Here is a 226,033-nt window from a genome sequence, read left to right as displayed (position 1 = left end):
GAATGAACCATCCGCTCAATCAACAGGCGATGGAATACCTGAACGAGGAGTTCGCCGACCTGTGCGTGAATGGAGGCTTCGAACAGCAGAACTGCTGCGAGCTGGAACTGGACGAACCGGAACTGCAGCGCCTGCCGCGTCTGAGCTTCGCCTTCAACGGGCGCAACCACGGCCGGCTGCGGGAGCTCACCGACTATATCAACGAGCCCGGCACCTGGGCGCGTCCGCTGGCCAGCGAGGATTGAGGGACAACGGTGCAACCCAAACGCCGCAAGGCAAGCGCTGAAGCACGACGACGTGACGTTTGCCGAGCGCGTTAGCAGTCAGCCGAGCTGCCACCTCGCAACAATCGGCTGATCAGCTCCAGGGGATAGCCACGATAACTGAGAAAACGGCCCTGTTTGGCGCGCTCTCGCGCATCGGCGGGCAGGCGGCCGGCGAATTTTCGCTGCCATAACTCACGCAACTGCGCATTCCAGTCGAACCCACTGTCACGCAGAGCCTGCTCGATATCCGCTCTGGGCAGCCCGCGCTGAGCGAGCTCTTCGCGGATGCGCAACGGCCCGTAGCCGGCATTGGCCCGGCTTCTGACAAAGCTTTCGAGATAACGGGACTCGGACAGCAGGCCCTGTTCGCAGAGACGATCCAGAGCCTGCTCGATCAGATCAGGCGGGGCGCCACGCTGGCGCAGCTTGCGGGCCAGCTCGACACGACCGTGTTCGCGGCGAGCCAGCAGGTCCATCGCAGCCCGCCGCACCGCGACGGGATTATCGAGCACGGCGGCCATGCGGATCAGAGGTCGGCGTCAACCAGGTCTTCGCTGACCGCGTTCGCCTTGCTGCCACCGGAAACCACGAGCAGCTTGTCGCGGATCTGCTGCTCGATCTCGCGGCCGATCTCCGGATTGTCTTCCAGAAACTTGGCGGCGTTGGCCTTGCCCTGGCCGATCTTGTTGCCCTTGTAGGCGTACCAGGCACCGGACTTCTCCACCAGCCCCTGCTGTACGCCGAGGTCGATGATCTCGCCGTTGCGGTAGATACCCTTGCCATAGAGGATCTGGAACTCGGCCTGGCGGAACGGCGGGGCCACCTTGTTCTTCACCACCTTGACGCGGGTTTCGCTGCCGACCACCTCGTCGCCTTCCTTCACCGCGCCGGTACGGCGGATATCCAGACGAACCGAGGCGTAGAACTTCAGCGCGTTACCGCCGGTGGTGGTTTCCGGGCTGCCGAACATCACGCCGATCTTCATGCGGATCTGGTTGATGAAGATGACCAGGCAGTTGGCGTTCTTGATGTTACCGGTGATCTTGCGCAGCGCCTGGGACATCAGGCGGGCCTGCAGGCCGACGTGGGCATCGCCCATCTCGCCTTCGATCTCGGCCTTGGGCACCAGCGCGGCCACGGAGTCGACGATGATCACGTCGACCGCATTGGAGCGCACCAGCATGTCGGTGATTTCCAGGGCCTGCTCGCCGGTATCCGGCTGCGAAACCAGCAGGTCGTCCACGTTGACGCCCAGCTTGCCGGCGTAGTCCGGGTCCAGTGCGTGTTCGGCGTCGACGAAGGCGCAGGTGGCACCCATCTTCTGCGCCTCGGCGATCACAGAGAGGGTCATGGTGGTCTTGCCGGACGATTCAGGACCATAGATCTCGACGATTCGACCCTTCGGCAGGCCGCCAATGCCCAGCGCGATATCCAGGCCCAGCGAGCCTGTGGAGATGGCCGGAATCGCCTGACGATCGTGATCGCCCATGCGCATCACTGCGCCCTTGCCGAACTGCTTTTCAATCTGGCCCAGGGCTGCAGCCAAGGCGCGCTTCTTGTTCTCGTCCATCGAATCCTCACTTGATCAAGAGGGCCGGAGGCCACAACAACTGTATAAGTAGCCAGTATTAGAACATAGGCGATTTTGCTCGCCTAGCCCCGAAGCGGTTTTTCTCCGAGCGCCAGCGCGAGCAATCCATGCAGCGCAGCGGCCACCGTCTGCTCGCGTACCGATTGCCGTTCTCCGTTGAACAGCCGGCGATCGACATACAACCGGGAGCCATCGGCCCAGGCGATCCAGACAGTGCCCACCGGCTTTTCCGGCGAACCACCACCGGGACCGGCGATCCCACTGACCGCGACAGCAAAGCGCGCGCCGCTGCGCTCCTGAGCGCCACGCACCATGGCCTGCACCACCTCGGCACTGACCGCGCCGACCTGCTCGAACAATGCCGTCGGCACGCCCAACTGAAGCGTCTTCTGGGCATTCGAATAAGTGACGTAACCGGCCTCGAACCAGGCCGAACTACCTGCAACGCGGGTAATGGCCTCGGCAATGCCACCGCCGGTACAGGACTCCGCTGTAGTGACCTGGGCATGCTGACGCTGTAGCGCATCGCCCAGCCGTGCGGCCAGTTCAGTAAGATTCATCGAGGCTCCGGCATGCTTGGAAAACTGGCCGATACCCTACACCAGCGCGAGATGAAGATCAGCCCGACAGGTTTATCCAGGGGCGAACGGTTGCTCCAGCTCGTCACGCATCCTGACGTACCGGCAGCGTGACGCTCGCACCCAGCCGCCCTGCACGCCTGTGCACTACCTTGTCGCCATACCGCTGGATAGGATCGGCAAGGGTTCGCTTGACGAAAAAGGCGAACAGCACCAGCACGCCCAGCAACAGCGCCATGTACAGCGGGCCAGGCACGGTGAGCGCCGCAGGGCCGTACCCGAGGCGCTCGGCGAGAGCGAATAGCGACGGATGCGACAGAAACACGACGTAGCCGATCCCGCCGAGCGGGGCAAGCCAGCGCAGCCAGACGCCGGTGGCACGAGTGGCGCTCAGGAAGATCGCAACCCCCACGCTGTAACTGACGAAGTAGCGATACCAGGTCTCGCCCAGACCGGTGTCACGCGAATAGGCGAACACGCAGATCGGTAGCAGGAACAGGTAGAACAGCGCCACCGCGAGACGGGCGTAACGCCCGGTATCCGGCGCACGGCCATTGTCCGTTGCCCGCCATAGCGCACCGAGAAAGCAGACGCTGAGCATCAGAGGCAAAGCCACCGGTAGCTTCACCTCGAGCTTGTAGCGCAGCACGGCGAGCAGCAGCGTGAATGCGTATTGAGCGAGCAGAAACGTCAGATCCCACTTCGCCGAGCCTCCCAGGCGCAAGGCGAACAACAGGACACACAACACATAGAAGGTCAGCTCGATCTGCAAGGTCCAGTACAGCCCGATCACGTTCTCCACGAACACGAAGCCCTGCAGCATCGTCGCGTTGATCGCGACCACCCCCGGACTGAACACCCTCGCGGGATCGTCCCAGGGAAACATCACCCCGAGAAACAGCGAAAGCCAGTACAGGGGAAACAGCCTGAAGAAACGCTGGTAGGCGAACGCCGCTATCGGCCGCTCATAACGACTACGACTCTGATACAGCGCCGCGACGATGAAGTAGCCGCTTAGCGCGAACAGCACCAGAACACTGGTCTTGCCGACATCCAGCACGGTCTTGCTGGCGAGGAATAGGTAGTTGCTCATCTCGTCCAGCTGACCATCACGTTTCATCTTCGCAATGAGGTGGGAATAGGCGACGCACAAGGCCGCCACGCCGCGCAGGGCATCGAGCCCGAGTAATCGAGACATGTCTGCTGCTCACTTTTGATCAGAAGGGAGCGTCGCCAGCGCTACGGCGGCACGAACTGACGCGAGGGATTGGTGCCCGCGGACGGCGACAGGCTGGACGATACAAGGCCGTAGGACGAATGCCGGGTGTGGCAAGGGCAAGCTACCGCCACAGGCGGAGTGGCCTGGGAGGTCGCGCGAGCAGTGAGGCGTCGGCACCTTGTTGCAGCACGCGCCGGGTGGCGGCCACAGTGCTCGACAGGTTCGAAACTAGCGGCAGATTCGCGTCGAATCAACGTGTTCCGCCTAGCTACCGACAGATGACGCGCCGCGCTCGCCAATCGGTTGCCGACGTGCATCTGCCTGGGCCCCGCCCCGTGATAACCTTGCCGGTTTTCGGCGGAACCGCGCAATGCGCGCGGCGCCACGTATGCGCCGCCACCGATTCCGCCATCAACGAATACGCACCGCACGACGATGACCAAACCCAACGCCGATCTCTCTGCCCACACCCCCATGATGGGCGGTGACTCTTGATAAATCGGCCCTAAGCCGCGTAGATAGCGGGCTTCAGTGCATATTGTGTAGCTAGCGTGCGGCCTGCATTTAGCATTGGATGGCATGGAATGGCGCTGCGATTGCCCCATTTTTGCCCCAAGCCCCCGCCGCAAATGTCGAACAAAAAACGTCCGGTTTAGGTTTGAACAGGCCTATGGTCTGCATTCGCCGCAAGGGCTCGGCTCGAACGAAAGCAGCATATATCCATGGAAGCACCGCCTTCGGGGCGAAGCTATTGGCATACCCGCAGGCGGCTGTTCAGTCCTACCCAAATTGAGCTGACGAACCTTGATCGCTTCGGTATCCCGTCAAGCCCAGGGAGTGGGTACCGCTGCGTTTGATTGACGAGCTGTAGAGCGTATTCGCGACGGCTCAATCGCAGGTGTGATGTACGGACCTGCTGTCCGCACGGCTGATGGGGAAGTAGACGCCTCTTTTGATGCGAGTCACTTCGCGTCCTGCTGCCCTCTGCAAACGGGTCAAGTTCCTGAGCGACCGCCATCTGCGCTTGCCCCTATCCAACCTGAGCGACAGCGTGACGACAACTCGCCACTGGCATTTTTTTGCTTACCAGAATGTTGTCAGTTTAGAGCACAAATCGCTGATAAAAAACGTCATCGTGGTTTCACCTAACCCATGGGAGAACCACAGCTATGCCGAAACCATTTGTTTACTAGAGAAGCGGGCGAGATTTTGCGCTGCAGCGAGAGCACCCTGTTGCGGAGGCGCAAAGCAGTCCGCCGCTTTCCACAGCCTTTCCGGGCGGGGCAGCACTTGTTGTGGACTTCGGAGCAGTTAGTGCGAGGAATGCTGCTTCTAAAATAGCTCAGTTTATCGCCGCAGTTCTAGCTGCGGCGGTACCGGCCACATTTTCCTTAACCTAAAAAGTTCACATGCTTAGCACGCTACGCATGGAGGAACCCACATGCCTCAAAAAGTCAGCTTCGATATGCCGCGGCCCTTACTGCCACGCTTGGAAGCCTGCGCCCCATACCCAGTAGACGCTCTAGGCGAGGTTCTGGGGGGCGCCGCTAACGCCATCATCTCGGCCGTACAGGTACCTGATGCCCTGGCGGCACAGTCCGTCCTAGCAGCCGCTGCTATGGCAGCTCAACCCCACGCAAACGTGGTACGTGGTGGGCAAGAGATCCCACTGAGTATTTTCTGCCTGTCGGTAGGCGAGTCGGGAGACCGAAAAAGCAGTGCAGACCGGATCGCCCTAAGCGCTCATCACTCTCACCAAAACCGGCTGGTCTCAGAGTTTGCACGGACAGTGAAGGAGCATCGCGACGCCACCGACGTTTTTCAGCGTTGCCGAGCAGCTGTTCTCGGCAGGCGAGGAGAACCCGACACACTATTGGCAGAACTGGCAAAACTGAAGGAGCCCAAAAACCCTCCTTCCCCGTTTATCCTGTGTGTGGAGCCCACCCTTGAGGGTCTGCATAAAAGCTTTTTGCATGGCCACCCGTCACAAGGATTTTTCAGCGATGAGGGTGGCCAGTTTCTGGGTGGGCACTCATTCAGGCCCGAGAACATGCTCAAAACCGTGTCCGGACTCTCCAGGATGTGGGATGGCGAACCCATCACCCGCACCCGCGCCAAAGAGGGAGAAAATGCGTCCCGCAGCGGCTGCCGGCTGAGTGCCCATCTGTTGATCCAGCCAGCCGTCGCTCAGGAAGTACTGACCAGTCGGGTCTTGCTGGGGCAAGGTTTTTTGGCTCGTTTTCTGGTCGCCTGGCCGGAGTCGCTATCAGGACACCGGCTGTACCGCGACGCTGACCCGACGAAAGACCCTCGGCTAATATGCTATTGGCAGCGCATGAATGATCTGCTGACGCTTGCTTGCCCATTAAATGCTACGGGCGATTTGGCTCCACCGCCCTTGCACCTGGAGCGGGAGGCGCTATCGGCTTGGATCAAGATGCATGATGAAGTCGAGGTGTCATTGGGCCGTGGTGGTGATCTACTAGAGATCAAGCCCACCGCTGCCAAAGCCGCGGAAAACGTGCTCCGAATCGCTGGGGTCTTCGCGATTACTGAGGGCTCCTCCTCCATCACTCGCCCCCTAGTCGAACGTGCAGCCATGCTCATGAGGTGGTATCTGGAAGAGGCGTTGCGTGTGCTCCACCCGATCAAGATCGATACGCATCTAATCGAAGCGCAAAAGCTTTTCGAATGGCTCTGCGCTAGGGATTGGCAGCAGTTTTACGGACGTGACTTACAGCGCCTGGGCCCTCGTTTTGCCCGTAAGAGCGCAGCCTACCGCAACCAATTACTGAGAGTACTCGTGGAACATCGAATGTTAACTGCTACCGGAAACACCCTCTGCATTAATCCGCTGGCGTCACCCCGATAGTAAAGTGGAGCATTGGTATAGGCGAAGAAGCGGCGACAGGCTGGGCCTGTCGCCGCTTCTTCGCCATCCGGTCACCATTGGTAGCTGGGCCAACACGTGGTTTGTCGCCGCTGTCGCCGTTGTCGCCGCCCTAAAGGGAGCAGCTGCGGATTGAATTGCTGTGATCAGAATCTAAAGCCCAAAGAGTTAGGTTCTGGTTGAGCTTCAAGAACACAATCCGTACTCATTAATCCATTGATGTGGTAGTTGTAAAACTGAGGCGTTACAAATATCCAGTACTTTTTCGGTTATCGATTAAATACCAACCACCACGTCAGCAGCGTCCCTGTGATGGCGACAGCGGCGACAGCGGCGACACACCCACAGAGCTAAGCACAACAACGGTGATGCCCTGGCGACATGTGCGACAAATCCCAACCCCACCTCAGCGCAACAGTTGCTGACAGAGCACTGCAGGATCTGAAGCTCTTCCTCTGGATGGGAAAGCTTTTCCCTACCAGGGATCAGGTCCTACGCCGGAGTCCGCAGATACTCATAGAGGGTGGCCCGGCTGATGCCGAACTCGCGCGCCAGGGCGGCTTTCGGCTCGCGGGCTTCAACACGACGCAGTAGCTCTTCGATCCGGTTGTCGCACAGCGCTTTTTTCCTCCCTCGGTATACACCGCGTTGTTTCGCGAGGGAAATACCCTCGCGCTGCCGTTCACGAATCAACGCCCGCTCGAATTCGGCAAACGCCCCCATGACCGATAGCAGCAGGTTGGCCATCGGCGAATCCTCGCCGGTGAAGGCCAGCAACTCTTTCACAAACTCGATCCGCACTCCCCGCCCGGTGAGCTGCTGCACCATGCGCCGCAGGTCATCGAGATTACGTGCCAGACGATCCATGCTGTGGACCACCAGGGTGTCACCCTCGCGGACGTAGTTGAGCAACGCTTCAAGCTGCGGTCGCTGCGTGTCCTTTCCGGACGCCTTGTCGATGAACACCTTGCCCACCTGAACGCCTTCAAGCTGCCGATCCGGGTTCTGGTCGAGCGTACTGACCCGTATGTAACCAATCCGTTGTCCGTGCATGCCGTCTCTCAGCGAAATGTGTATAGCTGAGATCTTAAAGGCAGCCAGACAGATGCCAAATTATTGGAAAATCGACCCTATCTGGGCAGGTTGGGGCTGGGTTTGGGGGTGTCTGGTTGGGGTATAGGTCAGATGGTCATCGGACGGCAGCAATCGGCCACAAGCGGACAGTCAGCCCAATAAATAAATCTGTCCCTGTTTCGCTTGAGCCCGAAGTGGCTCTCGAATCGGCGTTGGTTGGCAGATCGCCAGGGTATCGGCGCGCGACAGCTGTCCGTCTGAATACCCCGAGGCCGGTGTGTTCTACGTCACCTTTGTGCCCCAGTTCGTTCCGCCCGGTGCGGATGTGGCGGCGTACTCGTTCCTCTCAGGCCTTCACGTATTACTGACCCTGGGCGGGTTCGCCATCCTGATCGCCGCAACCATTCCGCTCGGCAGACTGCTGCGCCGGCGTGGACTGACTAGGGCGCTGGATCGGCTGACAGGGTGGCGTGCTGGTGGCGTTCGGAGTGAGGCTGATGGCTTCGAATACGGTACCGACGTTGCAGCCGGGCGCGTGAAATGAGGCCCCTGGCGTGACGCCAGGGGATGAGGCAGGACGACTAGGCGATCAGAAGCGGTAGTTCACCCCCAGCGTCAGGGTACGGCCCGGTGCTGGCTGGCGGCCCTCGGGACTGGTGTCGATGCCGCGGAAGTAGTACTGGCGGTCGAACAGGTTGCTGATGCCGGCCGAGGCGGTCAGCACGCTCTGGTCCTGTAGCTTGAACTCGCGCTCGATGGCAGTGTTCCAGATCCAGTAGGCGGGCAGCTCGCCTACTGAGGCGCTGGCATTCTCCTCGGCGCTGTTGGCGTCGTCGGTATAGGCGCTGCTGACGTAGAGGCCATCCAGGCTGTAGGTCCAGAACTCGGCGAAGCGGTAACGACCATCGACGGTGAACTGGTGCTTGGAGCTGTACGGCACCTCGTTGCCCTTGAAGTCGCCGGTGCGCAGCTCGGCATCGAGGTAGGCGTAGCCGGCGTGCAGGTCGAGGGTTGGCAGCGCGGCCGGGGTCCAGAACACCGGTCTCTCTCTCCCTGGTGGCGGGTGCTGCCGAGATTCTGGAAGCGGCTGTTGGCGAACACGATCTGGTCGTCGAAGTCGAAGTCGATGCGGTACAGGCCGAAGGCCGAAGTCGATGCGCAGGTTGTCCTGTGGGGTAAAGCGCACGCCGGTCTCGTAGTTGCGCGAGATTTCCGCCTGGACCACGCCATCCCTGACGATCTGGAACACCTGAGGCACCCGCAGCGAGCGCTGCGCGTTGGCGTAGACGAACCAGTCGTCGCTGGCCTGGTAGCCGATGCTCAGACCGGGCAGCCACTCTTCGGCGACGGTCTTGCGCTCGACGCCGCTGACGCCGTCGGCGTACTCCATCTTGGCGTGCTCATAGCGCACGCCGGGGGTGATGGTCAGGCGGTCGTCGAGCAGCTTGATTTCGTTGCTCACATAGGCAGCCTGGCCCTTGGTATCGAATACCCAGTCGCGCACCACGCTGGTGGTGCCGGTATTCAGGTTCAGACGGTCGACATCGAAATCGACGTTTTCCTTGACCAGGCGGGCGCCGAGCAGCCAGGTCTGGCTGACGCTATCGCCGTCGATGCCGAGGCTCAGGCGCGGCTCGCTGCCCCACACGCGGAAGTCGCGGGGAGCATCCTGCAGGGTGGCCGGCGTGGCATCCGGCGCGAAGGGCAGGCCAACGATAAAGTTGCGATAGCTGTGCTGGGCGAAGTTGGTCCAGCTGAATTCCACGTCGTCGAACGGGCCCATGGCGCCGAGGTACTGGGTATAGGTGCCCCAGACGCGGTCGCTGTCGCCTTCGAAACGATCGAGCTTGCGGGTCGACTGCCGCGGGTCGTCCTTGTAGTCGGCCACGCTGAGGGCGCCGGCCAGGTCCATGTCGGCGATGTAGCGCTGCACGCCGAAACTCAGGCTGCGGCTGTCATCGATATCCCACTGGCCGCGCAGGCGGTAGTTCTGCACATCGGTCTCAGAATGCTCGCGACCGTACTCGCCACTGATGGTGTTGACGTCCAGCTGCAGGCCGAAGTTGTCGGTCAGGCGCCCACCGGTGCCCAGGTAGCTGTCGTACAGCTGGCGCCCGCCGGGCGCGAAGGTGACACGCTCCTGCAGGGTGGTTTCCCACTTATCCGGAATTGGCCGGCTAATGAAGTTGATCACGCCGCCGACGTTGTTCGGCCCGTACTGCACGGACGCGCCGCCACGCACGATGTCGATGCGATCGACCGTCGCCAGGGTCTGCGGAAACAGCGACAGGCTGGTCTGGCCATAGGGCGCCAGGGCCAGCGGGATGCCATCGGCGAGCGCTTGGACGCGGCCGCTGCGACTTTCCGAAAGCCCGCGCACGGACAGTTGCGGCAGTACCCCGGTACCGGTCTCGTCGAGGATCTTCACCCCTGGGACCCGCGCCAGCGCGTCATCCAGGCCACGCACGCTGGCCTTCTTCAGTTCGTGAGCCTGGACCACGCTGCGGCTGCCGGCATAGGTGCGTACCTCTTCGTCACTGGCACTACCAAGCACATCCCCCTGGATGACGAGCGGGGCAAGGGATACCGGGCCGTCCTGCTTCTGCTGACGGTTGTCCTCGGTCTCGTTGGCCTGCGCGGCCTGGGCAATGGCGATGGCCAGCAGACTGGCAGTGACGCCGATACGGCGGGTCGTCCTGATCATGCGGAGGTGAGCTCCTGATTGAGAGCCTCAGGCGCAGCAGGGCAGCAGCGACGGAGCGCTGCCCGTCACCTTTGGCTGAGTTGTGGGCAGAGAAGTGCCGCTCTGTCTAAGTATTTCTGATAATTAAATGCGCTAGCGGCTGAGAATTATTATCGTTATTTAAAGTGTATGTAAAGCGGAAGGTGAGTCGGTACGTTCCGGATGGATGGGTCTTCAAGCCGTTATGGGATGTACAACTTCAGTGGCCAGAGGTAGCCGTGCTTTGCGGGCTACGTCGTCCGTCATTGAAAAACCTCTGGGCACAAGACCCAAAAGGCGACAGATTTGTTTAATGGTCGTGGGCAAACCAAAGCTCCCACCTGCGTTCCATACAGATGCTGCTCGCCGCTGCGATCAATTATGGCTTGTAGAGGTACGTTCGACGCCGAGCGGCAAGAGCCCTACGGGCTCTAACCACTCCTCATCTAAATCGGCTTTGTATCCCATCAATCACACTAAATGACTGAGGGTCTGAATTTGCTTGACCCGAGGACCGTGCGGAGAAAAATTCCATTACATGCTCCTCGGCCCTTGCACGTGCGCCTGCCAACTCGACGTCTCCCCCAGCAGTCCCCTCAACCGTAAAGAACTGTGGATGGTTCAGCCCAACCGTCGCGAGCGCCGCTTTCAGATACGGCCTCAGGAAGTCGGGTTGGCGCGCCCGATCCCCGGTGATGAGTCCGCCCGATGAGATCGCGCCATAAACCGGGCGGTCGCGTAGCAGGCCGACTTTGCCCTGCGGCGTGCTGTTGAAGGTCACCCGGATGCGTACGATGTGATCGATCCAGGCCTTGAGGGCAGAAGGCACGCCGTAGTTGTGCATCGGCGTTGCGATGACCAGCACATCGGCCCTATCCAATTGGTGGATCAGATTGTCGGAGCGCTGAAGGCTGCTCGCCGGCTGGGGCGGGTCCACATCTGCCGAGCCAGCAAGTACTCGCGCATAACTGCCGTCGACGTGGGCCAGCGTATTCAAGTCCAGGTCCGTCACGCTAAGCGGTCTCCCCCCTGACTGGCGAGCAATGCCGTCGAGTACCTGATGAGACAGGCGCAAGCTCTCCGACTCGGCGCCGCGTGGGCTGGCAATCAGGCGAAGCACGCATAGGGTGTTGGAAGGGGACATTGGATGGCTCCTGTCAGTCAGTAATTAGCAGTTTGCTGTAGCGAATCGATGAGGGGATGAGTCCGCTGCGTCGGTAACGATCTTCTGCGCCGGGCTGGCCACCGTGGCGCTCCACGACCAGGCACAGGTAGCCCTCGGCGCGGGCGAGTCGTTCAAGTCCCAGTAGGAGACGGCAACTCCAGTCAGCACCTTGGTGGGTGTCAGCCGTTATCAGATCCTCTAGGCTGAGGAACCGGCCAAACAACAGGTTTTCCTGAAAGCGATAGCCGGCAACGGCGGCCAGGCGATCACCGTCGAACGCGCCGATCAAACGATACCCTTGCCCCTGCAGGCGCCGATCCGCGCCATCGCGTCCACTGCGTTTGCCAATGCGGATGGCGATGGCAGAGCAAGGGATGAGCCAGGCGCAGGTCCGCCAGACCGTCGCGGGGACGTAGCGCCGAATCGGCCAAGTCCAATAGGTTAGGCAGGTGCTGATGATTGGTGTGGGTCATGAAGCCATGCTATGCCCGAGCTGCCACACTGCATTGAACCAAGATCGGACATTCCAGCTAGGCCATGAACAATCCGTTTTCAGATGCCCTCACCGTCGCCGATACGGCAGATAGCGCGCCGCTCTACCGGCAGCTCTACGACCGGGTGCGAGCAGCCATTGCCAGTGGGTCGCTTGCGCCTGGTGACCGCATACCTTCGGCTCGCGCATTGGCCAAGGAGCTCGGCGTCGCCCGCGGCACCGTCGAGCTCGCCTATTCGACACTGGTGGGTGAAGGCTATTTGCTGACGCGGGGGCAGGCGGGGACCATTGTGAATCCCGATCTGCGCCGCAGCACGGCCCCCGCGGGACCTCCCGCGGCCGACGTGAACGCCATCGCGAGCGACCCGGACATGCTGTGGCGCCCGCCGCAGCTGTTGCCCTTTCAGTTGGGCGTGCCCGCGTTGGATGCCTTTCCGCGCAAGATCTGGGCGCGCCTCGGTGCGAGTTACCTGCGAAGCATGCGCAGCCTGGATATGGATTACCCTGCGCCGCACGGACTACCGGCGCTGCGCAGCGCGATAGCATCCTATCTGCAGGTAGCGCGCGGCATCGATTGCGTCGCGCATCAGGTGTTCATTACGACGGGTTGGCGGCACAGCCTGATGTTCGTTTTGCAAGCACTGCTTGCGCGGGGTGATCAGGCTTGGGTGGAAAACCCAGGCTATCCGCCGGCTCGTCAGGTCCTGCTACAGTTCGGCGTTGAGCCTCTACCCGTGGCGGTAGACAGGCATGGCCTGGACGTGGACTTGGCCATTGAGCGCTATCGGGATGCGCGCTTGGCTGTGGTGACTCCCGCGCATCAAAGCCCGTTGTCCATGACGCTGTCCTTACCACGCCGGCAAGCCCTGCTCGAATGGGCTGCGCAGCGTGGTGCGTGGATAGTGGAGGACGATTACGACGGCGAATACCGCTATGTCAGTCGTCCGCTGCCAGCCCTCGCCAGCCTGGACCGGCACGGACGTGTGCTCTACGCCGGCACGTTCAGCAAGGTGCTGTATCCGGGTATCCGGCTGGCGTACCTCGTAGTACCACAAGACCAGGTCGCGACATTCGAGCGAGTCGGGCGTGCGCTTTTCGCCGCCGCGACGCCAGCGATGACCCAAGCCATTCTCGCCCAGTTCATGAATGACGGACATTTCGCCCGGCACATCCAGCGGATGCGACGGCTGTACAGTGAGCGCCGCGCGCAAACAATGGCTGCGCTAGAGAGAGGCTTGCAGGGCTGCGTGCGGGTTGAGCCCTCTCCTGGTGGCATGCATCTGGTGTTACGGCTGCCGTCTGAAACGTCGGATCGACGCTTGGCTGAACAGCTGCTGCAAGAAGGAATGGCAGTGCAACCGCTGTCGCCCTGGTGGGTTGGTGCCCCCCAGGGGCCGGCGATACTGGCCAGCTTCACCAACTGCCCGCAACCTGAACAAGCGGAAAGACTGGGCGAGCTGGTCCGCCTGGCATGCCAAGGGCGCCACTAACGTCAATCAGGCCATACGGTGGACGTCACGAACGCGAGCCCGCCATGGCGAGGAAGCAGCGCCAGCCTTCCACTTTCACTCAAGCCTTGGCGAGCGGCTTCATTCGGAAGCTGATGCCCATGCGGTTCAAGGCGTTCATGGTCGCGATCACAATCGTGAGTTCGACAAGATCCTTTTCCCCAAAGGTAGCCAAGGCTGCGGAATAGGCTTCGTCGGATGCATGCGTTTCGCTGACCAGCGTGACCTCTTCAGCCCATGCTAAAGCTGCACGCTCCTGCTCCGAGAACAAACAGGAAGCCTCCTCCCAAACCGGTACCAATACGAGCTTGTCGACCGTCATGCCGCCCTTGATAAGGTCACGCGTGTGAATATCGATGCAGTGCGCACAGCCGTTCAGCTGAGAGACTCTGAGAAAAACCAGGTGAACCAGTTGGTCGGGCAGGTTCGTCCCGGTTGTGGCGTACTTGTGGAGCTCGGCTAGCGCCCGTGCACCTTCGGCAGAAACTTGGAACCAATTGGGACGCGTCATGAATGATCCTCTCGAGGGAAGTAGGGGGTTGTTGCCCGCGCTATTGGGCTACGGGCCTGCCCGTTTAAGTCGGAGCCGACCACCAACGATCAACCCGCAAGCAAGCCGACCGCCCCGGGGTCAGTGATCGGTAAGGGGTATTAGCGCGCTAGGAGAGATCGGACTTGTCCAGACCGAACGCCTTGTCGGCTGTGCCTGGGACCGCGCGCACCGCCACGTTTAGGCGATTCCAACCGTTGATCGCGACCACCAGAAAGGACAAATCAGAAATTTCCTGTTCCGAGAATTGCTCACGTACCGCGCTGTAGACCGCGTCCGACACCCCGTGCGGCGCGAGCTGGGTCAACGCCTCGGTCCATTCCAAGGCTGCGCGTTCGCGCGGGGAAAACAGCGGCGACTCGCGCCAGACTGCAACGTGGTGCAGGCGTAGCTCGCGCTCGCCATGAATCCTGGCTTCCTTGACGTGCATGTCTACGCAGAACGCGCAGCCGTTCAGCTGAGACGCGCGCAGCGTGATCAAGTGGGCAAGATCGGCAAGAAACGGCGTCTTGCTGGAGAGCAGCATGGACAGCTCCACCAGCTTGTTCGAGGCCTGCGGCGAAAGTTTGAAGTAGTCGAGGCGTTGGCTCATGTTCATTCTTCTCACGGTCGGGTTGGGGACAACAGGCCCGTCTGCGCTGCAGAACCGCCGCGGCCCGGTGGTGTAAGAACTTTACGTACGGATGGATCTGCTCTACAGATCCAAGACTGAGCGTTTGAACTAGACCATGTCCTGCTCGTCTTCGTCTCCCGCTCACCTAGAGAACCGTAACGACCGGCCTCGCCTTTTCCACGCCTCGCCGATAGCTGGCTATTCGGGGTATCGGCAAAAGCGGTAGGTGGAGCAGGCATCCTTCCCGCATCTAGCGACAATTGGCGTTATCCCTGGCGGCGCGGTCTGCTGGTTTCTAGCCGATCTTTGCCAGGCAATATGCCAAACATGCGTAAGTAGTCCCTGGCGAAGTGTGAAGCACCTTCATAACCAACTTCGAACGCTGCGCTACTGGATGACCTGCCTTCAGACACGATCAAGCGCCTCGCCTCGATCAATCGTAATTGCTTCTGGAATTGCAGCGGTGTGAACAAACCAGCAGCAGGGAGCGGCTCAGCGTAATTGAATTCGTCATGATGTATTCCTTCAATATCGATCAGGGATGTAAAAGCCCCGGCGCCCATGACGCTGGGGCTATTTCTCTTAGATAACGCGTTTGACGCTCAGGTACTCACCCTTGGTCTTGAGCGTAATCGTCACGTCACGGTTGCTACGGTTTCGCCAGAACCAGCCGTGGGTGCCGTCGAAAATGGCAGTGAATTCGCCTTTATCACCTTTGACCTGCTTGGCCTTGCTGTAGCTGTGGTAATAGCCCTTCGGGCCGTTATAGGGCTCGCCATGGGTGTCGTGATTGACCGGAACGCCATCGGTTGCCCACTCGTAGCTGACCGTGGCCTTGTCCAGCATCTCCAGCTTAATTTCACTGGCCTCGCCCGGCTTCAGCGTGACAGTCACTTCATCGGACTTCAGGGCGGGCTGCGGCTCTGCTACCGGCTCAGCCACAGTTGCTGCCGCAACTTGCTCCTGAGGCGCCACCTGACTAGACGCGGGGGCTTGTACGACCGGGGCCGCTGCTGGCGGGACAGCTGCATCCGCAGCCGCTTCTTCGGCGAGAATTTCTTTCATTTCACCCATCTGAGTCAGGCCAAGTACACGGCCGACGCCCGTGGGGTCGATGGCATATTCAGAAGGCATCACTACGGTGACCAGTAACGCTGCGGCAACACCCACGGCGATCACAGTGGAGCGCAGCAGCTGGCGGCTGGTTGGCAATTCACACTGGGTTGGAAGCTTGGTATTGAACATGCTGAGAATTCCTTACTGAGAGACGATCAGGCCGGTGAGCTGGTAACCCATCAAGAGGAAACCGGCGCTCATCATGGCGACGTTAGCGGTGTAGGCATGGCGCCAGAAGCTGGCGGTTCGTCGCCAGTAGCCCATGACGATCAAAATGGCGCTCAGCGCCAGTAGCTGGCCAATTTCGACTCCGACGTTGAAGGCGATTAGGTTGGCGACCAGGCCATCCGCGGAGATCTCGTACTCCTGGATTTTGGTTGCCAGGCCGAAGCCATGCAGCAAACCGAAAATCAACGTGGCCGCTTTGGTGTTCGGCTGGTGGCCGAACCAGCGCTGGAAGGCGCCCAGGTTATCCAGGGCCTTGTACACCACCGAGAAACCGATGATGGCGTCGATCACATAGGAGCTGATGGTGATTTCCGCCAATACACCGAGCAGCAGCGTCACGGTGTGGCCCACAGCGAACAGGGTGACGTAGAGCCCCACGTCTTTCAGGCGGTAGAGAAAGAAGATCACCCCAAAGAGAAACAACAGATGGTCGTAGCCGGTGATCATGTGCTTGGCGCCCATGTAGATGAACGGCAGCACCATCACCCCGGAGCTTTCCTGGATAAAGCCCTTGTCGCCCTCGGCAACAGCGTGGGCCAGCGCGTCAGGCATGCCGAGAAATAGCAATGCGGTGAACAAGAGCAGCAGTATTAGCGAGCGGTTTGGGCGCGCGGAAAATGCGCCCATATCGCACATGGATAGCGAATGCATAGTTGAGTCCTACGTGACAGTGGTATTGGCCGCATAGCGGCCGTTGTCAGAGTGCGAATCTTGGGCGTGGTGGCCGCTCGATCAGGAAGATCGGACTGGGAGGGATGACGTAGCGCGTGGCTTCTATCGGCTGCGGACGCTCTGGCAGCGTACTGACGGTGAGAAGCGTACTCAGGTATGGCGTTTCGTGCACGTGGTCGGCGGTAAGCGTGGAGTGGTAGTGATCCGCGCATCTGGCACAGACCGAAATACCCGTGCTTTGGGAATGAGCATGAGCATGGTCCCCGCCGTTCCACCCACCTTGGCTCACCCCAGGGCCAAGCGCGGCGCTATGCCCGGCCCATGCCATTAGCATGACGAGGGCAAGGACAAACGTTAACTGAGCGCTGACCGGTTTACTGAGCATGATGTGTCTTCGATTGCAGATTCGGCTGGCCGCCCGACGACAACGGCCGGTTTGCCATATCCCCCCCGGGGGGATAGGATCGAAGCGTAAGTCATCGAGGCATGGGACTCAAGGCATGAGCGATCAAGAACACGCCCATCAGCACCAAAGTCATAGCGATATCATCAAAAGGTTGAAGCGTGCCGAAGGCCACCTGCGCAGCATTGTCGGCATGATCGAGACCGGTCGCCCCTGCGTGGACCTTGCCCAGCAGCTACACGCAGTAGAAAAAGCGATCTGTCAGGCCAAGCGCACTTTGATCCAGGACCACATCGATCACTGTCTGGAGCATGCGCTCGCGGCCGCTGAACAGGGGGACATCACCGCGCTGAGCAACTTCAAACAGATCACCAAGTACCTCTGATCTTCTTTCGCAGCACCGCGGAGCGCGTCATGACCTGGATAGTGACAAAGTACCTGATCACTGCATTGATGGTGGTCTTGGTATCTGAAGCGGCCAAGCATGGCGACCGTATTGGCGGTATCGTCGCCGCCCTGCCCATAGTTACGGTGCTGACCTTGATCTGGCTGCACATCGAGCATCAGCCGGGACAGAAGATCGCCAACCATGCCTGGTACACCTTCTGGTATGTGATCCCCACGCTACCGGCGCTGTTGATGTTCCCGCTCCTAATGTCTCGCTTCGGCTTCTGGCTCGCACTGGCGGGTTACGCATTTGCAACGTGCCTATGTTTCGTCCTGTTTGCTCTAGCAATGCGCCGCTTCGGCATCGAATTGCTGTGATGGGCAGCCATCCTTGCCCAGCAGGCTCACCGCATAGCTTGGATCGCCTCATGCAACATGAGATGCCCGCCCTCTCAGGATAAGACTTTGACCGACCGCTTTTGGCCGCTTGCTGACGTTCGCGAGCAGTCACTGGGGCTAGCCCATCTTTGACGTACTGGCGAAGCGAAAGCCTGCCGGAAGACTATTAGCGCTCGGTGCCCTGCTTCAACAATTCGGCGCCGTGACGTCTCCCACCCTACCAGGGCAATGTTCGCGGCTCAGCTCATCAGCTAGCCAGCAAGGCTTTTTTTTACGAAAGGAAGCGACCACAAGTATCACCTCCCGTCACGCACGATTGACGCCTCACCCACGCTTCGCAAATACTGTCTAAACATCCAGTATCCAAGTATACCCCGTGGACAGCATTTCGCTCCTCGGTCCTGTCGCGCTGTCGCCGACGGCCATCCCATTTTTTCTACCAACCGTGCCCGCCGGGTTTCCCAGCCCTGCCCAGGATCACCTGGAGCAGCGAATCTAGCTCGACGAGCTTTTCAAACTGCACCGCCCACAGATTTATCTCGCTCAGGTTTCCGGCCATAGCCTGACGGGGCTCTGCATTCTCGACGGGGACTTGGTGCTGATCGACAAGGCGCTGCAACCACGCCGCGAGGACGTGGTGATTGCCTGCCTCAACGGCGATCCGTTGATCAAGATTTTCGACATCGAGCAGCAGCAGGTTGTGTTGCGCTCGGCCAACCCGGCCTACCCACCGCGTTATGTACTTGAGGGCGAGGAGCTGCACATCTGGGGCGTCTACATCGACCTGTGCCGGCAGGGACGAAATTGTGGCTGAGCAGGTTATCGCGCTAATTGACTGCAACAGCTTCTACTGCAGTTGTGAGAGAGTTTTTCGCACCGACCTGATCCGCACGCCTATCGTGGTGCTGCCGAACAACGACGGCTGCGTGGTCAGCCGCACGCCGGAAGCGAAGGCGCTCGGGATCAAGATGGGCGAGCCGTGGTTTCAGATTCGCCGGCGCTTTGAGGCAGCCGGGGGCGTGGCGTTTAGCTCCAACTACGCGCTGTACGGCGACATCAGCGAACGCGTGATGACCGTCATTGAGGGCCTGGTTCCGCAACTGGAGGTCTACAGCATTGACGAGGCCTTCGCGGAGCTCACGGGCATCCAAACGGATCTGGTGCACATGGCCGAGAGATCCGTGCTCAAGTGCTCGCCGCCACGGGTATTCCCACCGGGGTCGGCATCGCACGTACCAAAACACTGGCGAAGCTTGCCAATTTTGCGGCGAAACGCTGGCAGAAGCAGACCGGGGGTGTAGTGGATATCACTGACCCGCAGCGCCGAGACAAGCTGCTTAAGGCTGTGGCCGTCAATGAAGTCTGGGGAGTCGGTCGGCGGCTCACCGAGCGCCTCGGCGAGATGGGTATACGCACGGCCTGGCAACTGGCCGAGGCGGATGCCTGGACCCTGCGGAAAACATTCAGTGTGGTGCTGGAGAAAACCGCACGCGAGCTGCGGGGTACGCCCTGCCTGGAACTGGACAGCGTGGCACCGCCCAAGCAGGAGATCTGCTGCAGCCGCATGTTTGGGCAACGTCTGCACGACTTGGCGCCCATCCGCGAGGCGGTCGCCAGCTATGCCGCTCGGGCCTGCGAGAAGCTGCGCGCTCAGGGCTCGGTGTGCAAGCGGGTTCGGGTCAGCATCCGCACCGGCATGTTCAACCCGGACGAACCAAAATTCGCCAAGGGCATGTTGTGCGAGCTGCCCTACCCCACCGACGACACCCGGCTAATCACCCAGGCCACACTCGCCGGCCTCGATGACTTGTATCGCCCAGGTTTTGCGTTTTCGAAAGCCGAGGTGCTGCTGATGGAGCTCTGCGGGCGCGGCGAATTCACAGACGACCTATTCGCACCCATTCAGCCGGCGCACTCGCAGCGCGTGATGGCCGTGCTGGATTCGATCAATGCCAAGTGGGGACGCGGTACGCTGCGGCCCGGCGTGGTACCGGCGACTCCCGCCTGGAGCATGCGCCGCGAGCTGATGAGCCAGAGCTTCACGACGCGGGTGGATCAATTGTGGAAGGTTTCCGTGCGGTAACCGCCGCAGCTATACCGCTTCTCCTGGAAGGGAAAAGGCCTTGAGCAGCAGAAGCGCGGCCAAGGGATACTCCCAGTGGCGCACCGGCACGCTTGCAGTCAATCACCATCCGAGCAGGCCAAATCCCTACCAGGAGCAGTGGCGAGTCCGGCCTATTACCGCATTCATTCAGCTGACGGGCATCGACAGCCGTTGTTGCTCGAACGTGATCCGGTTCATCAGGCAGTATTCCACCGGGTAGCCCTGTTGGTGCTTGTCACGCAACAAATTGCTTCCTACGAAATAACACGTGCCCACATAAAACTTCAGACCGCCCGAGGGGTACTTGTCGCTCAGCAGGTGCGCTGTCTCTCCCTGGATCGAAAACCCTTTGATGTCCGACCACATGAAGCTGACGCCGCCGCACTCCAACCCGGCGTCCGTGACCGTCAGGATTTCCTGCGTCTGCGTCCCGCCGACCGGCTGAGCGAAAAACCGACCGTTGCGAAGAATCGGCGGAAAATACTCACCGGGAAAAACTTCTTTGAACACCAAATCATCGTCCTCGCTTGCCGTACCCAGGCCAGGGTGGTGAGCGCGTACTGAAAAAACTGCATCGCTAACGCCGCTGCGCAAACCGCTCTCCCACCATGGTGGCGCCCGAAACCTGCTTATGATGCCGCTGGTTCCGGCAAGGTGCGACCTGCAACCGGGCAAATCGAGTTGGGTTTCTATGAAGTCGGGAGACGCTGAAGGCACCTGCATTCAAGGAGCCCGTCATGAAGCTGATCCAAAACATCGCCCAACTGCTGACCCACTTCTACAAACCCGCCAGCACGGCGTACACCACCATCATTTATCCCAGCCAGGGAAAAGCAGTCGTGGTGCATGACGGCCTCGGCATTCGCCATGAGCGCCCGTGGTATCAGGTCCCCTGGCTGGACGAGGACCTGGACCCGGGTGAGACCTTCGACAGCCTGCTGCACGCTCACACCACTTGGACTGATTCATTCGATCCGGTTCAGCCGATCCAGACCGAGGAAATTTCCTCGATTTTCTCCTTGCCCTTCGAGCCAATTGAAACCTGCTGGGTCAATCCGGCCAACGGTATGCCCATGCTCGACAATTGTTTTGATGTCATGGGGAACGCGTTCGGTACGGACATGCTGAGCGATAGCCTGTCGTTTGATCACGGCGTAAGCAGTTTCGAAAGTAGCTTTTCGTCGTTCGGTTTCGATTGAACGCAGACGCCACTGCCCCCGAGGAAATTGACCATGTCGCCACTTTCGCTGCTCGTTAGCTTCATCCTCGTCTTCGCCATCGGCATCTCCTGGCTGGCCTTGGCGGTAGACGCCCGCATGGCGCGGGGCCGGTTGATTCGGCAGATCCCCTTACCGCTGGACCACCATCGCCGATCACCGCGCGGGCTCCGGCCAGTGATGGCGATGACAGGCAGTTTGCTCGTGCTGCTTGCCGGTATCGGGGCAGCCATACTCGGCCGACTCGCCACCATGCAGCCGGCTGAAGCGGCGGCGGTATTCATCGCTTATCCGCTGTTGAAAAACCTCTGGGGCCAGATCATGGGCGCCGGACCCATCGTCTGCGTCGTACTGGCCGTACCCGGAACATACTGCATCCGCGTCGGCCTCGGCAGCGACAAAGGTTGATGCCACCGTTGCCGTGTGGCCGCCACTGCGGCAACGGGATCGTGCTTTAGCGGACTCTGGCAGTCGGGCAGCACCATCGCGTTGCCATCGGACATCCACTACGGCAAAGGACCAACAGGAAAAGTCGTGGATACAACAACCTACACAATCCTCTTTTTCATCGGCCTGACGCTGGCAGTGATTGCGGTTGCTACGGTGATTGGCCTGGTAGTGGCCCAGAGTGCGGACGGCAAGGGTGCAAGAAGGCGCTCTGATGGCGCGCCTGCCCACGGCGGGCGCTCTGCCCAGGACGATGATCGACCTTGAAGCGCCGCAGCCCGCCGTGCTGCCAACGGCTTCCTCCTGGCGCATGCCACGTGGAGATGTTCCAGAGCTTCACGGAGGGTGAGTACCGAAGGAGCGCACCCGGAAGCCGCCCTCGAACGCATTGAGTACCGCTTCTCCTGGAAGGGAAAGGCCTGACGAGCGACGACGGACCTCCGGAAGCACTCGTAAACGGCACTCAGATTGGCACAACGATTTGTAAATCAGCTGCCGGCACTTGGTGCCTTATCGCTCGCAGGCATGCGCTCCCCGGCTTGCTTGCCGGTGTAGATTCAACCGCTGAGTTGTAACCGTTGTAGGCAACCGCGTAATTAAAGTCGCAGAATTAGGCCGGATGCTTGGTGGCAATGGTATCGCCAGCCTTGCAATGCTGACCTATGAACTCAACCAGCGAGTCGTTGTTCTGGCCGAGACAGGCATTGCCGGTAAGGCTTACACCCTTCCGCTGAAGGCTACCAGCGCGCCTACCGCGACGACGGCTACCAGAATTGCTTTTTGCATTGTGTGCTCCCACAACTGTTCCCTGCCAGGGGAAAGTCCCTGGCTGCGAACATGGGATCACAGACTGGAGAGAACCCCAACCAGGGGCCACAGCATCAATCCTACCGACTCCCGGCATCCATTTTTCAGCCCGACACGCAGCGCTGTGGGCCGAGAAACGCCGATTTCACTCAAACAATGCTCATCAAATCAGCATATGAATTTCTGCTGCTCATGCACAACCTCCAAAAAGAGAACTGATTAGTAAAGCCTTCTCTGGAGGTTGGCTTTTTAACCACCGATCATAATTAACGATATGTGGTTAATCGGTAAAATCTTTTACTATAATCATTAGAGATTTCCGGCAGCCAAAATAAAAAAACCTTGCTCACACTGAATAAACAGCGCAAGCAAGGCATTGGGCCCGACCCTGTTATTACATTAGCTTTGACAGCAACCCGCGCATGGAAAAAGCTTTCACCATGGGAATAAACTTCTCCCCAGATAGAGCCCGAAAATTTTTATTCCGGCGATCTTTTCCAGCAGACAGCCTCACAGTACTGGCAACGTTAAAATAATAACTAATCAGCTTTGCCTTATCCTCAGACGGCAGCTCTTTGCCCTCTGCGTCAACCAGAGGCACAAACTTAGAGTAGTAGATTTTATCCCCATGATAACTCCAGCATTTTTTACGCATACTGTTAAAAGATACGACATCGATGCGCGATGGGCCTTCTTTTACAAAAGGTTCTGGGCACACCCGCAGCAAGACACTACCTTGGGTTAGATAGTGAAGCAAAATAATCCCACGCACCACCTTCGACTTATCCAACTCAGCATACAGCTGATCAACGCTTTGCTGCGGCACCATCACAAAGGCGTGTTTGATGCTGGGCATTTTCAGCGGCTTTTCACCTAAGTCAAATTTCATATCAACTTTATTTTTTAACATGTCGCAAATACCTGTTGAGAATAATTATTAAGAAGATGCCTTTACCAGCCTCTTCAGGCCGCATGGCTTGGGCGGTTCTCCAACACGCCCCATAAGCTCCCAAAGCGTTTTAATTGCGTACCAGTAATCACGCGCGGTAGATGGTGCAAAGTTTTTTTCCTCAAAAAACTTATGGACATGTTTTTTCCCGGTCTGATGTGCCTCGCAATTGCACCAATTAACAAACTCCAACATGCGCTGAGCAGAACGCCTCCGACTCGCCTTTCCACCGCGAGACTTATAAAGGTGGATTTTATGGTTGAGTTCGCGCGTCAGCATTGCGCCCTCCTAGATAAGAGTTAGTTACATCAATCCGACCATGTCCTAGCTCAATAGCAACTTTTATTCGAGCCATATGTCCTAGTGGCGTTTCTATACCTCCTAGCACTGGAGCAGGCACACCTGAAAGCTGCTCATAGCGCTCACAGGCATATGCCGCACGCAACTCGTGTAGTCGACTGATGCCGTGCTTCTGTAATGCCTCTCGCATCTGGCGAATCTGATTTCCTCGAAACTTCTCCCAGTTGCTGTCTTTTGGAATCAAAAGATTTCTCTGACCCTGAACAAAAGCACAAAACTCCAAGGCCTGAATTTGAGAAGATGATGAAACTGGAACTTTTCTTTTGCGCCCGCCTTTAGTGCCGCGCGTGATATTTACACATCCGCCGTCGTGCGCTTCCTCAAGTGCTTTTTTGCTATCAAGGAGAGCTGCCTCTTTAGTTCTGAGCCCAAACTCCCGAGCTAGAATTGCAACCGCTTTACCCTCGGAGAACTCGTCGTCTAACGCATTCAATGCGCGATAAAATGCATCACGGCACAATCCATCTGGAGGCGACGTCCTTATGTGCGAGCGCTCCGGAATCCCGCAATCCAGTGTCGGGCTAACCGAATGCCATGCACCAAGAGTTGCCATTTTCATAACCGTGTTAACCGCGCTTACCAGGTTCTGCGCATACGGAACGGATATTTCATCATCGCAAACACGATCAGAAAGCAGCACCCCATACCCAATCAGATCCTCTCGGGATAAATCCTTAAGGTCTTTGATATTATTCTCAGTCATATAACTAGCGAACGGTTTCCAGCGGTCAGCAATTGTCGCCGCAGAGCTAAATGAAAGATTGCCTCGCTTAAGTGAAAATTCGCCGGCTTTTTTAATATCTCTCGTTTTCAAACCTAAATTGCGAGTTACCATACAAACCTCAAAATGAAATTAGTTAAAGGAGAGCCCGCGCCCTTAAAACTGGTAAGTTTTTCGCGAGAGTTTTTTGGTTCTCGCCGACCGTGCGGGCAGCACCGTGCAGGCGGTGCGTACGAGGAGATTTTTTCCGTAGGGCGGGGGGTGGGAGCTATGGCGGGGCTAATCGCAACCCGCTGCAGTTTTTCGCTGCAGCAGTCCGGCATCGGCCTATGTCGGCCTGCCCACCGCCTCGACCGGTGGGCCCCAGTTCATTTCTACGGGTGATTCGTCCGGTTTCGTCCGTAAATCGAACGGCTGAAACCCACGCAGCACTAAGCGTCTGGCCCTTTTTGAGAGAGCCGTCTCTGTGTGCGACTTTAAGACTGGTGGCCGGGGCGCATGGGGGCGCAGGGCGTGTAGACGCCGATGAACGCTGCGCGGCGCGTGCTGATAGCCAGTTCGAGATTTGTGCTCAGCGGGCTCGTTAGGGCTACTGAGAGGTGATCCCTGGGATCGATTCGGTGGGCGCACCTGTAGCGTGCACACCGCGGCTTTTGCCTTGATGCGGGCGTAAGGGCCCGATTTGATTATGTGTATCGCCGATTTGCGATCGCACTTTTTGTTAACTACACCACGCGTAAGGCAGTGTAGCGACGACACTACGTGTCGTATTTTCCGCCATTGGCGGCGGGGCGATAGGCTCGCCCGGTGCCTTTGTGAGCTTTGAGGCTAACTCGGCGTTCTCAACCTGTCCAGCCTGAAAGCTGGAAATTTTTATAATTTGAAACTGACTATCTGAGTGTTCTGTTGAGAAAGTCCCTTTGTAGCTTCTACTAACAATGACCCACTGCTTTCAGGCGACCCTATCCATCGGAAGCTTCTTGGCTAGTGCCTTTCCAGCTGCGGAATTGAAGGCTGCGGGGCCAATGCTGAACTAGCAGCCTTGCCCAGCGACGGCCTTTGGCTCGGATGCCGTTCCGATTCACAGGATGAAGCTCGCCACGCCTCTTGAAAGCATCATAGTCGGCCTCGGGAATAATAAACGCTGAGGCCAGCGTTGCCGTTTGGCATCCGCTGCGGCAACAGAATTGCGCTTTAAGGGTGGTGTTTCAGTCAGACAGCGCCATCGCGTTGCCATCGGACATCCACTGCGGCAACACCCCATTCTGCCAGTGCCGTTGAAGGGTTTGGTGGCGCTGCCTTTCCCGACGATCCCATCAGTAATCGCGCGCTCGTGCCGCTTCTGGCCGGGCGCTGCCATCTCACCGACCACGGCTAACGGCCATAAGCGGACGGTTAGAGAAGACAAATAAATCTGTCCCCTTTTTCCTCATTAGGAGGTTTGCTCCACTCAGAAGGACTAGTGGCTTTCCAGCTGCGAAGGCGTATGAATCTGGGCCGTAATCAGACGTGGTAACCAAGATTCCTTTCGTTGCGCCTTCGCTTCATTCAAACATAGAAGATTCGACCAAGGGACAACACCCCGTCGTTCAATGACCGAACAGTTTTTGATGCGGCGCGTGCCCCGACGCCGGCTCACGAGCAATGGTTGGCAGCTCGCTTGTCCTAGCGATGACCACCCTACCGCCGTATTTCACCCCGGTCGTCCACTAGCGATAACAACGGCCGGCGCGCTGATGACTGACGAGCTGTCATGCTGGAAGCGGCACGACGGACCGCAACAGCGTCGCGGTAGCTGCCGCGGCGGCCCGACCAACCTCGACTTCAGCAAGCATCGGACAGGCGATGCTGCATCTCCTCGATCTGCTGGAATATGCCCTTGGCTACTTCGACCAAACAGGGATCAAAGTGCAGCCCAGCCTGCTCGACAACGTAAGCCTGCGCCTTTTCGAGAGGCCAGGCCTGCTTGTATGGCCGAGGTGAACGCAGCGCGTCATAGACATCGCACAATGCGACAATACGTGCGGCCAACGGGATTTCTTCCCCCTTCAGACCTTGTGGATAGCCGGTCCCATCCCAGCGCTCGTGGTGATACATGGCAATCTCGGCTGCCATCTCGAGCAACGGAGATTCTTCACCGTCACGCAGGATGGCATGCCCGATCCGCGTGTGGCGCTGCATGATCTCGCGCTCGGGATCGGTAAGCTGCCCCGGTTTGAGCAGAATATGGTCGGGAATGCCGATCTTGCCGACATCGTGCATCGGGGCCGCCAGGCGTATCCGCTCCACCCACTCGGGCGCCTGCCCCAGAGCGGTGGCGATCATTGCCGCCGATTCACCTATCCGGATGATGTGCTGACCGGTTTCGTCATCCCTGTACTGTGCGGCGCGCGACAGACTGCGGATTACCGACTGATAGCTCGTATTCAGCTGTTCCGTGCGCTCGGCGACCTTGTGTTCCAGCGTTTCACGTTCGATCTCCAGCTGCTTGCCAGCCCAGCTCAGTTGCAGCTGATTGCGCACCCTGAGCAACAGCTCCGGCAGATCCAGAGGTTTGTCGATGAAGTCGTTAGCACCAAGAGTCAGGCAAGAGCAGCGACTATCTCGGTCACTGAGTGCACTGACCATGATCACCATGCGGCTGTGATCGCGTTCACCAAGTTCGCGAAGGATGTCGAAGCCGTCGGGTGCCGGCATGTCAACATCGAGCAGCAGCAAGTCCCAGTCATGCTGCTGCAACCAGGTCAAGCCAGCCGACGAGTCACTGAACGCGATGACCTGTCGCACCCCAATGGCTCGCACGCTGGACTCCAGCAGGCGAAGGCTTGCCGAAACATCATCGATGACCACAACGGTGGACTGGCGCAGCTGATCAGACAACATTTTGGGACACCTCCGACAACAGCGCCGCCACCAACCTGCGCAATTCCTGCATGTCCAGCGGTTTGCTCAGGAGCCCCTGACAATCCAGACTGGCAGCGCGCAAGGCGTCGCGACCAGTGACTGCGCTTAATACCACGACCGGCACACCCTGTACGTGGGGGGTGCGACGCAGCCGAGCCAGCAGTTCCTCGCCACTCATTTCTGGCAGCTTGAGGTCCAGCAGGACCAGATCCGGAGGATTGGCCAGGATCTGCTGCAACGCGACGGCACCGCTGCTTGCTACTTCTACCGCTGCGACATCGGCCAGTGCGGTGCGAACCAGAAACTGACTGGCAGGATTGTCTTCCACATAAAAGATGCGCGGCAGTCCATCCTGCTTGATGGCGTCGCGTGGAACATTTTTGCCAAGCAATGGAAGTTCGATCCAGAAGCTACTGCCAATCCCCGGTTCGCTATGCAGACCCATCCGACCACGCATGAGTGACGCCAGCTCCTGGCAGAGTGCCAGTCCGATACCTGTGCCTTGGATCATCGAGTTCTCGTGGCCCAGGCGCTGGAAAGGCTCGAATACCTTGCCCTGCTTGTCCCTGGCGATACCGAGTCCAGTGTCCTCCACCAGCAGCCGAATATAGCCTGCCGACGCTTGGTAACTAAGCGTTACCTGGCCGGCCGGCTTGTTGTACTTGATTGCATTCGAAAGCAGATTGAGCAGAACCTGGCGAAGGCGACGCGGATCAGCATGCACTTGCAGTGTCTGCTGGGGCAGGTCGACATTGAACTGCAGGCCGCGCTCGGCAATTTCCGCTCGTACCAGCTCGGCACTTTCCTGCATCAGCCGGTTCACATCGACCGTCTGAAGCTCTACTGAAGTCGACTGCAGCTGTGTTCCCGACCAGTCGAGGATGTCCCCGACCAGCTGGTTGAGGTGGCGGCTGGCTCTGAGAATCTCGTCGAGGAAGTCGGCATTGTCGTCGGGCTGGGCTTCTTGTTTCATTCGCATCAGCTGGGCAAAACCCAGGATGGCATTCAACGGCGTACGTAGCTCATGGCTCATGCTGGAGATGAATCGAGATTTAGCCTGATTGGCCATCTGCGCCTCGAGCATCGCCTGCCGCAACTCGGTCTCGATACGCTTGAGCTTATCGATGTCCACATGCGTGCCAGCAGCCAGCTTGGCATAGCCGGTCGCGGGATCGCGCTCCAGCACCCGTCCACGACTGAGCAGCCAGTGGAATTCGCCATTGCGATCGGCAAATCGGAATTCTCCGGAATAGCTGTCATCGCTGCCATCGGCCATCCTCGCATGGGCCTCCCGGATTTGGACGATATCGTCCGGGTGGACCCGTTCGTAGAAATAGTCCATCGAAATGATGTCGGTGGGCAGACCGAAACGCTGGCGGAAACGCCCGCGCAATTTTGCCATCTTCACCTCGTAGTCGATTTCCCAGAGGCTTTCGGTGGCGCTTTCGAGCACCAGCTCCAGGCGCTCAAGGGTTCGCAGCCGCTGTGCCTCGCTGCGCTCGAGCTGACTGCCGAGCAGGGAGGCATGCCCTGCCATCTGATCCAGCTCGCGAATGTCCGAAGTCACCCGGGCCGGGAGCCAGTTGCCCTGCCCGATCTGGTCCATCATCCGAGAGATGCCGGCAATCGGGCTGAGCAACCGCAGGCTCAGTCGACGCGCACGCACCCACATGTAGGCGAAGAATAGGAGATAGAACAACACCAGCCCGGCGATTAGTAGATAACCGATCTGCTGGTAGCGATTCGCCAGCGCATTGGTCTGACTGAAGACATCGGCCTCATCCACCACCGTTAACAAACGCCACCCGGTGGCGTCGATGGTCGACCACGCGACCAGATGAGGGCGGCCGTCAAGCACCAGAGATTCAACCCCACTGGATTTTGCATCGATGGCACGTGCCAGTGCGGCGGTCTGCTCGTGCCTGTCGAGTCGATAATCATCGGGCTTGAGTATTTCTCGGCGAATTGCATCCTCGTAAGAGTGTTCGATCAGCTCATCCAGACCGAAATCCACCTCACCCGGCTGCGGCAACGCGAGAATGTTCAGATCTTTGCCAACCAGCATCGCATAGCCGCCCCACGGCACCTGCAGGCGTCCGATCTGCTCGAGGATGCCGCCAACCGTGATATCAAGCCCAACCACGCCCTCGAGAAAATCATCGCGGTATACCGGCGCGATTGCGGACATCATCCAACCATGCCCTGCTGGATCAACGTATACGTCTGTCCAGACCACCTTGCGCTCAGGGTTGTTCGACGCATCGGCCAGATAGTAGAAGTTGTAATCGGGGATGACCATGTCGTGCGGATACTGCTCCGGGGTGAGAAACCACGGATAGATATGGTTCAGGCTGTCCCAGCTGTTGAAGTAGAGACTGGCCACGAGGGGGTTGTTTACCTCGATCTGTTTCATCAGCGGTTCCAGCGCTGTGAGCCTGGCCACTTTCTGCAGATCCTGGCGCTCGGCCGGCGTCGAGTTCGCGTAGAACACCGCAGCGCCACCATGGTTCACGGGTGTGTAGCGCACACCACTGCTACTGAGCGCGAGATCTGGTAGTGGCGGCACCTGCCCATCGAGCAAGACGCCAGCGGTCAGATTGCGATAGATCTCCGTGAGTTCGCGTACCTGGGTGAGCTGTTCGGCAACGACCAGCGCCTCCTGTTTCGCAGAAACCTTTAGATCCTCGACCGCACTCTGGCGCAAATACTCGACCTGAGCATCACGGATTGCGCTATTTGTCAGCAGATATACGGCGATAAGGACCATTTCGACCAGCACCAATGGAACCAAGGCACTCTGGACAAATGCGCGCCATATCCATTTACGCAATCCATGTTTCGACGACATGAGGTTTTCCTAACCAGGCATTCAAAGAGGTACGGCTCGGCTGCGCGGTGTCAGACCGGCTCGCTCAATAATTCAAGCGCGCAGCTTGATGTGCCAAATAAGCTCCTTCGAACCAAGAAGCACCTACCGACTGGAGTTGAGTCAGCCGGAATAGCTTGCGGAAAAGGCAGTGCCGCCCTACTAAACCGTTGTGAGCGCAATGGCGATCGGCACGCAGGTTTCAAGGGGAAATTCTGCGGATCAGCGCACATCTATTCAAGGCAAGCGCCTTGAATAAGAAATTTCCTACAACGCCATAGGACGTTTCAGCGTTAAGAAAAAGCGCGACTCTGGGATCATCCTTTCGACAAAACAGGCCCGAGCCAGACCCTACCAAGGATGATTACCGTGAATGCCGTACAGGTTATCGCTGTCGCCGGAGGAAGAGGCGGCTGTGGCAAGACCAATGTCGCCGTAAACCTGGCCCTAGCGCTGGCGGCGCTTGGGCGACAAACGATGATACTTGACGCCGACCTGACCCTTGCGAACGCCCATCTGCTGCTAGGACTGGTGGCCAAGCGAACCATTGCCGACGTTTTATGCGGCACATGCTCGGTGGAGCAGGCGATGCTTACCCACAAACGAAAAAACGTGCGCTTGCTACCGGGAGCAAGCGGTGATCTTTCGATGGCGAACCTCAGCGTCGCCCAGCAAGCGGGACTGATACATGCGGTCAGCGAAATATCGGAGAGCCTCGACGTACTTATCATCGACACCGCCGCAGGAATATCCGAGACGACGCTGAAGTTCGTTCAAGCATCACGCCAGATACTGGTGGTGATTACTGACGAGCCTGCCTCCATCAACGGCGCATACAACCTGATCAAACTACTTAGCCAGAACTATGGAGTCACTCACTTTCACATAGTAACTAATATGACCCGTTCGCTGCATGAAGGCCGCGCCCTCTTTGCAAGACTTGTGCAGATTACAGATCGTTTTTTAAGTGTGGTACTGGATTACCTCGGCGACTTGCCATTTGATGAGAAAGTCCGAAGTGCCGCGCAGAAATATCAATGCGTATTCGAGGCCTACCCAAAGTCCAATTGCGCCATCACCTATCAGAAGCTGGCGCAAAAGATAGATCGATGGCCACTGCCAGCCTACCCGCGGGCACACCTGGAGTTCTTCGGAGATCGCCTGCTGACCGCCCGCTCGAGCAGCTAGCTTCCTGATACCGACGATGGCTCCGGATGCGCACCGTCGCAGCAGGAGTCATCGCACACGCAACCGTGGCCCAGCCCGCCCGCTACGCTTTCGGCCGATCGACGGGCACCACTTCATCCAACGCGGTGCTCAGGTCTCGCATCAGTCCTTGGAGGCGCTCAACACCACGGCATACTGCGTCACCTGACGACGACTCATCACAGGCGATCTCCAGCACATAACAAGCGCTGACGACTTCCTCCAAGCCGATGATGCCTGCCGCACCTCTGATTCTATGGGCCAGCTCAGCAAGCCCGACAAAGTCGCGCTTCGCCGCCAGCTGTTCAAGTTGATTAATGTCGGCTTGGGTAGTCTCCCGCAAGACTCTGACCAGCAAAGGCATAGTGCTCGGGTCGGGCACAGCCAGACGCTCCAACTGCCGAACCAGCACGCCCAGGCCGCCATCATCATCCTGGCCGGCCGGTTGGCTACCTGGCGACGGGCCCAGCAAGCGCGCTTTGATGTAACGGTCAAGCTCGGCCAGATCCATCGGTTTGAAAAAACACTCGTCCATTCCGGCAGACAAGCAGCGCTCGCGCTCCTCCGCAACGGCATTTGCAGTAAATCCAATGATCAGACAAGGCGACACAGATGCCTGCTTCTCGTACTGGCGGATCGAGCAGGTCAACGCCGAACCGTCCACATCAGGCATTCGGGAGTCGGTGATTACCGCATCGAACTCTCCACCGACCCATTGCTTGAACGCATCCTCCCCGCCGGACACCGCGCTCACCCGATAGCCAAATAAAATGAACTGCTGCATAAGCAGCATCAATCCCGGAGGGTAATCGTCGACTACCAGCAGACTTATCGGATTTGGCTTTGAAGCGTGAACGTGCATCGCAGGCCCCGGACTGGAAAGGTCATCAACCATCTATTCGACTCATCTAGTGGCATGGAAAAATGCGGCATCACCCGGCCTGTGATGCTAGGCCTGCAACCTGCCCACACGTCAGGTGAATGAATTGCGTTTGGCGATTTCCACTAGATCCACAAGCGTCCGGACATTCAGCTTGTCCATGATGCGCCTCTTGTAACAACTTATGGTCTTGTTACTAAGCGCGAGATCCTCACCTATTTCCTTGTTCGAACGCCCTTGAGCCAGCTGGCGCAGCACGGTGATTTCCCTGTCGGAAAGCGAGCTCAGCAGGCCGACCTCCGTTGCCGCCACATCACTGTGGCCAACTGAACCGTAAGCCGAACTGGGAAAATAATCGTAGCCGGATTTGATCGCATGAATCGCGTTGCTCAGTTCGCCCAGATCGCCTGCTTTGCAAACATAGCCTGCGGCACCGGCCTGCCTGCACCGTGCCGAGAAGAGGCTGGGGGGCTGGGAGCTCAGCACGAGGACGCGTAGTTCATCGCTCAGCAGCCGAAGCCGTGCAATCACCGACAGACCGTCGAGCTTTGGGATACCGATGTCGACGATAACCAGATCGGGCCGCGTGTGTCGGGCCTGCTGAATAGCATCAACTCCGTTGTCCGCTTCACCCACGACGATAAAGCCATCTCGCTCCAGCACCATGCGTACGGCCAAGCATATGAATGGATGATCATCAACGATTAAAACTGTCTTCATACATTGCATACCAATTGCTCTCCGTCGAACTATGACAGAGGCGGCACGGGATTGGAATTCCACGACGAATACAAAGCCGGCAATAATTAATGAAATTTAATAACTATGCAGTACCTTTCGTCGAACTACCCATAAAGGATAATTGCAACTATCACCACGCCCAGATAACTATCTATCGCCATTTATTCCAGCCCGAGTTTCGCATGCCGCCCTCATCATTCACCGCGGCTTCACGGCGCTAGTCTGTACAACCGTCGCGCAGCTGCAAACACATCGATCGATATCGATACCAAGAGCGACACAGCTGTCGTCGGTCTTACGAGTCGCGCGTTCAAAGCTGTGGTGCATCCTAGGAATTCTGCCTCCCTCATGCCAAACGCTGTCAGCGGCGGTAAATGTGAAGCGCTCGGACGTGCCCGACGAAGGAGCGGCGGCGTCGCGCAACATCTGGCGTACCCACTGTCTACAGCAGACGGTGCCTAAGCGGCCGCGACAGTCGGGTACCGCCAGGGCGCGCCACTGCAGAAGTCGTTCTGCAGGTCAATGATCAGCAATAGGTCTCGTTCGCTCACGTCAAGCAGGTACATGCGCATGACCGCTCGGGTTGGCAATCGGTATGCGGAACCGTTGTCACGTCAGTTTCTGCGCGCTCTATGAGCGCGCTGGATGCTCGCCGCGAGGGTTTCGCGGTGGCGGTGCTGACCGATGCCGCGCTGGCGCCCCAGGACAGCGCCTGCTGGGCGAGATGGATAGCCTATGGCTACCTATGTAGCCATAGGCTATCCATCCGCTGCAGTACCAACTGTAGGGCTTCCAGGGCATGGTGTAGCTCTCTACCGCACACCGGCACCTACCCGTACTGAGAAAACGCTTCTCCGATCAGCGCGATCAGCGTTCAGAAATATCCCCCTGCTTCTTGCGGTGCCCTGCGCTTCCACCATCGCCTCCGGCGCATTTTTTCGGCTGCTTGGTGCTACCCAGGCATCGGCATACTTCCGCTACGCGACACGGCTTCCTACTCGCCTCGTAAATTCACCATTCGTAATAGATTTATACGGCATGAACCCCGTTTTTCTGGCGAAGGGTGAAAGTGAAAGGCCGCCTGTGCACGAAGGGTGATCAATACTCAGTGGATCTATCCGCCGATGGCTGATCGCGAAACAGCTCTGGCTGCGGCCGATCCGCTAATTCCCGTGGTGGCCTGAAGGCCCGCAACACTCTGGGGCGTCCGGTTTGGGGTGTTGCGGTCGCGCTGAAACAGCAACGGGATTGCCAGCAAAAATGGCAATCCCGTTGGCTCATTCGGCGAACAGAGAATGGATTGACTGACAAGATTGGCCGTCCGCTTTTGGCCGATTCTGTTGAAAAAGTCGGTTTTTGAGAGCGCTGCTTTTCGTCAGCTCAAAAATCGCTCGATTTCGACGTTGCTACGTGAAAACCAAGACAGCTTCGGCTTCTGAGTGAACCAGATTTCAACGTCTCTAACGCTCTTTCATGAGCGAAAATCGCGACGGGACTTTTTCAACAGAATCGGCCGCTTGCTGACTTTCGCGTGCAGTCAGTTGGGCTAGCATTGCCTTAGGTGATGTCCCACAACGTGGTGGGCGCCCGGAATCTGCTCATGATGCCGCTGGTTCAGGCAGGGTGCGGACATGAAACCGAGCACATCAAGTTGGGTTTTCATAGAGTCGGGAGACGCTGAAGGCACCTACATTCAAGGAGCCCGTCATGAAGCTGGTCCAGAACCTCGCCCAACTGCTCTCACTCTTTCTCAAATCCGCCAACTCGGCGTACACCACCATCATCTATCCCAGCCAGGGAAAAGCGGTCTTGGTGCATGACGGCCTCGGCATTCGTCATGAGCGCCCGTGGTATCGGATCGATTCTCTGATCGATGAGAACATGAACACGAGCATGGCCTTCGACAGCATTCTGCACGAGCACACTGGTAGGGCTGATTCATTCGATCCGGTCCACCCCATCCAGACAGAGGAAATTTCCTCGATTTTCTCTTCCCACTTCGAGCCCATGGCAACCTCCTGGGTCAATCCGGCCAACGGCATGCCTATGCTCGACAGCTGTTTTGATGTCATGGGGAACGCGTTCGGCACGGACATGCTGAGCGACAGCCTTTCGTTTGATCACGGCATCAGCTGTTTCGAAAGCAGCTTTTCCTCTTTCGGTTTCGACTAAACGCAGACGCCACAGCACTTGGAGGAAATTGATTATGTCGCCATTTGCGCTGGTAGTTAGCCTCATCCTCGCATTCGCCATAGGCATCTCCTGGCTGGCCCTGGCGGTAGATGCCCGCATTGCGCGCGGCCGGTTGATTCGGCAGATACCCTTACCGCTGGACTATTCAGGCTCTGGTCGTCGCCGATCACGGCTCGGGCTCCGGCCAGTGATGGCAGTGTCAGGCTGCTTGCTCGTGCTGCTTTCCGGCATCGAGGCAGCCGTCCTCGGCCGACTCGCCACCATGCAGCCGGCTGAAGCGGCGGCGGTATTCATCGCTTATCCGCTGTTGAAAAACCTCTGGGGCCAGGTCATGGGCGCCGGACCAATCGTCTGCGTCGTCCTGGCCGTACCCGGAACGTACTGCATCAGCGTCGGCCTCGGCAGCGATAGAGGTTGATGTCACCGTTGCCGTGTTGCCTCCACTGCGGCAACGGCAACGGACCAACAGGAATAACCATGGATACAAAAACCTACACGATCCTCTTTTTCATCGGCCTGACGCTGGCGGTGATTGCGGTTGCCACGGTGATTGGCCTGGTAGTGGCGCAGAGTGCGGACGGCAAGGGTGCAAGAAAGCGTTCTGATGGCGCGCCTGCGGATGGCCGGCGCTCTGCCCAGGACGATGATCCAAATCGACGTTGAAGCGCCGAGGTCCGGCATCCAATCGTCCGGCATGTTAGTGGTGGTAAATCGCTCACTACGCGTAACGGCCGGAAGGAGATGGAAATCCGCTTCGTGTCTGGCTTCCATCCAATTCCGCAGTCTAATTCGACCAGATTTTGGTAAGCAAAGATCTTGGTCTAGCAGAGCTTCCGCAGAACTTGGGTTTGTTGGTTTATGGGGGACGATGAGGAGAACGATAACCGAGGCGGCCCCAAATCTTAATGCTGACCAGAATCTGGTCAGATAGCGCCCCAAAATGTGCTTGCGGTGCTATCTAATGGGTGTCGGGTATGAGCAGGAGGACAAGTCATGCCGACACCAAACTCAAGCACTCGAACACCTATAGAAGCCCTGTTGATGGTGCGGTATAGCACCCCCGCTCTCGCATTTCTCCAGATGTACAGCGGGCCCCGTGCGTATACAGAACGCACGGGGGAACTGCCGTCGCGCCATCTCAAGGCGTTGCACCGCAAGCACCTCATCAGCGTCTGCTCTCTCCGCCGGCGAGCTATGCCCCAGACCAAGCGCGAGGCGCAGCTCACATGATCGCGCCTCGTTGGGTACTTATCCCTAAAGCCGCCGACCTGTTCGGCTACAGCCGGACGGCCATCGAACACAAAGTTAAAAACGGAACGTGGGCGCAGGGTCGCATCTGGCGTAAGGCACAGGACGGACGGATCTTTATCAACATTGAGGAAGTGAACCAGTGGGTCGAGAGCGCGCCGCAGGATGCGGTCTAAAAGCCGAGCTGGCCAGGCACTCTGGCATCGAGATCCACGGCAGCAGCATCCGTATCGTGTTTATGTGGCGCAAACGCCGCTATCGGGAGACGCTCGGCCTCCCGGTGACCAAGGCGAACATCAAGCACGCCGCCCAGCTCCGGGCAGCGGTGCTTCATGACATCAAGATGGGCAAGTTCGACTATGCCGAGCACTTCCCGGACAGCAAGCAGGCAGGAAACTACAGCAACACCCGCGACGAGCGGCTGCATGCGCTGTTGGCTAGGTATAAGCCCCTTAAGGCGGTCGACATCACCAAGGAAACCGAGAGCCGATACGGAATCGCGCTCGACATCTGCACTGACATGCTAGGTCGAGACCGTCTTGGCAGCGTCCTGCTGCCCGAAGACATTCAGAAGCTGCGTGTGAGTCTGATCGAGACGCGCGCCACCTCGACGGTGAATCATTACCTCGCCACGCTCGCAGGATTTCTTGGATGGTGTGAGGCCAACGGCTATTGCCGTTCTGGCCTAGCCAATGCCTGCACGCGCTTTGAGATGACCGAGCGTGACCCAGACCCGCTTACCAAAGCCGAGCTGGACGCCCTCCTGACCAAAGGTTGCTTGCACCCAATGGATCGAGCTGCGGTGACACTGGCCGTTTACACCGGCCTGCGCCCTGGAGAACTCGGCGCATTAGCCAGGGAAGACATCGACCTGATCAAAGGCCAGATCCATGTAAACCGAGCCATTACAAGCAGGGGCACGTTCAAGCTGCCTAAGACCGGCAAGAAACGCGTCGTACTGTTATTTCCGCCAGCACTGGACGCGTGTAAGGAACTGCTGGCTATCGAGCACGGCATCGAGCCACGGACCATCACTGTGCAACTCACCCGCCACGAATCGATACGGGAAACCGTCACGCCGCTGATTTCTCCCGTTGTGCAGGCACGCAAGAAGAACGTAAACCCTTGGTTCATTCCGACGTCTTGGAACTCGAAGTGGGCCAACATCCAGCGTCGCGCCAAGATCCGCCCACGCCGCCCCTACCAGACGCGCCACACCTACGCCTGCTGGTGCCTGGTAGCGCGTGGTAACCTTGCGTTCATCGCCAAGCAGATGGGGCACAAGGACTTCACAATGCTGGTCCAGGTGTACGCCAAATGGATGGACGACGAGTCCCCGTTCGAGCTTCAACACATCTGGGCAGGCATGCAAAAAGCAGCGTGACATGCCCCAAATTTGCCCCATTACTTTTGCCGTACCGCCATAAGTCTTTGATGAATAAAGAAATTTCTGACCTCTCCAAGCACACGCCGATGATGCAGCAGTACTGGAAGCTCAAGCGCGAGCATCCGGACCAGCTGATGTTCTACCGCATGGGCGATTTCTACGAGCTGTTCTACGACGACGCCAAGAAAGCCGCCGCGCTGCTCGACATCACCCTGACCGCGCGCGGACAGTCGGCGGGCACAGCAATCCCCATGGCCGGCATTCCGTTCCACTCCGCCGAAGGATACCTGGCGCGACTGGTCAAGCTGGGCGAATCGGTGGTGATCTGCGAGCAGATCGGCGACCCGGCGACCAGCAAGGGCCCGGTGGAGCGCCAGGTGGTGCGCATCATCACCCCCGGTACGGTGAGCGACGAGGCGCTGCTCGACGAGCGCCGCGACAACCTGCTGGCGGCGGTAGTCGGCGACGAGAAGCTGTTCGGCCTGTCGGTGCTGGACATCGCCAGCGGCCGTTTCAGCGTGCAGGAGCTCAAGGGCTGGGAAACCCTACTCGCCGAACTGGAGCGCCTGAGCCCAGCTGAACTGCTGATCCCCGACGATTGGCCGCAGGGTCTGCCGCTGGAGAAGCGCCGCGGCGTGCGCCGACGTGCACCCTGGGATTTCGATCGCGATTCGGCGTTCAAGAGCCTCTGCCAGCAGTTCTCCACCCAGGACCTCAAGGGCTTCGGCTGCGAGAACCTGACCCTGGCGATCGGTGCCGCCGGCTGCCTGCTCGCCTACGCCAAGGAAACCCAGCGCACCGCCCTGCCCCACCTACGCAGCCTGCGCCACGAGCGCCTCGACGACACGGTGATCCTCGACGGTGCCAGCCGGCGCAATCTGGAGCTGGACGTCAACCTGGCCGGCGGCCGTGACAACACGCTGCAATCGGTCATGGACCGCTGCCAGACCGCCATGGGCTCGCGCCTGCTGACCCGCTGGCTGAATCGCCCGCTGCGCAACCGCGAGACTCTCGAGGCGCGTCAGGACTCGATCACTTGCCTGCTGGAGCATTACCGCTTCGAACAGCTGCAGCCGCAGCTCAAGGACATCGGAGACCTGGAACGCATCCTCGCCCGTATCGGCCTGCGCAACGCTCGGCCGCGCGATCTGGCGCGCCTGCGCGACGCGCTCGCTGCGCTACCGCAGCTGCAGGCCGGCATGCGGGACCTGGTGGCACCGCATCTGCTGGAACTGGCGAAAAGCATCAGCACCTACCCGGAACTGGCCGAGCTGCTGGCGCGCGCCATCATCGACAACCCACCGGCGGTGATCCGCGACGGTGGCGTGCTCAAGACCGGCTACGACGCCGAGCTGGACGAACTGCAGTCGCTCTCCGAGAACGCCGGCCAGTACCTGATGGACCTGGAGACCCGCGAGAGGGCGCGCACCGGCCTGGCCAACCTCAAGGTCGGCTACAACCGCGTGCACGGCTACTTCATCGAGCTGCCGAGCAAGCAGGCCGAATCCGCGCCGGCCGACTACATCCGCCGGCAGACGCTCAAGGGCGCCGAGCGCTTCATCACCCCTGAGCTGAAGGAATTCGAAGACAAGGCACTGTCGGCCAAGAGCCGCGCCCTCGCCCGCGAGAAGCTGCTCTATGACGAGCTGCTGGAACTGCTCATCGGCCACCTGCCGCCCCTGCAGGAAAGCGCCGCCGCACTGGCCGAACTGGACGTGCTGAGCAATCTCGCCGAGCGCGCGCTCAATCTCGATCTGAATCGCCCGCGCTTCGTCGAGCAGCCGTGCATGCGCATCGAGCAGGGTCGCCACCCGGTGGTCGAGCAAGTATTGGAGACGCCTTTCGTGGCCAACGACCTTGGCCTCGACGATGCCACCCGCATGCTGGTCATCACCGGGCCGAACATGGGCGGTAAATCGACCTACATGCGCCAGACTGCGCTGATCGTGCTGCTGGCACAGATCGGCAGCTTCGTCCCGGCAGCCGCCTGCGAGCTGTCGTTGGTGGACCGCATCTTCACCCGCATCGGCTCTTCGGACGACCTCGCCGGCGGGCGCTCGACCTTCATGGTGGAAATGAGCGAAACCGCCAACATCCTGCACAACGCCAGTGATCGCAGCCTGGTACTGATGGACGAGGTCGGCCGCGGCACCAGCACCTTCGACGGCCTGTCGCTGGCCTGGGCGGCAGCCGAGCACCTGGCCAAGCTGCGCGCGTTCACGCTGTTCGCCACCCACTACTTCGAACTGACCGTGCTGCCGGAAAGCGAGCCGGTAGTGGCCAACGTGCACCTCTCGGCCACCGAGCACAACGAGCGCATCGTCTTCCTGCACCATGTACTGCCTGGCCCGGCGAGCCAGAGCTATGGCCTGGCGGTGGCGCAGCTGGCCGGTGTGCCGGGCGAAGTCATCCAGCGTGCACGCGACCATCTGTCGCGCCTGGAAACCACCAGCCTGCCCCACGAAGCGCCGAGAATGGCACCCGGCCAGCCGGCACCACCGATGCAGAGCGACCTGTTCGCCAGCCTGCCGCATCCGGTGCTCGAGGAATTGGGGCGAATCAATCCCGATGATGTGACGCCGCGCCAGGCGCTGGAGCTGCTATACAGCTTGAAATCACGCATTTGATGTGCCGCGAAAGCTGCTAGAATCGCGCGCATTTTTTTGATAGCGGCATCTGCCTGTGCCGCCTACTCGCAGGGGCGTCACCGTAACGCCTACCTGACACGCCTGAGGAGATAGCTAGACATGACCTTCGTCGTCACCGACAACTGCATCAAGTGCAAATACACCGATTGCGTGGAAGTCTGCCCGGTGGACTGCTTCTACGAAGGCCCGAACTTTCTGGTGATTCACCCGGACGAGTGCATCGACTGCGCCCTCTGTGAGCCCGAGTGCCCGGCCCAGGCGATCTTCTCCGAGGACGAGGTACCGGAAGACCAGCAGGAGTTCATCGAGCTGAACGCGGACCTGGCGGAAGTCTGGCCGAACATCACCGAGAAGAAGGATGCGCTGGCCGATGCCGAAGAATGGGATGGCGTGAAGGACAAGCTGCAATATCTGGAGCGCTGATCAGCGCTCGTTACACAAAAATGCCCGCATGAAGCGGGCATTTTTGTCTGCGGCAATGTGCGGTCAGGCTTTGTCGACACCCTTCTTCAAGGTGTCCTTCGCCTCCCCCTTGAGCTGCTGGCCTTCACCCTTGACCTCCTGGCGCTGACCCTCGCCTTTCATGCGCTCATTATCGGTCGCTTCGCCCACGCCCTGCTTGATCTTGCCGACGGCTTCGTTGGTATTGCCCTTGATCTTGTCTTCTGCGCTACTCATGGCGAACTCCTGACTTATTCGTTAGTGACATAAGGTGGACCGTCCGCGCGAAGCGTTAGTTTCGCCCAGCCATCGGGGCGGAGCGGTTCATGCCTGGCGCGATGGCATCAACCGGCGCAGCAAGGGCCGACCCGCCAGATGCAAAAACACCGGCGCGCCGACGATGAGGTAAAAGTAATAGGTCACGAAACGCCAGATCAGGATGGCCGCCGCGGTGGTCGACTTGCCTACCATGGGCGTCAGCAACGCGGCCGAGGCCAGTTCGGCGCTGCCGGCGCCACCGGGCAACAGGCTGAGCTGACCGGCGGTGAGCGCCAGTAGCTGCACGAGGAAGGTCCAGGCCCAGGCGAGTTCGCTGCCCAGCCCCTGCAGCGTCAGGTAGAGCACGCTGAAGCGCAGCAACCAGTGCAGCGTGGTGAGTGCGAACACCGTGAGCAGGATTCGCCGTGGCAGGCGGAAGCATTCGACCAGGGCGTTGCGGAAGCCCAGCACCTTGCGCGCCCAGCGCCGCTTGCGCGTTTGCTTCATGCCGAGGCGCGTGACCAGCCAGCCGTTGAGCAGGAAGACCTGGCGGTGGAAGCGGCCGAGCAGCGCCAGCAGCACTAACACTCCGATCAACAGCGCCGCGCTGAAGCCCAGCAGGCTGGCGATGTACGCGTTGAGTGCATGCGTCAACGCGTAGAACAGCACACCGACCAGCGCGCAGGCGAAGAACAGCAGATCACTCAACTGCTCGACGGCATAAGTCGCGGTGCCCTTGGCCGGCGCCACGCCCTGGCGCATCAGCAGCGCCATCAGCGTCAGCGGGCCGCCAGCGCCGCCGGGCGTCGCACAGATCGCGAACTCGGTAGCCACGACGATACCGAAAGCGCGGCGCTGGCCCAGCTGCCGGCGCCCGAGCAACAGGCGCAGGCGCAGCGCATTGAGGTTCCAGCCGACAAGCACCATGCCCAGCATGATCATCAGCAGGCCGCCGGGAAACTGCCAGAGACGCTCGAACAGCCCCCTGCCACCAAGCAGCAGTGGCACGAGCGCAGCGGCAGCCAGGGCGCCGCCCAACAACCACCAGCGTCGATTCATGCCACTGCGCTCAACGATCCGTTCTCTTCCAGCCAGTCTATCTTGGTTACCGGCCGACGCCCGTCATCGAGCAACCGAAGCAGCACGTCCTTCCAATAACGCCGTGAAAATTCGTGGCGCATATCCACCGGATGCAACCCGAGCCGCAGCAACGGGGCCCCTCGATGACGACGCAGCTGATGCTCGCTAACCAGCCGGGAGAATCCGCGACGCCAGGCGCTGCGAGCACTCCAGACAAGCCCCGGTGCGACGATGGGCGCGAATTCCGGCAGCCGGAACAGATGCCCGGGATCGCTGGTATAGACCAACCCGCTGTCCGCCAGCGCACGCCGTGTGCCGGGGCTCATCAGCCACGCCGGCGCGACGAAGCCATGCAATGGCCAACCGTGGCGGCGAAACAGCTCCATGCCATGGTCCAGGCGTTGCCGCGCGCTCGCCGTGTCCAGGCTGTAGAACTCGCCCTCGTGCGTATAGACGCGGCGCATGAACCAATCCCGCGGATTGCGCGGTGCCGGCTCCAGGTCGGCGTGATAGCAGCCGTGCAGCACCAGCTCGTCGCCCCGCTGCAGACGACGGTCCAGCAGCCGGCGGAACTCCGGCTGCCGCTCCAGCGGATTGCGTCGATGAAAGTCCGGCACCACCAGCCAAGTGATCGGGACGCCGCCAATGGCATCCACCGCCTCGACGAACGGCCGATAGTCCGGCCAAGTTTCCGCGGCGACGTCATGCAACACCAGCGTCAGGGCTCGATCAGCCATGCACGGCTACCGGCAGATCCGCCGTGCCCAACACCGCGTGGTAGTGCGCCAGCAGCCCGGCGACCACCGCATCCCATGCATGGTGGGCTTCGACATGCTGGCGCGCCTGATGGCCAAGCAACCTCGGCTCGTCCTCGAACAGTTCGCGCACGGTATGCGCCATCGCCCTGGGGTCGAGCGGCTTGCAGAGTCGCCCGCTGTAGAATGGCACCAACTCCGGCAGCGCCCCAGCCCGCGCCGCGACGACCGGAATGCCGGACGCCATGGCCTCCAGCGCGACCAGGCCGAAGGTCTCCTGATTACCGGCGTGCAGCAGCACATCGCTGCTGGCCAGATAACGCGCCACTTCGATGGCCGGGCAAAAGCGATCGATGACCGTGACATTGTCCGGCACCCGCTGCGGCATGCTCGAGCCCACCAGCAACAGGTGATAAGGCTTGCCGAGCTGACGCGCGGTCTCCAGCAGGATGTGCAGGTTCTTCTCCCGCGAGCCGCGGCCGGCGAACACCATCAGCCGCGCATCGTCCGGCAAACCCAGTTCACGGCGGAGCTGCGGGTCGCGCCGGTCGGGGTTGAAGGTCTCCAGATCGACCCCCAGCGGCTGCACGAAGACGTTGCGCACGCCCAGGTGGGTCAGCTTGTCAGCCATCACTTCACTCGGCGCCAGCACGCGGTCGAAGCTGCCATACAGTCGCGAGACGTAGCCATTGAAATTCGTCCCCAGCCAGCTGCCGATACGGTTGCTGACCAGCAAGGGCAGGTCCGAATGGTAGAAACCGATCACCGGCACCTCCAGCCTGCGCCCGGCCTCGAGAGCCGCCCAGGCGGTCATGTACGGATCGCCGACTTCGATCAGGTCAGGCCGCAACGAACGCAGCAGATTGCACCAGGGAGCACGACGGATCGGGAAGCGATAGCCCTTGCCGAACGGCAGGATCGGAGCGGGTACCTGATACAGACCGTCGTTGTGGCTGTAGCCGTCGCCCGGCACCAGAATGCTGTGGCGCACCCCGGAGTAGAGCTGCAAGCGCCGGTGCTTGGCCTCGAGGTAGGTGCGCACGCCACCACTGGCCGGCGCGTAGAACATGGTCATGTCCGCGATGTGCAAGGTACTTCTCCGTTCGGTCCGTTGCAGAAGAACCGGCTGCTCGCCGACGGGGCGCCGCGTCGGCGACCCGCTCCGCCATCCATGCGGAATAAATCTGTAATGAAATAAATGACCGTTACGCCGGAGGGACGTTCGCGTCGGGCTCCGCTCAGGCGTCAGGCTGTTTGTCGCCCGGATCCTTGCCTTCCACCGACGCGTGCTCGATGACTGCATTGAGTTCGGCACCGAACAGCAGCACCGCGGAGGAGATATACAGATAGAGTAGCAGCACGATAATGGCGCCGATGCTGCCGTACGTGGCGTTGTAGTCGGCGAAGTTCTGCACGTAGATACCGAAGGCGATCGAGGCCAGGATCCACACCAGCACGGCCAGCACCGAGCCCGGTGTAATGAAGCGGAATTCCTGCTCCACATCCGGAGTCACGTAGTAGAGAAGCGCCACCACAAGCATCAACATGACCACGATCACCGGCCAACGCAGCCAGGTCCAGAGCAGAACCACCAGATCGCCCATTCCCACCTGGCTGGCCAGCCACTCCATCGCCTGCGGCCCGATGATCATCAGCCCGGCAGTCAGAAGCAGCAGTACCGCGACGCCTATCGTATAGGCCAGCGAGAGCAAGATGAGCTTCCAGCCGGGGCGCCCCTCCTCCACGTCATAGGCGCGGTTCATAGCGATCATCAGCGATCGGAAGCCGATCGAAGCCGTCCACAACGCCACGAGAATACCGAACGACAACAGCCCGGCCTGCTGCTCCTGCAGTTGGTTGATGACCGGGTTTATCTGCTCCATCGCCATTGGCGGCAAGGCCAGCGCGGCCTGCATGCGCAACCAGTCGAAGAAGTTCTGCAGATCGAGAAAGCCGAGTAATGCAATGAGGAACACCAGGAACGGAAACATCGCGAACAGCCCCCGGTAGGCCAGCGCCGATGCATAGGTCGACATGTCATCGGCGCCGAATTCCTTGAAGGTGCGCTTGAGCAAGGTAAAGGCCCCGATGCCGCGGGTGTCCAGCATGGCCATTGATGTTCCCCGTTCAGTGAAGTTGGCGGTCTAGAAAATGGGACGACCGCACCGCCGGAGAGTTCGCTGCTAGTCGCTCGCGAGCGGCTCCACGCGGATCACGCCTTCGTGCAGCACCGCTCGCCATACCCGCTCGGCAGGAGCGCGCAACAAGGCTGCTGCCAACGCTGGTTCCAGGCGCGTGCGCAGCCGCCGACTGAGGTCGCGCGCACCGAAGCGCGAGTCGTGCGCGTGGCAGATGGCGCGTTTGACAGCCTCGTCGACCTGCAGCCGTACGCCCTGCCGGTCCAGGCGCAGCGCCAGCTTGCCCAGTTCGACATCGAGCACCGCCATCAGCCTATCGCCCTGGATGCTCTCGAACTGCAGCGTGCGGTCGATGCGATTGAGGAACTCCGGATCGAAATGCCGATGCAACGCCTGCCCAAAGCTGCGGCTTTGCAACACGGCACGGCCAATAGCCGGTATCGGCCAGCGCTCCCATCGCGCAGCCTGCCGTGCGCCGACATTGCTGGTCATGAACACCAGCGCGTTGCGGAAATCGAGGCTCCGGTTGCCAGCAGCCAAGGTCAGTCGTCCGCTATCCAGCACATTGAGCAGGCTGCGCACGACCTCCCGACTGGCCTTCTCCAGCTCGTCGAACAGCACGATACCGGGCCGGCTGAAGCTTCCCGCGATGGCCTCGGCGTCGAACAGGGTCGTGCCTTCCTTGCTGCCCACGTAACCGGGCGGGGCTCCGGTGAGCGCGGCGGCGTAGTGCTCCTGGGCCAGGGTATTCATGTCGATTCGGCAGAAGGCGTCCGGCTTGCCATGAAAGGCCTGAGCCAGCAGCCGGACGATCTCGGTCTTGCCAACCCCGGTCGGACCGAGGAAGAGATTGACCGTCAGCGGACGTTCGGGATCGCCGATTCCGGCCTTGACCACGCGAAGCATCGCCTCGATTTCGCTCAGCACCGCATCCTGACCAACGATACGACTGCGCAGCAGCGCCATGACGGTCTCGACGTCGAACAGGAAGCGCGACGCCGACTTCGGCGCGTGGCCCTCCCGGTCGCTGGCTTGCGCGAGCTGGGTACGGTTGTGCTCGATCAGTTCATTCACGAACGGCATGGGCATTCCGGTGCGGAGTGTTGAACGTGTGCCCCCTCCACCATTGGAGCGAAGGAGCGCGGGGAATGGGGGCGATTAACGCTGCGCGTCCGCCACTACCTGCTCTCCGAAAGGCAAAACCTGGTCGCAACGAGGCCGGTAATCGCCCAAAGTCGACACAGGCCTGCCACCCTCTGGAACAGTCGCCCCAATGCAGCGGGCAACCCTTCAACCCAGCGTACGCTCCCGTCCCGCGTGCGGCAGTTCATACACCGGGCAGTCGGCGACCCCGACAGTGGCTCGGGTCAGGGCCTCGACGTTTTCCTGCGCCTTCTGCGCATCCAGCACCCAGGTGCGGTAGAACTCGAACGGACAGTCAGCCACGCCCTTGTCACCGTCACCCGAGTTGTAGACGCCGGTGTAGCCGCGGTGCAGCAGCTTGAACAGGTGGTTCTGCGACTGGTCGTTGGCACGGGCGTCACGGATCTGCGAGATGGACAGCTGGGCGTACTGGATCCCCATTTCCTCCTCGCCGCACTCGCCCAGGGTGCGACCGTCGAAGCCGATGATCGCCGAGTGGCCGAAGTAGCTGTAGACGCCATCGAAGCCCGCGGCATTGGCCACCGCCACGTAACAGTTGTTGGCCCAGGCCATGGTCTTGGACATCAGCACCTGCTGTTCCTTGGCCGGGTACATGTAGCCCTGGCAGCGCACGATCAGCTCGGCGCCCTTCATCGCGCAGTCGCGCCAGATCTCCGGGTAGTTGCCGTCGTCGCAGATGATCAGGCTGATCTTCATGCCCTTGGGGCCGTCGCTGACGTAAGTGCGGTCACCCGGATACCAGCCCTCGATCGGGCACCAGGGAATGCACTTGCGGTACTTCTGCACGATCTCGCCCTGATCGTTGATCAGCACCAGCGTGTTGTAAGGCGCCTTGCCCGGGTCTTCGTTGCGCTCGCCGGTGAGCGAGAAGATGCCCCAGGTCCGTGCCTCGCGACAGGCGGCCGAGAAGATCGCGGTTTCCTCGCCGGGAATGGTGGTGGCGGTTTCCATCATCTCGCCGGGGTCATACATGATCCCCATGGTGCTGTACTCGGGGAACACCACCAGGTCCATGCCCGGCAGGCCGAGCTTCATGCCCTTGATCATCTCGGCGATCTTGCGCGCGTTGTCGAGTACCTCGGCGCGAGTGTGCAGGCGCGGCATCTTGTAGTTGACGACGGCTACGCCGACGGTATCGGGACTGCTGGAAATATCACCGTGACGCATGGATCTCTCCCTCTTTCGGGTTCTGTCGTAGTGAGCGGGTTGGCGCTGGCGCGACCAAGTCTGCAGGCTAGTGGCTGATCATCCACGGCCGGTTCGACGGGCTGGCCTTGAGCGCATGGGGATTAGCCTTGGTGGGTTGCAGCGGCTTACTCGGGCCGCAGCAGCTGCAGCCGGCCGGGTGGCGCTTGCTGGCGGCATACTCGGCGACTGTCTTGGGCGCGTGGCTGGCGCGCTCATTGGTCTCATGCGCCGCGCGGGTGCTGCCGGCCATGGTTGCCAGGCCGGGGGCGGTGCGAATCACTCGCGGGCTGGGCGTGCCGCAGGCCGGGCAATCGCAGGGTTCGCTGCGCACACTCATCGGGCGCAGGGCGGTGAAATCACCGCAGGCGTCGCAGTCGTATTCATAGATCGGCATCGCGTCATCCTCCGTGTCCCTCCATCCGGGCGCGCCAGGCCGCCGTCCAGAGCACCTGCCCCGCCCGGATGAACGAACTCATTTGTCGTAGGCGATCGGCAGGTCGATGCTGCCATCGAGGAACCGGGTCGGCCCGGACGCGTTCGGGTGGATGTCGAACTCGAAGATCTCGGTCGGCAGCCAGAGCGTGGCGCAGGCGTTGGGTATGTCCACCACGCCGCTGATATGGCCCTGCACCGGCGCCGAACCGAGTAGCGAGTAACCCTGCGCCGGTGTGTAGCCGAATTTGGTCAGGTAGTTGATGGCGTTCAGACAGGCCTGCTTGTAGGCGATGTTGACGTCCAGGTAGTGCTGCTTGCCGCTCTCGTCGACCGAGATGCCTTCGAAGATCAGGTAGTCCTTGTAGGTCGGCACGATGGGGCTGGGCTTGAAGATCGGGTTCTTGATGCCGTACTTGGCCATGCCGCCCTTGATCAGCTCGACCTTCATGTGCACCCAGCCGGCCATCTCGATGGCGCCGCAGAAGGTGATCTCGCCGTCACCCTGGCTGAAGTGAAGGTCGCCGACCGAGAGCCCGGCGCCGTCTACATAGACCGGGAAGAAGATCTTCGAGCCGCGCGAAAGATCCTTGATGTCGCAGTTGCCGCCATGCTCGCGGGGCGGCACGGTACGCGCGCCCTGGGCCGCGGCCTTGTCACGCGCCTCGCCGGTGAGCTTGCCCATGTGCGCGGTGGCGGCGAATGTCGGATTGGCCAGCGGCGGGACGCGGTTGGGATTGGTGTCGATCAGGCCCTGCTCGCGCTCGTTCCAGGTCGCCAGCATCTTGTGGTCCGGCAGGCAGCCGATCAGACCGGGATGGATCTGCCCGGCGAAACGCACGCCCGGGATGTGCCTGGAGCTGGTGAACAGGCCCTGGAAATCCCAGATGGATTTCTGCGCATGGGGGAAGTGGTCGGTCAGGAAGCCGCCGCCGTTCTGCTGCGAGAAGAAGCCATTGAAGCCCCACAGCGAATCCTGCTTGGCACCGATGTCGAGCAGGTCCACCACCAGCAGGTCGCCCGGCTCGGCACCCTCGACGCCAACCGGACCGGACAGGTAGTGCACGGTGGTGAGGTCGACGTCGCGCACATCGGATGCATCGTCGTCGTTCTTGATCGCGCCTGCGGTCCAGTCATAGGTCTCGAGAATGAAGTCGTCGCCCGGCTTGACCCAGCAGGCCATCGGAATGTCGGGATGCCAGCGGTTGTGGATCTGCTCGTTCTCGGTGGCAGGCTGATTCAAGTCGACCTTGATCAGGGTATCGGTCATGACGAAGCTCCTTTGCGTTGGAAGGACATCAGCGTTGCGCTGAACACGGGGCTAGTCTTTTCCGTCGCCAGCTTTTCCGAAATACGTTGGATGACGTATGCGCGGAGCCAGCAAATACGCGGTTTTCAGGTCTATCAGACAGGCAGGCGAAGGCCGGCGCGCAGGGAACGCACACCGGCCTTGCGATCAGGAAAAGTGAGAAATCACACTGCTCTATCGCCCATGAACGGGCCTGGGCCGCGAGACCAGCCTGCGCGGTTCGCAACCAAGGCCGCGCCCACGGAACAGCGCGCCCTTACACCGACAGGTAACGACTGATGGTCGCCTCGTCGGCATTGGCTGCGCTTTCCTCCAGCACGAAGCGGCCCTTCTCGATGACCAGGAAGCGGTCGGCGATTTCCATGGTGAAGGACAGCACCTGCTCGGAAACCACGATGGTCAGATCGCGAATCGAGCGGATCTCCTTCAGCGTGCGCGCGATGTCCTTGATGATCGACGGCTGGATGCCCTCGGTCGGCTCATCCAGCAGCAGCACCTTGGGATTGGTCGCCAGTGCCCGGGCAATCGCCAGCTGCTGTTGCTGGCCGCCGGACAGGTTGCCGCCCTTGCGCTTGCGCATGTCGTGCAGCACCGGGAACAGCGCGTAGAGATCATCCGGCACCTTGCCGCCTGCGGCTGCCGGCAAACCCGTTTGAATGTTCTCCAGCACCGTCATGCTGGGAAAGATCATCCGCCCCTGGGGCACGTAGGCCACACCGCTGGCGACCCGTTGATGGGTCTCCAGCCCGGCGACTTCCTGCCCATCCACCTGCACGCTGCCTGCCGTCTGCGGGACGATACCCATCAGTGTCTTGAACAGCGTGGTCTTGCCCATGCCATTTCGGCCCATGACCGCGACGATTTCCTGCTTTTCGACCTTCAGATTGAGGTCGTGAAGGATCTGACTCTGGCCGTAGCCCGAAGCGAGGCTGCTGATCTGGAACATGCTGAACTCCTTTTGTACCTGTTGGGTGCGACACGCGGGCCAGGGCCCGCACCGCCTCAATGCCCCAGATAAACCTCGATGACCTTGGGATTGCTCTGCACCGCTTCCATGCTGCCCTCGGCCAGCACCTTGCCCTGATGCAGCACGGTGACCTTGTGGGCGATGCTCTTGACGAACTCCATGTCGTGCTCGATCACCAGCACCGAGCGGCCCTGGCTGATGCGCTTGAGCAGCTCGGCGGTCTGTGCCCGCTCACTGACGCTCATGCCGGCCACCGGCTCGTCGAGCATCAGCAACTCCGGGTCCTGCATCAGCAGCATGCCGATCTCCAGCCACTGTTTCTGGCCGTGGGAGAGCAGCCCTGCCTCACCGTACAGCTGTCCGGTCAGGCCGATTTCCGCCGCGATTTCCTCCACCCGGGCGACGACCTCGGCACTGCGCTTGAAGAACAGCGCACCGAACACCTTGCGCCCGGCCGGATAGGACATCTCCAGGTTCTCGAACACGCTGAGGTTTTCGTAGATCGACGGGTTCTGGAACTTGCGCCCGACCCCGGCACGAACGATGTCGAACTCCTTCATCTTCGTCAGCTCGCGCCCGTCGAACTGGATCGAGCCGCCGGTGGCGCGGGTCTTCCCGCAGATCAGGTCGAGCACCGTGGTCTTGCCGGCGCCGTTGGGGCCGATCACCACGCGCACCTCGTTGCGGTCCAGATAGAGGTTCAGGTCATCGACCGCCTTGAATCCGTCGAAGGAAACGGTCAGGCCCTCGATGGCCAGCACCGGTTTAGGCATCTGAAATCCACTCATGGGGTGCTCTCCAGTTGCTTGGCGGGAACCGCATCAATCGTTGCACCGCCCACCCCCGGCTGCTCCGCCGGCGGCTTGGGCTTCATCGATGGCTGGCGCCGATCCGGCAGCCGCAGACGCGCCAGCCAGGGACGGGCATGGCTCTGCCAGAGGCCTGCCAGACCGTTGGGGAAATACATGACCACCGCGATGAACAGGCCACCCATGAAGTACAGCCAGAGTTCGGGGAAGCTCTCGGAGAACACCGTCTTGCCGTAGTTGACCAGCAGCGCGCCGTACACCGCGCCGAGCAGCGACATGCGCCCGCCCACGGCAGCGAAGATGACCATCTCGATCGAAGGCACGATGCCGACGAAGCTCGGCGACATGAAGCCCACCTGCAGGGTGAACATCGCCCCGCCGATGGCCGAGAAGCTCGCCGCCACGCAGAACACGAAGATCTTGAAGCTGGCCACGTCGTAACCGGAGAAGCGCACCCGCTCTTCCTTGTCACGCATGGCCATCAGCAGGCGCCCGAGCTTCGAGGCGAGGATGAAGCGCCCGATCAGGATGCAGCCGATGAGCAGCGCCGCGTTGACGAAGTAGAGGATGGTCTTCGCCTCGTCAGTGCGAATGTCCCAGCCGAGCAGCGTCTTCAGGTCGGTGATGCCGTTCACCCCGCCGGTCAGGCCCTGCTGGCCGATGATCAGAATGGTCAGGATCGCCGCGATAGCCTGGGTGACGATGGAGAAATACACGTCGCCCACCCGACGCTTGAACATCGCCACACCGATGATCAGCGCGAGGATCGCCGGCACCGCGACCACGGCAAGCAGGGTGAAGCCGAAGCTCTGGAAGGGCTGCCAGAACAACGGCAGCTCGGTGATCTGGTTCCAGTCCATGAAGTCCGGAATACCGGGCGTGGACTGGATCCTGGTGCTTTCCGGGTCGGATGCCTCGAGCTTGAGGAACATTGCCATGCAGTAGCCGCCGAGGCCGAAGAAGATCCCCTGCCCCAGACTGAGAATGCCGCCGTAGCCCCAGCAGAGCACCAGTCCCACGGCAACGAAGGCGTAGGTCAGGTACTTGCCCACCATGTTCAGGCGGAAGCTGTCGAGCAGCAGCGGAAACACCAGCAGGAGCAGCGCTGCGAGGATCAGCAGACCGATCCCGCCCTGCTTTCCGCCGAAGAATTTATCGAGTGTCGAGTTCATGCCTTGCCCCTCACGTCGTTCGCCGTCGCCACCAAAAAACTGTTCATCATTTGCGCACCTTGGCCGTGAACAGCCCCTGCGGACGCAGCATGAGGATCAGGATCACTGCCGAAAGGGTCAGCACCTTGGCCATCGAGCCGCTGATGAAGAACTCGGCCATCGATTGCGTCTGAGCGATGGAGAACGCCGAGGCAATAGTGCCAAACAGGCTGGCCGCGCCGCCGAAGACCACCACCAGGAAGGTGTCGACGATGTACAGCGAACCGGAGGTCGGGCCCGTCGAACCGATGGTGGTGAAGGCCGCGCCGGCAACCCCTGCCACGCCGCAGCCCAGGGCGAAAGTCATGCGGTCGACCTTCTTGGTGTTGATCCCCACCGAACGCGCCATCACCCGGTTCTGCACCGTGGCGCGCACTTGCAGGCCCCAGCGCGAGCGGTACATGAGGACGAAGATCGTCGTGGTGAGCAGCAGTGTCAGCGCCATCACGAACAGACCGTTGAGCGGGATGTCGATGGTGTCGGTGGGCATCCAGGACCCCATCAGCCAGTCCGGCAGCGTGGCGCTGACCTCGCGCGCACCGAAGATCGAACGGAACGCCTGCTGCATCACCAGTGACAGGCCCCAGGTCGCCAGCAACGTGTCCAGCGGGCGATGGTAAAGCTTGCTGATCAACGCCCATTCGGCGAGCCAGCCCAGCGCGCCGGCAATCGCGAATGACAGCACGATGGCGACGAAGAAGTAGTAGGGCTGCAGCTCAGGGGCATACTTGAGCGTCAGCACCGAAACCAGATAGGTGGTGTAGGCACCCACGGTGAGGAACTCGCCATGGGCCATGTTTATCACGCCCATCTGACCAAAGATGATCGCCAGTCCCAGAGCCATCAGCAGCAGCACGCAGAACACCGACAAGCCGTTGAAACCCTGCATGGCCGCGATGGCACCAAACTCCGATAGCCATTCCATGATGATGTCTCCTGATGGCAAAAGAGATCGCCGCGGGCCTGCCGGCACGCGGCGCAGAGAGGGTTACTGGTAGCCTTTCGGGAAGGGATTCGGCTCGATCAGGTCGGACTCGAAGACCACCTGGAACTGGCCGTCGGCCTGCACCTGGCCAATGCGCGTCTTGCTCCACAGGTGCTGGTTCTCATGCACCTTCACGTAGCCTTCCGGCGCGGTGTTCAGCTCCAGCCCGGCGGAGGCGGCAACCACCTTGTCGACGTCGAAGCTGCCGGCCTTCTCGACCGCAGCCTTCCACAGCCATGGGCCGAGGTAGGCGGCCTGGGTAACGTCACCGATCACCGCGTCCTGGCCGTACTTGGCCTTGAACGCCTTGACGAATTCGGCGTTGTTCGGGTTGTCCAGGCTCTGGAAGTACTTCATCGAGGCGTAGAAGCCGGCCATGTTCTCGCCGCCGATGCCGAGCAGTTCGTCTTCGGTGACCGAGAGGGTCAGCAGGGTCTGCTTGTCCGCGGTGATGCCGGCGGCCTTGAGCTGCTTGTAGAAGGCGACGTTGGAACCGCCGACCACGGCAGCGAAGATCACGTCGGGCTTCTTCAGCTTGATCTTGTTGGTCAGCGAGCCGAACTGGGTATTGCCCAGCGGGTAGTACTCCTCGCCCACCACCTTGCCGCCGAGCACGTTCTCGATGTGCTTGCGGGCAATCTTCATCGAGGTGCGCGGCCAGATGTAGTCCGAGCCGAGCAGGTAGAAGGTCTTGGCGCCCTTCTCCTTGGCGACCCAGTCGAGGCCGGCGAGGATCTGCTGGGTGGCCTCCTGGCCGGTGTAGACGACGTTCTTCGACTGCTCCAGACCTTCATAGAAGGTCGGGTAATAGAGCAGCCCGTTCTCCCGCTCGAAGATCGGCAGCACCGCCTTGCGCGAGGCCGAGGTCCAGCAGCCGAACACAGCGGCGACCTTGTCGCGCTCCAGCAGCTTCTTGGCCTTTTCGGCGAAGGTCGGCCAATCGGACGCACCGTCTTCCTGCACCACCTTGATCTGCCGGCCAAGGATGCCGCCTGCCGCGTTGATCTGCTCGATGGCCAGTCGCTCGGCCTGGATCGAGCCGGTCTCGGAAATGGCCATGGTGCCCGTCGCCGAATGCAGCTGCCCGACCACCACTTCCGTATCGGTGACTGCCAGGCCGGTGGTGTTGACCTCGGCGCTGGCGCTCGAGGCGAAGATGCTCATTGCCAGCATCGAGAGTGCCGCAGCCCCCTGCGCAAGCCGGCGGGGAAGGCGGCGTGACGAACCCGTCAGTTTTGAATCCATGATGATTGCTCCTGTCTCGGTGGGCCGTGCTTGGCTTGCCGCAACACTGCTGCTGCGGGCCGGCATCGGGTCGGGAGCAAGAATGGGCTCGGCTGTCTGGCCGGGGTATACGCAGGATGACGTAAGCGGGTACGTCATCTGACGTATCCGTAGAGGTGCACTGCTGGTGCATCCTTGCGCCGGTATGGAGCACGCCAGCAGCCGGCAACCCTCGCCACTGCCAATCACGGCAGCACTGCGCCGGCATGCGCATCGGTGCTTCGCCGCGGGTCATCAGCAGTGCCGAACGGGGGCACGGAAGTTGCTCAAACCAGGGAAACGACAACCAGCCGGGGCCGCCAGCGTGCAGATCACAGGCACACAGCGCATCGTCAAGATTCGCCGCGACTACAACAGCTGGGTCGCCGACGAGACGCTGGAAGACTACGCCCTGCGTTTCACCCCCAAGTCGTTTCGCAAGTGGTCGGAATTCCGTATCGCCAACACCGCGCTCGGTGCGGTGTCTTTCCTGGCCCTGGAAGCCATCGGCGGCACGCTGGCCCTTTCCTACGGTTTCACCAATACGCTCTGGGCGATCCTCGCGGTGGCGTTGGTGATCTTCCTCACCGGGTTGCCGATCAGTTACTACGCGGCGCGCTACGGCGTGGACATGGACCTGCTGACCCGTGGCGCCGGCTTCGGCTACATCGGCTCGACCATCACCTCGCTGATCTATGCCAGCTTCACGTTCCTGTTCTTCGCCCTCGAAGCAGCGATCATGGCGCTGGCGCTGGAGCTGTATTTCGGCATCCCGCTGGCGCTCGCCTATGTGGTCTGCTCGATCATCATCGTGCCGCTGGTGACCTACGGCATTACCCTGATCAACCGCCTGCAGTTCTGGACGCAACCGGTCTGGCTGATCCTGCTGTTGCTGCCCTACATCTTCGTCATCGCCAAGAACCCCGAGGCGCTGAGCGATCTGACCAGTTTCGCCGGTCGCGAAGGCGACGGTGGCTCGTTCAACCTGCTGTCCTTCGGCGCCGCCTGCACCGTGGCGCTGGCGCTGATCACACAGATCGGCGAGCAGGTCGACTACCTGCGCTTCCTGCCCGAGAAAACCCGGCAGAACCGCGTTCGCTGGTGGCTGGCGATGCTCGCCGCCGGCCCCGGCTGGATCATCCCCGGCGCACTGAAGATGCTCGCCGGCGCCTTTCTCGCCTTTCTCGCACTGCAGCACGAAATCCCGGTGGACAAGGCGGCCGAGCCGACACAGATGTACCTGGTGGCCTTCAGCTACGTGTTCGCCTCGCCGGAATGGGCGCTGGGCGCCATGGTGCTGTTCGTCATCGTCTCGCAGGTGAAGATCAACGTGACCAACGCCTACGCCGGCTCCCTGGCCTGGTCGAACTTCTTCGCGCGCGTCACCCACAGCCATCCGGGGCGGGTGGTCTGGCTGGTATTCAACGTGTCGATCGCGCTGATGCTGATGGAGCTGGGCGTGTTCGAGGCCATCGAGCAGGTGCTCGGGCTGTACGCCAACGTGGCCATCGCCTGGATCGGCGCGCTGGTCGCGGATCTGGTGATCAACAAGCCGCTGGGCCTGTCGCCGCGGCAGATCGAATTCAAGCGCGCGCACCTCTACGACATCAACCCGGTGGGTGTCGGCGCCATGCTGATCGCCTCGCTGCTGGCGATTCTCGCCCACAGCGGCGTGCTCGGTGCGCTGGCTCAGGCAGCCTCACCGATGATCGCGCTGGGCACCGCACTGGTCTGCGCACCATTGATCGCCTGGGTTACCGGCGGGCGCTTCTATATCGCCCGCGAACGTCAGCCAGAGCTGCTGTACCCCTATACCGAGCGCGGCAAAGTCGCCTGCGTGCTGTGCAGCAACGCCTTCGAGGAGCCGGACACTGCCTTCTGCCCCGCCTACGGTGCGCCGATCTGCTCGCTGTGCTGCTCGCTCGATGCGCGCTGTGGCGACCTGTGCAAGCCGCACGCGCGGCTCTCGGCGCAGCGGGACAACTTCCTCCGCTGGGCCTTCCCGCAGGTGTCCATCCCACGCCTGCACACCCGCCTGGCGCACTACCTCGGTGTGCTCGGCCTGATCATTGGCCTGCTTTCGCTGGCGCTCTGGCTGATCTACAGCCAGGTTTCGCCGAGTGTCGCAGCCAGCCCGCAGGAGGCGGGCGAAACCCTTTATCAGGCGTTTCTCAAGGCATTCCTGGTGCTCTCGCTGTTCGCCGGCATTCTCGCCTGGTGGGTGGTGCTGACCCGCGAAAGCCGCCACGTCGCCCAGCAGGAGTCGGACCGCCAGACCCACCTGCTGATGCAGGAGATCGAAGCCCACCGCAAGACCGACGAACAGCTGCAGAAGGCCAAGGAAGCGTCCGAGGCGGCGAATGCCGCCAAGAGCCGCTATGTGACAGGCCTTTCCCACGAGCTGCGCACCCCGCTGAACAGCATCCTCGGCTATGCGCAGATCCTGTTGCGCGATGGCGAGCTGCCGACGCGACACAAGGAAGCGCTGGGCACCATCCATCGCAGCGGCGCCCATCTGCTCTCGCTGATCGACGGGCTGCTCGACGTGGCCAGGATCGAAGCCGGAAAGCTCAATCTGGAGCCATCCGAGATCGCCTTTCCCGAATTCCTTCTGCAGGTACGCCAGATGATCGCGCCACAGGCCGAGGAAAAGGGCCTGCGCTTCCACTTTGAAACCCAGGGCCGCATCCCGGCCGTCGTGCGCGGCGACGAGAAGCGCGTACGGCAGATTCTCATCAACCTGCTCGGCAATGCGGTGCGCTACACCGACGCCGGCAGCATCACCCTGCGCGCCAGCTACCTGCGCGAGACCGCGACCTTCGAGATCGCCGACACCGGTGTCGGCATCGCCCCCGAACAGGTGGAGCGATTGTTCCAGCCGTTCGAGCGCGGCAATCCGTTGCGTCAGGACAGCGGTCTGGGCCTCGGCCTGACCATCACCCGCATGCTCACCGCGTTGATGGGCGGCGAGCTGTCGATGAAGAGCGAGCAAGGTCGCGGCAGCGTTTTTCAGCTGCGCCTGTTCCTCTCCGAAGTGCGCGTGCCGCAGGCGGTGGTCCATGTCGAACACGACATCATCGGCTACCACGGCCCGCGCCGCCGCGTGCTGGTGGTCGACGACCACATCGAACACCGCCAGGTGCTGGCTGGCATGCTCGAGCCATTGGGTTTCGAAATACTCATGGCCAGCAACGGCCAGGAGGCGCTCAGCCAGGTGTCGCTACACAACCCTGACCTGATCCTGATGGACCTCTCCATGCCGCAGCTCGACGGCTGGCAGACCGCCAGGCTGATTCGCCGCTCGGTGGGTTCGACGGCGCCGATCATCGTCATTTCTGCCAATGCGTTCGTCGACGGTGCGAGCGTCGCTGCCGATTGCAGTGACTACCTGCCCAAGCCGGTACATGCCCCGGTGCTGCTGGACAAGATTCGCCAGCATCTGGCGCTGGACTGGCTCAGACGCGATGCGGCGGCCACCACGTCGACCGCCGCGGGCCTGCCGCTCAATGCCCTGCATGCGCTGCAGCAACAGGCCTCGCTCGGATATGTGCGCGGCGTGCTCGAACTGCTCGACCAGCTCGAACGCGACCTGCCGGCCGCCGCCGCGCAGCTCCAGGAACTGCGCCAGCTGGCCAGACGCTTCCAGCTGAACGAACTGGGCCAGCGCCTGGATCAGGCCATGACCAACGAGACTCAGACGCCCATGGAGGACACCCATGCATCCAACTGATCATCCGCAAAACCAAGGCATCGTGATGATCGTCGATGACGTGCCCGACAACCTCGCCCTGCTCTCCGGCGCGCTCGACCAGGCCGGCTACATGGTGCTGGTGGCGCTGGATGGCCTCAGCGCATTGGAGCGCATGCAGCGGCTGAAGCCGGACATCGTTCTGCTCGACGCCATGATGCCCGGGCTGAACGGTTTCGATACCTGCCGCCGGATCAAGGCACAGGTCGAACTGGAGGACGTGCCGGTGCTGTTCATGACTGCCCTGACCGAAAGCGAGCACGTACTCGCCGGCTTCGAGGCCGGCGGCATCGACTACGTGACCAAGCCAATCCACCCGGAACAGGTGGTGGCCCGAGTCGCCGCGCATCTGCGCACCGCGCGCACGCTACAGAGTGCTCGCCAGGCCCAGGCTCCGGCCGACGAGAAGCAGATCCAGGCCACCCTGACCGAGCGCTTCCAGCTGACCGGGCGCGAGGTCGAGGTGCTGCACTGGGTGTCCTGCGGCAAGACCAATCGGGATATCGGCGACATCCTCGGGCTCAGCCCGCGCACGGTGAATAAGCACCTGGAGCACGTCTATGTGAAGCTCGGTGTGGAGACCCGGACCGCAGCCGCAGCCATCGCCATGTCCGCCGGCACTCGCTGACCGTACGAGGCATACGCAACCGTGGCACCGGGAACGTTTTCAATGTGCGTCCTGTCACATAAAGGCAGATTGGCATCAGCCCATTCCGGGTTGATTCGCTCGACGAGCGAGAGCCATAACCCGCAGAGGATGACAGGATGTTTTCCAGCTATCTCTATGAAGCCGCTCTCATCTATGGCCTGGTCTTCACTTCGGTGGGGTTCGTGCTGGGCATGTTCTACAACAACCGCAAGGTCTTCCAACTGGAAGACAAGGTGCAGCGCCTCAAGCGCACCGTGCGCCACCTGCAGCGCAAGGTCGAACCGCCTGCCGCCGCGTCGAAAAGCGTTCAGCGCGCGCGCAGCAGCGCAGGGTTGAGCAGCGTCCGCTGAGCCGGCCGGCACCTGTCCACGCTCGGTCAACTACGCCTGCGCCTGCAGCTCGTCCGCGCTCGAACCTTCAGAGCCTTTAAGAATGCCGGGAACTTTCCCGACCGACGGAAATGGGCTGCAGGCCACGCCTGCCGGGGGCCTTTTGACCTGCGGCAATAAAGCGCTCATCGGTGCAACAAACGTTGAAACTTTTTTTTACACCTTCACGTCCGAGCCATAGGAGCTCAGGGGAAGCCGGCCAAGGTGGCCGAAACCCGAGCGAGCAGCCACTGATGGACCGAGGATGTCGCAACGCCGACCAGGATGGATCGTCGGTCGCGTGGCGCCAGGACTGAATGGATGACTCGCCCCGCCTCGCCGGCGGCCTGAGCAGCAATGCACGAACGCTGAGCAGGGAATAGGGAAGATGCTTTTCAATTCGGTGGAATTCATCGCCGGCTTTCTTCCGGTGGTGCTGATTGGATTCTTCGTGCTGACCGGATCGGGCCGACAGCGGCTCGCGGTGATCTGGCTGACCGTCGTCTCGTTGGTGTTCTACGGCTGGTGGAACCCGGTCTACGTACCGCTGCTGGTCGGCAGCATGCTGGTCAACTATCTGCTCGGTGGCTACCTGCGCCGGCACCCCTCACGTCTGGTGCTCGGGTTGGCGGTCGCGGCCAACGTGTTGCTGCTGGTCTACTACAAATACACCGGCTTCCTGCTCGGCACGCTGGATGCGGCGCTGAATCTCGGTTGGCGGGTGGAAGACATCATTCTGCCGCTGGCGATCTCCTTCTTCACCTTCCAGCAGATCGCCTACCTGGTCGATGCCCATGACGGCGTGGTGAAAGAACACGACTTCGCCAACTACTGCCTGTTCATCAGTTTCTTTCCGCAGCTGATCGCCGGACCGATCACCCACCACGGTGAAATGCTTGCGCAGTTCAACGACCGCGACAGCTTCCGCGCGCGCATCGACAACCTGTCGCTGGGCGCCACGGTGTTCCTGCTCGGTCTGTTCAAGAAGGTGATGATCGCCGACACCCTCGCGCTGAAAGCCACGCCGGTCTTCAGCCTGGCCGCCGACGGCACCATCCCGGCGTTCTACGACGCATGGACCGGCGCGCTGACCTACACGCTGCAGATCTATTTCGACTTCTCTGGCTACAGCGACATGGCCATTGGGCTGGCGCTGCTGTTCGGCATCAGCCTGCCGGCGAACTTCAACAGCCCGTTCAAGGCGCGCAACGTCATCGACTACTGGTCGCGCTGGCACATGACGCTGACGCGTTTCCTCACCGCCTACATCTACAACCCCATCGTGCTGCGCGTGACCCGCGCGCGCATGGCGGCCGGCAAGCCGCAGCCGCGGCGGGGCAAGATGACCGCCGGCACTTTCTTTGCGCTGGTCGCCTACCCCACCGTGTTCACCATGTTCATTTCCGGCATCTGGCACGGCGCCGGCTGGCACTTCGTCGCCTTCGGCCTGCTGCACGGTTTCTACCTGGTAGTCGCCCACGGCTGGCGTGCCTGGAAGGCGCGTCAGGGCTGGAAGCTGGACAGCGACATCTGGTGGCACAAGGCTGCGGCCGTCGCGCTGACCTTTGGCTGCGTGGTGGTGGCGATGGTGTTCTTCCGCGCCAGCGATGTGCCGACCGCCATGGCGATCCTCGCCGGCATGCTCGGCCTGAGCCCGACCAGCACGGCGATGGATCGCTCCGACTTCGTCTATATCGCGGCGCTGCTTGTGTTCGTCTGGGGCATGCCCAACGTGCAGCAGTGGATGGGCCACTTCCGTACCGCGCTCAACTTCCAGCCCCAGCCGCACTGGACCGAACGGCTGCTGCCGGTCAGCGCCTGGCGGCCGACTGCGATCCACGGCATGGCAGTAGGCGTGCTCGGTTTCTTCGCCCTGGCGATCGCCTTCTCCATGGCACCGACGGAGTTCCTCTACTTCCAGTTCTGACCACGACAAGGAGTCCCAGGTATGCAACAGCTCTCCTGGCTGCCGACACACCCGGATCTATCCGGTGCCATCGGCCAAGCCAAACGCATCGAAGATCCGCTGCAGCGGCTGCATGAAGCCGTCAAGCTGGCCGCTCATCAACGGGATTTCACCCTCACCACGCGACTGGACAAGCTGGCTGCTGTCGGCATCGCGCAGCACGCCGCGGCGGCACGCCTGACGCCACTGCGGGTGGCATTGCTGTCCTCGCATACGGTCGATCACCTGTTGCCGGCCATTCGCGTGGCCGGACTGCAACGGCGCCTGGCGCTGTCGCTGCATGTTGCGCCCTACGGCATGTATCGCCAGGCGCTGCTGGCCGATGACCCGGCGCTGAACGCCTTCGCCCCACAACTGGTACTGCTGGCGCTAGACGCCCATGACGCGCCGCTGCAACTGCCCTTGCAGACAAGCCAGGCGGAGGTGGATGCCGCCGTGGCGGAACGCGTCGATGAGCTGCGCATGCTCTGGCGCCGGGCCCGCGAGCGATATGCCGCGCAGGTGGTGCAGCAAACGCTGGTGCCGGTCACGCCGCCATTGTTCGGCTCTTACGAAGCACTGGTGCCGGCTTCGCCACGGGCAGTCATCGAACGGTTGAATGGCGCCATCCGAGCCGCTGCCCGCGAGGAAGGCGTGCTGCTGCTCGATCTGGCCTGGCACGCAGCCGCCTATGGCGACGGCCTGGCCGAGCCGGTGCGCTGGCACCAGGCCAAGCAGCTGATCAGCCCGACTCTGGCACCGCTATATGGCGAGCACTTTGCGCGTATCGCAGCGGCCACTGCCGGGCTGTCGCGCAAATGCCTGGTACTGGATCTGGACAACACCCTCTGGGGCGGAGTGATCGGCGATGACGGCATCGACGGTATCCAGCTCGGCCAGGGCAGCCCCAGCGGCGAGGCGTTTCTCGCCTTTCAGCGTTATGCCGCGCAATTGGCGCGCCGCGGGGTGATCCTTGCGGTGTGCAGCAAGAACGACCTGCACGTTGCCGAAGCAGCCTTTGAACATACCGAGATGGCGCTCAAGCGCAGCGATATCGCGGCCTTCGTCGCCAACTGGGAAGACAAGGCCGGCAACCTGCGGCGCATCGCGAGCATGCTCGATATCGGCCTGGATAGCCTGGTGTTCGTCGACGACAACCCCGCCGAGCGCGACATCGTGCGCCGCGAGCTGCCGGACGTCGCCGTACCGGAGCTGTCCGAGGATGTCGCCGACTACCCCGCGCGCATCGCCGCGGCGGGCTATTTCGAGGCCGTATCCTTTACCTCCGACGACGCCGAACGTGGCCGCAGCTATGCACTGAATGCCGAACGCAAGGCCGCGCAGAGCCAGGCCACGGACATGGACGGCTACCTGCGCGGGCTGCAGATGATCCTGCGCGTCAGCCGCATCGGCGCCGCCGAGCTGGCCCGTGCCACCCAGCTGATCAACAAGACCAACCAGTTCAATCTCACCACCCGCCGCTATACCGAAGCCGAAGTCGAGCGCATGGCCAGCGATCCGCAAACCATCGCGTTGGCCCTGCGGCTGGAAGACAAGTTCGGCGATAACGGCCTGATCAGCGTGGTGCTGGCACGACCGGATGCATCCATCGAGGCTGGCGAACTGCTGATCGACAGCTGGCTGATGAGCTGCCGCGTGCTGGGGCGTGAAGTCGAGATGGCCGTGCTGGAGGTGCTGGCCGATGCGGCAGCGGCCGCCGGCTGGGGCGCACTGATCGGCGAATACCGTCCCACCGAGCGCAACGGCATGGTTGCCGAACACTATCCGCGGTTGGGCTTCGAGCAGCGCCCCGCGCCTGCCGACTCCTCTACCGATGCAAGTTTCTGGCGCTACGAACTGGCCTCGCGCACTCCCATCAACCATCACATCCAGGTGCAAGCATGAACGAAAAGGACATTCTCCAGGCGCTGACCCAGGTCTTCCACGACGTGTTCGATGATGACGACATCGTCCTCACACCCGAAACCACCGCCGACGACATCGATGGCTGGGACAGCCAGACCCATGTGTTGCTGATCGTGGCCGCCGAGCAGCGCTTCGGCATCAAGTTCCGCACCGCCGAACTGGAATCGCTGAAGAACGTTGGCCACTTCGCCCAGTTGATCCAGACCAAACTCGGAGGGCGTTGAGTCATGGCCAGATCCGTCGATACATGCCCGGACGGCGTTGCCGCCGGGGCCGAAGCAGGCCAGCGGCGGATACGTGCCGGCTATCTGCTGGGAATGTTCGCCGGGCTGTTCGGGATGCTCGGCGGCTTTGCCGTCCTGCTCGCCTGGCTCAATCACACCGACAACCTGCCACCACCGGCTTTCTCCAACAGCCTGTGCGTAGACGAAAAGCTGCATTTTCTGCGGCACAACCCCGTCGCCGATCCGAACCTGCTGATCGTCGGTTCCTCGGTCGCCTGGCGCCATGTCGATGGTGACGTGCTGATCGAGCAGACGCCCGGCCTGCGTCCGCTCAACGGTGCGTTCTGCGGCCTGCACGCCAACCAGTCGACCTATGTCGCCAACTGGCTGCTGGATCGTGAACCAAGCGTGCGCCAGGTGGTGATGATCGTCGATCCGCTGGACTTCGCCGGCTGCTGGAAGGTGCCGGATGCGGTGTTCGACCGCACTCACGCCGACCAGTACGTCTATCAGCAGGCCTCGCGCTGGGGCTACTACATGCGCTACTTCTCGCCGCGTTCGCTGCTGCGCAACGCGCAGACGGTCAAGGCGCAACGGGCCAACGAGATCGAATGGGACCCGCTGGTATTCACCCGCCATGGCGACGGGCCGCTGGAACCGCAGGGTGATCGCGGCCTGTTCTACGGCAAACCGGACGCGCTGGATGACAGCTGCTTTGTCGCTCTGGGCGAACTGTCGAAACGCCTGGATAGCGAGCAACGTCAGCTGCTTGTGGTTTCCACGCCCCTGCACCCGCAGTGGAAAGCCAAGGTCGATGCCGATGGCAGCTTTCTCGCCCGCTTCGACGCCAAGCTGAACGCCGCCATCGCCGGGCATGACGGAGCTCAGTACTGGAACGCCGACCGCGAATGGGTTGCCCCACCGGCCGCCTTCGTCGATGCGATCCATCTGCGCTGGTCAGCCGTGCAGGACTTTTCCGTGGCACTGGCCGAGCAACTGCAGGAAGCCAGACAGGAGATGCTCAGCGAGGCGGGACTGGCCAGAAGCGGCGCATACGACGCGCCCTGATCGACAAGCGAACCGCCGGAAGCGGTGATGGTCCGAGAAAGAACATACAAACAAGAACGTAAGCCAGGAGTTGAATCATGCATTCTCGTTCTTTGCTGTGCTTGTGCCTGCTCGCCGCATCCATCACCGCCCCCGCCGTCAGCCATGCCGACATCCTCGCCATCAAGGCGGAGAACGACATCATCGCCTCGGGCAGCGATGGTCACTACACCAACGGCCTGGAAGTCATTTGGGGCTTCGAACCGGACGACCAGAGCTGGACGCGGCGCTTCGCCGATCTGTTGCCCGGCTGGTCGGGCAATGCCGTCGACAACGTCGCCTATCGCTTCGGCCATCAAATCTACACGCCGGAGGAAATCGAAACGCGAGTGCTGATCGATGACGACCGCCCCTACGCCGGCCTGCTCTTCGCCGGCATGTCGATGTTTTCCGACACCCAGTACGACGGCTGGCGCGCCGCGCAGGGGTTGCATCTGGATGTCGGCATCGTTGGCCCGGCCGCTGGTGGCAAGCGCCTGCAGCGTGCCGTGCACAAGGTGACCGACAGCGACGAACCCAACGGCTGGGATAACCAGCTGGAGAACGAAGCCTTCGTCAATCTGGGCTATCAGCATCGCTGGTGGCTGCAGGAACGCTTTGCCGGGCTCGAGCTGGAATACGGCCCGAGCGTGGGCTTCGCCCTCGGCAACCTGTACAGCTACGGCTCGGCCGGACTAGGCCTTCGCCTGGGCCAGAACCTGCAGCGCAGCTTCAGCATCCCGGCGGTGGCGCCAGCGCAGAGCGGTAGTCAGTTCTTTCGCCCCGGCGGTGACTTCGCCTGGTATGGCTTCGCCAGTCTCGAAGGGCGCTATATGGCGCACAACATGCTGCTGGACGGTAACACCTTCGAGGACAGCCATTCAGTGGACCGCCGCGAATGGGTCGGCGACGCCAAGCTCGGCGTGGCGTTGACCTGGAGCCGCTGGCAGCTGGCCTTCGCCAGCGTCTGGCGCAGCCGCGAATTCCAGGGACAAAAGGAGCACGATCAGTTCGGCTCCATCACCCTTTCCACCGCGCTCTGATGGCCGGTCAGCAGGCGTCGGCGCCTGCTGCTTTGAACTGCGCGGCTTCTGCTATTGCAGGTGGGTGCCGGGATACGTAACGCTGGACCGCCGGGCTCAGTCGACCAGCACCCCGAGCAATAGCCACAGCGGAATGCCCGCAACGGGAAACAGCACCGCCATGCGTCCCCGGTAGGGCAGCAGCAGCGTCAGGATCAGCGCCGCCAGCGAGATCGAACCAAACCAGCCCACCGGCCCCATCGCCCAACCCCAGGCCCAGACGCAGCTGGCGAAACTGCCCACCAGCAAGGCTGCCCCTGTCATGCGCAATGTATGGCGCAGCACCGGCGACGGCTCGCGCTTCCAGACCAGCTTGAAGTTGCGTTCCATGCCCAGACAAAGCCCGACCATGCCGCCATAGGCGAGCAGCAGGCCAGCCACGAACGGCAGCATCATGGATGCATCTCCTTCGGTATCAGCGTTGCTCGTCGAGGCGCCGGTTGCGCAGCATCGGCACGCAGACCGACCTTGCGCGCCAGCCATAGCAGGGTCGCGCCCATCACCACGCAACAGAGCTCCAGCCATAACCGTCTCGGGTCAGCCCACGGCACGCCGCCGGCGGTCACCATGTTCAGCAGCGGCAATGTCACGCAGAGCAGCGCCAACAGCGTCAGCTGTTCGGCCCAGCCGCGCAGCGTCGGTCGCCACAGCGCATGGGCCAGCGCGACCGTCCAGATCAGAAAGAACACGCGCACTTCCCATTCGCCACGCTGGGCCAGCTGAACCGGCAGCAGCCGATTGGCCCAGAGCAGGCCGATGCAGGCCAGGGAAAGGCCGACCACCACCGCGAGGTTAAGCGACTCGACCAGGCGATGGAAACGCCGGGAAGGCACACTCTGCTCGGCGTACTTGCGGCGGCGCTTGATGCAGAAGTGCACCAGGCCGGTGGCGATCATGGCGCAGCTGACCATGCCGCAGAGAAAGTACAACCAGCGCATCGGATAGCCGCCGAACTGGGCGAAGTGCAGCCCCGCCATGACGCGTTGCGTGAGCAGGCTCGGCCGGCTCTCGTCGGGCATGCGCAGCACGACGCCGCTGACGCCATCGAATGACATGCTGCGGCCTTTAGTCAGTTCGATTCGGTTACCGAGCACAGGGCGCACGTCGATGCGCGCATCGGGCCGCCCCGGATTCTGAATGGACAGCCCGCCGACCGGGCCCATCGCCGCTTCGGCCTGCGCCAAGATCGGTCCAAGCGGCGCCAGGGGCACAGCAGCCATCGAATGTGCCGGGACGTCCGAGTGCCATGCTCTCATCTGACCCATTCCTGCATCAGGCCGCTGACCACGCCCGCCGAGAGGCGCACGCTCGCTCCTTTGCTCCACAGTACCGCCTCGCAGATCGCGGCTGGCCGCCTGCCGGTCGCCGTCATACAGCGTATCCACCGCCGCAGGCATATACAGCAGGAAGAAGATCACAAGCCCGGTGTAGGTGATCATCAGATGAAAGGGCAACAACAGCACGCCACTGGCATTGTGCGCGTCGAGCCAAGAGCGCTGCCCCTTGCCGGGGCGGAAGGTGAAGAAATCCTTGAAGATCTTCTTGTGAATCACGATACCGCTGATCAGCGCCACCAGCATCGCCATGGCCGCCAGCCCGACCACCCAGATGCCGATATTGCGCGGCATGTTCAGGGTGAAGTGAAAGCGAAAGAAGAATCCGCCGCCGGCCGTCTCCCGCGCAGAGATCGGCTCGCCAGTAACCGGGTCCAGCAGTTGCCCGCCGCCGCGACGCTGCTCGCCGGTCGATACGCTGAGGTTCGACGAACGCTCGGTCGGCAGGTTGATATTCCAGCTCGGCGCATCGGGGTGACGCGCCTGGAGATAACCGAGCGCGCGTTGCAGCGCGTCCTCTTGACCGCCCGTATAAGCTGGCACTTCCGGGCGCATCCAGCCGTCGATCTCCTTGTCGAAAACCGCCAGGGTGCCTGTGAGGAAGATAGCGAACAGCGCCCAACCAAGCAGCAGGCCGCCCCAGGTATGCAGCCAGGCCATGGACTGCGTGAAGCTCTGTTTCTTCATCCAATGCGCTCCAGCAGTTGCGGCCAGAAGCCAATCACGGCCAATGGCAGGGCCAGCAGTGCGCCGCAGCAGACCCGCCACAGATCACGCGCGGCAAATGCCCAGAGAATGGCAACGGTGTAGACGAGAAAGGCCGGCAGCGTCGCGACCACTAGCGCATCGGCCGGGGACAGCGGAAGTAGTCTCGCCAGCGCAGCGGTGAGCGCGTAGGTGAAGGCGTAGCCACCGAGAATGGCGAGCGCGGAACGCATGGCGATGTCGCGCCACGCACTTTTTGATTGGGATACGGAACGGGTCACGACAGGCTCCCGAGGGAAACATCTGAAGTCATACAAAAACGCCCGACGCTGGCTGTTCGGCCGGTCGGGCAATGGGCGAAGCGTGGCGCCCATTGCAGCGCGCCACTCGTGTCCGGTGTCTAGAAGTCGACCGACATGCCTACGACCAGGCGGCGTCCATCGAGGATCACCTCATAGTCTTCATTGGCCACTTCCTTGTTCGCGACGTTGTACAGCCCGGCAGTCAGGTCGACGTTTCGGCTCAGCCCATACACCGCCCCGATGTCGACGAACCCGTAACCCGGTGTACCTTCGCTCATGCTGGTGCGGCTCAGGTAATCGGAGGTACGGCTGCGGTAGTTGTACTGCGACCAGAGGTTGAGCTTGTCCGTCACCTGCCAATCGAGGTTGGTGTTGAACATGTGCCGCGGCTGCTTGTTAAGGGGCTCACCCTTGAACTCCCCGCTCTTCTGTTCCGAATCGGTGAAGGTGTAGCTGCTCATCCAGCTCAGATCATCGGTGATGGCGTAGTCGAGAGTGAATTCGAGCCCCTGGATGACCGCTTCATCGATGTTGCGAGTGGTGCTGAGGAAGTAGAAGTTGTTGCCGCCGAAATCGCAGGCATAGTTGGCGACGTCATTGTTGTTGGCGGCGTTCGGACTGGTGCAGAAGCGATCTTCGGCGATCTTGTCCTTGTAGACCGTATGGAACAGCATCACGCTGGTACCCAGCCCGATTGTTGGATCATCGAAGACGAAGCCAACTTCATAGCTGGTACTGGTTTCGGGTTCCAGATCGGGATTGCCGATGCTCAGCGCGCGCGGCAACGGCTGGCCATTGGAACCGACATTTGGCGAGCCGCCGCCACCGGTCCGACCACCGAAGCCTTCGGTGGCCTGGGTCAACGTCGGTTGCTTGTAACCGGTCGAAACGCCACCTTTCAGGGTCAGAGTGGGCGTCAGGCTGTAGACACCGTAAACGCGTGGCGACAGATGGCCACCGAAGAACTCGTCATCGTTGTAGCGCAGCCCAGTGGTCAGCGCGAAGTCATCGGTGATGCCCCACTCCACTTCACCGTAGATCGCCGCCAGCCAGCGGTCGGCCTCATGCACGCCACCCGCAATGCCGTCGTTGAACAACACATTCTGGCCGTTGACGAACTCCTCATCCTTGTACTGTGCGCCCAGCGTGATGGTGTGCGAGCCCCAGAAATAGGTCCCCTGAGTGTTGAAGATGTTGACCGTCTCCTCCATCGACAGGTCTTGCACGCGCTCGGACACGTCGCGTTGCAGGTAGCTGTTGAGCAGCCAGTCGCCATAGTTGCCTTCATGCGACAGCGTCCAGACTTCTTTCTCGAAACGGTTCGTCGTCGCTTCACCCTTGGGCAGACTTGTCGTCACCGGGGAACTCTTGCCTGCGGTATGGCGAGATTTCTGTGTCACTTCGCGGTAGCCCAGGGTAAACCTGTCGGCCTCGGTAGGCGTCAGGAACAGGTCAGCACCGACGTTGCTTTCGCGGGCCTCCGGCTTGCTTTCACCCGAGTTGAAGGCTTCACCGCCGACATAGTCGCTTTCATAGGTGTGGGTATAGGCACCGCTCAGCTGCAGCCCCATCAGCCCGGGAATCAGCGCGCCGCCGGCGAACAGCTCGGTGTGGTACTCGTCTTCGTTGTAGTCGTTCTGGGAGAACATCTTCTGGCCGCGAACGGTGCCCGACCATTCGCCGGAAGACTGACGCGTGATGATGTTGATCACGCCGCCCATGGCCTCGGAGCCGTAAAGCGAAGACATCGGCCCGCGAATGACTTCGATACGCTCGATCATGGCAAGCGGCGGCAGGGCCAACTGCTGCTTGCCGCCGGAGGTACCGTTGGTTTGCGTCTGGCGCCCGGCAGAAATTGGGCGGCCGTCCACCAGGACCAGGGTGTACTCGCTGCCCATGCCGCGAATGGTGATGTCCTGCTGGTTTCCACCGCCGGAAACGTAGACGCCAGGGACGTTTTTCATAGCATCGATAACGCTGGTGTAGGACTGCGCCTCAAGCTGCTCGCGGGTAATCACCGAAATGCTCGCCGGAGCCTGCGCGATGTTCTGCTCGTGGCCGGCCGCAGTCACCACCGTAGTAGGCTGCAGTTCTAGCGGGTCCTGCGCATACGCCGGCGCACTCATCCAGGCCGCAGCGATAGCACAAGCCAGCCGTTGTCGATTGAAAATCACCATTTACACCCGTCTCCCTGAGAAGCCATAACGTCTTCTGCGGTCCGCTAGATGGCCGCAGGCAAGGCGCGGCGGCGCATCAGGCCGTCATGCCGAGCGCAATGCTAGACATTCTCATTTGAGAGTAAAGTGCATTTACAAACTATACAGTTTGCAGCGTCAGATGCAGGCGCAGACCGGGATCGAGGTTCTCTGCCCAGACTTCACCGCCCTGCAGCTGCACCATGCGCCGGGCGATAGCCAATCCGAGACCAAAGCCGTCCCCACCAGGCCGTGCTGCGTTTAGGCGCGTAAAAGGGCGAAAGATCAGTTCCAGCTGATCAGGCGCCACGCCTGGCCCGTCATCCTCGATCCAAAGGTGCCAGTGTTGCTCTTCCAAACGTCCAGCAAGGCGCACGCTACCTTCGCCGGGCGAGTGACGGATGGCGTTGCGCAGAATGTTCTCCAGGGCTTGGGCCAGACCGTTCAGGTTGGCGCTGACCCGGCAGTCTTCAGGCAAGTCGCACGGCAGTCGCTCCGCGGCCCAGCCGGATTCGAAACAGGCGTTGTCACGCAGTACGTCCCACAGCGCGCCGACATCGACCATTTCGCGCGGTAGTAAGGGGCGCTCGGTATCCAGCCAGACCAGTTCGAGAATGCCGCCGACCAGCTGCTCCATGCCCTGCACCTCCTGGGTCACTCTGCCGCTGAGCGCCCCGGCACCCGGCTCACGTTCGGCAGCTGCACGCAGGCGGCTGAGCGGTGCGCGCAGCTCATGGGACAGGTCGCGCAGCAACTGACGTTGAAAGGACACCGCGCTCTGCAACCGCTCGGCCATGTGGTCCAGTGCCTGGGCCAGCTCACCGAGCTCATCACGACGGTCAATCAGCACACCTCCTCGCATACCGAGCTGGTCCGCCCGCAGCGCATTGGCCTGAGCCTGGAGCCGTTTCAAAGGTTCGATCAGCAGTCGGTAGATCAGCCCGCACAACAGCAGCGCCAGCAAGCCTGGCACGACAATATTGATGATCACCTGCAGCAGGAGCAGCGAGGTGCTAGGCATCAGCCGCTCGGGCAACTGCAGTATCAGCTGCCCGCCATCCGGATGCTCCGGGAACGGAACACTCAGGTAAGGCGGCTCTGCGCTGCGGCGGCTGATCCGCCAGTCGATGCCCCGCACCATTTTCAGACGCGCGTAGTCATTGAGGCCGAGCGGCTGCACGCTCAGTGAATCCATTTCGGGATTGACCACAACGGCCCAGGTGGCTTGCGCCTGGCGGAACTCCTCCTGCCAGCGATGCACAGCTTCGCGACCACCGGCGCGCCAGTTTCTCTCGGCGTCAGCAGCGTATTGCAGCAGTTGCTCTCGCGTCTCGCTTGGCAAGTAGCTGCTGCGATCACGCACATACTGCGTCCATGACTGGCTCAGCCAGATCATCGACAAACAGAAGCCGATCTGCAGTAACGCCAGGCGCCAGAACAATGAGTGGCGTGACGGTAGGCTCATCGCTGGCCTCGCGTCACCATGTAGCCGGTGCCCCAAACCGTTTCCAGCTGCAGTGCCGTGCAACCGATTGCCTTCAGTTTGCGTCGCAGATGACTGACATGCATGTCCAGGCTGCGATCATGGCTTGAATAGTTACGGTGCAATGCCTGCTGATAAAGGTGTGCCTTGCTCAACGCCGTACCAGCGTGCTGCCACAGCATCGCAAGCACGCGGTACTCGCTGGGCGTCAGGCCAGCCCAGCATCCAGCGATTTCCACATCCCGCCTCTGCTCATCGAAATGCAGATGTTCGCAATCCAGTGCGGGCAGGCCATCGGAACGCTCGTATGCCACCCGGCGCAGCACCGCCTCGATGCGTACGCTTAGTTCAAGCAGGCTGAAAGGTTTGGGCAGATAGTCATCGGCACCCTGGCTGAAACCGGTGATGCGATCCTGCTCGTTGCCCAACGCCGACATCAGGATGACTGGCACACCACGACGACGTCGCAACTGCTGCAGCACGTCCAGACCATTAGTGCCGGGCAGCATGATGTCCATAAGAATCAGGTCGAACTCTTCTTCCTGCGCCCGATGCAAGCCGTCGGCGCCATCTTGGCAATGGCTGACGGCGTAGCCGATCGATTCCAGATGCTCGACCAGGTGGCGAGCGAATACGGTATCGTCCTCGACGGCCAGCAAGCGGGCGGCAGGAACAGAGGTATCAGGCATGTCGATCTGACTCAGCGGTAAATGAGAGAGATTATTATCCGCCGCACCACCCTTGTGCCAGCGCCCGCTTTTTTCCGTCGTTGACGCTTCGGCGCCCGGTCCGGGCATGTATCATTCCGCCCCAGTGGTCTGAACCCGCCACGCAGTCGCGCTCACCGCCCAGAGGTTGCGGCGATACACACACGCAGAATCGGGAAGCTTCATGTTCCGGCTGGATCTCCAACGCCTGACCCTCCTGCTAGCGCTCGTCGCAGGCCTGCTCACCTTCGCCAACAGCTTCTTCGCCGGCTATACCACCCAGCGCGACCAGCTGTTCGAACAGACACTGGAGGCCAACAGGGCTTATGCGCGCAAGCTGGCCGACACCACCGACCGGTTCTTTCTCAACAGTCGTCGCGAACTCGCCTATGCCGCGCAAGCGCTTTCCTCGACGTTCGATGAGCCCGCGGCACGGGACAGCGAAACGGAGCGCATCAAGCTCAACAGCGATCAGTTCAACAGAGCAGTGATCGTCAGTGCTGCCGGTGAGATCGTTTCAGCGTCCCCGGAGAGCACCGCGCTGGTAGGCCTCAAGGTCAACAGCGTGGGTGCGCGGCGCGCGCTGAGCGAGCGCATTCCGCTGATCAGCGAGCCCTACATCGCCACGGACGGCACCTATCTGATCGCGGTAACGCATCCGATTTTCGACCCCGACGGGCACTATCTCGGCTTCATCAGCGCGTCACTATTCCTGCGCGAGCGCAACGCACTGCACGGCCTGCTTGGTGTGCACTACTACCGCGACGGCTCCTACCTGTACGTTGTCGACAAGCAGGCCAACCTGATTTTCCATGAGAACGGACAGCGGGTGGGCCAGAACGTGGCCTCCAATGCGGTCGTTCAGCAGGTACTGACCGGGCGCGAAGGCAGCCAGCGAGTCACCAACACCCTCGGCGTCGACATGCTGGCCGGCTACGCCCCGGTGCCGAGTACCGGCTGGGGCATCATCGCGCAGCGCCCCACGGCCGCGATCACCGCCAAGCTCGACCGCTTGGCGCGCACGACCCTGATGAACGCCGTGCCTTTCGCGCTCGTATCGCTGGCCGTGTTCTGGTGGCTATCCAAACTCATATCCGCGCCCATCCGCGCATTGGCCGATACCGCCGAACACTGGAGCGCTCCGGAAGCAGCCAACCGCATATCGCGGGTCAATTCCTGGTACTTCGAGGTCTCGCGCCTGAAGGTCGCCATGCTTGCCGGCGTGTCCCTGCTGCAGCAAAAGATGGGCGCGCTGGAAGCAGCGTCCATGACCGATCCGCTGACCGGGTTGCGCAACCGCCGCGGGCTCGAACTGGCGCTCAAGCAGTTCGATCTGCTCGACCAACACTATGCCGCGCTGGCCCTGGACATCGATCATTTCAAGCTGGTCAACGACCAGTACGGCCATGACGTAGGCGACGACGTGCTGCGTTACCTCGCTTCGGTACTGCGGGAGTGCTCCCGCCCCAGCGACGTCCTCTGCAGGATGGGTGGAGAGGAGTTTCTCGTGCTGCTACCCGACACGGACGCCGCCGGTGCACGCATCGCCGCAGAGCGCCTGCTGGTTCGCCTGCGTTATACGAACAGCCCAACCGGTGCGCCGGTCACCGCATCCATCGGCATCGCCTGCAGCACCAGCCATGACTCGCCAGACGCGACCTTCAAGGCCGCGGACGAAGCGCTCTACCAGGCCAAAAGAGCCGGCCGCGACCGCGTGGTCCTCGCCTGCAACTGAGCGCCGAGCAGCCGCCGAATGTGACCCCCGAGCCGCTTGGCAGCCGCCGCTGCTCTGCGCTGCGCGGCGCGCTGGTTGGTCGACGCGCGCTCGATCTGCCTGCGCGCCGCTACGCCCAGCGCAACCTGCCGTAGCGTGCATTCAGATGAGATCACCTTCTATTTGATAATCGTTTTCGTTGAGATTAGGATGCCCGCCCTCGCTCCCTTCCCTCAAGGATCTTTCGATGCGGCGCCTTCTCCTCCCGATGCTCGCGATTCCTGCCCTCACCTGCCCTGCCATGGCTTCAGCCAACGACGAGCCGCCCGCTGAACCGCTGGCACTGGAGGAGATGCAGGTCACCGCCTCGGCCGAGCGCGCCGACGGCCCCGTGCAGGGCTATCGTGCGACCCGCTCGGCCAGCGCCACCCGCACCGACACCGCGATCCACGAAACCCCGCAATCGATCAGCGTCGTGCCGGCGCAGGTCGTCGAAGACATCGGCGCAACACGCCTTGAAGATGCGCTTGATTACGCCGGCGGCGTGGAGCGCGGCAACAACTTCGGCGGTCAGGGCCTGACCGAATTCCTCGTGCGCGGCTTCAGCACCCAGGAGTTCTACCGCAACGGCTTCGCGGTGAACCGTGGCTATCCCAACATGCCCGACGCCAACACACTGGAGCGCATCGAAGTGCTGCGCGGCCCGGCCTCGATGCTGTACGGGCGCGGCGATCCGGGCGGCACCTTCAACATCGTCAGCAAACAGCCGCAGGCGGAGCGGCGCACGGTGCTCGGCAGCCAGGTGAACACCGACGGTCTACGCCGCGGCACCCTGGATACCACCGGTGCACTGGACGAAAGCGCAGCCTTTACCTATCGCCTCAACCTGGTCGCCGAAGGCAGCGACAGCTTCCGCGACCACGTCGAAAGCGAGCGCTACAACATTGCGCCAGTGCTTCGCTGGCAGCTCAACGACGACACCGCGCTGATCCTCGAAGGCGATTACCTGCACAATCGCCATCCACTGGACCGCGGTCTGACCCGCTACCCCAACCAGGCCGGCGACCTGTCGCGCGATCGCTTCCTTGGAGAGGAAAGTGCCGGCAAGCTGACCAACCAGAACGCCACCACGCAACTGCGCCTGGAGCACCAGCTGGACAGCCAGTGGATGCTGCGCGGCGGCATCCAGTACCTCGACGGCAGCCTGGACGGCGGCGCGGTGGAGAACAATGGCCTGGCCGCCGATGGCCGCACGGTCGGGCGCAACTACAGCGAGCGCTGGCTGAACTGGAACGACCTGGCGGTGCAGGCCAATCTGGAGGGGCACTTCGACGCCGCGGGCCTGGCCCACACGCTGCTGCTCGGTGTGGAATTCGACGACTTCAACTACGACTCCCAGATCGATCGCTCGGGTGGTGCGACCAGCGACTTCCCGATCGACCTCTATGATCCGGTCTACGGCCAGCCGCTGCCGGCGCTGACCCGCACCACGACCTACGATGACGAGAACCTGAAGTCCTATGCGTTCTTCCTGCAGGACCAGATCGCCCTCACCGAGCGCCTGACAGCGCAAGTCGGTGCACGCCTGGAGCGCTTCGAGCAACGCTACGAAAACAAGCTCAACCCCGCCGGCAGCTGGGACCAGGCACACAACGCCGTCTCCCCACGTTTCGGGCTGATCTACGACCTGACCGAGGAGTTGGCCGTCTACGCCAACACCTCGCGCTCGTTCAAGCCCAACCGCGGCGCCGACCGCAGCAGCCAGGCATTCGACCCGGAAGAAGGCATCGCCCACGAAGTCGGCGTCAAGTACGAGCTGCCAGAGCACGACCTCAGCGTCACTGCGGCGCTGTTCCACATCACCAAGGAAAACGTGCTGACCAGCGATCCGTTCGACAGCGACTACCAGGTTGCTGCCGGCGAAGCGCGCAGCCGCGGCTTCGACATCAGCGTAGCGGGCAACATCACCCCGCAATGGCGCATGATCGGCGGCTACGCCTACGTCGATGCCGAAGTCACCGAAAGCTCGAGTGCATCGATGCCGGTCGGCACGCGCCTGGCCAACGTGCCACGCCACAGCTTCAACCTGCTGGACACCTACGAATTCGCCGAAGGTCCGCTGGCCGGACTCGGCGTAGGCATGGGCGTCAAATACGTCGGCGACCGCAAGGGCGGTGCCACCAGTACGGCGTTCGACATGGATGCCTACACCACCGTCGACCTGCTCGCCTACTACCCGCTGACCGAACGGGTTCGCCTGAACCTGAACCTCAACAACCTGTTCGACGAAGAGTACGAAGAGCGCGCCTGGGGCAACATCTGGGCCTACCCGGGTGCTCCCCGCACCCTGCAGGCAGGCATCGCGATCACCCTATAACGAAGAACGGCGCAGCCTGTATGGCTGCGCCCTCGCCTCCCCTACTGGCGCCGGATCACTTCGCGACTGTTCTCAGTCATTCGCCGCTGGCGTTGCTCGGCCAGAAGGACCGGCAAGACGCTGCGAATTAGCATCCGCTATTCCGCTATAATGAGCCGCACACCGCGAACGAGGTTTTAGCTATGCCCGATCTGACCTTGGAAAAGAAGAAGGCCTACTACGCGAAGATCCGCCAATCGAACTATGCCGCCAGCCTGCGCCTGGAAGGCTTCGATACCACACCCGCTGACGCTAAACGCAAACTCCCAACTCGCGAAGCTGCCCTGAGAGCCTTGCGCGCTCGGCAGGCTTGATGCTCGATAAGTACGGTGTCGGTCAGGATCCTCTCTGCTATCCAGGCACCACGGTTCTACGCAACCGCCTAGACCTGACCGATGACCAAGCGCTTCACGCTGCTGAGCGCACGCTTTCCGAAATCGCTGCAGGCTCCATTGACTTCGCCCTTCCTCCCTACGATCTCACCTATCTGCAACGGATCCACCGCACTCTCTTCGAAGATGTTTACGAATGGGCGGGAGAACTACGTACCGCGGACATATCGAAGGGCGGTACGCACTTCTGCAACGTCACCCGAATCGAACCGGAGACTTCGAAGCTCTTCAGACAATTGGTATGAAGGGATGTCACGGCAACAGTTGGTTTCCGCCGTCGCTGAACTCTATGGCGACTTGAATATGGTCCACCCTTTCCGGGAAGGAAACGGACGCGCGCAGCGGATCCTGTTTGATCACATCATTGTGAACGCCGGCTACGAGATCAGCTGGTGGCAGGTCGATGAAGGTGAGTGGATCCAAGCAAACATCGACGCGGTAACCTGTGACTATCAGGCGATGACCAATATCTTCCAACGCTGTATCGGTCAAGCGATCCTCTAGCGGGACAAGAAAGGGACACTTCGGGGACACTGCCCCAAATGAAAAAGGGCTAGCCGAAGCTAACCCTTTGATTTCATTGGTGCCGGAGACAGGAGTCGAACCTGCGACCTTCGCATTACGAATGCGCTGCTCTACCTACTGAGCTACACCGGCGCCAGGCGGCGGATTATCGGGGGTTCTGCGGTCGGACTCAAGCCCGGCCGCATCAACCCCCTGCCTCCGGCTCGTACGTCAGTGGGGGCGCGAAGCGGGCTGGCCGTGATCGCGCTCAAGGTCGTGTTTGACCTGTCCGGCCAGCTGCTGGCCCTCGGCACTGGCCACTTCGTAGCCTTCCTTCGCCTTGTGCTTGAGCCGGTCGGTCAGCTGGTCGCTGGACTGGCCCATCAGCTCGTCTTCGCGCCGGGTCGGCGGTACGGTCGCCGCGAGCAGCGCTCCCAGGGCGATACCCATCGCGCCGAGCGCCAGTGGTTGCTCGTTGAGCAACTGCGAGAAGCCTCCGCGTGCCCGATCCGCCGTATGCCGCAGGCTGTCGGCGGCCTGCCGGCTGCTGTCGCTTACCCGATGGCGAGCGTTGCCCAGCGTGGTGGAAGCATCGTGGCGCATCTGCGCAGCCTTGTCCTTGATGCCGTTGCCCTGCTGCTTCAGCCCGGAGGCCTTGGCCGACAGTTTGTCGGTCATCGAAGGACCGGTCGATGCAGCGGCGCTGTAATCCGGACGGCGGTTCTGCCCCGCCATCAGCCAGGCCAGGCCGATGCCGGTCAGCAACGTCGGCACCGGATTGGCCTTCACCGTGTCACTGAGATTGTGCAGAAATTCGCCGCCACCGCCCTTGGCATAGCCCAGCGCGGTGTCGATCATCTGCCCCGGCGACAGCTTGCTTTCCAGGGCATGGACGATATTGCCGATTTCCGCCCGCTGCTGGTCGATCTCTCGCTCCAGCGTGTCCGGGTCCTTGCGTGCTTCGACGTCTACCTGATTGTGCGTACTCATGCGTGCCCCCTGACGACTTCTTTATCCTTGTGCAGCGAATGGATGGTGCGATCGGGCTTGAAGGATGAAGCTTCGAACTTCTTCTTGCCCGCCGACACCATGATCAGCCCGATGACGACCACTACGCCCCCTACGATGAGGGCTGCCAACCAGGGCTCCATCAGGGTGCTGAGGAAGTAGACCGCCGACATCAGCAGGATGATGAATCCTGCCAGCAGGACCGCGCCGCCGGTGGCCACGCTCGCCGCGCCGGCCTTGGTGGCTCGCATGGACTCGCTCAGTTCGGCCTTCGCCAGAGCCAGTTCCTTGGTGAACAGGGATGGCACTTCACGGGTCAGCTGGCGTAGCAGCCCGCCCACCGAGCTGTCCTGGTCCGGATGGCTCGTCTCGTAGGACGTATTGAGGTTGCGTTGTTCGTTCATCGATTTAGCCCTCCGGTTGTGCCTTTTCCGTTGTTGCCAAGGCCATTGGTACTGCCCGGGGTCGTCGGCATGTCTGCGTTGCTGACGCTGCCAACCGTGCCACCCGGGGCTCCGCTGGAAAGACGCGAATCCAGCTCGGACTGGCTGGGCAGGGTTTCAGCCGTCACATCGGCCGGGACGCCCAGCGGCGACGACGGATGCGGTCGCGCCGCATCCGAATGGCCGTAGTCAGTGGTGGGTTCGCGAGCGGCGGTTTTTTCCGAACGATGGCTCGAGGCGCGGGCGAAGCGTGTCAGGCCAAAGCCCAGCGCAACGCTGCCGGCGATGAAAAGGGCCGGGTTGCTCCGGGCGAGCCGGTTGACCTCGCCGACCAGCTCATCGACGCTCTTGCCACGCAGATTGTCAGCAAAGTCGACCATGCCTTGAGCAACGTCGGAGACATAGTGCGACAGGCCGGCGCGATCCTGGCTTTCCAGCTCGGAGGCGGCCGCCTTGGCACTCTGCGCGATCTTCTCGAGCTCGTCGGCGGCGGTGCCACGATAGCTATCAAGCTGCGCCTTGCCCTGGGTCTTGATCTGCTCGCCGGCCTCGCGTGCCCTGGCCTTCACGTCACTGCCATTTGCGGCCTGAGCGGAACGGTCGCTGTGCATGGATGGCTGGCCGGAGGAACTGCCTGCCTGCGGCGAGCTGGTCCCGGCTTGGCCGCCGTAACCTGTGATCTCTTCGTCGGGTGTCGTCATGTTGTCCACCTTTTATAGGGTCAGAGGATTTGGCCGGATGACCACGGTCCGTAGCACGACGACGGGGTTGCCGCTGCCGTGCATGTTTCGGTGCGCACATAAATGGTGACCGGACCCCCTATTTCGAGTTCCGTCGCTCTGGCTGGATGGTTCAAGACTTTGGCGCCAGCATCGCCCCGGAGGCCCGCGGCCAGCGGAGCGATGGATTCAATGCTGAAATGCTGGCTTATCGCCTGATGCGCAGGCGCAGCCAGCATGGCTGCTGGGCTGCAGGCGTGATCGGGGAGAACAGGCGAAACGGCAGGAACCGGAACGTCATGACCGTGTGGTCAGTTCATAAGCCGGGACCATCGCAACGGCGGGCCGACGAAGTGCAGTGCGGTTCTAGACGCCAGAAAAACAGAAACGGGCCCGAAGGCCCGTTCTGGTATCGCTGGTTCGCGGTGTTACAGCGGACCGATGCTGGTGCAGCTGTTTGCGGCTTTGGCGTGCTTCTGCAGAACCGGCAGCTGCGGACGGTACTTGCCACTGCTCACGTCCAGGGACATGGCGTACTCGCCCCACCAGGGACCGGCAGCCCAGTAGGTGCTCGGGATGCAGTTCTGACGCAGGTAGGCCAGCAGGTTATCGGTTGCAACGATGGCCGAGGGCGAGAAATCCGGTACGCCATGCTCACCGATGTAGCCGCGCAGTTTGTGCTGCTTGAGCCAGTCGACGAAGGGCTTGACGCGGTTGACACCAACCATCGGGTCAAACTGCTCGGTCTTGTCGAAGTAGTTGCCGGAGAAATCCTTGTCTACGTACATGTGTGCTTCGTACACCAGGTTGTTCTTCGGATCACGCATCCACGGGTTGCTGACCAGCTGGGTGTTGTAGTGCGGCCAGTGGAAGGCGCTCGACCAGCGATCGCCCGCTACGTAGATCCAGCGCTTGGCGTCGACGGTGCGGATTGCCTGAGCAGCGGCCAGGGCAGCTTGCGGCCAGAGCCCGTTGGTGGAGTGCGGCTCGTTCATCAGACCGTAGCCCTCGACGGCAGGATGATTGACCACCTGCTGCACGATCTGCTTCCACACCGCGGCGAAGGAACTGATGGGCACTTCTTTGGAGCCGATCAGCTTGCCGTAGTAACGGTAGTAGTTGTGCAGGTCGAGAATCACCTTGACGTTGTGTTTCTGCGCGAAGTCCAGCGACTGCTTCAGACGAGCGAACTCCTCGGCGTTCAGCGGCGAGTTCAGCTTGGGCTGGATTCGCTCCCAGAGGAACGGCAGGCGAACCAGCGGCATGCCCAGGTCGGAGTACTTCTTGTAGTACGACTCGGCCGGATAGGTGTAGTTGGTGCCGTGCTTGCCAGGAACAACCGAGGGACCGAAGCCCGCGCCGGACAGGTTGACGCCGACCAGCAGCGGCTTGCCGTTGGTGGTGTCAGGTGCGGTGGGTGCCGGTGCCGGAGCCGGTGCGGCTTCTACCGGCGGAGTAGTCAGAGCAGGAGACGAAGGAGCGCTGGTCGATGTGCTGACCACCGAGATGGTCTTCGGATAGCCCAGGGTCGCGCCGTTGATCACCGCACCGTCGAGGAAAACGCTCATGTTGCTGCCCACCAGCTGAGTGCGCAGCACCTTGCGGGTCTGGCCGTCAGCGAGCTTCACCAACGCGCCCGTCTTGAATGCTGCCACGTTGGCGCTGCTTGCCTGGATGGAGAAGCCGGCAGCAGTACGGAACATACCGTTGAGCCAATGGGTGTTGGTGTAGTTGTTCAGGTTGCTGGTGGCGATGACCGAAGTGGTCGGAGCAGTGGGCGCCGGAGCCGGGCTGGTAGTGGAAGTTGTAGCCAGCGACAACTTGTTCGGTGCACCGACGACACTTCCATTAACTGCCGCACCTTCCAGATAGACGCTCATATTGGCGCCGACAACTTGTACCTGGGTAACTTTGCGAACCTGGCCATCTGCCAGCTTGGCTGTCGCTCCAACTTTGAAAGCAGCCTTGTTGGCATCACTTGCCGGAATGGAGAAGCCCGGCGACTTGCGCCATACACCATTGAGCCAATCGGTATTGGTGAATGCATTGATGCTGGTCGAGTGCGCGGTGACGGTAGTCGGTGAAGTGACCGGAGTGGTGGAAGTTACCGGTGCCGTTACGGCCGTACTACCGATGGTGACCACCTGCGGTGCACCAACCTTGTTGCCGTCCAGCTTTGCACCTTCCAGGAAGACGCTCATGTTGCTGCCGACGATCTGCGCGCGGCTGATCTTGCGAACCTGACCGTCCGCCAGTCGTACCGAAACGCCGGCCACGAACGCGGAGCGGTTCGCCGAGGTGGCAGGAATCGAGAAGCCGGCGCCGGTGCGCCAGACACCGTTCAGCCAATCGGTGTTGGTGAACGCGTTGATCTTGGCGGAAACCGATACGGCGGCAACCGTCGCTGCAGCGGCATAAGGCGTGGTTACAACGGCGGTGCCACCCAGAAGAACAGCGGCGGCGATGGAAGCGACGAGTGCCTTGCGGGCACCAGAAAACAGGTTGGTGGACATTGAGTCTCTCCGGAACTTACTGCTTCAAAGGCGGAGCCTTCAAAAAGAAACGGGAGGTCGATAAGTCGTGGGGCGTTGCTCTTGAGGAGTGCCGCGGTGTCACAACAAACGAACCGTTCAACAAGCAATTTCCCGCCGTCCACCCCCTGAACAAACCGGCAAATCGTCTTGCGTGGCGGCTTTATAATAGGTTCGAAAAATTAATGGAAATTTTTTTGTCAGTAATAGATCGCCAGAAAATCGCCACAGCGCGCAAATAACATTAAGTTGCCATTACTCATATGGCGATAGCTGTCGAATTGATATTACGCTTAGCCGCCCTAGTTGGTTACCTGGCGCTAAAATAAGCGTCGGCTTTTTGAACTTTGGTGGTCGCTGGAGGGATTAACCGCTATCGAAGCTTGCCGACGAACGGTATATAGCGGAGAAGCGAAACAGCCCTTTGTGTCGGATAAAAAACCAAGTGCCGGAAACAACCGATCTTCGTCGGCTGATGGCTGTCGGAAGCCTTACCGAACGACGAAACGGGGGCACCATGAGCCAGAAGTACAAAGTGGGCGATCACGTCAGCTGGAATTCGGAAGCAGGACGGGTCAGCGGTCACATCACCCGAGTGCACACGGCCGACACCGAATTCATGGGCCGCACACGGCGCGCCAGCCCGGACGCGCCGCAATACGAGATCAAGAGCGACAAGACCGACCATGTGGCGATGCATAAAGAGTCGGCGCTCAGGAAGCTGAGCTGAGGCATGGTTCAGCCAGCCACGGTGTGGACCATCGGCCACTCGACGCGCTCGCTGGAGCAGCTGGTCGAGCTACTGCGCCACCATCAGATCGAGGCCATCGCCGACGTTCGCCGCTTTCCCGGCTCAAGGCGCTTGCCGCAGTTCGGCGAGGCAGCCCTGCGCGAAGGTCTGGAAGCGCACGGACTGCACTATCAATGGATCGAGGAACTGGGCGGCAGACGGCGGCCTCTGAAGGATTCGCCAAACCTGGCCTGGCGCAACAGCTCGTTTCGCGGCTATGCCGACCATCTGCGCAGCGATGAATTCGACCGCGGCCTGCAGCACCTACTGGAAATGGCGGCGCAACGACGCACGGCGATGATGTGCGCCGAGGTGCTCTGGTGGCGCTGCCATCGTTCGCTGGTCTCGGACGTGTTGAAAATGCGCGGTATCGAAGTCCTGCATATCCAGGACGAGAGGCCGCCGGCCGCCCACCCGTTCACCGCCCCTGCCCGCCTGGTCGACGGGCAGCTGAGCTATGCGGAGGGCAAAGGCGAGTCGTTGAGAAAGGAAGTCGGCAGCGGGCAGATCAATCTGGATCTGTAGCAGCCGCTGGGTGGTCATTGCGACCACCCGGCTAGGGGGTTGGCTCAGGCGCGTTCGATGCGATCGGGGTGGATGACGATGCGGCCCTGCTTGTAAAGACCACCGATGGCCTTCTTGAAGTTGCCCTTGCTGACGCCGAAGCGGCGGGCAATTTCCTCGGCCGGACTCTTGTCACTGACATCCAGCGAGCCCTGGTTTTCTTCCAGTTTCTGCAGGATCAGCGCCTGCAGCGCATCGGTCGCCTCACTCCCCACCGGCTGCAGGCTCAGGCTGATCTTGCCGTCGGGCCGCAGCTCCTTGATATAGCCACGCTCGCGCATGCCGCCACGGAGAAACTTGAATACCTCGTTCTTGTGAATCAGGCCCCAGTGCTGGCCGTTGATGATCGCCTTGAAACCAAGATCGGTCGCCTCGACGATCAGCAGGTCCACCGCCTCTCCTACCTTGTAATTCGCCGCGGTCTTGTCCAGGTAGCGATCCAGGCGTGCCGTGGCGGTAATGCGCCGGGTGCGCTTGTCGACGTAGACGTAGACCACGCAGTAATCACCAACCTGCAGTGGCCGTTTCTCCTCCGAATGCGGCAAGAGCAGGTCCTTGGGCAGGCCCCAGTCGAGGAACAGGCCAACGCGGTTGATCTCGGCCACCTTCAGACTGGCGAATTCACCGACCTGCACCTTGGGCTTTTCGGTGGTGGCGATCAGCTTGTCCTCGCTGTCGAGGTAGATGAAGACGTTCAGCCAATCATCCACCTCGGTCGGCGTGTCCTTGGGGATGTAGCGGTTGGGCAGCAGGATTTCGCCGTCCGGGCCGCCGTCGAGATAGAGGCCGAAACCGGTGTGCTTGACGATCTGCAGGCTGTTGTAGCGTCCGATGGCGGCCATGTGGGCGGTCCCGAATATAAAGGCGGCGATTCTAGCGCCTGTCAGCGTGGCAATGCATAGGCGATCACCGAATCACCGGCTTTGGTGCCCAGCGAGCCATGTCCGCCGGCGACCACCACCACCATCTGCCGACCCGAGCGGCTCTCGTAGGTCATCGGCGTGGCCTGACCGCCGGCCGGTAGACGCGCTTTCCATAGTTCGCGGCCGGTGCTGACATCGTACGCACGCAGGTAGTAGTCCAGCGTGCCGCTCAAGAACGCCACACCCCCGGCGGTGAGCATCGGTCCGCCAAGGCTCGGCACGCCCATCTTGAACGGCAGCGGAATCGGCGCACGGTCGCGCACCGTGCCGTTCTTGCGCAGCCAATGCGTCTTGCCGGTACGCAGATCGGCGCCGGCCACGTAGCCCCACGGCGGCGCGGTGCATGGCAGGCCAATGGGCGATACGAAAGCCTTCAGCTCAACGGCGAAGGGCGAGCCGAAGTTCTCGTTGAGGAACGGCTCCTCCTCGGACACGTAGGTCGTCTCGGCGTCCTCGCGCGGAATCAGGCGCGAGGTGAATGCCAGATAGGCCGGCGCGCTGAACACCATCTGCCGCACCGGATCGACCGCTACCCCGCCCCAGTTGAACACGCCGAAATTGCCCGGATGCACCAGCGTGCCCTGAGTGGAGGGTGGTGTGTAGCGCCCTTCGTAGCGCAGGGAGTGGAACTGGATATGGCACATCATCTGATCAATCAGCGTCGCGCCCCACAGGTCCTTGCCCTGCAGCTTCGGCGGTTCGTAGGACAACGCCGAGGCTGGCTGCGCCTTGGCGACCCAGTCGCCCTCGGCCGCGCCCTGCGGCGCCGGCACCTCGCGTACCGGCAGGATCGGCTCGCCCGTGCGACGGTCCAGCACATAGATGTCGCCCTGCTTGGTCGGCGCCACCAGCGCCGGGACCGGGCCCTCTTCGGTCTGGATATCGACCAGGCTCGGCTGCGCCGGCACGTCCATATCCCACAGATCATGTCGCACGGTCTGGAAAACCCAGCGCAGCTCGCCGCTCTCCAGATCCAGCGCAACGATGGAAGAAGAAAAGCGTTCGCTGTTCTCGCTCCGTCGACCACCCCATTGATCGGGCACCTGATTGCCCAGCGGCACGTAGATCAAACCCAGCGCCTCGTCTGCACTGGAAATGCTCCAGCTGTTCGGGCTGCTGGCGCTGTAGGTTTCACCCGCTGCAATGGGCGCGGTCTCGTCTGGATTGCCGGGGTCCCAGTTCCACTTCAGCTCGCCGGTGTAGACGTCATAGGCACGGATCACTCCGGAAGGCTCATTGGCGCGAACATTGTCGTTCACCGCCCCGCCGATGATGACCAGGTCGCGCGCCACCACTGGCGGGGAGGTCGAGTAGTAGAAGCCCTCCTTGACGTGGGGCATGTTGGCCCACAGGTCCACCTCGCCGTTATCGCCAAAACCGGGACAGATCTCACCGGTCTTGGCATCCAGGGCGATCAGCCGCGCGTCGGCGGTAGGCATGAACAGCCGCTGGCGACAACTCTGCGCCTCGTTGCCGGCCGGCGCGGCGTGGTAGGACAGCCCGCGACAGGTCAGATGCTGGCGGTTGACCGAATGCGGCACCTTGGGATCGAAGCGCCAGCGTTCCTGTCCGGTCTCGGCATCCAGTGCGATGACGAAGTTGTGCGGCGTGCACAGGTACAGGCTGTCATCGATCTTCAGCGGCGTGACTTCGTAGGTGGTCTCGTTCGGATCTTCGGGGCCGCGCAGGTCACCGGTATGGTAATGCCACACCGGCTCCAGACGCTCGACATTGGCTGGCGTGATCTGCGCCAGCGGCGAGTAGCGCTGGCCGTGCTGCGTGCGCCCATAGGCATGCCATTCGCCGGCCGGCACGCTGTCGGTAGCGGGCGCTTCTGCCAACGGTGGCGGCAGCATGCCCTTGATGTCATGGCTGTCGTGGCCGATGGCATAGACCGCCGTACCGCCCCACAGCAGCACCGCCAGCAGCAACGGCAGTGCAGCACCGCCCCACGCACGCCAGCCGAAATGCTGCCAGCCCAGTCGCTGCACGACCCAAGGCATGAGCAGCCACAACCCGAGCGGCGCGATGATGCTGCCGCGAGGAGCCAGCTGCCACCAGTCGGGGCCTACCTCGTACAGGGCCCAGCCGAGCGCCCCGAGCATGAGCAGTGCATAGACCCACAACGCCGCGCGTCTGCGCATCAGCAGAAGGACGCCCGTCAGCAGAAAACCGCCAGCCACGACCGCGAAATACAAGGTGCCTCCGAGACTGATGACTTTCGCGCCGCCGGCAGCCAGCGCCAAGCCGATGACGATGCAGAACAATCCGCTGATGACCACAGCCACGGCATTTCTCCCTCGATCTTGTTATCGAACCCGTACAACCCCGTTCAGGGGGCCGCCATCAGCGGCCGCCTGAAAAGTGGGACAGGCAATGCGCGGGAATGCTCCGTGCCGATCGAAGATCGCTGCATCGGCCGCGGTCAGCCACCGCGGCCATGTCGATCAGAGACGTCAGCGGGATTCGAGCCCGACCTGCAGCAGCTTGCCGTTACCGGCATCGGTGAGCAGGTAGAGAAAGCCATCCGGCCCGACGCGGACATCGCGTATGCGCGAGCCCATGTCCTTGAGCAGACGCTCCTCACCGACGATGCGATCGCCGTCCAGGCGCAGACGGATCAGTGACTGATCCACCAGAGCACCGATGAACAGGCTGTGCTGCCAGGCCGGGAAACGCTCGGCGTCATAGAACGCCATGCCACTGACGCCGGGAGATTTCGTCCAGACGTGATGCGGCGGCTCGGTGCCCGGCACGGTTTTGCCCTTGGCTTCGGGGATCGGCAGCATGCTGTAGTTGACGCCATGGGTCGCCAGCGGCCAGCCATAGTTCTTGCCGGCTTGCGGAATGTTGATCTCGTCGCCGCCCCGCGGGCCGTGCTCGTGGGTCCAGAGCACTCCGCTCCAGGGGTTGAGTGCAGCGCCCTGCTGATTGCGGTGGCCATAGGACCAGATCTCCGGCCGCGCACCATCCTGGCCGACGTAGGGGTTGTCCTGCGGCACACTGCCGTCGGGCCGGATGCGCACCACCTTGCCCTGGTGCTTGTCGAGGTCCTGTGCAGTGGAGCGCTGATTGTTCTCACCCAGGGCGACGAATAGATGGCCGTCGCCATCGAACACCAGCCGCGAGCCGAAATGCACACCACTGGACAGCTTCGGCTGCTGGCGGAAGATCACCTCGAAGTTCTCCAGCCGGGACAGATCCTCACTGAGCCTACCGCGCCCTACGGCCGTTCCGGCCATGCCCTGTTCGCCGGCTTCGGCATAGCTGAGATACACCAGCCGGTCGGTCTGAAAGTCCGGCGACAACCGCACGTCCAGCAAGCCGCCCTGCGAGCGGGCGAATACATCCGGCACCCCGGCCAGCGGCTCGGAAAGATGGCCATCCAGATCGACCAGACGCAGATGCCCCGGCCGTTCGGTCACCAGCATTCGCTTGCCGTCCGGCAGAAAGGCCAATCCCCACGGGTTCTCCAGACCGGTGATGATTTCTTTCACCCTGACCGTGCCAGCCTCGCTGGGATATTCCTGCGGCTCGGCGACGAGCTGGAGCGAAAACGCACAACCGACGCCGAAGAGCGCGGAGCGAATGACGTGACGATGCATGGCGTTCCTCCCAAGTGGCGTGACGCGGCAAGCTCCGCGCCACAACGCTCTATTGAAGACCAGCGCGGCGCGGCAAGCGTTGCGAAAACGCTTCAGGAAATGACCACCTGTAAAAATCTGAACAAAATTTGATCAAATCTGTATAATGCCCGGTTCGACTGATTGAAGGAAAAGCGATCCATGGCCACCAAGACCACCACCGCCAAGCGCAAGCCCGAACCTGCTACCGAAACCAGCCAATCCCTTGCCGCACAGATGGCAGCCTTTCTCAAGGCTGGCGGCGAAATCCAGACCATCCCCAATGGCGTGAGCGGCCAGACCCAAGGCCCGTCCCGCCAGATCACCATCAGCAAGAAGTGATCGACTGATCCGAACCGCTTTCGGCGAGCCGTTCCATGGCTCGCCGCGTTCCGCCTCCCTCCTGATCCTTTTCGAGCATCCCATGACCGACCCCGTGCGCCTTGCCAAACGCGTCGCCGAGCAATTCGGCTGTTCCCGGCGCGAGGCCGAGCTGTATGTCGAGGGCGGCTGGGTCACCGTCGACGGCGAGCTGATCGAAGCGCCCTTCGTCAAGGTCGGGCCCGAACAGCGCATCGAGCTGAAGGCAGGCGCCATTGCCCGCGAAGTCGCCCCCGTTACCCTGTTGCTGCACAAGCCGGCCGGCCTGGCGATCGGTGCCGAGGCGGAACGCATCCGCCAGGTGCTGCTGGATGGCGAACACTGGCAGGACGATCCCAACCGCATCGAGCCACTGCAACGTCACCTGCTACGGCAACACCATCTGCTGCCGCTGGATGACGACGCCAGCGGCCTGGCGATCTTCACTCAGCAGCGCGAAGTGATCCGTGTGCTGACCGCTGCACGGGACAAACCGGAGCAGGAATACATCGTCGAAGTCACCGGCGAGGCCGAAGAAGGCGGCCTGGCGCTGCTGGCCAAGGGCATCGGTCATCGTGGCAAGATCCTGCCCAAGGCCAAGGTCAGCTGGCAGAGCGAGAGCCGCCTGCGCGTGGTGGTCAAGGAGCCCGCGCCGGGTGATGTACGCATGCTCTGCGAGGCCATCGGCCTGCGCGTCATCGCCAGCAAGCGCATCCGCATCGGCCGGCTGTCGATGGCCAAGCTGCCGGTGGGGCATTGGCGCTTCCTCGGCGAGCACGAACGCTTCTGACGCCTCGGCCCGAGCCCGCCCGCAGCGCCGGTCGGCGGAGCGCACTTGCCTAACGGGCAACTGTGAACCAGTCTTTGCCGCGTATCGCGGCAAATCGCCACGACATCTCACCCGAACACAGGATCGTGATGCGGACTCTTCTGCTCTGGCTGTTGATCTGCTTTTCAGCTCCGGCACTGGCAGCCGAGCCCGTCGCCGTCTGGGCGTACCAGCCCTCTCCTCCGTTCGCCTCCGGGCAGGGCCGCGGGCTCTCCGAAGCGCTGGTAGAGCTGCTCAATGAACACCCGAGCAATCAGGATCGTTTCGAGTTTCGCCTGAGTCAGCTGCCACGCAAGCGACTCGACGCCCGGCTCGCCGCCAACGAGCCAGGCATCCTGCTCTGGGCCACGCCGGAATTCTTTCCCGAACACCTGACCACCGGCGCCAGCTGGACGCCTCCGCTGCTCTGCGACATCCAGGATTTCGTTTCCCGCCGTGACGCACCGGTCGACTACGATGGGCCACGCTCACTGCACGGCAAGCGTCTGGGCGGCATCCTCGGTCACCGCTACCGCGAGTTGCAGCCCGACATCGACAAGGGACTGATCCGCCGCGAAGACGTGCACAGCGACCTGCAGAACCTGAACAAGCTTCTCTCCGAGCGCATCGATGTGGTGCTCATGCCACGCTCTTCCCGCCTATTCTATAGCCTGACCGAGACATCGGCGGACCAGCTGTACGTCTCGCCCAAGCCGCTCTATGTCTTCGATCGCCATCTGCTGATGACTGCCAGCCTGCCCGCCGAAACCACACAATTCATGCAGCAGATGATTGCCGACCTGCCCCACAGCGCACGCTGGCTCAAGCTGCTCAGGCGCTACGGCCTGCACGAGATGAGCGCGCCCTGCCCCAGATACTGAGCGAACGTAAGCGCCACTGGCGAATCGAAGCTGGCACACCGCATACTGGCGAAAAGAGAACGGAGTACCAATTCAGCCATGAAAAAGGCATTGCTGTTCGGCCTGTTTTTGGCCCTCGGCGGCTGCGCCAGCCAGTCCTGCGATCGCGTCTGGAGCGACAGCTGTCGAGCCGAGCGCCTGCTTTACCAGAACGACCTGATGCAGGCGAAGATCCTGATTTCGGTCGGCAACGAGGATGGCTACGAGCTGGCGCAGGCCCTGCTCGATCGCAGCGCGCGCCTCGACCGGCGGGGTGAAACCGAGTTCTACCAGGCGCTGCTACTGATCCGCCAGGGCCCGGAACCGTCCGAAGTGCTGCAACTGCTGGAGCAGGCCAAGCGCAAGGGTCATCCACATGCGGTGGCGTTGCTCTACAAGATCTATCAGGAACCCTACCTGCTCGCCGAAGCCGATCCGGAAAGGGCGGAGGGCTACCGCCAGGCCTATGGCGAGCTTGATGTCGCGCGCAGCGGTTACCCGTCGTTCGAAAAGTCGCTGGAACTGGTCGACCAGCTGGTCGCCCCGCCGCCGCCTGCCGCCGAATACCAGGCCCCCTGTCCGCAGCATTGCCTGGAGCAAGCCCGCTGACCCGTCATTGATACTCGCTGCGCCGCTCCAGACGGCGCCGCTTACGGTGCAGGGGTCTGCAAGATGCGTGGCTCCTGCTCGCCGTCAGCCACCGCACGGGCTTCCTGCTCGGAGCCATAGGGTCCACCGATGATCGTGCCGTCCAGCTCCACGACCCAGCACACCGCCCAGGTCGGGCGCCAGGCCTTGGGTACGTCGTCGCCGCTGAGATGCTTGATCTGAGTGCTCATGGCTGCTCTCCACTGCTGTAGGAATGTCCACCGCCGCGCGCTACGCGGCGGGCGCTTATTCTGAAGACCACGGCATGGCCAACTTTGCTCGCCCCCGGCAAGCAGATCTCCTCTTCGATCGAACCACCGCCAGCGCCTTGGCTCTACGGAAAAGGCGCCGACCGCGAGGAACCGAGTATGCGTACCACCCGACTGCTTGTGCTAACGCTGCTGATCGCTACGCTGCTGGCGGGCTGCAGTCGCGCCACGCTGGTCTATCGCAACCTCGACACGCTGATTCCCTGGACGCTCAACGACTATCTGGATCTGGACCGCACCCAACAGCGCGAACTGCGCCAACGACTACGCGAACACCTGGCCTGGCACTGCAGCACCCAGCTGCCGGAACTCCTTGCCAGGCTCGACCGGCTGGAGCACAGCAGTGCCGACGGCCCACTCGAGCCGAGCGATCTGGAGCCGCACTACCGCGGCGTACGCGATGCCATGCACAGCATCGCCGTGGAGGTCACGCCGACCGCCACCGATCTGCTGCGGGCCTTGAACGACGCGCAAGTCGAGGAACTGCGCGAAGCGTTGGACGAGAACCGCCGCGAGCACCGCGAGAAATACCTCGAGCCCCCGCTGGAACAGCAGATCCGCGAGCGCGCCGAGCGCATGCAGGACCGCCTGCAGTACTGGTTCGGCCCATTGAACGCGCAGCAGCGCCAGCGCGTGCTGGCCTGGGCGCACACACTGAGCGAGCAGAATAGCCGCTGGCTGCGCAACCGCGAGCAATGGCAGACGATGCTGCTGGCCGCCGTCGAGCAGCGCCACGGCGCCGATTTCGATAAGCGTATCGCTCGGCTCTTGCAGGATCGCGAAGCGCTGCTGAACGAAGACGACCGCGCCGCGCTGCAACGCGCAGAACAGGCCGGTCTGGACTTGGTGGCCGACCTCCATCGCCTCGCCGACGAAAGCCAGCGCGCCCATCTGAGCGGACGGCTGACGCAGCTGCAGAGCGACTTCGGCAGTCTGAAGTGCCTGGCCCAGGCCGGCTGACGACCGGGCCTCAGCGCCCCGTCGAGGTCAGCCGGCGCAGGGCCTCGCGCTGCGCCGGCTCGTCGAGTTCGAGCAACCACTGCGGCTTGCCCGCCACCAGCGCCGCCAGCGGCACGCCATCGCGGTAGAGGATGTGGTTGCCCGGCAGCGCCGGCACCTTGCTGCCGGGCAACAGTGTCCCCAACTGATTCAGCGGATCGACCGCCGAGACCGCCAGCAGCTCGTCCGCCAACGGCCGCTTACGCACCTCGCGCAACAGCGCCAGCGCTTCCGGCAAGGCGAACTGCTCGCCCGCCACGCCTGCGACGAAACGCCCGCCGCGAATCTCGCCACGCGCTTCCAGCCGATGGTAGACCCGCAACAGCTCGCGCCAGGGCGGCAGCCAGTCCGCCTCGCGCGCCAGCAGTCGCCAGAACACCACGCCGTAACGGCGCAGCAGCACGCGGGCAATATGCTCCAGCGCCTCAGCCGAAAAGCCGGAGCGGCCGGGCGCTTCCTCGGCCTCGGCGGGTTTGCGCACCAGCGCCCAGCGGCCCGCATCGGCCATGCCGCCGATGAAGGCGCCTCCGCGGGTTCGCCGCGCAGTGCGCGAGCGCTTGCTGGCCGGCGTCAGCAGCGCACGCAGGCCGGCGAAGCTGTCGGCGTTCACCAGCCCGACCGCCACCAGTTCGCCCAGGGCGTCCTCCAGCTCGCTGCGCAGCAGATGGGCGTCGTGCTGCAGTTCGTCGAAGAACAGCGCGCCATGGGTCTGCAGGCAATCGAACACGCGCTGCGCCCGCGATGACAGTTCCGGCGCGGGCGCATCGCTGGCCAATGCATGCCAGGCACCGAGCTGGCGCCGCGGCAACAGCACGATCGGCGTGCCGCGTACCGGCCCGCCGCTGGCCTTGAGACGACCGGACAGCCGCGCCCAGACAATGCGACCAGAGCGGCACAGCTCATCCAGCCAGGTGCTGCCGTAATCCTTCAGACGGGCCGGCAGCAAATCGCTTTCCCAGGCCGTCGCGGCCGCCTGGAAGCCTTCCAGCTGCTCGACCAGTGTGTCCAGCGCCTCGCGCCCCTGCATGCGGGTGCCCGCCGACAGATGCTGCCAGTCGGCGAGAAAGCGCATGCAGTCGGCAAGCTCCACCGGCTCGATCTCGCGGCGCAGGCGCTTGACCGTGTAGCGATGGATGCGCGCCAGCAGGTGCCGCTCGCTCCACTCGTCCTCGCTCGCTCCTGGGCTGAAGCGCCCGCGCAGCACATAGCCCTGGGCCTCCAGGCGGGTCAGCGCCAGCGCCACCGCCGAGGCCGGCAGGGCCAGCGGCCGAGCGATCAGCGGCACCGGCAGCGGTGCGAAACCGCTCAGGCGGGCGCGGATCAGTTCCACCAGCGCCTCTTCTTCGTCGAGCAGCTGGTCATAGCCGGCCGGCAATGGCAGACGCGGCTCGCAGGCCGCCTGCGGATAGATCGAGCGCAGCCAGGCCAGGCGCTCCAGCGGGGTCCAGAGCGCGCGGTCGTGAGCCACCTGCAGGCGCGTCGCCCGCCCCGCGCGGGCCAGCTCGGCGAGCCATTGCAGCCAGTGCGGCTGCCCCGCCGCCTCGGCCTCGGCGATGCAGCCCAGCGCCGTCAGCGCCTCGTGCAGCTCGTCGCTGTTGCGCGCCTCCGGCCAGGCCTCCGCCCCCACCGCCGCTATCGCCTCGGGGTCCAGCGCGCCAAGGTCGTCGGCCGATTCCGGATCGCTCCAGCGACGGGCGAGCACCGCCTGGGTGCGTCGCTCTTCCAACGGGGCGTCGTCGAGAAAGGCGTAAGGGCGCGCACCGAGGATTTCCATGGCCAGTGGCGAGGGCGCCGGCAGGTCACGTGTAAGCAGCTCGACCTCTCCGCTCTCCATGCGCCGCAGCAGCGCCAGCCAACCCTCGCTGTCCATGGCCTCGTGCAGGCAGTCATCAAGGGTCTGGCGCACAAGCGGGTGGTCGGGAATCTCCCGTTCACCCACGATATTCTCCAGGCAGGCCACCTGATCGGGGAACACCGTGGCCAGCAGGTCTTCGCTTTTCATCCGCTGCAGCTGCGGCGCCACCTTGCGCCCGCCGGCCATGCGCGGCAGGGCCAGCGCGGTAGTGGCGATCCAGCGCCAGCGCACGCCGAACAGCGGCGCGTCGAGCAGCGCCTGGATCAAAACCTGTTCGGCACTGGCCGAATGCAGGTAGCGCCAGACCTCATCCAGCGCGAAGCTGTGACTGGTCGACAGCGAGAGGATGATCGCGTCCTCGGTGGCCGCCGCCTGCAGCTCGAAGTTGAAGGTGCGGCAGAAGCGCTTGCGCAGCGCCAGGCCCCAGGCGCGGTTGATGCGGCTGCCATAGGGCGAGTGGATCACCAGCTGGGTGCCGCCGGACTCATCGAAGAAGCGCTCCATGATCAGCCGCCGCTGAGTCGGCAACGCGCCCAGCGCCGCACGTGCTCGGGCAAGATATTCGACGATCTGTTGCGCGGCTTCGCGGGGGATGCCCGGGGTTTCGGCGAGCCAGTCGATCACCGGCTGCAGGCGTTCGGTCGCTTGCGACTCGGCGCTGGCCAGGCGCTGGTCGATTTCCCCGCGCAGGCGGGCGACCGCGAAGGACAGCTCGTCGCTGCGCCCCGGCGCTTCGCCGAGCCAGAACGGGATGCTTGGCGGCATGCCCTGGGCGTCCTCCACGCGCACCCGCCCCGCCTCGATCTTGAGAATGCGGTAGGAGGTGTTGCCGAGCTGGAACACGTCGCCGGCCAGGCTCTCCACGGCGAAGTCCTCGTTCACCGTGCCGATGTTCAGCCCCTGCGGCTCCAGCAGCACGGCGTAGTCGGAGTTGTCGGCGATGGTGCCGCCGGAGGTCAGCGCGGTCAGCCGCCCGCCGCGGCGGCCGCGCAGGCTGCGGGTCGCCAGGTCGCGATGCAGATAGGCGCCGCGCGCCCCATGGCGAGTGGTATAGCCTTCGGCGAGCATCCTCAGCAGCGCCTGATAAGTGTCGTCATCCAGCACCGCATAGGGCATCGCACGGCGCAGCAGCGCCAGCAGCGCGTCCTCCTGCCATTCACGGCTGGATACCTCGGCGACGATCTGCTGGGCCAGCACGTCCAGCGGCGCCGGGGGAATTCTCAGCGTGTCCAGTTCGCCGCGGCGCACGGCATCGAGGAGCGCGGCGCATTCGATCAGGTCATCACGCGAGCTGGGAAACAGGCGCCCCTTGGACACGCCGGCCACCTGGTGACCGGCGCGTCCTACTCGTTGCAGGAAGGCGGCGATCGAGCGCGGCGAGCCGAGCTGGCAGACCAGCTCCACGTCGCCGATATCGATGCCCAGTTCCAGCGAGGCGGTGGCCACCAGCACCCGCAGTTCGCCGCGTTTGAGCTTCTGCTCGGCCGTCAGCCGCTGCTCGCGCGCCAGGCTGCCGTGGTGCGCCGCCACCACCGCGCCGCCCAGCCGTTCGGCCAGATGGCGGGTGGTGCGCTCGGCCATGCGGCGCGTGTTGACGAACACCAGGGTGGTCCGATGCTCGCCGGCCAGCGCGGCCAGGCGGTCGTAGACCAGCGCCCAGGCATCGTTGCTCATCACCGCTTCCAGCGGCACCGGCGGAACTTCCAGCGCCAGGTCGCGGGCGCGGCCATGGCCGATATCGACGATCTCGCAAGGGCGCTCGGTTCCGACCAGAAAGCGCGCAACCGCGTCTATGGGCTTCTGTGTCGCGGACAACCCGACGCGCACCAGCGGCCGTTCGCAGAGCGCCTCCAGCCGCTCCAGCGACAACGCCAGGTGGCTGCCGCGCTTGTTCCCGGCGATGGCGTGGATCTCGTCGACAATCACGCTGCGCACATCGCGCAGCATCTGCCGCCCGGACTCGGAGCCGAGCAGCACGTAGAGCGATTCCGGCGTGGTGACCAGGATGTGCGGCACCCGCTTGCGCATCGCGTTGCGCTCGGCCTGCGGCGTGTCGCCGGTGCGCACAGCGGTGCGAATGTCCACCGGCGGCACGCCTAGTCGTTGCAGCTCGGCGCCGATACCGGCCAGCGGTTGCTCCAGGTTGATATGGATATCGTTGGACAGCGCCTTGAGCGGCGACACGTAGAGCACCTGGGTGCCGTCGACCAGCCCGCCCTCGGTCAGGCCCTGCTGCACCAGCGCGTCGATGGCGGCGAGAAAGGCGGTCAGTGTCTTGCCCGAACCGGTCGGCGCGGCGACCAGGGTCGAGCGACCAGCGCGCACCAACGGCCAGGCTGCCGCCTGAGCCGGTGTCGGAGCGGGAAAGCTGCGGGAAAACCAGCCCGCCACGGCGGGATGGAAGCGGCACAGCGGATCGGGGGCAGGCATGCTCATGCCGATGAATATGGTGCCGCGCCTGCCATTGCACAAGCGACAGCCGGTCGGCTGTGGGGAAACGGCACCGGCATATGGCGGTCAACTCCAGACAACGGCAACGCAACGGAGACGATCATGACCACAACGCCCCTGAGCCTGGACAACGCGATGCAACTGGCCTCGGAAGCCTTTCTGCCCTGTGGCTGCGTGACCAGCGCCAACCCCGAAGACGACAGCTTCGGTTTCACCGTGATGAACGGCAGCGGCGAAGAACTCGCCCGGGTGGCGCAGGTGCGCGACTACGCCGACCCGCTGCGCATGGCCCAGGTCATCGAGCAGACCCGCCAGGAGCTGATCGACAAGGGCTGCACCCTGGAGCCCTGGACGATGCCCTTCATCACCGACGCCAGCGCCATTCCGGAAACCACTCCGAACTACTGAGGAGGCGGCATGAGCGATCCCGTTCTGTTGATCACCGGCGCCTCTTCCGGGATCGGTGCGGCCACCGCGCGCCAGGCCGCCAAGGCCGGCTATCGCCTGGCACTGGCCGCGCGTTCGGCGGACAAGCTGCAGCGGCTGGTCGATGAAATCGGTCCGCAGCGCGCCATCGCCATCCGCTGCGACGTCACCGACTACGCCGAACAGCAGGCAATGGTGCAGCAGGTGCTGGAGCGCTTCGGCCAGCTCGATGCGGTCTACGCCAACGCCGGCATACCGGGCAGCGAAGGCGGCTTCAGCGCGGCCGACCCGGCGGTATGGAAGGAGATGCTGCTGACCAACGTCTACGGCGTCGGGCTGACGCTGCGCTGCACACTCGCCGCGCTCAAGGCCAGCCGCGGCCATCTGCTGCTCACCGGCTCGGCGGCAGGGCGCTTCGTCATTCCCGGTTCGATGTACAGCGCCAGCAAATGGGCGGTGACCGGCATGGGCCTGAGCGTGCGCGAGGAGCTGCGCGGCAGCGGTGTACGGGTCACGCTGATCGAGCCGGGCATGGTCGATACGCCGCTGTTCGACGAGCCGCCGGCCTACGCCCTGCAACCGGAGGACATCGGCCGAGCGGTGGTCTATGCGCTGTCGCAACCGGCCCATGTGGATGTCAACGAAATCCTGATCCGCCCGACACCGCCGCTGCAGGACAAGCCATAGGCACGGCGTTCAGCGCGGGTCGCTGCGTTGCTGCTGTTGCTGCAGGCGGCCCGACTCGTGAATCTCCGCCGGTCCGGTCGTATCGCCATGCCGGTGTTCACCCGCGCCACGCACCCGCTGCAACTGGATGACCTCGCCCTTCTCCCAGGCATTGGCGGCAGGATCGACCGAGGGTTGTGGAATCGATTGGCGGTTGCGGCGGGTCTCCCGGGTATCCACGCCAATACGCCGATCGCGCGCCTTTTCCAGCGCCGGATCGAGCTGGCCGTCGGCGGTAAAGCCCATCATCAGCGCTGGAATACCGTAGGGCAGCTCCTTGTCGCGATCGGTGTGCCAGGTATGCCAGGTCTTGCCGTAGGTGCTGACCACCTGCTCCATCAGCTGCCGCTCCGCCACCTCAGGCAGGCCGGGCGCAACCAGGGTGCCGGACTTCACCTCATAGTCATGGCTGTGCCAGAGCTTCTTTTCCTCTTCCGGCAGCGTTTCGAACAGGCGTGCGCTGATGATGTATTCCACGCCCATCAGCTTGGCGTCGCGGCCGTTGCCGTCATAGATCAGCGCCTGCATCACCTCCTCGTTGAGACGGGTGACATAGTGATGCGCCTCCATCTGTCCGTTCATGTCGCCGTTGTAGAAATGGAAGCCGTTGAGATAGGCGCTGACCGCGTTCAGCGGCGCCTGGCCCTGCAGCAAACGGGCGCCGGCCTCCAGCGCACGGGTCTCGGTACTTTTCGGCGCGCCCGCCGCCTCGGTGTAGGGTGCGGTGTCGTGCTGCCCGCAGGCCCCCAGAACGGCCGCGCTACAAAGGACCAGTGACTTTCGCATCGTTCGATCTCCTGCTTTGCTCATACGGGGAGTGACCACGTGCATTGCGCATTTCTTCACCACGGCCTACCCGTCCGGCAGAAACTTTTGCCCTTTGCCCCGTGTCGCTATGGGAGGCCGTTTCGGTCGCGCAAGAACCTAGGGGGACAGCCATGGGCAACCTGGCACAACAGCCGCATCCGGCATTGGCCGAACTCGATCAGTTGCTGCAGCGCTATCGACAGGTGCGCGCGACCAGCGAGGCGATCTGCGCGCCTCTGCAGATCGAGGATTACGTGATCCAGAGCACGCCGGAGGTCAGCCCGCCGAAATGGCACCTGGCGCATGTCACCTGGTTCTTCGAGACATTCGTGCTGTTGCCCTACCTGCCGAGCTATCGATGCCAGAACAAGGCCTACGACTTTCTGTTCAATTCCTACTACCAGACCCACGGCGTGCCGTTCCCCAGGGCTCGACGCGGCATGCTTTCCCGCCCCGGGGTGAAGGAGGTCTATCGCTACCGCGAGCAGGTGGACCAGGCAATCGGCGAGCTGCTAGCCAACCCGCCTCGCGAGCAGGCCGCCGAGATCGTCCGGCGGGTCGGGCTGGGCTTGCAGCACGAGCAACAACATCAGGAACTGCTGCTGATGGACATCAAGCACATCCTGGCGCAGAACCCGCTGCATCCGGTCTATCGCGACGACCTGGCGAGCCCGTTGCCGAGCCGCCCGGCGCGCCCCCGCTGGTATGACTACGCCGGTGGGGTGCAGCACATCGGCCATGCCGGCAGTGATTTCGCCTTCGATTGCGAAACACCGCGGCATCGCCAGTTCGTCGAGGATTTCCAGCTTGCCGAACGGCTGGTAACCAATGGCGAGTACCTGTCGTTCATCGCTGACGGCGGTTACGCCCGGCCGGAGCTGTGGCTTTCCGACGGCTGGGACCTGATCCAGCAGGCCGGCTGGAACGCACCGCTGTACTGGCTGCGTGAAGACGAAGCCTGGCATGAAATGACCTTGGGCGGGCTGCTCACGCTGGACCTGGAAGCGCCGGTCTGCCACGTCAGCTATTACGAGGCTGATGCCTATGCACGCTGGGCCGGCGCACGCCTGCCGAGCGAGGCCGAGTGGGAGATGGCGGCGGCCGACCAGCCGCTACGTGGCAACTTTCTCGAGAGCGACTACCTGCAACCGGTCGCCGCGCCCACCGGCCACGACGGCCCGCTGCAGCTGTTCGGCGATGTCTGGGAATGGACAGCCAGCGCCTACCTGCCCTACCCCGGCTTCCGCCCGCTGGAAGGCAGCCTGGGTGAATACAACGGCAAATTCATGTCCGGCCAGATGGTGCTGCGCGGAGGCTGTTGCGCCACGCCGGAATCCCACGTGCGGGTCACCTACCGCAACTTCTTCCAGCCGGCGATGCGCTGGCAGTTCGCCGGGCTGCGCCTGGCACGAGGACTCTGAGCATGGCCCTGGCGATTCATTTTCACGATCAGCTGCAGCAGCCGCATGAGGCCTCGTTGCGCGACGAGACCCTGGCCGGATTCGCCGCCACACCGAAGTGGGCGTCACCGAAGTTCTTCTACGATCGGCGCGGATCCGAGCTGTTCGAGCAGATATGTCGACAGCCGGAGTACTACATCACCCGCACCGAGGAACAGATCCTTGCCGAGGCGGCCAACGACATCCTCGACATCGCCGGCCCCCACAGCGACCTGATCGAGCTGGGCAGCGGCGCCAGCCGCAAGGTCCGCCTGCTGCTGGAGGCGCTGCACCCGACCAGCTACCTGGGCATCGACATCTCCGAGGACTTCCTGCTCAGCAGCACCCAACGGCTGGCGGCGGACTACCCCTGGCTGGAGGTGCATGCCGCCTGTACCGATTTTTCCCATGAGCTGAACCTGCCGGACGATTTCTCCAGCGAGCACCCGCTGGTGTTCTTCCCCGGCTCGAGCATCGGCAACTTCACCCCCGCCGAGGCCAGGGCCTTCCTGCAGCGTTTGCACGACGTGCTGCCGGCCGGCGGCGGGCTGCTGATCGGCGTCGACCTGGTCAAGGAGCGCGCCGTGCTCGAGGCCGCCTACAACGACCGCGCCCACGTGACCGCCGCCTTCAACCTCAACCTGCTGCAGCGCATCCGCAACGAGCTGGACAGCGACATCGACCCGTCGCGTTTCGTCCATCGAGCATTTTTCAACGAGAACGAATCGCGCATCGAGATGCATCTGATCAGCCCCGAGGCCCAGGACGTGACCATCGAAGGCCGGCGCTTTCATTTCGACGCCGGGGAAAGCCTGCACACGGAAAACTCCTACAAGTACACGCTGGAATCCTTCGTCGCGCTGGCGGCCACAGCCGGTTTCGACTGCCGTGGCCAGTGGACCGATCGGCGCGAACTGTTCAGCGTGAACTACCTGCAACGACGCTGAACCATGACTGCATACCGCTCGACCGTCATCGCCCTGGGCCTACTGGGCGCCTTGCTGACACAAGCCGCTACAGCCGATCAGGACATGCGCATCACCCAGCTGCAGCGATGCGGTGACCTGTTCTCCAAGCAGGCGCTGAGCTGGTGCCTTCGAACCCGCGGACTTCCGGAAAGCGAGGTGGAGCTTAAGCTCGACGGTCGCCCGCTGCGTGCCGAGCAAATCCGCCGCGACGGCGAGCGCATGCGCCTGACCCTCGCGCCTGACGAGCTACGCAGCGGCCCGCTGTGGCTGGAGCACGGCGGCCGGCGCAGCAATCCGGTCTGGCTGTCGGCCGGACGTAGCCAGGTGGTCGCCGCCAGGGCGGATGAGGTGACGCGCAACATGGACGGGCTGACTACCTACGTCGATCTGGTCAGCCTGATCATCGAGGAAGACCATGAAGGCCTGGCGAAGGCACAGCAGCTGGCCGAGAAGTATGGGGCGAAGCTGGTCGGCGCCATCCCCCCGCTCAATACCTATCAGCTGCGCCTGCCGGTGGACAACCTGATCGAGCGCGATGCCATGGTGTTGCGCCTGGGCAGCGAGGAAGGCGTGGATGCGGTGGTGATCGAGGAATCCGCTGCGGAAAACGAGGAGCAGGAACAGCCGAAGCAGCCGCGTCAACAGAACCGCGAATGGGCCGCCAACCGCTTCCTCGATGCGGTCGACTACTACCGTGAACGCATCCCGGACGGCCAGCGCGCCGCCGAGCGCAAGCCGGTGCGCATCGGCATCATCGAGCGCGCGGTAGACTTCGACGCGCCGCACTTCGCCGAATACCTGCAGCCCTGCGATCCGCAGCAGCAGCGCACCTGCCTCTACGCCCGCGACGCCGACAAGCCGGACAACCATGGCAGCAGCGTGACCGGCATTCTCGCCGCGCACGCCAGCGATGCCCGCGACCAGGGCTTTCTCGCCTCGCTGGACGGCACCGGACCGGGCTTCGAAGTGATCGTCGAGCGCAACTCGGATGCCGGCATCACCGCCAATGTCGCGGCCTCGGTGAATCTGGTCGAAGATGGCGCACGGATTCTCAACTGGAGCTGGGGCATCCATCGCATCGGCACGCTGGACGTGGAAGGCGAGCCGGTGGATTCGCTGCTGCGCTCGGGCATCGCCATGAGCGGCTACGAGGAGTTGCTGGAAGAGTTCTTCCTCTGGCTGCGCCGCGAGCACCCCGACGTGCTGGTGATCAATTCCGCCGGCAACGGCTCCGCTCACTCGAGCCGCGACGACTACCGCCTGCCCTCCTCCTTCATCACTGAGCAGCTGCTGGTGGTCGGTGGCCACGAGCGCAACGCCAAGAAAGAGGTTTCGGTGCAGCACCCGGACTACGTGCGCAAACGCAAGTCGTCGAATGTCGACATGCGTGTGGACATCACCGCCGCCGCTTGCACCCGCGCCGCCAGCCTCGACCCCGAGCAGCGCGGCGACGTGCACTGCGGCACGTCCTACGCCACGCCACTGGTGGCCGGCGCGGTAGCGGCCATGCTGTCGGTCAATCCGGAACTCACCCCCGACCAGGTGCGTGAACTGCTGCGCCGCAGCGCCATGACCATCGGCCGCGATTCGGACTTCGAGCCGGCCGAGGCGGACGACCTGACCGCGCCGATCCTGCCGTCCGAGCGCGGTTATCGGCTGGATGACAACGACGTCGGCCGCTCGGCACGACTGGACATGCGCAAGGCGCTGGAACTGACGGTGAAGAGCCTGGAGAACCCGCGCTAGGTCGCTTCACTCCATGTCGCCGCACAACTCGGCGGCGCGTAGCAAAGCGGCAGTCAGCGCATGGCGTTCCCACTGCGGCAGTGCGGCGAACCGCGCGCGGAACTCCGGTGGCAGCAACGCCGGCGCGTCCTCCAGCAGTTCCCGGCCGCTGTCGCTGAGCAGCAGCCACTGGCGGCGACGATCCTGATCGTCACGCTGACGCTGCAACAGCCCGCGTTCCTCGAGCCGATCCAGCTGCCCGGACAGCGTCGCGGCGGTCAGGCTCACGCGCCGGCTCAGGGCGCTGGCGGTCATCTGTCCTTCGCCGGCCAGCACTTGCAGGATCATCAGTTGCACGGGACTCAAGCCGCCGAAACGGGCGAGCCGCTTGGCATGCACCTCGGCGTCCTGCTGCAGTCGGCGCATGGCCTGGAACAGCGGCATCTCGAAGGCCTGAAGCCCGGCAAGATTATTTTCATTTGAAACGGTTTCTTCAGCCATTAATACGCTTTCATGTGGCTCATTAACTTTGACATCAAAGCATTATTTTGCTTTGGTGTAAAAAGATGACTGACCCGATCGAGTCTGAACCAGCGCCGCTGCGCTGGTCCGAAAAGCTGAACTTCGACGATGACGGGTCAGTCACACTCCCCAACGGCAAAACCGGTAAGGACTTTATGTGTGGCATAGCTGGAGAACTTCGTTTCGATAACCGCCCGGCCGACCTGGCCGCGGTTGAACGCATCACCCAACACCTGACTGCGCGCGGCCCCGACGCGTGCGGTTTTCACAGCCAGGGGCCGCTGGCGCTTGGCCATCGACGCCTGAAGATCATGGATCTGTGCGAGGCCTCCGGCCAGCCGATGATCGACTCGGCCCTCGGCCTGTCGATGGTCTTCAACGGCGCCATCTACAACTATCCCGAATTGCGCGCCGAGCTGGAAAATCTCGGCTATCGCTTCTTCTCCGAAGGCGACACCGAGGTACTGCTCAAAGGCTTCCACGCCTGGGGCGAGGCGTTGCTGCCGCGTCTGAATGGCATGTTCGCCTTCGCCATCTGGGAGCGCGACCGTCAGCAACTGTTCATTGCCCGCGACCGTCTCGGCGTCAAGCCGCTGTACCTGTCGCGTACCGCCCAGCGCCTGCGCTTCGCCTCTTCGCTGCCGGCGCTGCTCAAGGGCGGCGATATCGCCGGCGTGCTGAATCCGGTGGCACTGAACCACTACATGAGCTTCCACGCGGTGGTGCCGGCGCCGGACACGCTGATTGCCGGCATCGAGAAGTTGCCGCCGGCCAGCTGGATGCGTATCGACGCCGACGGCACGACCACCACCGAACGCTGGTGGAACCTGCGCTTCGGCGCCCATGAGGAAGAACGCGACTACAGCTTTGAGGACTGGAAAAGCCTGACCCTGGACACCATGCGCGAGGCGGTGGCGATCCGTCAGCGCGCTGCAGTGGACGTCGGTGTGCTGCTTTCGGGCGGCGTCGATTCCAGCCTGCTGGTGGGCCTGCTGCGAGAGGCCGGTGTCGACGACAACCTGCTGACCTTCTCCATCGGCTTCGAAGACGCCGGCGGCGAGCGCGGCGACGAGTTCAAGTACTCGGACCTCATCGCCAAGCACTACAACACCCGCCATCATCAGCTGCGCATCCAGGAAAAGGAAATCCTCGAGCAGCTGCCGGCCGCCTTCCAGGCGATGAGCGAGCCAATGGTCAGCCACGACTGCATCGCCTTCTACCTGCTCTCGCGGGAAGTGGCCAAACACTGCAAGGTGGTGCAGAGCGGTCAGGGCGCCGACGAACTGTTCGCCGGCTACCACTGGTATCCGCAGGTGGATGGCGCCGAGGACCCGGTGGCGGCCTACCTCGCTGCGTTCCGCGACCGCAGCTACGAGGAATACGCCGAAACCATGCAGCAGCAGTGGGTCAAGGGCGATTTCTCCGGCGAGTTCGTCCGTCAGCACTTCGCCCAGCCAGGAGCCGAGGCTGCGGTGGACAAGGCGCTGCGCATCGACAGCACGGTGATGCTGGTCGACGACCCGGTCAAACGCGTCGACAACATGACCATGGCCTGGGGCCTGGAGGCGCGCACGCCGTTTCTCGACTATCGCGTGGCCGAGCTGTCGGCACGCATTCCGGCGAAATTCAAGTTGCCGGAAGGCGGCAAGTACGTGCTCAAGGAAGCCGCACGCCAGGTGATCCCCGCCGCGGTGATCGACCGACCCAAGGGTTATTTCCCGGTGCCGGGCCTCAAGCACCTGCAGGGCGCCACGTTGAACTGGGTGCGCGAAATGCTGCTCGACCCCAGCCAGGAGCGCGGGCTGTACAACCCGCAGATGCTGGAGAAACTGCTCGCGGATCCGGATGGCCAGCTCACCCCGCTGCGCGGTTCAAAACTCTGGCAGCTGGCGGCGGTCAACCTATGGTTGAGCGAGCAAGGCCTTTAGGGGCCGCCGATGAGTTCGCCTTGTCGCGAAAGCCCCGATAACCCGCTCACGAACGGCTGCGGTTGGCTTGCATCAAGGGGCGGACACTTCGCCCCGCGACCCGCTGCTTCGTGACCTAGCATCAAGGAACGTACCATGCAGAAGTCCCAAGCCTACGGTCAGCGTCTGTTGCGCGGGCAGGCACCGACCTACCAGCGCTTGCAGGCACGCTTCGCGGAGGACGGCCACGAGGAGCCCTGCGGCCCGGTGACCCTGCACTGCGGCTGGGGCCGCATCCTGGTTGGCCACACTTATTCCGATCCGGCGCAGCTGGCGGCCGAACTGCTCAACGAGCAGGCCGGCGAGCGTGACATCGCGCTGTATGTCGCAGCGCCGCATCAGGTGCTGTCCTACGCACCACAACAGCTGTTCCTCGACCCCTCGGACACGCTGCGCATCTGGTTCAGCGACTATCGCCCCTCGCAGAAGCCCTTCCGCGGCTTCTGCGTACGCCGCGCACAGAGCGAGGCGGACTGGCATGCGATCAACGGGCTGTACCAGTCGCGCGGCATGATGCCGGTCGACCCGGAGCGCTGCACGCCTCGCGAAAAGGGCGGCCCGGTGTACTGGCTGGCCGAGGATGAAACCTCCGGACAGATCATCGGCAGCGTGATGGGCATCGATCACCACCGCGCCTTCAATGATCCGGAGAACGGCTCGAGCCTCTGGTGCCTGGCAGTCTCACCCAGTTGCCCGCGGCCCGGCGTCGGCGAGGCGCTGGTGCGCCATCTGATCGAGCACTACATGGGCCGTGGCCTGGCTTATCTGGATCTGTCCGTGCTGCACGACAATCAGCAGGCCAAGGCGCTCTACGCCAAGCTCGGCTTTCGTGATCTGCAGACCTTCACCGTCAAGCGCAAGAACAGCTTCAACCAGCCGCTGTTCCTCGGTCCGGGGCCGGAGGCCAAGCTCAACCCGTACGCCAAGATCATCGTCGACGAAGCTCGCCGGCGTGGCATCGAGATCGAGATCAACGATGCCGAAGCCGGGCTGTTTACCCTGACCCAGGGCGGCCGGCGGGTGCGCTGCCGCGAGTCGCTTTCCGACCTGACCTCGGCGGTGAGCATGACCCTCTGCCAGGACAAGCGCCTGACTCACCGAACCCTCTCCCACGCAGGCATCCGCCTCCCGGCGCAGCAGCTGGCGGGCACACCGGCAGATAACGCGGCTTTTCTTGCCGAGCACGGCAGCGTGGTGGTCAAGCCAGTGGACGGTGAACAGGGCATGGGGGTAGCGGTGGACCTGCGCGACGCCGTCGAGATGGAGGAAGCCATCCAGCGCGCGCGGCAGTTCGACAGCCGCGTACTGCTGGAAAGTTTCCACCCGGGACTGGACCTGCGCATCGTGGTCATCGGCTACGAGGTGGTCGCCGCGGCGATCCGCCGGCCAGCGGAAGTCATAGGAGACGGTCGCACCAGCATCGGCGCGCTGATCGAGAAGCAGAGCCGGCGGCGCCAGGCCGCCACCGGCGGCGAAAGTCATATTCCGCTGGATGAGGAAACCCAGCGCTGCCTGCGTGACGCAGGCTTCGAATTCGACAGCGTGCTGCCCGCCGGCCAGCGCCTGTCCGTGCGCCGTACCGCCAACCTGCATACCGGCGGCACGCTGGAGGATGTCACCGCTCAGCTGCATCCGGAGCTGAGTGATGCCGCGGTGCGCGCCGCCCGTGCGCTGGACATCCCGGTGGTCGGCCTGGACCTGCTGGTGCCGGCGCCGGACCAGCCGGAGTACGTCTTCATCGAAGCCAACGAGCGCGTCGGCCTGGCCAATCACGAACCACAGCCGACCGCCGAGCGCTTCATCGACCTGCTCTTTCCGCTCAGCGTCGCCGGCTGAGCGACCCCGCCCAGCCTCGCGCCGGGCAGGCAGTCGATCCAGGGCGCCCTGGTGCCCTACGAATTTTCCCCATTCATCTCATTGGCTGGCTGCAAGCCGCCGTCAACGGGAGGTTTCCATGACCGCAAAACTACCCGAACCCGACCTCAACTACCTGCAACGGGTATTACTGGAAATGCTCGCCATTCCCAGCCCCACCGGTTTCACCGACACCATCGTGCGCTACGTCGCCGAGCGCCTGACCGAACTGGGCATCCCCTTCGAGCTGACCCGCCGCGGCACCATCCGCGCCACGCTCAAGGGTCGCCGCTACAGCCCGGACCGCGCAGTCGCCGCGCACCTCGACACCATCGGCGCGATCGTCCGCGAGGTTCACGACTCCGGCCGCCTCGGCCTGGCCCCCGTCGGCTGCTGGTCGAGCCGCTTCGCCGAAGGCAGCCGCGTCAGCGTTTTCACCGATACTGGCGTGATCCGCGGCAGTGTGCTGCCACTGCTGGCCTCCGGGCATGCCTTCAACACAGCAGTGGACGAAGCCCCGGTCAGCTGGGATCACGTCGAGCTGCGCCTGGACGCCTATACCTACAGCCACGCCGAAACCTGCGCGCTGGGGGTCAACGTCGGCGACTTCGTCGCCTTCGACCCGATGCCGGAATTCACCGAAAGCGGCTATATCAGCGCTCGCCACCTCGACGACAAGGCTGGTGTCGCCGCCCTGCTGGCGTCCCTCAAGGCCATCGTCGAAAGCGGTCGCGAGCCGCCGATCGACGTGCACCCGCTGTTCACCATCACCGAGGAGACCGGCTCAGGTGCGGCCGGCGCCCTGCCCTGGGACGTCAGCGAGTTCGTCGGCATCGATATTGCGCCGGCGGCCAAGGGCCAGGCCTCCAGCGAGCATGCGGTGACCGTGGCCATGCAGGATTCCGGCGGCCCTTACGATTTCCACTTGTCGCGCCATCTGCTCAAGCTGGCCGGTGAACACGAGATCCCGGTGCGCCGCGATCTGTTTCGCTACTACCACAGTGATGCCCAGTCGGCGATCGAAGCAGGTCACGACATTCGCACCGCTCTCGTAGCCTTCGGCTGCGACGCCACCCACGGCTATGAGCGCACCCATATCGACAGTCTCGCGGCAATGAGCCGGCTGCTCTGCAGCTACATGCTGAGCGCGCCGGTGTTCGCCAGCGACGCCCATCACACCCAAGACTCCCTCGAACGCTTCAGCCACCAGCTGGAGCACGAAGCGCAGATGGAAAATGACACCCGCGTGCCGCCAGTCGATACCCTTGTCGGCCGTCATGCCAACGAGCGCGACAGCTGAGCCAAAGGCTTACGTGACGAGGCGCTTTCTTCCGGCAGCCAAGGCTTGCCGCTCGACGTTTAACTCGGCAAAGTTAGCTGGACAAGGACGTGCGGCACTCTGAGGCGCCATGTAGAGCCCAAGGAATCGGTACCGTCACATCGCTCTACTAATATGTGCTGCCCGCTTCCGGGCAGCACCCTGCCGGATCAGATCATGTTGCCGCGTTCATGCCTGGCTCTGCTGCTGTTTTGCCTGTCGCTTCAGGCGTGGGCGTTCGCGCCCGTGGTTCTCGATTCGCTCGACACGCGCCAGCCGCTGGGTAACGGGACCCTCTACCTGGAAGACCCGAACGGCGAGCTGCACGTCGAGGAGGTCTTGGCCCTGCCCGACGACCGCTTCCGCGAGGTCAAGGGCGGGCACGTCAATGAAGGCAAGAACACATCGACCTGGTGGCTGCAGGCGACGCTGGACAATCGCCTGGATCAGCCGCTGAGCGGTTTCATCGAGATCAACTACCCCCTGCTGGACCATATCGAGCTGTATCTGCAGTACCCCGACGGCAGTCTCAGCCAACAGCTCACCGGTGATCGCTACCCCTTCGTCGACCGACCGGTGAAGGTGCGCAACTTCTGGTTTCCGGTGGAGTTGCCGCCCGGCGACACCCGGTTGCTGCTGCGCATCAAGACCACCAGCACCCTCTACGTCCCGCTGTACTTTGGCACCTACAACTCCAGCGCCGAACAGCATGAAGAGCTGAGCGGCCTGAGCGGCGCGTTCTACGGCGTGCTGTTCGCGATGTTCTGCTACAACCTGTTCCTCTTCGCTTCGCTGCGCGAGCCGGCCTATCTCTGGTACCTGATCTACACGGTCAATGTCGGGCTGTTTGCCCTGTCGTTCGACGGTTTTCTGGTCAAGTGGCTGGCCGATGACGGTGGGCTGGTCGCACAGGGCATCTACGTGCTGATGTTCAGCCATTGCCTGATTGCCATCCAGTTCAGCCGCCACTTCCTGCATACCCGCGAGTTGTTCCCCGGGCTCGACCTGGTACTGCGCTGCACCTTGCTGGTGGCGCTCGGCAGCATGCTTTCCGGGTTGCTGCTGGACGTGCAGACCTGGAGCATTCTGGCCAGCGTCACCGTGATCGTCACCTCGACCGGCCTGCTGCTCACCGGCGCTTTCGTCTGGCGCCGCGGCGTGCGTTACGGGGTGTACTACACCCTGGCCTGGGGCGTGCTCCTCGCTTCCTTCATTCTGGTCACCGCTGGTTCCCTGGGCTTCGAGCTGCTCGGCCTGTACGGATCGGCGGTGGTCAAGGCCAGCGTCGCCTTCGAACTGATCACCCTGTCGATCGGACTCGCCGACCGCATCAACCTGCTCAAGGAAGAAGGCTACCGTTCGCGCGAGGCCGCCGAGCGGGCCGCCAGCGAGAACGAGGCGAAAAGCCGCTTCCTGGCCAAGATGAGCCACGAAATTCGCACACCGCTGAACGGCGTGCTCGGCATGCTCGAACTGCTGCGCGAGACGCCGCTGGACCGCAGCCAGCAGTTCTACCTGGACACCATCTCCAGCTCCGGCAACTCGCTGATGGCGGTGATCAACGACATCCTCGATTACGCCCGCATCGGCTCGGGCAAGCTGAGCCTCGAGGACATCGACTTCGATCTGGAAATACTGATTTCCGAAACCATCCGGCTGTTCACCGCACAGGCACTGGAAAAGCAGCTGAGCCTGCACGTCGGCCTCGAGCCTGGCGTGCCGCGGCGCATTCGTGGCGACCCGACACGCCTCAAGCAGATCCTCATGAACCTGCTGAGCAATGCGCTGAAGTTCACCGAGCACGGTCACGTGGTGCTGGAGGTTTCCTGCCGCCGGACGCAAGACGGTGAGCCTCGCCTGGTGTTCTGCGTCAGCGACAGCGGCATCGGCATGCGCCAGGAAGTGCTCGCACAGCTGTTCGAATCCTTTGCCCAGGGTGACTCCAGCACGACGCGCCGCTACGGAGGCAGTGGCCTCGGGCTGGCGATCAGCAAGGAGCTGGTGGAAATGATGAACGGCCACATCGAGGTGCAGAGTACGCCGGGCCGCGGCAGTCGTTTCTGTTTCGAGATACCGCTGCACGCCGCCATGGATGGAGAAGATTCGCTGGCGCAGCTGCTCGCCGGCCGCCCCGCCCTGCTCGCGTCTCAGGATGCACAGGGCCTGGAAGCGCTGAGCCACCTGCTGCGCCGCTGGGGCATGCGCACCGAGCGATGCCAGACGCCGGAACGGCTGCCCGACTATCTCTGCGATTTCACCGCACCGCCGCTGCTGGTGCTGCTGGCGCCCTGGCCCGGCAGCCCCACCGAGTGGCTGGCGCGCTTGCGCCCGCATCTGGAGCCCAATCAGCGCGTGCTGATGCTCTATTCACCGATCCATGAGCCGCCGCCGCCCTCGCCTGGGATACGTCTCATCAGCCTGGCGTTGCCGCTGCAGAGCACGCCGCTACGCGAAGCGCTGCAGACGCTGTATGCGCAAGAGCCTCCGCTGACCGGTGAGCCTGCCTCTGCAGCCGTCGCACCTCGGCACGACGAACCGTGCATCCTCGTCGCCGAGGACAACCCGGTGAACCAGATGGTGGTGCGCGGGCTGCTCAAGAAGCGGGGCTATGCTGTGCAGCTGGCCGACAATGGTCGCCAGGCGGTCGATCTCTACCGCCGTGATCCCGCAGCGGTGCAGCTGATCCTGATGGACTGCGAGATGCCGGAGCTCGACGGTTTCGAGGCCAGCCGGCAGATACGCAAGTTCGAGGCGGACCGCCAATTACCCGCGGTGCCGATCATCGCGGTAACCGCCCATGTACTGGCCGAACATCGCCAGCGAGGCCTCGAGGCCGGAATGGACGAGTTCATTGGCAAACCGCTGGAAAGCCAACAGCTGTATGCTTGCCTGGACAACTACCTACAGGACGTCGCGTTCTAGGCCGCATCCCTCGTGGCCAGCCCGATGCCGACGAAGACGACCCATGCTCATACCCCACGACCAGCTCGAATCGGACACCCTGACCCGCCTGATCGAGGACTTCGTCACCCGCGACGGCACCGACAACGGCGACGAAACCCCGCTGGACACCCGGGTCGCGCGGGTCCGCCGCGCGCTGGACAGGGGCGAAGCCGTGATCGTCTTCGACGCGGACAGTCAGCAATGCCAGCTCGCACTGAAGCGCGACGTGCCGAAGGAATGGCTGGACTGACGCCTCAGCGCATCAGCCGAGCAACCCGCTTTCCCGCTCCCAGGCGCAGCGCATGCGCATATCGCTGTGCTGCGGGCTATGACTGCCCGTTTCGGTTTCCCAGCGAAAGGTGTGGGTGCCATTGAGTTCGGTCTCCAGGTGCACCACGGCGCTGGTCCAGTAGAGCTGCTTGAGCAGCGCCTCGAAACGCTGCACCCACAACGCCCACTCGTACTCCACAGCGCGATAGCTGGCGCCAAAATGGATCACCTGGGTCTGGTACAAGCCCAGGTCCTCGTCACGGCAGAAGGAAAACATCTCGCGGCCGATGAACGGCCAGGCCTCACCCTGCGGCAACGCCTGCACGGCGGCGAGATTGTGCGCCCGGCGCTGGCGGCACTGCTCGAGGTCGGCGGACGGCCAATCGCGGATACAGCCATAAACGATGGATTCAGACTCCAAGCAGAACTCCGGCGCGCTAGGTTGGGACAGGGACGGCGAGCTTTCTAGCACAGCATGGCGAGCCGGTCATCCGCGGCACGGCAAGCGGTGACGCAGGCCACAGCAGGATCACTCAGCGCGCGACATGGCGTGGCCGCAGGCGCATCGCGAGCAGCGACATGCACGCCGCCATGCCGGTCAGCACCAGGAACGGCATGCGGTAGTCGCCCGCCAGATCGCGGCCGAGTCCGGCCAGCACCGGGGTCAGGCAGGCCAAGCAGTAGCCGGTGCAAAGCATCATCGCGGTGAGCCGACTGACGGCCAGCGGCGTACCGGCTTCGTACATCGGCGAGATCAGCGCCAGGGAAAAGGTGCCATTGAGCGCGACACCCAGCAGCATGCAGACCACCAACGGCTGCCAGCCGGGTCGCAGCGCGATCAGCGCCAGGCATAGCGTCGCCAGCACACCGCAAGTCGCCATGATGCGATGACGGTTGCCCAGGCGCTGCGCCAGCCAGGGCATGGCGAAGGCGCTCGGCAGACCGATGAGCATGAAGCCACTGAAGAACGCATTGCTCTGCAGCAGGCTGTAGCCCACCTCGTGATAACGCGCCACCAGCCAGGTGGCCAGCGCGTAGAACAGCCCGGCCTGCAGCGCGAAGTAGATGCTCAGCAGCCAGGCCCGCGGCTCCTTCCAGGGCAAGCCCGCACCGCTTTCACTGGCGGCTTCCGGCTGATTGGGCAGCCGCAACCAGATCAGCAGCGCCATCACCGCTGGCAGCGCCCAGACCGCCAGGCCGGCATTCCACTGCTGGCCCAACGCTTCGGTGGCCGGCGCCGTCAGCACCACGCCAAGGGTCCCGCCCACCGCCATACTCAGCGAGTACCAGGCGGCGACCTTGCCCATGCGTTCGAGGAAGTAGCGTTTGATGAAGCCGGACAGCAGCGGACCGGCAACGGCGATGCCGGCACCGACCAGGCCGGCAGTGACGATCAGCAATACGGCATTGTGGCCGAACAGACGCAACACCAGCGCCGCGGCGATCAGGCCAAGACACAGGGCAATGCTGCGCTCCAACCCGAAGCGCACCGCCAGCCGCGGTGCCAGCGGCGCCAGCAGGCCCATCAGCAATACCGGCAAGGCCGTGGTCAGGCTGATCAGGCCACGGGGCAGGGCCAGCTCTTCGGCGATGCGTTCGATCAGCGGGGCGAAGGAGGTGATGCCAGGGCGCAGGTTGATCGCTGCCAGCACCAGGGCCAACATCAACAGTCCGCGGGAGGGAAAATTCACAAGCGTTCCATAGGGTTACGGCACGAGACCGGACAGGCAACCCTACTCCCGCCCCTCCCTGGAGGCAACCACAGCGGCCGCTGAAGACAGCGGCCGCGCGGTTTCAGACAGCCTTGCTCTTGGCCCGCTTCTTTTCGGCGAGCAGCGCCATCTCGTCATAGATCGCCTGCGGATTCTGCTGTTTGACCTTCCAGGCCATGCGTCCTTCGTCGTGCGGCAGGATCATGAACTCGCCCTTGGCGACCCGCTGATGGATATAGTCAGCGATGTCGGCCGCGGTGATCGGCGAGGATTCCAGCAGCTTGCCGATCTGCGCCTTGACGTTCGGCGTCGGCCCGCGGAAGGAGTCCAGCAGGTTGGTCTGGAAGAACGAAGGGCAGACCACATGCACGCCGACCTCGGCCTGGCGCAGCTCGACTAGCAGGCTTTCCGAGAGCGCCACCACGCCGGCTTTGGCCACGTTGTAGTTGCTCATGCCCGGCGCCTGCATCAGCGCCGCCATGGAGGCGATGTTGATGATCTTGCCCTTGCTCTTCTGCACCAGCGGAAGGAACGCCTTGCAGCCCTTGACCACGCCCATCAGGTTGATCGCGATCTGCCAGTCCCAGTCCTCCAGCGACAGCTCATCGAAGAAGCCGCCGGAGGCCACCCCGGCGTTGTTGACCACGATATCGATGCCGCCGAGCTTCTCCTCGCAGGCCTGGGCGAAGGCGATCAGCTGGCTGTAGTCACGCACGTCACAGCGCATGGTGAAGCCATCGCCACCCGCCTCGCGAACCATCTTCAGGGTTTCCGCCAAGCCAGCTTCATTGACGTCGGAAAGCGCCAGCTGCCAGCCATCACGTGCCCAGCGCAGGGCGATTTCGCGCCCGAGTCCAGAACCGGCGCCTGTGATCATCATGCGATTGTGCATCGTTCTACTGCCTTTGTTGTTCGGGTAGTGGCAGCGAGTCTAGCGAATGCACGAGGGCACACTGGCATCCATCAGATTGATGAATGCCCCTGGCAAACCCTTGGCTCATGGGGCTGACCGCGCGGTTCCAGGCAGGCACTATGGGCGCAGGATGGGGCTGTTGCAGCCCTCGAGTCTTCACCGAGAACGAAAAAGGGCAGCCCGAGGGCTGCCCTTGTCCTACTGGCGTTCGCCTTAGTGCGCGACGGCGCCGGTTGCACCCAGGCCAGTCTGCGAGCGGACGAACTGGGCGAAGAAGCGCTCGCGCTCCTCCCCTGCCCGCTTGGACTTGTCGGTGACCGAGAAGAACCAGATGCCGACGAAGGCGGCGACCATGGAGAACAGCGCCGGGTACTTGTAGGGGAAGATCGCCTCGGCATAGCCGAACACGTCGACCCATACGGTCGGGCTGATGATGGTCAGCACCAGCGCAGTGATCAGACCCAGCGCACCACCGAACAGCGCCCCGCGGGTGCTCAGCCCCTTCCAGTACATGGAAAGGAACAGCACCGGGAAGTTGCAGCTGGCGGCGATGGAGAACGCCAGGCCGACCATGAAGGCGATGTTCTGCTTCTCGAAGATGATGCCGAGCAGAATCGCCACCACGCCCAGGGTCAGGGTGGTCAGCTTGGTCACACGCATCTCGTCTTCTTCCCGCGCCTTGCCCTGCTTGATCACGCAGGCATAGAGGTCATGGGAAACCGCCGAGGCACCGGCCAGGGTCAGACCGGCCACTACCGCGAGGATGGTGGCGAAGGCAACCGCGGAGATGAAGCCGAGGAACAGGTTGCCGCCCACCGCGCTGGCCAGGTGGATGGCGACCATGTTGGTGCCGCCGACGATGGCGCCAGTCACGTCCTTGAAGTCCGGGTTGGTGCTGACCAGCAGGATCGCGCCGAAGCCGATGATGAAGGTCAGGATGTAGAAGTAGCCGATGAAGCCGGTGGCGTAGAACACGCTCTTGCGCGCTTCCTTGGCGTCGGACACGGTGAAGAAGCGCATCAGGATGTGCGGCAGGCCGGCGGTACCGAACATCAGTGCCAGGCCCAGGGAGATCGCCGAGATCGGGTCGGAGACCAGGCCGCCCGGGCTCATGATCTGCGCACCCTTATCGTGAATCTTCACCGCCTCGGCGAACAGGCTGCCGAAATCGAAGCCGACCGTCTTCATCACCATGATGGCCATGAAGCTCGCGCCCGACAGCAGCAGCACCGCCTTGATGATCTGTACCCAGGTGGTCGCCAGCATGCCGCCGAACAGCACGTACATGACCATCAGCACACCGACCAGCACCACAGCCACGTAGTAATCCAGGCCGAACAGCAGCTGGATCAGCTTGCCGGCACCGACCATCTGCGCGATCAGATAGAACGCCACCACGATCAGCGAACCGAATGCCGAGAGCAGACGGATCTGCGTCTGACCGAGGCGATAGGAGGCCACGTCGGAGAAGGTGAACTTGCCCAGGTTGCGCAGGCGTTCAGCCATCAGGAACAGGATGATCGGCCAACCGACGAGGAAGCCGATGGAGTAGATCAGGCCGTCGTAGCCACTGGTGTAGACCAGCGCGGAAATACCGAGGAAGGACGCCGCCGACATGAAGTCGCCGGCAATCGCCAGACCATTCTGGAAGCCGGTGATGCTGCCGCCGGCGGTGTAGTAGTCAGCGGTCGAGGTGTTGCGCTTGGCCGCCCACTTGGTGATGCCCATGGTGAACACGATGAACACCACGAACATGATGATGGCGGTGTAGTTGGTGGCCTGCTTCTGGACTTCGCCGGTAATGGCATCGGCGAGCAGCGCAGGCGAGACTGCCAACAGCAGGGCAGTCATCAGGAAACGCAGGATCATTATTTCTGTGCCTCGTTGAGGATTTCCTGGTTGATGCGATCGAACTCACCGTTGGCACGCTGCACATAGACACCGGTCAGGATGAACGCCATGAAGATCACTCCGACGCCAACCGGAATGCCCCAGGTGGTCACGGTATTGGCGGACAGCGGAATGCCGAGGATCTTCGGCTCGAAGGCGATCAACAGGATGAACGCCAGGTAGGCGCTGAGCATGACGGCCGACAGCAGCCAGGCGAAACGCCCGCGCTTGGCCACCAACTCTTGGAAACGCGGATTGGCATAAATCTGCCGGTAAACATTTTCATTGTGCATTGGAATCTGTCTCCACGGTCGCTACCCCCCGGTGGGAGCAGGGGCGGCTACTTTAGGCGTGGGTCGGGCGAACGCCACCCGACTTTGGTCTGAATGCGGCTTGCGAAAAGGCCCGACATAGAGCCCTCGAACCGCGCGAATAGGCGCCTGGCAACAATTCCAAACACAAATAGTGTGGCGCTATGTCGCACATGCAAAACGGTGATTTCAGTCATTGGATGATCTCACCCAGACTCTCTCCATCACGAGAACGATTCTCGACTGCACAAGGAGACGGGCCATGCTCAAGACCGTGACGTTCACCCTGATGCACTTCTGCATCGCCTTTTCGGTGACTTACGCGCTGACCGGCAGCATCGCCATCGGCGGACTGGTCGCTGCCATCGAGCCGCTGTGCAATTCGGTAGGCTTCTACTTTCATGAGAAGGTCTGGCAGCGATTCGAACGCAACAAGCGCCGCGCCGCCATTCCCCAGCATGCCTGGCTGCATCATCAGGCGTGACGACCGCGGCAGACGAGTCACTTAGCCCGGTGGTTCGTCAGCGGCTGTCGGGGCGTCGATATTTTCCATCCCCGTACAAGGGATCGAATTCCCCGCGCTGCTGCCATAGTGATGTTGGCTTGCTCTGCGCTGCCAATGCAGTTCTGATGGGACAGGCGGCACGATGCATCGGTTGCCGCCTCGCTACAGGCCGCGATGGCCTGGCAACGGAGATACACCATGCAGCTGTTGTTGTGCCTGACCACCCTGCTCGCTCTGATCGTTACGCCGCTGCATGCGGCCGATCTCAGCGTCGAAGAGTACGGCTACCCTCTGGGCAACCCTTTCGAGGCGACCATCGCCGGCACGCCGAGCGCATTGCGCGCCGAGGTTCCCAGTGACGACGCCATCGACCAGGCCGACTACAGCCTGCGGCTGCGGCCGGAACGGGAGTTCACCCTGCCGGACAACTTCTGGCCGGTCAAACAGCTGCGCTATCGCCTGGCGCGCCAGCGCGGGCCAGCGCCGCTGATCTTCGTCATCTCCGGTACCGGTGCGCATTACTCGGCAGGCAAGACCGAGGCCCTCAAGCGGCTGTTCTATGGCGCCGGCTACCACGTGGTGCAGCTGTCGTCACCGACCAGTTACGACTTCATGTCGGCGGCCTCGCGCTACGCCACACCGGGCATCAGTACCGACGATGCCAAGGACCTCTACCGGGTCATGCAGGCCATTCGCGCCAGACACCACAAGCTACCGGTCACCGAATTCCACCTCACCGGCTACAGCCTCGGCGCGCTGAACGCGGCGTTCGTCAGCCAGCTGGACGAAACCCGCCGCAGCTTCAACTTCAAGCGCGTGCTGCTGCTGAATCCGCCGGTCAATCTCTATACCTCGGTCGGTAACCTGGACAAGCTGGTGCAGACCCGCGTCGAAGGCATCGACGACCACACAACCTTCTATGAAGTGGTTCTGGAAAAACTGACCCGCTACTACCGGCAGCGCGGCTACATCGACCTCGACGAGGCGATGCTCTACGACTTCCAGCAGTCGCCCCTGAAGCTCAGCGATGAGCAGATGGCCATGCTGATCGGGTCGGTGTTCCGTTTTTCCGCGGCCGACATCAATTTCACCTCGGACCTGATCAACCGGCGCGGGCTGATCGTGCCGCAGGACTATCCGATCAACGAGGGCACGCGTCTGGAGCCATTCTTCAAGCGCGCCCTGCTCTGCGATTTCGACTGCTATATCACCGAGCAGCTGATTCCCATGTGGCGGGCGCAGTACGACGGCGGCAGCCTGCCGCAGCTGATCCAGCAGGTCAGCCTTTACGCCCTCGAGGATTATCTGCGCCAGAGCCCGAAAATCGCGGTCATGCACAACGCCGACGACCTGATCCTCGGTGCCGGTGATATCGGCTTCCTGCGCCGCACCTTCGGCGACCGTCTGACGCTCTATCCGCGCGGCGGCCACTGCGGCAACCTCACCTACCGCGTCAACGCCCAACACATGCTGGAGTTCTTCCGTGGCTAAAGGAATGCTGCTGCCGCTGTTTCTGGCCAGTGGTCTGGCCTTCGCCGACACACCGGCGGTCGACGAGGATGGTTTCACCCATCCGTTACGCAACCTGGAGTTCAATCCGGGGCTGGACCAACGTGAGTTCGAGCGCGCCACCTTTCAGGCGCTGGACGTCTACGACCCGTTCGAATCGGTCAACCGGCGCATCTACCACTTCAACTACCGGCTCGATCAATGGGTGATGCTGCCGGTGGTGCGCGGCTATCGCTATGTCACGCCGCAACCGGTGCGCACCGGTGTGAGCAACTTCTTCGCCAACCTCGGGGAGATTCCGACGCTGTTCAACAGCGTCGCGCAGCTCAAGGGACAGCGTGCGGCGAATGCCACCGCCCGCTTTCTGTTCAACAGCATTCTGGGCGTCGGCGGACTCTGGGACCCGGCCACGCGCATGGGCCTGGTGCGCCAGAGCGAGGACTTCGGCCAGACACTCGGGTATTGGGGCGTTCCCCAGGGGCCCTACCTGATCATTCCGGCTCTCGGCCCCTCCAACCTGCGCGATGCCACCGGCCGCGTCACCGATTTCGCCGTCGAGCGACAGGTCGATTTCCTCCAGTACGCCGAGACCACCGGTGGCGAGTTGAGCCTGACCGCCCTGCGCGCCATCAACGCCCGCCACGTCACCAGCTTCCGCTACGGCCAGCTCAACTCGCCGTTCGAGTACGAGAAGGTACGCTACGTCTACAGCCGTGCGCGGGATCTGCTGGTGGAGGAATGATCCACTCAGCCGATTGGTTAAAGCGATAATGCGCAACCATTGATCGAAGCGGCACGCTTAATCTGGCGACACTTCAGACCGAGAGGCATTCGATCATGTCCCAGCGGGAAATCCTTTCCATCACCACCGGCCGGGCGACCTCCGACGGTGCCGGCGTCAGCCTCACCCGCGTGTTCGGCGGCGCCGCGCCGGAACGCTTCGATCCGTTCCTGATGCTCGATGAGTTCGGCTCCAACGATCCCGACGAGTACATCGCCGGCTTTCCCCCACATCCGCACCGCGGCTTCGAAACCATCACCTATATGCTCGAGGGGCGCATGCGTCACGAGGATCACATGGGCAATGTCGGGCTGCTGGAAAGTGGCGGCGTGCAGTGGATGACCGCAGCGCGCGGTGTGATCCACAGCGAAATGCCGGAGCAGGAGCAAGGCGTCATGCGCGGTTTCCAGCTGTGGTTGAACCTGCCCGCCCACGCCAAGCTCGGCGAGCCGGGCTACCGTGACTTCGCACCGGCGGAAATTCCACAGCTGACGCTGCCAGGTGGCGTACAGGCGAAAGTCATCGCCGGCACGCTGAAGGTCGACGGCCTCGAGCAGCCGGGCGTCGTGCAGCGTCCGGATACCGAGCCGCAGCTGTTTGATCTGCATCTGCCGGCCGGTAGCGACCTCAGCCCGCAAGTGCCGGAAGGCCATCGGCTGCTGCTTTACGTCTACGAGGGTGCGCTGCGCGTTGGCGAACAAACGTTGGCCAAGGGTCAGCTGGCGCGCCTGTCCGAGCATGGCGAGCTGCGGTTGCACAGCGGGTCGGACACGCGAGTGCTGCTATTGGCCGGACGCCCCCTGGGCGAACCCATCGTGCAGTACGGCCCCTTCGTGATGAACAGCCGCGAGGAGATCGAGCAGGCGCTGCGGGATTTCCGCGATGGAAGTTTGGTGTGACCGATATGGTGGGCCAAGGCCCGCCCCGCCGAGTCCCGCCATCGAAGCACTGTCGGTGAGGCGAAACGCCAACTACGTCGCCTTGCGCCTCTTTTTCTTGTACAGCCCCGGCTCGCCGTCCGGCCGGGTCTTGAAGCGTCGGTGCGCCCAGAGGTACTGCTCCGGCAGGGCGCTGACGGCCTCCTCGACCCACTGATTGATGCGCAGACAATCGGCCTCCTCGCTCTCGCCAGGGAAACTTTCCAGCGGCGGATGGATCATCAACCGATAGCCCGAACCGTCCGCCAGGCGCTCCTGAGTGAACGGTACGACCTTGGCCCTGCCCAGCCGGGCGAACTTGGTTGTGGCAGTCACCGTGGCGGCCTGGATACCGAACAGCGGTACGAACAGACTCTGCTTACGGCCATAGTCCTGATCGGGCGCGTACCAGATGGCGCGGCCGGCACGCAGCACCTTGAGCATGGCCCGCACGTCTTCCCGTTCGATGGCGCTGGCGTCGCGGTTGTGCCGCTCGCGCCCGCGGCGCTGCACATAGTCGAAGACCGGATTCTTGTGCTCGCGGTACATGCCATCGATGGTGTGCCGTTGGCCAAGCAATGCGGCGCCGATTTCCAGAGTGGTGAAGTGCAGCGCCATCAGGATCACCCCCTGCCCGGCCGCCTGGGCCTGCTGCAGATGCTCCAGCCCTTCAATCGTTGCCAGCCGTTGCAGGCGCGCCTGCGGCCACCACCAGCTCATCGCCATCTCGAAGAAAGCAATGCCGGTGGACGCGAAGTTCTCGCGCAACAGACGTTCACGCTGCGCCTGGCTGAGCTCGGGAAAGCACAGCTCCAGGTTACGTCGCGCGATATAGCGCCTGGAACCGGCGAAGCGAAACATCAGCGCACCGAGGCCACGGCCCAATTGCAGCAGGAGCGGATACGGCAGTTGCACCAGCAACCAGAGCAGCCCCAGCCCCAGCCACAGCGGCCAGAAGCGCGGATGCAGGAAGTACGCACGAAACTGAGGACGGTCCATGAAAAGCTCGACAACCGATGAAGCGACGCATTCTAGCGGCAAACGCCGAGCTTGACCGAGCCTCGACGCACCGGCGATCGCCCGGGACGCACTCGGCGGGTTGCAGGCAGCGACACACCTCGTTATAAGTCGTCGCCATTTACCGCAGCAGGCAGACCATGAGCCAAGCCGACCTCCCCGACCAGACCCCAGCCTTCCAGCTCAAGGGCAGCATGCTCGCCATCACCGTGCTGGAGCTGGCTAGCAACGACATCGAACGCCTCGACGAGCAGCTCGCGGCCAAGGTCGAGCAGGCGCCAGAGTTTTTCAACAATACGCCGCTGGTCCTGGCACTGGACAAGTTGCCCGAGACCGCGCGGGAAATCGACATCAAGGCATTGGTCGCGCTCTGCCGCAAGCATCGGCTGCGTACCCTTGCCCTGCGCGCCAGCGAGCCGGCGCATATCGAAGCCGCTGCGGCGCTGGATCTGCCGGTGCTGCCGCCTTCGGGGGCTCGCGAGCGCCAGGTCGACCTGGCATCGAAGGCACCGGCTAAGCCAGCCGAACCGGTCTACCGCCCGACCCGCGTAGTCACTACGCCCATCCGCGGCGGTCAGCAGGTCTATGCACAGGGCGGCGACCTCATCGTACTGGCGCCGGTAAGCCCAGGTGCGGAACTTCTCGCCGATGGCAACATCCATGTCTACGGTCCGCTTCGCGGTCGCGCCCTGGCAGGCATAAAGGGCGATACTTCGGCGCGGATCTTCTGCCAGCAGCTCGCAGCGGAAATGGTCTCCATCGCCGGCCAATACAAGGTCGCCGAGGACCTGCGACGCGATCCTCTCTGGGCTGAAGCGGTACGCATCGGCCTCTCCGGCGACGTGTTGAACATCACCCGCCTTTAACGGATACTGCCGCGAATTTTCAAGGACCAAACGGGCAATACTGACGCCAAAACCGGCGGAAGGTCCCGATTTTTTCAATTTTTAGGGTGAATCACCTTGGCCAAGATCATCGTAGTCACTTCCGGCAAAGGTGGCGTTGGTAAAACCACCACCAGCGCCGCCATCGGTACCGGCCTCGCTCTGCGCGGCCACAAGACTGTCATCGTCGACTTCGACGTCGGTCTGCGGAACCTCGACTTGATCATGGGCTGCGAGCGCCGGGTGGTTTACGACTTCGTTAACGTCATCAACGGCGACGCCACCCTGACCCAGGCGCTGATCAAGGACAAGCGTCTGGAGAACCTCTACGTGCTGGCCGCCAGCCAGACGCGTGACAAGGACGCCCTGACCCAGGAAGGCGTCGGCAAGGTGATCGACGAGCTGGGCAAGAACTTCGAATACGTCATCTGCGACTCCCCGGCGGGCATCGAGAAAGGCGCGCATCTGGCCATGTACTTCGCCGACGAAGCCATCGTCGTGACCAACCCGGAAGTCTCCTCGGTACGCGACTCCGACCGCATGCTCGGCCTGCTGGCCAGCAAGTCCCGTCGCGCCGAAAACGGCGAAGAGCCGATCAAGGAACACCTGCTGCTGACCCGCTACAACCCTGAGCGCGTCACCAAGGGCGAAATGCTCGGCGTCGAAGACGTCGAGGAAATCCTCTCCATCCGCCTGCTGGGCGTGATCCCCGAGTCGCAAGCTGTGCTCAAAGCGTCCAACCAGGGTATCCCGGTGATCCTCGATGACCAGAGCGACGCCGGTCAGGCCTACAGCGACGCGGTGGACCGCCTGCTGGGCAAGGAAGTGGCGCACCGCTTCCTCGACGTCAAGAAGCCTGGCTTCCTGCAACGACTTTTCGGAGGCCGCGAATGAACCTCTTCGACTTCTTCCGTGAACGCAAGAAGAAGGAAACCCCGGCCGCCATCGCCAAGGAACGCCTGCAGATCATCGTCGCCCACGAACGTGGCCAGCGCACCGAGCCGGACTACCTGCCGGCGCTGCAGAAGGAGCTGGTCGAAGTGATCCGCAAGTACGTCAACATCGACAGCGATCAGGTTCAGGTTGCTCTCGAGGATCAGGGCAGCTGCTCGATTCTCGAACTGAACATTACCCTGCCGGATCGCTGAGCGGCACGGCGTACAGAAGCGGCGGCCCACGGGTCGCCGTCTTCGTTTGTGGGAAGAACAATGCCTCTCAGCAATATCCAGATCATTCACCAGGACGCCGCCCTACTGGTGATCAACAAGCCGACCCTGCTGCTCTCCGTGCCAGGGCGGGCCGAAGACAATCGCGACTGCCTGGTGACCCGCCTGCAGGAGAACGGCTACCCCGAAGCCCGCATCGTGCACCGCCTGGACTGGGAGACCTCCGGGCTCATCGTGCTCGCCCGCGATGCCGATACGCACCGCGAGCTGTCCCGTCAGTTTCATGACCGCGAAACGGAAAAGGCTTACACCGCGCTGTGCTGGGGCCAGCCGGAGCAGGACAGTGGCAGCATCGACCTGCCGCTGCGTTACGACCCGCCGACCAAGCCACGGCATGTGGTCGATCACGAACTGGGCAAGCATGCGCTGACCTTCTGGCGCGTACTCGAACGCTGCGGCGACTACAGCCGCGTCGAACTGACCCCCATCACCGGGCGCTCTCACCAACTGCGGGTGCACATGCTGTCGATCGGTCACCCATTGCTCGGCGACCGGCTTTACGCGCATGAACAGGCGCTGCATGCGCATGAGCGGCTGTGCCTGCACGCCAGTATGCTTACCCTGACTCATCCGCAGACAGGCGAGCGCCTGCGCTTCGAGTGCCCCGCGCCGTTCTAGAAGCGATCCACTACACCTGCGAGCCAGACACTGCGCTTATTACCGGCAGGTGAATGCGATAGACTTCGTGACCTTGCAGTCTGGAGTCCGAAATGCGCAAAGCTCTCAACCAAGGCCTGATCGAGTACCTCCAGGCATCGCCCACCCCTTTCCATGCCACCCAGAATCTCGCCCAGGCGCTGCAGGCGGCCGGCTACCGTGCGCTGGATGAGCGCGAGGTCTGGCACACCGAACCCGGTGGACGCTACTACGTCACGCGTAACGATTCGGCCATCGTGGCGTTTCAGCTGGGCAGTAAATCGCTGGTCGAGCACGGCCTGCGTCTGGTCGGAGCCCACACCGACAGCCCCTGCCTGCGCGTGAAGCCACAGCCGGAGCTGCAGCGCCAGGGTTTCTGGCAAGTCGGAGTCGAAGTCTATGGCGGCGCCCTGCTCGCCCCCTGGTTCGACCGCGATCTGTCCCTGGCCGGACGGGTGACCTACAGCCGGGATGGGCGCATCGAGAGCCAGCTGATCGATTTCAAGCTGCCGATCGCGACGATCCCGAACCTGGCGATTCACCTCAACCGGGAAGCCAATCAGGGTTGGGCGATCAACGCGCAGAACGAACTACCGCCGATCCTCGCGCAGATCGCAAGCCAGGAAAGCCCGGACTTCCGCGCACTGCTCGCCGATCAGCTCGGCCGTGAGCATGGGCTGGTCGCCGATGTTGTGCTGGATTTCGAACTGAGTTTCTACGACACCCAGAGCGCGGCGGTCATCGGCCTGCATGGAGATTTCATCGCGGGGGCACGGCTGGACAACCTGCTGTCGTGCTTCGCCGGTTTGCAGGCCCTGCTCGCGGCCGAGCGCGAACATACCTGCGTGCTGGTCTGCACCGACCACGAGGAAGTCGGCTCCACCTCTATGTGCGGCGCGGACGGTCCGTTCCTGGAGCAGGTACTGCGTCGCCTGCTACCGGACGAGGACGACTTCCAGCGTGCGGTCAGCCATTCGCTGCTGATCTCCGCGGACAACGCCCACGCCGTTCACCCGAACTATGCCGACAAGCACGACGGCAATCACGGGCCGAAGCTCAACGCCGGCCCGGTGATCAAGGTGAACAACAACCAGCGCTACGCCACCAGCAGCGAAACCGCCGGGTTCTTCCGTCATCTCTGTCTGGAAAACGAAGTGCCGGTACAGAGCTTCGTCACTCGCAGCGACATGGGCTGCGGCTCGACGATCGGCCCGATCACCGCCAGCCAGCTGGGCGTGCGCACCGTCGACATCGGCCTGCCGACCTTCGCCATGCATTCGATTCGCGAGCTCGCAGGAAGCCAGGACCTGGCGCACCTGGTCAAGGTGCTGACCGCTTTCTTTGCGAGCAGCCAGCTGCCTTGAGCCTTCCCGGCCAGGCCCGCGATCACCGCGAGCCTGCCGGCGCGCCCGGTCAGGAAAGCGCGCTGTCGATCACCAGGGCCAGCTTGCCGGACACGGTATTGCTGGCCAGCGCGTCGAACGCGGCCTCGACATCGCCGATGGCGAAGGTTCGCTCCAGGCGCGGCGACAGCTTGCCCTGGGTGAACAGCGGCCAGACCTTCTCTTCCATCTCCGCCAGCAAGCCGGCCTTGTAGTCGGCGTCGCGGCTGCGCAGGGTGGAGCCGATCAGCTGGATACGCTTGGCCAGTAGTCCGGCCAGATCCATCTCGGCCTTGCGCCCGCCCATCAGGCCGATCATCACCCAGCGTCCATCCATCGCCAGCAGCTGCATGTTCAGCGCGGCGTATTTGGCGCCGACCGGATCGAGGATCATGTCGAACGGGCCGAAGTCACGCAACGCCTCCAGCGAATCACCACGCAGCACGCCGCCTTGCGCGCCCAGGGACTCGCAGTAGGCCAGACGCTCGGCCGAGCCGACGCTGACCCAGCAGGGATTGCCGAATGCCTTGCACAGCTGGATAGCCGCCGAGCCGACACCACTGGCGCCGGCATGCAGCAGTACCTTGTCCCCAGCCAGCAACGCGCCGAGGCGATAGAGATTGAGCCAGGCGGTGGCGTACACCTCCGGAACCGCGGCCGCTTCGTGCAGCGACATGCCTTCCGGCACCGGCAGCACGTGGCGGGCATCAACGACCACCTCTTCGGCCATGCCACCGCCGGCCAGCAGGGTGCAGACGCGATCACCTACCTTCCAGCGACTGCGTCCGTTAACCTCGGCGATCACGCCGGCACACTCCAGCCCGAGTATGTCGGTCACACCTGCAGGCGGTGGGTAATGTCCGGCACGCTGCAGCAGGTCGGCCCGGTTCAGCCCAGCGGCGGCCACGCGAATGCGCACCTCGCCCTCGCTGCAGGTCGGGGCTGGTCGCTCGGCCCACTCCAGATGACCCTCGATACCTTGCAATGCCTTCATGCTGCCTCCATAGTGGTTCTTATCTATGCCCACCCGACCGATCACTCGCTGGCCTTCTTTTGACCACCTGTACCATCGGGCTCGTGCTTTCCACCGCCGGACGGAAAACCGAACCGGCGCTTACTGTAGATGGCCTAATATGCGTTATTCCCTTGCCTCACGTCGCCCCCACGCCATGAAACGTACGTTGACCTGCACCGTTCTCGCGGTTCTCTTCGGCCTTCAAGCATCCCTGGCAATGGCCAAAGCGGTCAGTACGCCAGAGAGCTGGGAGTACTTGCAACCCGACCGCGACCAGGTGATCGCCAGCCTGAACGTCGTCGAGTTGCTCAAGCGCCACCACTACAACAAGCCACCGCTGAACGATGCACGCTCGGCGAAGATTTTTGACAGCTACATCCAGATGCTCGATCCATCGCGTAGCTACTTCCTGGCATCCGACCTCGAGGAATTCGGCAAGTGGCGCAACCAGTTCGATGACTTTCTCAAAGGCGGCAATCTCGAGCCAGGATTCACGATCTACAAGCGCCATCTCGAGCGCCTGCAGAATCGTCTGAACTACGCGCTTAGCCTGCTCGACAAGGGCGTCGACCACTTCGACTTCACCATCGACGAGGAGCTGCTAGTCGATCGAGAGAAGGCCGCCTGGGCCAAGGATGCGGCCGCGCTCGACGACCTCTGGCGCAAGCGGGTCAAGGATGAAGTGCTGCGCCTGAAGATCGCCGGCAAAGAGCCCAAGGCTATCGAGGAACTGCTGACCAAGCGCTACAAGAATCAGCTAGCGCGTCTCAACCAGACGCGCGGTGAAGACGTGTTCCAGACCTACATCAACGCCTTCGCCCAATCCTATGATCCGCACACGCAGTACCTATCGCCGGACAACGCCGAGAATTTCGACATCAACATGAGCCTGTCGCTGGAAGGCATCGGCGCGGTGCTGCAAAGCGACAATGAACACGTCAAGATCGTACGCCTGGTGCCGGCCGGCCCGGCAGAAAAGAGCAAGCAGCTTGCCCCAGCCGACAAGATCATCGGCGTCGCTCAGGGCGAAGACGAGATGATCGATGTCATCGGCTGGCGGCTGGATGAGGTGGTCAAGCTGATCCGTGGTCCGAAGGGCTCGGTCGTCCGCCTGGAGGTGATTCCGGCGAGCAACGCTCCGAACGATCAGAACAGCAAGGTCGTCGCCATTACTCGTGAGGCGGTGAAGCTCGAAGAACAGGCAGCGAAGAAGTCGGTGCTGAACCTCGCGCATCAGGGCCAGAACTTCAAGCTCGGCGTGATCGAGATTCCGGCGTTCTACCTCGACTTCAAGGCGCTGCGTGCCGGAGATCAGAATTACAAGAGCACGACGCGCGATGTGAAGAAGTTGCTGTCCGAACTGGAAGCGGAAAAGGTCGACGGCGTGGTGATCGACTTGCGCAACAACGGCGGCGGCTCGCTGCAAGAAGCCACTGAACTCACCGGCCTGTTCATCGACCAGGGTCCCACGGTGCTGGTGCGCAACAGCGACGGGCGTGTCGACGTGCTGGCCGACGAGCAGACCGGCGCATTCTACAAAGGACCGTTGGCCGTGCTGGTGAATCGCCTGTCGGCATCTGCATCCGAGATTTTCGCCGGCGCCATGCAGGACTATCACCGCGCACTGATTCTCGGCGGTCAGACGTTCGGCAAGGGCACCGTGCAAACCATCCAGCCGCTGAACCATGGCGAACTGAAGCTCACCCTGGCCAAGTTCTACCGCGTATCCGGGCAGAGCACGCAGCATCAGGGGGTAATCCCGGACATCGCCTATCCAGCCGATGTCGACACCAAGGAAATTGGAGAAAGTGCACTGCCGGAAGCGCTGCCATGGGACAGCATTCGTGCGGCGATCAACCCGGAAATGAATCCGTTCAAGCCGTTCCTCGCCGAGCTCAAGGCGCGCCATGAAGCACGTACCGGAGAGAATCCGGACTTCGTCTTTACCCGCGACCGCCTTGCATTAGCGCAAGAGCTAATGCACGAAACCACTGTCAGCCTCAACGAGGAAAAGCGTCGCGCGCAGCAGGCGGATATCGAAAAGCGTCAGCTGGCCTTGGAAAATGCGCTGCGTCTGGCCAAGGGCGAAGAGCCACTGGCCAAGCTGGAAAGCGAAGACGAAAACACAGCGCCACATGACGACATGGACAAACCCAAGCCCGAGGACGACGCCTACCTTTCCGAAAGCGGGCGCATCCTGCTCGACTATCTCGGCCTGAGTTCGGCCATGGCCAAGCACTGACCAACAGCCTCGATGTCATCAAACTGACATGACGCAAGCGTGAAATGAAAGGGCCACCATCGTGGCCCTTCTTTTTTCCATCCAGAGAACGCCATGACAGTCACCGAGCAGTTGAGCACGCTGGGACATATCCTTGCTCACGGGGACATCACCACCCTTTTTCAGCCGATCGTTTCGCTCTCGGAACGGCGCATTCTTGGTTATGAGGCGCTCAGCCGCGGCCCTTCCAACGGTCCGCTGCATTCGCCTATCAACCTGCTCACCACCGCGCGCCATGCCGGGCGGCTGAATGAGCTGGAAATGACCTGCCGGGAAACGGCCTGCCGACGCTACAGCCAGGGAGCGCTGCGCGGCAAACTCTTCCTCAACGCATCACCAGAAACTTTGCTCGAAGCCAGTCACAAGCCTGGACGTACGCTCGAACTGCTACAGACTTACGGCATCCCGGCGGACAAGGTTGTCATCGAGCTGACCGAACAGGCCCCCGCCGATGATCTCGAACTGCTGGACAAGGCGCTTCATCACTATCGCTCGATGGGCTTCAGCATCGCCCTGGACGACCTTGGCGCAGGCTACTCCAGCTTGCGGCTGTGGTCTCAGCTGCGCCCCGACTACGTGAAGATCGATCGTTATTTCATCGACGGCATCCACCTCGACCCGGTGAAACGCGAATTCGTCGAGTCGATTCTGAAGATCGCCCGCGCCGCGCGCGCTCAGGTCATCGCCGAGGGCATCGAGCTTCGTGAGGAGCTGACCGTGCTGGCCAGCATGGGTATCGACCTGGTACAGGGCTATCTGCTCGGCCGTCCGCAGGAGCTGCCGGCCCAGGACATCGAAGAAGTCCTGCCCTCGGCGGACGCGCAACACACAGGCTTCAGCGACGAGACCTGCGACCTGTCCGCCCTGCTTATGCGCCAGCCTGCCATGTCAGCGGAGCGGCCGGTGGCCGAATTGCTCGAGGCCTTTCGTCTCCAGCCCAGTCTGAATTCCATCGCAGTGCTGGATGATGAAGCCCGGCCGGTAGGTATCGTGCATCGCAATCTCATCTCGGATGCTCTGCTCAAACCATTCGCGACCGAGCTGCTTGCCCGCAAGCCGGTCAGCCGCCTGATGAGTACCGATTTCCTTGCCGTGGAACTTGGGCAGTCCTTGCAACAAGTCAGCCGGCTGCTCACCAGCCGAGCCCGCCAACGCATCGAGGAAGACTTCGTCATCACCCAGGCCGGGCGTTACCACGGCCTGGGCCGAGTGATTGACGTGCTGAGGCTGATAACCGAACTGAAGATCCGACAGGCAAGGCATGCCAATCCACTGACGCTGCTGCCCGGCAACGTTCCGATCCAGCAGTCGCTGACACGCCTGCTGCTGCAACGTCGGCCAGCGCTGGTCTGCTATGTGGATATCGACAACTTCAAGCCGTTCAACGACCTTTACGGGTATGCGAAGGGCGACGAGGTACTTCTTTGTCTGGCTCAATGCCTGAATGAGCGGATCGACCGCCGGCTGGACTTCGTTGGCCACATTGGCGGTGACGATTTCATGCTGGTGCTCGGCGGCGACGACTGGGAACACCGCATCGAGCAGCTACAGCGGGACTTCCAGTGCCGCAGCGAGGCTTACTACAAACGTGAGCATGTCGCAGAGGGCTTCTTTACAGCCACAAGTCGCGATGGCCAGGAGCAGCGCTATGCCCTGCCAACCCTGTCGATCGGTGTCGTCAAGGTAAGGCCCGAATGTACCGACCATCTGGATGCCGGCAGGCTTGCAGCGCTGGCATCGGAGGCCAAGCGCCACGCGAAGAAGATCAGTGGGCCGAGCTATCACCTCATCGACACGGCAGCATTGGCGGGCAGTCATAGCCCCAGCTGTGCGGCCCTGGTCTTATAGCGATCAGCTTCCATCGGGTCGGCGGTTAAGCCATGCCCCCCGGCCCGGTAGAGCTGTTCGAGTCTTACCGCAGCCAGCGGATGCCCTGCCTCGGCCGCCTGCTTCCACCAGCGCGCAGCCTCGCTGCCATCAGGGCCATGAGACGCGTCTTCGCTCAGGCTGATGACCCCCATCTGGTAGGCGGCCTTTACGTCACCGGCCTTTGCGGCCAGGCGTAACAAGCGTACCCCTTCCTGCTTGGCACCGAAGCCTCGTCCACGAAAATAGAGGATGTGCCCATAGAAACTCTGCGCTCCCACGTCACCCAGCGACGCCATACGGGCGAACTGCCCTTCCATCCAGCGCCAGAGCTTGGGCTGCTGTACGGCTTTGCGCGAGACCATCAGTTTGCGAGCCGTGAAGTAGCCAAGCCTTGCGCGTAGCTTCCACAACAGCATCAGGGAACCTCCGGATAGTCGAATTCAAACACCCGGGCCACTTCGCCTGCATGCCAGGAGGCGGCGGCAGAGCCATCGGCGGGTCCGTTAAAGCGTCCTAGCCGTGCGGCACATTCGAAAAAGCCGGTTCGCGGAAGGCGGCTCGCCCCCTGGCTGATGACCAGTGCGCTGCGCAACGGACGCTCCGATCGCGCATCGAGCGCGGCCAGATACTCCAGCGCGGCGGTTAGCGTCTGCATCGCTGGGGTCGGCAACTGGAGCCGCTCGACCAGGGCGCGATAAGTCACCAGATGGCGCTGCTGACGTGCATCATCCAGCTCGTCGAGCAATGCCTGCCAATGCTGCCGGCTGATGGATACGGTGGCACTCTGGCTCAAGCGTCATCCTCCCAGCCAGCGATTTCCAACGCCCTGGCCAACGCTCGCCGAATCGCTCCACCCGGCTCGCGCTCGCCAGCTTCAATCAGATCCAGATAGGCCGGGCTGATACCGACCGCTCGGGCCAGAAGCTCTACGCTCATGCCCTTGGCCTCTCGCAGTGCGGTCAGCCGGCTGAGAGAGGGCGCCTGTTCGGGACCGGAGGTTTGACCGGAATCAGCCGGCGCGCGTGCACCGACTGCCTTCAGAAGCGCCTGATATTCGTCCCAAGGCAGTACGGCATACTCCGGCGAGCCGTCGCGCATGATGACCTGAACATTCATCCGTTTTCCCCAGGCTTGTGCAATCAGAGGCGGAATCTTAACAGCCTGCGGAGCTGGTTGAAGCTACCCTGCCGGTGCTCTAGGCGGTGAATCGGGATCAATGCCGCAATTGCATGGTCGCTACCGACCAGCGGGCCGCTTGCAGACAGCGACCTTAGCGCACCGCATGATCTGCTCGGGACTCATCCAGGCTCGGCAGGCGGTCCATCTCTGCCTGATGCGCGGGCGTCTGCGCCTGTTTCCAGCTACGGAACGCATCCAGCTCGGTTGACCACTTGCGCATGATCCAGCCCAGTACCGCCAGGTCGTCGATGAAGCCGAGGCCCGGCAGCCAGTCGGGAATGGCATCAATAGGTGTAATGAAATAGAGCAGCCCTGCCACCACAGCTACCAGCGCCTGCGGACTGACGGCTCGGTATTCGCCGCGCCACCACGCCACGCAGAGCGCCTGAAACAGCTTCAGGTCTTCACGAAGCCCCTTCACCAGGCCCCGCCGCGATGATTTGCGGGCCACGGCGAGCAAAAGCGCAGGTATTTTGCCCGCCCTGATCAAGCGTTGCGCGAGCGGGAAGTAACGCATCAGATTCCAGGGAGCCTTCATATGCTTCGCCTCCAACCTGCGTCATCCCTGACGTTCAGGACGTTATCCACCGAACCTGTGGATAACCTTGTGAACAGTTTATGGATGACTGCCGCAAAAGCCCTATCTACGGGGGCATCAGACAGATCGGTGTTTTTTTACCCAACGAACCAAAGTATTGAAAATCAATGACTTAGCACAAAGCGAAGGGAAGTTGGGAATAAGAGGCAGCGAACCTTGAGCAGCCTATTACGAATGTGCATAACCACCAGTTGTCAATGGCTGCATGCACACTTTGACTGACGACTGAGTAGAGCGTTCGGCCTTAAGAGTGTCGGCCGCACGGCAGGGAAACGGAAGGCCAACCTGGATAGCCGGCCCTCCGATGTCTCGCTTATTGAAGACTGAGCTGGCTGCGGATCTTTTCCAGAGTTGCAGAGCCGATGCCGTTCACTTCAAGCAGCTCGTCGACCGAACTGAACGGTCCATGTTCATCGCGATAGGCGACGATGGCCCGCGCCTTGGTGGCACCGATACCTTTGAGTTCACGGTCCAGCGTCTCCGCATCGGCGCTGTTCAGATTCACCGGCGCCTGAACGGCGACGGCCTGCTCCTGCTCAACGGGGGACGATTGGGTTGCGGCATAACTGCAAAAAGTGGCGCTGGAGAGGGCGGCGAAGGCAGCCGCAGCAAGAAAAGCTTTGCGCATGTTCATATCCTTATGAAATTTGAAGTGGCTATGCGGGACTTCCTGCTCCGCGCCAACCAATCTAGCCACCCCACAGACGATGTCAAAACCAAGCCGCGTTTATGCGAACCTCGTCAAAACTATTCAGCGCATGGCGTTGAACAGATTCAGGCCGCTGATTTTTACGTAGCTCTGCTGCGCAGCCTCGAGGATCACTGTCTGGAAAGACAAACGCGAAAGCGCCTCGGCGTAGTCCAACTCACGCAGCTCGGCCTGAACGGACTTGTTCACCAGGGTGACGTCCTCGTTGTCGGTCTGAGTCGTCTCGATGACGTTCAGGCGAGCACCGATGTTGCCGCGAGCCGCATCGACGCTGATCATGCCGTGGTCGAGATTGGTCAGGGCTACGGCGACTGAGTCACGGACCCCACCACTGCCTGTAGTAGGCTCTTCCAGAGCAGAGCGAAGATTGGCGATGGTATCGAGAATGCCTTGCTTTTCCGCGACCGGCACTTTGCCTTGAACCAGAATCTCGGAGCCAGTCGGCGGCTGCCCCCCGACAAACAGCGTTACGCCGCCGTACACAAGTTTGTCATCGCTATCATTGTCGTTATCCAGATTGCTTGTGCCGAGCGAAACCTCCGCCCCACCGTCCTTAGGCATGCCGAATACTTCGTACTTGCCTTCCACAACCGGATCGAAGGCTATTCGGATTCCCCGATAGTTGGAGAACGCAACCTCATCACTAACCAAAGGTGACGAAACAGGAAAACCGAGACTATTCGGATCATCTACCTCGAGGCGTCCCGCATTGGTCACATTTTCGAAAATCGATTTGCCGTTGTCGCTGATCGCAATATTCAGGGAGCTGGCAATCTGCAGCTTCCGCTGGCCCTCGTCGCCCTGGTAGCTGTAGCTGCCTTTTCCGTCGCGCACGAACGGCTGCGTCTTGCCCTGAAAACCGGAGAATAGGTACTCGCCGCGCGCATTGCGGGTGTTCATCAGGGACAGCAGCTCGTCTTCACGCTCGGTCAACTCGGCTGCAATAGACTTGCGGTCTTCAGCGCTCAGACCTCCATTGCCCGCCTGCACGGCGAGCTCCCGCACGCGCTGCAGCACTGTGTTCACCGAATTGAGCGTGACCTCCTCCTGAGTGAGGCTGTTCTTAGCCGCCGTCAGGTTGGCGTTGTACTGACCCAGCACATTCTGCTGCTGCTCCAGTTGCAGCAGACGCACGGACGCGACCGGATCATCCGCTGGCGTGAGAATGCGGTTGCCAGTGCTGATCTGCTCCTGGGTGCGGGTCGCGTTGGCGTAATTACGCTGCAGACCGGCGACGCCGTTATTGAACGCTTGCAGGGTGGAAATGCGCATGGGCGGGCCTATTACCTGAAGGAGCTGATCAATGTATCGAACAAGGAACGGGCAACTTGAATGATCTGGGCCGAGGCGTTGTAGTACTGCTCGAACTTGATCAGATTCGCCGCCTCTTCATCCAGGTTCACTGCCGACAGCGAGTCGCGGTTGTCAGTGGCCTGCTTGAGGATCGAGCCCGTCGCCTCACTGTCCATTCGTGCCTGGGCCGTCAGCGTGCCGACTCGCTCGACCAGTTCGCCGTAACCGTCGGTGAAGCTGAACCCCGAGCCATTCACAGCAGCGTCGACGCCAACAGTCTGCTTTGTCTGCAGATCGACCAGCTTCAATGCATTGCGGTTATCCGAGACGCCACTCTGGTTGTAGTTGAACGTGAAGGTATCGTTGGTTGAGGGTCTGCCGCTGACAGTGAGTTCGAAACTGTACTGCTGCTGGTTCGGCGCGGTTCCAGTGGTCAGCGTCAGGTTCAACGTATTGGTCTGTCCCGCCGTGATGGTGGCAGGCGAAAGCGTAAGCCCGGCAGGCGCTGGAGTGGGAAGAGTCAATCCAGTGCCGTCATAGGTCAGCGTCAAGCCTTCGAAGGCAGCCGTCAGCGCAGCCGGATCGATCGGCGATGGTGCAGACAGCAGATTCGGCTGCCCAATCACACCCGTCCCGCTATTCTGCAGTGTGCTTTGCGCGCGTACCGGCGCCGCGAACGCCAGTTGATCGGCCTGATCCAGCGTCGCCCGGATGTCGGACGCACCCCGGCGGGTTGGCTGGAGACTGAACTTGTCGCCAGCCGCCGGCGCCGGACTGCCGAGCACAATCTGGAAGCCCTGGCTCTTGTTGTCCTTGTCAGTAATCGACAACGTGCCAGGCGGTACGCTGTCCGTAACGGTCATCAGCTGGTTGTCGCTCAGGCGCCTTACCTTGTAGCTGCTACCGTCGTATTCCATCAGATAGTCGCTGGTGGTCAGCAAGCTGGTATCGGTGATGTTCATTACCGGCTGTGCGTTGCTGTTACCGGCAAAGGCGTTAACCCGCAGCTTGCCTAGCGCTTCGGTGTTGTAGTCGCCGAACAATGCCGTACCGACCTGCCCCTTCAGATCGAGCCCCTGCCCGAGCTGCGTGTTGATCTGATCGCTAACCGCCAGCGCCAGACGGCCCAGCGAGTTCATGGTCGAATCCAGCACTTCCTCGCGATAGCGGATCAGGCCGCCCAGCTCGCCACCGGTAATCTGAGAGGTGACGCCCTGTCGGGATCCGCCGCTCACGAACTGGACCTCATGACGGTTGGGGTCGCCCTGTCCCGGGACCACCTCGAGCCGCGCCGCCGCGCTGCCAACCACCAGTGGCTGACCACTGCCGATGAAGATGTTGAAGCTACTGTCGTCCTGCGGCACCACCGTCACGCCGATATAGCCAGACAACTGGCGGACCGCTTGATCGCGCGCGTCGAGCAGGTCGTTCGGCTGCTTGCCGTTGGCTGCAGCAACCGCAATCGCCTCGTTGAGACTACCGATGCTGCCGGCCAGACGATTGACCTGGTCGGTGACGGCGGCCATCTGCTTGTTGGTGAAATTGTTCTGCTCGGAGAGCCGGTCGTAGACCGTATTGAAGCGCCGCGCCAAACCTTCGGCCTCGGCCAGCACCAACTGGCGCGCCGGAATGTTTGCCGGGTCTTCAGCCGCCGTCTGCAAGGCGGAGAAGAACTTCTGCAGCGAGGGCGTGATGCCGGTGGTGGTGCCAGCGAGCAGCGAGTCGAGCTGGTCGATCTGGCTCTTGTACGCCTCGACGTCGCGGTTCAGCGATGTGCTGCTGCGCAGTTGGCTGGTCAGGAACTCGCTGTAGGAGCGCCGCACGTCGACCAGCGATGTGCCCGAACCGATGTAACCGGCACCGCTGAACTGCGGCGAACGGGTCGCCTGGGACGCATCCTGACGGCTGTAGCCAGGCGTGTTGACGTTGGTGATGTTGTGGCCGGTGATGGACAGCTGGGTCTTGCTGGCGGCCAGGCCGGACAGGCCAATACTCAATAGGTCAGCCATGATTTAGCCTCTGGTCCGCATGGCGGGCACCGAATTCGCATCGGCGACGGTTTGATAGGTCTGCATCTTGCGCGCGATCTGACTGATCTTGCGTGCGTACTGGGGGTCGGTGGCGTAGCCGGCCTTTTGCAGCTCCTTGACGAAGCGCTCCGAATCGCCGGTATTGCTCGCCACTTGAATGGCGGTGCGATAACGATCGTTGTTTTCCAGCAGGCTGACGAAATCATCGAAGCTCTGCTCGAACGAATCGTAGGCACGGAAGCCTGCCTTCTCGCGGGTCGCCTTGCCGTTGACGTATTCGGTGGTCGTTACGGTGGCGGAGGCACCTTTCCAGCCGGTTGCCTTGATACCAAACAGGTTGTGGCTGTTGCTGCCATCGGCCTGGCGGATCATGGATTTGCCCCAGCCGGTTTCCAGCGCGGCTTGCGCGACCAGGAATCGCGGCTCGATACCCAGGCGTTCGGCAGCCTTCTCGGCCATCGGCAGCATGGTGGTTATGAACTCTTCGGAAGAACTGAAGCGCGTCTTGCTCGGTGAACTGGGCGCGCTCTTCTCTACGCCATTGACCGTCAACGGCCGGTCTTTCGGCGGAACGAACGCCGTGGCGGGCTTCCAGTCGACATTGACCAGCGGCTGCACGCCTTCGCCGGTTGTCGTCGGGGCGGTAGCCGATACGTTGGCCAGCTGGCGATCGCTCGCCTTGCCCGGCAGCGCCAGCCGACGCTGATTGAGCAGGCGCGAATCATCCCGGCCGGTTTCGACCGCGGCAGCCGCTGCCGGCTTGCTCGGCCAGGCCGTGCCTTCGGTCCGGGCCACCTGGGCAAACGGGTTGTTGCGCGTCACCGTCTCGGTCTGCTTGCTCAACTGGCGCACCAGCACGTCCGCCAGCCCGATGCCGCCGCCCTCCTTCGAGAGGCTGACCGACAGCTGCTGGTCGTACATGTCCTGGTATTGCTTGGTCGCCTGGCTGTTCAGCGGGTTGTCCTTGGCCAGCACTTCGGTAGCCGAGCGCATCGACTTGAGCATCTCGTTCAGAAACAACGACTCGAATTCCTGCGCAACCTTGCGCACGTTCTCCTCACCATCGCGGTCCTTGCCGACCTTGAGCTGGCTGAGGCGATTGAGATCGTTGTAGCTGCCGCTGTCGAGGGCGCGCGCCCCGCTGCCGAGTCGGTTTTCCATGTCGCTTTCCTTAGATCACGATCAGATCGGCTTGCAGCGCGCCAGCCTGCTTCAGGGCTTCCAGAATGGCCATCAGGTCGCTGGGCGCAGCACCCACCTGATTCACCGCCCGGACGATCTCATCCAGCGTGGTGCCCGGGCCGAACTTGAACATCGGTTTGGCTTCTTCTTCGGCTTTCACCTTCGAGTTGGGTACCACCACGGTCTGCCCATCGGAGAACGGCTCGGGCTGGCTTACCTGCGGGTCTTCGGTAATGGTGACCGTCAGGCTGCCGTGGGTAACCGCGGCCGGCTGGACCCGCACGTTCTGGCCGATAACGATGGTACCTGTACGCGAGTTGATGATGACCTTGGCCACCGCCTGGCCGACCTCGACCTCAAGATTCTCCAGAATCGACAGGTAATCTACCCGCTGACTCGGATCCAGCGGCGCAGTCACGCTGATCGAGCCGCCATCCAGGGCCTGAGCCACGCCCGGGCCGAGCAGGTCATTGATCTGGTCGACAATGTTCTTGGCCGTGGTGAAATCCGGACGGTTGAGGTTCAGCGTCAGCGTGTTGCCCTGATTGAAGCCGCTCGGCACGGGTCGCTCGACCGTCGCGCCCCCCGGGATACGGCCCGCTGACGGCGAGTTGACGGTGATCCGCGAGCCGTCGGCACCACCGGCATCGAAGCCGCCCACCACCAGGTTGCCCTGGGCGATGGCATAGACGTTGCCATCGATCCCCTTGAGTGGCGCCATCAGCAGGCTGCCGCCGCGCAGGCTCTTGGCGTTGCCGATCGACGAGACGGTGATGTCGATGGTCTGGCCCGGCTTGGCGAACGGCGGCAGCTCGGCATGAATCGACACCGCGGCGACGTTCTTCAGCTGGATATTGCCACCAGCCGGCACCTTGATGCCGAACTGCGCCAGCATGTTGTTGAAGGTCTGCACCGTGAATGGCGTCTGGGTGGTCTGGTCACCGCTGCCGTTCAGGCCGACGACCAGGCCGTAGCCGATCAGCTGGTTGCTGCGCACGCCGTGAATGGTCGCGACATCCTTCAGCCGTTCGGCATGAGCTGACGCACCGATGGCGAGCAATCCGAGAAAGACGATGGCTTTTCTAATCATCTTCATGCCCTTCAGAACGGCCAAAGCGGGCTAACGAAGAAACGGCTCAGCCATCCCGGCTGGCTCGCATCAGCAAAAGCACCGGTGCCCGAGTAAGTGATGCGTGCATCAGCCACGCGCGTCGAGGAAACAGTGTTATCGGTAGAGATATCATCCGAACGCACAAGGCCGGCGATACGTACCAGCTCGTCGCCGGTATTGAGGGTCAGCCACTTCTCGCCGCGTACGGCCAGAATGCCATTGGGCAGCACTTCGGAAACGGTCACAGTGATCGAACCGGACAGGCTGTTGCTCTGCCCAGCCTGGCCGGCGCCATTGGTCGAGCTGGAACCGCCAAACTGCGTATCCAACGAAAGCGGACCGCCGTCACGGAGGAGCCCCGCAGCAGGGTTATTCACGCTCACCGCATTGCCCAGGAGCGATGTAAGGCCCATTTCCACATTACTGTCTTTGGAAATCTTCGAGCTGGCATTTTTGCTCGCCTGGGTACGCTCATTGAGGGTGATCGTGATGATGTCCCCTACGCGAAATGCCTTGCGGTCGTCGTAGAGATTGGTCTCGAAGCCCGCCTGGTAGATCGCACCATTGTTCTGTGCTGCCGGCAGCGGCGTACGCGGCAACACCGGCGCGTAGTACGGATCGTTCGGTTTAGGCGCAGGAGCGACACATCCGGCCAGCGCCAGGGCGGAGGATAGCGAGACAACAATCAGCAAACGGCTCATAAACACCTCAAGCCATGACAGGCCATCGAAACTACAACGGGCAGCGCTGGTGCCTACCCGCAAACAACGGCAAACCCGCGATCAGAGCTGCTGCGTGACGAACGACAGCATCTGGTCAGCGGTGGAAATGACCTTGGAATTCATCTCGTAGGCACGTTGCGTGGTGATCATGTTCACCAGCTCCTCGACTACGCTGACGTTGGAATTTTCCAAAGTGTTCTGCAGCACGGTGCCCAGGCCGTTGAGCCCCGGCGTGCTGACCTGCGGTGCGCCGCTCGCAGCAGTCTCCAGGAACAGGTTGCTGCCCATGGCCTGCAGACCCGCCGGGTTGATGAAATCGGCGGTCTGGATGTTGCCGATGATCTGCGGCTGCGGATTACCCACGGTGGTCACCGACACGGTACCGTCTTCACCGACGGTGAAAGTCTGGGTTTCCGGCGGAACAACGATGGCGGGCTCCAGCGCATAGCCATTGGAGGTCACCAACTGGCCGTCCGAACTCAGATGGAAGCTACCGTCGCGGGTGTAGGAAACAGTGCCATCGGGTAGCAATACCTGAAAGAAACCACGTCCATTGATGGCCATGTCCAGCGGTTGCTCGGTGGTCTGCAGGCTGCCGGTGGTAAAAATTTTCTGCGTGCCGGTCACTCGCACACCGGTACCCAGCTGCAGGCCGGACGGCAACTCGCTGTCCTGACTGGACTGACCACCGGGCTGGCGGCGAATCTGATAGAGCAGGTCCTGAAACTCGGCACGGTCCTTCTTGAAGCCGGTGGTGGACACGTTGGCCAGGTTGTTGGAAATGGTCGTCAGGTTCATGTCCTGAGCGGACAGACCGGTCTTGCTGACCCAAAGTGCTGGAAGCATGAGCTTTCTCCTCGTGCGCCGCTGGCGCCACGCTATTAGCTGAGTTGCAGTACGCGCGCCATGGCAGCCGCATCATCTTCGGCGGTGCGCATCATCTTTACGTGCAGTTCGAACTGGCGAGACAAGGCCAGGATGGACGTCATCTCGGCTACCGCGTTGACGTTGCTGGTTTCCAGGAATCCAGATACCACCCGAACGTTGGCATCGGCCTCGACGGGCTGACCGTCCTTCAGCCGAATCAGGCCATCGGTGCCCTTCTCCAGCTGCTGCGGATCGGGATTGACCAGCTTTATCCGGTCCACCGTGACCACGATGTTCGGGTTCTCCCCCAGAGCGCGGATGCTGATGGTGCCGTCCTGGCCGACGTCGACCTTTTCCTCTGGAGGAATTGCGATCGGCCCGCCATTGCCAAGTACAGGCAAACCATCGGCCGTACGCAGCATGCCCAGTACGTCAATATTCAGGCTACCGGTCCTGACATATGCTTCGCTGCCATCCGGAGCCTGGACGGCAATCCAGCCCTCGCCTTCGACAGCGAGATCCAGATCGCGCCCGGTCTCTTGGAGCGTCCCCGACGTGAAATCGGTGCCTGGGCGCTCCGACATTGCATAAACCCGCGCTGGATGGCTGTCACCAAAAACCTGCATCGAGCGCGCCTGCTCAAAATCCCGGCGAAACCCGGTTGTGGAAATATTCGCCAGATTGTTGGCATGAGCCTGCTGGGCCCGCGCATTCTGGCTGGCACCGGTCATGGCCACGTAGAGCATCTTGTCCATCGGCTTCTCCGAGACGCGAGTTTGACACTAGCGATTCTGTTGTGAACGAAAATGCAAGGCGCATGCCACCCCCACAAACTGACCATAACCTGCTGATCACAAAGAAAGTTTTACAAACGAAAAAGGCCCTCACGGGCCTTTTTCGTTATTAGCGGCGGAATACTGCCGTCAGCGGCAATTATTCGTTGCCGCTGTCATCAGCGCAGATTGATGATGGTTTGCGTCACCGCGCTTTCGGTTTCGATAGTCTTGGCGTTGGCCTGATAGTTGCGCTGAGCCACGATCAGGTTGACCAGCTGATCAGACAACTCGACGTTCGAGTCTTCCAGCGCACCGGCCTGTAGCGCACCCAGCGTACCCGAGCCAGGCGTGCCGACCACCGGCTCGCCGGATTCGAACGACTGCACCCACTGCGTCTTGCCGACCGGAGTCAAGCCTTGGACGTTGGCGAAGTTGGCCAGAATGATCTGCCCTTGCACCTTGGACTGACCATTGGTGTAACGAGCAAAGATCACACCGGTATCGTCGATTTCCAGGCCGGCCAGCTCACCGGTGGTATAGCCATCCTGCGCGACATTGTTGACGGCAAAAGCACTGGCGTACTGCGACGACTTGGAAAAGTCGAGGACGATTCCATCTGGGTTGGCGAGCGCGCCGTTGGCCGCCCAGGTAGCAGGCGTCGCACCGTTCGATATGGCCGGTATCCAGCCTCCGGATGGCGGATTGCCTGTGGCCGAGTTCAGCGTCACCTTCAGGTCCGGCGATACGCTGAAGAGCGTGGAGCCACCGTTGTCGACCGACGTCAACGCACCGGACGAGTCGAAGGCAAGACCCATGACGTAGGGCTGCGGCGGCTCTTGGGCAGGGTCGGCCGGATTACGCCCATCGATGAGGACCTTCATGTCCCAGGTATTCGCACTCGTCTTGACGAAGTACTGTGTCATGACGTGCGCATTGCCTTGGGAGTCGTAGATATTCAGCGAGGTGGAGCTGTTATAGGTGGTTGGGTCGGTGGGATTGAACGTCGCGCCGGCGGCGGCCAGCGCCAGATTCGCGTCGCCGGTGTTCGCCAGCTCGGCATCGTAGGTAGCCTGCCAGGTCGCCGGCGATTTCTGCGTCGAATTCAGGTTGAACGCCGTATCGATCTGACTGGTGGCCTTCGGCGCCTGATTGGTCGTCTGCACCTGCAGATTACCCACAACGCCATTCTGCAGATTGCCGTTACCGTCGACCGGGAAGCCCTGCAGCTTGTAGCCAAAATTGTCGACCAGAAAACCCTCGCGGTCGGTACCGAAGTAACCGGCGCGGGTGTAGCTCACCGCACCGTTGTTGCTGACCTGGAAAAAGCCGTTGCCATTGATTGCCAGGTCGAGTGCATTCTGGGTGTAGTTGATGTTGCCCTGATTGAACTGCTGCGAGATGTTGGACATCAGCACACCGCTGCCCTGCGGGTTCTTGCCGGTGCCCAACACTGAAGCCGCGTAGACGTCGGAGAACTCCGCGCGCGACTGCTTGAAGCCCACGGTACCGGCGTTGGCGATGTTGTTACCGGTGACGTTGAGATCCTTGCTCGCAGCACGAAGACCGCTAAGACCGATATTGAAGGACATGGAATCGCTCCTTTGCCGAGGTGCCGGCGGTTATTGTCCGATGATCTGGACCTGGGAGAGGCCGATGCTGCCGATACCGGCAAGGTTGAGCATCAGCTCCCCGCCGTTCTGCCCAAGCGTCACGCTGTCGACGTTCGCCGGCAGCAAGGTGTAAAGCCCTTTGGTTTCGCCTTGATAGGTAGCCTGCGCCTCGAAGCGATAGGTACCGGGCGGCAAGACATTGCCGCTGGAGTCCTTGCCGTCCCACATGAAGGACACGTTGCCGGCTTCCTGCTGCCCCATGTTCACGCGCCCGACCGAAGCACCGGTGCTGTCATAGATATTGACGAAAACGTTGCTACTGGAGGTCGGCAACACCAGGCTGGCCTTGAAGGTCTCGCTGGTATCGACCACAGCCTTGTCACTCGGCACGATGACTTTTCGGCCTACCAGCGACGAGGCCTGCAGCGCCTGAGACGACTGGTAGCCAGACAGGATTGTCTGCATGCTCGAGTTGAGCTTCTCGACGCCTTCCACGGTGCTGAACTGCGCTAGCTGACCAATGAATTCGCCGTTTTCCTGAGGCTCCAACGGGTTCTGGTTGTTCATCTGGGCGACCAACAACTCAAGGAACTCGTTCTTGCCAAGCTCGTTGCCTTTGGCTTCGCGGTTTTCACCAAATTGGTACTGATCCAGTATCGAGCCGGTACCACCGACGCCGTTCGTAGTGCTCATAGTGCGCTCTCGTAACTATCACTGACCCAGCGTCAGCACTTTCTGCAACATGGTCTTGGCTGTGTTCATAAGTTCGGCGTTGGTCTGGAAAGCGCGACTGGCCGAAATCATGTCAGCCATCTCTTCCACCACATTGACGTTCGGGTAATAGACATACCCGCTTTCGTCGGCGGCTGGATGATTGGGCTCGTAACGGGCCTGCAACTCGCTCTGGTCCTCGACCACGCCCAGCACTTGAACGCCAACCCCGGCCTGGTCCTGGCCGGCGAACAGCGACTGGTCGGGCTGGCCGTTGGCCTGCTGCAAGACAGTGGCGAATACCGGATGGCGTGCCCGGTAAGTCTGATCGACGCTTGACGAAACGGTCTCGGCGTTGGCGATGTTGCTGGAAATGGTGTTCAGGCGAGTGCTCTGTGCACTCATGCCGCTACCGGCAATATTGAAAACGCTGCTAAGAGACATGAGGTACTCCTTTATTCGCCGCGCAGGGCATTCATCAGCCCTTTGAACTTGCTATTGAGCAGGGTGAAGCTCGCCTGGAAATCCACGGCATTCTTCGCATAGTTGGATTGCTCGATCTGCAGATCGACGGTGTTCTGGTCGAGCGAGGGATGTGCCGGCGTACGAAAGCGCAACGAGGCATCGGCGATCTCCACACCTTCGGCGGCGATGTGCTTTTCGCTGGTTCGGGTAACGCCGAAGCTGCCCTGGCTACGCGCCGCCTGTTCGGCAAGCACGCTACCGAAGTCGAGATCACGGGCTTTGTAATTGGGGGTATCGGCGTTAGCGATATTGTTGGCCAGCACCTCGGCACGCTGCGAGCGAAAGCCCAACGCCTTCTCGTGAATGCCCAATGCCTTGTCGAAACTGATGCTCATTGATCTGCCCTCTGTCGGGTACAGTCTGCTTGCGCACACAGCAGCAAGTGTCGTGCCAGACGCATCAAGAGCTTGATTTACAAGGATATAAAGGAAGAAAGCCGAGCCTTCGGCGTCAAAAGCGGCAAGGGCTTACCGCCTTTTTGCCGCGTTTGGAGCACAGACGCGACAGTTTTCTGCCGCTCTCTGGAACGATCACTTGGCCTTGTAGATGATGCCCGGACTGCACTGCACCATCTGGTACAGCTCCGGAAGACCATTAAGGGCCTCGGATGCACCGAGGAAGAGATAGCCTCCAGGGCGTAACGTGGCATGAATACGCTTGAGGATGTCTTTCTTCACATCCGCGGAGAAGTAGATCAAGACGTTACGGCAAAAAACGATGTCGAACTTACCTAGAGCCGCGTAGCTGTCGAGCAGGTTCTGGACGCGAAACTCGACGCGCGAGCGGATCGCAGGCTTCACCGCCCAACGGCCCGGCGCCTTGACATCGAAATATCGCTGCAGACGCTCGCTCGATAGGCCCCGGGCAATTGCAAGGCTGTCATATTCGGCAGCCTTACAGGCAGCAAGCATGGCACCGGACAGTTCGGTCGCAACGATCTGCACCCCAGTTTTTGGCTGGCTCGGATTGCCGCGCTCATACTCGTCGATGGCCATGGACAGCGAATACGGCTCCTGCCCCGAGGAGCATGCGGCGGACCAGATTCGCAGCCGCTGGCCGGACGCGCCTTTCAACATTTCGGGCAAAACCCGTGACTTGAGCACTTCGAACGGATAGGTATCGCGGAACCATAGCGTTTCGTTGGTCGTCATCGCATCGACCACCAACTCGCGCAGCCCGCTGCGCGGCTGCGCCTGAATCTTCCTGACCAGGTCACCAAGCGTCTTGATGCCCTGCTGCTCCATCAGCTTGTTCAGGCGACTGGACACCAAATACTGCTTGTTGCTGCCCAGCAGGATGCCGCACGTCTTTTCAAGGAATACCCGGAACTGCTCGAAATCCAGATCGACTGACACCAATAAAGCCTCACCATCATGTAGAGGACCCAGCCTCAGTTTGCATCCGCCTGCCTGATCCGATCAGCCACCCGGGCTGCAAGATCGTCAGGCTGGAACTTGGCGAGAAAGTCATCCGCGCCCGCCCGCTTCACCATGTTCTGGTTGAACACACCGGAAAGCGAAGTATGCAGCAGTATATGCATACCGTGCATGCGCGGATCGTGCCGCACCTCGGTAGTCAGGGTATAGCCATCCATTTCCGGCATTTCAATATCGGAAATCATCATTAGGAATTCTTCAGCTGGGTTCTTGCCCTCATCCGCCATCCGCTTCAGATAATTGAGGGCCTCGCGCCCGTCGTTCAACTTGATGACTTCGACCCCAAGGTTCTCCAGGCATCGCGTGATCTGCTTACGCGCCACCGACGAGTCATCGACGATCAGAACGCGGCAGGAGAGCGCCTTATTCCGGGTATCCTCATCCACGACATTAGGCGAAATCTCCTCAGAGGTCGGCGCCACCTCGGCCAGTACCTTTTCCACGTCGATGATTTCGACCAGTTTGTTGTCGATGTGCGTAACGGCAGTCAGGTAGTGATTTCGCCCCGCGCCCTTGGGTGGAGGCAAGATGGCCTCCCAGTTCAGGTTGACGATTCGCTCGACCGAACGCACCAGAAACCCGAGCGTGCGGTTGTTGTACTCGGTAATCACCGCAAAGGAATTTTGCACGTCCATCAGCGCGGATTTGCCGGTAGCGAGAGACAGATCGAGTATCGGCAAGGTACTACCGCGAATGCTCGCCACGCCGCGCACCACCCGTCCACACTTGGGCATGACGGTCAACCGAGGACACTGCAGCACCTCTCGGACCTTGAACACGTTGATCCCATACAACTGCTCGCCCTCCAGGCGAAACAGCAGCAACTCAAGGCGATTCTGACCCACCAACTGGGTACGCTGGTTAACCGAATCCAATACACCGGCCATGCCAGTCTTCCTCTCTGCGTGCAGATTATCGGGGCTGGCGACCTTAAAGTGACGGCACGCCCCTTGCTTTGTTTGGGATATGAACGTCCATATGACCATTTTCCGGCGCGATAGCCAGATACTGCGAAAAAGCGCAGCGGTGCTCGTTGCGCTGTGCGCGATAGGGCAGCTTGCCCATGCGTCAACCATGTCACATTCCAAACAGCTTATCGACGTGACTGAACAGTTTCTTGAGGGTTCAGTGGTCGACTATTTAAGCCGCACTGACATCCAGGCGCGCCATGAAGTCGAGGTGAGCCGACTCGACCCGCGCCTGCGACTAAACCAGTGCGATCAGCCACTGACAGCAAGCCTGACCAGTACGAGCGCCCCCATCGGCCGCGTCACCGTGCGGGTAAGCTGCCAGGGCAGCAGTCCGTGGTCGGTTTTCGTCCCGGCACAGGTAAGACTGTATCGGCATGTCATCGTGGCCAGCAAATCACTGCTGCGGGATACGGTACTGAGCGAAAGCGACGTCAGCATCGCGGAGCGAGACGTCTCGAACCTTAGCCAGGGCTATCTGACCCGGCTCGATGAAGTGCTGGGCACCAAGCTAACTCGGCCGGTGCAGCCCGACCAGGTGATCGCACCCAACCAGATTGAGCTGGCGAAGGCCGTGCGCAAGGGCGACCATGTCGTCATCACGGCGAGATCCGGCACGATCAGCGTGCGCATGCCCGGTGAAGCCATGGCTGACGGTGTTCCGGGCAAACAGATTCCGGTAAAGAACCGCCGTTCCGGCCGCACGGTAAAGGCTCGGGTAGTCGCACCCGGTCAGGTCGAAGTTGCGATGTAGATGAGGCCGCGGCAGGTAGCTTTTCCGTGTGCCCCAGAGAAAAAAACGCTAAAGTTCTGTCCATTGTTGCCGAACACATGGCAAGCGTCCTGATTCCTTCGAGGTTTGCATCATGGTCATCGACTTCAATCGACCCAACAGCCCACTGAATGCCCCTACCGGGCGTAACAGTGTGCAAAGCAACGAGCGCGCGGCCGCTCCGCAACAGGAGACGACCGGCGAGGCAAGCAAAACCGCTGGCACCAACACTGCCGGTGATACCGTGCAACTGAGCCCCGAAGCTCAGCGCCTGCAGCAAGCGGCCGACAAATTGAACGATCAGCCTGCGGTCGATCAGGAGCGTGTGGCCAAACTCAGGCAAGCGATTGCCGATGGCTCCTACCAGGTCGACAGTGCACGCGTGGCAGCCAAGCTCCTGGCGTTCGAAACGCAACGCTAAGCCCGGGCCCATTTTTCATACGAATCCGCCCCGAGTTCCGACATGCATGACGCTGCAGTACTTGAGCAACTGACCGACGATATCGGCATAGCCCGCCAACTCCTTGAGCTTATTGATCAGGAGTTTGCAGCGCTGGGTGATCGCAATCTGGTCGAACTGGAAGCCACACTGAGCAAGAAGCAGCCCCTGCTCGCCTTGCTTGGCCAGCACAGTGCTCAACGCAGCCAATGGCTTGTCGACCAGCGACTGAGCCCCGACAGAGCAGGCCTGGAAATCGCGGCGAGTCGGATCGAGCAAGGCGAAGCCCTGATCGAAAAGGCCAAGCTTCTCGAAACTGAACTCGAACGCTGTCGCTCTGCGAACGAGCGTAACGGCCGCCTGATACGAGCCAATCAGAGCACGCTGGGTGAAATACTGAAGATCCTGCAAGGCAAGGACGACACTCCCAGCCTCTATGACAATCGCGGAAGCGCAGCGAAAAACAAGCAGCAGCGGCCACTGAGCCAGGCCTGAACGAACAAGAGCAACAAGTAAGGACGCAACACGATGGTGAGCACAACGCACCGGAGAGCACAGGACCGTGTCTAGCCTATTTCTGGACGAAGACGGCCCACAACCTCCCAAGCTGCTGACCGCACCACTGGAGATTTATGCCAACCTGCGTCCGCTTCTCGATAACAACATCGCGCTGACCCTTCGGTTCCATGAGCGCAATCAGCGCTATCAGAGCTTTCTGGTGCAGATGAACCGGGAAACCGGATGGATCGCACTGGATGAGCTGATCCCCAATGACGGCGAGCGCCTACTGCTTCAGGGCGAGCCAATCAACATCGAAGGCTTCTACGAAGGCGCCAAAATCTCTTGGACGAGCGACCGAGAGGTTCATCTAGGCGAAATTGACGGTGCTCGCTGCTACTGGATCCCAACCCCGGCAGAACTGACCTACCACCAGCGGCGCAATGCATATCGCGCACAGCTCAACGAAACCGCGGTGGCCGCGCAGCTTGGCGGCGCTTCGGTGCGCACGGCGCTGGAAGGGCGACTACTCGATATTTCGGCCACAGGGTGCAAGCTCAGCATCAAGGGCAACCACCAGGGCAACCTACAGACTGGCCAGGTATACGAACTGGTAGCCAAGCTGCCGATCGGACAGATCCAGAGCGATGTCGAGCTTCGCCATCTCGTAATCGATGAGAAGCGGGACATATCGTTGTGCGGCTTTCGCTTCCATCGCCTCAGCGGGCAGACACAGCGCCAGATAGAACGTCTCGTCTACCAACTGCAGCGCGACGCTCGCCGCGATAACGCTACGCCATTCGGCTAACGCCGCCCTTCATATGGCAGGAGCTCGCTGCCCTCACACCCTGCCGGCGAACAGGGCGCTATGGCGTCCCAGGCGAGGTTCGAACTCACAACCTTCCCCTTAGGAGGGGGATGCTCTATCCAATTGAGCTACTGGGACCGGATCACGCGGGCGGCATCTTATCGACACCAGGGCCTTTTGTCATGCCCCACGCAGTGCGTGCCCATACTCGACAAACCATCGGCACCAGCTCCAGAGAACCGTGCATTGCATTTTGCATGGACCTCAACTGCGCCCCGTGCAAAGCGCAATCCAGACCAGCATAACAAAACACTTAAGTTATTGATTTTTAAATACTTTTTTATCGTTAAACTTTGGCATGACAGCTGCAAAGAGTAAGGCACACTCAACGTGACGCGAAGGATAACGCTCATGATCAAGCCGGCCTTTCTTCTTGGTGCAGGATTCGCATTCGCAGCTCTGACCGCCTTGCAACTCCCACCAGCCGAGCTTTCACAGGTGACCTACGAGCCGACATCTCGGCTATCTCTGCAGTACTCAGGCACCGTCCCCAGCGCACAGGCGACGACGCTCAGCGCCACGGAAACAGCCATCCCTGCGCAACCGCAACGCTGGGTCTTCTAGTGATTGGTAAACGCCAGCTAGGTTCCGCAAAAAAAGAGAGGGGTCTTTCATGTCTAAATCCGCACTGACTTGCCTGGTGCTAACGATCGCCTGTGCCTGCGGCGCATACCTGTTTCCAGAAAGCACGGCTATCTCGAGCACGACGCTGAAAGCCGGCCTAGGCGTCTTCGGTTTGCTCTTTCTCATCACCGCGATCATCGGCCGCAGGGTCAAGTTCGACCCGGTATTACGCTAACCGCAGCACCGATGAGGCACTGCATCACAGTAAAGGCACTTTGACAGCACAAGGTCTTTACTAATCCCCCGTTCGTCGTACAATTGGCGCCATGAAGCCGTCTCCATAATTTTTACCGGCAGACGGAACAGCAAGGTACTGGTGGTTGTCAGACCGGTGACTACCCCGGCAATACGCCAGCACGCCCACCTGACTAACCGGTTAATTATGCGCCCTATGAAACAGGCAGTTTATTCCAGCCGCACGGCTGACAAATTCGTCGTACGACTTCCCGACGGTATGCGCGAACGCATCGCTGAAGTGGCGCGCAATCATCATCGCAGCATGAATTCCGAGATAATCGCTAGGCTAGAGCAAAGCCTGCTACAGGAAGGTGCGCTCGATGAAGACCTCAGCATGCGCCTGGACAGTCCAGAGCTATCGTTGCATGAACGGGAACTCCTACAGCGATTCAGGCAGCTTGCTCACCGCCAGCAAAACGCCCTTATCGCGTTGATCGCTCAGGACACCGAGCTGGCCAAGGAAGAAGCCTGACGGGCATCAGGCAGGGCCTTCAGGCCCTGCCTGATGCTAGGTATTAACTGACGCACCATGACGTCGACAGGCACGACGCACACTTCCACGCCTCCCACTCCCTGAACTCATCCCTACTCCAGCAACTGCGATGCATCGCGCCCCTACTGATGCATGAAGCAGCCAGCCCCGCACCACCATTTTTCAAGCTTGATCCTCGGTAAAAGATCACTGCGCCCGAGGCTGACTTATGGCCGACGGCAATCGTGGGACACAGCCAGGCTGGTAATAGCATGATGATCCGAACTACCGAGCGCAGCTAGGCAAGCCCTTCTGCGCAGGCAGCGCCAGGATGAAGTGTTCGGCCAAGTCATTGGTGCGCGAGAGAAAGGGCCCGCCCGGAGACGGAAAACCCAAGCGGCGAAGAAGTCAGCGAAAGGTCACCCGGCAGAGCTCTGCTGACTGTCGGTCTTTGCCCCCGCGACTTGTTCGATCCCCTAGGCACCGCAAAGAATCGACTCAAGGAGCGGCGGTCGGATTTACGGTTGTTCATCCGCCACCTAGAAGGCTTATGGAGGCCGCGCTACCAAGCCTCCACAGCCACCGCGGATGAACAACCTACCTAGAGGTCAGCTAGCCAACAAAGTTGAGCAAAACGCCGGCAGCCACGGCTGAGCCGATAACCCCAGCCACGTTCGGCCCCATGGCGTGCATCAGCAGGAAGTTCTGTGGATTAGCCTCCAGCCCCACCTTGTTGGATACACGCGCAGCCATCGGAACCGCGGATACGCCTGCCGAACCAATCAGGGGATTGATCTTGTTCTGACTGAAACGGTTCATCACTTTTGCCATGAAGATCCCTGCGGCAGTGCCGCCGCAGAAGGCCACCATCCCCAGCACCAATATGCCGAGCGTTTTCAGCTGCAAGAACGCCTCCGAGGACAGTTTGGAACCCACGGTCAGACCCAGCGCGATGGTGACGATGTTGATCAGAGCATTGCGCGAAGTGTCAGCCAGACGGTCAACGACACCGCACTCACGCAGCAGATTGCCGAATGCAAACATGCCGACCAACGGCGCCGCATCAGGCAGCAAGAGGCCCACCAGCAAACACAGGACCAGCGGAAAGACGATCTTCTCGACCTGACTCACATGTCGCAGCTGCGTCATGACAATGGCGCGCTCTTCCTTCGTCGTCATGGCGCGCATGATCGGCGGCTGTATCAGCGGTACCAGCGCCATGTAGGAGTAAGCCGCGACGGCAATAGGGCCGAGTAACTCAGGCGCTAATTTGGACGTCACGAAAATCGAGGTGGGGCCGTCTGCGCCACCGATGATCGCGATCGAGGCGGCCTCACGCAACGTGAACTCCATACCCGGAATACCGGCGGCGGTAAGTGCCAACGCACCGAGCAGCGTAGCGAAGATGCCGAACTGCGCCGCAGCCCCAAGCAACAGCGTCTTCGGGTTGGCGAGCATCGGACCGAAATCGGTCATCGCTCCGACACCCATGAAGATCAGCAATGGGAACACGCTGGTCGGCAGGCCGACTTCATAGAACAGGTGGAGGATGCCGGCACCCTCCCCCATGTTGGCCACCGGAATGTTCGCCAGGATGCCGCCGAAACCGATCGGAATCAGCAGCAGCGGTTCGAAGCCTTTGCGGATGGCCAGGTAGATCAGCCCCAGACAGACGAGAATCATCAATGCCTGCCCGGGCTCCAGGTGATAAAGACCGGTTCCCTGCCACAGCTTGAGCAACTTATCCATGCAACTCCCCTTAAGCGATGCTCAGCAAGCTGTCGCCGACCGAAACCGCGTCGCCAACCTTGACGTTGACCGAAGCAACAGTGCCGGCCTTGAACGCACGGATCTCGGTTTCCATTTTCATGGCTTCGAGAATCACTACCAGGTCGCCCTCCTGGACGAGCTGCCCAGGCTGCACCAGCACCTTGAATATGTTGCCGGCCAGCGGTGCCGGCTGCGGCTCTCCACCAGCCGGAACGGCCGCGGTCGAGTTGGCACTGGCAGCGCCGGTAGCAGGACCAGCACCGAGCGGCTTGATGCCTTCGATGTCACCACCCTCGTTGACCTGCACAACGAACGACTTGCCGTTGACCTCGACGGTGTAAACCTCCGGCTTGCCCGGCTCGCGCACCGGCGGTTCGCTGCCGGTGGGTGCCGGCTCGAACGCCGCGGGGTTGCCGCGATTCTCGAGGAACTTCAGGCCAATCTGTGGAAATAATGCGTAGGTCAGGACGTCGTCGATGGCATCCTCAGCCAGCTTGATGTTCTTCTCGCGAGCCAGCTCCTCGAGCTCGGCTGCCAGCCGCTCCATCTCCGGCTGCAGCAGATCTGCAGGACGGCAGGTTATGACCTCGGCACCGTCAAGCACACGCGCCTGCAACTCGGCGCTGAATGGCGCCGGCGCCGCACCGTACTCGCCCTTTAGCACACCGGCGGTTTCTTTGGTGATCGACTTGTAGCGCTCACCGGTCAGTACATTGATCACCGCCTGGGTGCCAACGATCTGCGAAGTTGGCGTCACCAGCGGAATGAAGCCAAGGTCTTCGCGCACACGCGGAATCTCGGCCAGCACTTGGTCGAACTTGTCCTGAGCGCCCTGCTCCTTGAGCTGGCTTTCCATGTTGGTGAGCATCCCGCCCGGCACCTGAGCGACCAGGATGCGCGAGTCGACGCCCTTGAGGTTACCCTCGAACTTCGCATACTTCTTGCGCACCTCACGGAAGTAAGCGGCAATTTCCTCCAGCAGTTCCAGGTCGAGCCCGGTATCACGCGCGGTGCCCTGGAACATGGCGACCACCGACTCCGTCGGGGAGTGGCCATAGGTCATCGACAGGGAGGAGATTGCGGTGTCGACATTGTCGATACCTGCCTCCACGGCCTTGAGAATGGCGACGGACGACAGGCCGGCAGTGGCATGGCACTGCATATGGACGGGGATTGCCAGGCTGGCCTTAAGGCGCGAGACCAGCTCGAACGCCATATAGGGCGTCAGGATGCCGGCCATGTCCTTGATTGCTACAGAGTCGGCACCCATGTCCTCGATCTGCTTAGCCAGATCGACCCACATGTCCAGCGTATGCACCGGGCTGGTGGTATAGGAAATTGTGCCCTGAGCATGCTTGCCTTGCTGCTTCACCGCGCGCAGAGCCGTTTCCAGATTACGCGGATCATTCATCGCATCGAATACACGGAACACGTCCACGCCGTTGACCGCTGCGCGCTCGACGAACTTTTCCACTACATCGTCGGCATAGTGACGATAGCCCAACAGGTTTTGCCCGCGCAGCAGCATCTGCTGACGCGTATTGGGCATCGCCTTCTTCAGCTCACGAATGCGCTCCCAGGGGTCTTCGCCCAGGTAGCGAATACAGGCGTCGAACGTAGCGCCCCCCCAGCTCTCAACCGACCAGAACCCGACTTGGTCGAGCTTGGCTGCGATCGGCAGCATGTCTTCCAGGCGGACGCGCGTGGCGAGAATGGACTGGTGCGCATCACGCAGCACCACGTCGGTGATGCCGAGTGGCTGTTTAGCAATGGTCATGGAAGGAACTCCCTTTCCAGAGTCAACCGCGGCGCGCGCGGTGTTGATGAATGGCGGCCTTGATCGCCGCGAGCGTATCCGCATCCGCGCTGGTGACTGGCGCAGCCGCTAGCTGAGGCTCCGGGGCGCTTACGAAGCGATCGGTAAGGTAGGACATCAGGCGAATGCAGAGGATCAACAGAACGAGGAAAGCAAAGACGAAACCGATGCCGAATAGCATGAGTTCGACGCCTTCGAGCAGAAGTTGGCTGGGGGTCATCGGGAGTTCCCTTGTCAGCAGCTCGAGCTGCTTGTTATTCGCTGCGTTGGTTCGGACAGGTTTCGCGACGCGCGAAACGGCCGAACCTTAGCCCGAAACAGAGAAACAAGGCAAACCCCTACAGGACGCGAAAAGTCGCGCTACAGCAGAAAAATCGTCGCCAATCCGAGAAAAATGAAGAACCCGCCACTATCGGTCATGGCCGTGATCATCACGCTTGCCCCCATTGCCGGATCACGCCCGAGACGCGCAAGAGTCATCGGAATCAGCACCCCCATCAAGGCGGCCAGCAACAGATTCAGCGTCATTGCGGCGGTCATCACGACCCCCAGAGACCAGCTACCGTATAGCCACCAGGCCACCGCACCGATGACGCCACCCCAGACAAGCCCGTTGACGAGCCCGACGCCAACTTCCTTGCGCAGCAGCCGCGCAGTGTTGCCGGTACCCACCTGATCCAGCGCCATGGCGCGAACGATCATGGTGATCGTCTGGTTGCCGGAGTTGCCGCCGATGCCTGCGACAATTGGCATCAGCGCCGCCAGCGCAACCAGCTTCTCGATGGAGCCGTCAAACAGGCCGATCACTCGCGAGGCGACGAACGCCGTCACCAGGTTCACCGCCAGCCAGGCCCACCGGTTGCGTACCGATTTCCAGACCGAGGCGAAGATATCCTCCTCCTCGCGCAGACCGGCCATGTTGAGCACTTCGCTTTCGCTCTCCTCACGAATGAGGTCGACCATCTCGTCGATAGTCAGTCGGCCGATCAGCTTGCCGCCCTTATCGACAACCGGCGTGGAGACCAGGTCATAGCGCTCGAATGCCTGTGCCGCATCATAGGCGTCCTCATCCGGATGAAAGGTGACCGGATCACTTGCCATCACTTCGGCGACCTGTTTGTCTGGATCGTTCACCAGCAGGCGCTTGATCGGCAGAACACCCTTGAGCACGCCGTCGTAGTCGACCACGAACAGTTTGTCGGTATGACCGGGGAGTTCTTTCAGGCGACGCAGGTAGCGAAGCACAACCTCCAGACTGACGTCTTCGCGAATGGTGACCATCTCGAAGTCCATCAACGCACCGACCTGATCCTCCTCGTAAGACAGGGCCGAACGCACTCGCTCACGCTGCTGCGCGTCGAGGCTTTCCATCAGTTCATGAACGACATCGCGCGGCAGTTCGGGCGCTAGATCCGCCAGCTCATCAGCGTCCATTTCCTTGGCCGCAGCAAGCAACTCGTGGTCGTCCATGTCTGCGATCAGCGTTTCACGGACCGCGTCGGAAACCTCGAGCAGAATGTCGCCATCACGCTCGGCCTTGACCAGCTGCCAGACAGTCAGTCGCTCTTCGAGCGGCAAGGCTTCGAGAATGTGGGCGACGTCGGCAGGGTGCAGCTCATCGAGCTTGCGCTGCAGCTCGGCCAGAATCAGCCCCTGGTCATAATCCTCACTCAGAACTGCCGGCTGACCATCCTGACGAACCCCACCGTCTTCACCAAGCCGATGACGCTGCAGCAGCTCGACCACCTGCGCCAGGCGATCCTGCAGGGTTTCTTGAGGCTTTTTTGCTTCTACTTCTGTCATGGCGCACTCCACCCCCGGCCGAGAGCGCGCCAGGGGAAATCATTCAATCAATAGCTGATTGGCAATCGGGAAACGTGAGCGACTACTGGGTAAGTCCATACGGGAAGGTTGTTCCACAAACCCTGAGAGCAGATGCAGCAATCATAACATCGCGACGGCGCAGCCGATGCGCTCAACTACAGCCATTCCAGGCGATCCGCATGCGACGCGCATGAACGGCTCGCCTAACTCGACAAAGCCGACGTTCTGTCGACGTCTTCACGAGACAAGGAGACACAGATGCCAAGGGCGCTTTTTATTGAGTAGCCTGCAGTACAGTTGCTTAGTCAAGGAGGACGAAATGAAAGCACTGTTTCTTTGTACGGGCCTGCTTTTGCTGGCAAATCCGGCTTTTTCGGCAATGGTGTACCGCTGCACCGACCAGTCCGGACACGTGACCTTCAGTCAGCAGGGGTGCCCAGAAGACCAGCATCAGCATCGGCAAAAGGCTGTGAGCCCGACACCGAGCTCTGGCAAGGCCGTGCCCATGGCAGTTCCCAGAAAACGCACTGCTCGCAGGGAGGCGGAAGGATTGGAGATCGTTGCGCAGAGGGAAGATGGTTGCGGCAACCGGGTGACAGGAAGCGAGCGGCGCAGCGCAATCATCAGCAAGCAGATCCGCGCAGGCATGACGCGTAGTGACGTGGAAAGCGCGCTAGGCAGTCCGGAAAGCGTCACCAGCAACAACGGCAAGACACGCCTGCGCTTCCGCGACAGCGGCGGCCAGCTGCGCACAGTCAGCTTCGACGAGCACGGCTGCGTAACGGGCGGACGATAGGGACACGGAAATAAAAAAAGGGCCTGCATCGCTGCAGACCCTTTCTTGATTGGCGCACTCAGGAGGATTCGAACCTCCGACCGCTCGGTTCGTAGCCGAGTACTCTATCCAGCTGAGCTATGAGTGCGTAAGCGCTTGGTAGACCAGATCACTGCTGGTTTCTTGAGCGATCCGCATCACTGCCGATCGTTCGAAGTATGGCGCACTCAGGAGGATTCGAACCTCCGACCGCTCGGTTCGTAGCCGAGTACTCTATCCAGCTGAGCTATGAGTGCGCTGAGCGTGCGCATTATAGGGAGTGAAGACTGATGGTCAAGCAATTTGGCGCTCTACTTTCAGCTTCGAAAGTGACCTGCCGCGATCATCAAACCCTAGAACGCAAAATGGCGGAGAAGGGGGGATTCGAACCCCCGACACCCTTTTGAGGTGTACTCCCTTAGCAGGGGAGCGCCTTCGGCCACTCGGCCACCTCTCCGCAACACGGGGCGCATAATACCCATCTTTACCCCGTTTGCAAAGCCAAAAATTACAGAAAAATTAGTGGCTTGGTTCCTGATCCTTCTCTTTCTGGATCCGCTGGTAGATCTCCTCTCGATGCACCGCCACCTCCTTGGGGGCATTCACGCCGATACGTACCTGGTTTCCTTTCACACCCAACACAGTGACAGTCACATCGTCACCCACCATCAGGGTTTCTCCAACCCGGCGAGTCAGAATCAGCATTCCTTTCTCCTTAAACGGATTCAAATCAGTAAACAGTCTGCAAAGATAAAAACGGACAATGTCCGCAAAACATTGAAGCTAGAGCCTTTCACCAGCTATTGACCCGCGCCCGGGAGGCTAAAGTTCCTTTTTGCACGGCCCAATACGACAGAAGGCGCGGGCCAGCGCGCCTTCTGCGATTCATTCCGCAGTATTGCCCGCCGCCGCCGGCGCATCCAGTTCGAAGGCGGTATGCAACGCTCTTACAGCAAGTTCAAGATACTTTTCTTCGATCACCACCGAAACTTTGATCTCCGATGTAGAGATCATCTGGATGTTGATGTTCTCCTTAGCCAGCGCCTCGAACATCCGACTGGCGACGCCAGCATGTGAACGCATACCGACGCCTACGATGGAAACCTTGGCGATGTCGGTATCGCCGATCACCTCCCGGGCGCCCATTTCGTTCGCAATGCTCTGCAGGACCTGCAGGGCATTGTTGTAATCGTTACGATGCACGGTGAAGGTGAAATCGGTGGTGTTATCGTGCGCGACGTTCTGCACGATCATGTCCACTTCCACATTCGCGGCGCTGATCGGCCCAAGAATCTTGAACGCTACACCGGGCGTGTCCGGCACCCCACGGATAGTCAGCTTGGCCTCGTCGCGATTGAAGGCGATGCCGGAAATGATGGGCTGTTCCATGGATTCCTCTTCATCAAGGGTAATGAGGGTACCCGGACCCTCCTGAAAACTGTGCAGCACACGTAGCGGGACACTGTACTTGCCAGCGAACTCCACCGCACGAATCTGCAGCACCTTGGAGCCGAGGCTGGCCATTTCCAGCATCTCCTCGAAGGTGATCTTGTCCAGACGCTGAGCCTTGGCGACGACCCGCGGGTCGGTGGTGTAAACGCCATCCACATCGGTGTAGATCTGGCATTCATCGGCCTTCAGCGCGGCAGCCAACGCCACGCCAGTGGTATCGGAACCGCCGCGACCCAGAGTGGTGATATTGCCCTTCTCGTCCACCCCCTGGAAGCCGGCGACCACGACCACCCGCCCCGCTTTGATGTCGCGCTGGATACGCTGGGCATCGATCTGCAGGATGCGCGCCTTGGTATGGGCGCTGTCGGTGAGGATGCGGACCTGATTGCCAGTGTAGGACACCGCCGGAACGCCGCGCTTGATCAGCGCCATGGCCAGCAGGGCTATGGTCACCTGCTCGCCGGTGGAGACCATCACATCCAATTCGCGCGGAACCGGCTGGTCGCTGATCTGCTTGGCCAGGTCGATCAGACGGTTGGTTTCGCCACTCATTGCCGAGACGACCACGACGATATCGTCGCCACCATCGCGGAATTTCTTGACCTTCTCGGCTACCTGCTCGATTCGCTCGACGGTGCCGACCGAGGTGCCCCCAAACTTCTGTACGATCAAAGCCATTGTTAGCCGCCTAGAGCCCGCAAAGGGCGTTCATTAAACAAACAACCTGCAGATGCCGAAGCCGCTTCCGGCATCTGGATCAAAGGGCCTGCTGAGCAAACGGCAAGGTCAACGCCAGCGCCTCGTCCAGCTTGGACGCATCGCTGCCACCACCTTGCGCCATGTCTGGACGACCGCCACCCTTGCCGCCGACCGCCGCAGCGGCCTGCTTCATCAGATCGCCGGCCTTCAGGCGCGAGGTCAGGTCCTGCGTCACGCCGGCGACCAGCACAACCTTGTCGTCCTGCACGCCACCGAGCAGGATCACCGCGCTGCCCAGCTTGTTCTTCAGCTGGTCGACTAGCGCCAGCAGGGCCTTGCCGTCGAGCCCATCCTGACGCGCGGCCAGCACGCGCACACCATTCACTTCAACGGCGCTCGCAGCCAGGTCGTTGCCCGCTGCGCTGGCTGCCTTGGCCTTGAGCTGCTCCAGCTCTTTTTCCAGCTGACGGTTGCGTTCCAGTATGCCGCCGAGCTTGTCCAGCAGATTCTCGCGGCTGCCCTTGACCAGACTTGCCGCTTCTTTCAGTTGATCCTCGGCATCATTGAGGTAGGCCAGCGCCTGCGCGCCGGTCACCGCTTCGATCCGGCGTACGCCGGCGGCCACACCGCCTTCGCTGGTGATCTTGAACAGGCCGATGTCGCCGGTGCGGTTCACGTGGGTACCACCGCAGAGCTCGACGGAAAAGCCACCACCCATGGTCAGCACGCGAACGCTGTCGCCGTACTTCTCGCCGAACAGGGCCATTGCGCCCTTGGCCTTGGCGGTATCGATATCGGTTTCCTCGATCTCCACCGCCGAATTGCGACGGATCTCGGCATTGACGCGATCCTCCAGTGCGCGGAGCTGCTCCGGTTTGATCGCTTCGAAGTGGCTGAAGTCGAAGCGCAGGCGCTGACTGTCCACCAAGGAGCCCTTCTGGCTCACGTGCTCACCGAGAATCTCGCGCAACGCGGCGTGCAGCAGGTGAGTCGCCGAGTGGTTAAGCGCCGTGACCTGGCGCACCGAGGCGTCGACCGTCGCCTCGACCTGGGCACCGACCGTCAGCGTGCCACTGTCGACGATACCGTGATGCAGGAACGCACCGCCGGCCTTGCTGGTGTCGCGCACATCGAAGCGCAGGCCCTGCGCCTCGAGATAACCGCAGTCACCGATCTGCCCACCGGACTCGGCGTAGAACGGCGTCTGATCGAGCACCACGACACCCTCCTCGCCGGCGCTCAGACTGTCGACCACCATGCCTTCCTTGAACAGCGCCAGCACCTTGCCGCTGCCTGACGTGCCCTGGTAGCCGAGGAAGCGTGTCTCACCCTCGACCTTGACCAGACTGTTGTAGTCCATGCCGAAGGCGCTGGCCGAGCGGGCACGCTCACGCTGGGCTTGCATCTCGCGCTCGAAGCCTTCTTCGTCGAGGCTCAGATTGCGCTCGCGGGCGATGTCGCCGGTCAGATCCACCGGGAAGCCGTAGGTGTCGTACAGCTTGAACACCACCTCACCGGGAATGACGCTACCGGCAAGCCCGGCCAGATCCTGCTCGAGGATCTTCAGCCCCTGCTCCAGGGTCTTGGCGAATTGCTCTTCCTCGTTCTTCAGCACGCGCTCGATGTGCGCCTGCTGTTGCTTGAGTTCGGGGAAGGCCTCGCCCATTTCGGCCACCAGCGCGAAGACGATGCGATGGAAGAAGCTGCCTTTGGCGCCGAGCTTGTTGCCATGACGGCAGGCGCGACGAATGATGCGGCGCAGCACGTAGCCACGGCCTTCGTTGGACGGCGTCACGCCATCGGCGATGAGGAAGCCGCAGGAACGAATGTGGTCGGCAACGACCTTCAGCGAAGCCTGCGCTTCGTTGGCGCAGCCGATGGCGTCCGCCGCCGCGTTCAGCAGGCTCTGGAACAGGTCGATTTCATAGTTCGAGTTGACGTGCTGGAGCACGGCGCTGATGCGCTCCAGACCCATGCCGGTATCGACGCTCGGTGCCGGCAACGGGTGCAGTACACCGTCCGCGGTGCGGTTGAACTGCATGAACACGTTGTTCCAGATCTCGATGTAGCGATCACCATCTTCCTCCGGCGAGCCGGGCGGGCCGCCCCAGATGTGTTCGCCGTGGTCGAAGAAGATTTCGGTGCACGGACCGCAGGGGCCGGTGTCGCCCATCGCCCAGAAGTTGTCCGACGCGTAAGGGGCGCCCTTATTGTCACCGATGCGCACCATGCGCTCGGCCGGCACGCCAACTTCCTTGGTCCAGATGTCGTAGGCCTCGTCATCGGTGGCATAGACCGTGACCCAGAGTTTCTCCTTGGGCAGGTTCAGCCATTTGTCGCTGGTGAGAAACTCCCAGGCGTAGTGAATCGCGTCGCGCTTGAAATAATCGCCGAAGCTGAAGTTGCCGAGCATCTCGAAGAAGGTGTGGTGACGCGCGGTGTAGCCGACGTTCTCCAGGTCGTTGTGCTTGCCGCCGGCACGCACGCACTTCTGGCTGGTGGTGGCGCGGGTATAGGCGCGCTTCTCCAGGCCGAGGAAGCAGTCCTTGAACTGGTTCATGCCGGCGTTGGTGAACAGCAGGGTCGGGTCGTTCGCCGGAATCAGCGAACTGGAGGCCACGCGAGTGTGGCCCTTCTCTTCGAAGAAGCGGAGGAAGGCTTCACGGATTTCTGCGCTTTTCATAGATTTCTTCCAGAGGACTGCGGCCGAACGGCTGCAAAACGACACGGCGAGGCGGGACCACCGAAAGCCGGTTCGCAACTACCCAACGGATAGCCGGCAAAGGGCCGCATTATATCGGGCCTGCGCGCCGGGTATAGGGGATAAAGGCGATTGAATCAAGCAATTCGACGTCAGCAACGACCCATGTTTTCGGCAAATTCGGCGAATGCATTGACCACTACCGGAAGATGCTCGTCATGCAGGTCCATATGGGTGACCAGCCGCAGCCGCGCCGCAGGGGTCAGGCGAATGCCGCGCTGCGCGCAGAACGCAGCCAGCGCGGTTGCTTTCTCTCCCACGTCGACATAGACCATGTTGGTTTGCACCGGCTCGATCTCGAACCCGAGCGCGGCCAGCTCACCCCCAATCCACGCCGCGCGACGATGATCCTCGGTCAGCCGCGCGACGTTGTGCTCCAGCGCGTAGAGCCCGGCAGCCGCCAGGATGCCGGACTGGCGCATGCCGCCACCGACCATCTTGCGCAGGCGCCGAGCCTTGCCGATGAACGCCTCGCCACCGCAAAGCACCGATCCCACCGGCGCACCGAGGCCCTTGGACAGGCACACCGACACCGTATCGAAGTGCCGAGTGATCTCGTGCGCATCGCAGCCGAGCTTCACCGCCGCGTTGTACAGCCGGGCACCGTCCAGATGCAGCGCCAGACCGTACTGGCGCGTGAAGTCACGGGCCGCGGCCAGGTAGTCCAGCGGCAACACCTTGCCCTGCATGGTGTTTTCCAGCGCCAGCAGGCGGCTGCGGGCGAAGTGGAAATTGTCCGGCTTGATCGCCGCTTCGACGCGGGCGAGATCGAGCGTGCCGTCGGCGTCCATCTCGATCGGCTGCGGCTGGATCGAGCCAAGCACCGCCGCTCCGCCGCCCTCGTATTTGTAGGTATGGGCCTGCTGCCCGACGATGTATTCATCACCCCGTTCGCAATGAGCCATCAATGCCAGCAGATTGCTCATGGTGCCGGACGGGACGAAGAGCCCCGCGGCGAAACCCAGCTCCGCGGCGAGGCGGCTCTCAAGGCGGCTCACCGTTGGATCCTCGCCGTAAACGTCATCCCCGGTTTCGGCGCATCGCATCACCTCAAGCATCCCGCTCGAAGGCTGGGTCACGGTGTCGCTGCGAAGGTCGATGATGGTCATACGCTCTCCTCGACAGGCCGCCTCACGCATACGGCGCAGGGATGATGGTGTTCAGCGCAGCAGACGGGTATCGAGCACCGTTGAGCCCCCGCCCAGCAGAGTTTCGGTCATCTCGATGAAATCATCGGTGCTGACGGTGTCCATGCGCATCAGGCCGCGGGCGACATCGTCGAGCGAATGGCGGCCCTTACTGCGCTGACGAATTTCCTTGTCCAGATCCTGCAACAGCAGCACGGCGCGAGCGGTAATCGGGCCGGTGGAATGTTCGGTGCGCAGGCTATCGACCTTGCGGCTCCACTTGATCAGATGCTCGCGAACCGCCTGGTATCGATCCTCGCTCATGCCGCCAGAGCGGCGGACCAGCTCGATGGCGTAGTACTCCGCCAGCCCCTCGCTGATCCAGTCGCTACGATTGGCATCCGTGATGCGACTGAACACATGCACCAGCTCATGCACCAGCGAGCTGGTGCCGTTCTCGCTGACCATCGGGCGATCGGCGTGCATGTACAGGGAGTTCGGCCCGGACAGCCCGCCGCGCCACATCGGATCGCCAGCGCCAACGATGAGCAATTTCGCCGGGTCGCGGGGAAAGACGTTCTGCACCTGCGGCCAGACGAAGGTGAGCATGGTCAGGATGTCCATTCGCCGCACGCCCTCGCCGACCGGCGCAGCCACGGTGACTTCAGTTTCACCCAGCTTGGCGCGGCGGGTGCCGAGCTTGCCCGCCAGCATCCAGCCGGTCGGGCGATCGAACAGGCGCTCGCGGTTGTCCACGCGAAAGCGATTCTTGCCGACCCGCGGCCAACCGGTTTCGATGCTCTTCCAGCCTTCCGGCAGCTCGAAGGTGATGCGCGAAACCAGGCTCACGCCATCGACCTGATCCAGCCGCGCCGGCGGCACCAGATCATCGCCGCGGAACAGCGCCCAGTCCGGAGTCATACGCGCATCGAAGCGACCGTTGTCACGGGGATGGCTGATGCGTACGCGATAGCTTAGTTTCGCCTTGCCCGCAGCGGGTCGCCAGGTGCCCTGTGCCGGCGACCCCTGCTGCCATTCACCGTCCGCCTCGAAGTCGCTGTAGTAACCCTCGTCGCCCAGGTTGAAGCGCAGGCTGCGGACCGCCTCCCCCTTCTCCAGAATCAGTTGCACCACTGCCTGGTCCTCCTCCGGGAGGAAGCGCACGTGATAGTCCAGATCGACCCGCTTGGCCGCCTGTACCGGCCCAGCGAGGAAAAGAACGAGAGCGAACAGCGACAGCAGTCGAGCAAGCATCGAAGAGAACTCCACGGATCGGATAACGCGAGGGGTGTGCTGATCTTGAGACGATGCAATCGGCGCTTAGATTCAACCAGCACGAAAAATCAGATGGTCTTCCCAGTGCTCCTCGGCAACGCTGCCTTCGGCGAGCATCCTGCCGGCCTGGGAAATGCGCTCTACATGCACCGCATCGCGGTCGCCGCAGACCAGATGGTGCCAAAGCGGCAGATCCTTGCGCTCGGCCACCAGGCGGTAGGCACAGGTGGGCGGAAGCCACTTGAACTGTGCGGCGTCCTGGGCATTGAGCTGAATGCAGTCCGGTACGCTGGCGCGCCGATTGGGGTAGTCGCTGCACTGGCAGGTCTTCAGATCGAGCAATCGGCAAGCGATGCGCGTGTAGTACACGGCGCCATCTTCCTCGTCCTCGAGCTTCTGCAGACAGCAGAGGCCGCAGCCGTCGCATAGCGACTCCCACTCGGCCGAATCGAGCTCGGCCAGGGTCTTGCGCTTCCAGAAGGGTTCGACTTTGGCGGCCATCACTGTCACTACCGGGAAAAAGCGGCAAGTCTAGCCATTGCCGGATATCCGGCCAATAGCCGGCAGGCGGATGCGCCGCCTGCTCCGTGGCCGCCGGCCGGAGCGGCAGGCGGCCACATACCGATCACTGCTTGTCGAGCATGTCGCGGTGGCTGCGCATCTGCTCGAGCATCTGTTCCAGGTGCTGGATGCGCATGTCGAGCATTTCCTTGGACGGCGCGCCCATCATGCGGCCGCCACCCATGGCGCCGGCCATCGGCTTGCCGCCCTGCTTGTCCATCCCGGCGCCTAGGCCGCCCATTGGGCAGCCACCCATGGTGCCCATGGTCGACTGCATGCTCTGCCAGTGCTCGTCGCGCAGCTTCTGCCGCTCCTCCGGCGTCTTAGCGGCCTGCCAGGCCTGACGGTATTCCTGCATCTTCTGCCAGTGCTGCTGCCAGGCTTCGTTGTCGTAGGCCGGCGCGGGCTGAGCATTGGCAGACATCGCCAGACCGGCAAGGATCGAACCGAGAATCCAGGAACGCATTTTCATGAGCTGTCTCCCTATGCATATGTGGACAGCTTCAGAATAGTCCGATCCGCCAGCATGACCTTGCCCTCGGTCATGCTTGGCCGGCCACCGTCACATGGGATCGTTCATGCGCAGCAGTTCCTCGGGGAGGTGCTCGATGTATTCGTCCTCTGCCGGCGGCATCTGCAGGTGATAGCCCTGCGCCTCGATATTGGCGAGCACCTTGTTGATGTCCTCGCGCGCCAGCTGGCGCTCCGGGGTCAGCACCAGCTCGAACGCCAGCTGCGGTGCGCCGAACGCGGCGAGCAAGCCCTCGGGCACGCGCTTGAGCGCGTCGCGCTTGTCGACATAGAGGTACATGCCGTCCTTGCGGGGGCTTTTGTAGATCGAACAGATGAGTTTCATGTGCGCTTTTCCAGTACATCCAGCAGGGCCTGCCCCATCCGCTCGCGGCGCCAACCGCGCAGCGAATCGGGCAGTTGATATGGGCCGTCGGGGTAGCCGCTTTTCAGCAGGGCTTCGAGGGTTTTCTTGCGCAGCATCAGTTCCGGCGCGATATCCAGCACCTTCGCCTCGCGCTGGCCGACCGCCCGCAGCTTCTTCAACCGCCCGGAAACTTCCAGCGGCAACGGCTCCGGCAGCGCTGCCGGCCAATCCTGTTCGGGCATCGTCGCGGCCTCGCGAATCATCGCCAGCAGGGCTTCGCCATCCTGGCGCACAGTACGCGGATGCATCTCCTCGATGCGCGCCAGTGCTACCAGATCGCGCGGCTGGGTACGCGCCAGCGGCCAAAGGCTGGCCTCACGCAGCACGCGATTGCGCGGCTGATTGCGTGCCCGGGCCTGACGCTCGCGCCAGGCGGTCAGCACCTTGAGCACGGCCAATTGTTGAGGCTTGAGCCGCCAGGCCTGCTTGACCTCGCGATAGGCCTCGTCCGGATCGGATTCGCGCTGCAGGTTGGCGACCAGCTCGGCGCCATCCTCGAGCACCCAGGTGCGCTTGTCCTCGGACAGCTTCGGCAGCAGTGCTTCGTACAATTCGGCCAGATGCTGCGCATCCTCAGCGGCATACTGCACCTGCATGTCGCTCAGGGGCCGCTGCAGCCAGTCCGAGCGCGTTTCGCCCTTGGGCAGTTCGATGCCGAGCACGGCCTGAACCAGGCGTGAGTAGCCCATGGAGAAGCCGATATTCAGGTAGCCGGCCGCCAGCTGGGTGTCGAACAGCGGCTGCGGCAGGCTGCCGGTCAGGCGCAGCAGTACTTCGAGATCCTCGCTGCAGGCATGCAACACCTTTACCACGGCGGTATCTTCCAGCAGCGCGGCAAACGCGCGCCAGTCGCGCACGGCCAGTGGGTCGATCAGATAGGCACGCCGCCCGTCCCCGACCTGCACCAGCCCGGCGATGGGATAGAAGGTATCGACCCTCATGAATTCGGTATCCACTGCCACATAGGGCAGTTGGCGCCATTCGGCGCAGAGGCGGGCCAGATGTTCATCATCCACGACCCATTGAGTTTCGATGGCCACACGGCCTCCTTTTCGGCTGACGACCGGCGCGCGGCCGAACGAGGCGCGCAGTATATATCGAGCATCCGACCGGCCGGGCATTCATGGCCGGCGCGCACGCTGGTAGTGTTTAACGATGTTTCCCCGGAGGCGCCCGATGCCACTTGCACAACTCATCACAGCCGAGCAACTGGCGCGACGCCTGGACGATCCCGCGCTGCGCATTCTCGATTGCCGCTTCGCCCTGGAGGATCCCGCCTACGGCGAGCGCAGCTACCACCAGGGTCATGTCCCCGGCGCCCGATTCGCCGATCTGGAGAAGGACCTATCCGGCCCGGTCACTCCTGGCGTTACCGGTCGCCATCCACTGCCGGAACCGGAAGGGCTAGCGGCACGCTTTCGCCAATGGGGCCTCGATGACGACAGCGAAGTGGTGCTGTACGACGACGGCCCCGGCGCCTTTGCCGCGCGGGCATGGTGGCTGCTGCTCTGGCTCGGCAAACGCGACGGCGTCTATCTGCTCGACGGCGGCCTCAAGGCGTGGCGCGAAGCCGGTCTACCCATGGACGAGGCGATCCCCGATGGCGAGACCGGCACCTTTAGCGGGCGCGCCGACGGCAGCCTGATCATCGACGCCGCTGGCCTTCAGAAGCACCTGGACGATCCGCAGCTGGCGCTGCTCGACGCCCGCGCCCTGCCCCGCTTTCTCGGCGAAGTCGAACCCATCGACCCGATCGCCGGACACATCCCCAATGCCATCTGCGTGCCGTTTACCGACAATCTTCGCAGCGATGGCCGGTTCCTCCCAATCGACCAGTTGCGCACGCGCTTCGACACGCTGCTGGACAACAAGCCGCCGCAAAGCGCCGTCGCCTATTGCGGCTCCGGTGTGACCGCCTGCCACAACCTGTTTGCCCTCTGTCTGGCCGGCTACCCGCTGGGGAGGCTCTACCCCGGTTCCTGGAGCGAGTGGATCACCGATGCGCGGCGGCCTCGCGCCTAATCGCTGCAGCCACGCGGTGCCGGGGGCGCAGCGTGGCTGACGGGTCATAATACGCCTCGGCGGTTTTGCCGAAGTTACATTTGTTTTCACGACCGTTAGTCGCCATCTTTACGAAAAATTGCAATTCATTGTCTTGCTACCTGTCGGAGAAAGTTGCTAGGTTCCGACCCGCTTTTATCCCGGAGTAGTACAACAATGAAAACAACATGGTTGAAGACCGCGCTCGCGGTAGCCGTAGGCGCCTTGTCCAGCCAGGCAATGGCCGCCGGTTTTGCCCTCAACGAACAAAGCATCAGCGGCATGGGCACCTCCTTTGCAGGCCGCTCATCTTCCGCCGACGACGCCACCACGCTGTTCGGCAACCCTGCCGGCATGTCCCGCCTGAAGCGTGAGGAAGTCAGCTTCGGTATGGCGGCGATTCATGCGAAGACGGATATCAAGGATACTTCCGGCGCCACCGCTATAGGCAGTCCAGTTAGCGGCAGTAACGACGGCGACATGGTCCCCTTCACTGCCGTTCCGATGGGTTACTACGTCAAACCAATCGATGATAAGTGGGCGCTGGGTGTCGGTGTTTATGTACCGTTCGGCCTGATCACCGACTACGAAAGCGGCTTCCAAGGTCGCTACCATGGCGACTACAGTGAAGTGCGTGTTATTACCGTGCAGCCAACTGTCAGCTATCGCTTCAACGACAAGCTTTCGATCGGTTTTGGCCCGACCATCAACCGCATTGATGGAGAACTGCAAAGCGCGACATTCACCGGCGGCATTGACGGCCGGGTGAAGGTTACGGGCGACGATACAGCAGTGGGTTTTAATGCGGGGATTCTGTACGAGTTCACACCCCACACTCGCATGGGCCTTACCTACCACTCCAAGGTCGATTACACCCTTGAAGGCGATACCGAGCTGAAAGAGGGGTTCAACTTGAGCCCGCTAGGGGGCAAGTATGATGCCTCGCTGGACCTGACCACCCCCGAGTCGATCGACCTTTCGGTCACACACGAACTCAATGACCAGTGGACGCTGTATGCCGGTGCGATGCTGACCCGCTGGAGCCGTTTCGAAGCTATCGTGATCGAGAACGAAGGGATTCCTGCCAGTCCGCTCAACCCAATCATCGAGGAACAGGATTGGCATGACACTTGGTCCTACGCGCTCGGTGCAGCTTACAAGCTGAACCGCGAGTGGACGCTACGTACAGGCCTGGCGTTCGATCAAAGCCCGACCAATAACGAACATCGCTCGCCGCGCATTCCTAGCGGTGACCGTACTGCGGTCAGCTTCGGCTTGGCCTGGAATCCTACTGACGATGTGACCGTCGACCTGGCGTACTCCTACCTTTGGGAAGAAGACACCAAGGTTCGCCGTAATAGCCCGACCCGCGGCGTTTACAACGCAGACTACGAAAATCGCGCCCACGGCTTTGGCGCTGCTCTGAGCTACCGCTTCTGATGTAGCGAAAGAACGAAAAAGCCCCGGTCGTCCGGGGCTTTTTCGTTTCTATCTCTGCAGCGCCTTCTCCACCGCCGCGATCAACTGCGGGTCATCCGGCTTCACCTTGCTGGAGAAATGCGCGACGACACGCCCTTCCCGATCGACCACGTACTTGTAGAAATTCCAACGCGGCGCTGTTCCGGCCTGCTCGGCCAGCTGGCGAAACAACGGCGTCGCATCGCCGCCCCGTACCGGCTGCGTCTGGGTCATGGTGAAGGTCACACCGTAATTCACGTAGCAGACCTCGGCCGTCTCGGCCTCGTCATCGGCCTCCTGGAAGAAGTCATCCGAGGGCACGCCGAGCAACTCCAGGCCGTCGTCCTTGTAACGCTGATAGAGCGCTTCGAGCCCCTTGAACTGTCCGGTGAAGCCGCAATGGCTGGCCGTATTGACCACCACCAGGGCCTTGCCCTGGAACTGGCCGCACAGATCGACGGTTTCCTTGGAGCGCAGCTTGGGCAGCTCGTGCTGTAGCAATGCCGGGCACTCGTTGGCCAGGGCGGGCGCGGCGGGCATCGCGAGCGTGAGCAGCGTGACGAGTGAGCGAAGCTTCATAGCAGTGCTCCTGAACCGGAAAGGCTCCAACCTACTCCGCCGCCGCTCGGCGAGCAATCGGCAGGTTCGGCGCTCCCTACCTCGATAGCGCTATATACAAGACGATATAACGCAATCCACAATGCCGCCCATCAACACGATTCGAAGGCACGTATATGCCCGACGCCCGTCAGCCACTGCGCGTGGATGGCCAGCTCTGGTTCAACCGGGGCGAGAAAGGCTATCTCGGCGGCAAGCGCATCGAACTGCTCGAACAAATCGAAGCGACAGGCTCCATCAGCCGAGCGGCCAAGGCCATCAAGCTCAGCTACAAGGCCGCCTGGGATGCGGTGGACGCCATGAACAACCTGTCCGAACGTCCATTGGTGATTTGCTCTGCCGGCGGCGCCCAGGGCGGCGGCACGCGCCTGACCGATTTCGGCCGGGAAATGCTTCACGTCTGGCGGCGCATGCAGACCGAGTACGAGCGCTTCCTCGCCCAGCTGGCCGAGGGTATCGAAGGCTTCGACGACATCGACCGACTGCTGAGGGCCATCGCCATGAAGACCAGCGCGCGCAACCAGTTTCGCGGCCGCATCACGGCCGTCAGCAAGGGCGCCGTCAACGGCAGCCTGAGCCTCGATATCGGTGCCGGCCAAACCATCACCGCCACACTGACCAACGACAGCATCGACGAGCTGCAACTGGCACCTGGCAAGACCGCCATGGCTCTGATCAAGGCCAGCTTCGTGCTGCTCTCCCCCGACCCGGAAGTGAAGATCAGCGCACGCAATCGCCTTACCGGCACCATCAGCGCGCTGCTGCCAGGGGCGGTGAACTGCGAGGTGAAGCTGGCACTGCCTGGCGAACGCACCCTCGGCGCCGTGATTACCAATGAAAGCGCCGAAGAGCTGGGGCTGGCGGTGGGTCAGCCGTGTACCGCGTTGATCAAGGCCTCCCACGTCATCATTGCCATCGATTGAAGGAATACCCATGCGCTCGGTCCGTCATCTATGCGCCGCCCTGCTGTTCTGCCTGCCGCTGACTGCCACCGCCGACAACGTACAGGTCGCGGTCGCTTCCAATTTCACCGCGCCGATGCAGAAGATCGCCGCCGCCTTCGCCCGCGACACCGGCCATCGCGCCGTGTTGGCGTTCGGCGCCACCGGCAAGTTCTATGCGCAGATCCACAACGGCGCCCCCTTCGAAGTACTGCTGTCCGCCGATGACAGTACCCCGCAGCGGCTCGAGAACGACGGCATCGGAATCGCCGGCAGCCGCTTCACCTATGCCATCGGCACCCTGGTGCTGTGGTCGCCTCGCGAGGGGTACGTCGACCCGCAAGGCAAGGTTCTGAGCGACGGCGACTTCCGCCACTTGGCCGTAGCCAATCCGAAAACCGCACCCTACGGCGCTGCGGCGATGGCCACGCTGGACCGCATGGGCCTGCGTGAAAAACTGCGGCCACGCTTCGTGCAGGGCGAGAACATTGCGCAGACCCACCAGTTCGTTGCCAGCGGCAATTCCGAGCTCGGTTTCGTCGCGCTGTCGCAGGTGATCGAAGACGGCCGCATCGGCAAAGGCTCGGGCTGGGTGGTGCCGGCAGACCAGCACGCGCCGATCCGTCAGGACGCGCTGCTGTTGCGCCATGGCGAAGGCAACCCGGCCGCTCAGGCGCTGCTGGCGTACCTCAGAGGCGAGACCGCCAAGGCGCTGATCCGTGAATACGGCTACGCAGTGGAGTGAGGCGACGACATGCTCGACGGTAGCGATCTCGCAGCCATCTGGCTGACGGTAAAGCTGGCCAGCGTCACCACCTTGCTGCTGTTGCTGCTGGGCACACCGCTGGCCTGGTGGCTGGCGCGCACCCGTTCTAGGCTGCGAGGCCCGATCGGCGCGGTGGTGGCGCTGCCGCTGGTATTGCCGCCTACCGTGCTGGGCTTCTACCTGCTGGTTGCGTTGGGCCCCAACGGCCCGATAGGCCAGCTGACGCAAAGCCTTGGCCTCGGCTTGCTGCCGTTTACCTTCGCCGGGTTGGTGGTCGGCTCGGTGCTCTACTCCATGCCCTTCGTCGTGCAGCCCTTGCAGAATGCCTTCGAGGCCATCGGCGAACGTCCGCTGGAAGCCGCCGCCACGTTGCGAGCCGGCCCATGGGACACCTTCTTCAGTGTGGTTCTGCCGCTTGCCCGCCCCGGCTTTGTCACCGCCAGCATTCTCGGTTTCGCCCATACCGTCGGCGAATTCGGCGTGGTGCTGATGATCGGCGGCAACATTCCGGAGAAGACTCGGGTCGTCTCGGTGCAGATCTACGATCACGTCGAGGCCATGGAGTACGCCCAGGCTCACTGGCTGGCCGGCGGCATGCTACTGTTTTCTTTCCTCGTGCTGCTGATGCTTTACGGCAGCCGCTTCAGACAGGGGTGGCGCGGATGAGTGAGCTCAGCAATGACAATGCCATCCGCGCGCGCTTTCGCCTGGATTACCCCGATTTCAGCCTCGACGTCGACCTGCAGCTGCCCGGCCGTGGTGTCACCGCGCTGTTCGGCCATTCAGGCTCCGGCAAGACCACCCTGTTGCGCTGCGTCGCCGGGCTGGAACGCTCTGGCCGCGGCGAACTGAGCGTCAACGGCGAACACTGGCAGGACTGCGCGCAAAACCTGTTCGTGCCACCGCATCGTCGCGCCATCGGCTATGTGTTCCAGGAAGCCAACCTGTTCGCGCACCTGTCGGTGCGACGCAATCTGGAATTCGGCATGCGCCGCGTGGCGTCAGCGCAGCGCCGTGTAGCGCTGGATCAGGCGGTAGCGCTGCTGGGTATCGACCATCTTCTCGAACGCATGCCGGATCGCCTTTCCGGCGGTGAACGCCAGCGTGTCGGCATCGCCCGTGCACTGCTGACCAGCCCGCGCCTGTTGCTGATGGATGAACCGCTGGCGGCGCTCGACCTCAAGCGCAAGAGCGAGATCCTGCCTTATCTGGAGCGCCTGCACGAGGAACTGGATATCCCTGTGCTCTACGTCAGCCACTCGCCGGACGAAGTGGCGCGGTTGGCCGATCACGTGGTGCTGTTGGAACAGGGTCGCGCCATCGCCCAGGGCGAACTGCGAGAGACCCTGGCCCGGCTTGACCTGCCGACCGCCTTCAGCGAGGACGCCGGCGTGGTGGTGGAAGGCGAGATCGCCAGCCACGACGCCCACTACCACCTCACCCGGCTGACCTTTCCCGGCGGCGAAGTGCTGGTCTCGCAGCGCCCGGAAGCCCTGGGCCAGCGTCTGCGCTTTCGTGTGCATGCCCGCGACGTGAGCCTGGCGCTGCAGCGCGCCGAAGGCAGCAGCATCACCAATCTCCTGCCGGCGCGGGTCGAGGCCATGGTCGCAGCCGATACGCCGGCGCACGTGCTGGTCCGCCTCGATGCCGGCGGCACGCCGCTGCTGGCGCGGATCACCCGGCGTTCCGCGGATCAGCTGGCGGTCACCCCCGGCCAGCAGTTGTGGGCGCAGATCAAGACGGTAGCACTGCTGAGCTGAGCGGGATCAAGCCTCGGCCGGCTCCGGCAGCTTGGCGATCACCTTGATCTCGAACTGGAAGCCGTAAAGCCAGGTAACCCCAACCGCGGTCAGCGTCGGATGCGGCGCAGCGCCCCAGTAGTCGGGCACGACCTTCCAGACCCGCTCGAAGATCGCCTGCGGATCGACCATGAACACGGTGACGTCGATGACGTCGTCGAAAGTGCAGCCTGCCGCTCCGAGAATCGCGTTCAGGTTATCGAAGGCGCGCCGGACCTGCGCCTCCAGCTCCGGTTCGGGTGAGCCGTCCTCGCGGCTGCCGACCTGGCCGGAGACGAACAGCAAGCCATTGGCACGGATGGCCGGGGAATAACGATTGCGCTCGTAGAGCGCCTGACGGCCCGGCGGAAAAACAACGTCACGCGGTGTCATATGCAACCTCCAGCAAGGGTCGGAGCGACCCGATGAATGAAGGCCTCACTGTAGAAGGCGCATAGCGCTGGATAAACGCGCCAGGTCGCTCAACACTATTTGCGTAATCCAAACAATCCTCGGGAGTTCAGATGGACCGTTTCGATGCGATGCAGGCCTTCGTTCGCGTGGTGGATACCGGCAGCTTCACCAAGGCCGCCGAGACCCTGCGCATCAGCAAGACCAGCGTCACCCAGCAGGTCCAGCAACTCGAGGCGCGCCTTCGCGTCAGGCTGCTCAACCGCACCACACGCCGGGTCAACGTGACCGCCGACGGTGCCGCCTATTACGAGCGCGCCCTGCGCCTGCTGGCGGATCTGGACGACGCCGAAACCAGCCTGTCCGCCGCCGCGGCAGTACCTCGAGGACGCTTGCGCGTGGACGTCCCCAGCCCGCTGGCGCGGATGATCCTGATTCCGGCATTGCCAGCCTTTTATGCGAAGTATCCGGACATCCAGCTGGACATGGGTGTCAGCGACCGGCGGGTGGACCTGATCGGGGAGAACGTGGACTGCGTCGTACGCGGTGGGGAAATCACCGACCAGTCACTGATCGCCCGCCACGTCGGCGACCTGCGCCTGGGCGTTTACGCGGCCCCTGGCTACCTCGAACGCGCCGGCGTGCCGACACACCCGAGCGAGCTGGAAAACAGCCACCACCGTGTCGTCGGCTTTCTCTGGGCGCGCACCGGCAAACCGACGGCGTACGTCATGCAGCGACAGGACGAGCAGGTTCAGGTGCACGGCCGCTATGCGCTTGCCGTGGACGACGGCAATGCCTGTCTGGCCGCGGGGCTGGCCGGGCTGGGCATCATCTGGCTACCGGAGTACATGGTCAGAACGCACCTGGCCAACGGCGAGCTGTTGCCACTGCTGCAAGACTGGCGGCTCGATGAAATGCCGCTGTACCTGGCGTTCCCACCGAATCGGCATGTCAGTGCCAAACTGCGCGTGCTCATCGATTGGGTCATCGAGCTGATAGCGCAGCATGCGCCCGTACTCGACCGTCGACCGGTAGCCGACCGCTAGAGCTGCAGCGCCAGCCCTACCAATACCGTGCACTCCACCAGCTCCAGCAGCGCACCGGCGGTATCGCCAGTGGTGCCGCCAAGGCGCCGCAGCATGGCGCGCCGCCCCAGCAGGAAGGTCACGGCAGCCAACGACAGGGCGATCAGCCCGCTGCTGCCGAACAGCAAACACCCCACCGCGACCAGCGCCAGTACGCCACGCGCCCCGCCGTGTGGCAGATTCGCTGCCAGCGCATGACCAAGTCCGTTGGGCCGCACATAGGGCGTACAGAGAAACAGCGCTGGCAGCGCTGCGCGACCGAGCACCGGCGCCAGCAACAGTGCGGAATACTGTTGCGCCTGGAGCAATGCCAGCAGCGCGCTGAATTTAAGCAGGAGCAGAAGCACCAGGACCACCACGGCGACCGGGCCGCTGCGCGGGTCCTTCATGATTTTCAGCGTGCGCTCGCGGTCGCCGAAGCCACCCAGCCAGGCGTCGGCACTATCGGCCAGCCCATCGAGGTGCAAGGCGCCGGTCAGCGCGACCCAGAGGGTGAGGAGCAAAGCCGCCTGTAACAGCGCTGGCGCCCCGTCCAGCACAAATGCGGCCAGACAGAGCAGCGCGCCGAGCAACAGACCTACCACCGGGTAATACAGCAACGAACGCCCCTGCTGCTCGGGCTCTGGCATTGCCGGCAAGCGGATCGGCAGGCTGGTGAGAAATTGCAGGGCGATCAATAGCGGCAGCATCGGCAGGTCCTACTTCTCGACGGCGACCGGTTCACCCGCCGGACAAGCGTCCAGCGGCAGCAGTTCGCCGTGGGCCACTACCACCTCCAGCAGCCGCTCCCTTGGCAAGCCCCGCGCGTACGCCAGCAGCAAGCGCATCACGCCGGCATGACAGATGACCAACAGTCGCTGGCCGGCAAAGCGCTGCCTAAGACAGTCGATGGCAGCCAGCACGCGCGCCTCGAACTGCACCAGCGGCTCGCCACCAGGTGGCGTAAAACCGTAGGGATCGGCCCAGAACAGGCCGAGCGACTCGGCACTGTCCTGCATCAGATCGGCGGCGTTACGGCCTTCCCAGTCGCCAAAATGCAGCTCGCGCAGGTCCGGCTCCAGCTGCAACGGCAAACCCTGCTGCGCGGCCAGCTCCCGCGCGAAGGCGGAACAGCGCTGCAGCGGCGAGCTGACCAGCACGTCCCAGGGGCCGGCGCCAGCAACCGCATCGCGCATCTGCTGCCAGCCACGCTCAGTCAGCGCATCGTCGAGGCTGCCGCGAAAGCCGCCGCCCTGCTCGGTCTCGCCATGGCGCAGTAGGTCGATGCGCGTCATGCAGTTCGGTCCGAAACTTCGGCTTCAGCGAACGTCGCCATGTCGTTGTGCAGCGCACAGGCCTGCTGCAACAGGGGCACCGCCAGCGCCGCCCCGCTGCCCTCCCCCAGGCGCAAGCCGAGATCGAGCAGCGGCACGGCGCCAAGTGCTTCCAGCACCGCCAGATGACCGGGCTCGGCAGAACGATGGGCGAAGATCAACCAAGGCCGCGACGCCGGGCTCAGCCGCACCGCACAGAGCGCGGCAGCGCTGCAGATAAAGCCGTCGACCAGCACCGCAATACCCAGCTGCGCACAGCGCAGATAGGCACCCGCCAGCGCCGCGATCTCGAAACCACCCAGTCGGCGCAGCGCTTCCAGCGGCGCGACGCAATGCTCGGCGTGCAACCGAATCGCGTTCTGGATCACCTGGATCTTGTGGCGAATGCCAGCCAGATCGAGGCCGGTGCCCGGCCCGACCAGGGTCAACGGCGAGCGCGGCAACAGCACGGCAGCCAAGGCACTGGCGCTAGTGGTATTGCCGATGCCCATTTCGCCGCCGATGAATAGCTCGGCTGAACCGTGCGCGGCGCGCTGCGCACTGTCGCGGCCGGCCGCCAGGGCCAGGCGTAACTGCTCGTCACTCATCGCCGCTTCGCGCGCCAGGTTCGCCGTGCCAGGGCCAAGCCGCAAATGGCTTACGCCCTCCAGTTGCAGCGGCTCCACGGTGCCCAAATCGATCACCTCCAGCGGCGCGCCGAGCCGCTTCGACAACACGCTGAGCGCCGCCCCGCCGCCGACAAAATTGCGCAGCATCTGCCCAGTCACCGACTGCGGATAGGCCGAAACACCCTCTTCCACCACGCCGTGATCGCCAGCGAACACGCTGACATGCAGGCGCTCGACCTGCGGCCGCTCGCTGCCCTGCATGGCTGCCAGAGCCACCGCCAAGGCTTCGAGCTGGCCGAGCGCACCACGCGGCTTGGTCAGCTGGTCCTGGCGCGCCAGCGCCTGGACACGCACGGATTCATCCAGCATCCGGCAAGGCTCGTTCCACCAATCGTGCATCAAGGCGCCTCCTTCACTGTGCGGCCTTCAATGTCATGGGCAGCCCGGCGACCATGAAGGTCACCCGCTGCGCCCGTTCCGCCACGGCCTGGTGCAGCCAGCCGGCCTCGTCGACATAACGACGGGTCAGCTCACCCAGCGGCACCACGCCGAGGCCGGTCTCGTTGCTGACCAGCAGGATCCGCCCCGGCAACCCGTCCAGGCATTCGAGCAGGGCATCACGCTCCTCGGCGAGGCGCATCGCGTCGTCCAGCATCAGCAGATTGGTGAGCCAGAGGGTCAGGCAGTCGACCAGCAGGCAGCGATTCACGGCAGCCTGTTCGCGCAATACCCGCGCCAGTTGCAGGGGTTCTTCGACCAGCGCCCAGTGCGCCGGGCGCCGCTCACGGTGATGGGCGATGCGCGAGGTCATCTCGCCGTCCAGCGCCTGGCTGGTGGCGATATAGGTAACCGCCAGGCCGCTTTCGGCAGCCAGACGCTCGGCAAAGCGGCTCTTGCCCGAGCGGGCACCGCCAAGAATCAGTTCCAGCACCTTCAGCCTCCCAGCCCGCAGAGCGCGCGTAACCGCGCGGTATCCAGATGCGTCTCGACCAGGTCGGCGAGGCGCTCGATGTCGCGCTCGCGCAAACCGTGGTAATCGATGGTTTGCACCGCCTCGAGGCCCGCCCAGCGCAGCAACGCGGCACAGGCTTCGGGGCCTTCGAACAGGCCGTGCAGATAGGTGCCGAGAATCTGCCCATCGGTGCTGACGGCGCCATCGCCGCGCCCGGTGTCCAGCTGCACGGCTGGCTGCTCGAGGGCCGGGCCAGAGCTGACACCGGCATGGATCTCGTAGCCCCTGACTGGCACGCCTTCCGGCAGCAACCGGCCCTGCACGTTACGCAGCTGCTTGTCGGCTTCGAGTACGGTGGCGAAGTCCAGCAGACCAAGCCCGGTGCTTTCGCCCGCTGCTCCTTCCAGCCCGAGCGGATCGGCAATGCGCATGCCGAGCATTTGCAGGCCGCCGCAGATGCCCAGCAGCTTGCCGCCGTAGCGCAGGTGCTTCCGGATCGCCGCTTCCCAGCCGTTGGCGCGCAGCCACGCAAGGTCGGCACGAACGCTTTTCGAACCGGGCAGGATGATCAGATCGGCAGCCGGGATCGCTTGCCCGGCACCGACGAACTGCAGATCGACCTGCGGGTGCAGGCGCAACGGGTCGAAGTCGGTGTGGTTGCTGATGCGCGGCAATGCTGGCACCACCACCTTCAGCGTCTCGCTGGCCTTGCCGGACTGGCGCACGTCGATGGCATCCTCGGCTTCCAGATGGAAATCCATCAGGTATGGAAGCACGCCCAGCACCGGCTTGCCGGTGCGCTGTTCCAGCCAGTCGAGACCGGGCTGCAACAACGCGATATCGCCGCGGAAGCGGTTTATGACGAAGCCCTGCACCCGCGCCTGCTCGCTCGCCGAGAGCAATGCCAGGGTGCCGACCAGATGGGCGAACACCCCACCCTTGTCGATATCGGCGATCAGGATCACCGGGCAGTCCACCGCCTCGGCGAAGCCCATGTTGGCGATATCGCCGGCGCGCAGATTGATCTCCGCGGGCGAACCGGCGCCCTCGACCATCACCACGCGATAAGCCGCGGACAACCGGCGATGCGAGTCGAGCACCGCCTGCAGCGCCACGCGCTTGTAGTCGTGGTAGGCCACTGCGTCCATGCTGGTCACCGCACGGCCGTGGATGATCACCTGGGCACCGATGTCGCTGTTGGGCTTCAGGAGCACCGGGTTCATGTCGGTGTGCGGCGCGAGATTCGCCGCCTGCGCCTGTACCGCCTGAGCCCTGCCGATCTCGCCGCCATCTGCAGTCACCGCGCTGTTGAGCGCCATGTTCTGCGGCTTGAACGGCACGACGGCAACGTCCTGGCGCACCAGCCAGCGGCACAGCGCGGTCACCAGCGTGCTCTTGCCGGCGTCCGAGGTGGTGCCCTGCACCATCAGCGTGGTCATGGATGTTGCTCCCTGAAGGATTGCAGCGCCTGATCCAGACGCGCCCAGCCGACATCGGTCGGCAGGCCGAAGCGAACGCTGGAAGGCTGCGCGAAAAGCCGGGTGAGAATGCCCCGACGGGCGAGAAAGTCATGCAACAGCGCGGCGTCGGCGCTGACCCACCACTGGAACAGCGCGCAGCCGCCCAGCGGCGCAAGGCCATGGCGGCGTAGCAGGTCGGTCAGACGCTGGCCGTCGCAGTGCAGGCATTCGCGCTGGCGCTGCTGAGCAGCCTGATCAGCCAGCAGCACTGCGCCCAGCTGCCGCGTCGGGCCATTCACCGTCCAGGGTCCGAGCAGCCTGGCGAGCGAACGCAGCAGGCCAGTGTGGGCAAGTACGAAACCCAGTCTCGCGCCGGCCAGGCCGAAGAATTTGCCGAACGAGCGCAGCACGATCAGTCCGGGCAGGTGGCTGTGCTCGGCCAGACTGTGCTGCGGCATGCAGTCCATGAACGCCTCGTCCACCACCAGCCACCCGCCATAAGCCGCCAGCTCGCTGCGCCATTCCAGCAGACGCTGCGGCGCGATCATCTGGCCGGTGGGATTGTTCGGGTTGACCACCACCAGCACGTCGAGCTGATCCAGTGCACGCGGCACGCTGGCCTCGCAGAGCTCGACGACCCGATGGCCGGCGCGACGCCAGGCCTCGGCGTGCTCGGCATAACAGGGCGATACGATGCCGACTCGCGCCGACCCGCGCAGGCGCGGCAGGGCCTGGATGGCACTCTGCGAACCGGCCACTGGCAACACCGCGCGCGCACCGTAGTACTGCCGGGCCGCTACTTCCAGGCCATCTTCAGGCTCTGGCAGACGTGTCCAGGCGCAGCTGGAAATGCTCGGCAACGGCGGGTGATAAGGGGCGATACCGGTGGACAGGTCGAGCCAATCCGACAGCGGAATGCCGTAGCGCTGTGCGGCTGCGCGCAGTCGTCCACCGTGCTCAAGCATAGAGCCAGCCACCGAACAGCAGCGCCAGCAGCCAGACACCGACGCCAGCCCAGACCAGGTCCAGCGCATGTTCGATATGTCGCGCCTGTGGGGCCTGGCCGCGCCCCAGCTCGGGGCGCGCATGCACTTCACCGTGATAGATGGCGGCGCCACCCAACACCACGCCCAACGCTCCGGCGCCTGAGGCCATGACCGGACCGGCGTTGGGGCTGTCCCATAGCGGCGCCTGGGTGCGCCAGCAACGCAGCGCGCGGCGGGTGCGCCCGAGCAATGCATAGGTCAGCGCGACCAGCCGTGCCGGCAGGTAGTTGAGCACGTCGTCGATGCGCGCCGCGGCCCAGCCGAAGCGCTCGAAGCGCGCGTTGCGATAGCCCCACATGGCGTCCAGCGTATTGCTCAGGCGATACAGCACCACACCTGGCGCGCCCGCGACGATGAACCAGAACAGCGCGGCGAATACTGCGTCGCTGCCGTTCTCCAGCACCGACTCGGTGGCCGCGCGGGCTACACCCTCCTCGTCCAGTTGCGTGGTATCGCGGCTGACGATCCAGCCGACGCGGCGGCGTGCCTCGGGCAGGTCATGCCGCCACAGCGCCTGCGCCACCGGCAGCGCATGCTCGCCCAGGCTGCGCAGGCCCAGGGCCAGATAGAGCAGAACGATCTCCACCAGCCAGCCGACGGTCGGTAACAGGCTGAGCAGCCAGGCCAGCAAGGTCAGCGGTAGCACCGCCAGGCACCAGGCGGTCACCCCATGACTGCGCCAGCCGCGCGCCGCAGATCCGTTGAAATGCTGTTCCAGGCGACCGGCCAGGCGCCCGAAGGCTACCAGTGGATGCGCCCGCTTCGGCTCCCCGAGCAACGCATCCAGCAGCAGCGCCGCGCTGACGGTGAGGAACAGACTCACTCGGCCCTCTGCGCGCAGGCACTGATCAGCGCATGCAGTTGGCGTACGCCGTCAGTCAGCACCGCCGGGCCGGGGTTGAGGATGTCCGGCGACTTGATCTCGTGCAGCTGGCCCGTGCGCACCGCCGGAATCGCCTGCCAGCCTGGCCGAGCGGCAACCTGCTCCGGCCGGAAGCGGCGCCCGCACCAGGAGCCGACGATTAGCTCCGGCGCGCGGCGCACCACTTCCTGCGGGTCCTCGATGATGCGTTGCTTGGCGCGCTTGAACGACGCCAGCTCGGCGAAACAGTCCTCGCCACCGGCCAGTTCGATCAGTTCGCTGACCCAGGCGATGCCCGAGATCAGCGGCTCGTTCCATTCCTCGAAATACACCCGCGGCCGGCGCGGCAAGCTGGCGGCGCTGGCGCGAATGGCATCCAGCCCGGCCTGCAGCTCGGCGATCAGCGCCCGCGCGCGCTCGCCGGCATGCACCAGCGCACCGAGGGTCTCGATCATGCGCAGGATGCCGGCGACATCGCGCTGGTTGAACAGATGCACTTCCAGCCCTTCGCGCGCCAGCTCGGCGAGCATGTTGCCCTGCAGGTCGCTGTAGCCGAGCACAAGGTCCGGCTCCAAGGCGAGAATCTGCTCATGCTTGACGCTGGTGAAGCCGCTGACCTTGGGCTTCTCCTTGCGCGCCTGCGGCGGGCGCACGGTGAAGCCGGAGATGCCGACGATGCGCGCCTGCTCGCCCAGCAGGTAGAGCGTTTCGCAGGTCTCGGTGGACAGGCAGACGATGCGCTGCGGCCCCTTGCTCATTTCGCCTCCCAGGCATTTTCGAAAACCAGTTCGTGCAGCGGTCGCGGCGTGGTCCAGCCTTCCAGTGCCAGCATCGGTGCCGGGTAGAACTCCTGCACCGGCCCGAGACAGAGGATCGCCACCGGCTTGGCACCGTCCGGCATACCGAGCAAGGCGGCCAGCGCGGCGGGATCGAAGAGTGACACCCAGCCCATCCCCAGGCCTTCCGCCCGCGCCGCGAGCCAGAGATTCTGGATCGCGCAGGCCAGCGACGCGAGGTCCATCTCCGGCAGCGTGCGGCGGCCGAAGATATGTTGTTCGCGGCCATCCATCAACGCGGCGACCAGCAGTTCGGCGCAATCCTCGATGCCCTCGACCTTGAGCCGCATGAACTCGGCGGAACGCTCGCCGAGCGCCTGGGCGGTGCGCCGGCGCTCCTCACCGACCAGATCGGCGATGGCCGTGCGCAACTCGGGGCGGGTGATGCGGACAAAGCGCCACGGCTGCATCAGGCCGACGCTGGGTGCCTGGTGCGCCGCGCTGAGCAGCCTCGACAGCAGCTCCATTGCCACCTCGCCGCCGGCGAAATGGCGCATGTCGCGTCGCTCGCCGATGGCGCGATAGACCGCCGCGCGCTCCTGAGGGCTGAAAGCGTGCGCGCTCATGGCCGGAACAGCGCCGCGGCGGCTGCCGGATCGGACGGCAGGTACAGGTGGATGTAGGACGCCGTCAGCCGGCCCCGGCGGTAGACCGCTTCGGCGGTGCGCTTGTAGTTCGGGCATTCGCCGCGAGCCAGCGGCTCGAGTGGCGACTCCAGCGCCGAATGATGGAAGGTGTGCCCGCGCAGTCGCCCTTCCGGCAGCTCCACTTCCTGCAGCGCCAATGCCGTCAGGCGCTTCTGCATGCGCGCCTCGCCGGGCAGCAGGCCGAGCATCTGCGCGCGCTCGTCGCCACGGTCGGTCAACCCGTCGAGCAGGTAGAGCATGCCGCCGCACTCGGCGAGGATCGGCTTGCCCGCCTCATGATGCGCGCGGATCGCCTCGGCCATGGCGCGGTTGCGCGACAGGCCGCGCAGGTGCAGCTCGGGATAGCCGCCCGGCAGGTAGAGACTGTCCACGGCCGGCAAGCGGGCGAAGCGCAGCGGCGAGAAAAACAGCAGCTCGGCGCCCAACGCCTGTAGCAGGTCGAGATTGGCCTGATAGAGAAATGCAAAGGCGGCATCGCGTGCGACGCCGATGCGTACACCCGCCAGCAGAGGTTCGAGCGGCGCGCTGGCCGGCGCGGCGAAGCTGACCGGGGCAGGCAACTCGGTGTCGGCACTGCGTGCCAGCGCATCGGCCGCGGCGTCCAGACGGGCGTCCAGATCAGCCAGCTCCTCGGCCTGTACCAGCCCCAGGTGCCGGCTGGGCAGCTCGACCTCGACGCTGCGCGGCAGGGCGCCGTACCAGCGGATCGACTCCGGCAGGCTGTCGCGCAGAATCTCGCCATGCCGGGCGCTTCCGACCCGATTGGCCAGCACGCCATCGAACGGCAGGTCCGGCTGGAAGCTGCTCAGCCCGTGCGCCATGGCGCCGAAAGTCTGCGCCATGGCCGAGCCATCGATGACCGCCAGCACCGGTACGCCGAAGCGCCGCGCCAGATCGGCCGCCGAGGGCGCGCCATCGAACAGGCCCATCACGCCTTCGATCAGGATCAGGTCGGCCTCGCCCGCCGCTTCCCAGAGCAGGCGTCGCGACTCCTCTTCGCCGACCATCCACAGGTCGAGCTGATAGACCGGCTTGCCACTGGCACGCGCGAGGATCATCGGGTCGAGAAAGTCCGGCCCGCACTTGAACACCCGCACGCGCTTGCCCTGCCGCGCATGCAACCGCGCCAGAGCCGCAGTGACGGTGGTCTTGCCCTGGCCGGAGGCCGGCGCGGCGATCAACAGCGCCGGGCAGCTTCTACTGGTCATTGCGGTCTCTCATCAGCAGCGTAGGGTGGATGACGCTTCACCCATCCACCGACCACGCCGAGGGTGGATGAAACAGACGCCATCCAGCCTACGCAACGGTCCGTGAATGTCTTGAGCGCAGGCATCAAAATTCGACGCCTTTCTGCGCCTTCACGCCGGCCTTGAATGCGTGCTTGATCAGGCCCATCTCGGTGACGGTATCCGCCGCCTCGATCAGACCCGCCGGCGCGCCGCGACCGGTGACTACCACGTGCTGCAACAGCGGACGCGACTCGATGTCGGCGAGCACCGGCGCCAGTTCCAGATAGCCGTACTTCAGGGCGATGTTCAGTTCGTCGAGCACCACCAGGCCGATCTCGGGATCGGTCAGCAACTCGGCCGCCACCGCCCAGGCCTCGCGGGCCTTGGCGATGTCGCGCTGGCGATCCTGGGTTTCCCAGGTGAAGCCCTCACCCATCACGTGGTAGCGGACCTCGTCCGGAAAGCGCCGGAAGAACGCCTCCTCGCCGGTGCTGGCCGCGCCCTTGATGAACTGCACCACGCCGACCTTGATGCCATGGCCGAGCGCACGCGCGACCATGCCGAAGGCGGAACTGCTCTTGCCCTTGCCGTTGCCGGTGTGCACCAGCAGCAGGCCGTACTCGTCCTGCGCCTCGGCGATCTTCTCGTCGATCAGCGCCTTCTTGCGCTGCATGCGCGCCTTGTGGCGATCATCGCGTTCGCTGGATTCGCTCATGCGCGGGCCTCGTCACGCTGCCCAGACCAGGCGCGCAGACCGACGAACAGCAGCGCGGCGACGCCGACATACAGCGCAAGGGTCGACAGGTAGCGCGGGTAATAGGTGGCGATTCGGTCGACCAGCAGCGCCAGCGTCGGCTCCGGGTAGCGCCCGGAGAAATAGAGGAAGCCGCCGCCGGAGAACAGGTAGCAGACGAAGGCGCTGGCCATCACGCACAGCGCCAGGGTCGCCAGGCTGCTGAACTGGTCACGATGCAGACGGGCGTAGAGCCGGCCGCCCAGCCACAGCGAACCGTAAGCCGGCACGAGCATCCAGTAAGCTGGCGACATGCACCAGTCGCTGACCCCGGCCCACTGGATGGCGGCGAAATCCAACAGCGACGCCTCGAGAAACAGTGCCGGAAACACCCACTTCGGCCGCACCAGGACGCCGGCGAGGAAGAACACCGCCCAGGACGCGCTCGGCAGGTTGACGCTGGCGAAGTGCTGTCCGCGGGTCATGGCCAGCAGCGCGGCAAGCGCGAGGCCGCCCAGCAGCTGGTATCTCGGGGCAAGCTTGATCATTGCAGTCTCCTTCTGTGGGCGCGGGCGACATGCCCGCGCCGCGGTCTTACAGCGCCTGGTAGCGCACGGTCAGGTAAGCGGCCTGGCCGGGCTGGTTGTAGCCCTCGGCGGTCTCGTAGTCGGCATCCAGCAGGTTGGCGACGCGCGCCTGCAGACGCCACTCCGGGGTGATGCGGTATTCGCCGCGCAGGTCGAGGGTGGCGTAGCCGGACAGCTCGCGGGTGTTGGCCAGGTCGTCGTAGCGCTGCCCTTCGGCGTGCAGGCTGGCACCGACGCTGAAGGCACCGAGCCGACGGTCGACATCGAGGTTGAACAGCTGCTTGGCCCGACGCGCCAGTTCGTTGCCGCGGTTGGCGCCGGCGGAGCGGTTCTCCGGTTCCAGCAGGCTGTAGTTGGCATTCCAGTCCCAGCCGAGCAACTGGCTGCCGAGCACCAGCTCGACCCCACGGATGCGCGCTTCCTGCACGTTGGCCGGAGCGGAGATGCTGGCGTCATAGGCGATCAGGTCATCCACTACGGTGCGATAGGCATTCACTGCCCAGTGGCCCCAGACATGCTGCCCGGCAAGGCCGATCTCGAGGCTCTCGGAGGTTTCCGCATTCAGCTCGGGATTGCCGTAGTTGGGGAAATACAGCTCGTTGAAGGTCGGTGCCTTGAATGCCGTGCCGTAGCTGATGGTGCCGCGCAGCCAGTCGGTCAGCGCATAGCCGTAGCCGATGTTGCCGGTGTCGTGCTGGCCGAACTGCTCGTTGTCGTCCCGGCGCAGCGACAGCTGCCAATCATGGCGGCCGACTTCGCCCAGGTACTGCGCGAAATAGCCGTCGTTGTCCCGGGAGTCCTCGGCATAGACCGTGGTGCCGTTGACCTCGTCGCGCTGGTGATCGGCACCCAGGATCAGCGTATGCCCCGCAGTCAGCTCGATATCGTTCTGCCAGCTGAGCGTGTCGCGACGGCTGTCGAAGCGTGAATAGAACTGCCCGTCCTGATAGGCATCGGATTTGTCTTCGCTGCGTCCGGCCTGCAGTGTCACCCGCCAGGGTTCCAGCGGACTGAAGCGCGCACGGGTGCCGAAGACCCTCGACTCACCATCGGCATTGGCGCCGAAACCGGACGTGCGGGCGCGGTTTACGCTGTCGTAGTCGTTATGGGATTTGGCCTGCAGCAGGTTGGCGTCCAGCTCCAGGCCGTTGTCGAAGCGGTAGCCGGCGCTCAGTGTCGCGGACAGGTTGCGATAGCCGTCGGCGTCACGTTCGTAGCCGCTGGTGTCCGCCGACTTGACGTTGATGCCGTCGGTGTCCGAGCCGCTGACGCCCAGGCTGTACCAGCCACGACCGTCGCCGCCGGAAACGCCGGCGCTGCCGGTATAGGTGTCATGGGTGCCGTAGCCGGCCGAGAAGAACGGCTTGACGCCCTGCCCCTGGCCCTTGCGGGTGAATATCTGGATCACCCCGCCGATGGCCTCCGATCCGTACAGGCTGGAACGCGGACCGCGGACCACCTCGATGCGCTCGATCAGCTCCAGCGGCAGATCCTGCAGGGCCGCGCCGCCGCCCGTGACCGAGCCGATCTTGATGCCGTCGATCATCACCAGCACATGATCGGATTCGGTGCCGCGCATGAACAGCGAGGTGGACTTGCCGGGCCCGCCGTTGTTGGCCAGCGAAACGCCAGGCACCTGCTTGAGCAGCTCCGGCAGCGAATTGGCCTGGCTGCGCTCGATCCGCTCGCGGTCGATCACGGTTACCGCGGCCAGGCTCTGCTGAGCCGTCTGCGCGGTACGGGTGGCGGTCACCACCTGTTGCTGGAGATCCAGCGGGGCTGCGGCCAGTTGGCCGATGGAAAAGGGAAAACTGCCGAGCAGCACATAGGCCGCTGGCTTGAAACGGGGCTTGCCAGTCAAGGTTCAGGTCTCCGTCGTGCCCACCCGCACGACTGAAAGTCGACGAAGACAGACGGAGGAACCGCAAAAGGAAGGGAATACCGCGAGGGATATGCACCCGCCCAGCGCCCGCCGCACTGTCAGTGAAATGCGACAGGCCGGTCTCCGGGCTTGCGAGCGTATGCCGTGCGGCATCTCGAAACCGCGCCTTCCCATGCGTCATGCACAGTGGCCGTTGCGGTTTCTCGACTCGCCTACCGTTGCGGGGGCAGCGCCGGAATCTTCGTGAGAATGGACCGGCTTCCCTGTTTCACCCGTCTGGCACAAGGCCAGGGGGCACCTGAGGCGACGCGGAGGTTAGTCCAAGGTCGGGGATCACGCAACCACGAGGTTGTCGCACGGCCTCTGCAATCTTCGCTTGCATCTCGCCGCTTGGAACGGCGGACGCCGAAAGGCTTCGAATGCAACAATGCCAGCAAACAGCCAGGACCCTCAGCCAAGCCCATGACCAGCATCGTGCAGATCTCCGACACCCATTTCGGCACCGAGCAACCCGCCGTGGTCCAGGCGCTGGAGGATCATGTAAGTGAGCATCGAGCCGATCTGCTGGTGTTCTCCGGCGACATCACCCAGCGCGCCCGCCGCGGGCAGTTCGCCAGTGCCGCGGCCTTCGTCCGTCGGCTGGAGGCCGACGGCGTCGGCGAAACGCTGGTGATTCCGGGCAATCACGACATCCCGCTGTACAACCTCTTCGCCCGTCTGTTCACACCGTACGGCAACTACCGGCGACACTTCGGTGATGAGCTGGAACCGGTTTTCGAGAACGACGACATGCTGGTGATCGGGCTCAATACCACCCATCCGCGCCGACACAAGGACGGCGTGGTGACGGGGCGGCAAGTGGAACGGGTGGCGCAGCGGCTGGCCGAGGGTGACCCGCGCAAGATTCGCATCGTGGTGGCCCACCAGCCATTCGGCGCGATGGTACCGAGCGATCTGAGCAATCTGCAGCACGGCGCTGAACCCGCGCTGCAACGCTGGGCCGAGCACGGGCTGGATCTGGTGATGGGCGGGCACATCCATCTGCCCTACGTGCTGCCGCTGTCCAGGCAGTACAGCGGCCTCGCGCGGGAGATCTGGATGGTGCAGGCGGGCACCACACTCTCGACCCGCCTGCGTGGCACCTCGCCGAACTCCTTCAACCGGCTCAAGCTGCACCCGGGCGAGGAGAAGAAGGTCTGCGTCGAGCGCTGGGACCTGCTCGACGGTCGCTTCGTGCTGGGCTCGCACTTCAACCTGAGCTGGTGACCCACGCTCGCGCGCCGTGATCAGCCTATCGACAGGCCGATCAGGTAGACCCCGGCGAAGCCAATGTTGAAGGCGATGAACAGATAGAGCATGTGCCGCAGGTAGCTGCCGAAGGTGAGGCCCGGCACCTTGCTCATGGCGACGATACCGGCGGCCGAACCGATCACCAGCAGCGAACCGCCGACGCCGACCGCGTAGGTCAGCACCATCCATTCGGCAACGCCCATCTGCAGCCCGGACTTGAGCAACGCGGCGGTCAGCGGCACGTTGTCGATCGCCGCGGACATCACGCCCATCAGGTAGTTGGCCATCACCGCCGGCACCTGGTCATAGATGTGCACCAGCCCGTCGAGCACGCGAACCTCCTTGAGCATGCCCACCAGCAGAAGGATGCCGAGGAAGAAGAACAGCGTCTCGAACTCCACTTGACGCACGTATTCGAGAATCGGATCGGAGTCGTTGTCGTCGCTGAAGAAGCGCGCAACCAGGAACATCACCGAAAGCCCGGCGAGAAAAGTCAGCACTGGCGGAATCTGGAACAGGAAGTTGCCGATGATGGTGCCGAGAATGGTGCAGAGGAAGATCAGCGCGATGGCGACATCCACGCCGCGCACGTCCTTACGGTGCGCCTGCACCACCACCTCGCCGCGCATACCGATCGACAGCATCGCCGCCAGCACCATCACCGCGATGAACGCCGGAACGGCCAGCACCAGTAGTTGAAGAATCGCCACCTTGCCGGCGAGAAAGATCATCAGCGTGGTGACGTCACCGGTGATCAGCGCGACACCACCGGAGTTGACCGCGAACACCACCAACGTGGCGAACTTGATGGTCTTCGCCCTATCCAGCTGCAGCGAGAGGATCAGGGTGATGGAAACCAGCGTCGCGGTGATGTTGTCGGCCAGCGAGGAGAACACGAAGCAGAAGGTCGCGGTGAGGAACAGCAGCGCGCGCTCACTGATTCTTTGCGGCAAGACGAGATAGATTAGGTTCTCGATCATGCCCTTCTTGTTCAGGTAGGCGACGAAGGTCATCGCCGCCACCAGGAAGATCCACAATCCGGCGATCTCGGCGATGTTCTCGTTGAGGCTTTCCAGCACGGTTTCCCGCACCTCGCCAGCCGGAGCAAAGATGAACAACAGCAGCCAGGCCAGGGTGCCGAAGAACAGCGTCACCTTGGCCTTGTTCACATGGGTTACTTCTTCGAGCACGACGCCAAGCAGCGCCGCCACCGCCAGTGCAATCAGCACGTACGTCAGCAATTCAGGCATATCTCACCTAATGGGAAGTGGGGAAAAAGGGTCTGTGCGCGACGGAACGACGCACGGGGAGGAATTGGGGAGGCGCATGTTAGCCAAAGCACCAGACGAGCGGAATCACCGCATGTCAAACGGAGAATGTTTCAGCATATGAATGCGACTAAAGACAGGCTGTCTACGACGGGGGTTCTATGCGGATGAGGCTCAGGGGTTGCGGGCCAGTTGCTCCTGGTCGAGCACGCGCTTGGCGCCCAGATAACTCTTCTGCCAGTAGCCGGCAGTAAGACTGTCCAGACGTACCGTGCCGCCAGATGATGGCGCGTGAACGAAGCGGTCTTCGCCAACGTAGATGCCTGCGTGGCTGACCCGGCGCCCACCGCTGGTCGCGAAGAACACCAGATCGCCGGGCAGCAGTGCGTCGCGCCGTACCGACGGGCCGCGCAGATTGCTCATGGCTTGAGTAGTGCGAGGGAGCTGGATGCCGGCTGCGCCGCGGTAGACGTAGCCGATCAGGCCACTGCAGTCGAAACCGCTGTCCGGCGTGTTGCCGCCCCAGCGATAGGGCGTACCGACCAGGCCAATCGCGCTGAACAGCACGTCTTCAGCGGCGCCGGGTACGGCCTGATGGGCCTTGGGCGTCTGCACGAGTGGCGGCGTGGGCGCCTGCCCGGCACAGGCGGTCAGCAGCGCAGTCAGAACAACGAGCGTGAGACGAGCCGGATAGTGCATGGCAGAGCGGTCCAGGCAAATGAGCCATCACTCTGCCGGCATGTACGGGAAGACGCAACCCCCACAGGTCGCGGGATCAGTGATGGACCGTGTGCGGAACCAGGTCCGAAGCCAGAGCGAGCACGCGCTTGGCTTCCATGTAACTGGCGCGCCAGTACTTGTCGTCCAGGCTGTCGACGCGCACGCCACCACTGCGGCTGCTGGAGGCATGGATGAACTGGTCGTCGCCGATGTAGATACCGGCGTGGCTGACTCGGCCACGGCCGCGGTTGTTGAAGAACACCACGTCGCCCGGCTCGAGCTCACTGCGCTTGACCACCGGTGCGTCGAGGTTGATCAGCTCGCGAGTGGAACGCGGCAGCTCGAGCCCGGCTTCCTTGCGGAACAGAAAACCGACGAAGCCGCTGCAGTCGAATCCGCTCTTCACCGAACTGCCACCGTAGCGATACGGGGTACCGACCAGGGTGAAGCCGCGCTCGAGGATGCTGTCGGCCAGCTGCGGCAGCTGGTAGTCGTGTTCGTCGGTCAGTTCGGCCAACGACTGCTCTTCACTCTTGTCGAGGGCAGCGAAGTCGAAGTCTGCAAGAGGATGATTGTGCGACAGCCGAGGCGATTCGATCTGCTGCTCGGTCTGTACGGGCTGGCCGGCGCAGGCGGTCAGCAGGGCGATGAGTGCGAGAGGCACGAGGGGTGCGAAGCGTTGGCGCATGGGCACGGCCGTGTCATTGATTCCAAAGTGCCGGCGACTATGCCTTCTATCGCTTCGATGATCAATTTCAATCGGACGAATTGTGACGAATCCCCTGCGACAAAACGTCTGCGCGCCCCGCCTGCGGCCGACGCAGCCGCTTGATCTCGGTTGCGTCGGCCGCGAGAGCACTATCCGGGCTGATCAGCATCCGCACTGCCCGGCGTGCTCCGGCGCGCTTGCGCAACCGCCGGCACCGCAGCCGTGCGCATCATGCGAATCGTTGCGCAGGGCATCGGCCATGTCCGCCATCGCCTGCTCGAGCCGGACGCGCAAGTCACCGCCCATGAGGGTTTCGGCCAGCGCCTTGTGCATGCAGAACATCCATTGGTCGCGCTCGAGCACGCCGATGCGGAAAAAGCGGTGGCGAAAACGCAACCGCGGGTGGCCATGCTTCTCGATGAAACGAGAGGGGCCGCCAAGCCACCCGGAAAGGAAATCGAACAGTCGCTCCCGGATCTGCGTGGTATCGCTGCCATGCATGTCGCGCACTTCGGCTACATCGGGTTCGCACAGCATCAGATCATAGAAGCGGTCGACCAGGCGCCGTAGCGGTTCGTCACCGCCCAGTTCCTGATAAGGGGTTGGTTCGATGGAAGCGTTCAAGACATTACTCCTTGAAGAAAACCGTAGCGGCCACAGACAGGCCGCCGGCTCGTTCGAAAATCGCAACAAGCGGGTCGATTGAAGTGGAGTGCTAGCGCTGCGCCTGCCAGAGAATCAGATAGCCCAACCCCATCAGAGGCCAGCCGAGCAAGGGATGGAACGCCAGGCGCCAGGCGCCGTGCCTGGGCACGAAGCCGACACCATGGATGAAGCCTGCCGAGATGCCCCACATCACGAACATCAATTGCGGATGGCTGTAGCCGCCCTGCCCGTCCAGCATGGCCGCCGGGTGAATCAGCAGAACCAGCGCCAGCGGCCCGGCCAGCAACAGGGAGAGCGTGCGAGCGGCTGCGCCATACAGCCGCCCGCCGGTCAGCCCGATCAAGGCTTTGCGTCCAGGTCCTGCGTGGCCTCGAGCCACAGGGCATTGATGATGCCGAAGCTGCAGGCCAGCAATACGCCGAGAATCCAGGTGAAGTACCACATAGTCTGATCTCCTTGGCACGGTGGGCGACATCCGCCCACCTGCTCGTTCAATAAAGGCCGTGAGGGTTGGCTTCGATGGTCTTCTGGTTGAGGCGCCCCCACATGCGGATGTAGCTCCACAGCGTGTAGCAGAGGATCAGCGGTACGAAGATACAGGCCACGACAAACATGATGCCCAGCGTCTTGTGACTCGACACCGCATCCCAGAGGGTGAGGCTGGAAGCCGGGTCGAGGCTCGACGGGAAGACGAAGGGGAACAGCGCAAAGCCCGCGGTGCAGATGCTGCCAACGATCATCAGGCTGGTACCGAGGAAACTCACGCCACCGCTGTTGCGAGTGGAACCCAGCAGCGCGAGCAATGCGCCGACGATGCCTGCCGCCGGTGCGATCAGGGTGATCGGATAGCGCGAGTAGTTGGCCAGCCAACCGACGTTGTCCTGGGCCACCTGCTTGTCCAGCAGCGGATTGAGCGCTGCCCCCGGATCGGTCACTGAAAGCTGGCTGAAGCCCTGGATTCCCAGCGCCAGCCATGCCCCGGCGGCAACGAAGCCGAACAGGAACACCAGCACGCAGAGGCGCGTTGCCTGCCGCGAGCGCTCGGCCAGGTCACCATCGGTACGCAGCATCAGCCAGGCACCGCCGTGAGCACTGAGCATGCTCAGGCTGACCACGCCACAGAGCAGCGCGAACGGGTTGAGCAATGCGAAGAACGAGCCGTGGTAGGTCGAACGCATCAGCTCGTCGAGCTGGAACGGCAGCCCGAGAAACAGGTTGCCGAAGGCCACGCCGAACACCAGCGCCGGCACCGCACCGCCGACGAACAGCGCCCAGTCCCAGGCACTGCGCCAGCGCGGGTCCTCCACCTTGCTGCGGTAGTCGAAGCCCACCGGCCGGCAGAACAGCGCGAACAGCACCAGCAGCATGGCCCAGTACAGCCCGGAGAAGGCCACCGCGTAGACCATCGGCCAGGCGGCGAACAAGGCGCCACCGGCGGTGATGAACCACACCTGATTGCCGTCCCAATGCGGGGCGATGGTGTTGATCGCCACGCGCCGCTCGTTGTCGGTCTTGCCGACGAAGGGCATCAGCGCCATGGCGCCCATGTCGAAGCCATCGGTCAGGGCGAAGCCGATCAGCAGCACACCGATCAGCACCCACCAGACCAGCTTGAGAACCTCGTAGTCGAACATCTCGTTTACCTCACATCGCGGTCGGTTCGGTGGGAGCGTCCTTGGCGGGCGCCGGGGTGGTAACCGCTTCGCGCAACCGTTGCACCTGATTGGCGGCCGCAGCCTCCAGCTCGAAGTAATAGCGGCCGGTATGCAGGCTGCTCGGGCCGAGCCGCGCGAAGCGGATCATCAGGAACATCTCGATCACCAGAAGCAGGCTGTAGAAGGCGACCAGGGCGATCAGCGAGCCCCAGATATCACCCGCCGCAAGTGTCGAAGTGGAGAGATGGGTCGGCAGCACTTCGGCAATGGACCAGGGTTGACGACCATGCTCGGCGACGTACCAGCCGGTCTGCGCGGCGATCCAGGGCAGCGGTAGGCTGAACAGCGCGAACTTCAACAACCAGGGCTTGTTCTCGGCATTGCGCTTGATCGATGCCCAGCTGGCCAGGGCGAACAGCACCAGCATCAGGAAGCCCGAGAAAACCATCGCGCGGAAGGTCCAGAACAGGCTGAACACGTTGGGAATGGTGTCGAGCGCCGCCTGCTTGATCTGCGCATCGGTGGCATCCACCACGTTGGCGGTGTACTTCTTCAGCAGCAGGCCGTAGCCGAGGTCCTGCTTGACCTCGTTGAAGGCGGCGATGGCTTCGGGCGACTTGTCGCCGGTGCGCAGCACCTGCAGGCGCTCGTAGGCGAGCATGCCGTTGCGGATGCGCAACTCGTGTTCGGCAACCAGCTGTTTGATCCCCTTGACCTCCTCATCCACCGAACGGGTGGCGATCAGCCCCAGCACGTAAGGGATCTTCACCTCGTAGTCGGTGCGCATCTCGTCCTGATTGGGCAGGCCGAACAGGGTGAAGCCTGCCGGCGCCGGATGGGTGTCCCACTCGGCCTCGATGGCCGCCAGCTTGACCTTCTGCACGTCACCGATCTCGTAGCCGGATTCGTCGCCGAGGATGATCACCGAGATGGTCGACGCCAGGCCGAACACCGCGGCAATGGCGAACGAGCGGCGGGCGAAGCCCAGGTCACGCTTCTTCAGCAGGTAGTAGCTGGAGATCGCCAGCACGAAGATCGCCCCGGTGACGTAGCCGGCCGACACGGTGTGGACGAACTTGACCTGCGCCACCGGGTTGAACAGCAGCGCGCCAAAATCCACCAGCTCCATGCGCATGGTCTCGAAGTTGAACTCCGAGCCCACCGGATTCTGCATCCAGCCGTTGGCGATGAGGATCCACAGCGCCGAGAGGTTCGAGCCCAGCGCTACCAGCCAGGTAACCGCCAGGTGCTGCACCTTGGAAAGGCGATCCCAGCCGAAGAAGAACAGCCCGATGAAAGTCGACTCGAGGAAGAAGGCCATCAGCCCTTCGATCGCCAACGGCGCACCGAAGATGTCCCCGACGTAGTGGCTGTAGTAGGCCCAGTTGGTGCCGAACTGGAACTCCATGGTCAGTCCGGTGGTGACGCCGAGAGCGAAGTTGATGCCGAACAGCTTGCCCCAGAACTTGGTCATGTCCTTGTAGATCTGCTTGCCGGTCATCACATAGACCGACTCCATGATGGCAAGCAGGAACGCCAGACCCAGGGTCAGCGGCACGAAGATGAAGTGATACATCGCCGTCATGGCGAATTGCAGGCGTGACAGATCTACAACGCTTTCCGAGATCATCTCGGCCCTCCCTCGGGATTGGCATCCCGTTTATCAAGCAAATGTTCGGCGACACGCACCGAACCGTTTTCGGGAATGCTGGGAGCATCGAACCAGATGTTTTTTATGGTTATGAGGATCGCGACCTTGACCAGCAGCACCAGCACGATGTCCCGCCTGAGCGATGACTTGAACATGCCTACCTCCTTACTCGCCTGCCGAGGCGCATCGCGCCAAGGCAGCATGCTGCGATTGAAGGCCCCCGTTGGGGTCGGGGGCCGAAACCTGAACGCAGCAGTTCAGGCTCAATCGCCGTGCCCCGGACCCACCCGTGGAAGCAGTGCTCGGGCTCGGGGCAGGCAAAGTGTCCTGCCGCCCCCCTGCCGCCACAACTGCGACAGCCTGCCTCACCTGCGCGAGGCCGCTGCTTCTTTCCGGCCGCCTCGCTTGAAAAGCATAGATGCACCGGGTGGCCATATGAGGCGGCATGATGCCGAACCACCGCCATGCGGCGTCCTGTCGCGCTCATGGCACGCGCAACCAGCGGCGAAAACCGTTGCCGGCCGTGGTGGATAGCGGGCTCCAGGCGAAGTCCCATGGCGCGGGCGGCAGCTCTTCCTCTTCCGCCGGCAAGGCCCTGCCGCCCAGCCGCACACGCGCTTTCCAGTCGAAGACGTGTTCACCGCCACCCTGCCAGCCCAGCACGACGCCGATCGCCGGGCTGTCGTCGCTGGCGACCCAGCGGGCCGCGGCAGCGATCATCATGGTTTCGATCTGTTCCGGCTCGATCAGGTCGCGATAGTCGGAGGCCAGCAACCAGCGGCAGACGCTAAGGTGGAATGTCCAGTCGAGGGCGAGCTGGCAGCCATAGGCCCAGGTCATGAACTGGCGGAAGATCCCCAGCCCATCGGGCGGATCCAGTTTGAGCAGGCGCGGGCATACATCGAACAAGGCGTGCCAGTAAGGCAGCAGCTTGGCATCCAGATGAACGAAGCTGCGGGCATTGCTCGGGTAATCCGGAAATGGCAGCCGATAGCTGACGCGGCTGTCGGCGCGGGCGAATCTTTCCATCATGGTCATGGTGAAATCCCCTGTGTTGACCGTGCCGTCGGAAGGCTCCGACGCGTATCCGCCCCGCAGGCAGCACGCTGCGGCGGGAGCGGTGAAAGGCATCAGTCAGGGGAATTCAGGGCGCGCGAGGGTTCAGCGCCGGCCAGTGGTACCGAGGGCCGCCAAGATGCGGCGCTGGCCGTGGCTGCAGCTTGGCCGTTCGGCGGCCGAGCCAGCCGAGCGCGAACAGCACCACGATGGCCAGCAGGCTCAGACCGCATAGCGGGCAGTCGAAGGCCTGCTCGGCCAGTTCATGCACGTCTGTGGGCGCCTTCGCACCCGCTGGAGTTTCGTCACTGAAGCAGAATGCATCCTGCCCCATGGCCAGCTCGAAACCCACGTGCGTCGCGTGGTTCAGGCTGCAGACAAAGGCATTGAGCAGGATGCAGGTGAGGAGCACCCATACGATCTGCACGCGTTTGTCTTTGACGATGGTCATGTTTGAACTTTACACCGCGCCCCCTCACGCGGCGCTGCGCTAAAGCGTCGCAGCACGCCAGGCTCTCGCCGGACGCGGAACGGGTCGTCAGTGGTTGACGGTGAACGCCAGCATTGCTGAAAGCTGACACAGCGGGCGGCCACTCTCGGCCTGCCACTGGTTGAAGGCAGCCTGCACCGCAGCCTGGTCGCGCTGACTGCTGGGCAGCTTGTCGACGATCTCCTGTGCCTTGAGCGCAGCCACCACGTCATTGCTTGGAATGAAGGTGTCCTTGCCGGCCATGCGCAACAGGCGTGGCGCCGACAGGCCGCCGAGCTGGCTGCCATGCTTGGCCAGGTAGCGCCACAGGCCGACGATGTCGCTGCTCGGCCAGTCCGCCAGCAGGTTGCCGAAGCCGCCTCGCTCCTTTGCCACGTCGAGCACCAACTGAGCATTGCGCGGCACGCTCTTGAGCTTGCCCAGATGGCGGATCAGTCGAGTGTCCTGCATCAGCCGCTCGATGTGCTCGCCGCCCATCAGCACCACCTTTTCCGGATCGAAGCCGAAGAACGCCTGCTCGAACGCCGGCCACTTGGCGTCGACCAGGCTGTGCTTGAGCCCGGCGCGGAAGATGCGCAGGCTGATCAGCGAGAGGTAGCGGTCATCGGAAACGCCGCGCAGCTCATCGGCGCTGCGCGGTTGCGGCAAGCGCGCTTCCAATGCCGCGGCCGAGCCGAAGCGGTTGAGGCAGTACTCGTGCAGCCATTTGTAGTCTTGCATGGTTCGGATCCGATGTGACGGCAGCGGCACAGGGTGCCGATGACGAGCCCGCCTCGCAAGTCCGCCGCAGACGCAGCTGGGCGGCAGCGGTCGGGTAGCACTGCTTGGTGCGCGTCTTATTTGCCCTGCCACCAGGCGCGCAGACGGTGGACAAGCTTCGCGTTGTCCACCCTGCGAGCAAAACGTCGTGCGCGGGCGAGCCGGCTCAGCCGCGCAGCCGCTGCGCCGCCAGACGTAGCAGCTGCTCGGTCGCCATCCACCCGAGGCAGCCGTCGGTGATCGACACGCCGTAGCGCAATTCATCGGACAGCGGCTGGCAACCATCGAACAGGCGGCTCTCCAGCATGACGCCACGCAGGCTCATGTCGCCAGCCAGGCGCTGTTCGATCACCGACTCCAGCACTGCGGGCTGACGCAGTGGGTCCTTGCCACTGTTGGCATGACTGCAATCGACCATGATGCGCGGGGCGATCCCCTGCTTTGCCAGCGCGCAACGGGCAGCAGCGACACTGGCCGCGTCGTAGTTGGGTGCGCCGTGGCCGCCACGCAGCACCAGGTGGGTATCCGGATTGCCGCGGGTGTGCAGCAGTGCCGGATGGCCGAGATCGTCGATGCCGAAATGCTGATGCGGATGCTCGGCCGAACGCATGGCGTCGCAAGCGATGCCGAGGCCGCCATCGGTGCCATTCTTGAAGCCCACCGGTAGGTCCAGCCCACTGACCAGCTCGCGATGGATCTGCGACTCGCTGGTGCGCGCACCAATCGCGGCCCAGCCGAGCAGATCGTCGAAGTATCCGGCAGCCAGCGGCTGCAGCAGCTCGCTGGCGATCGGCAGACCGGTTTCCAGAATATCCAGCATCAGCCGCCGCGACAGGTGCAGCCCCTCGGCCATGTTGCCGCTGCCGTCCAGATGCGGATCGTAGACCAAGCCTTTCCAGCCGACGGTCGTACGCGGCTTCTCCACATAGGCGCGCATCACCAGCAGCAGCTGATCGCTGACTTCGGGAGCAAGGGCGGCCAGACGCTCGGCGTACTCGAGCGCGGCGACAGGATCGTGCAGGGAACAGGGCCCGACGACGACCAGCAGGCGCGGGTCGCGACCGTCGAGCACGGCGCGGATGGCGTTGCGGTCGTTCTGGATGCGCGCGGCAAGGGCGTCGCTCAAGGGCAGACGCTGGCGCAATACTGCGGGGCTGGGCAACGGCTGCGCGCTGCGGCGGACGGAAAGGGTTTCGGCGATGGTCGGGGTGTGGCTGGCAAGTACGGTGGCGGATGCATTCATGATCTGGCGGTTCCTTCTGCCGACGCGGGTGGTCCGCGGCGGCGCTAGTCGGGTGTTCGTTCGCGTGAGGTCTGCTGGGCGTCGAAGCGGCTAAATCGCCAGTCGTAGCGGTAATAACGGTCGGTACGGTAAGTGGTCATGGCGTGTTCCTCGTTGCGTTCGGCCATCGTGTGGCCGAAAAAAACAAAACCCCCGGTCGGGTGGCCGACCGGGGGTTCGAAAACTGCTCTGGTGGCGACCCTGCTTGCTAGGGCGCCTGTGGGGTATCAGGCGCGCCTGCGGCTAAACCAATACCCAAAGTAATAACCAGCGGCTGCAACCTGCTGCCCACGAGCGAACACGGCGCGAATGGCACCGGCATCGACAACGTTCAGGGCTACAGGGTTCAGGAACATGCTGATCTCCAGAAGATGACCGAACCATACTCTGCCGGGACTGCGGCTTTCAACCGGCACGGCAAAAGAAAGTGGCGGGCTCGGCCGGGTGCGCCCGATTACAGGCTCATCACATCGACAAAGCGCGGCGTGGCACTGTCGTCGATGCGCAGGCTCTTGAAGTCGAACAGGTTGCGGTCGGCCAGCTGCGAAGGCACCACGTTCTGCAGCGCGCGGAACATGATCTCGGTGCGCCCCGGCGACTTGCGCTCCCACTCTTGCAACATTTCCTTGATCACCTGACGCTGCAGGTTCTCCTGCGAGCCGCAGAGGTTGCACGGGATGATCGGGAACTCCTTCATCTTCGAATAGGCCTCGATATCCGCCTCATTGCAGTAGGCGAGCGGACGGATCACAACATTGCGGCCGTCATCGGAGAGCAGCTTGGGCGGCATGGCCTTGAGCGTGCCGCCGTAGAACATGTTGAGGAAGAAGGTCTCCAGGATGTCGTCGCGATGATGCCCGAGCGCCATCTTCGTCGCGCCGATCTCGTCGGCGAAGGTGTACAGCGTGCCGCGGCGCAGACGTGAGCACAGCGAGCAGGTGGTCTTGCCTTCCGGAATCTTCTCCTTCACCACCGAGTAGGTGTCCTTCTCGATGATGTGGTATTCGACGCCGATGGACTTCAGGTATTCGGGCAACACGTGTTCGGGGAAGCCTGGCTGCTTCTGGTCCATATTCACGGCGACCACCTCGAACCTGATCGGCGCGACCTTCTGCAGATAGAGCAGCACATCGAGCATGGTGTAGCTGTCTTTTCCTTATAGCTTAAGAAAACATAACTGGACAGCATCAGAATAATCGCAACTTGTTGATTTTAAATGAATTAAATAGAAAGCGGGCTTTACAGAAAAATGCGAAAAAGTAAATTTTGCGTCTTCTTGGCCTCTAAACACCCTCTCCCCCCCCCGAAAAATCACCTTGAACCTTTACAAAATCCGAACGACATCAATCCGGCCTTCAACGCTGGATGATGAAACCTCGGCTGCTTCGAATTCGTAGGGCGGTCGGGCATCCGACCTATCAATGGATAGATCTATAAAATTGAAGAGACTACGATCAGCTAACTGGGATGGACTTACGTTTTGTAAGCTGTGAAAGATGTTTTCTACGCAGCCAGGATTTACCGAATCCCACTCCGCAATCATCGACTTGATTTTTTTCCTCTGCAAATTCTCTTGCGAGCCGCAGAGATTGCACGGAATGATTGGATATGCGCTATCGGCAGCGACCTTTGCTATATCTTTCTCGCGACAGTAGGCGAGCGGCCGGATAACTATATTTCTCTTGTCATCGCTAAGAAGCTTAGGAGGCATCCCTTTCATTTGCGCCTGGAAGAACATGTTCAGAAACAAAGTTTCAACCATGTCATCCATATGATGACCGAGTGCCAATTTAGTAGCCCCAATTTCCTCAGCAAAACTATAAAGCGTGCCCCTTCTGAGTCTAGAGCAAAGAGAACAAGTAGTCTTACCCTCCGGGATCTTACTCTTGACAACGGAATAAGTATCCTTGTCAATTATATAGTAATCAATCCCTTTAGCCTCGAAAAACTCAGGCAAGATATGCTCCGGAAAGCCAGGTTGCTTCTGATCAAGATTAACCGCCACAACACTGAATTTTATTTGCGCAACTCTCTGCAAGTGCAGCAAAGCGTCAAGCATAACGAATGAATCTTTGCCACCACTTACGCAGGCCATAATTTTGTCGCCATCTTCGATCATTGCATAATCTACAACAGCCTTGCCCACATTGCCGCGCAGCTTTTTACGACGAAGTTCCGCAGCTTTATTAATCTGAGATGCTTGTTCGCCCATCATCATAAACACTAGCTTCCAATTAAAATATTTACAAACCCAATTTACTATAAAAATATCGCCCACCTTGCAACATCCCGCACCACTTGCGAAGGATTGAGATAGTTAGACACTACCAAAATCGGACACAGGAACAATCCGAAGCAAAGCACAGCACAGCATTTAGGCCACGTATTTAATATACGACATACACTCTTAAGTAAATCTATAAGGCCGTATCATCTGCCGAGTTTGACGCCAGCGATATCATAACAAGATTATGCCTGCGTTTTATAGAAGCTCCTGACCAACGATTGCATTTAGCTTGACCGAGTCGCAGCAGAGGTGGATCACAGCACGGAACTCTGCGAGTCACGCGGAGGGGCCGCAGCAGCCTCAGAATCGCATGTGGTGTCAGGCAGGCTCAGTCATTGGGGCTGGATTCAGACGTTGAAGATCAAGCCTTCAGCGCAGCCTCGATCGCGGCAAAGTCGATCTTCGTCATGCCATCAATGGCCTCGAACGAACGCGTTGTTGCCGCTCGATCAGGGCTGGGTATTGCAGCCGTCAGAATATGCAGGGAGATCTACCACGAAACACCCACTCGTCCCTGTACCAGCCATACGCGCTCACCTGGCCCCATTGTTAATGATCGTGTTCACAAGTGGTCCGTCTCAGCCTGATCATCGGTCGCGACCTGGAACGAAAAGGCTCTTTGTACTGGAACACCGGACCGTCGCTCAGGCCAAGGCAGGACATGCGCGCTACCCTGAACTCGACCGCGAACACATCGCCCTGTTTGCCGGCTGGATAGTCGCCCGGAGCGTGGCGGACGGCCACCACCACTCAGTCCGAAAAGTCTCTGCATAGAAAGAAGAAGTCTCCCCTTTGATTACAACAAAACGGCAGTAGCTGATTGCGGTGACGATTCGAAGCTTCCACTCATCTAGGGAAGGTCTGAAAAAGACTTCCCGAATCTGGTGAAACACGCCGATCCCGCCAGCCGAGTTTTTCCATGAAGCAGATGACCTTCGCCGACGCCGAGTACGCCGGCAAGCGCAAGCAGACCCGTAAGGAATTGTTCCTGATCGAGATGGATCAGGTGGTGCCGTGGAAGGGATTGATTGCCCTGATCGAGCCACACTACCCAAAGGGTGAAGGTGGTCGTCCAGCCTATCCGCTGATGGCCATGTTACGTATCCATCTGATGCAGAACTGGTTCGGCTACAGCGACCCGGCCATGGAAGAAGCGCTCTACGAGACGACCATCCTGCGTCAGTTCGCCGGGCTGAGCCTGGAGCGTATTCCCGACGAAACCACCATCCTAAATTTCCGTCGCTTGCTGGAGAAACATGAGCTGGCAGCCGGCATCCTCGGCGTAATCAATGGCTACCTGGGGGATCGCGGCCTGTCGCTGCGCCAGGGCACTATCGTCGATGCCACACTGATCCACGCGCCCAGCTCGACCAAGAACCAGGACGGCAAGCGCGATCCGGAGATGCACCAGACCAAGAAGGGCAACCAGTACTACTTCGGCATGAAGGCCCACATCGGTGTGGATGACGAGTCGGGGCTGGTGCACAGCGTGGTCGGCACGGCGGCAAACGTGGCGGATATCACCCAGGTCGACAAACTGCTGCACGGTGAAGAGAACGTCGTCTGCGCCGATGCCGGCTACACCGGCGTCGAAAAGCGCCCCGAACATGCTGGCCGCGAAGTGATCTGGCAGGTCGCAGCACGCCGCAGCACCTACAAGAAGCTCGATAAACGCAGCGCCCTGTACAAAGCCAAGCGCAAGATCGAGAAGGCCAAGGCACAAGTGCGAGCGAAGGTCGAGCACCCGTTTCGAGTGATCAAGCGCCAGTTCGGTTACGTGAAGGTGCGCTTCCGTGGCCTGGCCAAGAACACCGCTCAGCTGGTGACGCTGTTCGCGCTGTCGAACCTATGGATGGCGCGCCGACATTTGCTGACTACCGCAGGAAAGGTGCACCTGTAATGCGGAAAATGGCTGCTGCGAGGTGCTCGCGGCGGCCAAAAACGGAGAACTGAGCGGGTTACCTGGTCGATTTTGATCGACGGCCCGCTTTCAAAAGCAGCGAGGGCTGAAGTCGACCGGAAATACAGGGTTACTTCAGACCTTCCCTAGGTCTCAGTGGTCCACGATGGTTCGGCTGTTGCCAGTCACGACGGGCCGGATTTAATCCATAGCTGCCGGTGGCGACAGGCCGAAACCGGCCAGAAACTGCTGGTCACGCCAAGGCTGGGCCGGTTTCGCTGAGGCTCGAAAGCATCTATGAAACTGGGGGCTATTCACTCGCCCCAATACTTGGCGTCGTAAAGGTTCTTCATGCGATGTGTTTCAACGTGTCGTTGATAAATCGTATGGCCAGGGAGGCTGAAAACTTTTTGTTCCTCAGTGATCTCAATCTCGGATTTTATCTTTGCAATAAATGCTTCAATTTGTTCTGGTAGTTCAGTTAAAACATTGCAGCAAGGCAATACGTTTTTAAGAAGATTGCAGTTTATTGGGGTTATTTTGTTGCTTTCTAGTAATTGCCAGCTAAAAGTGCTTCCGAAACTGGAATTTGTTAAAACTGCGCGAATATGATTGATTTGCGCCGAATCATCCAAGCTGAGAAAAGATTTTTTGAATAAACTAGTTTTCTCCTTGGGTTCGAGTTTATCAAATCGTTTGGTCTGCTCAACTGCTTCCCGAATTCTATCGTCCAAACGTCGCACCATGCGAGCTGACTCAGGGTATAAAGTGGCTTTTGCCTGGACGGTCATCACGGTATTGGATTTATTGCAAAAAACCAATAAATCAATCTCGCCCCCAGTAAAGTCACATTCTAAATAAGTATAAAAGCCATTGCTTTCGAAATGCCTTTGAGCCCTTCTCAAGAGTTCAGGTTCGAAAAAGTGAGATATCAATCCGTCATAGTTGTATTTAGTATTTTTATCATCATCTATTAGTATGGAGATCAAAAGATTTCTCGTGCCCAGTAGGGTTGGAACTAAGGCCGGGCAGAAGTATACGTCATCCGAAATGCTCCAGAATGGCGGCATGAATTTTAAGCTTAGGCTGCCATTTTTTCCCTCGCCGCAGAAGAAAAACTCAGAAAATTTATCGTAGTCTGACTCAGCCACCCCGGTGAGCTTTTGAACTAGAAATTTCAGCTCGGCGGCACCCAGCCTGGCCATGCCAAGGCCTTGTAAATGATGATCTCCATCCCCTGAGTCTTTAAGTTCATTGACTTCCAGGTATTTGTAAACTATGAACGTGATGTCATTATAGATTTGCCCTATGCAGATAAAAGCATTCCTGATTTTTTTAAAGGCATCGGCAGAAGAAAATCCAATCTGCGTATAGAAATCAGGTGGAATAATATCTGCTTCAATGAATGCATTTTCAGATGCTTTGTACTGCTCGGAAATGTAATCAAAATAAAATGTGGGATTTACGGGCTTGTTGGTTCTTAGCCGATTAACAACGCTCTTGAGCCAAGGTCTAGAATCGTGAGCTTGGTTTGAAATAACTGGTAGAGATAAATGCGTTACAATGATGTCATTGATTTCATGTTTGAGTGTAATTTCATCAGCGTAGTCGATCGTTGACTTTTCGCTGCTTTCGCGAGTGAATCTATATATTTTGCTACGAATAAATGGGATGACTATATTGAGGTTTGCGCAAGCGAATAAATTTTTAAAGTCATCAGGGTTTAGCTTGCGCAAAAAATCATCGCATGATTCAGGGCTTTGAGGACTAAAGTCGTTCATGCGCTCAAATACAAATGTATACGGAATTGCGAAGCTATGAGGTGCTTGCTTTTCTTGAATGAATTGGAAGGTGGCAACCTGGCAGAAATGATTGTAAACATGGAGAAAAGGTTGTCGAAGAATTGGGTTGTCATCAAACAGCTTGTCGATCTGTGGTTCGAGGATTTTCATTTACAAGCCCGGCTATCAAAATTTGAAAATAGAAAAAGCAACCCGTCGCATCAGGGTTTTTTATCGATTTTATAGGGTGGAAGAGCGATATTATCTCATGATTTGCCAAGGTGGGTGGAGTGAGATAAACAGAAAGTCAAGTTTGGTCTGAGGTATATGTTGTTTTCTTAGCCCCAAGACAATCTCTGCAGGCCTTGCCTGAAAGTTTTGGTTTGGTAACTGAATCGCTAAAGGTTCTATAGACACAATTGAGCGGCTGCTACTGGCCGATTCTGTTGAAAAACTAAGTTCTGCGGCAGCCAGCTGGTCAGCGGTGCCTACTATCGAAGTGACTGGAAGCCACTTCAAGTTGCCTTTCGGCGTTTCACTGAGCTTCCTTGCCTGGGTCTGAGGGTTAATTCGAGGGTTTCTGCTCGCCGCAGGCGCACCTATCCCGTGAGTGGTGGCCCTTGAGGCAAAAGCTTGGCCATGCGGCGCAGGTTCTGCACCGTCGCAGCCAAGGTGAATTCGTCAGCGGCACCTGTCAGGCCACGCAATCGTAAACGATCGAGTTTCATGATCCGTTTGAGGTGGGCGAAAAGCACCTCCACCTTCTTCCGTTCGCAACGAGAGACGAGGTATTCCGGTGTCTTGGCGATGCGTCGCGCCACGTCACGGGCAGCTTCATGGATGCTGCGGACGATCTTCCGATTCGGTGTGTTAGGGCAGCACTTCGCTTTCAGCGGACATGTGGCGCAGTCGGTTTGACTGGAGCGGTAGATGATGGTGTTGGCCTTGGTCACCCGCGATCTTTTCTGGGTGAAGGCGCGCCATTCACTGCGTAGCGGTTTGCCGGTTGGGCAGTGGTATTCATTGGCCTCCGGATTCCAGTGGAAATCGTTACTGGAGAGGCTGTCGTCTTTGCGCTCGGTCTTGTCCCAGACTGGGACATGCGGGTCGATGTTCTTTTCTTCGACCATCCAGGCCAGCATCGGGGCAGTGCCATAGGCGGTATCACCAATGAGGCGCTCTGGCGTGAGGTCGAACTGCGCTTCAACGCGATCAACCATCGTCCTGGTCGAATCGACCTCGGCAGTACGATGCGCTGGAGTTGCTTCCACATCCATGATCACGCCATGCTCAGTATCGATCAGGTAATTCGTGGAGTAGGCAAAGAAGGCCGGGCCGCCTGGCGCAGCAGTCCAACGGGACAGCGGATCGGTGAGCGAGATTTTCTTGGGAAGAGCCTCAGCAAGCGCCTCTTCATCAAGGGCTTCAAGATACTCGCGCACCGCGCGGCTGCTGAGCGCGGGATCACGCCAGTCGACTTCATCTCCCGTCACTCCACGTTGCCGGCTGGCATCCGCCTTGATGATGCTGGCGTCCACAGCGAAGCCTTCGCCTTTGACCAGGCCAGCCGCCATGCAGCGGCGCAGCACCTCATTGAACAACCAACGGAACAGACCGCTGTCACGGAAACGGCCGTGGCGATTCTTCGAGAAGGTCGAGTGATTGGGTACTTCGTCTTCCAGACCCAGCCGGCAGAACCAACGATAGGCCAGATTTAAGTGCACCTCTTCGCACAGCCGTCGTTCGGAACGGATGCCGTAGCAGTAGCCAACGACCAGCATCCGCACCATCAACTCCGGGTCGATCGAGGGGCGTCCGATGGAACTGTAGAAATCCGCAAGGTAGCTGCGCAGGTCACTCAGATCCAGGCACTGGTCGATACTGCGCAAGAGGTGTTGGGCTGGGACATGGTCTTCCAGATTGAACGAGTAAAACAGGCGCTGCTGTCCACCCGGTAGCTGTCCCATCATGCTGTTCGCCCCCGCGCTCACCGACAGAGTGATTCTGCCGCCGGCACGGGGAAATCGCTACTTTTTCAACAGAATCGGCCAGAAGCGGACATTCACAGTGACTGAGGAATGAGGGGCGGGTCACTTTTGCTCGGATAACCTAACGTTGGAATTCAGCGGCTGCCGTAGGCAGTCCGCTGGAATGACTTGTTAGGCAACAACTCCACTGCCTATGGGTTTATAGCGGATTTACTTAGGTTGGTACTCCAATGATGAATGGTGAAGGTTAATGCGCAAATTTCCCGCATCGTCTTTAACGTAACCCCACGTTTTGTCAACGGTAGTCACTTTCCCATTTTTATCTGTGAAGTGAACTTTCCCCATAGTAATTGCGCTATTGCCATCAAGAAAAATAGCAGAAGTGACAGGCTCACATTTTCTCCAGCCTTTTAGAGCAAAACCTGTGTCGGCAGGGAAGGATGGGTCACCGCCAACGAAATAAGATAGCGCACCGGCACGTGTGGGGCGAAATGTTTGAGGGTTCACCGTGAGCGTAGGCTTAAAGAGTACTGCGCCCATTTGGTAGGCGTAAGCGGAATCTATGACTTTCTCGGCCAATGCTCTCGCTGCTACTTTTCCATCCTTTTCGTATGCGGCGTTGATATCAAGAAGAGCAGCACACCATGCTTGCTGAGCTGTTAATGCTTCCTTCTCTGTTACTGCCTGATTTACAACGATGGGCTCGTTTGCGTTCGCAATATTTGAGGTAAGTGCGACTAATGCTGTTAATGCTACAAGTTTGACTTTCATAGTTGGGAGACCCCTGGGTTGAAAGAATTGGATTGTTGCGTGTTTGACTGTGCCTAACGCCGCAATCACCCGCTTGTCGGGTGCATTGCTTTGTTATGCGCTTTCTCTGCAAGTGCGTTGATCGCACATTCATCTAACCGGGCACGCCGTACCTCTTCGAATATCCGAGCGCCCGAGCGCTCGTAGAAGCTCCTTCCTCGATCATTGTCGGTAGCCACGATCCAGTCAATACGCCCGCAGCCAGTATTCTGAGCGAGGATACACAGCTCTGAGAGTAGAGCTTCGCCCACACCGCTTCCCCGGAACTGCGGATAGACAAACAGATCGTCTAGCCAGATGCCAGGCTTGGCAATGAACGTGGAATAGATACTGTAGTACGTCGCGATACCCACGGCCTCGCCTGACTTCATGGCCAAGAGCGCAAACGCCTTGGGTTGTTCGGAGAAGAAAGCTTCCTCAATGTCAGCTTCCGTAGATTGAAGCGAATTCAAACACCCATCGAATTCCGCTTTTCCTCGAACAAGGTCGAGTATCGCAGGAACGTCCGCTTTTTCTGCCTTCCTGATTTCAATAATAAGAGTACCCTCTCTATGGATGCGCATAACGCCGCCAACACGCGCAGCTTTGTAGTGAAGGCGAAGCCGCAACCGAAATGGTGTCGCTATGCTTGGATTGGTTAGTGGCAGACGCCCGTGACGTTGGCTCTTGCCCAAAGCAGGCTCCCATGAAGCGTTGGCCGCCTACATTCTCTGCGGAGTGGTTGCCTCTCTAGTTCAGGCAACCAGCAGGTGACGTCTAACCGCGTGCTGTGCATCAGTCTTTCATATTCTTCCACGCGAATACCGAGGCCAAAATAATGATACCGATGGCAGCACCAAAGTATAACGTAGCGATCGTAGCGCCAATCTCTACCGCCTGCTCAAGGAACAGAACCACCAGTAGCACAACAGCCACTTGGCTTACTGTTATCTTCAAATCATGGAAGCTCTTAATGTCCAGAGGGTTTTGGGATTCTCTGTCATCATCAGACACCGGACGGATGAACAGACGATACAGGTTAACCGCCATGATCTGAAAAGTAATAGCGATCAGCAGGAGATCCAACAGCTTCAGGAGGCGAACCGCGAGGCTCTTGCCGTCGTCAGCAGAGACAGGTATATCACGTACTACATCCAGTGCGGTATTCCAGATTATGTTAACCGAGGCACCATACAAGAGCAAAGATGACACCGCACAGATAACGACTGCCACCCACACCATAAACCGACTACTTCTGAAAACTCTCTCGATCATAATTTCTCCGGGCCGCGTCACAACGTCAGTTACAGACTCACAATTTTCTCTTAGTCGGTTTCACCGGACCATCTACTATCTCGTTAATCAACCTCTAGATTGTGCTTTCTACGGCGTTAGCCGAACACTGGAGCTGTCGGATTACTGCTGGATTACTTCAAACGTTCGTGACCCTGACATGACCTGGAGAAAAGCCACTAACAGTGATTAGACCGAACGCTCGACTAATACGCAGCCTAACATTTCGCTAACAATGTTGACTTTTCTCTTGCGGATCAGTGTTTTATGCATCTTTCACTCCCTTCTGCTGCGACGTTATATCGAACGCGGTATAAGCCAGGGCGGCCGAATGCGGCATAAGCCCGCGCTTCACAGCATGTCGCCAAAGCTAGCAGGAATGAATGCTTGTGTGAGATAAGCAAGGCATCCATGCCGCCGAAGATGGGACTGCGCGTGAGCAGTTGTTTCCATAATGCTTTTTCTGCTGTTGATTGCCAAGAAATTAGTGGCCGCTTCTGGCCGGTTAGCGACCATTGCTCCGGCCAACCATCCTTGTCCTCCCACACCAGGAGGACTTGCCATGAACACCATTGCTACCTACAGCCATCAGCCCTGGAACAAAGGAAAATTAGTCGGACAGAAGGCCCCGCTCCGCCTGAGAGATATCTGGGCAATCCGGGTGAGGCTGCAAATCGCCGAGAGAAGTCGAGATCTAGCGCTCTTCGATTTAGCCATCGACAGCAAGCTGCGAGCCTGCGATTTAACCAAGCTCCGTGTGCGCGACGTTGCCCATGGCGAAAACCTGTCATCACGAGCCATGGTGATGCAGCAGAAAACGCAGCGGCCAGTGCAGTTCGAGATCACTGAGCAAACACGGTCTGCTCTCGCGGCCTGGATACATCAAGCCCAGCTCCGCAGCGAGGACTGCCTTTTTCCGAGCCGGCTGCATACCTCTGACCATCTCTCCACTCGTCAATACGCCCGTATCGTCAAAGGCTGGGTGAAAGCCATTGGCCTTGATCCAGCCATGTATGGCACTCACACAATGAGACGTACGAAGGCATCACTGATCTATCGCAGGACGAAGAACCTGCGTGCGGTTCAATTGCTGCTCGGCCATACGAAGCTTGAGAGCACTGTCCGATACCTCGGGATTGAGGTCGATGACGCCTTGGAAATGGCGGAGCAGACCGAGGTTTGACCATGTATAGCGACGGTCGAAGTCAGACCGTCGCTAACCGGCCAAAAGCGACCAGTCGTAACGGGCAATCATCGGCCAACTATTTAGTGCTTCACAATCACCCAGAGCAAGAATAGAGTAAAGATTACTACCTAATAGGTATTCTACTCTACATGAATAGTTGGCTATCTCTGATCATCGCCTTGCCGACCGCTAACGCCACAGAGCGGATGCGTGCCTGGCGTGCCCTCAAGAGCAGTGGCGCAGCGGTACTGCGCGATGGTGTCTATTTGCTGCCTGATACTCCCGCCTGCCGGGAAGCGTTGGAAGCTGTTGAGCGCGACGTGCTGGGTAGCAATGGCACGGCCTTTCTGTTGCCCATCAATGATCCGCAAGGCGAGCGCTTTATCGAGTTGTTCGACCGTAGCGAGGACTACGCCAAGCTGCGCGTCGAGATCGAGGCGTGCCAGGCTCAACTGACTTCGGATAACGCCCTCACTAGCACCAAGCAGGTACGCAAGCTGCGCAAGGCATTTGCGCAGCTTGCGGCCATCGACTTCTTCCCTGCGGCAGCGCGGAAACAGACCGACACGGCCCTCAAAACACTTGAAACGGCCATCAGTCGGGCACTTTCGCGGGATGAGCCGAGCAGTCAGGATCAGCCTATCGAACAGCTGGATCGCCGCGACTACCAGGGCCGCCTCTGGGCTACGCGCAAGCGGCCCTGGGTCGACCGCCTGGCCAGTGCCTGGCTGATTCGGCGCTGCATCGATCCGAGAGCCCGCATTCTCTGGTTGGACACACCGAATGATTGCCCTGCTGACGCGCTGGGCTTCGATTTCGACGGTGCGACCTTTAGCCATGTCGGCAGTCGCGTCACCTTCGAAACCCTGCAAGCCAGCTTTGCACTGGTCGAGCCAGGCCTAAGCCGCATCGCGGCTCTGGTGCATTACCTGGATGTCGGTGGCGTTCAACCCGCTGAGGCTGTTGGCATCGAGCGTGTATTGGCCGGGCTGCGCGAAACCATCCTCAATGACGACCAGTTGCTAACGGCTGCTTGCGCCATCTTCGATGGGTTGCTGGCGGCATTTGTGAAAGAAGAGACCCCTGATGAATGAAACCACACTGCCGCCTGTAGAGCAGGATCTGCCACGTGCCGAGCCTGTCAGTTTGTTCCAGGCTTTTCTGTTCTGGCTCAAGCTCGGTTTCATCAGTTTCGGCGGCCCAGCCGGACAGATCTCGATCATGCACCAGGAGCTGGTGGAGCGTCGGCGCTGGATCTCTGAGCGGCGTTTTCTGCATGCGCTGAACTACTGCATGCTGCTGCCCGGCCCGGAGGCCCAGCAACTGGCCACCTATATCGGCTGGCTGATGCACCGCACCTGGGGTGGTGTGATTGCCGGGGTGCTGTTTGTGCTGCCCTCGCTGTTTATCCTGATCGCGCTGTCGTGGGTCTATATCGCTTTCGGTGATGTGCCGGTGGTGGCCGGACTGTTCTATGGGATCAAGCCCGCCGTGACCGCCATCGTGGTGCAGGCCGCTCATCGCATCGGCTCCCGTGCCCTGAAGAACAACTGGCTGTGGGCGATAGCTGCCGCCTCGTTTGTGGCGATATTCGCCCTCAACCTGCCGTTCCCGCTGATCGTGCTGGTCGCCGCAGTGATCGGTTATTTCGGTGGGCGTTTCGTCCCAGAGAAGTTCAGCATCGGCGGTGGTCATGGCGCGGCCAAGCAGTCTTACGGCCCAGCGCTGATTGATGATGAAACCCCGACACCGGAACATGCGCGCTTCCGCTGGCCACGACTGCTCTTGCTGGCAGCGATAGGTGCAACGCTGTGGGCGTTGCCCATGGGGCTGTTGACCGCTCTATTCGGCTGGGAAGGCACGCTGACGCAGATGGGCTGGTTCTTCACCAAGGCCGCACTGCTGACCTTCGGCGGTGCCTATGCGGTACTACCCTATGTCTACCAGGGTGCAGTCGGCCACTACGGCTGGCTGACCCCGACACAGATGATCGACGGTCTGGCTCTGGGTGAAACTACGCCAGGGCCACTGATCATGGTGGTGGCCTTCGTCGGTTTTGTCGGTGGCTACGTGCAGCAGGTATTCGGTGCCGATCAGGCCTTCTTGGCCGGTGTCGTGGCCGCCAGCCTGGTCACCTGGTTCACCTTCCTGCCGTCCTTCCTGTTCATTCTTGCGGGCGGCCCGCTGGTGGAATCGACCCACAACGAACTGAAGTTCACCGCGCCGCTGACGGCCATCACCGCCGCCGTGGTCGGGGTAATCCTCAATCTGGCGCTGTTCTTTGGTTATCACGTGCTCTGGCCGCAAGGCTTCGAGGGGGCTTTCGACTGGCCTTCGGCGCTAATTGCCCTGGCGGCAGCGGTAGCCTTGTTTCACTTTAAACGCGGTGTCATCCAAGTGCTGATGGCCTGTGCTTTGGCCGGACTGGTGGTACACCTGCTGCAAAACTGAGAGGTAGAAGATGAGCAGAATCTCGATATGCGAACTGGCGGAATGGCAGGCAGCAGATCGGGCGTTCACTTTGCTGGATGTGCGCCGTACGAGCGTGCGGCTTGCCGATGCCGAAGAAATTCCCGACGCACACTGGCGTGATCCCGAGGCTGTCTTCACCTGGAAAGATCAGGTTTCACGGGACAGGCCAGTGATTGTCTATTGCGCCAAGGGGCATGAAATCAGCCAGGGCATCGCCGCCACATTGGAGGCCATGGGCCTGGATGCTCGCTTCTTGATCGATGGCTTTGCTGGCTGGTACGGCGCTGGCCGGCCCACCCGTAGCATATCGAGGTAGTGGATCTCCGCCGATATGACGCGATAGTCGCTGGCACTAGCCGAGCGAGCGGATCATGTGTAGTACGGCCAGATGCCCGGGGTAGAACCAATAACCCCAGCGCTTGACCGGCCAGACCCTGAACTGGCGCAGTCGGCGCAGCAGCCACAACCCAAGCAAGGGTGCGACAAACGCAGTGATCACGATCAGCAAGGTATAGGGCTGCAATTCCCACTCGGCGAGCCAGCGGTTGCGACTATTGGCCAGTACGCACAGTGCGGCAGGCAATAGCCACACAAGCCCTGGGCGCTGAATGGCCAGCAGCAACGCTGCCGGCAGCAGTGCGCCGAAAACGCCGTACATCAGGCGCTCTTGCATCAGCACCGCGACAGTCACGCCGGCCAGAGCCAGGATCAAACCGTCGCGACCACGGTGATGTGCTCCCCAGGTGATAAGCAGGCCCAACAGCAGCGAAGGCATAACGTTGAGCGTGCTGCTGTCGTTAGAAAGCAGGCGATAGGGCAACTCCGAGATCACTGCAAACGCAGTCATCCAGCACATGTAGCGAACGTTGTTATCGGAATACAGCTCACCTGTTTGCGAGCGCGCGACATTGGCGGCGATCCCCAGGCAGAACATTGGAAAGGCTAAGCGCCCAACGATGAACAACCATCCGTTGTCAGGCCAGATGTAGCGCAGGTGATCCAGCAGCATGGTCAGCATCGCCAGCCACTTGATCAGATCCAGGTTGGTGTCGCGCTTCTGCAGGCTCACCCAAACCACCCAAGCGTCATGGCAGCTAGTGCCAGATAGCGAGTGGTCTTAGCCAGCATCACGATCAACAGAAAGCTCCAGAAGGGTTCTCGCATGACACCCGCGACGACTGTGAGTGGATCACCAATGATCGGCACCCAACTGAGCAGCAGTGACCAGCGACCGAAGCGGTGATAAGCCTGCTGAGCCTTTTCCAGTTTGCCCTCGCTGACGGGAAACCAGCGCTTGTGTCTGTAGCGCTCGATAGAGCGACCCAGCAGCCAGTTCAGTACCGAGCCCAGTACATTACCCGTGGTGGCGACCGCCAGCAGCGCCCAGACCGCATAGCGGTCAGTCAGCAGCAACCCGACCAGCACCGCCTCCGACTGCATGGGTAGCAACGTGGCAGCACCGAAGGCAGCGAGGAACAGGCCGAAATAACCGGATAACTCCCACATCGGCTAGGCGTTCAGGCCGATCCAGCCGTGGAAGCCGACGTAAACCCCCACACCAATGATCAGTAGGCTGGACAGGTAAGGAGCGCGACGGGCCACAGCACCCAGCCAGGGCCAACGATTGGATGCCTGGCGTGCGCCGATAGCAGCGGCTGCACCAACGGTAACCAGAGTTATAGCCAGACCGATGCTGAAACACAGCACCAGGACGGCACCCAGGGTGACTTCTTTCACTTGCAGGCAGAGCAGCAGCACGGTGATCGCTGCCGGGCAGGGAATCAGTCCGCCAGTCAGACCGAACAGGATGATCTGGCCGGTGGTGACATTGCGATTGCTGAAGCGTTTACGGATGTCGTTGGCATGCGCTCGCTCATGGGCATCCTGGTAGCCCTCCAGCGACAGCTCTAGCCCCTCCAGCTCGGAATGATCATGCTCATGACGGTGGCTTTGCTCGCGGAACTCCAGGTCATAGTCGTGGGAGTGATCAGCATGGCCGAGGCTCAGGCGCGCAGTGAACTCATGGGGCTCGGGAATATCGTCCAGTGACTCTAGGTAGTCACACCGGTCGACGAAGCGAAACTGCTGGGCCAGGCCATCGGGGCGAGTCGTCAGCAAGCTTACTTCAGCAGCCGGCCAGGCATGACCACTCAAGGTCTTCAGCCGCCAGCGCGGAGGGGCGCCTTCTTCGAAGATCGACAGCTCGATACGCCCGTGCCCTGTGTCGATACGCTGCGTTTCATCGTGGTGGTGATGGTCGTGTTGATGCTCATCACCTTCCTCGAAGCGCCACATCTGCTCGCCACGCCAGGTGCGCCAGAGCATCCACAGGGCGATGGTGATAATGATTACGGCGGACGCTAGCTGGAAATAAGGCTCGGTAGTTTCGGCATCCAAATTCTGCCCCAGGTACATGCCGCCCATGGCCACCAGCCAGACTACGGCGGTGTGCGAAAGCGTTGCGGCAAGGCCTAGCAGAATGGCCTGCTTCACCGTGCCACGAATGGCCACGATAAACGCCGCCATCATGGTCTTCGAGTGCCCAGGCTCCAAGCCGTGCAAAGCACCCAGCAGAATGGCGCTGGGGAAGTACAGCCAGGCCTGCGAGCCCCCCTGTTGCAGCAATTCGGCGAAACTCGACATGGGAGGGGCCTAGAGGTACTTGGTGATTTGCTTGAAGTCTTCGAGTGAAGCGCGCTCGCCTACCGCAAGTGCTTCGACTGTATGTTCCAGACAGTGGTCGATATGGTCTTGGATAAGCACACGCTTGGCCTGGCAGACGGCTTTTTCCACGGCATGTAGCTGCTGAGCAATGTCGACGCAGGCCCGGCTGTCTTCAATCATGGTGACGATGCTGCGCAGGTGGCCCTCCGCACGCTTCAACCTTTTGATGATGTCGCCATGACTTTGGTGCTGGTGGCCGTGTTCGTGATCGCTCATGCCTTGAGTCTCGTGCGTCGATGAATTACGCTCTCATGCTATCCCCCTGGGGGGGATATGGTCAAACCGGCTACCTCTCCATAAAAGCCACTCGCTTAGGCATCGAAAGAACCACAACATGCTCAGCAATCCCATTAGCACCAAGGTGATTTTTGCCCTTGCTCTCGCCATATTGCTGGCTTGGGCCGGGCATACCTCTGCGCTGTTTATGGGATCGAGCCAGCCTTCCTTGAGTGGAAATGACAGTGCTCATTCGCATGCGCATGGTGATGAGACGCAGGCCTGTGCTGCGTACGGGGATCACTGCCACTCGCCGCTGACAGCCGACCACTTGCATGAAACACCGCATCTGACCGCGCTGCTGAGAATAAGCACGCTGCCAGAACGTGCGCAGCCGATACTCGCCCCTCGCTACTCCATTCCTCCAAGCCCGATCTTCCTGATCGAGCGGCCACCGCGCGCCACATTCGTGCTCTGACACAGGCCGCTGTGCGGCCCAAGCCCCCTTTAATTTAGGACTCAACCATGCATTCGCTATCTATGGGCGCAATGGACTCATCTGTCGTGCGTCCGAATCGCTCGTTACTACTGTTGCTGCTTTTCATGGCATTGCTGTTTCTAGGCATGCCTGAGGCGCTGGCCCACGCCGTTGCCGAGGGCGACAAGGGCTTTATTCAGGAAAGCTCCGGGGTGATGGTGCTGCCGTTTATCTACATGGGCGCTAAGCACATGATCACCGGCTACGACCACCTGCTGTTCCTCTTCGGAGTGATCTTCTTCCTCTACCGCCTGAAGGATGTTGGGCTCTACGTCACCCTGTTCGCCGTGGGCCACACAGTTACGCTGTTGTTCGGTGTGCTGGCAGAAATCAGCATCAGCTCCTTTGTGATCGACGCCATCATCGGTTTCTCGGTGGTGTACAAGGCGCTGGATAACCTGGGCGCATTCCAGCGCTGGTTCGGCCATCAGCCGAACACCAAAGCGGCCACGCTGATTTTCGGCCTGCTGCATGGCTTTGGTCTGGCGACCAAGATTCAGGAATACGAGATCTCGGCAGATGGCCTGATCACCAACCTGATCGCCTTCAACGTCGGCGTCGAAATCGGCCAGCTCCTGGCCCTGAGCGCCATCCTGATTGTCATGGGCTACTGGCGACGCACCGCCAGCTTCTGGCGCCATGCATATACCGCAAACGTCGCCATGATGAGCGCCGGTTTCCTCTTGATGGGTTACCAGCTCACCGGCCTGATCGCCTCTCAGTAAGGAATTCTCAGCATGTTCAATACCAAGCTTCCGACCCAAAGCGAATTGCCTACCAGCCGCCAACTGTTGCGCTCCACTGTGATCGCCGTGGGCGTTGCCGCAGCCTTACTGGTCACTGTAGTGATGCCTTCGGAGTACGCCATCGACCCAACGGGCGTTGGCCGCTTACTCGGCCTGACCCAGATGGGCGAAATGAAGAAAACCCTGGCCGAAGAAGCGGCTGCGGATGCAGCGGTTCAACCCGCTGCATCCCCCGTTGTGCAAGCCCCCGTGCCTGTTCAGCCGGTAGTTCAAGAGCAAGTCGCGGCAGTGCCTGTGGCTGAACCAGCCGCAGAGCCACAGCCAGCCCTGAAGTCTGACGAGATAACCGTCACCCTGAAGCCAGGTGAGGCCAGTGAAATCAAGCTGGAGATGCTGAACAAGGCCACGGTCAGCTACGAGTGGGCAACCAATGGCGTACCGGTCAACCACGACACTCATGGCGAGCCTTACAACGGCCCCAAGGGCTACTACCACAGCTACAGCAAAGCCAAGCAGATCAAGGGTGACAAAGGCGAGTTCACCGCCATTTTCGACGGCACACACGGTTGGTTCTGGCGCAACCGCAGCAACCAGGACGTGACCATCACGCTGAAGACCAAGGGCGAGTACCTGAGCGTCAAACGCGTTATCTGAGGCACATAGCCCCTGCGTCAGCCGGCACAGGGGCTTCTACTTTCATGATCGAAACAGAAAGGATTACATGATGAAAAGCACAACTACCCTGAGTCGCTCCCTGCTGTTGGTTTGTCTGCTTGGTCTGCTGTCGGCCTGTGGCGGCGGCGAGCCGGAAACCCAGTCCGAAGTCGAAAGCCACGGTCACGCTCACGACTAAGATCTGAAACGCTGTGTTGTCACGAGCGAGGAGCCTACTTGTTCGTGACAATCAGCAAATGCCTCTTCTTCTCGGCTACCGCTACATCATGCACTTTAGGTGTGACTGCTTTTGGCCGAAAGCGGTCGTCTAGTACTGTAACTCCTCGTACTGGCCGGTAGCGTATCAAGTGGCATCGTTCAGCTAACGAAGCGTTCCGAGTCGACCCCGAACCAGAAACGGCATGAGATTTACCGGGGTGACGCCAGCCGGGGCATGCCAGCGAATATCGCCGAAGGGGTCAAAAGGAGCTAAGACGATTTGGTCACTAAGTGCAGGATATATCGGATTGCTATCTTGAGTAGCTAATACATGTTTGTTTGGTCGCTTGTTCATATAAATGATTCATCTATATAGAGGCGACCAAGACTTAGTGGTAACGCTAACCGCCACACTGGTTATCGTCGAAATAGACAAAGGCCAACTTGTTGCCGTCAGGATCACGAACATAGGCTGCGTAGAATCCCGTTCCGTACTCAGGTCTGGGGCCAGGAGAGCCTTCGTCAGTACCTCCGTTCTCAAGCGCGAGTTCAAAGAGTCGCCCTATTAGCGCTGGGCTCTCCGTGAGTAACGCCGTCATGGTTCCATTGCCGGGGCGTGCTTCCTCTTGGTTATAAGGAAGACAAGCGTGAAAGGTGGGGGTCCGGTTGCCCGGAACTCCCCAAGCAACCGATCGCTCGTCCCTCCACGAAATTTCCAACCCCATTGCTGAGAATATAGGTTCGTAGAAACGCGCTGAACGGTTCAGATCGGTCGTTCCGACCATTGTATATGCAATCATCCTTCCCTCCCAATCTCGCTGAAAAAAGGAGTAATAACCGAAGTGTAAAAAGCGCTGGTCATATGACATTTAGCCGAAGGCGTTCTCTTCAAGGCATCGAAGCAGATACCGCGCATGATCAGTCTACTGAGGAAACATCATTCAAGACTAGCGCGGCGTTGCTAGAAGAATAAGCGGCTTGCGCTAGCATTAAGCTGGGCGCGACAACAGACATCTAGTTGGGCGGCACCTGAAGGTTTCGACCAGCCACATAACGGCCTGGGTCAATCGACGGGCAAGAGTAGAATGTCTCCTATAGTCCGCTAGTGTGCGCTCTCTTGCTTGGATGGCATTACGTTCTGGCCCAACGTTACTGTAGCGAATCCGCAGCAGTATCAATCAAAGCCTCCTGTATCCCGCGTGAAGAAAGACGCTACGTTGCGCCCGTTCTTCCACGGCTTCGCTTGCCGCCCCGCTACGGCAGATTCGAAGCATTCATCGAAATGTCATCATTTAGAAGCAGTGCGTTAACAAGGAATTTCTACCCTTTGCATCGCGAACCGCAATTGTGCGGCCAGCAATATTGCGAAAGGTGATCAAATGACGCCCCATCCGATACAGGACGCCGTGCTGCGGGTCGACCGGTTGAGCGTCGTCTACCCAGGCGGCGTGACAGCCCTACGCGATACCTCGATTGCATTTCGGCGTGGTGAGTTCACCGTGCTGCTTGGTCTCTCGGGCGCAGGCAAGTCGACCTTGCTCCGTAGCCTCAATCGACTCGTCACGCCCACTCGCGGCAGTGTCACCAGCGAGCTCGGTGAGCTCGGCAGCGGCTCGGCCTTGCGTCAGCATCGTCGGCGTACCGCCATGATCTTTCAGCACCACCAGCTAATCGAACGTCAAAGCGCACTGGCTAATGTGCTTACCGGTCGGCTGGCCTTTCACAACACGCTCCGCTCGCTGTTTCCTCTGCCGCGTGCCGATCAGGAGATTGCGCTCAGTTGCCTCGCTCGGGTCGGTCTGGCAGACAAGGCGCTAAGCCGGGTGGACAAACTGTCCGGTGGCCAGCAGCAGCGGGTAGGCATCGCGCGTGCGCTAGCGCAACAGCCCGCGATCATTCTTGCCGATGAGCCGGTAGCCAGTCTCGACCCGGCCACTTCGGTCCGTGTTCTCGGACTGCTGCGCGACATCTGCAAGGAAGACGGCATCACCGCCATCGTTTCGCTGCATCAACTCGAATATGCCCGCCGCTTCGCCGATCGCGTCGTCGGGCTGGCCGATTCTCAGATCGTTTTCGATGCCGCGCCCTCGGAACTCACCGATGCGCAGCTTGAGCGCATCTATGCAGGCCGCTCTACGACTCAGCCAGCAACTGCTCCGGCTGAAACCCCTGTCATGCTCGCACCTTCACTGGAGATGTCCCGATGAAACGCTTATCCGCTCTCTTATTGACCTGTTTGCTGTCCGCTGTTTCAAGTCTGTCCGCCGTAGCGGCCGATGCCGATCCGGATGTGCTAAAGGTTGCGCTGCTGCCGGACGAAAACGCCTCGGAGTTGATCAAGCGAAACCAGCCGCTGAAGGATTATCTGGAAGAGCATCTGGACAAGAAGGTGCAGCTGATCGTAACCACCGACTATTCCTCGATGATTGAGGCGATGCGCTTTGGCCGTATCGACCTGGCGTATTTCGGTCCGCTGTCCTACGTCATGGCCAAAAGCAAAAGCGACATCGAGCCCTTCGCTGCCATGATCATCGACGGCAAGCCGACCTATCGCTCAGTGATTATCGCCAATGTGGCGTCAGGCGTGAATGAGTATGCCGACCTTAAGGGCAAGAAGATGGCCTATGGTGACCGGGCATCGACGTCCAGCCATCTGATTCCCAAAACCGTGCTTCTTGAGACGGCCGAGCTGACGGGTGGGCAGGACTACGAACAACATTTTGTGGGCACGCATGACGCCGTTGCCGTCAACGTGGCGAACGGAAACGCCGATGCGGGTGGGCTGTCGGAGGTAATTTTCAATCAAGTAGCCGAACGTGGCCTAATCGATCCGAGCAAGGTGAAAGTACTTGGTTACAGCGGCGAATATCCCCAATACCCCTGGGCGATGCGCTCGAACCTGAGCCCCGAGCTGAAAACCAAGGTGCGGGATGTATTCGTCGGTATCGACGATCCCGAAGTGCTGCGCAACTTCAAAGCCGAGGCCTTCGCGCCAATCACCGACGCCGACTACGATGTGATTCGCAACATGGGATCGCTGCTCGGCCTCGACTTCGCCACGATGTGAGCACCGATATGTCTACTCATCATGACGTGCAGGCGCTGCCTGCAGAGCAACGCGAGCACATCCTTCGAGGCTTCGGCCTCGGTTGGTGGCGCCAGCTGGGGCAGGTGGCAATTGTACTCGGAGTGGTGCTGTTGGCCTGCTGGTACGTGGGGCTGCTCGATGCCACCACGCTGCTGAACGGGCTGCCCTCCATCGCGACCCTGGCAGGCGAGGCCATGCCGCCAGACTTTTCGGGCTATCGAAGCTGGATTCGCCCGTTGATCGACACGCTGGCGATGAGCATCGCCGGCACGGCCATCGCAGTGGTGTTCTCGCTGGTGGTGGCCTTCGTTGCAGCGCGCAATACGGCGCCGCACCCCCTTGTGTTCGGTGTTGCCCGGGTGCTGCTCAATGCCCTGCGGTCGGTGCCGGAGCTGATCATGGGCATCATCTTCGTTGCAGCCGTAGGGTTCGGCGCCTTGCCGGGCGTGCTTGCCCTGGGTCTGCATTCGATCGGCATGGTCGGCAAGTTCTTCGCCGAGGCCATCGAGCACGTCGACGAAGCGCCGGTGGAAGCCGCTCGGGCGGCGGGGGCTACGCCGATGCAAGTGCTGCTGCACGCGGTTTTGCCACAGGTGACTCCACAGTTCGCCGACGTGGCGATCTACCGCTGGGAATACAACTTTCGCGCCTCCACCGTGATGGGCATGGTTGGCGCCGGCGGTATCGGCTTCGAACTCATGGGCTCGCTGCGCATCATGCAGTACCAGGAGGTTGCAGCAATCCTGCTGGTCATCCTGGCCATGGTCACGCTAGTAGACGCCTTCAGTGGCGTGCTGCGCAAACGTTTCAAATAGGACAAACCATGCTGCCGAAACTCGTTATAACTCACCGAGTACACGATGAGATCCTGCAACTGCTGGCGCCACATTGCGAGCTGATGACCAACCAGAGCGACAGCACGCTGACGCGCGAGGAAATTCTGCGCCGCTGCCGCGATGCTCAGGCGATGATGGCGTTCATGCCCGATCGGGTCGATGCAGAATTTCTCCAAGCCTGCCCCGAGCTGCGTGTGGTCGGCTGCGCGCTCAAGGGCTTCGACAATTTCGATGTGGACGCCTGTACTGCCCGCGGGGTCTGGTTGACCTTCGTGCCTGATCTGTTGACGGTCCCGACTGCCGAGCTGGCGATCGGACTGGCGGTGGGGCTGGGGCGGCATCTGCGCGCAGCAGATGCGTTCGTCCGCTCTGGCGAGTTCCAGGGCTGGCAACCACAGTTCTACGGCACGGGGCTGGATAACGCGACGGTCGGCATCCTTGGCATGGGCGCCATCGGACAGGCCATGGCTGAGCGCTTGCAGGGATGGGGCGCGACCCTGCAGTACCACGAGGCGAAGGCTCTGGATACACAAACCGAGCAACGGCTCGGCCTGCGCCAGGTGGCGTGCAGCGAACTCTTCGCCAGCTCGGACTTCATCCTGCTGGCGCTTCCCTTGAATGCCGATACTGAGCATCTGGTCAACGCCGAGCTGCTTGCCCTCGTACGGCCGGGCGCTCTGCTTGTAAACCCCTGTCGTGGTTCGGTAGTGGATGAAGCCGCCGTGCTCGCGGCGCTTGAGCGAGGCCAGCTCGGCGGGTATGCGGCGGATGTATTCGAAATGGAAGACTGGGCTCGCGCGGACCGGCCGCGGCTGATCGATCCTGCGCTGCTCGCGCATCCGAATACGCTCTTCACTCCGCACATAGGGTCGGCAGTGCGCGCGGTGCGCCTGGAGATTGAACGTTGTGCAGCGCAGAGCATCATCCAGGCGTTGGCAGGTGCGCGCCCAATCAACGCTGCGAACCGTCTGCCCCAGGCCGAGCCTGCCGCATGTTGAATCCGGTCTGGCTGAAGAGCCTGGTAGCGATCGTTCAAACAGGCAGTTTTCAGAGCGCGGCGAGGGCGTTGGGGCTGGCCCAGCCGACGGTGTCGCAGCACTTGCAGAAGCTTGAAGAGCAGGTCGGCGTAACGCTGGTGCAGCGCAGTCGTAGCGGCTGCCAGCCTACCACACGTGCGCTGGCCTTCATGCCGCATGCGACCGCCTTGCTCGACATGCACGCCCGGGCGCTAGAAGCCCTGCATGGAAATAGTGAGCGCGTCGGGGCCAGCTCCAACATCGGCACCTACCTTCTCCAGCCATTCGTGCGCAGCTATCTGACGACCGCAAATGAGAGGGGCGAGGTGGATCTGCGCATCGCCGCCAACCCGGATGTGGCCGACCAGCTACTGGCGGGCCAGCTCGACGCCGCGATCATGGAATGGTGGCTACCTCACCCCGACTTCGAACACCGCCTCTGGCGGGTCGAGCCGCTGGTACTTATCGTCAGCCCCGACCATCCGCTGGCTGAAGCAGGGTGCATAGAACGCGATCGTCTGGTGGACCTGCCGATGCTGGGAGGTGAACCGGGTAGCGGTACCGGACGGCTTCTGACCGAATACTTTGGCGAGCTGGGCGTGCCTCGCAGCGGTATGCAGCTAGGCAGCACCGAGGCAGTCAAACAAGCAGTCAGGGCGGGACTCGGCGTGTCGTTGGTGATGGCTTCCGCAGTACAAGACGAAGTTCGCAGTGGCGCGCTGGTAGCTCTTCCCATCCCGGGGCTTGAAAAGCGTCTCCAACTGATCTGGCGCAAACCGCCCGGAAATCTGCACCCGCCGGGATTTGTGCGGCACTTATTGGCCGATTGCTGTCTGTCGCTACCGGTTGCTTCCGGCCAAGAGCTGCCCGAGTGCGAACTGACTCGATCTAGTTGACTCAAGCGTTCACTGCCCCAGAGCAATCAGCGAGGCGTGGACTGACTGACGGCTGTTGCGGCTCTATGATGAAACCTGCCTGATATCCAACACGACCCAGACCTCATACCCTTTCTCCCGTGCTGTTTTCTCGGCCTCGAGTTGGGCAGCGAGAGTACTGATGGAACGGGAGCGGTGCTCGAAGCGGAATGGCGAACCACCGTTCTTACGCACGCTCAATTCAACGAGTGTGACGGTAGAGTGCTGTTTGGGTATGGGCTGCTTCGATTTCGAAGGCGCGAGGTCTAGGCCAAGCGCGCGCCGCATCTCGACTTCAGTGAGTTTTGCGTCAGTCAAGCGAGATCCCTAGAGCGATTGCCGGTGACGCCATTGTACCGAGAAGTCGTGCAGACATGGCCTGAGTTCGATGCTGGCGAGCCAATAACCTCATCTCTGAGATATGGCTACGAATCACCAAAGTAGTCATCGCGGGCGACTAGTCCGAATGGGCGCTCCTCGCAGGGCTGCTCATCGCTGAACAGATTCTGCGTGCGGCGCTCCTGCTTCAAAAACGCTAGTGCCGCGAAAAAGCAGCTTTCGCATAGATTGACTCGATAGCGTTCGCCATCATGCCCTGCGCCATAGCCCCAGAGCGCCTGAAGCGTCCCGAACTGCTCGCCGTACCCCGGCACCCTCGTACTGGTAGCGCATACATCGCAAATGGTGTCTTTATGGCTCTCTGTCACCGGGCAGACCTCATCTTCGTATTAAAAAGAGTAACCGAGGGCACTGCGCAACGGAGCGCCTTTTGCCAGTTTTCCAGCCCCGCTGCGTTAGCTCAAGCATGGTCTGGTGTGCCATGCCGGCGGTGGATATGGCAGGTCTTCGACAGATGCGGTTGGCGGTGGTTCGTCATGGTTGTCCGCTGCACGTTTCTTGCGTTGCGGGCGGCGACCACTCCATTCCCTCTTCGAGGATCGGATGGCTTTCACTAACGACGATCAACGGTTTGTTCCGATTCTCCAGCGCGAACATGGCGATGGAGCCTTCGACGTCCACCGCCGGCACCTCCCCCTGTGGGTCAAGCCTGCCAACCCAGACATATTGCCGGGTCTCCAAACATGCGAGGTAATACGAAATACCCATGCTTCCTCCGAATTTGAATCAAGTCTATTACTGTGCCAATCCGGAACGGGAGGCGGTACTGCCGCAAACATCAAATGTTATCGCCAGTGCATTTTTAACCCAGGTGCCGACGCTATTCTGCCCTAACCCAGCAGTCTGAAAGCGAAATTCTACAACTCGCTTGGTGCTCGAAACTGGGTCAATGAAATTCCGGCATGTGGGTGGAAAATGCACAGGCGGCAACACGCATGCTGCAACGTCCTCTCGGTCTCCCTCCGCGACGTGTGCTTCTTGTTTTTTTACCTCATTTGAGGAAGAATAACCGGAAGTCACCGTTGTGTTAGGAGTCCTCAGATGCAGGCTTGCCAGGTATTCAGTGATCAGGATGAAATCGCCGCCCGTCTTGAACAGTTGAGTCTGGAGCGCGAGCCACTGCGTGAGGCTATCAATCAAGCTCACCTACAGCGGGTTCGCCTGACTCCTAACCATCCCAGCATTTTTCCCGGCCTTGAAATGTGGGGCTGGTTGGTAGGAGCGGTGCGCGATCAGCTGCGCCCACTAGGGTGGGTCGCGCATGAACAGTCGAACTACCCTCTTACCGTTCACTCGGCGCTCAATCTCGCGATTGCTGTCGCATCGGGAGATAGCTATGTTGGAAATCTGCTGGGGATGCCGAGCAGCCGATCCAGGAAGGGTAAAAATACAGTTGATGCTGTTGAGCGGAACTGCCAGTTCGACATGTTTGATGACTTGCTGCCCGATCCGGAGGAGCTGCCTGAATCAGGCCCTCATGAGACCTGGATCCTGCTCCACCACACCGACACGGTGAAGAAGGAAATCCGCATCGAGCTCTCACGTCCATCGGGAATGGGTAAAGGCGGCAAGATCAATTTCTGGTCTGAACGCATCATGCTTGGCACCCTTGCTCTTGATGATGATTTCTTTGAGGTTACCTCCCCAGGCGGTCCGGATATCGACATCGAAATTCGCCGTAAAAGCTCGTGATAGATCATGTTTAATCCACAACGATTTGCGCTCGCCCGTCGCCGGCGAGGTATGAAAAAGCGTGAGCTTGCCACTCATATAGGAGTAACGGAGCGATCAGTCTCCGGCTACGAGAGTGGCACGCAGGAGCCTGAGCCTGGAACCCTTGCAAAAATCGCTAAAACGCTTCGGTTCCCCGAAGCGTTTTTCTTTGGTGATGATCCTGAGGTGCCAACGCCGGATGTTGCCAGTTTCCGGTCGCTCTCAAAGATGACTGCTGGCCTTAGGGATTCAGCTCTCGGTGCAGGCGCAATTGCGCTCCTGCTGAATGACTGGATCGAGCAACGTTTCGATTTGCCAGAGCCAGATCTTCCGGACCTGGGGTCCGAACGCGCTGCACTGACGAATTTTGAGGCGCTCGATAAGCTGGCACTATCACGCAGTGCCCAAGCGCCAGAGGCCGCTGCGGAGATGCTGAGGGCACACTGGGGTTTAGGTGAGCAGCCGGTTAAGAACATGATTGCGCTTCTTGAGTCGAAAGGCGTTCGTGTCTACTCACTTGCAATTGATGCAAAGGAGGTCGACGCGTTCTCGATGTGGAGTGGCGGCCGCCCCTTTATGTTCTTGAATACCTTTAAGTCGGCCGAGCGTTGCCGCTTTGACGCAGCTCATGAATTAGGACATTTGGTTATGCACCAGCATGCCCACCCACAAGGACCTGATTTAGAGCGTGAGGCGAATGCCTTTGCGTCGGCTTTTCTAATGCCACGTGCAAGCGTTCTAGCGATGGCTCCACGTTCGATCACTATCAAAAGCCTAATCAAATACAAGAAGCTCTGGTCCGTTTCTGTGGCAGCCTTAAATTACCGGCTTCATAGCCTGGGGCTTTCCACGGAGTGGGCTTACCGAACGCTGTGTATTCAGATTGCTCAAGAGGGCTATCGCACCGAAGAGCCGGAATCTATTGCTCATGAGCGGTCAGTGATCCTGGAGAAGATTTTCGCCGCGTTACGTGCAGATGGGGTTGGGAAAGCTGGCGTCGCGGGAGAACTGGCAATCAGTCCTGAGGAGATCAATGAATTGACGTTCGGATTGATGTTGAACGTGTTGAAGGGGCAGAGCGCTAACCCATCCGACTCTGGTGGGAAATCAGGTGCCCATCTCCGTTTGGTCAAGGGGTGAAGGGATGCCGCCGATGTCGCTTGGTCGGACTCGGCCAGCAACGGAAATCTGCCTGACAGAGCGTTAAGGAGCAAGCGTGTTGACGGTGTGTATGCGCGCTGACTACTCCAACGCCATGCGCATCCATTTCGGCATTTTGCAGGCCATTAATGTGGTTAGGTCTTCTGGCCTGAGCACCTTCTTGATCGCGGCAATGCATTCCGGGGTCGAGCCGTCTTTACCGAGATAAAATAGTGCGCTGATAGCCGTCCCTACCTCGGTCCCGGCACGCTGCATGACCATTGGTGCCGCATGTACCAACCGGACCTCACCCTTACCTATAAAAAATGATCGGCTGGGTCCGCTGGTGTAATAGATCGGAATGAGCGGCATCTGGGTGCTCAGTCCAAACAACCTGACCGCATGAGCGCCATGAATCTGTAGAACATGGCGGTTCTGCCTAGCGATCAAGCTCACTACTTCCCATACATTTGGGCGGACCCGTGCAACGTATCGACTGGATTTCGGGCGCATGTAAATTCCTCGATGCACCCGTTCAAGTTCGCCTTGGCTGACCAGCCGAGCTAGTGCCTTGGATATGGCGCCACGCGCTCCAAGCTCCGCAAAGCGGCCGATGCAGAAGGGTTGCCCTTTGG

The 226,033-nt window shown here is 61.6% G+C and carries 223 protein-coding genes, 5 tRNA genes, 4 pseudogenes and 1 riboswitch (2 of these 233 running past the window's edge); of the genes and pseudogenes, 92 read left to right on the top strand and 140 right to left on the bottom strand.

What is annotated here, in order from left to right; genetic code table 11:
• Positions 1-245: the end of an LOG family protein gene (locus tag OUY36_RS07865; RefSeq protein ID WP_267937466.1), read on the top strand. The gene continues 847 nt to the left of window position 1, outside the view; the window shows 245 of its 1,092 coding nt (coding positions 848-1,092); its start codon lies off the left edge, out of view; it ends in the stop codon at positions 243-245.
• 71 nt (positions 246-316) lie between these two features.
• On the opposite strand, the gene recX is transcribed toward OUY36_RS07865, so the two are convergent.
• The 4 genes from recX to OUY36_RS07845 all read right to left on the bottom strand — a co-directional run bounded on the left by recX (position 317) and on the right by OUY36_RS07845 (position 3,633).
• Entirely contained in the window at positions 317-787 is a 471-nt protein-coding gene (recX, locus tag OUY36_RS07860; protein ID WP_063543723.1) for a recombination regulator RecX, read from the bottom strand.
• A gap of 5 nt (positions 788-792) precedes the next feature.
• Positions 793-1,836, bottom strand: a complete 1,044-nt coding sequence (recA, locus tag OUY36_RS07855; protein ID WP_102840827.1) for a recombinase RecA — start codon at positions 1,834-1,836, stop codon at positions 793-795.
• Between the two features lie 83 nt (positions 1,837-1,919).
• A complete protein-coding gene (locus OUY36_RS07850) occupies positions 1,920-2,417 on the bottom strand; it encodes a CinA family protein (protein ID WP_267937465.1) in 498 nt (165 codons plus the stop codon).
• 103 nt (positions 2,418-2,520) lie between these two features.
• The gene (locus OUY36_RS07845) at positions 2,521-3,633 is read right to left on the bottom strand and encodes an acyltransferase family protein (protein WP_267937463.1); all 1,113 of its coding nucleotides are present in this window, start codon (positions 3,631-3,633) and stop codon (positions 2,521-2,523) included.
• Between the two features lie 1,462 nt (positions 3,634-5,095).
• On the opposite strand from OUY36_RS07845, the gene OUY36_RS07840 reads away from it, so the two are divergent.
• Positions 5,096-6,526 carry a YfjI family protein gene (locus tag OUY36_RS07840; protein ID WP_208217848.1) on the top strand — a complete coding sequence of 477 codons (1,431 nt, stop codon included), beginning with the start codon at positions 5,096-5,098 and terminating at the stop codon, positions 6,524-6,526.
• Positions 6,527-7,036: 510 nt separating this feature from the next.
• On the opposite strand, the gene OUY36_RS07835 is transcribed toward OUY36_RS07840, so the two are convergent.
• On the bottom strand, positions 7,037-7,597 hold the full coding sequence (locus OUY36_RS07835) for a recombinase family protein (protein WP_014819873.1): 561 nt from the start codon (positions 7,595-7,597) through the stop codon (positions 7,037-7,039).
• A gap of 298 nt (positions 7,598-7,895) precedes the next feature.
• Here OUY36_RS07835 and OUY36_RS07830 point away from each other — a divergent pair, with 298 nt between their 5' ends.
• Positions 7,896-8,162, top strand: a complete 267-nt coding sequence (locus OUY36_RS07830) for a hypothetical protein (protein ID WP_224742955.1) — start codon at positions 7,896-7,898, stop codon at positions 8,160-8,162.
• A gap of 45 nt (positions 8,163-8,207) precedes the next feature.
• Here OUY36_RS07830 and OUY36_RS07825 read toward each other — a convergent pair whose 3' ends face one another.
• From OUY36_RS07825 to OUY36_RS07815, 3 genes are all read right to left on the bottom strand, one after another.
• Positions 8,208-10,322, bottom strand: a complete 2,115-nt coding sequence (locus OUY36_RS07825; protein WP_267937461.1) for a TonB-dependent receptor family protein — start codon at positions 10,320-10,322, stop codon at positions 8,208-8,210.
• Between the two features lie 460 nt (positions 10,323-10,782).
• Positions 10,783-11,484, bottom strand: coding sequence for an FMN-dependent NADH-azoreductase (locus OUY36_RS07820; protein WP_221103068.1), 702 nt, complete (start codon positions 11,482-11,484; stop codon positions 10,783-10,785).
• Between the two features lie 13 nt (positions 11,485-11,497).
• On the bottom strand, positions 11,498-11,794 hold the full coding sequence (locus OUY36_RS07815) for a hypothetical protein (protein ID WP_221103066.1): 297 nt from the start codon (positions 11,792-11,794) through the stop codon (positions 11,498-11,500).
• Between the two features lie 248 nt (positions 11,795-12,042).
• Between OUY36_RS07815 and pdxR the strand changes: the two genes are divergently transcribed.
• Positions 12,043-13,488, top strand: coding sequence for a MocR-like pyridoxine biosynthesis transcription factor PdxR (gene pdxR, locus OUY36_RS07810; protein WP_221103065.1), 1,446 nt, complete (start codon positions 12,043-12,045; stop codon positions 13,486-13,488).
• 79 nt (positions 13,489-13,567) lie between these two features.
• On the opposite strand, the gene OUY36_RS07805 is transcribed toward pdxR, so the two are convergent.
• The 5 genes from OUY36_RS07805 to OUY36_RS07785 form a co-directional block, all read right to left on the bottom strand.
• Positions 13,568-14,017 carry a carboxymuconolactone decarboxylase family protein gene (locus OUY36_RS07805; protein WP_221103064.1) on the bottom strand — a complete coding sequence of 150 codons (450 nt, stop codon included), beginning with the start codon at positions 14,015-14,017 and terminating at the stop codon, positions 13,568-13,570.
• Between the two features lie 148 nt (positions 14,018-14,165).
• Complete coding sequence (locus tag OUY36_RS07800; RefSeq protein ID WP_221103063.1) at positions 14,166-14,648, bottom strand: carboxymuconolactone decarboxylase family protein; 483 nt, start codon at positions 14,646-14,648, stop codon at positions 14,166-14,168.
• 287 nt (positions 14,649-14,935) lie between these two features.
• The gene (locus OUY36_RS07795) at positions 14,936-15,232 is read right to left on the bottom strand and encodes a helix-turn-helix domain-containing protein (protein ID WP_221103062.1); all 297 of its coding nucleotides are present in this window, start codon (positions 15,230-15,232) and stop codon (positions 14,936-14,938) included.
• A gap of 19 nt (positions 15,233-15,251) precedes the next feature.
• Positions 15,252-15,914, bottom strand: a complete 663-nt coding sequence (locus OUY36_RS07790) for a hypothetical protein (protein WP_020309260.1) — start codon at positions 15,912-15,914, stop codon at positions 15,252-15,254.
• 12 nt (positions 15,915-15,926) lie between these two features.
• Complete coding sequence (locus tag OUY36_RS07785) at positions 15,927-16,664, bottom strand: HupE/UreJ family protein (protein ID WP_023083080.1); 738 nt, start codon at positions 16,662-16,664, stop codon at positions 15,927-15,929.
• A 521-nt stretch (positions 16,665-17,185) separates the two neighbouring features.
• Here OUY36_RS07785 and OUY36_RS07780 point away from each other — a divergent pair.
• The 4 genes and pseudogenes from OUY36_RS07780 (at position 17,186) to OUY36_RS07765 (ending at position 19,957) form a co-directional block, all read left to right on the top strand.
• The gene (locus OUY36_RS07780) at positions 17,186-17,473 is read left to right on the top strand and encodes a metal-sensing transcriptional repressor (RefSeq protein ID WP_020309258.1); all 288 of its coding nucleotides are present in this window, start codon (positions 17,186-17,188) and stop codon (positions 17,471-17,473) included.
• Positions 17,474-17,502: 29 nt separating this feature from the next.
• Positions 17,503-17,853 (top strand): DUF3147 family protein, encoded by a 351-nt coding sequence (locus tag OUY36_RS07775; RefSeq protein ID WP_020309257.1) that lies wholly within the window; start codon positions 17,503-17,505, stop codon positions 17,851-17,853.
• Positions 17,854-18,391: 538 nt separating this feature from the next.
• Positions 18,392-18,688 carry a LexA family protein gene (locus tag OUY36_RS07770; RefSeq protein WP_226930344.1) on the top strand — a complete coding sequence of 99 codons (297 nt, stop codon included), beginning with the start codon at positions 18,392-18,394 and terminating at the stop codon, positions 18,686-18,688.
• Positions 18,681-19,957: pseudogene (locus OUY36_RS07765) on the top strand (Y-family DNA polymerase). The gene OUY36_RS07770 and the pseudogene OUY36_RS07765 overlap by 8 nt, the downstream one beginning before the upstream one ends.
• A gap of 168 nt (positions 19,958-20,125) precedes the next feature.
• Here OUY36_RS07765 and OUY36_RS07760 read toward each other — a convergent pair.
• A complete protein-coding gene (locus OUY36_RS07760; RefSeq protein ID WP_226930316.1) occupies positions 20,126-20,572 on the bottom strand; it encodes a hypothetical protein in 447 nt (148 codons plus the stop codon).
• A gap of 143 nt (positions 20,573-20,715) precedes the next feature.
• On the opposite strand from OUY36_RS07760, the gene OUY36_RS07755 reads away from it, so the two are divergent.
• The 3 genes from OUY36_RS07755 (at position 20,716) to OUY36_RS07745 (ending at position 21,909) form a co-directional block, all read left to right on the top strand.
• Positions 20,716-21,177, top strand: a complete 462-nt coding sequence (locus OUY36_RS07755; RefSeq protein ID WP_221103061.1) for a hypothetical protein — start codon at positions 20,716-20,718, stop codon at positions 21,175-21,177.
• Between the two features lie 33 nt (positions 21,178-21,210).
• Positions 21,211-21,603, top strand: a complete 393-nt coding sequence (locus OUY36_RS07750; RefSeq protein ID WP_221103060.1) for a hypothetical protein — start codon at positions 21,211-21,213, stop codon at positions 21,601-21,603.
• 126 nt (positions 21,604-21,729) lie between these two features.
• Positions 21,730-21,909, top strand: a complete 180-nt coding sequence (locus OUY36_RS07745) for a hypothetical protein (protein ID WP_221103059.1) — start codon at positions 21,730-21,732, stop codon at positions 21,907-21,909.
• Between the two features lie 934 nt (positions 21,910-22,843).
• Here OUY36_RS07745 and OUY36_RS07740 read toward each other — a convergent pair.
• From OUY36_RS07740 to OUY36_RS07720, 5 genes and pseudogenes are all read right to left on the bottom strand, one after another.
• On the bottom strand, positions 22,844-23,359 hold the full coding sequence (locus OUY36_RS07740; RefSeq protein WP_034005542.1) for a hypothetical protein: 516 nt from the start codon (positions 23,357-23,359) through the stop codon (positions 22,844-22,846).
• A 292-nt stretch (positions 23,360-23,651) separates the two neighbouring features.
• Positions 23,652-24,593 carry an integrase domain-containing protein gene (locus OUY36_RS07735; protein ID WP_208217836.1) on the bottom strand — a complete coding sequence of 314 codons (942 nt, stop codon included), beginning with the start codon at positions 24,591-24,593 and terminating at the stop codon, positions 23,652-23,654.
• A 1,247-nt stretch (positions 24,594-25,840) separates the two neighbouring features.
• A pseudogene (locus OUY36_RS07730) lies at positions 25,841-26,008 on the bottom strand (hypothetical protein); the annotation flags it as partial.
• A 295-nt stretch (positions 26,009-26,303) separates the two neighbouring features.
• Positions 26,304-27,362, bottom strand: a complete 1,059-nt coding sequence (locus OUY36_RS07725; protein ID WP_186415895.1) for an HD domain-containing phosphohydrolase — start codon at positions 27,360-27,362, stop codon at positions 26,304-26,306.
• Positions 27,352-30,231 carry a hybrid sensor histidine kinase/response regulator gene (locus tag OUY36_RS07720; RefSeq protein WP_267937457.1) on the bottom strand — a complete coding sequence of 960 codons (2,880 nt, stop codon included), beginning with the start codon at positions 30,229-30,231 and terminating at the stop codon, positions 27,352-27,354. Before OUY36_RS07720 ends, OUY36_RS07725 begins: the two co-directional genes overlap by 11 nt.
• Positions 30,232-30,609: 378 nt before the next feature.
• Here OUY36_RS07720 and OUY36_RS07715 point away from each other — a divergent pair, with 378 nt between their 5' ends.
• Positions 30,610-31,437 (top strand): P-loop NTPase, encoded by an 828-nt coding sequence (locus OUY36_RS07715; protein ID WP_221103058.1) that lies wholly within the window; start codon positions 30,610-30,612, stop codon positions 31,435-31,437.
• 82 nt (positions 31,438-31,519) lie between these two features.
• Here the strand turns inward: OUY36_RS07715 and OUY36_RS07710 are convergent, their stop codons facing one another.
• Both OUY36_RS07710 and OUY36_RS07705 read right to left on the bottom strand, forming a co-directional pair.
• Positions 31,520-32,350 (bottom strand): response regulator, encoded by an 831-nt coding sequence (locus OUY36_RS07710; RefSeq protein ID WP_221103057.1) that lies wholly within the window; start codon positions 32,348-32,350, stop codon positions 31,520-31,522.
• Positions 32,351-32,428: 78 nt separating this feature from the next.
• Positions 32,429-33,055: a response regulator transcription factor gene (locus OUY36_RS07705; RefSeq protein WP_186415891.1), complete on the bottom strand. Its 627-nt coding sequence runs from the start codon at positions 33,053-33,055 to the stop codon at positions 32,429-32,431.
• A gap of 1,728 nt (positions 33,056-34,783) precedes the next feature.
• On the opposite strand from OUY36_RS07705, the gene OUY36_RS07700 reads away from it, so the two are divergent.
• From OUY36_RS07700 to fdxA, 7 genes are all read left to right on the top strand, one after another.
• Positions 34,784-35,248: a hypothetical protein gene (locus OUY36_RS07700; protein ID WP_008566817.1), complete on the top strand. Its 465-nt coding sequence runs from the start codon at positions 34,784-34,786 to the stop codon at positions 35,246-35,248.
• 34 nt (positions 35,249-35,282) lie between these two features.
• Positions 35,283-35,687, top strand: a complete 405-nt coding sequence (locus tag OUY36_RS07695; protein ID WP_221103056.1) for a hypothetical protein — start codon at positions 35,283-35,285, stop codon at positions 35,685-35,687.
• Positions 35,688-35,746: 59 nt separating this feature from the next.
• Entirely contained in the window at positions 35,747-35,932 is a 186-nt protein-coding gene (locus tag OUY36_RS07690) for a hypothetical protein (RefSeq protein WP_221103055.1), read from the top strand.
• A 563-nt stretch (positions 35,933-36,495) separates the two neighbouring features.
• Positions 36,496-36,693, top strand: a complete 198-nt coding sequence (locus OUY36_RS07685; protein ID WP_014819862.1) for a hypothetical protein — start codon at positions 36,496-36,498, stop codon at positions 36,691-36,693.
• The gene (locus OUY36_RS07680; RefSeq protein ID WP_221103054.1) at positions 36,660-37,901 is read left to right on the top strand and encodes a site-specific integrase; all 1,242 of its coding nucleotides are present in this window, start codon (positions 36,660-36,662) and stop codon (positions 37,899-37,901) included. The genes OUY36_RS07685 and OUY36_RS07680 overlap by 34 nt, the downstream gene beginning before the upstream one ends.
• A 50-nt stretch (positions 37,902-37,951) precedes the next feature.
• A complete protein-coding gene (gene mutS, locus OUY36_RS07675) occupies positions 37,952-40,531 on the top strand; it encodes a DNA mismatch repair protein MutS (protein WP_267937448.1) in 2,580 nt (859 codons plus the stop codon).
• Between the two features lie 120 nt (positions 40,532-40,651).
• Positions 40,652-40,975 (top strand): ferredoxin FdxA, encoded by a 324-nt coding sequence (gene fdxA / locus OUY36_RS07670; RefSeq protein ID WP_003285709.1) that lies wholly within the window; start codon positions 40,652-40,654, stop codon positions 40,973-40,975.
• 63 nt (positions 40,976-41,038) lie between these two features.
• Here fdxA and OUY36_RS07665 read toward each other — a convergent pair whose 3' ends face one another.
• The 14 genes from OUY36_RS07665 to urtA all read right to left on the bottom strand — a co-directional run bounded on the left by OUY36_RS07665 (position 41,039) and on the right by urtA (position 54,462).
• Positions 41,039-41,230: a CsbD family protein gene (locus OUY36_RS07665; protein ID WP_102840823.1), complete on the bottom strand. Its 192-nt coding sequence runs from the start codon at positions 41,228-41,230 to the stop codon at positions 41,039-41,041.
• 87 nt (positions 41,231-41,317) lie between these two features.
• Positions 41,318-42,310 (bottom strand): lysylphosphatidylglycerol synthase transmembrane domain-containing protein, encoded by a 993-nt coding sequence (locus OUY36_RS07660; RefSeq protein WP_110777644.1) that lies wholly within the window; start codon positions 42,308-42,310, stop codon positions 41,318-41,320.
• Positions 42,307-43,068, bottom strand: coding sequence for a DUF2334 domain-containing protein (locus OUY36_RS07655; RefSeq protein WP_152481053.1), 762 nt, complete (start codon positions 43,066-43,068; stop codon positions 42,307-42,309). The genes OUY36_RS07660 and OUY36_RS07655 overlap by 4 nt, the downstream gene beginning before the upstream one ends.
• Positions 43,061-44,176, bottom strand: coding sequence for a glycosyltransferase family 4 protein (locus OUY36_RS07650; protein WP_063541465.1), 1,116 nt, complete (start codon positions 44,174-44,176; stop codon positions 43,061-43,063). Before OUY36_RS07650 ends, OUY36_RS07655 begins: the two co-directional genes overlap by 8 nt.
• 148 nt (positions 44,177-44,324) lie before the next feature.
• Complete coding sequence (locus OUY36_RS07645; protein ID WP_200595032.1) at positions 44,325-45,200, bottom strand: YihY/virulence factor BrkB family protein; 876 nt, start codon at positions 45,198-45,200, stop codon at positions 44,325-44,327.
• Positions 45,201-45,269: 69 nt separating this feature from the next.
• Positions 45,270-46,307, bottom strand: coding sequence for an AAA family ATPase (locus OUY36_RS07640; RefSeq protein ID WP_152481052.1), 1,038 nt, complete (start codon positions 46,305-46,307; stop codon positions 45,270-45,272).
• 207 nt (positions 46,308-46,514) lie between these two features.
• On the bottom strand, positions 46,515-47,555 hold the full coding sequence (locus OUY36_RS07635) for an aliphatic amidase (RefSeq protein ID WP_133455940.1): 1,041 nt from the start codon (positions 47,553-47,555) through the stop codon (positions 46,515-46,517).
• A gap of 67 nt (positions 47,556-47,622) precedes the next feature.
• The gene (locus tag OUY36_RS07630; protein ID WP_110777652.1) at positions 47,623-47,970 is read right to left on the bottom strand and encodes an FmdB family zinc ribbon protein; all 348 of its coding nucleotides are present in this window, start codon (positions 47,968-47,970) and stop codon (positions 47,623-47,625) included.
• A 78-nt stretch (positions 47,971-48,048) separates the two neighbouring features.
• Positions 48,049-49,278: a formamidase gene (gene fmdA / locus OUY36_RS07625; RefSeq protein WP_200595023.1), complete on the bottom strand. Its 1,230-nt coding sequence runs from the start codon at positions 49,276-49,278 to the stop codon at positions 48,049-48,051.
• Between the two features lie 295 nt (positions 49,279-49,573).
• A complete protein-coding gene (urtE, locus tag OUY36_RS07620; RefSeq protein ID WP_038661817.1) occupies positions 49,574-50,263 on the bottom strand; it encodes an urea ABC transporter ATP-binding subunit UrtE in 690 nt (229 codons plus the stop codon).
• A gap of 56 nt (positions 50,264-50,319) precedes the next feature.
• Positions 50,320-51,072 carry an urea ABC transporter ATP-binding protein UrtD gene (gene urtD, locus OUY36_RS07615; protein WP_110777655.1) on the bottom strand — a complete coding sequence of 251 codons (753 nt, stop codon included), beginning with the start codon at positions 51,070-51,072 and terminating at the stop codon, positions 50,320-50,322.
• Positions 51,069-52,265: an urea ABC transporter permease subunit UrtC gene (urtC, locus tag OUY36_RS07610; protein WP_267937441.1), complete on the bottom strand. Its 1,197-nt coding sequence runs from the start codon at positions 52,263-52,265 to the stop codon at positions 51,069-51,071. The genes urtD and urtC overlap by 4 nt, the downstream gene beginning before the upstream one ends.
• A gap of 46 nt (positions 52,266-52,311) precedes the next feature.
• Complete coding sequence (urtB, locus tag OUY36_RS07605; RefSeq protein WP_110777658.1) at positions 52,312-53,229, bottom strand: urea ABC transporter permease subunit UrtB; 918 nt, start codon at positions 53,227-53,229, stop codon at positions 52,312-52,314.
• A 63-nt stretch (positions 53,230-53,292) separates the two neighbouring features.
• Positions 53,293-54,462, bottom strand: coding sequence for an urea ABC transporter substrate-binding protein (gene urtA, locus OUY36_RS07600; protein WP_376781327.1), 1,170 nt, complete (start codon positions 54,460-54,462; stop codon positions 53,293-53,295).
• A 415-nt stretch (positions 54,463-54,877) separates the two neighbouring features.
• Here urtA and OUY36_RS07595 point away from each other — a divergent pair, with 415 nt between their 5' ends.
• From OUY36_RS07595 to OUY36_RS07560, 8 genes are all read left to right on the top strand, one after another.
• Complete coding sequence (locus OUY36_RS07595; RefSeq protein WP_267937438.1) at positions 54,878-58,282, top strand: ATP-binding protein; 3,405 nt, start codon at positions 54,878-54,880, stop codon at positions 58,280-58,282.
• Positions 58,269-58,928, top strand: coding sequence for a response regulator (locus OUY36_RS07590; protein WP_063541445.1), 660 nt, complete (start codon positions 58,269-58,271; stop codon positions 58,926-58,928). Before OUY36_RS07595 ends, OUY36_RS07590 begins: the two co-directional genes overlap by 14 nt.
• Before the next feature lie 137 nt (positions 58,929-59,065).
• Positions 59,066-59,299, top strand: a complete 234-nt coding sequence (locus OUY36_RS07585; protein WP_133455948.1) for a hypothetical protein — start codon at positions 59,066-59,068, stop codon at positions 59,297-59,299.
• 406 nt (positions 59,300-59,705) lie between these two features.
• Positions 59,706-61,244, top strand: coding sequence for an MBOAT family O-acyltransferase (locus OUY36_RS07580; protein WP_267937435.1), 1,539 nt, complete (start codon positions 59,706-59,708; stop codon positions 61,242-61,244).
• A gap of 21 nt (positions 61,245-61,265) precedes the next feature.
• Positions 61,266-63,167 (top strand): HAD-IIIC family phosphatase, encoded by a 1,902-nt coding sequence (locus OUY36_RS07575; RefSeq protein ID WP_267937432.1) that lies wholly within the window; start codon positions 61,266-61,268, stop codon positions 63,165-63,167.
• Entirely contained in the window at positions 63,164-63,412 is a 249-nt protein-coding gene (locus OUY36_RS07570) for an acyl carrier protein (RefSeq protein WP_003301166.1), read from the top strand. The genes OUY36_RS07575 and OUY36_RS07570 overlap by 4 nt, the downstream gene beginning before the upstream one ends.
• A gap of 3 nt (positions 63,413-63,415) precedes the next feature.
• Positions 63,416-64,480: a hypothetical protein gene (locus OUY36_RS07565; protein ID WP_267937429.1), complete on the top strand. Its 1,065-nt coding sequence runs from the start codon at positions 63,416-63,418 to the stop codon at positions 64,478-64,480.
• 77 nt (positions 64,481-64,557) lie between these two features.
• The gene (locus OUY36_RS07560) at positions 64,558-65,541 is read left to right on the top strand and encodes a lipid A deacylase LpxR family protein (protein WP_267937427.1); all 984 of its coding nucleotides are present in this window, start codon (positions 64,558-64,560) and stop codon (positions 65,539-65,541) included.
• Positions 65,542-65,637: 96 nt separating this feature from the next.
• Here the strand turns inward: OUY36_RS07560 and OUY36_RS07555 are convergent, their stop codons facing one another.
• The 6 genes from OUY36_RS07555 to OUY36_RS07530 all read right to left on the bottom strand — a co-directional run bounded on the left by OUY36_RS07555 (position 65,638) and on the right by OUY36_RS07530 (position 72,288).
• Complete coding sequence (locus OUY36_RS07555; RefSeq protein ID WP_267932473.1) at positions 65,638-65,976, bottom strand: DUF3325 domain-containing protein; 339 nt, start codon at positions 65,974-65,976, stop codon at positions 65,638-65,640.
• The gene (locus OUY36_RS07550; RefSeq protein WP_267937424.1) at positions 65,973-67,601 is read right to left on the bottom strand and encodes a PepSY-associated TM helix domain-containing protein; all 1,629 of its coding nucleotides are present in this window, start codon (positions 67,599-67,601) and stop codon (positions 65,973-65,975) included. The genes OUY36_RS07555 and OUY36_RS07550 overlap by 4 nt, the downstream gene beginning before the upstream one ends.
• Positions 67,598-67,852, bottom strand: a complete 255-nt coding sequence (locus tag OUY36_RS07545) for an iron transporter (RefSeq protein WP_267937422.1) — start codon at positions 67,850-67,852, stop codon at positions 67,598-67,600. Before OUY36_RS07545 ends, OUY36_RS07550 begins: the two co-directional genes overlap by 4 nt.
• 167 nt (positions 67,853-68,019) lie before the next feature.
• A complete protein-coding gene (locus tag OUY36_RS07540; RefSeq protein ID WP_267937420.1) occupies positions 68,020-70,098 on the bottom strand; it encodes a TonB-dependent receptor domain-containing protein in 2,079 nt (692 codons plus the stop codon).
• Between the two features lie 139 nt (positions 70,099-70,237).
• On the bottom strand, positions 70,238-71,581 hold the full coding sequence (locus OUY36_RS07535) for a HAMP domain-containing sensor histidine kinase (protein WP_267937418.1): 1,344 nt from the start codon (positions 71,579-71,581) through the stop codon (positions 70,238-70,240).
• The gene (locus tag OUY36_RS07530) at positions 71,578-72,288 is read right to left on the bottom strand and encodes a response regulator transcription factor (RefSeq protein ID WP_267938120.1); all 711 of its coding nucleotides are present in this window, start codon (positions 72,286-72,288) and stop codon (positions 71,578-71,580) included. Before OUY36_RS07530 ends, OUY36_RS07535 begins: the two co-directional genes overlap by 4 nt.
• 202 nt (positions 72,289-72,490) lie before the next feature.
• Here OUY36_RS07530 and OUY36_RS07525 point away from each other — a divergent pair, with 202 nt between their 5' ends.
• The 5 genes from OUY36_RS07525 to OUY36_RS22040 all read left to right on the top strand — a co-directional run bounded on the left by OUY36_RS07525 (position 72,491) and on the right by OUY36_RS22040 (position 77,332).
• Complete coding sequence (locus tag OUY36_RS07525) at positions 72,491-74,041, top strand: GGDEF domain-containing protein (RefSeq protein ID WP_267937416.1); 1,551 nt, start codon at positions 72,491-72,493, stop codon at positions 74,039-74,041.
• Positions 74,042-74,267: 226 nt separating this feature from the next.
• Entirely contained in the window at positions 74,268-76,397 is a 2,130-nt protein-coding gene (locus tag OUY36_RS07520; RefSeq protein WP_267937414.1) for a TonB-dependent siderophore receptor, read from the top strand.
• A 182-nt stretch (positions 76,398-76,579) separates the two neighbouring features.
• Positions 76,580-76,750: a YhfG family protein gene (locus tag OUY36_RS07515; RefSeq protein ID WP_267937412.1), complete on the top strand. Its 171-nt coding sequence runs from the start codon at positions 76,580-76,582 to the stop codon at positions 76,748-76,750.
• Entirely contained in the window at positions 76,750-77,073 is a 324-nt protein-coding gene (locus OUY36_RS22045) for a Fic/DOC family protein (RefSeq protein WP_436785645.1), read from the top strand. Before OUY36_RS07515 ends, OUY36_RS22045 begins: the two co-directional genes overlap by 1 nt.
• Complete coding sequence (locus OUY36_RS22040; RefSeq protein ID WP_436785619.1) at positions 76,955-77,332, top strand: Fic/DOC family protein; 378 nt, start codon at positions 76,955-76,957, stop codon at positions 77,330-77,332. Before OUY36_RS22045 ends, OUY36_RS22040 begins: the two co-directional genes overlap by 119 nt.
• A gap of 77 nt (positions 77,333-77,409) precedes the next feature.
• Here the strand turns inward: OUY36_RS22040 and OUY36_RS07505 are convergent.
• The 5 genes from OUY36_RS07505 to OUY36_RS07485 form a co-directional block, all read right to left on the bottom strand.
• Positions 77,410-77,485 (bottom strand) — tRNA-Thr (locus OUY36_RS07505).
• Positions 77,486-77,563: 78 nt separating this feature from the next.
• Entirely contained in the window at positions 77,564-78,322 is a 759-nt protein-coding gene (locus tag OUY36_RS07500; protein ID WP_200594971.1) for a DUF3618 domain-containing protein, read from the bottom strand.
• The gene (locus OUY36_RS07495; RefSeq protein ID WP_063541429.1) at positions 78,319-78,744 is read right to left on the bottom strand and encodes a phage holin family protein; all 426 of its coding nucleotides are present in this window, start codon (positions 78,742-78,744) and stop codon (positions 78,319-78,321) included. Before OUY36_RS07495 ends, OUY36_RS07500 begins: the two co-directional genes overlap by 4 nt.
• Positions 78,741-79,484, bottom strand: coding sequence for a hypothetical protein (locus OUY36_RS07490; RefSeq protein WP_267937407.1), 744 nt, complete (start codon positions 79,482-79,484; stop codon positions 78,741-78,743). The genes OUY36_RS07495 and OUY36_RS07490 overlap by 4 nt, the downstream gene beginning before the upstream one ends.
• A gap of 446 nt (positions 79,485-79,930) precedes the next feature.
• Positions 79,931-82,015 (bottom strand): glycoside hydrolase family 5 protein, encoded by a 2,085-nt coding sequence (locus OUY36_RS07485; RefSeq protein ID WP_267937404.1) that lies wholly within the window; start codon positions 82,013-82,015, stop codon positions 79,931-79,933.
• Positions 82,016-82,550: 535 nt separating this feature from the next.
• Between OUY36_RS07485 and OUY36_RS07480 the strand changes: the two genes are divergently transcribed.
• Positions 82,551-82,763 (top strand): DUF2945 domain-containing protein, encoded by a 213-nt coding sequence (locus OUY36_RS07480; protein WP_063541423.1) that lies wholly within the window; start codon positions 82,551-82,553, stop codon positions 82,761-82,763.
• 3 nt (positions 82,764-82,766) lie between these two features.
• Complete coding sequence (locus OUY36_RS07475; protein ID WP_267937401.1) at positions 82,767-83,348, top strand: DUF488 domain-containing protein; 582 nt, start codon at positions 82,767-82,769, stop codon at positions 83,346-83,348.
• Positions 83,349-83,392: 44 nt separating this feature from the next.
• Here OUY36_RS07475 and OUY36_RS07470 read toward each other — a convergent pair whose 3' ends face one another.
• The 3 genes from OUY36_RS07470 to OUY36_RS07460 all read right to left on the bottom strand — a co-directional run bounded on the left by OUY36_RS07470 (position 83,393) and on the right by OUY36_RS07460 (position 87,915).
• A complete protein-coding gene (locus OUY36_RS07470) occupies positions 83,393-84,229 on the bottom strand; it encodes a CvfB family protein (protein WP_102840807.1) in 837 nt (278 codons plus the stop codon).
• A 41-nt stretch (positions 84,230-84,270) separates the two neighbouring features.
• Positions 84,271-86,598 (bottom strand): glucose/quinate/shikimate family membrane-bound PQQ-dependent dehydrogenase, encoded by a 2,328-nt coding sequence (locus tag OUY36_RS07465; RefSeq protein ID WP_267932461.1) that lies wholly within the window; start codon positions 86,596-86,598, stop codon positions 84,271-84,273.
• A 168-nt stretch (positions 86,599-86,766) separates the two neighbouring features.
• A complete protein-coding gene (locus OUY36_RS07460; protein WP_267932460.1) occupies positions 86,767-87,915 on the bottom strand; it encodes a PQQ-dependent sugar dehydrogenase in 1,149 nt (382 codons plus the stop codon).
• Between the two features lie 180 nt (positions 87,916-88,095).
• On the opposite strand from OUY36_RS07460, the gene OUY36_RS07455 reads away from it, so the two are divergent.
• The 4 genes from OUY36_RS07455 (at position 88,096) to OUY36_RS07440 (ending at position 90,609) form a co-directional block, all read left to right on the top strand.
• Positions 88,096-88,275: a hypothetical protein gene (locus OUY36_RS07455; RefSeq protein WP_267932459.1), complete on the top strand. Its 180-nt coding sequence runs from the start codon at positions 88,096-88,098 to the stop codon at positions 88,273-88,275.
• 82 nt (positions 88,276-88,357) lie between these two features.
• A complete protein-coding gene (locus OUY36_RS07450; RefSeq protein WP_267932458.1) occupies positions 88,358-89,083 on the top strand; it encodes an RNA pseudouridine synthase in 726 nt (241 codons plus the stop codon).
• A 128-nt stretch (positions 89,084-89,211) separates the two neighbouring features.
• On the top strand, positions 89,212-89,982 hold the full coding sequence (locus OUY36_RS07445; RefSeq protein WP_208217763.1) for a PAAT family amino acid ABC transporter substrate-binding protein: 771 nt from the start codon (positions 89,212-89,214) through the stop codon (positions 89,980-89,982).
• A 78-nt stretch (positions 89,983-90,060) separates the two neighbouring features.
• Positions 90,061-90,609, top strand: a complete 549-nt coding sequence (locus OUY36_RS07440) for a hypothetical protein (protein WP_063541409.1) — start codon at positions 90,061-90,063, stop codon at positions 90,607-90,609.
• Positions 90,610-90,650: 41 nt separating this feature from the next.
• Here OUY36_RS07440 and OUY36_RS07435 read toward each other — a convergent pair whose 3' ends face one another.
• On the bottom strand, positions 90,651-90,839 hold the full coding sequence (locus OUY36_RS07435) for a hypothetical protein (RefSeq protein WP_063541407.1): 189 nt from the start codon (positions 90,837-90,839) through the stop codon (positions 90,651-90,653).
• A 177-nt stretch (positions 90,840-91,016) separates the two neighbouring features.
• On the opposite strand from OUY36_RS07435, the gene OUY36_RS07430 reads away from it, so the two are divergent.
• Positions 91,017-91,877, top strand: a complete 861-nt coding sequence (locus OUY36_RS07430) for a DUF6279 family lipoprotein (RefSeq protein ID WP_267932457.1) — start codon at positions 91,017-91,019, stop codon at positions 91,875-91,877.
• A gap of 10 nt (positions 91,878-91,887) precedes the next feature.
• Here OUY36_RS07430 and OUY36_RS07425 read toward each other — a convergent pair whose 3' ends face one another.
• Complete coding sequence (locus OUY36_RS07425; protein WP_267932456.1) at positions 91,888-96,207, bottom strand: DEAD/DEAH box helicase; 4,320 nt, start codon at positions 96,205-96,207, stop codon at positions 91,888-91,890.
• 117 nt (positions 96,208-96,324) lie between these two features.
• Between OUY36_RS07425 and OUY36_RS07420 the strand changes: the two genes are divergently transcribed.
• A complete protein-coding gene (locus OUY36_RS07420; RefSeq protein WP_013982271.1) occupies positions 96,325-96,630 on the top strand; it encodes a hypothetical protein in 306 nt (101 codons plus the stop codon).
• Positions 96,631-96,639: 9 nt separating this feature from the next.
• Positions 96,640-97,335 carry an SDR family oxidoreductase gene (locus OUY36_RS07415; protein WP_267932455.1) on the top strand — a complete coding sequence of 232 codons (696 nt, stop codon included), beginning with the start codon at positions 96,640-96,642 and terminating at the stop codon, positions 97,333-97,335.
• Positions 97,336-97,344: 9 nt separating this feature from the next.
• Here OUY36_RS07415 and OUY36_RS07410 read toward each other — a convergent pair whose 3' ends face one another.
• Positions 97,345-98,160 carry an OBAP family protein gene (locus OUY36_RS07410; protein WP_267932454.1) on the bottom strand — a complete coding sequence of 272 codons (816 nt, stop codon included), beginning with the start codon at positions 98,158-98,160 and terminating at the stop codon, positions 97,345-97,347.
• Positions 98,161-98,312: 152 nt separating this feature from the next.
• On the opposite strand from OUY36_RS07410, the gene egtB reads away from it, so the two are divergent.
• Genes egtB through OUY36_RS07395 form a run of 3 tightly spaced genes read left to right on the top strand, consistent with a single transcriptional unit; the run spans position 98,313 to position 102,334 of the window.
• Positions 98,313-99,602, top strand: coding sequence for an ergothioneine biosynthesis protein EgtB (gene egtB / locus OUY36_RS07405; RefSeq protein WP_267932453.1), 1,290 nt, complete (start codon positions 98,313-98,315; stop codon positions 99,600-99,602).
• Between the two features lie 2 nt (positions 99,603-99,604).
• The gene (gene egtD / locus OUY36_RS07400; protein ID WP_267932452.1) at positions 99,605-100,567 is read left to right on the top strand and encodes an L-histidine N(alpha)-methyltransferase; all 963 of its coding nucleotides are present in this window, start codon (positions 99,605-99,607) and stop codon (positions 100,565-100,567) included.
• A 3-nt stretch (positions 100,568-100,570) separates the two neighbouring features.
• Positions 100,571-102,334, top strand: coding sequence for a S8/S53 family peptidase (locus OUY36_RS07395; RefSeq protein ID WP_267932451.1), 1,764 nt, complete (start codon positions 100,571-100,573; stop codon positions 102,332-102,334).
• A 6-nt stretch (positions 102,335-102,340) separates the two neighbouring features.
• Here OUY36_RS07395 and OUY36_RS07390 read toward each other — a convergent pair whose 3' ends face one another.
• Positions 102,341-102,814: a MarR family winged helix-turn-helix transcriptional regulator gene (locus OUY36_RS07390; RefSeq protein ID WP_208217755.1), complete on the bottom strand. Its 474-nt coding sequence runs from the start codon at positions 102,812-102,814 to the stop codon at positions 102,341-102,343.
• A gap of 176 nt (positions 102,815-102,990) precedes the next feature.
• On the opposite strand from OUY36_RS07390, the gene OUY36_RS07385 reads away from it, so the two are divergent.
• The 5 genes from OUY36_RS07385 (at position 102,991) to OUY36_RS07365 (ending at position 111,167) form a co-directional block, all read left to right on the top strand.
• A complete protein-coding gene (locus tag OUY36_RS07385; protein ID WP_267932865.1) occupies positions 102,991-104,763 on the top strand; it encodes an N-acetylglutaminylglutamine amidotransferase in 1,773 nt (590 codons plus the stop codon).
• Positions 104,764-104,898: 135 nt separating this feature from the next.
• Entirely contained in the window at positions 104,899-106,638 is a 1,740-nt protein-coding gene (gene ngg, locus OUY36_RS07380; RefSeq protein ID WP_102840793.1) for an N-acetylglutaminylglutamine synthetase, read from the top strand.
• A 118-nt stretch (positions 106,639-106,756) separates the two neighbouring features.
• A complete protein-coding gene (locus OUY36_RS07375) occupies positions 106,757-107,956 on the top strand; it encodes an osmoprotectant NAGGN system M42 family peptidase (RefSeq protein WP_110777704.1) in 1,200 nt (399 codons plus the stop codon).
• A gap of 195 nt (positions 107,957-108,151) precedes the next feature.
• Positions 108,152-110,896: a hybrid sensor histidine kinase/response regulator gene (locus OUY36_RS07370; RefSeq protein ID WP_267937381.1), complete on the top strand. Its 2,745-nt coding sequence runs from the start codon at positions 108,152-108,154 to the stop codon at positions 110,894-110,896.
• A gap of 43 nt (positions 110,897-110,939) precedes the next feature.
• The gene (locus OUY36_RS07365; RefSeq protein ID WP_063541387.1) at positions 110,940-111,167 is read left to right on the top strand and encodes a YheU family protein; all 228 of its coding nucleotides are present in this window, start codon (positions 110,940-110,942) and stop codon (positions 111,165-111,167) included.
• 12 nt (positions 111,168-111,179) lie between these two features.
• On the opposite strand, the gene OUY36_RS07360 is transcribed toward OUY36_RS07365, so the two are convergent.
• The 5 genes from OUY36_RS07360 to OUY36_RS07340 form a co-directional block, all read right to left on the bottom strand.
• Complete coding sequence (locus OUY36_RS07360) at positions 111,180-111,608, bottom strand: hypothetical protein (RefSeq protein ID WP_011912607.1); 429 nt, start codon at positions 111,606-111,608, stop codon at positions 111,180-111,182.
• Between the two features lie 112 nt (positions 111,609-111,720).
• A complete protein-coding gene (locus OUY36_RS07355) occupies positions 111,721-112,851 on the bottom strand; it encodes an MFS transporter (RefSeq protein WP_267938118.1) in 1,131 nt (376 codons plus the stop codon).
• 130 nt (positions 112,852-112,981) lie between these two features.
• Entirely contained in the window at positions 112,982-113,791 is an 810-nt protein-coding gene (locus OUY36_RS07350) for an SDR family oxidoreductase (RefSeq protein WP_156244610.1), read from the bottom strand.
• Between the two features lie 234 nt (positions 113,792-114,025).
• On the bottom strand, positions 114,026-115,681 hold the full coding sequence (locus tag OUY36_RS07345; protein WP_063541384.1) for a cation acetate symporter: 1,656 nt from the start codon (positions 115,679-115,681) through the stop codon (positions 114,026-114,028).
• Positions 115,681-115,995 (bottom strand): DUF485 domain-containing protein, encoded by a 315-nt coding sequence (locus tag OUY36_RS07340; RefSeq protein ID WP_023445032.1) that lies wholly within the window; start codon positions 115,993-115,995, stop codon positions 115,681-115,683. The genes OUY36_RS07345 and OUY36_RS07340 overlap by 1 nt, the downstream gene beginning before the upstream one ends.
• A 280-nt stretch (positions 115,996-116,275) precedes the next feature.
• On the opposite strand from OUY36_RS07340, the gene OUY36_RS07335 reads away from it, so the two are divergent.
• From OUY36_RS07335 to OUY36_RS07320, 4 genes are all read left to right on the top strand, one after another.
• Positions 116,276-116,497 (top strand): DUF2061 domain-containing protein, encoded by a 222-nt coding sequence (locus OUY36_RS07335; RefSeq protein ID WP_230725861.1) that lies wholly within the window; start codon positions 116,276-116,278, stop codon positions 116,495-116,497.
• Between the two features lie 219 nt (positions 116,498-116,716).
• Positions 116,717-118,009: a serine/threonine protein kinase gene (locus OUY36_RS07330; RefSeq protein ID WP_267937377.1), complete on the top strand. Its 1,293-nt coding sequence runs from the start codon at positions 116,717-116,719 to the stop codon at positions 118,007-118,009.
• A gap of 4 nt (positions 118,010-118,013) precedes the next feature.
• Positions 118,014-118,769: an MlaA family lipoprotein gene (locus tag OUY36_RS07325; protein ID WP_267938116.1), complete on the top strand. Its 756-nt coding sequence runs from the start codon at positions 118,014-118,016 to the stop codon at positions 118,767-118,769.
• A gap of 95 nt (positions 118,770-118,864) precedes the next feature.
• On the top strand, positions 118,865-119,707 hold the full coding sequence (locus OUY36_RS07320; RefSeq protein ID WP_267937375.1) for a pirin family protein: 843 nt from the start codon (positions 118,865-118,867) through the stop codon (positions 119,705-119,707).
• Positions 119,708-119,779: 72 nt separating this feature from the next.
• Here OUY36_RS07320 and OUY36_RS07315 read toward each other — a convergent pair whose 3' ends face one another.
• Complete coding sequence (locus OUY36_RS07315) at positions 119,780-120,724, bottom strand: lipid A biosynthesis lauroyl acyltransferase (RefSeq protein WP_267937373.1); 945 nt, start codon at positions 120,722-120,724, stop codon at positions 119,780-119,782.
• A gap of 158 nt (positions 120,725-120,882) precedes the next feature.
• On the opposite strand from OUY36_RS07315, the gene minC reads away from it, so the two are divergent.
• From minC to OUY36_RS07290, 5 genes are all read left to right on the top strand, one after another.
• The gene (gene minC / locus OUY36_RS07310) at positions 120,883-121,608 is read left to right on the top strand and encodes a septum site-determining protein MinC (protein ID WP_267937371.1); all 726 of its coding nucleotides are present in this window, start codon (positions 120,883-120,885) and stop codon (positions 121,606-121,608) included.
• Positions 121,609-121,704: 96 nt separating this feature from the next.
• A complete protein-coding gene (gene minD, locus OUY36_RS07305; protein ID WP_049340340.1) occupies positions 121,705-122,520 on the top strand; it encodes a septum site-determining protein MinD in 816 nt (271 codons plus the stop codon).
• On the top strand, positions 122,517-122,774 hold the full coding sequence (minE, locus tag OUY36_RS07300) for a cell division topological specificity factor MinE (protein WP_003301267.1): 258 nt from the start codon (positions 122,517-122,519) through the stop codon (positions 122,772-122,774). Before minD ends, minE begins: the two co-directional genes overlap by 4 nt.
• 60 nt (positions 122,775-122,834) lie before the next feature.
• Complete coding sequence (locus OUY36_RS07295) at positions 122,835-123,470, top strand: RluA family pseudouridine synthase (protein ID WP_014596215.1); 636 nt, start codon at positions 122,835-122,837, stop codon at positions 123,468-123,470.
• A gap of 92 nt (positions 123,471-123,562) precedes the next feature.
• Positions 123,563-124,852: a M18 family aminopeptidase gene (locus tag OUY36_RS07290; protein WP_063541376.1), complete on the top strand. Its 1,290-nt coding sequence runs from the start codon at positions 123,563-123,565 to the stop codon at positions 124,850-124,852.
• 49 nt (positions 124,853-124,901) lie between these two features.
• Here the strand turns inward: OUY36_RS07290 and OUY36_RS07285 are convergent, their stop codons facing one another.
• Positions 124,902-125,864: an NAD(P)H-quinone oxidoreductase gene (locus tag OUY36_RS07285; RefSeq protein ID WP_200594920.1), complete on the bottom strand. Its 963-nt coding sequence runs from the start codon at positions 125,862-125,864 to the stop codon at positions 124,902-124,904.
• Between the two features lie 175 nt (positions 125,865-126,039).
• Between OUY36_RS07285 and OUY36_RS07280 the strand changes: the two genes are divergently transcribed.
• Together OUY36_RS07280 and OUY36_RS07275 are read left to right on the top strand one after the other, a co-directional pair.
• Complete coding sequence (locus OUY36_RS07280) at positions 126,040-128,127, top strand: carboxy terminal-processing peptidase (protein WP_230725868.1); 2,088 nt, start codon at positions 126,040-126,042, stop codon at positions 128,125-128,127.
• 93 nt (positions 128,128-128,220) lie between these two features.
• A complete protein-coding gene (locus tag OUY36_RS07275) occupies positions 128,221-130,014 on the top strand; it encodes a bifunctional diguanylate cyclase/phosphodiesterase (RefSeq protein WP_267932445.1) in 1,794 nt (597 codons plus the stop codon).
• Here the strand turns inward: OUY36_RS07275 and OUY36_RS07270 are convergent.
• The 18 genes from OUY36_RS07270 to OUY36_RS07185 all read right to left on the bottom strand — a co-directional run bounded on the left by OUY36_RS07270 (position 129,981) and on the right by OUY36_RS07185 (position 145,671).
• Positions 129,981-130,448 carry a tetratricopeptide repeat protein gene (locus OUY36_RS07270; protein ID WP_110779012.1) on the bottom strand — a complete coding sequence of 156 codons (468 nt, stop codon included), beginning with the start codon at positions 130,446-130,448 and terminating at the stop codon, positions 129,981-129,983. The two genes, OUY36_RS07275 and OUY36_RS07270, sit on opposite strands and share 34 nt — an antisense overlap.
• 2 nt (positions 130,449-130,450) lie before the next feature.
• Positions 130,451-130,828, bottom strand: coding sequence for a hypothetical protein (locus tag OUY36_RS07265; protein WP_063541372.1), 378 nt, complete (start codon positions 130,826-130,828; stop codon positions 130,451-130,453).
• The gene (locus OUY36_RS07260) at positions 130,825-131,151 is read right to left on the bottom strand and encodes a helix-turn-helix domain-containing protein (protein ID WP_063541371.1); all 327 of its coding nucleotides are present in this window, start codon (positions 131,149-131,151) and stop codon (positions 130,825-130,827) included. The genes OUY36_RS07265 and OUY36_RS07260 overlap by 4 nt, the downstream gene beginning before the upstream one ends.
• A gap of 154 nt (positions 131,152-131,305) precedes the next feature.
• On the bottom strand, positions 131,306-131,752 hold the full coding sequence (locus OUY36_RS07255) for a YkvA family protein (RefSeq protein WP_063541370.1): 447 nt from the start codon (positions 131,750-131,752) through the stop codon (positions 131,306-131,308).
• Positions 131,753-132,125: 373 nt separating this feature from the next.
• Positions 132,126-132,440 carry a ComEA family DNA-binding protein gene (locus tag OUY36_RS07250; RefSeq protein WP_063541489.1) on the bottom strand — a complete coding sequence of 105 codons (315 nt, stop codon included), beginning with the start codon at positions 132,438-132,440 and terminating at the stop codon, positions 132,126-132,128.
• A gap of 123 nt (positions 132,441-132,563) precedes the next feature.
• Positions 132,564-133,793, bottom strand: coding sequence for a flagellar hook-associated protein FlgL (flgL, locus tag OUY36_RS07245; RefSeq protein ID WP_267937365.1), 1,230 nt, complete (start codon positions 133,791-133,793; stop codon positions 132,564-132,566).
• Between the two features lie 11 nt (positions 133,794-133,804).
• Positions 133,805-135,823, bottom strand: a complete 2,019-nt coding sequence (flgK, locus tag OUY36_RS07240) for a flagellar hook-associated protein FlgK (RefSeq protein ID WP_267937363.1) — start codon at positions 135,821-135,823, stop codon at positions 133,805-133,807.
• 3 nt (positions 135,824-135,826) lie between these two features.
• Positions 135,827-137,005, bottom strand: coding sequence for a flagellar assembly peptidoglycan hydrolase FlgJ (gene flgJ / locus OUY36_RS07235; protein WP_267937361.1), 1,179 nt, complete (start codon positions 137,003-137,005; stop codon positions 135,827-135,829).
• 10 nt (positions 137,006-137,015) lie between these two features.
• Complete coding sequence (locus OUY36_RS07230; protein ID WP_156244624.1) at positions 137,016-138,116, bottom strand: flagellar basal body P-ring protein FlgI; 1,101 nt, start codon at positions 138,114-138,116, stop codon at positions 137,016-137,018.
• An 11-nt stretch (positions 138,117-138,127) separates the two neighbouring features.
• A complete protein-coding gene (gene flgH, locus OUY36_RS07225; protein ID WP_102840775.1) occupies positions 138,128-138,838 on the bottom strand; it encodes a flagellar basal body L-ring protein FlgH in 711 nt (236 codons plus the stop codon).
• Between the two features lie 81 nt (positions 138,839-138,919).
• Positions 138,920-139,705 (bottom strand): flagellar basal-body rod protein FlgG, encoded by a 786-nt coding sequence (gene flgG / locus OUY36_RS07220; RefSeq protein ID WP_013982233.1) that lies wholly within the window; start codon positions 139,703-139,705, stop codon positions 138,920-138,922.
• 35 nt (positions 139,706-139,740) lie between these two features.
• The gene (gene flgF, locus OUY36_RS07215) at positions 139,741-140,481 is read right to left on the bottom strand and encodes a flagellar basal-body rod protein FlgF (protein WP_102840774.1); all 741 of its coding nucleotides are present in this window, start codon (positions 140,479-140,481) and stop codon (positions 139,741-139,743) included.
• 197 nt (positions 140,482-140,678) lie between these two features.
• Positions 140,679-142,091, bottom strand: a complete 1,413-nt coding sequence (gene flgE, locus OUY36_RS07210; RefSeq protein WP_110777730.1) for a flagellar hook protein FlgE — start codon at positions 142,089-142,091, stop codon at positions 140,679-140,681.
• A gap of 30 nt (positions 142,092-142,121) precedes the next feature.
• Positions 142,122-142,805, bottom strand: a complete 684-nt coding sequence (gene flgD, locus OUY36_RS07205) for a flagellar hook assembly protein FlgD (protein ID WP_063541364.1) — start codon at positions 142,803-142,805, stop codon at positions 142,122-142,124.
• Between the two features lie 18 nt (positions 142,806-142,823).
• Positions 142,824-143,267 (bottom strand): flagellar basal body rod protein FlgC, encoded by a 444-nt coding sequence (gene flgC / locus OUY36_RS07200; protein WP_063541363.1) that lies wholly within the window; start codon positions 143,265-143,267, stop codon positions 142,824-142,826.
• Between the two features lie 11 nt (positions 143,268-143,278).
• Positions 143,279-143,683: a flagellar basal body rod protein FlgB gene (flgB, locus tag OUY36_RS07195; protein ID WP_102840772.1), complete on the bottom strand. Its 405-nt coding sequence runs from the start codon at positions 143,681-143,683 to the stop codon at positions 143,279-143,281.
• Positions 143,684-143,878: 195 nt separating this feature from the next.
• A complete protein-coding gene (cheR, locus tag OUY36_RS07190) occupies positions 143,879-144,706 on the bottom strand; it encodes a protein-glutamate O-methyltransferase CheR (RefSeq protein WP_156244626.1) in 828 nt (275 codons plus the stop codon).
• 32 nt (positions 144,707-144,738) lie between these two features.
• A complete protein-coding gene (locus OUY36_RS07185; protein ID WP_200594902.1) occupies positions 144,739-145,671 on the bottom strand; it encodes a chemotaxis protein CheV in 933 nt (310 codons plus the stop codon).
• A 91-nt stretch (positions 145,672-145,762) separates the two neighbouring features.
• On the opposite strand from OUY36_RS07185, the gene flgA reads away from it, so the two are divergent.
• The 4 genes from flgA to OUY36_RS07165 all read left to right on the top strand — a co-directional run bounded on the left by flgA (position 145,763) and on the right by OUY36_RS07165 (position 148,269).
• Complete coding sequence (gene flgA / locus OUY36_RS07180; protein ID WP_267937357.1) at positions 145,763-146,506, top strand: flagellar basal body P-ring formation chaperone FlgA; 744 nt, start codon at positions 145,763-145,765, stop codon at positions 146,504-146,506.
• Positions 146,507-146,618: 112 nt separating this feature from the next.
• Positions 146,619-146,945 (top strand): flagellar biosynthesis anti-sigma factor FlgM, encoded by a 327-nt coding sequence (gene flgM / locus OUY36_RS07175; protein ID WP_102840769.1) that lies wholly within the window; start codon positions 146,619-146,621, stop codon positions 146,943-146,945.
• 42 nt (positions 146,946-146,987) lie between these two features.
• On the top strand, positions 146,988-147,458 hold the full coding sequence (locus tag OUY36_RS07170; RefSeq protein WP_267937355.1) for a flagella synthesis protein FlgN: 471 nt from the start codon (positions 146,988-146,990) through the stop codon (positions 147,456-147,458).
• Positions 147,459-147,525: 67 nt separating this feature from the next.
• Positions 147,526-148,269 (top strand): flagellar brake protein, encoded by a 744-nt coding sequence (locus OUY36_RS07165; protein WP_267937354.1) that lies wholly within the window; start codon positions 147,526-147,528, stop codon positions 148,267-148,269.
• A gap of 61 nt (positions 148,270-148,330) precedes the next feature.
• Here the strand turns inward: OUY36_RS07165 and OUY36_RS07160 are convergent.
• Positions 148,331-148,407 (bottom strand) — tRNA-Arg (locus OUY36_RS07160).
• A 273-nt stretch (positions 148,408-148,680) separates the two neighbouring features.
• Between OUY36_RS07160 and OUY36_RS07155 the strand changes: the two genes are divergently transcribed.
• The 3 genes from OUY36_RS07155 to OUY36_RS07145 all read left to right on the top strand — a co-directional run bounded on the left by OUY36_RS07155 (position 148,681) and on the right by OUY36_RS07145 (position 149,662).
• Positions 148,681-148,893 (top strand): hypothetical protein, encoded by a 213-nt coding sequence (locus OUY36_RS07155; protein ID WP_063541355.1) that lies wholly within the window; start codon positions 148,681-148,683, stop codon positions 148,891-148,893.
• A 49-nt stretch (positions 148,894-148,942) separates the two neighbouring features.
• A complete protein-coding gene (locus OUY36_RS07150) occupies positions 148,943-149,128 on the top strand; it encodes a PA3371 family protein (RefSeq protein ID WP_267937353.1) in 186 nt (61 codons plus the stop codon).
• Between the two features lie 207 nt (positions 149,129-149,335).
• The gene (locus tag OUY36_RS07145; protein ID WP_063541485.1) at positions 149,336-149,662 is read left to right on the top strand and encodes an Arc family DNA-binding protein; all 327 of its coding nucleotides are present in this window, start codon (positions 149,336-149,338) and stop codon (positions 149,660-149,662) included.
• 612 nt (positions 149,663-150,274) lie between these two features.
• Here OUY36_RS07145 and OUY36_RS07140 read toward each other — a convergent pair.
• From OUY36_RS07140 to mgtE, 4 genes are all read right to left on the bottom strand, one after another.
• The gene (locus OUY36_RS07140) at positions 150,275-151,411 is read right to left on the bottom strand and encodes a sodium ion-translocating decarboxylase subunit beta (RefSeq protein ID WP_156244628.1); all 1,137 of its coding nucleotides are present in this window, start codon (positions 151,409-151,411) and stop codon (positions 150,275-150,277) included.
• A 10-nt stretch (positions 151,412-151,421) separates the two neighbouring features.
• Positions 151,422-153,209, bottom strand: a complete 1,788-nt coding sequence (gene oadA / locus OUY36_RS07135; protein ID WP_267937351.1) for a sodium-extruding oxaloacetate decarboxylase subunit alpha — start codon at positions 153,207-153,209, stop codon at positions 151,422-151,424.
• A 22-nt stretch (positions 153,210-153,231) separates the two neighbouring features.
• Entirely contained in the window at positions 153,232-153,468 is a 237-nt protein-coding gene (locus tag OUY36_RS07130) for an OadG family protein (RefSeq protein WP_267937350.1), read from the bottom strand.
• Between the two features lie 140 nt (positions 153,469-153,608).
• A complete protein-coding gene (mgtE, locus tag OUY36_RS07125; RefSeq protein ID WP_063541350.1) occupies positions 153,609-155,051 on the bottom strand; it encodes a magnesium transporter in 1,443 nt (480 codons plus the stop codon).
• A gap of 340 nt (positions 155,052-155,391) precedes the next feature.
• Between mgtE and OUY36_RS07120 the strand changes: the two genes are divergently transcribed.
• Positions 155,392-155,868 (top strand): DUF4124 domain-containing protein, encoded by a 477-nt coding sequence (locus tag OUY36_RS07120; protein ID WP_267937349.1) that lies wholly within the window; start codon positions 155,392-155,394, stop codon positions 155,866-155,868.
• Positions 155,869-155,918: 50 nt separating this feature from the next.
• Here OUY36_RS07120 and OUY36_RS07115 read toward each other — a convergent pair.
• The 12 genes from OUY36_RS07115 to rnd all read right to left on the bottom strand — a co-directional run bounded on the left by OUY36_RS07115 (position 155,919) and on the right by rnd (position 165,738).
• A tRNA-Arg gene (locus tag OUY36_RS07115) sits at positions 155,919-155,995 on the bottom strand.
• 71 nt (positions 155,996-156,066) lie between these two features.
• Positions 156,067-156,143 (bottom strand) — tRNA-Arg (locus OUY36_RS07110).
• 109 nt (positions 156,144-156,252) lie between these two features.
• Positions 156,253-156,343: transfer RNA gene (locus OUY36_RS07105), tRNA-Ser, on the bottom strand.
• Between the two features lie 62 nt (positions 156,344-156,405).
• Positions 156,406-156,591, bottom strand: a complete 186-nt coding sequence (gene csrA / locus OUY36_RS07100; RefSeq protein ID WP_003283978.1) for a carbon storage regulator CsrA — start codon at positions 156,589-156,591, stop codon at positions 156,406-156,408.
• A 180-nt stretch (positions 156,592-156,771) separates the two neighbouring features.
• Positions 156,772-158,016 (bottom strand): aspartate kinase, encoded by a 1,245-nt coding sequence (locus OUY36_RS07095; protein WP_267937347.1) that lies wholly within the window; start codon positions 158,014-158,016, stop codon positions 156,772-156,774.
• 79 nt (positions 158,017-158,095) lie between these two features.
• Positions 158,096-160,720, bottom strand: coding sequence for an alanine--tRNA ligase (gene alaS / locus OUY36_RS07090; protein ID WP_267937345.1), 2,625 nt, complete (start codon positions 160,718-160,720; stop codon positions 158,096-158,098).
• 170 nt (positions 160,721-160,890) lie between these two features.
• Entirely contained in the window at positions 160,891-161,907 is a 1,017-nt protein-coding gene (gene ltaE / locus OUY36_RS07085; protein WP_110777745.1) for a low-specificity L-threonine aldolase, read from the bottom strand.
• Positions 161,908-161,958: 51 nt separating this feature from the next.
• Positions 161,959-163,179, bottom strand: coding sequence for a hypothetical protein (locus OUY36_RS07080; protein ID WP_133455997.1), 1,221 nt, complete (start codon positions 163,177-163,179; stop codon positions 161,959-161,961).
• Between the two features lie 72 nt (positions 163,180-163,251).
• The gene (locus OUY36_RS07075; protein ID WP_110779014.1) at positions 163,252-163,701 is read right to left on the bottom strand and encodes a YcgN family cysteine cluster protein; all 450 of its coding nucleotides are present in this window, start codon (positions 163,699-163,701) and stop codon (positions 163,252-163,254) included.
• Between the two features lie 124 nt (positions 163,702-163,825).
• Positions 163,826-164,233 (bottom strand): hypothetical protein, encoded by a 408-nt coding sequence (locus OUY36_RS07070; RefSeq protein ID WP_267937343.1) that lies wholly within the window; start codon positions 164,231-164,233, stop codon positions 163,826-163,828.
• Between the two features lie 90 nt (positions 164,234-164,323).
• Positions 164,324-164,617 carry a YcgL domain-containing protein gene (locus OUY36_RS07065; RefSeq protein ID WP_011912541.1) on the bottom strand — a complete coding sequence of 98 codons (294 nt, stop codon included), beginning with the start codon at positions 164,615-164,617 and terminating at the stop codon, positions 164,324-164,326.
• Positions 164,614-165,738, bottom strand: a complete 1,125-nt coding sequence (gene rnd, locus OUY36_RS07060; RefSeq protein WP_267937341.1) for a ribonuclease D — start codon at positions 165,736-165,738, stop codon at positions 164,614-164,616. The genes OUY36_RS07065 and rnd overlap by 4 nt, the downstream gene beginning before the upstream one ends.
• Positions 165,739-165,874: 136 nt before the next feature.
• Here rnd and OUY36_RS07055 point away from each other — a divergent pair, with 136 nt between their 5' ends.
• Together OUY36_RS07055 and OUY36_RS07050 are read left to right on the top strand one after the other, a co-directional pair.
• A complete protein-coding gene (locus OUY36_RS07055; RefSeq protein WP_267937340.1) occupies positions 165,875-166,720 on the top strand; it encodes a sulfurtransferase in 846 nt (281 codons plus the stop codon).
• A 195-nt stretch (positions 166,721-166,915) separates the two neighbouring features.
• Positions 166,916-168,178, top strand: coding sequence for an OmpP1/FadL family transporter (locus OUY36_RS07050; RefSeq protein ID WP_267937339.1), 1,263 nt, complete (start codon positions 166,916-166,918; stop codon positions 168,176-168,178).
• A 48-nt stretch (positions 168,179-168,226) separates the two neighbouring features.
• Here the strand turns inward: OUY36_RS07050 and OUY36_RS07045 are convergent, their stop codons facing one another.
• Positions 168,227-168,775, bottom strand: coding sequence for a glutathione peroxidase (locus OUY36_RS07045; protein ID WP_063541339.1), 549 nt, complete (start codon positions 168,773-168,775; stop codon positions 168,227-168,229).
• Between the two features lie 155 nt (positions 168,776-168,930).
• Here OUY36_RS07045 and OUY36_RS07040 point away from each other — a divergent pair, with 155 nt between their 5' ends.
• Genes OUY36_RS07040 through modC form a run of 4 tightly spaced genes read left to right on the top strand, consistent with a single transcriptional unit; the run spans position 168,931 to position 172,281 of the window.
• A complete protein-coding gene (locus tag OUY36_RS07040; RefSeq protein WP_161611919.1) occupies positions 168,931-169,737 on the top strand; it encodes a TOBE domain-containing protein in 807 nt (268 codons plus the stop codon).
• A 10-nt stretch (positions 169,738-169,747) separates the two neighbouring features.
• Positions 169,748-170,500 carry a molybdate ABC transporter substrate-binding protein gene (modA, locus tag OUY36_RS07035; protein ID WP_267937338.1) on the top strand — a complete coding sequence of 251 codons (753 nt, stop codon included), beginning with the start codon at positions 169,748-169,750 and terminating at the stop codon, positions 170,498-170,500.
• A gap of 9 nt (positions 170,501-170,509) precedes the next feature.
• Entirely contained in the window at positions 170,510-171,187 is a 678-nt protein-coding gene (gene modB, locus OUY36_RS07030) for a molybdate ABC transporter permease subunit (RefSeq protein WP_152481013.1), read from the top strand.
• Entirely contained in the window at positions 171,184-172,281 is a 1,098-nt protein-coding gene (modC, locus tag OUY36_RS07025) for a molybdenum ABC transporter ATP-binding protein (RefSeq protein WP_161611921.1), read from the top strand. Before modB ends, modC begins: the two co-directional genes overlap by 4 nt.
• 6 nt (positions 172,282-172,287) lie before the next feature.
• Here modC and OUY36_RS07020 read toward each other — a convergent pair whose 3' ends face one another.
• Entirely contained in the window at positions 172,288-172,692 is a 405-nt protein-coding gene (locus tag OUY36_RS07020) for a RidA family protein (protein ID WP_161611922.1), read from the bottom strand.
• A 131-nt stretch (positions 172,693-172,823) separates the two neighbouring features.
• On the opposite strand from OUY36_RS07020, the gene OUY36_RS07015 reads away from it, so the two are divergent.
• A complete protein-coding gene (locus OUY36_RS07015) occupies positions 172,824-173,759 on the top strand; it encodes a LysR family transcriptional regulator (protein ID WP_161611923.1) in 936 nt (311 codons plus the stop codon).
• Here the strand turns inward: OUY36_RS07015 and OUY36_RS07010 are convergent.
• The 13 genes from OUY36_RS07010 to btuB form a co-directional block, all read right to left on the bottom strand.
• Positions 173,756-174,487: an adenosylcobinamide-GDP ribazoletransferase gene (locus tag OUY36_RS07010; protein WP_161611924.1), complete on the bottom strand. Its 732-nt coding sequence runs from the start codon at positions 174,485-174,487 to the stop codon at positions 173,756-173,758. The two genes, OUY36_RS07015 and OUY36_RS07010, sit on opposite strands and share 4 nt — an antisense overlap.
• 9 nt (positions 174,488-174,496) lie before the next feature.
• On the bottom strand, positions 174,497-175,072 hold the full coding sequence (locus OUY36_RS07005) for a histidine phosphatase family protein (protein ID WP_267937337.1): 576 nt from the start codon (positions 175,070-175,072) through the stop codon (positions 174,497-174,499).
• On the bottom strand, positions 175,069-176,118 hold the full coding sequence (gene cobT / locus OUY36_RS07000) for a nicotinate-nucleotide--dimethylbenzimidazole phosphoribosyltransferase (RefSeq protein ID WP_267937336.1): 1,050 nt from the start codon (positions 176,116-176,118) through the stop codon (positions 175,069-175,071). Before cobT ends, OUY36_RS07005 begins: the two co-directional genes overlap by 4 nt.
• Before the next feature lie 13 nt (positions 176,119-176,131).
• Positions 176,132-176,650: a bifunctional adenosylcobinamide kinase/adenosylcobinamide-phosphate guanylyltransferase gene (cobU, locus tag OUY36_RS06995; protein WP_267937335.1), complete on the bottom strand. Its 519-nt coding sequence runs from the start codon at positions 176,648-176,650 to the stop codon at positions 176,132-176,134.
• Positions 176,651-176,652: 2 nt separating this feature from the next.
• Positions 176,653-178,110 (bottom strand): cobyric acid synthase, encoded by a 1,458-nt coding sequence (locus OUY36_RS06990; protein WP_267937334.1) that lies wholly within the window; start codon positions 178,108-178,110, stop codon positions 176,653-176,655.
• The gene (gene cobD / locus OUY36_RS06985) at positions 178,107-179,096 is read right to left on the bottom strand and encodes a threonine-phosphate decarboxylase CobD (protein WP_267937333.1); all 990 of its coding nucleotides are present in this window, start codon (positions 179,094-179,096) and stop codon (positions 178,107-178,109) included. Before cobD ends, OUY36_RS06990 begins: the two co-directional genes overlap by 4 nt.
• Complete coding sequence (gene cbiB / locus OUY36_RS06980; RefSeq protein WP_267937332.1) at positions 179,089-180,000, bottom strand: adenosylcobinamide-phosphate synthase CbiB; 912 nt, start codon at positions 179,998-180,000, stop codon at positions 179,089-179,091. Before cbiB ends, cobD begins: the two co-directional genes overlap by 8 nt.
• The gene (locus OUY36_RS06975) at positions 179,997-180,797 is read right to left on the bottom strand and encodes a cobalamin-binding protein (protein ID WP_230725900.1); all 801 of its coding nucleotides are present in this window, start codon (positions 180,795-180,797) and stop codon (positions 179,997-179,999) included. The genes cbiB and OUY36_RS06975 overlap by 4 nt, the downstream gene beginning before the upstream one ends.
• Positions 180,794-181,441 carry a 5,6-dimethylbenzimidazole synthase gene (gene bluB / locus OUY36_RS06970; protein ID WP_267937331.1) on the bottom strand — a complete coding sequence of 216 codons (648 nt, stop codon included), beginning with the start codon at positions 181,439-181,441 and terminating at the stop codon, positions 180,794-180,796. The genes OUY36_RS06975 and bluB overlap by 4 nt, the downstream gene beginning before the upstream one ends.
• Positions 181,438-182,730 carry a cobyrinate a,c-diamide synthase gene (locus OUY36_RS06965; RefSeq protein WP_267937330.1) on the bottom strand — a complete coding sequence of 431 codons (1,293 nt, stop codon included), beginning with the start codon at positions 182,728-182,730 and terminating at the stop codon, positions 181,438-181,440. The genes bluB and OUY36_RS06965 overlap by 4 nt, the downstream gene beginning before the upstream one ends.
• A 124-nt stretch (positions 182,731-182,854) precedes the next feature.
• The gene (gene cobO / locus OUY36_RS06960) at positions 182,855-183,466 is read right to left on the bottom strand and encodes a cob(I)yrinic acid a,c-diamide adenosyltransferase (protein ID WP_267937329.1); all 612 of its coding nucleotides are present in this window, start codon (positions 183,464-183,466) and stop codon (positions 182,855-182,857) included.
• A complete protein-coding gene (locus OUY36_RS06955) occupies positions 183,463-184,032 on the bottom strand; it encodes a hypothetical protein (protein ID WP_267937328.1) in 570 nt (189 codons plus the stop codon). The genes cobO and OUY36_RS06955 overlap by 4 nt, the downstream gene beginning before the upstream one ends.
• 46 nt (positions 184,033-184,078) lie before the next feature.
• Positions 184,079-185,932: a TonB-dependent vitamin B12 receptor gene (gene btuB, locus OUY36_RS06950; RefSeq protein ID WP_267937327.1), complete on the bottom strand. Its 1,854-nt coding sequence runs from the start codon at positions 185,930-185,932 to the stop codon at positions 184,079-184,081.
• Between the two features lie 118 nt (positions 185,933-186,050).
• A riboswitch (cobalamin riboswitch) is annotated at positions 186,051-186,270 on the bottom strand.
• A gap of 145 nt (positions 186,271-186,415) precedes the next feature.
• On the opposite strand from btuB, the gene OUY36_RS06945 reads away from it, so the two are divergent.
• Entirely contained in the window at positions 186,416-187,219 is an 804-nt protein-coding gene (locus tag OUY36_RS06945) for a metallophosphoesterase family protein (protein ID WP_110777788.1), read from the top strand.
• Between the two features lie 20 nt (positions 187,220-187,239).
• Here OUY36_RS06945 and nhaD read toward each other — a convergent pair whose 3' ends face one another.
• The 17 genes and pseudogenes from nhaD to OUY36_RS06860 all read right to left on the bottom strand — a co-directional run bounded on the left by nhaD (position 187,240) and on the right by OUY36_RS06860 (position 200,619).
• Positions 187,240-188,493, bottom strand: a complete 1,254-nt coding sequence (nhaD, locus tag OUY36_RS06940) for a sodium:proton antiporter NhaD (RefSeq protein WP_063541318.1) — start codon at positions 188,491-188,493, stop codon at positions 187,240-187,242.
• Positions 188,494-188,685: 192 nt separating this feature from the next.
• Positions 188,686-189,210, bottom strand: coding sequence for a C40 family peptidase (locus tag OUY36_RS06935; protein WP_267937326.1), 525 nt, complete (start codon positions 189,208-189,210; stop codon positions 188,686-188,688).
• A gap of 76 nt (positions 189,211-189,286) precedes the next feature.
• Complete coding sequence (locus OUY36_RS06930) at positions 189,287-189,919, bottom strand: C40 family peptidase (protein ID WP_023444383.1); 633 nt, start codon at positions 189,917-189,919, stop codon at positions 189,287-189,289.
• A gap of 183 nt (positions 189,920-190,102) precedes the next feature.
• Positions 190,103-190,564: a group II truncated hemoglobin gene (locus tag OUY36_RS06925; RefSeq protein ID WP_200594808.1), complete on the bottom strand. Its 462-nt coding sequence runs from the start codon at positions 190,562-190,564 to the stop codon at positions 190,103-190,105.
• Positions 190,565-190,655: 91 nt separating this feature from the next.
• Positions 190,656-190,949, bottom strand: coding sequence for a cyd operon YbgE family protein (locus OUY36_RS06920; RefSeq protein WP_200594806.1), 294 nt, complete (start codon positions 190,947-190,949; stop codon positions 190,656-190,658).
• Complete coding sequence (cydX, locus tag OUY36_RS06915; RefSeq protein WP_017244701.1) at positions 190,946-191,050, bottom strand: cytochrome bd-I oxidase subunit CydX; 105 nt, start codon at positions 191,048-191,050, stop codon at positions 190,946-190,948. Before cydX ends, OUY36_RS06920 begins: the two co-directional genes overlap by 4 nt.
• 47 nt (positions 191,051-191,097) lie before the next feature.
• A complete protein-coding gene (cydB, locus tag OUY36_RS06910) occupies positions 191,098-192,240 on the bottom strand; it encodes a cytochrome d ubiquinol oxidase subunit II (protein WP_102840730.1) in 1,143 nt (380 codons plus the stop codon).
• Positions 192,241-192,250: 10 nt separating this feature from the next.
• Entirely contained in the window at positions 192,251-193,891 is a 1,641-nt protein-coding gene (locus OUY36_RS06905) for a cytochrome ubiquinol oxidase subunit I (RefSeq protein WP_267937324.1), read from the bottom strand.
• The gene (gene cydP, locus OUY36_RS06900; RefSeq protein ID WP_063541311.1) at positions 193,888-194,067 is read right to left on the bottom strand and encodes a cytochrome oxidase putative small subunit CydP; all 180 of its coding nucleotides are present in this window, start codon (positions 194,065-194,067) and stop codon (positions 193,888-193,890) included. The genes OUY36_RS06905 and cydP overlap by 4 nt, the downstream gene beginning before the upstream one ends.
• Positions 194,068-194,395: 328 nt before the next feature.
• Positions 194,396-194,950: a putative natural product biosynthesis protein gene (locus OUY36_RS06895; protein WP_267937323.1), complete on the bottom strand. Its 555-nt coding sequence runs from the start codon at positions 194,948-194,950 to the stop codon at positions 194,396-194,398.
• A 106-nt stretch (positions 194,951-195,056) separates the two neighbouring features.
• Positions 195,057-195,419 (bottom strand): DUF2946 domain-containing protein, encoded by a 363-nt coding sequence (locus OUY36_RS06890; protein WP_110777792.1) that lies wholly within the window; start codon positions 195,417-195,419, stop codon positions 195,057-195,059.
• An 87-nt stretch (positions 195,420-195,506) separates the two neighbouring features.
• Positions 195,507-196,178, bottom strand: a complete 672-nt coding sequence (locus OUY36_RS06885; RefSeq protein WP_267937322.1) for a DNA-3-methyladenine glycosylase I — start codon at positions 196,176-196,178, stop codon at positions 195,507-195,509.
• A 205-nt stretch (positions 196,179-196,383) separates the two neighbouring features.
• On the bottom strand, positions 196,384-197,460 hold the full coding sequence (locus OUY36_RS06880; RefSeq protein WP_267937320.1) for a 3-deoxy-7-phosphoheptulonate synthase: 1,077 nt from the start codon (positions 197,458-197,460) through the stop codon (positions 196,384-196,386).
• 266 nt (positions 197,461-197,726) lie between these two features.
• Positions 197,727-197,855: a hypothetical protein gene (locus OUY36_RS06875; RefSeq protein WP_267937318.1), complete on the bottom strand. Its 129-nt coding sequence runs from the start codon at positions 197,853-197,855 to the stop codon at positions 197,727-197,729.
• Between the two features lie 98 nt (positions 197,856-197,953).
• Positions 197,954-198,655 (bottom strand): annotated as a pseudogene (gene ttcA, locus OUY36_RS06870) (tRNA 2-thiocytidine(32) synthetase TtcA); the annotation flags it as partial.
• A gap of 168 nt (positions 198,656-198,823) precedes the next feature.
• A complete protein-coding gene (gene ttcA / locus OUY36_RS06865) occupies positions 198,824-199,711 on the bottom strand; it encodes a tRNA 2-thiocytidine(32) synthetase TtcA (RefSeq protein ID WP_161611938.1) in 888 nt (295 codons plus the stop codon).
• 436 nt (positions 199,712-200,147) lie between these two features.
• Positions 200,148-200,619, bottom strand: a pseudogene (locus tag OUY36_RS06860) (VOC family protein).
• Positions 200,620-200,705: 86 nt separating this feature from the next.
• On the opposite strand from OUY36_RS06860, the gene OUY36_RS06855 reads away from it, so the two are divergent.
• Positions 200,706-201,686: an IS5-like element ISPa16 family transposase gene (locus OUY36_RS06855; protein ID WP_048376693.1), complete on the top strand. Its 981-nt coding sequence runs from the start codon at positions 200,706-200,708 to the stop codon at positions 201,684-201,686.
• Positions 201,687-202,000: 314 nt separating this feature from the next.
• Here the strand turns inward: OUY36_RS06855 and OUY36_RS06850 are convergent, their stop codons facing one another.
• The 5 genes from OUY36_RS06850 to OUY36_RS06830 form a co-directional block, all read right to left on the bottom strand.
• Positions 202,001-203,638: a hypothetical protein gene (locus OUY36_RS06850; protein WP_126189898.1), complete on the bottom strand. Its 1,638-nt coding sequence runs from the start codon at positions 203,636-203,638 to the stop codon at positions 202,001-202,003.
• Positions 203,639-204,066: 428 nt separating this feature from the next.
• A complete protein-coding gene (locus OUY36_RS06845) occupies positions 204,067-205,437 on the bottom strand; it encodes a transposase (protein ID WP_126189897.1) in 1,371 nt (456 codons plus the stop codon).
• Between the two features lie 228 nt (positions 205,438-205,665).
• Positions 205,666-206,226 carry a hypothetical protein gene (locus OUY36_RS06840; RefSeq protein ID WP_080585066.1) on the bottom strand — a complete coding sequence of 187 codons (561 nt, stop codon included), beginning with the start codon at positions 206,224-206,226 and terminating at the stop codon, positions 205,666-205,668.
• A gap of 65 nt (positions 206,227-206,291) precedes the next feature.
• The gene (locus OUY36_RS06835; protein ID WP_015278138.1) at positions 206,292-206,939 is read right to left on the bottom strand and encodes a GNAT family N-acetyltransferase; all 648 of its coding nucleotides are present in this window, start codon (positions 206,937-206,939) and stop codon (positions 206,292-206,294) included.
• Between the two features lie 100 nt (positions 206,940-207,039).
• Positions 207,040-207,519 (bottom strand): YqhA family protein, encoded by a 480-nt coding sequence (locus OUY36_RS06830; protein ID WP_015278137.1) that lies wholly within the window; start codon positions 207,517-207,519, stop codon positions 207,040-207,042.
• 580 nt (positions 207,520-208,099) lie between these two features.
• Here OUY36_RS06830 and OUY36_RS06825 point away from each other — a divergent pair.
• From OUY36_RS06825 to OUY36_RS06810, 4 genes are all read left to right on the top strand, one after another.
• On the top strand, positions 208,100-208,720 hold the full coding sequence (locus tag OUY36_RS06825; RefSeq protein ID WP_015278136.1) for a tyrosine-type recombinase/integrase: 621 nt from the start codon (positions 208,100-208,102) through the stop codon (positions 208,718-208,720).
• Positions 208,721-208,872: 152 nt separating this feature from the next.
• The gene (locus tag OUY36_RS06820; RefSeq protein WP_042924881.1) at positions 208,873-209,817 is read left to right on the top strand and encodes a chromate resistance protein ChrB domain-containing protein; all 945 of its coding nucleotides are present in this window, start codon (positions 208,873-208,875) and stop codon (positions 209,815-209,817) included.
• Complete coding sequence (chrA, locus tag OUY36_RS06815; protein WP_125862890.1) at positions 209,810-211,174, top strand: chromate efflux transporter; 1,365 nt, start codon at positions 209,810-209,812, stop codon at positions 211,172-211,174. The genes OUY36_RS06820 and chrA overlap by 8 nt, the downstream gene beginning before the upstream one ends.
• A gap of 10 nt (positions 211,175-211,184) precedes the next feature.
• On the top strand, positions 211,185-211,511 hold the full coding sequence (locus OUY36_RS06810) for a rhodanese-like domain-containing protein (protein WP_125862889.1): 327 nt from the start codon (positions 211,185-211,187) through the stop codon (positions 211,509-211,511).
• Positions 211,512-211,547: 36 nt separating this feature from the next.
• On the opposite strand, the gene OUY36_RS06805 is transcribed toward OUY36_RS06810, so the two are convergent.
• The 4 genes from OUY36_RS06805 to mreA are packed head-to-tail and all read right to left on the bottom strand — an operon-like array spanning position 211,548 to position 214,135.
• Positions 211,548-212,213: a TraX family protein gene (locus tag OUY36_RS06805; RefSeq protein ID WP_045432144.1), complete on the bottom strand. Its 666-nt coding sequence runs from the start codon at positions 212,211-212,213 to the stop codon at positions 211,548-211,550.
• A gap of 47 nt (positions 212,214-212,260) precedes the next feature.
• Positions 212,261-212,701 (bottom strand): YqaA family protein, encoded by a 441-nt coding sequence (locus OUY36_RS06800; protein ID WP_042924888.1) that lies wholly within the window; start codon positions 212,699-212,701, stop codon positions 212,261-212,263.
• Positions 212,702-212,704: 3 nt separating this feature from the next.
• The gene (locus tag OUY36_RS06795) at positions 212,705-213,838 is read right to left on the bottom strand and encodes a nickel/cobalt efflux protein RcnA (RefSeq protein ID WP_042924890.1); all 1,134 of its coding nucleotides are present in this window, start codon (positions 213,836-213,838) and stop codon (positions 212,705-212,707) included.
• Positions 213,839-213,847: 9 nt separating this feature from the next.
• Positions 213,848-214,135, bottom strand: coding sequence for a metal-sensing transcriptional repressor MreA (gene mreA, locus OUY36_RS06790; RefSeq protein WP_042924893.1), 288 nt, complete (start codon positions 214,133-214,135; stop codon positions 213,848-213,850).
• A 118-nt stretch (positions 214,136-214,253) separates the two neighbouring features.
• Between mreA and OUY36_RS06785 the strand changes: the two genes are divergently transcribed.
• From OUY36_RS06785 to OUY36_RS06770, 4 genes are all read left to right on the top strand, one after another.
• Complete coding sequence (locus OUY36_RS06785; RefSeq protein ID WP_042924896.1) at positions 214,254-214,613, top strand: hypothetical protein; 360 nt, start codon at positions 214,254-214,256, stop codon at positions 214,611-214,613.
• Between the two features lie 47 nt (positions 214,614-214,660).
• Positions 214,661-215,398, top strand: a complete 738-nt coding sequence (locus OUY36_RS06780) for a HupE/UreJ family protein (protein WP_125862888.1) — start codon at positions 214,661-214,663, stop codon at positions 215,396-215,398.
• A gap of 12 nt (positions 215,399-215,410) precedes the next feature.
• Positions 215,411-216,073 carry a transmembrane anchor protein gene (locus tag OUY36_RS06775; RefSeq protein ID WP_125862887.1) on the top strand — a complete coding sequence of 221 codons (663 nt, stop codon included), beginning with the start codon at positions 215,411-215,413 and terminating at the stop codon, positions 216,071-216,073.
• Between the two features lie 70 nt (positions 216,074-216,143).
• Positions 216,144-216,272, top strand: coding sequence for a hypothetical protein (locus OUY36_RS06770; RefSeq protein WP_256044860.1), 129 nt, complete (start codon positions 216,144-216,146; stop codon positions 216,270-216,272).
• A 421-nt stretch (positions 216,273-216,693) separates the two neighbouring features.
• Here OUY36_RS06770 and OUY36_RS06765 read toward each other — a convergent pair whose 3' ends face one another.
• On the bottom strand, positions 216,694-217,077 hold the full coding sequence (locus tag OUY36_RS06765) for a VOC family protein (protein ID WP_231098776.1): 384 nt from the start codon (positions 217,075-217,077) through the stop codon (positions 216,694-216,696).
• A gap of 594 nt (positions 217,078-217,671) precedes the next feature.
• On the opposite strand from OUY36_RS06765, the gene phnC reads away from it, so the two are divergent.
• Genes phnC through OUY36_RS06740 form a run of 5 tightly spaced genes read left to right on the top strand, consistent with a single transcriptional unit; the run spans position 217,672 to position 222,128 of the window.
• Positions 217,672-218,499, top strand: coding sequence for a phosphonate ABC transporter ATP-binding protein (gene phnC / locus OUY36_RS06760; RefSeq protein ID WP_003117867.1), 828 nt, complete (start codon positions 217,672-217,674; stop codon positions 218,497-218,499).
• Complete coding sequence (phnD, locus tag OUY36_RS06755; RefSeq protein ID WP_126189395.1) at positions 218,496-219,359, top strand: phosphate/phosphite/phosphonate ABC transporter substrate-binding protein; 864 nt, start codon at positions 218,496-218,498, stop codon at positions 219,357-219,359. Before phnC ends, phnD begins: the two co-directional genes overlap by 4 nt.
• An 8-nt stretch (positions 219,360-219,367) precedes the next feature.
• On the top strand, positions 219,368-220,195 hold the full coding sequence (gene phnE, locus OUY36_RS06750) for a phosphonate ABC transporter, permease protein PhnE (RefSeq protein WP_003298907.1): 828 nt from the start codon (positions 219,368-219,370) through the stop codon (positions 220,193-220,195).
• An 8-nt stretch (positions 220,196-220,203) separates the two neighbouring features.
• Complete coding sequence (ptxD, locus tag OUY36_RS06745) at positions 220,204-221,214, top strand: phosphonate dehydrogenase PtxD (RefSeq protein ID WP_003152798.1); 1,011 nt, start codon at positions 220,204-220,206, stop codon at positions 221,212-221,214.
• Positions 221,208-222,128, top strand: coding sequence for a LysR family transcriptional regulator (locus OUY36_RS06740; RefSeq protein WP_232888578.1), 921 nt, complete (start codon positions 221,208-221,210; stop codon positions 222,126-222,128). The genes ptxD and OUY36_RS06740 overlap by 7 nt, the downstream gene beginning before the upstream one ends.
• 443 nt (positions 222,129-222,571) lie before the next feature.
• Here OUY36_RS06740 and OUY36_RS06735 read toward each other — a convergent pair whose 3' ends face one another.
• Both OUY36_RS06735 and OUY36_RS06730 read right to left on the bottom strand, forming a co-directional pair.
• Positions 222,572-222,853, bottom strand: coding sequence for a hypothetical protein (locus tag OUY36_RS06735; RefSeq protein ID WP_041106953.1), 282 nt, complete (start codon positions 222,851-222,853; stop codon positions 222,572-222,574).
• A gap of 166 nt (positions 222,854-223,019) precedes the next feature.
• Complete coding sequence (locus OUY36_RS06730) at positions 223,020-223,253, bottom strand: hypothetical protein (RefSeq protein WP_031653269.1); 234 nt, start codon at positions 223,251-223,253, stop codon at positions 223,020-223,022.
• Between the two features lie 333 nt (positions 223,254-223,586).
• Between OUY36_RS06730 and OUY36_RS06725 the strand changes: the two genes are divergently transcribed.
• Positions 223,587-224,237, top strand: coding sequence for a hypothetical protein (locus OUY36_RS06725; RefSeq protein WP_045428535.1), 651 nt, complete (start codon positions 223,587-223,589; stop codon positions 224,235-224,237).
• Positions 224,238-224,243: 6 nt separating this feature from the next.
• Positions 224,244-225,398 (top strand): helix-turn-helix domain-containing protein, encoded by a 1,155-nt coding sequence (locus OUY36_RS06720; protein WP_031653271.1) that lies wholly within the window; start codon positions 224,244-224,246, stop codon positions 225,396-225,398.
• Positions 225,399-225,500: 102 nt separating this feature from the next.
• Here OUY36_RS06720 and OUY36_RS06715 read toward each other — a convergent pair whose 3' ends face one another.
• Positions 225,501-226,033: the 3' portion of a DUF6088 family protein gene (locus tag OUY36_RS06715; protein ID WP_041106958.1), read on the bottom strand. Its footprint extends 64 nt past the window's final position; the window shows 533 of its 597 coding nt (coding positions 65-597); its start codon lies off the right edge, out of view; its stop codon occupies positions 225,501-225,503.

It is taken from the genome of Stutzerimonas sp. R40042 (assembly GCF_026642215.1).
GTDB lineage: Bacteria > Pseudomonadota > Gammaproteobacteria > Pseudomonadales > Pseudomonadaceae > Stutzerimonas > Stutzerimonas frequens.
The sequence above is the reverse complement of the archived record's forward strand: the minus strand, read 5'-3'. Positions and strand labels throughout refer to the sequence as shown.

Bases quoted from the DNA above. Each gene is read 5' to 3' on its own strand.
- recX (WP_063543723.1), bottom strand. From the start codon at position 787: ATGGCCGCCGTGCTCGATAATCCCGTCGCGGTGCGGCGGGCTGCGATG.
- recA (WP_102840827.1), bottom strand. From the start codon at position 1,836: ATGGACGAGAACAAGAAGCGCGCCTTGGCTGCAGCCCTGGGCCAGATT.
- OUY36_RS07850 (WP_267937465.1), bottom strand. From the start codon at position 2,417: ATGAATCTTACTGAACTGGCCGCACGGCTGGGCGATGCGCTACAGCGT.
- OUY36_RS07845 (WP_267937463.1), bottom strand. From the start codon at position 3,633: ATGTCTCGATTACTCGGGCTCGATGCCCTGCGCGGCGTGGCGGCCTTG.
- OUY36_RS07840 (WP_208217848.1), top strand. From the start codon at position 5,096: ATGCCTCAAAAAGTCAGCTTCGATATGCCGCGGCCCTTACTGCCACGC.
- OUY36_RS07835 (WP_014819873.1), bottom strand. From the start codon at position 7,597: ATGCACGGACAACGGATTGGTTACATACGGGTCAGTACGCTCGACCAG.
- OUY36_RS07825 (WP_267937461.1), bottom strand. From the start codon at position 10,322: ATGATCAGGACGACCCGCCGTATCGGCGTCACTGCCAGTCTGCTGGCC.
- OUY36_RS07820 (WP_221103068.1), bottom strand. From the start codon at position 11,484: ATGTCCCCTTCCAACACCCTATGCGTGCTTCGCCTGATTGCCAGCCCA.
- pdxR (WP_221103065.1), top strand. From the start codon at position 12,043: ATGAACAATCCGTTTTCAGATGCCCTCACCGTCGCCGATACGGCAGAT.
- OUY36_RS07805 (WP_221103064.1), bottom strand. From the start codon at position 14,017: ATGACGCGTCCCAATTGGTTCCAAGTTTCTGCCGAAGGTGCACGGGCG.
- OUY36_RS07800 (WP_221103063.1), bottom strand. From the start codon at position 14,648: ATGAGCCAACGCCTCGACTACTTCAAACTTTCGCCGCAGGCCTCGAAC.
- OUY36_RS07795 (WP_221103062.1), bottom strand. From the start codon at position 15,232: ATGGGCGCCGGGGCTTTTACATCCCTGATCGATATTGAAGGAATACAT.
- OUY36_RS07790 (WP_020309260.1), bottom strand. From the start codon at position 15,914: ATGTTCAATACCAAGCTTCCAACCCAGTGTGAATTGCCAACCAGCCGC.
- OUY36_RS07785 (WP_023083080.1), bottom strand. From the start codon at position 16,664: ATGCATTCGCTATCCATGTGCGATATGGGCGCATTTTCCGCGCGCCCA.
- OUY36_RS07780 (WP_020309258.1), top strand. From the start codon at position 17,186: ATGAGCGATCAAGAACACGCCCATCAGCACCAAAGTCATAGCGATATC.
- OUY36_RS07775 (WP_020309257.1), top strand. From the start codon at position 17,503: ATGACCTGGATAGTGACAAAGTACCTGATCACTGCATTGATGGTGGTC.
- OUY36_RS07755 (WP_221103061.1), top strand. From the start codon at position 20,716: ATGAAGCTGATCCAAAACATCGCCCAACTGCTGACCCACTTCTACAAA.
- OUY36_RS07750 (WP_221103060.1), top strand. From the start codon at position 21,211: ATGTCGCCACTTTCGCTGCTCGTTAGCTTCATCCTCGTCTTCGCCATC.
- OUY36_RS07740 (WP_034005542.1), bottom strand. From the start codon at position 23,359: ATGTTAAAAAATAAAGTTGATATGAAATTTGACTTAGGTGAAAAGCCG.
- OUY36_RS07735 (WP_208217836.1), bottom strand. From the start codon at position 24,593: ATGGTAACTCGCAATTTAGGTTTGAAAACGAGAGATATTAAAAAAGCC.
- OUY36_RS07725 (WP_186415895.1), bottom strand. From the start codon at position 27,362: ATGTTGTCTGATCAGCTGCGCCAGTCCACCGTTGTGGTCATCGATGAT.
- OUY36_RS07720 (WP_267937457.1), bottom strand. From the start codon at position 30,231: ATGTCGTCGAAACATGGATTGCGTAAATGGATATGGCGCGCATTTGTC.
- OUY36_RS07715 (WP_221103058.1), top strand. From the start codon at position 30,610: ATGATTACCGTGAATGCCGTACAGGTTATCGCTGTCGCCGGAGGAAGA.
- OUY36_RS07710 (WP_221103057.1), bottom strand. From the start codon at position 32,350: ATGGTTGATGACCTTTCCAGTCCGGGGCCTGCGATGCACGTTCACGCT.
- OUY36_RS07705 (WP_186415891.1), bottom strand. From the start codon at position 33,055: ATGAAGACAGTTTTAATCGTTGATGATCATCCATTCATATGCTTGGCC.
- OUY36_RS07700 (WP_008566817.1), top strand. From the start codon at position 34,784: ATGAAGCTGGTCCAGAACCTCGCCCAACTGCTCTCACTCTTTCTCAAA.
- OUY36_RS07695 (WP_221103056.1), top strand. From the start codon at position 35,283: ATGTCGCCATTTGCGCTGGTAGTTAGCCTCATCCTCGCATTCGCCATA.
- OUY36_RS07690 (WP_221103055.1), top strand. From the start codon at position 35,747: ATGGATACAAAAACCTACACGATCCTCTTTTTCATCGGCCTGACGCTG.
- OUY36_RS07685 (WP_014819862.1), top strand. From the start codon at position 36,496: ATGATCGCGCCTCGTTGGGTACTTATCCCTAAAGCCGCCGACCTGTTC.
- mutS (WP_267937448.1), top strand. From the start codon at position 37,952: ATGAATAAAGAAATTTCTGACCTCTCCAAGCACACGCCGATGATGCAG.
- fdxA (WP_003285709.1), top strand. From the start codon at position 40,652: ATGACCTTCGTCGTCACCGACAACTGCATCAAGTGCAAATACACCGAT.
- OUY36_RS07665 (WP_102840823.1), bottom strand. From the start codon at position 41,230: ATGAGTAGCGCAGAAGACAAGATCAAGGGCAATACCAACGAAGCCGTC.
- OUY36_RS07660 (WP_110777644.1), bottom strand. From the start codon at position 42,310: ATGAATCGACGCTGGTGGTTGTTGGGCGGCGCCCTGGCTGCCGCTGCG.
- OUY36_RS07655 (WP_152481053.1), bottom strand. From the start codon at position 43,068: ATGGCTGATCGAGCCCTGACGCTGGTGTTGCATGACGTCGCCGCGGAA.
- OUY36_RS07645 (WP_200595032.1), bottom strand. From the start codon at position 45,200: ATGGCCATGCTGGACACCCGCGGCATCGGGGCCTTTACCTTGCTCAAG.
- OUY36_RS07640 (WP_152481052.1), bottom strand. From the start codon at position 46,307: ATGCCGTTCGTGAATGAACTGATCGAGCACAACCGTACCCAGCTCGCG.
- OUY36_RS07635 (WP_133455940.1), bottom strand. From the start codon at position 47,555: ATGCGTCACGGTGATATTTCCAGCAGTCCCGATACCGTCGGCGTAGCC.
- OUY36_RS07630 (WP_110777652.1), bottom strand. From the start codon at position 47,970: ATGCCGATCTATGAATACGACTGCGACGCCTGCGGTGATTTCACCGCC.
- fmdA (WP_200595023.1), bottom strand. From the start codon at position 49,278: ATGACCGATACCCTGATCAAGGTCGACTTGAATCAGCCTGCCACCGAG.
- urtE (WP_038661817.1), bottom strand. From the start codon at position 50,263: ATGTTCCAGATCAGCAGCCTCGCTTCGGGCTACGGCCAGAGTCAGATC.
- urtD (WP_110777655.1), bottom strand. From the start codon at position 51,072: ATGAGTGGATTTCAGATGCCTAAACCGGTGCTGGCCATCGAGGGCCTG.
- urtC (WP_267937441.1), bottom strand. From the start codon at position 52,265: ATGAACTCGACACTCGATAAATTCTTCGGCGGAAAGCAGGGCGGGATC.
- urtB (WP_110777658.1), bottom strand. From the start codon at position 53,229: ATGGAATGGCTATCGGAGTTTGGTGCCATCGCGGCCATGCAGGGTTTC.
- urtA (WP_376781327.1), bottom strand. From the start codon at position 54,462: ATGCTGGCAATGAGCATCTTCGCCTCGAGCGCCAGCGCCGAGGTCAAC.
- OUY36_RS07590 (WP_063541445.1), top strand. From the start codon at position 58,269: ATGCATCCAACTGATCATCCGCAAAACCAAGGCATCGTGATGATCGTC.
- OUY36_RS07585 (WP_133455948.1), top strand. From the start codon at position 59,066: ATGTTTTCCAGCTATCTCTATGAAGCCGCTCTCATCTATGGCCTGGTC.
- OUY36_RS07580 (WP_267937435.1), top strand. From the start codon at position 59,706: ATGCTTTTCAATTCGGTGGAATTCATCGCCGGCTTTCTTCCGGTGGTG.
- OUY36_RS07575 (WP_267937432.1), top strand. From the start codon at position 61,266: ATGCAACAGCTCTCCTGGCTGCCGACACACCCGGATCTATCCGGTGCC.
- OUY36_RS07570 (WP_003301166.1), top strand. From the start codon at position 63,164: ATGAACGAAAAGGACATTCTCCAGGCGCTGACCCAGGTCTTCCACGAC.
- OUY36_RS07565 (WP_267937429.1), top strand. From the start codon at position 63,416: ATGGCCAGATCCGTCGATACATGCCCGGACGGCGTTGCCGCCGGGGCC.
- OUY36_RS07560 (WP_267937427.1), top strand. From the start codon at position 64,558: ATGCATTCTCGTTCTTTGCTGTGCTTGTGCCTGCTCGCCGCATCCATC.
- OUY36_RS07555 (WP_267932473.1), bottom strand. From the start codon at position 65,976: ATGATGCTGCCGTTCGTGGCTGGCCTGCTGCTCGCCTATGGCGGCATG.
- OUY36_RS07550 (WP_267937424.1), bottom strand. From the start codon at position 67,601: ATGAAGAAACAGAGCTTCACGCAGTCCATGGCCTGGCTGCATACCTGG.
- OUY36_RS07545 (WP_267937422.1), bottom strand. From the start codon at position 67,852: ATGCGTTCCGCGCTCGCCATTCTCGGTGGCTACGCCTTCACCTACGCG.
- OUY36_RS07540 (WP_267937420.1), bottom strand. From the start codon at position 70,098: ATGGTGATTTTCAATCGACAACGGCTGGCTTGTGCTATCGCTGCGGCC.
- OUY36_RS07535 (WP_267937418.1), bottom strand. From the start codon at position 71,581: ATGAGCCTACCGTCACGCCACTCATTGTTCTGGCGCCTGGCGTTACTG.
- OUY36_RS07530 (WP_267938120.1), bottom strand. From the start codon at position 72,288: ATGCCTGATACCTCTGTTCCTGCCGCCCGCTTGCTGGCCGTCGAGGAC.
- OUY36_RS07525 (WP_267937416.1), top strand. From the start codon at position 72,491: ATGTTCCGGCTGGATCTCCAACGCCTGACCCTCCTGCTAGCGCTCGTC.
- OUY36_RS07520 (WP_267937414.1), top strand. From the start codon at position 74,268: ATGCGGCGCCTTCTCCTCCCGATGCTCGCGATTCCTGCCCTCACCTGC.
- OUY36_RS07515 (WP_267937412.1), top strand. From the start codon at position 76,580: ATGCCCGATCTGACCTTGGAAAAGAAGAAGGCCTACTACGCGAAGATC.
- OUY36_RS22045 (WP_436785645.1), top strand. From the start codon at position 76,750: ATGCTCGATAAGTACGGTGTCGGTCAGGATCCTCTCTGCTATCCAGGC.
- OUY36_RS22040 (WP_436785619.1), top strand. From the start codon at position 76,955: ATGTTTACGAATGGGCGGGAGAACTACGTACCGCGGACATATCGAAGG.
- OUY36_RS07500 (WP_200594971.1), bottom strand. From the start codon at position 78,322: ATGAGTACGCACAATCAGGTAGACGTCGAAGCACGCAAGGACCCGGAC.
- OUY36_RS07495 (WP_063541429.1), bottom strand. From the start codon at position 78,744: ATGAACGAACAACGCAACCTCAATACGTCCTACGAGACGAGCCATCCG.
- OUY36_RS07490 (WP_267937407.1), bottom strand. From the start codon at position 79,484: ATGACGACACCCGACGAAGAGATCACAGGTTACGGCGGCCAAGCCGGG.
- OUY36_RS07485 (WP_267937404.1), bottom strand. From the start codon at position 82,015: ATGTCCACCAACCTGTTTTCTGGTGCCCGCAAGGCACTCGTCGCTTCC.
- OUY36_RS07480 (WP_063541423.1), top strand. From the start codon at position 82,551: ATGAGCCAGAAGTACAAAGTGGGCGATCACGTCAGCTGGAATTCGGAA.
- OUY36_RS07475 (WP_267937401.1), top strand. From the start codon at position 82,767: ATGGTTCAGCCAGCCACGGTGTGGACCATCGGCCACTCGACGCGCTCG.
- OUY36_RS07470 (WP_102840807.1), bottom strand. From the start codon at position 84,229: ATGGCCGCCATCGGACGCTACAACAGCCTGCAGATCGTCAAGCACACC.
- OUY36_RS07460 (WP_267932460.1), bottom strand. From the start codon at position 87,915: ATGCATCGTCACGTCATTCGCTCCGCGCTCTTCGGCGTCGGTTGTGCG.
- OUY36_RS07455 (WP_267932459.1), top strand. From the start codon at position 88,096: ATGGCCACCAAGACCACCACCGCCAAGCGCAAGCCCGAACCTGCTACC.
- OUY36_RS07450 (WP_267932458.1), top strand. From the start codon at position 88,358: ATGACCGACCCCGTGCGCCTTGCCAAACGCGTCGCCGAGCAATTCGGC.
- OUY36_RS07445 (WP_208217763.1), top strand. From the start codon at position 89,212: ATGCGGACTCTTCTGCTCTGGCTGTTGATCTGCTTTTCAGCTCCGGCA.
- OUY36_RS07440 (WP_063541409.1), top strand. From the start codon at position 90,061: ATGAAAAAGGCATTGCTGTTCGGCCTGTTTTTGGCCCTCGGCGGCTGC.
- OUY36_RS07435 (WP_063541407.1), bottom strand. From the start codon at position 90,839: ATGAGCACTCAGATCAAGCATCTCAGCGGCGACGACGTACCCAAGGCC.
- OUY36_RS07430 (WP_267932457.1), top strand. From the start codon at position 91,017: ATGCGTACCACCCGACTGCTTGTGCTAACGCTGCTGATCGCTACGCTG.
- OUY36_RS07425 (WP_267932456.1), bottom strand. From the start codon at position 96,207: ATGAGCATGCCTGCCCCCGATCCGCTGTGCCGCTTCCATCCCGCCGTG.
- OUY36_RS07420 (WP_013982271.1), top strand. From the start codon at position 96,325: ATGACCACAACGCCCCTGAGCCTGGACAACGCGATGCAACTGGCCTCG.
- OUY36_RS07415 (WP_267932455.1), top strand. From the start codon at position 96,640: ATGAGCGATCCCGTTCTGTTGATCACCGGCGCCTCTTCCGGGATCGGT.
- OUY36_RS07410 (WP_267932454.1), bottom strand. From the start codon at position 98,160: ATGCGAAAGTCACTGGTCCTTTGTAGCGCGGCCGTTCTGGGGGCCTGC.
- egtB (WP_267932453.1), top strand. From the start codon at position 98,313: ATGGGCAACCTGGCACAACAGCCGCATCCGGCATTGGCCGAACTCGAT.
- egtD (WP_267932452.1), top strand. From the start codon at position 99,605: ATGGCCCTGGCGATTCATTTTCACGATCAGCTGCAGCAGCCGCATGAG.
- OUY36_RS07395 (WP_267932451.1), top strand. From the start codon at position 100,571: ATGACTGCATACCGCTCGACCGTCATCGCCCTGGGCCTACTGGGCGCC.
- OUY36_RS07390 (WP_208217755.1), bottom strand. From the start codon at position 102,814: ATGGCTGAAGAAACCGTTTCAAATGAAAATAATCTTGCCGGGCTTCAG.
- OUY36_RS07385 (WP_267932865.1), top strand. From the start codon at position 102,991: ATGTGTGGCATAGCTGGAGAACTTCGTTTCGATAACCGCCCGGCCGAC.
- ngg (WP_102840793.1), top strand. From the start codon at position 104,899: ATGCAGAAGTCCCAAGCCTACGGTCAGCGTCTGTTGCGCGGGCAGGCA.
- OUY36_RS07375 (WP_110777704.1), top strand. From the start codon at position 106,757: ATGACCGCAAAACTACCCGAACCCGACCTCAACTACCTGCAACGGGTA.
- OUY36_RS07370 (WP_267937381.1), top strand. From the start codon at position 108,152: ATGTTGCCGCGTTCATGCCTGGCTCTGCTGCTGTTTTGCCTGTCGCTT.
- OUY36_RS07365 (WP_063541387.1), top strand. From the start codon at position 110,940: ATGCTCATACCCCACGACCAGCTCGAATCGGACACCCTGACCCGCCTG.
- OUY36_RS07355 (WP_267938118.1), bottom strand. From the start codon at position 112,851: ATGTTGGCCCTGGTGCTGGCAGCGATCAACCTGCGCCCTGGCATCACC.
- OUY36_RS07350 (WP_156244610.1), bottom strand. From the start codon at position 113,791: ATGCACAATCGCATGATGATCACAGGCGCCGGTTCTGGACTCGGGCGC.
- OUY36_RS07345 (WP_063541384.1), bottom strand. From the start codon at position 115,681: ATGATCCTGCGTTTCCTGATGACTGCCCTGCTGTTGGCAGTCTCGCCT.
- OUY36_RS07340 (WP_023445032.1), bottom strand. From the start codon at position 115,995: ATGCACAATGAAAATGTTTACCGGCAGATTTATGCCAATCCGCGTTTC.
- OUY36_RS07335 (WP_230725861.1), top strand. From the start codon at position 116,276: ATGCTCAAGACCGTGACGTTCACCCTGATGCACTTCTGCATCGCCTTT.
- OUY36_RS07330 (WP_267937377.1), top strand. From the start codon at position 116,717: ATGCAGCTGTTGTTGTGCCTGACCACCCTGCTCGCTCTGATCGTTACG.
- OUY36_RS07325 (WP_267938116.1), top strand. From the start codon at position 118,014: ATGCTGCTGCCGCTGTTTCTGGCCAGTGGTCTGGCCTTCGCCGACACA.
- OUY36_RS07320 (WP_267937375.1), top strand. From the start codon at position 118,865: ATGTCCCAGCGGGAAATCCTTTCCATCACCACCGGCCGGGCGACCTCC.
- OUY36_RS07315 (WP_267937373.1), bottom strand. From the start codon at position 120,724: ATGGACCGTCCTCAGTTTCGTGCGTACTTCCTGCATCCGCGCTTCTGG.
- minC (WP_267937371.1), top strand. From the start codon at position 120,883: ATGAGCCAAGCCGACCTCCCCGACCAGACCCCAGCCTTCCAGCTCAAG.
- minE (WP_003301267.1), top strand. From the start codon at position 122,517: ATGAACCTCTTCGACTTCTTCCGTGAACGCAAGAAGAAGGAAACCCCG.
- OUY36_RS07295 (WP_014596215.1), top strand. From the start codon at position 122,835: ATGCCTCTCAGCAATATCCAGATCATTCACCAGGACGCCGCCCTACTG.
- OUY36_RS07290 (WP_063541376.1), top strand. From the start codon at position 123,563: ATGCGCAAAGCTCTCAACCAAGGCCTGATCGAGTACCTCCAGGCATCG.
- OUY36_RS07285 (WP_200594920.1), bottom strand. From the start codon at position 125,864: ATGAAGGCATTGCAAGGTATCGAGGGTCATCTGGAGTGGGCCGAGCGA.
- OUY36_RS07280 (WP_230725868.1), top strand. From the start codon at position 126,040: ATGAAACGTACGTTGACCTGCACCGTTCTCGCGGTTCTCTTCGGCCTT.
- OUY36_RS07275 (WP_267932445.1), top strand. From the start codon at position 128,221: ATGACAGTCACCGAGCAGTTGAGCACGCTGGGACATATCCTTGCTCAC.
- OUY36_RS07260 (WP_063541371.1), bottom strand. From the start codon at position 131,151: ATGAATGTTCAGGTCATCATGCGCGACGGCTCGCCGGAGTATGCCGTA.
- OUY36_RS07255 (WP_063541370.1), bottom strand. From the start codon at position 131,752: ATGAAGGCTCCCTGGAATCTGATGCGTTACTTCCCGCTCGCGCAACGC.
- OUY36_RS07250 (WP_063541489.1), bottom strand. From the start codon at position 132,440: ATGCGCAAAGCTTTTCTTGCTGCGGCTGCCTTCGCCGCCCTCTCCAGC.
- flgL (WP_267937365.1), bottom strand. From the start codon at position 133,793: ATGCGCATTTCCACCCTGCAAGCGTTCAATAACGGCGTCGCCGGTCTG.
- flgK (WP_267937363.1), bottom strand. From the start codon at position 135,823: ATGGCTGACCTATTGAGTATTGGCCTGTCCGGCCTGGCCGCCAGCAAG.
- flgJ (WP_267937361.1), bottom strand. From the start codon at position 137,005: ATGGAAAACCGACTCGGCAGCGGGGCGCGCGCCCTCGACAGCGGCAGC.
- OUY36_RS07230 (WP_156244624.1), bottom strand. From the start codon at position 138,116: ATGATTAGAAAAGCCATCGTCTTTCTCGGATTGCTCGCCATCGGTGCG.
- flgH (WP_102840775.1), bottom strand. From the start codon at position 138,838: ATGAGCCGTTTGCTGATTGTTGTCTCGCTATCCTCCGCCCTGGCGCTG.
- flgG (WP_013982233.1), bottom strand. From the start codon at position 139,705: ATGCTTCCAGCACTTTGGGTCAGCAAGACCGGTCTGTCCGCTCAGGAC.
- flgF (WP_102840774.1), bottom strand. From the start codon at position 140,481: ATGGACAAGATGCTCTACGTGGCCATGACCGGTGCCAGCCAGAATGCG.
- flgE (WP_110777730.1), bottom strand. From the start codon at position 142,091: ATGTCCTTCAATATCGGTCTTAGCGGTCTTCGTGCTGCGAGCAAGGAT.
- flgD (WP_063541364.1), bottom strand. From the start codon at position 142,805: ATGAGCACTACGAACGGCGTCGGTGGTACCGGCTCGATACTGGATCAG.
- flgC (WP_063541363.1), bottom strand. From the start codon at position 143,267: ATGTCTCTTAGCAGCGTTTTCAATATTGCCGGTAGCGGCATGAGTGCA.
- flgB (WP_102840772.1), bottom strand. From the start codon at position 143,683: ATGAGCATCAGTTTCGACAAGGCATTGGGCATTCACGAGAAGGCGTTG.
- OUY36_RS07185 (WP_200594902.1), bottom strand. From the start codon at position 145,671: ATGGCCGGTGTATTGGATTCGGTTAACCAGCGTACCCAGTTGGTGGGT.
- flgA (WP_267937357.1), top strand. From the start codon at position 145,763: ATGACCATTTTCCGGCGCGATAGCCAGATACTGCGAAAAAGCGCAGCG.
- flgM (WP_102840769.1), top strand. From the start codon at position 146,619: ATGGTCATCGACTTCAATCGACCCAACAGCCCACTGAATGCCCCTACC.
- OUY36_RS07170 (WP_267937355.1), top strand. From the start codon at position 146,988: ATGCATGACGCTGCAGTACTTGAGCAACTGACCGACGATATCGGCATA.
- OUY36_RS07155 (WP_063541355.1), top strand. From the start codon at position 148,681: ATGATCAAGCCGGCCTTTCTTCTTGGTGCAGGATTCGCATTCGCAGCT.
- OUY36_RS07150 (WP_267937353.1), top strand. From the start codon at position 148,943: ATGTCTAAATCCGCACTGACTTGCCTGGTGCTAACGATCGCCTGTGCC.
- OUY36_RS07145 (WP_063541485.1), top strand. From the start codon at position 149,336: ATGCGCCCTATGAAACAGGCAGTTTATTCCAGCCGCACGGCTGACAAA.
- OUY36_RS07140 (WP_156244628.1), bottom strand. From the start codon at position 151,411: ATGGATAAGTTGCTCAAGCTGTGGCAGGGAACCGGTCTTTATCACCTG.
- oadA (WP_267937351.1), bottom strand. From the start codon at position 153,209: ATGACCATTGCTAAACAGCCACTCGGCATCACCGACGTGGTGCTGCGT.
- OUY36_RS07130 (WP_267937350.1), bottom strand. From the start codon at position 153,468: ATGACCCCCAGCCAACTTCTGCTCGAAGGCGTCGAACTCATGCTATTC.
- mgtE (WP_063541350.1), bottom strand. From the start codon at position 155,051: ATGACAGAAGTAGAAGCAAAAAAGCCTCAAGAAACCCTGCAGGATCGC.
- OUY36_RS07120 (WP_267937349.1), top strand. From the start codon at position 155,392: ATGAAAGCACTGTTTCTTTGTACGGGCCTGCTTTTGCTGGCAAATCCG.
- csrA (WP_003283978.1), bottom strand. From the start codon at position 156,591: ATGCTGATTCTGACTCGCCGGGTTGGAGAAACCCTGATGGTGGGTGAC.
- OUY36_RS07095 (WP_267937347.1), bottom strand. From the start codon at position 158,016: ATGGCTTTGATCGTACAGAAGTTTGGGGGCACCTCGGTCGGCACCGTC.
- alaS (WP_267937345.1), bottom strand. From the start codon at position 160,720: ATGAAAAGCGCAGAAATCCGTGAAGCCTTCCTCCGCTTCTTCGAAGAG.
- ltaE (WP_110777745.1), bottom strand. From the start codon at position 161,907: ATGACCATCATCGACCTTCGCAGCGACACCGTGACCCAGCCTTCGAGC.
- OUY36_RS07080 (WP_133455997.1), bottom strand. From the start codon at position 163,179: ATGCTTGCTCGACTGCTGTCGCTGTTCGCTCTCGTTCTTTTCCTCGCT.
- OUY36_RS07075 (WP_110779014.1), bottom strand. From the start codon at position 163,701: ATGGCCGCCAAAGTCGAACCCTTCTGGAAGCGCAAGACCCTGGCCGAG.
- OUY36_RS07070 (WP_267937343.1), bottom strand. From the start codon at position 164,233: ATGAAAATGCGTTCCTGGATTCTCGGTTCGATCCTTGCCGGTCTGGCG.
- OUY36_RS07065 (WP_011912541.1), bottom strand. From the start codon at position 164,617: ATGAAACTCATCTGTTCGATCTACAAAAGCCCCCGCAAGGACGGCATG.
- OUY36_RS07055 (WP_267937340.1), top strand. From the start codon at position 165,875: ATGCCACTTGCACAACTCATCACAGCCGAGCAACTGGCGCGACGCCTG.
- OUY36_RS07050 (WP_267937339.1), top strand. From the start codon at position 166,916: ATGAAAACAACATGGTTGAAGACCGCGCTCGCGGTAGCCGTAGGCGCC.
- OUY36_RS07045 (WP_063541339.1), bottom strand. From the start codon at position 168,775: ATGAAGCTTCGCTCACTCGTCACGCTGCTCACGCTCGCGATGCCCGCC.
- OUY36_RS07040 (WP_161611919.1), top strand. From the start codon at position 168,931: ATGCCCGACGCCCGTCAGCCACTGCGCGTGGATGGCCAGCTCTGGTTC.
- modA (WP_267937338.1), top strand. From the start codon at position 169,748: ATGCGCTCGGTCCGTCATCTATGCGCCGCCCTGCTGTTCTGCCTGCCG.
- modB (WP_152481013.1), top strand. From the start codon at position 170,510: ATGCTCGACGGTAGCGATCTCGCAGCCATCTGGCTGACGGTAAAGCTG.
- modC (WP_161611921.1), top strand. From the start codon at position 171,184: ATGAGTGAGCTCAGCAATGACAATGCCATCCGCGCGCGCTTTCGCCTG.
- OUY36_RS07020 (WP_161611922.1), bottom strand. From the start codon at position 172,692: ATGACACCGCGTGACGTTGTTTTTCCGCCGGGCCGTCAGGCGCTCTAC.
- OUY36_RS07015 (WP_161611923.1), top strand. From the start codon at position 172,824: ATGGACCGTTTCGATGCGATGCAGGCCTTCGTTCGCGTGGTGGATACC.
- OUY36_RS07010 (WP_161611924.1), bottom strand. From the start codon at position 174,487: ATGCTGCCGCTATTGATCGCCCTGCAATTTCTCACCAGCCTGCCGATC.
- OUY36_RS07005 (WP_267937337.1), bottom strand. From the start codon at position 175,072: ATGACGCGCATCGACCTACTGCGCCATGGCGAGACCGAGCAGGGCGGC.
- cobT (WP_267937336.1), bottom strand. From the start codon at position 176,118: ATGCACGATTGGTGGAACGAGCCTTGCCGGATGCTGGATGAATCCGTG.
- OUY36_RS06990 (WP_267937334.1), bottom strand. From the start codon at position 178,110: ATGACCACGCTGATGGTGCAGGGCACCACCTCGGACGCCGGCAAGAGC.
- cobD (WP_267937333.1), bottom strand. From the start codon at position 179,096: ATGCTTGAGCACGGTGGACGACTGCGCGCAGCCGCACAGCGCTACGGC.
- OUY36_RS06975 (WP_230725900.1), bottom strand. From the start codon at position 180,797: ATGAGCAAGGGGCCGCAGCGCATCGTCTGCCTGTCCACCGAGACCTGC.
- bluB (WP_267937331.1), bottom strand. From the start codon at position 181,441: ATGAGCGCGCACGCTTTCAGCCCTCAGGAGCGCGCGGCGGTCTATCGC.
- OUY36_RS06965 (WP_267937330.1), bottom strand. From the start codon at position 182,730: ATGACCAGTAGAAGCTGCCCGGCGCTGTTGATCGCCGCGCCGGCCTCC.
- cobO (WP_267937329.1), bottom strand. From the start codon at position 183,466: ATGAGCGAATCCAGCGAACGCGATGATCGCCACAAGGCGCGCATGCAG.
- OUY36_RS06955 (WP_267937328.1), bottom strand. From the start codon at position 184,032: ATGATCAAGCTTGCCCCGAGATACCAGCTGCTGGGCGGCCTCGCGCTT.
- OUY36_RS06945 (WP_110777788.1), top strand. From the start codon at position 186,416: ATGACCAGCATCGTGCAGATCTCCGACACCCATTTCGGCACCGAGCAA.
- nhaD (WP_063541318.1), bottom strand. From the start codon at position 188,493: ATGCCTGAATTGCTGACGTACGTGCTGATTGCACTGGCGGTGGCGGCG.
- OUY36_RS06935 (WP_267937326.1), bottom strand. From the start codon at position 189,210: ATGCACTATCCGGCTCGTCTCACGCTCGTTGTTCTGACTGCGCTGCTG.
- OUY36_RS06930 (WP_023444383.1), bottom strand. From the start codon at position 189,919: ATGCGCCAACGCTTCGCACCCCTCGTGCCTCTCGCACTCATCGCCCTG.
- cydX (WP_017244701.1), bottom strand. From the start codon at position 191,050: ATGTGGTACTTCACCTGGATTCTCGGCGTATTGCTGGCCTGCAGCTTC.
- cydB (WP_102840730.1), bottom strand. From the start codon at position 192,240: ATGTTCGACTACGAGGTTCTCAAGCTGGTCTGGTGGGTGCTGATCGGT.
- OUY36_RS06905 (WP_267937324.1), bottom strand. From the start codon at position 193,891: ATGATCTCGGAAAGCGTTGTAGATCTGTCACGCCTGCAATTCGCCATG.
- cydP (WP_063541311.1), bottom strand. From the start codon at position 194,067: ATGTTCAAGTCATCGCTCAGGCGGGACATCGTGCTGGTGCTGCTGGTC.
- OUY36_RS06895 (WP_267937323.1), bottom strand. From the start codon at position 194,950: ATGACCATGATGGAAAGATTCGCCCGCGCCGACAGCCGCGTCAGCTAT.
- OUY36_RS06890 (WP_110777792.1), bottom strand. From the start codon at position 195,419: ATGACCATCGTCAAAGACAAACGCGTGCAGATCGTATGGGTGCTCCTC.
- OUY36_RS06885 (WP_267937322.1), bottom strand. From the start codon at position 196,178: ATGCAAGACTACAAATGGCTGCACGAGTACTGCCTCAACCGCTTCGGC.
- OUY36_RS06880 (WP_267937320.1), bottom strand. From the start codon at position 197,460: ATGAATGCATCCGCCACCGTACTTGCCAGCCACACCCCGACCATCGCC.
- OUY36_RS06875 (WP_267937318.1), bottom strand. From the start codon at position 197,855: ATGTTCCTGAACCCTGTAGCCCTGAACGTTGTCGATGCCGGTGCCATT.
- ttcA (WP_161611938.1), bottom strand. From the start codon at position 199,711: ATGGGCGAACAAGCATCTCAGATTAATAAAGCTGCGGAACTTCGTCGT.
- OUY36_RS06855 (WP_048376693.1), top strand. From the start codon at position 200,706: ATGAAGCAGATGACCTTCGCCGACGCCGAGTACGCCGGCAAGCGCAAG.
- OUY36_RS06850 (WP_126189898.1), bottom strand. From the start codon at position 203,638: ATGAAAATCCTCGAACCACAGATCGACAAGCTGTTTGATGACAACCCA.
- OUY36_RS06845 (WP_126189897.1), bottom strand. From the start codon at position 205,437: ATGATGGGACAGCTACCGGGTGGACAGCAGCGCCTGTTTTACTCGTTC.
- OUY36_RS06840 (WP_080585066.1), bottom strand. From the start codon at position 206,226: ATGAAAGTCAAACTTGTAGCATTAACAGCATTAGTCGCACTTACCTCA.
- OUY36_RS06830 (WP_015278137.1), bottom strand. From the start codon at position 207,519: ATGATCGAGAGAGTTTTCAGAAGTAGTCGGTTTATGGTGTGGGTGGCA.
- OUY36_RS06825 (WP_015278136.1), top strand. From the start codon at position 208,100: ATGAACACCATTGCTACCTACAGCCATCAGCCCTGGAACAAAGGAAAA.
- OUY36_RS06820 (WP_042924881.1), top strand. From the start codon at position 208,873: ATGAATAGTTGGCTATCTCTGATCATCGCCTTGCCGACCGCTAACGCC.
- chrA (WP_125862890.1), top strand. From the start codon at position 209,810: ATGAATGAAACCACACTGCCGCCTGTAGAGCAGGATCTGCCACGTGCC.
- OUY36_RS06810 (WP_125862889.1), top strand. From the start codon at position 211,185: ATGAGCAGAATCTCGATATGCGAACTGGCGGAATGGCAGGCAGCAGAT.
- OUY36_RS06805 (WP_045432144.1), bottom strand. From the start codon at position 212,213: ATGCTGACCATGCTGCTGGATCACCTGCGCTACATCTGGCCTGACAAC.
- OUY36_RS06800 (WP_042924888.1), bottom strand. From the start codon at position 212,701: ATGTGGGAGTTATCCGGTTATTTCGGCCTGTTCCTCGCTGCCTTCGGT.
- OUY36_RS06795 (WP_042924890.1), bottom strand. From the start codon at position 213,838: ATGTCGAGTTTCGCCGAATTGCTGCAACAGGGGGGCTCGCAGGCCTGG.
- mreA (WP_042924893.1), bottom strand. From the start codon at position 214,135: ATGAGCGATCACGAACACGGCCACCAGCACCAAAGTCATGGCGACATC.
- OUY36_RS06785 (WP_042924896.1), top strand. From the start codon at position 214,254: ATGCTCAGCAATCCCATTAGCACCAAGGTGATTTTTGCCCTTGCTCTC.
- OUY36_RS06780 (WP_125862888.1), top strand. From the start codon at position 214,661: ATGCATTCGCTATCTATGGGCGCAATGGACTCATCTGTCGTGCGTCCG.
- OUY36_RS06775 (WP_125862887.1), top strand. From the start codon at position 215,411: ATGTTCAATACCAAGCTTCCGACCCAAAGCGAATTGCCTACCAGCCGC.
- OUY36_RS06770 (WP_256044860.1), top strand. From the start codon at position 216,144: ATGAAAAGCACAACTACCCTGAGTCGCTCCCTGCTGTTGGTTTGTCTG.
- OUY36_RS06765 (WP_231098776.1), bottom strand. From the start codon at position 217,077: ATGGTCGGAACGACCGATCTGAACCGTTCAGCGCGTTTCTACGAACCT.
- phnC (WP_003117867.1), top strand. From the start codon at position 217,672: ATGACGCCCCATCCGATACAGGACGCCGTGCTGCGGGTCGACCGGTTG.
- phnD (WP_126189395.1), top strand. From the start codon at position 218,496: ATGAAACGCTTATCCGCTCTCTTATTGACCTGTTTGCTGTCCGCTGTT.
- phnE (WP_003298907.1), top strand. From the start codon at position 219,368: ATGTCTACTCATCATGACGTGCAGGCGCTGCCTGCAGAGCAACGCGAG.
- ptxD (WP_003152798.1), top strand. From the start codon at position 220,204: ATGCTGCCGAAACTCGTTATAACTCACCGAGTACACGATGAGATCCTG.
- OUY36_RS06740 (WP_232888578.1), top strand. From the start codon at position 221,208: ATGTTGAATCCGGTCTGGCTGAAGAGCCTGGTAGCGATCGTTCAAACA.
- OUY36_RS06730 (WP_031653269.1), bottom strand. From the start codon at position 223,253: ATGGGTATTTCGTATTACCTCGCATGTTTGGAGACCCGGCAATATGTC.
- OUY36_RS06725 (WP_045428535.1), top strand. From the start codon at position 223,587: ATGCAGGCTTGCCAGGTATTCAGTGATCAGGATGAAATCGCCGCCCGT.
- OUY36_RS06720 (WP_031653271.1), top strand. From the start codon at position 224,244: ATGTTTAATCCACAACGATTTGCGCTCGCCCGTCGCCGGCGAGGTATG.